Origin of the sequence: Microbacterium sp. KUDC0406 (assembly GCF_021582875.1) — a bacterium.
GTDB lineage: Bacteria > Actinomycetota > Actinomycetes > Actinomycetales > Microbacteriaceae > Microbacterium.
Window position 1 is genome coordinate 1536488 of the sequence record NZ_CP091138.1, and the last position, 228847, is coordinate 1765334.

Annotated in this window: 194 protein-coding genes, 1 tRNA gene, 27 pseudogenes and 1 riboswitch (2 of these 223 cut by a window edge); of the genes and pseudogenes, 81 read left to right on the top strand and 141 right to left on the bottom strand. The window is 69.8% G+C overall.

What is annotated here, in order from left to right; all coding sequences use genetic code 11:
* The 3 genes in view from L2X99_RS07765 to L2X99_RS07775 are tightly spaced (at most 31 nt apart) and all read right to left on the bottom strand, a layout consistent with a single transcriptional unit that may run on beyond the window.
* Positions 1–77 carry the 5' portion of a CPBP family glutamic-type intramembrane protease gene (locus tag L2X99_RS07765; protein ID WP_236124257.1) on the bottom strand. 742 nt of this gene lie to the left of the window's left edge, so only the first 77 of its 819 coding nucleotides appear in the window; its start codon is at positions 75–77; its stop codon lies beyond the left edge, outside the window.
* Positions 74–793: a tRNA (guanosine(46)-N7)-methyltransferase TrmB gene (trmB, locus tag L2X99_RS07770; protein ID WP_236135818.1), complete on the bottom strand. Its 720-nt coding sequence runs from the start codon at positions 791–793 to the stop codon at positions 74–76. Before trmB ends, L2X99_RS07765 begins: the two co-directional genes overlap by 4 nt.
* A gap of 31 nt (positions 794–824) precedes the next feature.
* On the bottom strand, positions 825–1670 hold the full coding sequence (locus L2X99_RS07775) for a DUF3097 domain-containing protein (RefSeq protein ID WP_236135819.1): 846 nt from the start codon (positions 1668–1670) through the stop codon (positions 825–827).
* A 134-nt stretch (positions 1671–1804) separates the two neighbouring features.
* On the opposite strand from L2X99_RS07775, the gene L2X99_RS07780 reads away from it, so the two are divergent.
* From L2X99_RS07780 to L2X99_RS07800, 5 genes and pseudogenes are all read left to right on the top strand, one after another.
* Complete coding sequence (locus L2X99_RS07780) at positions 1805–3523, top strand: TPM domain-containing protein (RefSeq protein WP_236135820.1); 1719 nt, start codon at positions 1805–1807, stop codon at positions 3521–3523.
* A complete protein-coding gene (locus L2X99_RS07785; RefSeq protein ID WP_236135821.1) occupies positions 3513–3767 on the top strand; it encodes a hypothetical protein in 255 nt (84 codons plus the stop codon). Before L2X99_RS07780 ends, L2X99_RS07785 begins: the two co-directional genes overlap by 11 nt.
* A gap of 79 nt (positions 3768–3846) precedes the next feature.
* Positions 3847–4593, top strand: coding sequence for a PspA/IM30 family protein (locus L2X99_RS07790; protein ID WP_236124253.1), 747 nt, complete (start codon positions 3847–3849; stop codon positions 4591–4593).
* A 168-nt stretch (positions 4594–4761) separates the two neighbouring features.
* Positions 4762–5444, top strand: a pseudogene (locus L2X99_RS07795) (arginase family protein).
* Positions 5441–5890 carry a Fe-S oxidoreductase gene (locus L2X99_RS07800; protein WP_236124251.1) on the top strand — a complete coding sequence of 150 codons (450 nt, stop codon included), beginning with the start codon at positions 5441–5443 and terminating at the stop codon, positions 5888–5890. Before L2X99_RS07795 ends, L2X99_RS07800 begins: the two are co-directional and overlap by 4 nt.
* On the opposite strand, the gene L2X99_RS07805 is transcribed toward L2X99_RS07800, so the two are convergent.
* Both L2X99_RS07805 and L2X99_RS07810 read right to left on the bottom strand, forming a co-directional pair.
* Positions 5869–6333: an SIP domain-containing protein gene (locus tag L2X99_RS07805; protein ID WP_236124249.1), complete on the bottom strand. Its 465-nt coding sequence runs from the start codon at positions 6331–6333 to the stop codon at positions 5869–5871. The genes L2X99_RS07800 and L2X99_RS07805 overlap by 22 nt on opposite strands.
* 55 nt (positions 6334–6388) lie before the next feature.
* Positions 6389–7093, bottom strand: a complete 705-nt coding sequence (locus L2X99_RS07810; RefSeq protein ID WP_236135822.1) for a tyrosine-protein phosphatase — start codon at positions 7091–7093, stop codon at positions 6389–6391.
* Positions 7094–7251: 158 nt separating this feature from the next.
* Between L2X99_RS07810 and L2X99_RS07815 the strand changes: the two genes are divergently transcribed.
* Genes L2X99_RS07815 through L2X99_RS07840 form a run of 6 tightly spaced genes read left to right on the top strand, consistent with a single transcriptional unit; the run spans position 7252 to position 13134 of the window.
* Positions 7252–8166 (top strand): alpha/beta fold hydrolase, encoded by a 915-nt coding sequence (locus L2X99_RS07815; RefSeq protein WP_236124248.1) that lies wholly within the window; start codon positions 7252–7254, stop codon positions 8164–8166.
* Positions 8167–8209: 43 nt separating this feature from the next.
* On the top strand, positions 8210–9724 hold the full coding sequence (locus L2X99_RS07820; protein ID WP_236124246.1) for an ABC transporter substrate-binding protein: 1515 nt from the start codon (positions 8210–8212) through the stop codon (positions 9722–9724).
* 8 nt (positions 9725–9732) lie between these two features.
* Positions 9733–10683, top strand: a complete 951-nt coding sequence (locus L2X99_RS07825) for an ABC transporter permease (protein ID WP_236124244.1) — start codon at positions 9733–9735, stop codon at positions 10681–10683.
* Positions 10680–11558 (top strand): ABC transporter permease, encoded by an 879-nt coding sequence (locus L2X99_RS07830; RefSeq protein ID WP_236124242.1) that lies wholly within the window; start codon positions 10680–10682, stop codon positions 11556–11558. Before L2X99_RS07825 ends, L2X99_RS07830 begins: the two co-directional genes overlap by 4 nt.
* Positions 11555–12346, top strand: coding sequence for an ABC transporter ATP-binding protein (locus tag L2X99_RS07835; protein WP_236124240.1), 792 nt, complete (start codon positions 11555–11557; stop codon positions 12344–12346). Before L2X99_RS07830 ends, L2X99_RS07835 begins: the two co-directional genes overlap by 4 nt.
* Positions 12343–13134: an ABC transporter ATP-binding protein gene (locus tag L2X99_RS07840; RefSeq protein ID WP_236124238.1), complete on the top strand. Its 792-nt coding sequence runs from the start codon at positions 12343–12345 to the stop codon at positions 13132–13134. Before L2X99_RS07835 ends, L2X99_RS07840 begins: the two co-directional genes overlap by 4 nt.
* Positions 13135–13218: 84 nt before the next feature.
* On the opposite strand, the gene L2X99_RS07845 is transcribed toward L2X99_RS07840, so the two are convergent.
* The 5 genes from L2X99_RS07845 to L2X99_RS07865 are packed head-to-tail and all read right to left on the bottom strand — an operon-like array spanning position 13219 to position 16549.
* A complete protein-coding gene (locus L2X99_RS07845; protein WP_236124236.1) occupies positions 13219–13713 on the bottom strand; it encodes a GNAT family N-acetyltransferase in 495 nt (164 codons plus the stop codon).
* A gap of 2 nt (positions 13714–13715) precedes the next feature.
* Positions 13716–14414, bottom strand: coding sequence for a uracil-DNA glycosylase (locus tag L2X99_RS07850; protein ID WP_236135823.1), 699 nt, complete (start codon positions 14412–14414; stop codon positions 13716–13718).
* Entirely contained in the window at positions 14414–15127 is a 714-nt protein-coding gene (locus L2X99_RS07855) for a Type 1 glutamine amidotransferase-like domain-containing protein (RefSeq protein ID WP_236135824.1), read from the bottom strand. Before L2X99_RS07855 ends, L2X99_RS07850 begins: the two co-directional genes overlap by 1 nt.
* A gap of 2 nt (positions 15128–15129) precedes the next feature.
* Positions 15130–15909: an SDR family oxidoreductase gene (locus tag L2X99_RS07860; RefSeq protein WP_236124232.1), complete on the bottom strand. Its 780-nt coding sequence runs from the start codon at positions 15907–15909 to the stop codon at positions 15130–15132.
* 55 nt (positions 15910–15964) lie between these two features.
* Positions 15965–16549: a hypothetical protein gene (locus tag L2X99_RS07865; protein WP_236124230.1), complete on the bottom strand. Its 585-nt coding sequence runs from the start codon at positions 16547–16549 to the stop codon at positions 15965–15967.
* 198 nt (positions 16550–16747) lie between these two features.
* On the opposite strand from L2X99_RS07865, the pseudogene L2X99_RS07870 reads away from it, so the two are divergent.
* Together L2X99_RS07870 and metX are read left to right on the top strand one after the other, a co-directional pair.
* Positions 16748–18069, top strand: a pseudogene (locus L2X99_RS07870) (bifunctional o-acetylhomoserine/o-acetylserine sulfhydrylase).
* A gap of 120 nt (positions 18070–18189) precedes the next feature.
* Positions 18190–19394 (top strand): annotated as a pseudogene (metX, locus tag L2X99_RS07875) (homoserine O-acetyltransferase MetX).
* Here metX and L2X99_RS07880 read toward each other — a convergent pair.
* Genes L2X99_RS07880 through L2X99_RS07895 form a run of 4 tightly spaced genes read right to left on the bottom strand, consistent with a single transcriptional unit; the run spans position 19391 to position 22437 of the window.
* Complete coding sequence (locus L2X99_RS07880) at positions 19391–20062, bottom strand: NUDIX domain-containing protein (protein WP_236124226.1); 672 nt, start codon at positions 20060–20062, stop codon at positions 19391–19393. The pseudogene metX and the gene L2X99_RS07880 overlap by 4 nt on opposite strands.
* The gene (locus tag L2X99_RS07885; protein WP_236124224.1) at positions 20046–20378 is read right to left on the bottom strand and encodes a thiamine-binding protein; all 333 of its coding nucleotides are present in this window, start codon (positions 20376–20378) and stop codon (positions 20046–20048) included. The genes L2X99_RS07880 and L2X99_RS07885 overlap by 17 nt, the downstream gene beginning before the upstream one ends.
* Before the next feature lie 26 nt (positions 20379–20404).
* Positions 20405–21637 (bottom strand): hypothetical protein, encoded by a 1233-nt coding sequence (locus tag L2X99_RS07890; RefSeq protein WP_236124223.1) that lies wholly within the window; start codon positions 21635–21637, stop codon positions 20405–20407.
* Positions 21634–22437, bottom strand: a complete 804-nt coding sequence (locus tag L2X99_RS07895; RefSeq protein ID WP_329608148.1) for an ADP-dependent NAD(P)H-hydrate dehydratase — start codon at positions 22435–22437, stop codon at positions 21634–21636. Before L2X99_RS07895 ends, L2X99_RS07890 begins: the two co-directional genes overlap by 4 nt.
* Positions 22438–22606: 169 nt before the next feature.
* Here L2X99_RS07895 and L2X99_RS07900 point away from each other — a divergent pair, with 169 nt between their 5' ends.
* Positions 22607–23674, top strand: a complete 1068-nt coding sequence (locus L2X99_RS07900; RefSeq protein WP_236135825.1) for an NADH:flavin oxidoreductase/NADH oxidase — start codon at positions 22607–22609, stop codon at positions 23672–23674.
* Positions 23675–23716: 42 nt separating this feature from the next.
* Here the strand turns inward: L2X99_RS07900 and L2X99_RS07905 are convergent, their stop codons facing one another.
* From L2X99_RS07905 to L2X99_RS07920, 4 genes are all read right to left on the bottom strand, one after another.
* Positions 23717–24778 carry a hemolysin family protein gene (locus tag L2X99_RS07905; protein ID WP_236124222.1) on the bottom strand — a complete coding sequence of 354 codons (1062 nt, stop codon included), beginning with the start codon at positions 24776–24778 and terminating at the stop codon, positions 23717–23719.
* A complete protein-coding gene (locus L2X99_RS07910; RefSeq protein ID WP_236135826.1) occupies positions 24775–26091 on the bottom strand; it encodes a hemolysin family protein in 1317 nt (438 codons plus the stop codon). Before L2X99_RS07910 ends, L2X99_RS07905 begins: the two co-directional genes overlap by 4 nt.
* Before the next feature lie 282 nt (positions 26092–26373).
* A complete protein-coding gene (locus L2X99_RS07915; RefSeq protein ID WP_236124220.1) occupies positions 26374–27366 on the bottom strand; it encodes a hypothetical protein in 993 nt (330 codons plus the stop codon).
* 324 nt (positions 27367–27690) lie between these two features.
* Positions 27691–29151: a GuaB1 family IMP dehydrogenase-related protein gene (locus L2X99_RS07920; protein ID WP_236124218.1), complete on the bottom strand. Its 1461-nt coding sequence runs from the start codon at positions 29149–29151 to the stop codon at positions 27691–27693.
* Between the two features lie 149 nt (positions 29152–29300).
* Between L2X99_RS07920 and L2X99_RS07925 the strand changes: the two genes are divergently transcribed.
* Positions 29301–32963: a multifunctional oxoglutarate decarboxylase/oxoglutarate dehydrogenase thiamine pyrophosphate-binding subunit/dihydrolipoyllysine-residue succinyltransferase subunit gene (locus tag L2X99_RS07925; RefSeq protein WP_236124216.1), complete on the top strand. Its 3663-nt coding sequence runs from the start codon at positions 29301–29303 to the stop codon at positions 32961–32963.
* 194 nt (positions 32964–33157) lie between these two features.
* Here L2X99_RS07925 and L2X99_RS07930 read toward each other — a convergent pair whose 3' ends face one another.
* The 4 genes from L2X99_RS07930 to L2X99_RS07945 are packed head-to-tail and all read right to left on the bottom strand — an operon-like array spanning position 33158 to position 35407.
* Positions 33158–33760 carry a sterol carrier protein domain-containing protein gene (locus L2X99_RS07930; RefSeq protein ID WP_236124214.1) on the bottom strand — a complete coding sequence of 201 codons (603 nt, stop codon included), beginning with the start codon at positions 33758–33760 and terminating at the stop codon, positions 33158–33160.
* Positions 33697–34455, bottom strand: a complete 759-nt coding sequence (locus L2X99_RS07935) for a GNAT family N-acetyltransferase (protein ID WP_236124212.1) — start codon at positions 34453–34455, stop codon at positions 33697–33699. Before L2X99_RS07935 ends, L2X99_RS07930 begins: the two co-directional genes overlap by 64 nt.
* Before the next feature lie 32 nt (positions 34456–34487).
* Positions 34488–34730 (bottom strand): zf-HC2 domain-containing protein, encoded by a 243-nt coding sequence (locus L2X99_RS07940; RefSeq protein ID WP_236124210.1) that lies wholly within the window; start codon positions 34728–34730, stop codon positions 34488–34490.
* Positions 34727–35407, bottom strand: coding sequence for a sigma-70 family RNA polymerase sigma factor (locus L2X99_RS07945; protein ID WP_329608149.1), 681 nt, complete (start codon positions 35405–35407; stop codon positions 34727–34729). The genes L2X99_RS07940 and L2X99_RS07945 overlap by 4 nt, the downstream gene beginning before the upstream one ends.
* 50 nt (positions 35408–35457) lie before the next feature.
* Between L2X99_RS07945 and aroA the strand changes: the two genes are divergently transcribed.
* The 3 genes and pseudogenes from aroA (at position 35458) to bcp (ending at position 38353) form a co-directional block, all read left to right on the top strand.
* On the top strand, positions 35458–36801 hold the full coding sequence (gene aroA, locus L2X99_RS07950; RefSeq protein ID WP_236124208.1) for a 3-phosphoshikimate 1-carboxyvinyltransferase: 1344 nt from the start codon (positions 35458–35460) through the stop codon (positions 36799–36801).
* A complete protein-coding gene (gene rsgA / locus L2X99_RS07955) occupies positions 36798–37841 on the top strand; it encodes a ribosome small subunit-dependent GTPase A (RefSeq protein WP_236124207.1) in 1044 nt (347 codons plus the stop codon). The genes aroA and rsgA overlap by 4 nt, the downstream gene beginning before the upstream one ends.
* A 36-nt stretch (positions 37842–37877) precedes the next feature.
* Positions 37878–38353 (top strand): annotated as a pseudogene (bcp, locus tag L2X99_RS07960) (thioredoxin-dependent thiol peroxidase).
* A gap of 5 nt (positions 38354–38358) precedes the next feature.
* Here the strand turns inward: bcp and L2X99_RS07965 are convergent.
* A complete protein-coding gene (locus L2X99_RS07965; protein ID WP_236124204.1) occupies positions 38359–38757 on the bottom strand; it encodes a hypothetical protein in 399 nt (132 codons plus the stop codon).
* Between the two features lie 203 nt (positions 38758–38960).
* Here L2X99_RS07965 and L2X99_RS07970 point away from each other — a divergent pair, with 203 nt between their 5' ends.
* Positions 38961–39209, top strand: a complete 249-nt coding sequence (locus tag L2X99_RS07970; RefSeq protein ID WP_116241334.1) for a WhiB family transcriptional regulator — start codon at positions 38961–38963, stop codon at positions 39207–39209.
* A 62-nt stretch (positions 39210–39271) separates the two neighbouring features.
* Here the strand turns inward: L2X99_RS07970 and L2X99_RS07975 are convergent, their stop codons facing one another.
* Positions 39272–40744: a sensor histidine kinase gene (locus tag L2X99_RS07975; RefSeq protein ID WP_236135827.1), complete on the bottom strand. Its 1473-nt coding sequence runs from the start codon at positions 40742–40744 to the stop codon at positions 39272–39274.
* A 31-nt stretch (positions 40745–40775) separates the two neighbouring features.
* Positions 40776–41162 (bottom strand): Rv3235 family protein, encoded by a 387-nt coding sequence (locus tag L2X99_RS07980; RefSeq protein WP_236124200.1) that lies wholly within the window; start codon positions 41160–41162, stop codon positions 40776–40778.
* A 150-nt stretch (positions 41163–41312) separates the two neighbouring features.
* Here L2X99_RS07980 and L2X99_RS07985 point away from each other — a divergent pair, with 150 nt between their 5' ends.
* A complete protein-coding gene (locus L2X99_RS07985) occupies positions 41313–41909 on the top strand; it encodes a hypothetical protein (RefSeq protein ID WP_236124198.1) in 597 nt (198 codons plus the stop codon).
* Positions 41910–41947: 38 nt separating this feature from the next.
* Here L2X99_RS07985 and L2X99_RS07990 read toward each other — a convergent pair whose 3' ends face one another.
* Positions 41948–42226, bottom strand: coding sequence for a helix-turn-helix domain-containing protein (locus L2X99_RS07990; protein WP_236124196.1), 279 nt, complete (start codon positions 42224–42226; stop codon positions 41948–41950).
* 97 nt (positions 42227–42323) lie between these two features.
* Between L2X99_RS07990 and L2X99_RS07995 the strand changes: the two genes are divergently transcribed.
* From L2X99_RS07995 to L2X99_RS08005, 3 genes are read left to right on the top strand one after another with little or no spacing between them, the layout of a single operon-like run.
* A complete protein-coding gene (locus tag L2X99_RS07995) occupies positions 42324–42944 on the top strand; it encodes an SAF domain-containing protein (RefSeq protein WP_236124194.1) in 621 nt (206 codons plus the stop codon).
* On the top strand, positions 42941–43312 hold the full coding sequence (locus L2X99_RS08000) for a hypothetical protein (protein WP_236124193.1): 372 nt from the start codon (positions 42941–42943) through the stop codon (positions 43310–43312). The genes L2X99_RS07995 and L2X99_RS08000 overlap by 4 nt, the downstream gene beginning before the upstream one ends.
* Positions 43249–44172 carry an AAA family ATPase gene (locus tag L2X99_RS08005; RefSeq protein WP_236124191.1) on the top strand — a complete coding sequence of 308 codons (924 nt, stop codon included), beginning with the start codon at positions 43249–43251 and terminating at the stop codon, positions 44170–44172. Before L2X99_RS08000 ends, L2X99_RS08005 begins: the two co-directional genes overlap by 64 nt.
* On the opposite strand, the pseudogene L2X99_RS08010 reads toward L2X99_RS08005, so the two are convergent.
* From L2X99_RS08010 to L2X99_RS08020, 3 genes and pseudogenes are all read right to left on the bottom strand, one after another.
* Positions 44120–45345, bottom strand: a pseudogene (locus L2X99_RS08010) (pyridoxal phosphate-dependent aminotransferase). The gene L2X99_RS08005 and the pseudogene L2X99_RS08010 overlap by 53 nt on opposite strands.
* 9 nt (positions 45346–45354) lie before the next feature.
* Positions 45355–46041, bottom strand: coding sequence for a GntR family transcriptional regulator (locus L2X99_RS08015; RefSeq protein ID WP_236124189.1), 687 nt, complete (start codon positions 46039–46041; stop codon positions 45355–45357).
* A gap of 82 nt (positions 46042–46123) precedes the next feature.
* Complete coding sequence (locus tag L2X99_RS08020) at positions 46124–47077, bottom strand: carbamate kinase (RefSeq protein WP_236124187.1); 954 nt, start codon at positions 47075–47077, stop codon at positions 46124–46126.
* Positions 47078–47452: 375 nt separating this feature from the next.
* On the opposite strand from L2X99_RS08020, the gene L2X99_RS08025 reads away from it, so the two are divergent.
* From L2X99_RS08025 to L2X99_RS08050, 6 genes are read left to right on the top strand one after another with little or no spacing between them, the layout of a single operon-like run.
* On the top strand, positions 47453–48163 hold the full coding sequence (locus L2X99_RS08025) for a DUF2877 domain-containing protein (protein WP_236135920.1): 711 nt from the start codon (positions 47453–47455) through the stop codon (positions 48161–48163).
* Positions 48160–49455, top strand: a complete 1296-nt coding sequence (locus tag L2X99_RS08030; protein ID WP_236124182.1) for a purine-cytosine permease family protein — start codon at positions 48160–48162, stop codon at positions 49453–49455. Before L2X99_RS08025 ends, L2X99_RS08030 begins: the two co-directional genes overlap by 4 nt.
* Positions 49455–50063, top strand: coding sequence for an ankyrin repeat domain-containing protein (locus L2X99_RS08035; RefSeq protein ID WP_236124180.1), 609 nt, complete (start codon positions 49455–49457; stop codon positions 50061–50063). Before L2X99_RS08030 ends, L2X99_RS08035 begins: the two co-directional genes overlap by 1 nt.
* 20 nt (positions 50064–50083) lie before the next feature.
* Positions 50084–51634, top strand: coding sequence for an acyl-CoA synthetase FdrA (fdrA, locus tag L2X99_RS08040; RefSeq protein WP_236124178.1), 1551 nt, complete (start codon positions 50084–50086; stop codon positions 51632–51634).
* Complete coding sequence (locus L2X99_RS08045) at positions 51634–53058, top strand: DUF1116 domain-containing protein (protein ID WP_236124176.1); 1425 nt, start codon at positions 51634–51636, stop codon at positions 53056–53058. Before fdrA ends, L2X99_RS08045 begins: the two co-directional genes overlap by 1 nt.
* Positions 53055–54686, top strand: coding sequence for a hypothetical protein (locus L2X99_RS08050; protein WP_236135828.1), 1632 nt, complete (start codon positions 53055–53057; stop codon positions 54684–54686). The genes L2X99_RS08045 and L2X99_RS08050 overlap by 4 nt, the downstream gene beginning before the upstream one ends.
* A 146-nt stretch (positions 54687–54832) precedes the next feature.
* Here L2X99_RS08050 and secA read toward each other — a convergent pair whose 3' ends face one another.
* Entirely contained in the window at positions 54833–57640 is a 2808-nt protein-coding gene (gene secA, locus L2X99_RS08055; RefSeq protein WP_236124172.1) for a preprotein translocase subunit SecA, read from the bottom strand.
* A 201-nt stretch (positions 57641–57841) separates the two neighbouring features.
* Between secA and L2X99_RS08060 the strand changes: the two genes are divergently transcribed.
* The 4 genes from L2X99_RS08060 (at position 57842) to L2X99_RS08075 (ending at position 63786) form a co-directional block, all read left to right on the top strand.
* Entirely contained in the window at positions 57842–58471 is a 630-nt protein-coding gene (locus L2X99_RS08060; protein ID WP_236124170.1) for a PadR family transcriptional regulator, read from the top strand.
* Positions 58472–58473: 2 nt separating this feature from the next.
* The gene (locus tag L2X99_RS08065; protein ID WP_236124168.1) at positions 58474–59256 is read left to right on the top strand and encodes an ABC transporter ATP-binding protein; all 783 of its coding nucleotides are present in this window, start codon (positions 58474–58476) and stop codon (positions 59254–59256) included.
* Positions 59257–59378: 122 nt separating this feature from the next.
* The gene (locus L2X99_RS08070) at positions 59379–62096 is read left to right on the top strand and encodes an FtsX-like permease family protein (RefSeq protein ID WP_236135829.1); all 2718 of its coding nucleotides are present in this window, start codon (positions 59379–59381) and stop codon (positions 62094–62096) included.
* Positions 62097–62454: 358 nt separating this feature from the next.
* Positions 62455–63786, top strand: a complete 1332-nt coding sequence (locus L2X99_RS08075; RefSeq protein ID WP_236124165.1) for a hypothetical protein — start codon at positions 62455–62457, stop codon at positions 63784–63786.
* Positions 63787–63885: 99 nt separating this feature from the next.
* On the opposite strand, the gene hpf is transcribed toward L2X99_RS08075, so the two are convergent.
* The 6 genes from hpf to mtrA form a co-directional block, all read right to left on the bottom strand.
* Complete coding sequence (gene hpf, locus L2X99_RS08080) at positions 63886–64542, bottom strand: ribosome hibernation-promoting factor, HPF/YfiA family (protein WP_236124164.1); 657 nt, start codon at positions 64540–64542, stop codon at positions 63886–63888.
* An 89-nt stretch (positions 64543–64631) separates the two neighbouring features.
* Complete coding sequence (locus L2X99_RS08085) at positions 64632–65303, bottom strand: ComF family protein (protein WP_236124163.1); 672 nt, start codon at positions 65301–65303, stop codon at positions 64632–64634.
* An 88-nt stretch (positions 65304–65391) separates the two neighbouring features.
* Complete coding sequence (locus tag L2X99_RS08090; RefSeq protein ID WP_236135921.1) at positions 65392–66057, bottom strand: LpqB family beta-propeller domain-containing protein; 666 nt, start codon at positions 66055–66057, stop codon at positions 65392–65394.
* Entirely contained in the window at positions 65940–67097 is a 1158-nt protein-coding gene (locus tag L2X99_RS08095) for a GerMN domain-containing protein (protein ID WP_236135830.1), read from the bottom strand. The genes L2X99_RS08090 and L2X99_RS08095 overlap by 118 nt, the downstream gene beginning before the upstream one ends.
* The gene (gene mtrB / locus L2X99_RS08100; protein WP_236124157.1) at positions 67094–68767 is read right to left on the bottom strand and encodes an MtrAB system histidine kinase MtrB; all 1674 of its coding nucleotides are present in this window, start codon (positions 68765–68767) and stop codon (positions 67094–67096) included. The genes L2X99_RS08095 and mtrB overlap by 4 nt, the downstream gene beginning before the upstream one ends.
* A gap of 10 nt (positions 68768–68777) precedes the next feature.
* Positions 68778–69458: an MtrAB system response regulator MtrA gene (gene mtrA / locus L2X99_RS08105; RefSeq protein ID WP_236124155.1), complete on the bottom strand. Its 681-nt coding sequence runs from the start codon at positions 69456–69458 to the stop codon at positions 68778–68780.
* Positions 69459–69715: 257 nt separating this feature from the next.
* On the opposite strand from mtrA, the gene L2X99_RS08110 reads away from it, so the two are divergent.
* The 5 genes and pseudogenes from L2X99_RS08110 (at position 69716) to L2X99_RS08130 (ending at position 75277) form a co-directional block, all read left to right on the top strand.
* Complete coding sequence (locus L2X99_RS08110) at positions 69716–71095, top strand: hypothetical protein (RefSeq protein WP_236126940.1); 1380 nt, start codon at positions 69716–69718, stop codon at positions 71093–71095.
* Positions 71092–71736, top strand: coding sequence for a DUF4129 domain-containing protein (locus L2X99_RS08115; protein ID WP_236124153.1), 645 nt, complete (start codon positions 71092–71094; stop codon positions 71734–71736). The genes L2X99_RS08110 and L2X99_RS08115 overlap by 4 nt, the downstream gene beginning before the upstream one ends.
* Positions 71733–72989 (top strand): DUF4350 domain-containing protein, encoded by a 1257-nt coding sequence (locus L2X99_RS08120; protein ID WP_236124151.1) that lies wholly within the window; start codon positions 71733–71735, stop codon positions 72987–72989. The genes L2X99_RS08115 and L2X99_RS08120 overlap by 4 nt, the downstream gene beginning before the upstream one ends.
* Before the next feature lie 40 nt (positions 72990–73029).
* Positions 73030–73952 (top strand): annotated as a pseudogene (locus L2X99_RS08125) (AAA family ATPase).
* A 17-nt stretch (positions 73953–73969) separates the two neighbouring features.
* Entirely contained in the window at positions 73970–75277 is a 1308-nt protein-coding gene (locus L2X99_RS08130) for a DUF58 domain-containing protein (protein ID WP_236135831.1), read from the top strand.
* 172 nt (positions 75278–75449) lie between these two features.
* Here L2X99_RS08130 and katG read toward each other — a convergent pair whose 3' ends face one another.
* Both katG and L2X99_RS08140 read right to left on the bottom strand, forming a co-directional pair.
* Entirely contained in the window at positions 75450–77699 is a 2250-nt protein-coding gene (katG, locus tag L2X99_RS08135) for a catalase/peroxidase HPI (protein ID WP_236126877.1), read from the bottom strand.
* Positions 77700–77772: 73 nt separating this feature from the next.
* On the bottom strand, positions 77773–78207 hold the full coding sequence (locus tag L2X99_RS08140; protein WP_236124149.1) for a Fur family transcriptional regulator: 435 nt from the start codon (positions 78205–78207) through the stop codon (positions 77773–77775).
* Positions 78208–78361: 154 nt separating this feature from the next.
* Here L2X99_RS08140 and aqpZ point away from each other — a divergent pair, with 154 nt between their 5' ends.
* On the top strand, positions 78362–79117 hold the full coding sequence (aqpZ, locus tag L2X99_RS08145) for an aquaporin Z (protein WP_236124148.1): 756 nt from the start codon (positions 78362–78364) through the stop codon (positions 79115–79117).
* 58 nt (positions 79118–79175) lie between these two features.
* Here aqpZ and L2X99_RS08150 read toward each other — a convergent pair.
* A pseudogene (locus L2X99_RS08150) lies at positions 79176–80170 on the bottom strand (stage II sporulation protein M).
* Between the two features lie 16 nt (positions 80171–80186).
* On the opposite strand from L2X99_RS08150, the gene L2X99_RS08155 reads away from it, so the two are divergent.
* On the top strand, positions 80187–80996 hold the full coding sequence (locus L2X99_RS08155; protein WP_236124146.1) for an RDD family protein: 810 nt from the start codon (positions 80187–80189) through the stop codon (positions 80994–80996).
* A 9-nt stretch (positions 80997–81005) separates the two neighbouring features.
* Here the strand turns inward: L2X99_RS08155 and L2X99_RS08160 are convergent, their stop codons facing one another.
* Positions 81006–81212, bottom strand: a complete 207-nt coding sequence (locus tag L2X99_RS08160) for a DUF3499 family protein (protein ID WP_236124145.1) — start codon at positions 81210–81212, stop codon at positions 81006–81008.
* Between the two features lie 191 nt (positions 81213–81403).
* Here L2X99_RS08160 and L2X99_RS08165 point away from each other — a divergent pair, with 191 nt between their 5' ends.
* Complete coding sequence (locus tag L2X99_RS08165) at positions 81404–81742, top strand: metallopeptidase family protein (RefSeq protein ID WP_329608175.1); 339 nt, start codon at positions 81404–81406, stop codon at positions 81740–81742.
* A gap of 13 nt (positions 81743–81755) precedes the next feature.
* Here the strand turns inward: L2X99_RS08165 and L2X99_RS08170 are convergent, their stop codons facing one another.
* From L2X99_RS08170 to manA, 6 genes are all read right to left on the bottom strand, one after another.
* A complete protein-coding gene (locus L2X99_RS08170; RefSeq protein WP_236135832.1) occupies positions 81756–83201 on the bottom strand; it encodes a DUF5719 family protein in 1446 nt (481 codons plus the stop codon).
* A complete protein-coding gene (locus L2X99_RS08175; RefSeq protein WP_236135833.1) occupies positions 83198–84031 on the bottom strand; it encodes a hypothetical protein in 834 nt (277 codons plus the stop codon). The genes L2X99_RS08170 and L2X99_RS08175 overlap by 4 nt, the downstream gene beginning before the upstream one ends.
* 13 nt (positions 84032–84044) lie before the next feature.
* Positions 84045–86096, bottom strand: a complete 2052-nt coding sequence (locus L2X99_RS08180) for a glycosyltransferase family 2 protein (protein ID WP_442923522.1) — start codon at positions 86094–86096, stop codon at positions 84045–84047.
* 34 nt (positions 86097–86130) lie between these two features.
* The gene (locus tag L2X99_RS08185) at positions 86131–86313 is read right to left on the bottom strand and encodes a hypothetical protein (RefSeq protein ID WP_236124144.1); all 183 of its coding nucleotides are present in this window, start codon (positions 86311–86313) and stop codon (positions 86131–86133) included.
* Between the two features lie 83 nt (positions 86314–86396).
* Positions 86397–86711, bottom strand: a complete 315-nt coding sequence (locus tag L2X99_RS08190) for a WhiB family transcriptional regulator (protein ID WP_329608150.1) — start codon at positions 86709–86711, stop codon at positions 86397–86399.
* Positions 86712–86879: 168 nt separating this feature from the next.
* Positions 86880–88001, bottom strand: a complete 1122-nt coding sequence (manA, locus tag L2X99_RS08195) for a mannose-6-phosphate isomerase, class I (RefSeq protein WP_236135835.1) — start codon at positions 87999–88001, stop codon at positions 86880–86882.
* Positions 88002–88091: 90 nt separating this feature from the next.
* Between manA and L2X99_RS08200 the strand changes: the two genes are divergently transcribed.
* The 5 genes from L2X99_RS08200 (at position 88092) to L2X99_RS08220 (ending at position 94333) form a co-directional block, all read left to right on the top strand.
* The gene (locus L2X99_RS08200; protein WP_236135836.1) at positions 88092–89510 is read left to right on the top strand and encodes an O-antigen ligase family protein; all 1419 of its coding nucleotides are present in this window, start codon (positions 88092–88094) and stop codon (positions 89508–89510) included.
* Positions 89507–90802: an O-antigen ligase family protein gene (locus L2X99_RS08205; RefSeq protein WP_236124140.1), complete on the top strand. Its 1296-nt coding sequence runs from the start codon at positions 89507–89509 to the stop codon at positions 90800–90802. Before L2X99_RS08200 ends, L2X99_RS08205 begins: the two co-directional genes overlap by 4 nt.
* Positions 90803–90864: 62 nt before the next feature.
* Positions 90865–92775 (top strand): glycosyltransferase, encoded by a 1911-nt coding sequence (locus tag L2X99_RS08210; RefSeq protein WP_236124138.1) that lies wholly within the window; start codon positions 90865–90867, stop codon positions 92773–92775.
* A complete protein-coding gene (locus L2X99_RS08215) occupies positions 92772–93728 on the top strand; it encodes a glycosyltransferase (protein WP_236124136.1) in 957 nt (318 codons plus the stop codon). Before L2X99_RS08210 ends, L2X99_RS08215 begins: the two co-directional genes overlap by 4 nt.
* 269 nt (positions 93729–93997) lie before the next feature.
* Positions 93998–94333, top strand: coding sequence for a hypothetical protein (locus L2X99_RS08220; protein ID WP_236135837.1), 336 nt, complete (start codon positions 93998–94000; stop codon positions 94331–94333).
* 22 nt (positions 94334–94355) lie between these two features.
* On the opposite strand, the gene L2X99_RS08225 is transcribed toward L2X99_RS08220, so the two are convergent.
* The 7 genes and pseudogenes from L2X99_RS08225 to L2X99_RS08255 form a co-directional block, all read right to left on the bottom strand.
* Positions 94356–95093: an ABC transporter ATP-binding protein gene (locus L2X99_RS08225; RefSeq protein WP_236124132.1), complete on the bottom strand. Its 738-nt coding sequence runs from the start codon at positions 95091–95093 to the stop codon at positions 94356–94358.
* Positions 95093–95908 carry an ABC transporter permease gene (locus L2X99_RS08230; RefSeq protein ID WP_236124129.1) on the bottom strand — a complete coding sequence of 272 codons (816 nt, stop codon included), beginning with the start codon at positions 95906–95908 and terminating at the stop codon, positions 95093–95095. The genes L2X99_RS08225 and L2X99_RS08230 overlap by 1 nt, the downstream gene beginning before the upstream one ends.
* Position 95909: 1 nt before the next feature.
* Complete coding sequence (gene glf / locus L2X99_RS08235) at positions 95910–97058, bottom strand: UDP-galactopyranose mutase (RefSeq protein ID WP_236124127.1); 1149 nt, start codon at positions 97056–97058, stop codon at positions 95910–95912.
* Between the two features lie 54 nt (positions 97059–97112).
* Positions 97113–98408 carry a nucleotide sugar dehydrogenase gene (locus L2X99_RS08240; RefSeq protein ID WP_236135838.1) on the bottom strand — a complete coding sequence of 432 codons (1296 nt, stop codon included), beginning with the start codon at positions 98406–98408 and terminating at the stop codon, positions 97113–97115.
* Between the two features lie 10 nt (positions 98409–98418).
* Positions 98419–99498 (bottom strand): non-hydrolyzing UDP-N-acetylglucosamine 2-epimerase, encoded by a 1080-nt coding sequence (gene wecB, locus L2X99_RS08245; RefSeq protein ID WP_236124125.1) that lies wholly within the window; start codon positions 99496–99498, stop codon positions 98419–98421.
* Positions 99499–99691: 193 nt separating this feature from the next.
* Entirely contained in the window at positions 99692–100834 is a 1143-nt protein-coding gene (locus tag L2X99_RS08250) for a hypothetical protein (RefSeq protein ID WP_236135839.1), read from the bottom strand.
* Positions 100831–101667, bottom strand: a pseudogene (locus L2X99_RS08255) (glycosyltransferase); the annotation flags it as partial. The pseudogene L2X99_RS08255 and the gene L2X99_RS08250, both read right to left, overlap by 4 nt.
* Positions 101668–101741: 74 nt before the next feature.
* On the opposite strand from L2X99_RS08255, the gene L2X99_RS08260 reads away from it, so the two are divergent.
* Positions 101742–101915: a hypothetical protein gene (locus tag L2X99_RS08260; RefSeq protein ID WP_236135841.1), complete on the top strand. Its 174-nt coding sequence runs from the start codon at positions 101742–101744 to the stop codon at positions 101913–101915.
* A 79-nt stretch (positions 101916–101994) separates the two neighbouring features.
* Here the strand turns inward: L2X99_RS08260 and L2X99_RS08265 are convergent, their stop codons facing one another.
* The 30 genes and pseudogenes from L2X99_RS08265 to L2X99_RS08405 all read right to left on the bottom strand — a co-directional run bounded on the left by L2X99_RS08265 (position 101995) and on the right by L2X99_RS08405 (position 132938).
* On the bottom strand, positions 101995–103299 hold the full coding sequence (locus L2X99_RS08265; protein WP_236124121.1) for a glycosyltransferase: 1305 nt from the start codon (positions 103297–103299) through the stop codon (positions 101995–101997).
* Positions 103296–103724: a hypothetical protein gene (locus L2X99_RS08270; RefSeq protein ID WP_236124120.1), complete on the bottom strand. Its 429-nt coding sequence runs from the start codon at positions 103722–103724 to the stop codon at positions 103296–103298. Before L2X99_RS08270 ends, L2X99_RS08265 begins: the two co-directional genes overlap by 4 nt.
* The gene (locus L2X99_RS08275; protein ID WP_236124119.1) at positions 103721–105466 is read right to left on the bottom strand and encodes an ABC transporter ATP-binding protein; all 1746 of its coding nucleotides are present in this window, start codon (positions 105464–105466) and stop codon (positions 103721–103723) included. The genes L2X99_RS08270 and L2X99_RS08275 overlap by 4 nt, the downstream gene beginning before the upstream one ends.
* A 42-nt stretch (positions 105467–105508) precedes the next feature.
* Positions 105509–106494 (bottom strand): annotated as a pseudogene (locus tag L2X99_RS08280) (Gfo/Idh/MocA family oxidoreductase).
* Positions 106491–107557, bottom strand: a pseudogene (locus L2X99_RS08285) (DegT/DnrJ/EryC1/StrS family aminotransferase). The pseudogenes L2X99_RS08280 and L2X99_RS08285 overlap by 4 nt, the downstream one beginning before the upstream one ends.
* A 25-nt stretch (positions 107558–107582) precedes the next feature.
* A complete protein-coding gene (locus tag L2X99_RS08290) occupies positions 107583–108194 on the bottom strand; it encodes an acyltransferase (RefSeq protein ID WP_236124117.1) in 612 nt (203 codons plus the stop codon).
* 81 nt (positions 108195–108275) lie between these two features.
* Positions 108276–109442 carry a glycosyltransferase family 4 protein gene (locus L2X99_RS08295; protein WP_236124115.1) on the bottom strand — a complete coding sequence of 389 codons (1167 nt, stop codon included), beginning with the start codon at positions 109440–109442 and terminating at the stop codon, positions 108276–108278.
* Positions 109439–109846 (bottom strand): DUF2304 domain-containing protein, encoded by a 408-nt coding sequence (locus tag L2X99_RS08300; protein WP_236135842.1) that lies wholly within the window; start codon positions 109844–109846, stop codon positions 109439–109441. The genes L2X99_RS08295 and L2X99_RS08300 overlap by 4 nt, the downstream gene beginning before the upstream one ends.
* Entirely contained in the window at positions 109843–110565 is a 723-nt protein-coding gene (locus L2X99_RS08305; protein WP_236124111.1) for a glycosyltransferase family 2 protein, read from the bottom strand. Before L2X99_RS08305 ends, L2X99_RS08300 begins: the two co-directional genes overlap by 4 nt.
* Positions 110566–110597: 32 nt before the next feature.
* Positions 110598–112526 carry a DUF6541 family protein gene (locus L2X99_RS08310; RefSeq protein WP_236135843.1) on the bottom strand — a complete coding sequence of 643 codons (1929 nt, stop codon included), beginning with the start codon at positions 112524–112526 and terminating at the stop codon, positions 110598–110600.
* Positions 112523–113356 carry an ABC transporter ATP-binding protein gene (locus tag L2X99_RS08315; RefSeq protein WP_442923504.1) on the bottom strand — a complete coding sequence of 278 codons (834 nt, stop codon included), beginning with the start codon at positions 113354–113356 and terminating at the stop codon, positions 112523–112525. Before L2X99_RS08315 ends, L2X99_RS08310 begins: the two co-directional genes overlap by 4 nt.
* Entirely contained in the window at positions 113257–114168 is a 912-nt protein-coding gene (locus L2X99_RS08320; protein WP_236135844.1) for an ABC transporter permease, read from the bottom strand. Before L2X99_RS08320 ends, L2X99_RS08315 begins: the two co-directional genes overlap by 100 nt.
* A 46-nt stretch (positions 114169–114214) precedes the next feature.
* Positions 114215–115681 (bottom strand): alpha-2,8-polysialyltransferase family protein, encoded by a 1467-nt coding sequence (locus tag L2X99_RS08325; RefSeq protein ID WP_236135845.1) that lies wholly within the window; start codon positions 115679–115681, stop codon positions 114215–114217.
* Positions 115678–116160: an acylneuraminate cytidylyltransferase family protein gene (locus tag L2X99_RS08330; protein WP_236135846.1), complete on the bottom strand. Its 483-nt coding sequence runs from the start codon at positions 116158–116160 to the stop codon at positions 115678–115680. The genes L2X99_RS08325 and L2X99_RS08330 overlap by 4 nt, the downstream gene beginning before the upstream one ends.
* Positions 116161–116174: 14 nt before the next feature.
* Positions 116175–116375 (bottom strand): annotated as a pseudogene (locus L2X99_RS18530) (cytidylyltransferase domain-containing protein); the annotation flags it as partial.
* Positions 116372–116800 (bottom strand): sugar phosphate nucleotidyltransferase, encoded by a 429-nt coding sequence (locus L2X99_RS17855; protein WP_329608151.1) that lies wholly within the window; start codon positions 116798–116800, stop codon positions 116372–116374. The pseudogene L2X99_RS18530 and the gene L2X99_RS17855, both read right to left, overlap by 4 nt.
* On the bottom strand, positions 116700–117416 hold the full coding sequence (locus tag L2X99_RS08335; protein ID WP_268928566.1) for a sugar phosphate nucleotidyltransferase: 717 nt from the start codon (positions 117414–117416) through the stop codon (positions 116700–116702). Before L2X99_RS08335 ends, L2X99_RS17855 begins: the two co-directional genes overlap by 101 nt.
* Positions 117413–118057: an acetyltransferase gene (locus L2X99_RS08340; protein WP_236124100.1), complete on the bottom strand. Its 645-nt coding sequence runs from the start codon at positions 118055–118057 to the stop codon at positions 117413–117415. Before L2X99_RS08340 ends, L2X99_RS08335 begins: the two co-directional genes overlap by 4 nt.
* Positions 118050–119147, bottom strand: a complete 1098-nt coding sequence (locus tag L2X99_RS08345) for an N-acetylneuraminate synthase family protein (RefSeq protein ID WP_236124098.1) — start codon at positions 119145–119147, stop codon at positions 118050–118052. Before L2X99_RS08345 ends, L2X99_RS08340 begins: the two co-directional genes overlap by 8 nt.
* Positions 119137–120306, bottom strand: coding sequence for a UDP-N-acetylglucosamine 2-epimerase (gene neuC / locus L2X99_RS08350; RefSeq protein WP_236135847.1), 1170 nt, complete (start codon positions 120304–120306; stop codon positions 119137–119139). Before neuC ends, L2X99_RS08345 begins: the two co-directional genes overlap by 11 nt.
* Positions 120303–122453: a LegC family aminotransferase gene (locus L2X99_RS18240; RefSeq protein WP_329608176.1), complete on the bottom strand. Its 2151-nt coding sequence runs from the start codon at positions 122451–122453 to the stop codon at positions 120303–120305. Before L2X99_RS18240 ends, neuC begins: the two co-directional genes overlap by 4 nt.
* 50 nt (positions 122454–122503) lie before the next feature.
* Positions 122504–125515: an LGFP repeat-containing protein gene (locus L2X99_RS08365; RefSeq protein WP_236135849.1), complete on the bottom strand. Its 3012-nt coding sequence runs from the start codon at positions 125513–125515 to the stop codon at positions 122504–122506.
* An 88-nt stretch (positions 125516–125603) separates the two neighbouring features.
* On the bottom strand, positions 125604–126677 hold the full coding sequence (locus tag L2X99_RS08370; RefSeq protein ID WP_236124091.1) for a glycosyltransferase: 1074 nt from the start codon (positions 126675–126677) through the stop codon (positions 125604–125606).
* Positions 126678–126748: 71 nt separating this feature from the next.
* Complete coding sequence (locus tag L2X99_RS08375) at positions 126749–128206, bottom strand: LCP family protein (protein ID WP_236135850.1); 1458 nt, start codon at positions 128204–128206, stop codon at positions 126749–126751.
* Positions 128203–128669, bottom strand: a pseudogene (gene purE / locus L2X99_RS08380) (5-(carboxyamino)imidazole ribonucleotide mutase). Before purE ends, L2X99_RS08375 begins: the two are co-directional and overlap by 4 nt.
* 95 nt (positions 128670–128764) lie before the next feature.
* Positions 128765–129880, bottom strand: a complete 1116-nt coding sequence (locus L2X99_RS08385; RefSeq protein ID WP_236124089.1) for a 5-(carboxyamino)imidazole ribonucleotide synthase — start codon at positions 129878–129880, stop codon at positions 128765–128767.
* 34 nt (positions 129881–129914) lie between these two features.
* Complete coding sequence (locus L2X99_RS08390) at positions 129915–130487, bottom strand: PH domain-containing protein (protein ID WP_236124088.1); 573 nt, start codon at positions 130485–130487, stop codon at positions 129915–129917.
* Positions 130488–130538: 51 nt separating this feature from the next.
* The gene (locus L2X99_RS08395; protein WP_236124086.1) at positions 130539–131288 is read right to left on the bottom strand and encodes a biotin--[acetyl-CoA-carboxylase] ligase; all 750 of its coding nucleotides are present in this window, start codon (positions 131286–131288) and stop codon (positions 130539–130541) included.
* Positions 131289–131391: 103 nt separating this feature from the next.
* On the bottom strand, positions 131392–131655 hold the full coding sequence (locus tag L2X99_RS08400) for a hypothetical protein (RefSeq protein ID WP_236135851.1): 264 nt from the start codon (positions 131653–131655) through the stop codon (positions 131392–131394).
* A complete protein-coding gene (locus L2X99_RS08405) occupies positions 131655–132938 on the bottom strand; it encodes a CDP-glycerol glycerophosphotransferase family protein (protein ID WP_236124082.1) in 1284 nt (427 codons plus the stop codon). The genes L2X99_RS08400 and L2X99_RS08405 overlap by 1 nt, the downstream gene beginning before the upstream one ends.
* A gap of 85 nt (positions 132939–133023) precedes the next feature.
* Here L2X99_RS08405 and L2X99_RS08410 point away from each other — a divergent pair.
* Positions 133024–134045 (top strand): annotated as a pseudogene (locus L2X99_RS08410) (glycosyltransferase family 2 protein).
* A gap of 571 nt (positions 134046–134616) precedes the next feature.
* Here the strand turns inward: L2X99_RS08410 and L2X99_RS08415 are convergent.
* The 7 genes from L2X99_RS08415 to L2X99_RS08435 all read right to left on the bottom strand — a co-directional run bounded on the left by L2X99_RS08415 (position 134617) and on the right by L2X99_RS08435 (position 140440).
* Positions 134617–135537 carry an endonuclease domain-containing protein gene (locus L2X99_RS08415; protein WP_236124079.1) on the bottom strand — a complete coding sequence of 307 codons (921 nt, stop codon included), beginning with the start codon at positions 135535–135537 and terminating at the stop codon, positions 134617–134619.
* A 509-nt stretch (positions 135538–136046) separates the two neighbouring features.
* Positions 136047–137000, bottom strand: coding sequence for a CDP-glycerol glycerophosphotransferase family protein (locus tag L2X99_RS08420; RefSeq protein WP_329608152.1), 954 nt, complete (start codon positions 136998–137000; stop codon positions 136047–136049).
* A complete protein-coding gene (locus L2X99_RS18245; RefSeq protein ID WP_329608153.1) occupies positions 136997–137314 on the bottom strand; it encodes a hypothetical protein in 318 nt (105 codons plus the stop codon). Before L2X99_RS18245 ends, L2X99_RS08420 begins: the two co-directional genes overlap by 4 nt.
* Positions 137248–137478 carry a hypothetical protein gene (locus L2X99_RS18250; RefSeq protein WP_329608154.1) on the bottom strand — a complete coding sequence of 77 codons (231 nt, stop codon included), beginning with the start codon at positions 137476–137478 and terminating at the stop codon, positions 137248–137250. Before L2X99_RS18250 ends, L2X99_RS18245 begins: the two co-directional genes overlap by 67 nt.
* Positions 137475–138635, bottom strand: coding sequence for a CDP-glycerol glycerophosphotransferase family protein (locus tag L2X99_RS08425; RefSeq protein ID WP_236124077.1), 1161 nt, complete (start codon positions 138633–138635; stop codon positions 137475–137477). The genes L2X99_RS18250 and L2X99_RS08425 overlap by 4 nt, the downstream gene beginning before the upstream one ends.
* A gap of 171 nt (positions 138636–138806) precedes the next feature.
* The gene (locus tag L2X99_RS08430; protein ID WP_236135852.1) at positions 138807–139985 is read right to left on the bottom strand and encodes a S1C family serine protease; all 1179 of its coding nucleotides are present in this window, start codon (positions 139983–139985) and stop codon (positions 138807–138809) included.
* Entirely contained in the window at positions 139868–140440 is a 573-nt protein-coding gene (locus tag L2X99_RS08435) for a hypothetical protein (RefSeq protein ID WP_236135853.1), read from the bottom strand. Before L2X99_RS08435 ends, L2X99_RS08430 begins: the two co-directional genes overlap by 118 nt.
* Positions 140441–140536: 96 nt before the next feature.
* Here L2X99_RS08435 and L2X99_RS08440 point away from each other — a divergent pair.
* Positions 140537–141749, top strand: a pseudogene (locus L2X99_RS08440) (aminotransferase class I/II-fold pyridoxal phosphate-dependent enzyme).
* 109 nt (positions 141750–141858) lie between these two features.
* Here L2X99_RS08440 and L2X99_RS08445 read toward each other — a convergent pair.
* The 3 genes from L2X99_RS08445 to L2X99_RS08455 form a co-directional block, all read right to left on the bottom strand.
* A complete protein-coding gene (locus L2X99_RS08445; protein ID WP_236124073.1) occupies positions 141859–142659 on the bottom strand; it encodes a carbon-nitrogen hydrolase family protein in 801 nt (266 codons plus the stop codon).
* 77 nt (positions 142660–142736) lie between these two features.
* A complete protein-coding gene (locus L2X99_RS08450; protein ID WP_236124072.1) occupies positions 142737–143102 on the bottom strand; it encodes a hypothetical protein in 366 nt (121 codons plus the stop codon).
* Positions 143103–143138: 36 nt separating this feature from the next.
* Complete coding sequence (locus L2X99_RS08455) at positions 143139–143312, bottom strand: hypothetical protein (RefSeq protein WP_236124070.1); 174 nt, start codon at positions 143310–143312, stop codon at positions 143139–143141.
* 219 nt (positions 143313–143531) lie between these two features.
* Between L2X99_RS08455 and L2X99_RS08460 the strand changes: the two genes are divergently transcribed.
* Positions 143532–144632: an IS1249 family transposase gene (locus tag L2X99_RS08460; RefSeq protein WP_236135854.1), complete on the top strand. Its 1101-nt coding sequence runs from the start codon at positions 143532–143534 to the stop codon at positions 144630–144632.
* A 113-nt stretch (positions 144633–144745) separates the two neighbouring features.
* Here the strand turns inward: L2X99_RS08460 and L2X99_RS08465 are convergent.
* From L2X99_RS08465 to L2X99_RS08480, 4 genes are all read right to left on the bottom strand, one after another.
* Positions 144746–144819: transfer RNA gene (locus L2X99_RS08465), tRNA-Met, on the bottom strand.
* A gap of 83 nt (positions 144820–144902) precedes the next feature.
* Positions 144903–145088 carry a DUF1918 domain-containing protein gene (locus L2X99_RS08470; protein WP_236124066.1) on the bottom strand — a complete coding sequence of 62 codons (186 nt, stop codon included), beginning with the start codon at positions 145086–145088 and terminating at the stop codon, positions 144903–144905.
* A 137-nt stretch (positions 145089–145225) separates the two neighbouring features.
* Entirely contained in the window at positions 145226–148135 is a 2910-nt protein-coding gene (locus tag L2X99_RS08475; RefSeq protein ID WP_236124064.1) for a UPF0182 family membrane protein, read from the bottom strand.
* A gap of 85 nt (positions 148136–148220) precedes the next feature.
* On the bottom strand, positions 148221–149306 hold the full coding sequence (locus L2X99_RS08480) for a YlbL family protein (protein WP_236135855.1): 1086 nt from the start codon (positions 149304–149306) through the stop codon (positions 148221–148223).
* A gap of 115 nt (positions 149307–149421) precedes the next feature.
* Between L2X99_RS08480 and L2X99_RS08485 the strand changes: the two genes are divergently transcribed.
* The gene (locus L2X99_RS08485; protein ID WP_236124062.1) at positions 149422–150843 is read left to right on the top strand and encodes a zinc-dependent metalloprotease; all 1422 of its coding nucleotides are present in this window, start codon (positions 149422–149424) and stop codon (positions 150841–150843) included.
* A 900-nt stretch (positions 150844–151743) separates the two neighbouring features.
* On the opposite strand, the pseudogene L2X99_RS08490 reads toward L2X99_RS08485, so the two are convergent.
* Together L2X99_RS08490 and nudC are read right to left on the bottom strand one after the other, a co-directional pair.
* Positions 151744–153464 (bottom strand): annotated as a pseudogene (locus L2X99_RS08490) (ATP-dependent helicase).
* The gene (nudC, locus tag L2X99_RS08495; RefSeq protein ID WP_329608155.1) at positions 153461–154558 is read right to left on the bottom strand and encodes an NAD(+) diphosphatase; all 1098 of its coding nucleotides are present in this window, start codon (positions 154556–154558) and stop codon (positions 153461–153463) included. The pseudogene L2X99_RS08490 and the gene nudC overlap by 4 nt, the downstream one beginning before the upstream one ends.
* On the opposite strand from nudC, the gene L2X99_RS08500 reads away from it, so the two are divergent.
* A complete protein-coding gene (locus L2X99_RS08500; RefSeq protein WP_236135856.1) occupies positions 154557–155921 on the top strand; it encodes a phosphotransferase in 1365 nt (454 codons plus the stop codon). The genes nudC and L2X99_RS08500 overlap by 2 nt on opposite strands.
* Here the strand turns inward: L2X99_RS08500 and L2X99_RS08505 are convergent.
* The 4 genes and pseudogenes from L2X99_RS08505 to L2X99_RS18255 form a co-directional block, all read right to left on the bottom strand.
* Positions 155867–159451, bottom strand: coding sequence for an ATP-dependent DNA helicase (locus tag L2X99_RS08505; protein ID WP_236135857.1), 3585 nt, complete (start codon positions 159449–159451; stop codon positions 155867–155869). The genes L2X99_RS08500 and L2X99_RS08505 overlap by 55 nt on opposite strands.
* Positions 159452–159566: 115 nt before the next feature.
* Positions 159567–159956: a PD-(D/E)XK nuclease family protein gene (locus L2X99_RS08510; protein ID WP_236126872.1), complete on the bottom strand. Its 390-nt coding sequence runs from the start codon at positions 159954–159956 to the stop codon at positions 159567–159569.
* Positions 159957–160194: 238 nt separating this feature from the next.
* Positions 160195–161607 (bottom strand): annotated as a pseudogene (locus L2X99_RS08515) (PD-(D/E)XK nuclease family protein); the annotation flags it as partial.
* 19 nt (positions 161608–161626) lie between these two features.
* Positions 161627–162862 carry a UvrD-helicase domain-containing protein gene (locus L2X99_RS18255; protein WP_329608156.1) on the bottom strand — a complete coding sequence of 412 codons (1236 nt, stop codon included), beginning with the start codon at positions 162860–162862 and terminating at the stop codon, positions 161627–161629.
* A gap of 120 nt (positions 162863–162982) precedes the next feature.
* Between L2X99_RS18255 and L2X99_RS08525 the strand changes: the two genes are divergently transcribed.
* Positions 162983–163207: a DUF3107 domain-containing protein gene (locus L2X99_RS08525; RefSeq protein ID WP_116240863.1), complete on the top strand. Its 225-nt coding sequence runs from the start codon at positions 162983–162985 to the stop codon at positions 163205–163207.
* A gap of 1 nt (position 163208) precedes the next feature.
* Positions 163209–163496 (top strand): hypothetical protein, encoded by a 288-nt coding sequence (locus L2X99_RS08530; protein ID WP_236124054.1) that lies wholly within the window; start codon positions 163209–163211, stop codon positions 163494–163496.
* 11 nt (positions 163497–163507) lie between these two features.
* Here the strand turns inward: L2X99_RS08530 and L2X99_RS08535 are convergent, their stop codons facing one another.
* On the bottom strand, positions 163508–164221 hold the full coding sequence (locus L2X99_RS08535; RefSeq protein ID WP_236135858.1) for a ferritin-like fold-containing protein: 714 nt from the start codon (positions 164219–164221) through the stop codon (positions 163508–163510).
* A 196-nt stretch (positions 164222–164417) separates the two neighbouring features.
* Between L2X99_RS08535 and L2X99_RS08540 the strand changes: the two are divergent.
* Positions 164418–165930: pseudogene (locus L2X99_RS08540) on the top strand (DEAD/DEAH box helicase).
* Positions 165931–165946: 16 nt separating this feature from the next.
* Positions 165947–166273, top strand: a complete 327-nt coding sequence (locus L2X99_RS08545; protein WP_236124053.1) for a hypothetical protein — start codon at positions 165947–165949, stop codon at positions 166271–166273.
* Here the strand turns inward: L2X99_RS08545 and L2X99_RS08550 are convergent.
* Together L2X99_RS08550 and L2X99_RS08555 are read right to left on the bottom strand one after the other, a co-directional pair.
* Positions 166270–167118, bottom strand: a complete 849-nt coding sequence (locus L2X99_RS08550) for a DUF817 domain-containing protein (RefSeq protein WP_236135859.1) — start codon at positions 167116–167118, stop codon at positions 166270–166272. The two genes, L2X99_RS08545 and L2X99_RS08550, sit on opposite strands and share 4 nt — an antisense overlap.
* A gap of 142 nt (positions 167119–167260) precedes the next feature.
* Complete coding sequence (locus L2X99_RS08555; protein WP_236135922.1) at positions 167261–168208, bottom strand: PHP domain-containing protein; 948 nt, start codon at positions 168206–168208, stop codon at positions 167261–167263.
* A gap of 84 nt (positions 168209–168292) precedes the next feature.
* Here L2X99_RS08555 and L2X99_RS08560 point away from each other — a divergent pair, with 84 nt between their 5' ends.
* The 7 genes and pseudogenes from L2X99_RS08560 to L2X99_RS08585 all read left to right on the top strand — a co-directional run bounded on the left by L2X99_RS08560 (position 168293) and on the right by L2X99_RS08585 (position 173966).
* Positions 168293–169315: an endonuclease/exonuclease/phosphatase family protein gene (locus L2X99_RS08560; protein ID WP_236124048.1), complete on the top strand. Its 1023-nt coding sequence runs from the start codon at positions 168293–168295 to the stop codon at positions 169313–169315.
* A 104-nt stretch (positions 169316–169419) separates the two neighbouring features.
* Entirely contained in the window at positions 169420–170844 is a 1425-nt protein-coding gene (locus tag L2X99_RS08565; protein WP_236135860.1) for an aminopeptidase P family protein, read from the top strand.
* Positions 170844–171095 carry a hypothetical protein gene (locus L2X99_RS08570; RefSeq protein WP_236135861.1) on the top strand — a complete coding sequence of 84 codons (252 nt, stop codon included), beginning with the start codon at positions 170844–170846 and terminating at the stop codon, positions 171093–171095. The genes L2X99_RS08565 and L2X99_RS08570 overlap by 1 nt, the downstream gene beginning before the upstream one ends.
* A 261-nt stretch (positions 171096–171356) precedes the next feature.
* Positions 171357–171515: pseudogene (locus L2X99_RS18535) on the top strand (phosphotransferase); the annotation flags it as partial.
* 100 nt (positions 171516–171615) lie between these two features.
* A complete protein-coding gene (locus L2X99_RS08575) occupies positions 171616–171990 on the top strand; it encodes a phosphotransferase (protein ID WP_236135862.1) in 375 nt (124 codons plus the stop codon).
* A gap of 142 nt (positions 171991–172132) precedes the next feature.
* Complete coding sequence (locus L2X99_RS08580; protein ID WP_236124042.1) at positions 172133–172873, top strand: phosphotransferase enzyme family protein; 741 nt, start codon at positions 172133–172135, stop codon at positions 172871–172873.
* A 253-nt stretch (positions 172874–173126) separates the two neighbouring features.
* The gene (locus L2X99_RS08585) at positions 173127–173966 is read left to right on the top strand and encodes an alpha/beta fold hydrolase (RefSeq protein WP_236124041.1); all 840 of its coding nucleotides are present in this window, start codon (positions 173127–173129) and stop codon (positions 173964–173966) included.
* Here the strand turns inward: L2X99_RS08585 and L2X99_RS08590 are convergent.
* The 6 genes and pseudogenes from L2X99_RS08590 to L2X99_RS08615 form a co-directional block, all read right to left on the bottom strand.
* A complete protein-coding gene (locus tag L2X99_RS08590; RefSeq protein ID WP_236124040.1) occupies positions 173932–174183 on the bottom strand; it encodes a hypothetical protein in 252 nt (83 codons plus the stop codon). The two genes, L2X99_RS08585 and L2X99_RS08590, sit on opposite strands and share 35 nt — an antisense overlap.
* Before the next feature lie 150 nt (positions 174184–174333).
* The gene (locus L2X99_RS08595) at positions 174334–174921 is read right to left on the bottom strand and encodes an HAD family hydrolase (protein ID WP_236124039.1); all 588 of its coding nucleotides are present in this window, start codon (positions 174919–174921) and stop codon (positions 174334–174336) included.
* Positions 174918–175124, bottom strand: a pseudogene (locus L2X99_RS08600) (hypothetical protein); the annotation flags it as partial. The gene L2X99_RS08595 and the pseudogene L2X99_RS08600, both read right to left, overlap by 4 nt.
* A gap of 23 nt (positions 175125–175147) precedes the next feature.
* The gene (locus L2X99_RS08605) at positions 175148–175882 is read right to left on the bottom strand and encodes a metallophosphoesterase family protein (protein WP_236124038.1); all 735 of its coding nucleotides are present in this window, start codon (positions 175880–175882) and stop codon (positions 175148–175150) included.
* A 12-nt stretch (positions 175883–175894) separates the two neighbouring features.
* Entirely contained in the window at positions 175895–176542 is a 648-nt protein-coding gene (locus tag L2X99_RS08610; RefSeq protein WP_236126868.1) for an alpha/beta hydrolase family protein, read from the bottom strand.
* A 61-nt stretch (positions 176543–176603) separates the two neighbouring features.
* The gene (locus L2X99_RS08615) at positions 176604–177401 is read right to left on the bottom strand and encodes a general stress protein (RefSeq protein WP_236135863.1); all 798 of its coding nucleotides are present in this window, start codon (positions 177399–177401) and stop codon (positions 176604–176606) included.
* Between the two features lie 91 nt (positions 177402–177492).
* Between L2X99_RS08615 and L2X99_RS08620 the strand changes: the two are divergent.
* The 3 genes and pseudogenes from L2X99_RS08620 to L2X99_RS08630 all read left to right on the top strand — a co-directional run bounded on the left by L2X99_RS08620 (position 177493) and on the right by L2X99_RS08630 (position 180374).
* Positions 177493–178756: pseudogene (locus L2X99_RS08620) on the top strand (magnesium transporter MgtE N-terminal domain-containing protein).
* A complete protein-coding gene (locus L2X99_RS08625; protein ID WP_236126867.1) occupies positions 178756–179271 on the top strand; it encodes a DUF1003 domain-containing protein in 516 nt (171 codons plus the stop codon). The pseudogene L2X99_RS08620 and the gene L2X99_RS08625 overlap by 1 nt, the downstream one beginning before the upstream one ends.
* A complete protein-coding gene (locus L2X99_RS08630; protein ID WP_236124034.1) occupies positions 179268–180374 on the top strand; it encodes an Mrp/NBP35 family ATP-binding protein in 1107 nt (368 codons plus the stop codon). The genes L2X99_RS08625 and L2X99_RS08630 overlap by 4 nt, the downstream gene beginning before the upstream one ends.
* Before the next feature lie 58 nt (positions 180375–180432).
* On the opposite strand, the gene L2X99_RS08635 is transcribed toward L2X99_RS08630, so the two are convergent.
* A complete protein-coding gene (locus L2X99_RS08635) occupies positions 180433–180771 on the bottom strand; it encodes a twin-arginine translocase TatA/TatE family subunit (RefSeq protein ID WP_236124032.1) in 339 nt (112 codons plus the stop codon).
* A gap of 86 nt (positions 180772–180857) precedes the next feature.
* Between L2X99_RS08635 and L2X99_RS08640 the strand changes: the two genes are divergently transcribed.
* On the top strand, positions 180858–181490 hold the full coding sequence (locus L2X99_RS08640; protein WP_236124030.1) for an O-methyltransferase: 633 nt from the start codon (positions 180858–180860) through the stop codon (positions 181488–181490).
* Positions 181491–181550: 60 nt separating this feature from the next.
* Here L2X99_RS08640 and L2X99_RS08645 read toward each other — a convergent pair whose 3' ends face one another.
* From L2X99_RS08645 to dapE, 3 genes and pseudogenes are all read right to left on the bottom strand, one after another.
* Positions 181551–181724: a DUF3117 domain-containing protein gene (locus tag L2X99_RS08645; protein WP_236124028.1), complete on the bottom strand. Its 174-nt coding sequence runs from the start codon at positions 181722–181724 to the stop codon at positions 181551–181553.
* A gap of 82 nt (positions 181725–181806) precedes the next feature.
* Complete coding sequence (locus tag L2X99_RS08650) at positions 181807–183027, bottom strand: hypothetical protein (protein WP_236135864.1); 1221 nt, start codon at positions 183025–183027, stop codon at positions 181807–181809.
* A pseudogene (gene dapE / locus L2X99_RS08655) lies at positions 183009–184081 on the bottom strand (succinyl-diaminopimelate desuccinylase). Before dapE ends, L2X99_RS08650 begins: the two are co-directional and overlap by 19 nt.
* 45 nt (positions 184082–184126) lie before the next feature.
* Here dapE and dapD point away from each other — a divergent pair.
* Together dapD and L2X99_RS08665 are read left to right on the top strand one after the other, a co-directional pair.
* On the top strand, positions 184127–185080 hold the full coding sequence (gene dapD / locus L2X99_RS08660; RefSeq protein WP_236135865.1) for a 2,3,4,5-tetrahydropyridine-2,6-dicarboxylate N-succinyltransferase: 954 nt from the start codon (positions 184127–184129) through the stop codon (positions 185078–185080).
* Positions 185081–185364: 284 nt separating this feature from the next.
* A complete protein-coding gene (locus L2X99_RS08665) occupies positions 185365–187056 on the top strand; it encodes a DEAD/DEAH box helicase (protein ID WP_236124024.1) in 1692 nt (563 codons plus the stop codon).
* On the opposite strand, the gene L2X99_RS08670 is transcribed toward L2X99_RS08665, so the two are convergent.
* A complete protein-coding gene (locus tag L2X99_RS08670) occupies positions 187037–187609 on the bottom strand; it encodes a TetR/AcrR family transcriptional regulator (RefSeq protein WP_236124022.1) in 573 nt (190 codons plus the stop codon). The genes L2X99_RS08665 and L2X99_RS08670 overlap by 20 nt on opposite strands.
* Before the next feature lie 142 nt (positions 187610–187751).
* On the opposite strand from L2X99_RS08670, the gene L2X99_RS08675 reads away from it, so the two are divergent.
* Positions 187752–189185: an MFS transporter gene (locus L2X99_RS08675; protein ID WP_236135866.1), complete on the top strand. Its 1434-nt coding sequence runs from the start codon at positions 187752–187754 to the stop codon at positions 189183–189185.
* Between the two features lie 84 nt (positions 189186–189269).
* On the opposite strand, the gene L2X99_RS08680 is transcribed toward L2X99_RS08675, so the two are convergent.
* The 6 genes from L2X99_RS08680 to L2X99_RS08705 all read right to left on the bottom strand — a co-directional run bounded on the left by L2X99_RS08680 (position 189270) and on the right by L2X99_RS08705 (position 193630).
* The gene (locus tag L2X99_RS08680; protein ID WP_236124016.1) at positions 189270–190559 is read right to left on the bottom strand and encodes a citrate synthase; all 1290 of its coding nucleotides are present in this window, start codon (positions 190557–190559) and stop codon (positions 189270–189272) included.
* Between the two features lie 168 nt (positions 190560–190727).
* On the bottom strand, positions 190728–191840 hold the full coding sequence (dapC, locus tag L2X99_RS08685; RefSeq protein WP_236124015.1) for a succinyldiaminopimelate transaminase: 1113 nt from the start codon (positions 191838–191840) through the stop codon (positions 190728–190730).
* Complete coding sequence (fdxA, locus tag L2X99_RS08690) at positions 191840–192160, bottom strand: ferredoxin (RefSeq protein ID WP_236135867.1); 321 nt, start codon at positions 192158–192160, stop codon at positions 191840–191842. Before fdxA ends, dapC begins: the two co-directional genes overlap by 1 nt.
* Positions 192161–192169: 9 nt before the next feature.
* Positions 192170–192568, bottom strand: coding sequence for a histidinol dehydrogenase (locus L2X99_RS08695; RefSeq protein ID WP_236135868.1), 399 nt, complete (start codon positions 192566–192568; stop codon positions 192170–192172).
* A 22-nt stretch (positions 192569–192590) separates the two neighbouring features.
* Positions 192591–192905: an AzlD domain-containing protein gene (locus L2X99_RS08700; RefSeq protein ID WP_236124011.1), complete on the bottom strand. Its 315-nt coding sequence runs from the start codon at positions 192903–192905 to the stop codon at positions 192591–192593.
* On the bottom strand, positions 192902–193630 hold the full coding sequence (locus L2X99_RS08705) for an AzlC family ABC transporter permease (RefSeq protein ID WP_236124010.1): 729 nt from the start codon (positions 193628–193630) through the stop codon (positions 192902–192904). The genes L2X99_RS08700 and L2X99_RS08705 overlap by 4 nt, the downstream gene beginning before the upstream one ends.
* 65 nt (positions 193631–193695) lie before the next feature.
* Between L2X99_RS08705 and L2X99_RS08710 the strand changes: the two genes are divergently transcribed.
* Positions 193696–194244 (top strand): helix-turn-helix domain-containing protein, encoded by a 549-nt coding sequence (locus tag L2X99_RS08710; protein WP_329608157.1) that lies wholly within the window; start codon positions 193696–193698, stop codon positions 194242–194244.
* Between the two features lie 22 nt (positions 194245–194266).
* Here L2X99_RS08710 and L2X99_RS08715 read toward each other — a convergent pair whose 3' ends face one another.
* Positions 194267–195196, bottom strand: coding sequence for a phospholipase (locus L2X99_RS08715; protein WP_236124008.1), 930 nt, complete (start codon positions 195194–195196; stop codon positions 194267–194269).
* Positions 195197–195454: 258 nt separating this feature from the next.
* Positions 195455–197368 carry a translational GTPase TypA gene (gene typA / locus L2X99_RS08720; RefSeq protein ID WP_236124007.1) on the bottom strand — a complete coding sequence of 638 codons (1914 nt, stop codon included), beginning with the start codon at positions 197366–197368 and terminating at the stop codon, positions 195455–195457.
* A 153-nt stretch (positions 197369–197521) separates the two neighbouring features.
* On the opposite strand from typA, the gene L2X99_RS08725 reads away from it, so the two are divergent.
* Together L2X99_RS08725 and L2X99_RS08730 are read left to right on the top strand one after the other, a co-directional pair.
* Positions 197522–198304, top strand: a complete 783-nt coding sequence (locus L2X99_RS08725) for a CPBP family intramembrane glutamic endopeptidase (protein WP_442923523.1) — start codon at positions 197522–197524, stop codon at positions 198302–198304.
* A gap of 276 nt (positions 198305–198580) precedes the next feature.
* The gene (locus L2X99_RS08730; RefSeq protein WP_236135869.1) at positions 198581–199606 is read left to right on the top strand and encodes a hypothetical protein; all 1026 of its coding nucleotides are present in this window, start codon (positions 198581–198583) and stop codon (positions 199604–199606) included.
* On the opposite strand, the gene L2X99_RS08735 is transcribed toward L2X99_RS08730, so the two are convergent.
* The 13 genes and pseudogenes from L2X99_RS08735 to L2X99_RS08800 all read right to left on the bottom strand — a co-directional run bounded on the left by L2X99_RS08735 (position 199501) and on the right by L2X99_RS08800 (position 215721).
* The gene (locus L2X99_RS08735) at positions 199501–200067 is read right to left on the bottom strand and encodes a PH domain-containing protein (RefSeq protein ID WP_236124003.1); all 567 of its coding nucleotides are present in this window, start codon (positions 200065–200067) and stop codon (positions 199501–199503) included. The genes L2X99_RS08730 and L2X99_RS08735 overlap by 106 nt on opposite strands.
* A complete protein-coding gene (locus L2X99_RS08740; RefSeq protein WP_236124001.1) occupies positions 200064–201743 on the bottom strand; it encodes a dipeptide ABC transporter ATP-binding protein in 1680 nt (559 codons plus the stop codon). Before L2X99_RS08740 ends, L2X99_RS08735 begins: the two co-directional genes overlap by 4 nt.
* Complete coding sequence (locus tag L2X99_RS08745; protein ID WP_236123999.1) at positions 201740–202681, bottom strand: ABC transporter permease; 942 nt, start codon at positions 202679–202681, stop codon at positions 201740–201742. Before L2X99_RS08745 ends, L2X99_RS08740 begins: the two co-directional genes overlap by 4 nt.
* Complete coding sequence (locus L2X99_RS08750) at positions 202674–203600, bottom strand: ABC transporter permease (protein WP_236135870.1); 927 nt, start codon at positions 203598–203600, stop codon at positions 202674–202676. Before L2X99_RS08750 ends, L2X99_RS08745 begins: the two co-directional genes overlap by 8 nt.
* 94 nt (positions 203601–203694) lie before the next feature.
* Positions 203695–205353 carry a peptide ABC transporter substrate-binding protein gene (locus L2X99_RS08755; RefSeq protein WP_236135871.1) on the bottom strand — a complete coding sequence of 553 codons (1659 nt, stop codon included), beginning with the start codon at positions 205351–205353 and terminating at the stop codon, positions 203695–203697.
* A 169-nt stretch (positions 205354–205522) separates the two neighbouring features.
* Positions 205523–208410 (bottom strand): annotated as a pseudogene (gene gcvP, locus L2X99_RS08760) (aminomethyl-transferring glycine dehydrogenase).
* A complete protein-coding gene (gcvH, locus tag L2X99_RS08765; protein ID WP_236123996.1) occupies positions 208410–208787 on the bottom strand; it encodes a glycine cleavage system protein GcvH in 378 nt (125 codons plus the stop codon). The pseudogene gcvP and the gene gcvH overlap by 1 nt, the downstream one beginning before the upstream one ends.
* Positions 208784–209890, bottom strand: a complete 1107-nt coding sequence (gene gcvT, locus L2X99_RS08770; protein ID WP_236135872.1) for a glycine cleavage system aminomethyltransferase GcvT — start codon at positions 209888–209890, stop codon at positions 208784–208786. Before gcvT ends, gcvH begins: the two co-directional genes overlap by 4 nt.
* Before the next feature lie 167 nt (positions 209891–210057).
* Positions 210058–210151, bottom strand: a riboswitch (glycine riboswitch).
* 137 nt (positions 210152–210288) lie between these two features.
* A pseudogene (locus L2X99_RS08780) lies at positions 210289–211135 on the bottom strand (ABC transporter ATP-binding protein).
* A pseudogene (locus tag L2X99_RS08785) lies at positions 211132–211996 on the bottom strand (ABC transporter ATP-binding protein). The pseudogenes L2X99_RS08780 and L2X99_RS08785 overlap by 4 nt, the downstream one beginning before the upstream one ends.
* Positions 211993–212985, bottom strand: coding sequence for an ABC transporter permease (locus L2X99_RS08790; protein ID WP_236123992.1), 993 nt, complete (start codon positions 212983–212985; stop codon positions 211993–211995). Before L2X99_RS08790 ends, L2X99_RS08785 begins: the two are co-directional and overlap by 4 nt.
* Positions 212978–213973 carry an ABC transporter permease gene (locus L2X99_RS08795; protein WP_236123990.1) on the bottom strand — a complete coding sequence of 332 codons (996 nt, stop codon included), beginning with the start codon at positions 213971–213973 and terminating at the stop codon, positions 212978–212980. Before L2X99_RS08795 ends, L2X99_RS08790 begins: the two co-directional genes overlap by 8 nt.
* 53 nt (positions 213974–214026) lie before the next feature.
* On the bottom strand, positions 214027–215721 hold the full coding sequence (locus L2X99_RS08800; protein WP_236135873.1) for an ABC transporter substrate-binding protein: 1695 nt from the start codon (positions 215719–215721) through the stop codon (positions 214027–214029).
* Positions 215722–215947: 226 nt separating this feature from the next.
* Here L2X99_RS08800 and L2X99_RS08805 point away from each other — a divergent pair, with 226 nt between their 5' ends.
* The 5 genes and pseudogenes from L2X99_RS08805 (at position 215948) to L2X99_RS08825 (ending at position 221755) form a co-directional block, all read left to right on the top strand.
* Positions 215948–216613, top strand: a complete 666-nt coding sequence (locus L2X99_RS08805) for an NUDIX hydrolase (RefSeq protein ID WP_442923505.1) — start codon at positions 215948–215950, stop codon at positions 216611–216613.
* A gap of 123 nt (positions 216614–216736) precedes the next feature.
* The gene (gene nadA, locus L2X99_RS08810; RefSeq protein ID WP_236123986.1) at positions 216737–218059 is read left to right on the top strand and encodes a quinolinate synthase NadA; all 1323 of its coding nucleotides are present in this window, start codon (positions 216737–216739) and stop codon (positions 218057–218059) included.
* A 49-nt stretch (positions 218060–218108) separates the two neighbouring features.
* Positions 218109–219705, top strand: a pseudogene (locus L2X99_RS08815) (L-aspartate oxidase).
* Positions 219702–220552 (top strand): annotated as a pseudogene (nadC, locus tag L2X99_RS08820) (carboxylating nicotinate-nucleotide diphosphorylase). The pseudogenes L2X99_RS08815 and nadC overlap by 4 nt, the downstream one beginning before the upstream one ends.
* A gap of 2 nt (positions 220553–220554) precedes the next feature.
* Positions 220555–221755, top strand: a pseudogene (locus tag L2X99_RS08825) (cysteine desulfurase family protein).
* A 145-nt stretch (positions 221756–221900) separates the two neighbouring features.
* Here the strand turns inward: L2X99_RS08825 and L2X99_RS08830 are convergent.
* Positions 221901–222926, bottom strand: a complete 1026-nt coding sequence (locus tag L2X99_RS08830) for a squalene cyclase (RefSeq protein WP_236123985.1) — start codon at positions 222924–222926, stop codon at positions 221901–221903.
* Between the two features lie 39 nt (positions 222927–222965).
* Between L2X99_RS08830 and L2X99_RS08835 the strand changes: the two genes are divergently transcribed.
* Both L2X99_RS08835 and L2X99_RS08840 read left to right on the top strand, forming a co-directional pair.
* Positions 222966–223907 carry a glycosyltransferase family 2 protein gene (locus L2X99_RS08835; RefSeq protein WP_236135874.1) on the top strand — a complete coding sequence of 314 codons (942 nt, stop codon included), beginning with the start codon at positions 222966–222968 and terminating at the stop codon, positions 223905–223907.
* 117 nt (positions 223908–224024) lie between these two features.
* A complete protein-coding gene (locus L2X99_RS08840) occupies positions 224025–224798 on the top strand; it encodes an SDR family NAD(P)-dependent oxidoreductase (RefSeq protein ID WP_236135875.1) in 774 nt (257 codons plus the stop codon).
* A 365-nt stretch (positions 224799–225163) separates the two neighbouring features.
* On the opposite strand, the gene L2X99_RS08845 is transcribed toward L2X99_RS08840, so the two are convergent.
* A complete protein-coding gene (locus L2X99_RS08845; RefSeq protein ID WP_442923506.1) occupies positions 225164–227065 on the bottom strand; it encodes an ABC transporter ATP-binding protein in 1902 nt (633 codons plus the stop codon).
* Between the two features lie 159 nt (positions 227066–227224).
* Here L2X99_RS08845 and L2X99_RS08850 point away from each other — a divergent pair, with 159 nt between their 5' ends.
* Positions 227225–228694: an MDR family MFS transporter gene (locus tag L2X99_RS08850; protein ID WP_236135876.1), complete on the top strand. Its 1470-nt coding sequence runs from the start codon at positions 227225–227227 to the stop codon at positions 228692–228694.
* Between the two features lie 16 nt (positions 228695–228710).
* Here the strand turns inward: L2X99_RS08850 and L2X99_RS08855 are convergent, their stop codons facing one another.
* On the bottom strand, positions 228711–228847 hold the 3' portion of the coding sequence (locus L2X99_RS08855) for a hypothetical protein (RefSeq protein ID WP_236123982.1). The gene runs 19 nt beyond the window's last position; the window shows 137 of its 156 coding nt (coding positions 20–156); its start codon lies off the right edge, out of view; the stop codon is at positions 228711–228713.

Genomic DNA, 228847 nt, shown 5'->3' on the forward strand with positions numbered 1-228847 from the left:
CCCAGCACGAAGAACGCCGGGGCGGCCGCACACACCAGCGCGGCCGGTCCGAGGCTCTGCCAGGCGCTGCGCGTCACGACACTCGTCGATAGCTGAGGTCGCGGATGTCGCGCCCCTTGGCGATGCCCTTGCGCTCGAAGGCGGTCATGACGCGTCCCTGGAATCGCTCGGCCCATTCCCCGTCGAACGCCCGCTCGAACTCGGGTGCCTCGTCGAGCACCTCGCGCATCTGCAGCGCGTAGTCCTCCCAGTCGGTCGCCAGGCGCAGCATCCCTCCGCCGGCCAGCGCGCGGGCGGCCGTCTGCGGAAAGCCGGGGCGCACCAGGCGGCGCTTGGCGTGCCGCTTCTTGTGCCAGGGGTCGGGGAAGAAGATCCACACCTCGGATGCTGCACCGGCTGGCAGATACGAGGAGAGCACCTCCGGAGCGTTCGCCTCGACCAGGCGCAGATTACGAGCGCCCGCTCTGTCGGCGTCGAGCATGGTGCGGGCCAGCCCGGCGCGGAACACCTCGACGGCCAGGAAGTCGTCGTCGGGACGGGTGGAGGCGGCGTGCACGATCGCGTGCCCCTGCCCGGATCCGACCTCGACGATCAGGCGGGCCGTGCGGCCGTATTCCGCCGCGGCGTCGAGCCGCGCGTCGGGATGCACCGACGTCCAGGCGACGTCGCGGGGCACGTCGAGCAGGTAGCGCGGGGCGAGCTCTTCGAATGCCCGCTCCTGCGCCTCCGACATCCGGCCGGAGCGGCGGACGAACGAGACGGGCTCGTCGCGGTAGGTGCGGGGTTCTGGCATCCCTCCAGGGTACCGGGACGCTTCGACAGGCTCAGCGACCGGGGTGAGGCGCCGTGACGAAGTCGATGAGCTCCTCGACCCTGCCCAGCAGCGAGGGCTCCAGGTCGCGGTAGGACGACACGCGCGACAGGATGCGCTTCCAGGCATGCGCGATGTCCGCCTGCGACTCGGCGGGCCAGCCGAATGAGCGGCAGACACCGGTCTTCCAGTCCGTCCCCTTCGGGATCACCGGCCAGGCACGGATGCCGAGAGCGGCCGGCGTCACGCACTGCCACACGTCGATGTAGGGATGCCCAACGATCTTCAGATGCGCGCCGTGCGGGCCGCGCAGGATCTTCTCGACCATGCGGGTCTCCTTCGATCCGGGCACGAGGTGGTCGACGAGCACACCGTAGCGCCGCTGCGCGGTGGGCGGCGACTCGGCGAGGAGCTCATCGAGCAGGTCGATGCCCTGCAGGTACTCGACGACGACGCCCTCCGCACGCAGGTCGTCGCCCCACACCCTCTCGACGAGCTCGGCGTCGTGCCGGCCCTCGACGAGGATGCGGCTGGGCAGCGCCGTCCGGGCCCGGCCGTCCGGGGCGGCGAACGATCCCGACGCGGTGCGCCGCGGACCTGACGACTTCGCGGCCGGTGGCACCAGGCGCACCGGCTCGCCGTCGATGAGGAAGCCAGCACCGAGCGGGAACATCCGCCGACGGCCCTTCCAGTCCTCCAGTTCGACCATCCCGGCCTCGATCCGGATGACCGCGCCGCAGTAGCCGTCATCGGCCACCTCGACCACGAGGTCGGCCTCGGCCGCGACTTCTGCGGACTTCTTGAATCCGCGCTCGCGCCAGCCCGACGCGAGCACGTCCGATCCGTACCGGTCATCCATGCCTTCCAGGGTATGCGCCGCGCCGCCGCGCTCCGCGCACGGCGAACGGCGATTGCCCCTGGGCGCTGTGCCAGGTCGGCGCCAGTGCATAGACTCGTGCCGTGGGGCGTGCTCATCGGGGTGGAGGGAGCGGGATGCGGACTCGCTGGACGGTCGTGGTGGGTCTGCTGGCCGCGCTCCTGGGCTCGGGCCTCGCCGCCGGTGCGGCTTCCGCGACCGCTCCGGGGCCGCTCGATCCGGGTGTCTACGTGACCGACACCAGCGACGTGCTCACTCCCGCACAGCAGAAGGCGGCCGAGGCGCGGCTCACCGAACTGGACGAGCAGACCGGCGTCGGACTCTTCTTCGTCTTCGTGCCGGAGTTCACCGACCCGAGCACCGATCGCGAGTGGGTCGACGAGACCGCCGCCGCCAGCGGCCTGAGCGATCGGCAGTACCTGATCGGCATCGCCACCGACACCCGGGTGTTCGCGATGAACGGCCCCGAGTCGGGCGGGGCCGTGTCCGTCTCCGACCGCGCGCGGGTGACCGAGGCCATGCTGCCCTCGCTGCGGCAGAGCGACTGGGCCCGTGCCATCGACGCAGCCGCCGACGAGGTGCAGGACATCGTCGTCGACGGCCCGGCGCGCACCGCACGGGGCTGGACGATCTTCGGCCTGGTGGCGGTGGCCGCCGTCATCATCCTCGTCGTCGTGCTGCAGGTGCGCCGCAGCCGCCGGCGCGCGGCGGAGAAGGCAGCCCGTGAGGCGGAGATCGCCGCGCTGTCGCAGCAGGCGTCGATCGCCCTGGTGCGCACCGACGACGTGGTGAAGTCCAGCGAACAGGAGATGGAGTACGCGCGGGCGCAGTTCGGCGACGAGGCCATCGGCGAGTTCGTCGCCGCGTTGGAGACCGCCCGCACCAACCTCGACCAGGCGTTCTCGCTGCAGCAGAGACTCGACGACGAGATCCCCGACACCGATGAGGAGCGCATCGCCTGGAACCGCCTCATCGTGCAGCTCTGCTCCGATTCCACCCGGTCCCTCGAAGAGCGCAAGGCGGCGTTCGACGAGCTCCGAGAGCTGGAGCAGAACGCGCCGGCGGCGCTGGAGAACGTTCGGCGGCTGCGCGCCGCGGCGGGCGCCGAGATCGACCGCGCCGATCAGATCTTCGCCGCGCTGGCGACGACCTACGCGACGGCGGCGATCGCCACCGTCGCGGACAACACCGCCCAGGCCCGCTCGCGCATGGCGTTCACCGACGAGCAGATCCAGACCGCCGACCAGCAGATCGCCGCCGGGAAGACCGGGGATGCCGCGGTGTCGATCCGTGCCGCCGAGGGCGCGGTGCAGCAGGCGACGCAGTTGGAGGACGCCGTCGAGCAGCTCGCGAACGATCTGAAGGCCGCCGACGAGCGTGGTGTCGCGCTCGTGGCCGAGCTGCAGACCGACATCCTGACCGCGCAGGCCCTGCCCGACGCACAGGGGTTCGTCGCGCAGGCCGTTGCGACCACCGGCCGGCATCTGTCCGACGCGCAACGACTGCTCGGCGGCACCGGACGCAACCCCGTCGACGCTCTGCGCGTGCTGGATGCGGCGAACACCGCCATCGACCAGGTGGTGCAGCAGGTGCGTGACGAGCAGGCCAGGATCGCGCACGCACGCAGCCTGCTCGGCGCTGCACTGGAGCGGGCCGACGTGCAGATCTCCGGCGGCGGAGAGTTTCATCCTGAACCGGCGCGGGGCGATCAGCTCCACCGCTCGCACCCGTCTCGCCGAGGCGCAGTCGACCCGCGATCAGGCGCGTCGTCTCGCCGACGCCGACCCGCAGCAGGCGCTCGCCCTCGCACAGCGGGCCGACCGGATGGCGGGTGAGTCACTGCGTCTCGCCCAGAACGACACCGGCTCGTGGGGCGGCGGAGGCGGCTCCGGCAGCAATGACACCTTCGGCGCCGTGCTCGGCGGCGTGCTGATCGGACAGCTCCTCGGCGGTGGCGGCCGCCGCAGCGGCGGCGGCTGGGGCGGTGGCGGCGGATGGAGCAGCGGCGGCGGTGGCGGCGGATTCTCCGCCGGCGGCTTCGGCGGCGGCCGCTCGAGCTCCAGCGGGGGCCGCTTCTGATCGGGCACCACTGACAGGCATCCGACGACCGACATCGATCTCGATCCACAGACCCTTCCGTATCGAAAGGAAAAACACCATGGCCAAGGAATCCATCTTCGGGCGCATCTCCACGCTCGTCCGCGCCAACATCAACGCGATGCTCGACTCCGCCGAGGATCCGCAGAAGATGCTCGATCAGCTGGTGCGCGACTACACCAACAACATCGCGGACGCGGAGTCCGCGATCGCCGAGACCATCGGCAACCTGCGCCTTCTCGAGCGCGACCACGAGGAGGACGTGCAGGCGGCCAGGGAGTGGGGCAACAAGGCCCTCGCCGCCAGCCGCAAGGCAGATGAGCTCCGCGGCACGGGGAACACCGCCGACGCCGACAAGTTCGACAGCCTCGCCAAGATCGCCCTGCAGCGTCAGATCACCGAGGAGCGCGAGGCCAAGGCCGCCGAGCCCCAGATCGCCGCACAGACCGAGATCGTCGACAAGCTGAAGAGCGGCCTGAACGGCATGAAGGAGAAGCTCGGCGAGCTCAAGAACAAGCGCAGCGAACTGCTCGCGCGCGCCAAGGTCGCCGAGGCGCAGAACAAGGTGCAGGACGCCGTCAAGCAGATCAACGTCCTCGACCCCACCAGCGAGCTGGGCCGGTTCGAGGACAAGATCCGCCGTCAGGAGGCTCTTGCCCAGGGCAAGGCCGAGATCGCGGCGTCGACGCTGGACGCGCAGTTCGAGAGCCTCGAGGATCTCGGTGAGCTCACCGAGGTCGAAGCGCGTCTCGCCGAGCTGAAGGCCGGCGGCACGCCGAAGCCGCAGGCTGCACTCGAATCCGAATGACACCGCCGGCGGGCGCCGCTCGCGGCGCCCGCCGCCCACCCGACCCGTACTGACATGACCGACTTCCTGATCGTCCCGCAGTGGCAGGGCTCACCCTCCGCGCGGGCAATGCTTCTCACCGACGGCGCCGCCGCCATCGCCGGCGATCTCCCCCGCGCCACCACCACCATGCTCGACGTCCCGCTCGAGGCAGGTGAGTCGCTGGCCAGCGGCGTGCACCGTCTGAGCTCTCTGCTGAGGGTCCGCGCAGCCGTGCAGGACGCCTGGACCGACGGCGCCGTCGTCATCGGCGGCGACTGCAGCGTCACCGTCGCGGCTCTCTCCGCCGTGGACACCACCGACGTCGCCGTGCTGTGGTGCGATGCGCATCCCGACCTGCACTCCCCGCCACATCACCGTCGGGCGCGTTCTCCGGCATGGCGCTGCGCGCGGTGCTGGGCGAGGGCGAGGCCCGACTGGCGCTCGCCCCCGGTGTGCCCCGCGACCGCGTCGTGGCCGTCGGCACCCGCATCGTCGACGACGACGAGCAGGCCGAGCTCGACGAGCTCACCCGTCTCGCCCCCGAGGACCTCGCGCGCCCGGATGCTGCACTCGAGGCGATCCGGGCGACGGGGGCGTCCAGGGTCTGGGTGCACATCGACGTCGACGTCATCGATCCCGCCGAGTTCAGCGGAGTCTCCGAGGCCGCTCCGTTCGGCGCGTCGGCATCCGAGCTGGCCTCCGCCATCCGCCGGGTCCGCGACGAGTTCCCGCTCGCCGGCGCCACAGTGGCCGGCTTCGCACCGCGCACTCCCGCCGCCGCGGTCGACGATCTCGGCGCCGTGCTGCGGCTGATCGGCGCACTCGCATGACCGACGACTGGCGCCCCGCAGCCGAGACCGCACTGGCCCGGGGCCGTCGTTTCGACCGCCGCATCCCTTCGTTCCTGCTGAGATCGCCGATCAGTCGCGTCGGCTACTGGTGGGGCACGGCCGTCGGCTGGGTGTGGGGCTCGCTCTGGAGCACCGGTGCGGTCGAGCGCAGGAACGGCCTGTGGGTGTTCCGCGGCATGCCTGCGTGGACATTCGCGCGCGGCGGGGTCTGCGTCGGCGGCTGCTATCTCACGGGCGACCGAGCTCCGGGCGACGCCGTGCTGCGGCACGAGGCCGTGCACAAGGCACAGTGGCTCCGGTACGGCCTCCTGATGCCGGTGCTGTACCTCTTCGCGGGGAGGGACGCGCTGCGCAACCGTTTCGAGATCGAGGCGGGGCTCGAGGACGGCGGGTACGTGCGCCGTCAGCGCGTCAGCAGGCCGTAGCTCTCCGGAACGCTGATCGCCGACTCGTCGATGCCGAGCGAGTCGGTCAGGTGCTCGACGATGTCGGCGGTGCCGAGGAAGCCGCCGAGCAGCGTCACGCGCGTCTCGATCTCGTCGTCGCAGAGCATCTCGTCGGCCCAGGCGCAGGTCGCCGTCGCGAGCGCCTGTCCCGGTGCGCAGAGACGGCCGGTGCCCGCCGCGCCGGTGCGGCTGCCGCGGGCGAGCCAGGTGACCGTCATCCGGCCCGGCGCCTCGATGACCCCGATGTCGGAGGCCTCCGGCACTTCGATGAAGATGCGGCCCGATGCGCACAGCGGCAGGGTCGCGATGAAGAGCTCGAGGTCGGCCAGCGAGTTCTCGTCGGCCGTGACCAGGTGGTGCGAACGACGACGGGCCTCGCGGCGCTGGGAACGCGCCGTGGCGGTGTCGAGTGAGGTGCGCATGATCTGTCCATCGTAGCACCCAGCCAAGGCTTACCTAACCCCGGTGGAAAGGTCGCTATGCGACCAGTGTGCGCCCGAGCGCCTCGAGCTCGGCGTCGGTCAGGCCGCCCGTCCGCAGATATCCGGCGATCGAGCCGTGCTGCCGCTCGATGCCGGAGAGCAGTTCGCGCATGACCGGCGCCGGCGAGCTCGTGGCGAGATCGATCGCGTTCCGAGCATCCGGATGACGCGCCCGCAGGTACTGCACGATCGCGCGCGTGCGCGCCGCGGGCAGCTGCGACGCGGTGAGCGCGTAATCGGCGATCACCTCCTCGCGGTCGGCGCCGACCGCCGAGAGGGCGAGGGCCACGGTGACGCCGGTACGGTCCTTCCCCACCGTGCAGTGCACGAGCGTCGGCTCCCCCGCCGCGATCACCCGGATCGCGTCGATCAGACGGGGTGCCGCGTCATCGACGAGGTGCCGGTACATGCCGGCGAGGCTGACGTCCTCGGTGAAGAAGGAGGCCACGGACCCGATGAACAGCGGCACCCTCGTCGTCGGCACGTCGAGCAGCATCGACGGCTCAGCGAGCACTTCGGCGTCGTCGCGCAGGTCGATGACCCGGCGCACGCGTTCGCGCAGCAGGCCGTCGCCCTCGGGCGTGAGGTGCGCGAGATTGCCCGATCGGAACAGCACGCCGTCCCGCACCCGCGAGGCCCCAGCGGCGATGCCGCCGACGTCGCGGATGTTCGCGACGCCGGGAATCTGGAGCACACTCATGGATTCCATCCTACGAATCCCAGAGCGCTCAGAGATGAAATCATGATGGTGAGTCACAGCGCATAACATTAAGCATTTCGAGAACCAGATGCCGCTCCTGACTTGTCATTCTGCTTTCGCATTTCCTCGGCGAGCGCTCCAGGACGGAGAATACAGCCGTGGAGAATGACACCAGCGAGTTCCGCTATCTTCCCGGCCAGGCCGCGGCGCTCGGCGTCGCCGCGCCGCAGGTCAGGCGTCTCACCCTCGCGCTCCCGGACGGCCGCACCCTCGGTGCACTCCGCTTCGGCGAAGGCGCCCCCGAGGTCACCCTGCTGCACGGTGCCGGCCTGAACGCACACACCTGGGACACCACGGCCCTGCTCCTGCAGCGCCCGGCGCTCGCGATCGATCTCGCCGGGCACGGCGACTCCTCCTGGCGCGAGGACCTCGACTACAGCCCGCAGACGCTCGCGGCCGATGTCGCGCACGCGCTGGATGCCTGGACGGATGCACCGCAGGTGCTGGTCGGCCAGTCTCTCGGAGGCCTCACCGCCGTCTCCGTCGCCGCCACTCACCCCGCATCCGTCCGCGACCTGGTCATCGTCGACATCACCGCAGGCGTGCGCGGCGACGCCGCACCGGCGGTGCTCGCCGAGTTCTACCAGCAGACCGACTTCGCCTCCCTGGACGAGGCCGTGGACCGCGCCATGTCCTTCGGCTTCGGCAGCACGCGGCCAGAGACCGAGCGTGGCGTGTTCCTGAACACGCGGGTGCGCGCAGACGGACGCGTCGAGTGGAAGCATCACTTCGCGCACCTCGCCTCCGCCGCCCTCGCCACGACGACGCCCGACGCGGGAGCGGCGATCCTGGCATCCGACCGCAGCTGGTCCGACCTCGCGGCCGTCACCGCGCCGATCATCCTCGTCCGCGCGACGAAGGGCTTCGTCAGCGACGCCGACGCCGCGGAGTTCGCGACCCGTCGTCCGGATGCGGAGATCCGCATCATCGACGCGACCCACAACATCCAGGAGACGGCTCCGGCGGCCCTCGCCGGCCTCATCGCGGAATCCGCCGACGCCGTCCGGCGTTGACCCTCCCGCACCCGCACAGCACTGCCGTCTGAAAGGACCGCACATGTTCCGACACCCCACCCGCCTCGCGCTGCTCGGCGCCCTGGCCGCCGTCACGCTCGCGCTCAGCGCGTGCACCGGCTCCGCCGAACCGAGGCCGACCTCGGACGGCAAGCCCGACCCCGACGCCAGCCTGTCGGTGGGTCTCGTGCTCGAGCCGACCAATCTCGACATCCGCCACACCAGCGGTGCCGCGCTCGAGCAGATCCTGTTCGACAACATCTACGAGGGTCTGGTCACCCGCACCCAGGACAACAAGATCGAGAAGCGCCTCGCCGCCGACTACCAGGTCTCCGACGACGGCCTCACCTATTCGTTCACCCTGAACGACGGCGTGACCTTCCATGACGGCACGGCACTGACCTCGGCCGACGTGGCCTCGTCGTACGAGGCCGTCCGCACGGACGAGAGCCTGCAGGGTCACGCCGACTTCGCCGGCGTCGCCTCGGTCACTGCGACCGACCCGAAGACCGTGCAGATCGTACTGACCGCGCCGAACCAGAACTTCCTGTTCTCCCTCACCGGGCGTGCCGGCCTCGTGTTCAAGACGGGCGACACCACCGACCTGAAGACCGCCGAGAACGGCACCGGGCCGTTCACCCTCGGCAGCTGGTCGAAGGGCAGCAGCATCACCTTCGAGCGCTCCGACACGTACTGGGGCGACAAGGCGGGCGTGAAGCAGGTCGTCTTCCATTACATCCCCGACTTCACCGCCGGCGTCAACGCCGCACTGGACGGGACGCTCGACGTGCTCACCGCCGTGGACCCCAACCTCGTCGACCAGCTCGATGAGACCGGGGAGTTCACCGTCACCACGGGTCGCACCACCGACAAGGGCACTCTGGCGTTCAACAACGCGAAGGCCCCGCTGAACGACGAGAAGGTCCGCGAGGCGCTGCGCCTGGCGATCGACCACGATGCGCTCGTCGAAGCCGTCGGCGCCGGCCAGACGATGTACGGCCCGATCCCCGAGCTCGATCCCGGCTACCAGGACCTCTCCGAGCTGGTGCCCTACGACCCCGACAAGGCCAAGAAGCTGCTCGCCGAGGCCGGGCAGAAGGATCTCACCCTGACCCTGACGATCCCGACGTTCTACGGCACGACCGTGCCGCAGGTGCTGATCTCGGACTTCGCGAAGGTCGGCGTCACTCTGAAGGTGAACCGGGTCGAGTTCCCGACGTGGCTCGAGGACGTCTACACGAACCACGACTACGAGCTGAGCTTCGTGCTGCACGTCGAGCCCCGCGACTTCGGCAACTGGGCGAACCCGGACTACTACTTCGGCTACGACAACGCCGAGGTGCAGAAGCTGTACGCCGAGGCGATGACCGAGCTCGATCCCGACGAGTCGGCCGACCTGCTGGCGCAGGCGGCGAAGATCGTGTCCGAGGACGCAGCCGCCGACTGGCTGTACAACGGCGCGACGCTCACCGCCCTGCTCCCGGTGGTGAAGGGCTTCCCCGAGGACTCCATCAACTCCCGGATCGACCTGCTCGGCGTCACCCGCGCGGCCGACTGACGGCACCCGTGCTCCGGTACACGCTCACACGAGGGGCCCTGCTGATCGCAGGGCTCCTCGTGTCGAGCGTGCTGATCTTCCTCACCCTGCGGGTGTTCCCCGGGGATGTCGCACAGCTGATCGCCGGCACGCAGGCGAGTCCCGCGCAGGTGGCGGCGATCCGCGAGTCGCTCGGCCTGGACCGGCCGCTGCCCGTGCAGTACGGGGAGTGGATCGGCGGCGTGCTGCGCGGCGACCTCGGCACCTCGCAGCTGAGCGGGGCGTCCGTCGGCGCGGAGCTGGCGCAGAAGGCGCAGGTGACCGTGCCCCTCGGCCTGATGTCGCTGACGGTCGCTCTGCTGATCGCCGTGCCGTTCGGCATCGTCTCCGCCATGCTGCGAGGGAGGGCGGGCGGGACCGCGATGAACTTCACCGCTCAGGCCGTCGCCGCGGTTCCGGTGATCTGGGCGGGGATGCTGCTGGTCCTGGTGTTCGCGCACGGCCTGCACTGGCTGCCGGCGCAGGGCTTCCCGATCGCCGGCTGGTCGAGACCGGACAAGGCGTTCGAGTCGCTCATCCTCCCCGCCCTGACCATCGGCGTCGTCGAAGGGGCGATGCTCATGCGCTTCGTGCGCAGCGCCACGCTGCAGGCCGCCGGGCAGGACTTCGTGCGCACCGCGGCCGCCAAGGGTCTCACCCGGCGCCGGGCGCTGGTGCAGCACGGCATCCCCGCGGTGGGCCTGTCGATCGTGACCGTCCTCGGACTCCAGGTCGCCGGCATCATCGTCGGAGCGGTCGTGATCGAGCAGCTGTTCACCCTGCCCGGCATCGGACGGATGCTGGTGACGGACGTCGGCACGCGCGACCTGGTCAAGGTGCAGAGCGAACTGCTCGTGCTGACCGGTTTCGTGCTCGTGATCGGATTCCTCGTCGACCTCGTGCACCACGTGATCGATCCCCGGCAGCGGGAGGCGGAATGAACTGGTCGCGCAGACTCTGGGCCTCCGGCACCGGGCGGTTCGCCGTCATCGTCGTCGTCCTGGTCGCTCTCACCGCACTGGTCTCGCTGTTCTGGACACCCTTCGATCCGCTGATCGGCGATGTCCGTGGCCGCTGGGCGCCGCCCGGCTGGCCGCACCTTCTCGGCACCGACGGCACGGGCCGCGACATCCTCAGCCTGATCATGACCGGTGCCCGGACGACGGTGTTCGTCAGCGTCGGCGCGGGGATCGTCGCCACGCTCGTCGGCGTCGCACTCGCCGCACTCGGTGCTCTCACCGCCCGCTGGCTGCGCGAGACCGTCGCGGTGGTCGTCGACATCCTGATCGCGTTCCCGGTGCTGCTGATCGCGATGATGATCTCCGCCGTGTGGGGCGGATCGCTGTGGGTCGTGGTGCTCTCGGTGGGGATCGGCTTCGGCGTGAACATCGCCCGTGTGACACGACCCGAGCTGCGTCGCGTGCAGCAGAGCGACTTCGTGCTCGCCGGCCGGGCGAACGGGCTGACGCCCGGCGAGAACCTCGTGCAGCACCTGCTGCCCAACGTCGCCCCCGTGTTCATCGTGCAGCTGTCCTGGTCGATGGCCGTCGCAGTGCTCGCCGAGGCCGGCCTGTCGTACCTGGGGTTCGGCGCGTCCGTCTCACAGCCGTCCTGGGGCCTGCTGCTGGCCGACCTGCAGCGCTACATCGGCGTGCATCCGCTGTCGGTGCTCTGGCCCGGCCTGGCGATCACGCTGACCGTGCTGGCGCTGAACCTGCTCGGCGACGCCCTCCGCGAGGCGACCGACCCCACGCTCTCCGCCCGCGGCTCGAAGCGCCGTGCGGCAGAGGCGCACGTTCCGGGGGTGGTGTCATGAGCCTGATCGTGCAGGATCTCGTCATCGAGATCGACGGACGTCGCGTCGTCGACGGCGTCTCCTTCGAAGTGGAGACCGGTGAGCGGCTCGGCCTGATCGGCGAATCCGGCTCGGGCAAGTCACTGACCGCGCTCGCGGTCATGGGCCTGCTCCCGGAAGGGGCGACCGCGAGCGGCAGCATCCGCTGGGACGGCACCGAACTGATCGGCCTGCCGGACCGCAGGATGGCAGGGCTTCGCGGCGACCAGATCGGGATGGTCTTCCAGGAGCCGCGCACCGCACTGAACCCGATACGCACCGTTGGCCGTCAGATCGCCGAGACCGTGCGCATCCACGAACACCTCTCGCGGTCCGCCGCGCGTGAGCGCGCGATCGCCGCGGCGGTGCAGGTGCGACTCCCCGATCCCGAGACCATGGTCGACAGGTACCCGCACCAGCTCTCCGGCGGGCAGCGGCAGCGCGTGGCGATCGCGATGGCACTGGCCGCGAACCCGCGCCTGCTGATCGCGGACGAGCCGACCACAGCGCTGGACGTCACGATCCAGGCCGAGATCCTGCGCCTGCTGCTGTCGCTCGTCCAAGAGCGCGACATGTCGCTGGTGTTCATCACCCACGACCTCGCCGTGCTCGCACAGGTCGCGACCACGGGAGTCGTGCTCGAGGAGGGTCGTGTGGTCGAGCGGGGCCCGGTCAGCACTCTTCTCAGTGCACCGACGTCCCCGATCACGCAGGGCCTGCTGCGCGATGCCACGGCGACGCTGTGGCGTCCGGAAGGCGGCGCATCATGACCCTCATCGCGGCGGAAGGGCTCAGCCGCGACTTCCGGCTGCCGAAGGGCGCGATGTTCGAGCGCGCCAGGATGAACACCGCCCTGCATCCGACCGATCTGCAGATCGCCGAGGGCGAGTCCCTCGGCATGATCGGTGAATCCGGGTCGGGCAAATCCACCCTGGTGAAGCTGCTGCTCGGGCTGGATCGGCCCACCACCGGCCGCGTCTTTGTCGACGGCAGGGAGGTGGATGCCACGGCCGGCGCCCGGTCGCTGCACTGGCTGCGCAGGCAGACAGGTCTCGTCCTCCAGGACCCGTACGCGTCGCTGGACCCGCGGATGTCGGCCGGAAGGATCGTCTCGGAGCCGCTGCGCGCCCTCGACATCGACGGTGACCACCGCGCCAGAGTGCGAGACGTGCTGGAACAGGTCGGCCTCGAGCCTGAGATGGCGGACCGGCATCCGCACGAGTTCAGCGGCGGTCAGCGGCAGCGCATCGCTCTGGCGCGCGCGATCGCGCACCGACCGCGCATCCTGGTCGGTGACGAACCGCTGTCCGCGCTCGACGTGACCGTGCGCGCGCAGATCCTCGAACTGCTCGAGGAGCTGCGGCGGACCGAGAACCTCACGCTCGTCCTCGTGTCGCACGACATCGGCGTGGTGCAGAACCTCAGCGACACCGTTGCTGTGATGAAGGACGGCCGGATCGTGGAGCACGGGCCCGTGGACGCCGTGCTGCGGCATCCGCAGCAGGACTACACGAAGGCGCTCCTCGCCGCGATCCCCGTCATCCGCCCTGGTCGTTGAGCGAGCGAGCGAGGAGCGAGCGAGGAGCGAGCGAGACGAAACGCGCCACGCTCTCCGACGAGCGTCTCGTCTCGCTTCGCTCGCTCAACGATCGCGGAGCGACAGCTGCAGGAACTGCACACCGAGGTCGCGGCCGAACTTCTCGCCCACGTCGCGCAGCGCACCGGCGTCGCGGAACCCGGCCTTGCGGTGCAGCGCGAGCGAGGCGTCCGCGCCTTCGACGATCACGGCGATGACCTCGCGGAGCCCTGCCGCACGGCACGCGTCCAGGAACTGCGCCATCAGCGCCCAGCCGTAGCCCTGGCCGCCGGTGCCCGGTGCGAGGTAGATCGAGTTCTCGACCGTGTGCCGATACGCCGACTTCGGCGACCACGGCTGCGCGAGCGCATAGCCGATCAGCGTGCCGTCCTCGGACTCGGCGACGAGGAACGGCAGGCCGGCGGCTCGGATCCTGGTCGCCTTCGCCGTCCAGTCGTCGTCCGTCGACTCGATCTCGTCGAAGGTGACGACCGACTCGCGCACGTAGTGGTTGTAGATCGCCCGGATGCCGGGGAGGTCGGCGTCCCCGATCGACCGCACTCTCACGCCTCTCCCCCGACACGCCAGTCCACGGGGGCGACGCCCTGCTGCGCGAGCAGTTCGTTGGCGCGGGAGAACGGACGGGAGCCGAAGAATCCGCGGCTTGCCGAGAGCGGCGACGGATGGGCCGACTCGATGACGGGCGTCTGCCCGAGGAGCGGCTTGAGCCCCCGGGCATCCGCACCCCACAGGATCGCGACGAGCGGCCTGTCCCGCGCGACCAGCGCGCGGATCGCGAGTTCGGTGACCTGCTCCCAGCCCCAGCCCCGGTGGGATGCCGGGGTGCCGGGCCGCACGGTCAGCACCCTGTTCAGCAGCAGCACCCCCTGATCGCTCCACGCCGTGAGGTCGCCGTGCGGGGCGGGCGGGATGCCGAGGTCCTCCTGGCGCTCCTTGTAGATGTTGCCCAGGCTGCGCGGGAGCGGCCGCACATCGCCGTCGACGGCGAAGGACAGGCCGATCGGATGCCCGGGTGTCGGGTACGGATCCTGGCCGGTGATGAGCACCTTGACGTCGTCGAGAGGGCGCTGGAACGCCCGCAGCACGTTCGCACCGGACGGCAGGTACCCGCGGCCGGCCGCCACTTCGCCTCGCAGCCGGCTGCCGAGTTCGGCGATCACCGGCTGCACGGGTGCGAGCGCCTCCGCCCAGCCCGGATCGAGCTGCCCGTCGGCGGCGAGCTCGACGAGCGTCTTCGGCATCAGAGTGCGCCCCGGCCGCTGGAGACGATCACGCCGCCCTCGGCGGGAGAGACGCGCCAGACGCTTCCCTCCCCGGCGATGCGCAGCCCGTCGGCTCCGGCGATCAGTGCGGTGCTCTCGTCGATGCCCACGCCGCCGTCTGTGGCGCCGGCCTCGGTCGCGGCGATCAGCCGGGCCAGCGTGCCCCACTGCGCCACGTGCACATCCACAGACACGTCGACCAGGCCGATGCCCGGCACCACAGTCACCTCCTCGAGGTCCTCGGCGGTGTCCTCCGGCACGACCGGGACCCCGCCGATCCGCCAGCCGCCCAGGATCGCCCGCTCGGCGGCGATCATCGCGCCCGCGGAGAAGCCCAGATACGGCGTGCCGTTCCCGACGGCGGTGCGGATGCGGTCGAAGCTCGGCTCGAGGGCGGAGTGGTACGCCGGGGTCAGACCGCCCCCGATCACGATCGCGTGCACCCCGTCGAACATCGCCGGATCGACGCGGTCGGTCTCGGCGACGGCCACGAGCCGGATGTCGAGCGATGCGGCTCCGTCGGCCGTGACCGCGTCGATGAGATCGCGGGCGTGCCCGGTTCCGCCGTCCTCGCGGACCGTCACGACCACGACGACCGGAGTCGTTCGGTCCGGCGCCGCGGCGAGCGCCTCGGCGGTGAACGGCGCGAAGGCCGCGCGCCCGAAGCCGCCGCCGACGAGATGCACGCCCACGGTCAGCCCTCGATCCGCGGGCGCAGCGGACCCCGCGCCAGCAGGTGCGACGCGGCCTGCGCCACCGGGCGGATCACGATGAGGTCGAGGTTCACGTGCGCGGGCGCGTTCAAGGCGTAGGCGGCGACATCGGCGACGTCCTCCGCGACCAGAGGCGCCTCGACACCGGAGTACACGGCCTCGGCCGCGACCGCATCGCCGCCGAGCCTGCGCAGAGTGAACTCCTCGGTGTGCACCATTCCCGGCGCGATCTCGGTGATGCGGATCGGCTCGCCGTTCAGCTCCAGGCGCAGCACCTGCGGGATCATCGACTCCGCGGCCTTGGCCGCGTTGTACCCGCCGCCGCCGGGATAGGCGCCCCGGGCTGCCACCGAGGTCACGAACAGCAGGTCGGCGTGACCATCCGCCGCCGCGGCACGCAGCTGCGGGAGCAGTGCCGCGGTGAGCTGCTGGGCGGCGATCACGTTCGACTCGTACATCCAGCGCCACTGCTCGGCGGATCCGCTCTCGACGCGGTCCGTGCCCCTCGCGCCGCCGGCGACATGCACGAGCGCGTGCACCGGACCGGTCTCGTCGAGGTGGGCCACCAGGGCCCCGATCTGCTCGGCATCCGTGAGATCGGCGGCGAACGCCGTCGAACCCGTCTCGGCGGCAAGCGCCTCCAGCCGTTCCGCGCGCCGGGCGACGCCGACGACATCCCACCCCGAGGAGCGGAGCGCCCGCACCGTCGCCTCGCCGATACCGGTGCTCGCACCGGTCACCACCGCACGCCTGTTCACCATGCCTCCACCGTACGACGCCCGGTGCGATTCCGTGACGAGACAGCCCGGGCCGCAATCAATAGAGTCTGTAGGTGTCCTCGCTGATCCAGCCGTCCGTCGGACTGCCCGTGGATCGCACTGTCACGTCGATTCCCGAGTGGAGCGGGCTGGGCCCCAAGATGCCGAACGTCACCCTCGACAGTCCCTGTCCCGCGATGCTGCCCGAGAACAGGAGTGTGTACGTGACGGTTCCGTCGCCGTTGTCCACCGCACCGGCGGCCGTCCAGGTCGGATCAGTGGCGGGCAGGCTGGGAACCGACGGACTGCTTCCCCCTGCATTGGCGATCACAGCGGGCTGCACATCGCCGACGTCGACACGAGCGAATGTCACGGTCACGGTGCCGCTGGTGATGTCGGCAACAGGTGTCGACGTCGCGTGAGTGTCGTCGTTGCGCAGCTGGATCGACGCGCCGTAGTACTCAGGATTGACCCACGAGCCACCGGTCGCCGTCTCGAGGACGAGCCTGCCCAGGTCATCCCCGGATGCGGCCCGTGCGGGCGTCGCGATTGCGACAGCGACCACGGGCACCGACCACGCGGCCCCGGCGAGCACCGTCCTCCGACTCGGTCCCGCCCCGGTCGAAGTCGTCTCGGTCGTCATCGTGTCAGCCTCCTGAATCGGCCATGTCGCCGCATCCGGTCATTCCGTACGATATCCAATCGTGTCGCGTGCGATGGGCAAGGGTGGCCTCGGGTGTTACGTCACATTTCCCATCCCCTGTTGACAGGCGTCGTTCTTCCGTAGTGTCGCTGGAAGGCATCCGCCGCACTCACCCGCTTCCATCCCTGGGGGAACCTCATGTCCGCAGCCGAGAACTGGCGCTTCGAGACCAAGCAGATCCACTCGGGCGCCGCGCCCGACCCTGTCACCAAGGCCCGCGCGACGCCGATCTACCAGACCACGTCGTACGTCTTCGACAACGCCGACCACGCCGCGAACCTGTTCGCGCTGGCCGAGTTCGGCAACATCTACACCCGTATCCAGAACCCCACGCAGGACGTGCTCGAGCAGCGCCTCGCCGCGCTCGAGGGCGGCACCGGAGCCCTGGTGCTCTCCAGCGGCCAGGCCGCGTCGACCTTCGCCATCCTGAACATCGCGCAGGCCGGCGACCACTTCGTGGCGTCGAGCTCGATCTACGGCGGCACGTACAACCTGTTCAAGTACACGCTGGCCAAGCTCGGCATCGAGGTCACGTTCGTCGAGAACCAGGACGACCCCGAGGAATGGCGCCGCGCCGTGCGCCCGGAGACGAAGCTGTTCTTCGCCGAGACGATCGGCAACCCCCAGATCAACGTGCTCGACATCCGCACCGTCGCCGACATCGCGCACGAGAGCGGCGTGCCGCTGATCGTCGACAACACGATCGCCACCCCGTACCTGATCCGCCCCTTCGAGCACGGCGCCGACATCATCGTGCACTCGGTGACGAAGTTCCTCGGCGGGCACGGCACCACGATCGGCGGCGTCGTCATCGACGGCGGCAAGTTCGAGTGGTCGAAGAACGTCGACCGCTTCCCCGGACTCACCCTGCCCGACCCGTCCTACCACGGCGCCTCGTACACGACCGCCGTCGGCGACTCGCTCGCGTACATCATCAAGGCCCGCGTGCAGCTGCTCCGCGACCTCGGCTCCGCCATCGCCCCGCAGAGCGCCTGGAACCTCATCCAGGGCGTCGAGACGCTGTCGCTCCGTGTCGAGCGCCACGTTCAGAACGCTCAGGAGATCGCCGAGTGGCTCGATGGTCGCGACGACGTCGCCACCGTCAACTACTCCGGCCTGCCCACGTCACCGTGGTACGCCGCCGCCAACAGGTACGCGCCCAAGGGCGTCGGCGCGGTGCTCTCGTTCGAGCTCAAGGGCGGCGTCGACGCCGGCCGCGAGTTCGTCAACAACCTGTCACTGTTCAGCCACCTGGCCAACATCGGCGACGTGCGTTCGCTGGTCATCCACCCGGCATCGACCACGCACTCCCAGCTCTCCCCGAGCAGCAGCTCTCCGCCGGCGTCACCCCCGGCCTGGTGCGGCTCTCGGTGGGACTCGAGAACATCGACGACCTCAAGGCCGATCTCGACCAGGCGCTCGCCGCCGCCCGCCGCGTGACCGAGGCCGCGCGCGCGTAATCCTCTCCTCCTCGAGACGCGGATGCCCCGGACCGTCAGGTCCGGGGCATCCGCGCGTTTCCCCGCCCCGCGGTGCGTAACGTGCCGCCGTCGGACGGCTTCTCACGGAAGAATGGGTGCATGGACTGGCAGACGACCTCGGCGGACACGGTGCCCTCGCGGCGTGTGACCGAAGCGCAGTCCAGCATGATGCGGGCGCGCCCGCCGGCGACCGGCGCCTGGCGCGACGGAGATCCCGCGGGCGGGCGGAGCTTCACCGACCTCGGCGCCTTCCGCACCGAGAACGGCGCAGAACTGCCCGGCATCCGGCTCGCGTGGGAGTCGTGGGGCGAGCTGAACGCCGCCCGCGACAACGCGATCCTGGTGCTGCACGCCCTCACCGGCGACAGCCACGTGCGCGGAGCCGCGGGTCCGGGGCATCCGACCGGCGGGTGGTGGGACGACATCGTCGACTCCGACGGTCCGATCGACACCGACGAGTGGTTCGTGATCGCGCCGAACATGCTGGGCGGATGCCAGGGATCGACCGGCCCCGCCAGCATCGCGCCGAACGGCCGGGAGTGGGCGTCCCGCTTCCCGTACCTGACGATCCGCGACCAGGTCGCCGCGCAGGTCATGCTCGCCGACGCGCTCGGCATCGATCGCTGGGCCGCCGTGATCGGCGGATCGATGGGCGGCATGCACGCGCTGGAGTGGGCCGTGACGCATCCCTCGCGCGTCGAGCGACTGGCCGTGCTGTCCTCTCCCCGGTCACCACCGCCGATCAGCTCGCGCTGAACTTCGTGCAGCTCGAGACGGTGCGGATGGATCCTCGGTTCGACGGCGGCGAGTACTACGACTCCGCGCTGGGCGAAGGCCCGCATCGCGGTCTCGCGCTCGCCCGCCGCATGGCGCTGCTGAACTACCGCAGCCCGATCGAGCTGAACCAGCGCTTCCAGCGCTCCTGGCAGTCGGATCTGTCGCCGCTGGGACGTGGTGGGCGATTCGCGGTGGAGTCGTACCTCGACTTCCACGGCAACAAGTTCACCCGGCGCTTCGACGCGAACAGCTATCTGACGCTGGTCGAGGCGATGAACTCGCACGACATCGGCCGCGACCGCGGCGGTGTCGAAGAGGCGCTGCACCGGGTCACCGCGAAGACCCTGGTGCTGGGCATCGACACGGACCGGCTGTTCCCTGTCGACGGTCAGCAGCGCATCGCGCGCAGCATTCCGAACACGATCGACGACGGAGCCGTGGTGCTCACCAGCGACTTCGGCCACGACGGCTTCCTCATCGAGACCGACGAGGTGGGCGGCCACCTGCGCCGGCTGCTGGAGGACTAGGAGCGCTCGTACGTCCAGGGCAGGCGCCCTGTCGCGACGCGGTTGCGCGCACCCGGCGCGCCCGGCTGCTCGGAATGATGCTCATCGCCCTCCCAGAGGAAAACCCGCCCATCGGCGGTCTCGAGGATCCTCGTGCGCCGCAGCTCGGGAGCACCCAGCGCGGCTCGCGCATCGGCGGCCGTGCGGTGCAGCAGCAGTCCGTGCAGCGTCACCCAGGTCGGCGGCCAGAGCACCAGCTCGCCCTCGGCCTGCATCCGCAGCGCCGCCTCGGGCGAGACCCAGAGCGCCCGCTCGATCTCACCGGGATTCACCCGCACCTCGTCGCCGTCCTCCGAGGCGAGGAAGAACCAGGTGCGGATGCGTTTCGGAATCTCACGCGGCGGCTCCCAGCAGGACAGGGCGACGAGATCGCGGATGCGGATGCCGGCCTCTTCGGCGGTCTCGCGCACCGCTGCCGATTTCGCCCGCTCGACCTCGTCGTCACCGAGATCGCCGGGCTCCAGCCTGCCGCCCGGGAACACCCACGAGCCGGCGAACGAACCGCGATCCGGGCGCAGCAGCAGCAGCACCTGCATCCCCTCCGGCGCATCCCTCAGGACGACCGCGGTGCCCGCGAGCGGGAGATCGCCCTCGAACTCGGCGCTCGCGTCCTCAGCGCTCCGAGGCATCCTCGATCGCCGCCTCGAGCCGCTCGATCTTGCCGTCGATCTCGCCGCTGTGCCCCGGACGGATGTCGGCCTTGAGCACCAGCGACACCCGAGACCCGAACGGCATGACCGCTTCGGTCGCGCGCTTGACGACGTCCATCACGGTGTCCCAGTCCGGTCCCTCGATCTCGGTGAACATCGAGGTCGTCCGGTGCGCCAGCCCGGAGTCGCGCACGACCTTCACGGCTGCGGCGACGGCGTCGTGCACGGATGCGTCGGGGTTCTCTGCCCCGTCGCGGGGAGCGCCGCTGGGGGCGACGGAGAAGGCGATGAGCATGGGGGTACCTCCGGTTCGGTGTTCGGTCAGCGGGAACGACTCGTGGCGGGCACGCGCAGCAGCGCGGCGGTGCTCACCACGGCCAGCACGACGAGCAGGATGTTGCGGGCGCTGAGCAGCAGCACGGGCAGCGGTTCGGCGCGCAGCAGCGCGTCGTAGGTCAGCGGATAGACGAGGAAGGTGAGGGCGCACAGACCCAGCACCAGCAGCGCAGGGGTCACGGCGCGCGTGCGATCCAGCACCAGCCACAGAATGATCGGCGCGATCAGCCAGGTCTGGAACTGCGGCGAGCCGACCTTGTTGGTGACGATCAGGACGGTCACGAGCGTCAGGGCGAGCGGAGGGAACAGCCGTTGCCAGGTCGCGCCGCGCACGGCCTTCACGCACCCGACCGTCGCGACGGCAGCCGCGACGAGCACCATGAGCGGTGTGAGCACGGCCGAGACGACGGATGCTCCGGGTGCCTCGATCTGAAAGGTCAGGATGTCGTACGAGTACACGATCGAGGCACGGCCGGCGAGCGCCAGCCAGAGGAACGGCGTCGCGGCGACGGCCTCGATCTGGAGTCCACGACCGGTCTGCCGGCCGAGGAAGCCGAACAGCTCGCGGTCCGCGCCGAGCAGCAGCAGCACGACGATCGCCGCCGCCGTCACCGCTGCGGCGGCGAGAAGGATGCGGATGCGCTGCTTCACCGCGATGACCGCGGCCAGCACGAGCGCCGCGGGCCAGATCTTGATCCAGGCGCCGATCGTCAGCAGCGCTGCTCCGACGGCGGGACGCGTGGCGAGCCAGAGGCCGCCGATCACCGCGAGCGGCACGGTGATCGCATCAAGCCGGTACATCGCGATCGGTCCGAGCAGCAGCAGCGCGCCGCACCAGAACCAGCCGGCGCTCCGGCGACGGTGCGTCCTGCCCCGGCCGACCAGCACGGCGAACCCGATCAGGTCGAGCACGGTGACCAGCACGGCCCAGGCGACGAGATAGGCGCTCGTGGCACCCATCGAGCCGACCAGCGGAGTCGCGAGCAGGTGGGCCACGATCATCGGGATGAGGGCGAGCTGCGGATACACCCACGGCTCGGTGATGCCCACGATCGCACCGCCGGTCAGCGCGGAGTGCGACCACGGCTGATAGACGAGCACCACGTCGCCCATCGGCTGGCTGGGCAGCACCCATCCGAACCAGGCGATCACGGCGTGCACGGCCACGAAGGCGGCCCAGAGTGCGATCGTGCCGGGGCGGACTCGCGCCCTTGTCATGCCAGCAGCTCCGCCACCGCGTACGGCAGCGCTTCGGCGACGTCCAGCGCGACGATCGGATGCCCCACCGCGCCGTGCTCGGCACCGGCTGCGATGGTCGCCGCGCGACCGTGCAGCCAGACCGCCGAAGCCGCGACCTCCGCGGGGCTCTTGTCGACGTTCGCGGCGAGCAGGGCACCGATCACCCCGGCCAGCACATCGCCCGCCCCGGCCGTCGCGAGCCAGCCGGGCGCATTCGCGACCACGACGGCGTCTCCGTCCGGTGCGCAGACCAGGGTGCGCGCCCCCTTCAGCAGCACCGTGCAGGACAGGACGGCGGCGACCTCGTTCACCTGTGCGGCGCGACCCGTCTCATCGACGGGGAACCCGGCCGGCAGCCCGAGCCGATCCCGCAGCCGGGCGAACTCCCCCGCGTGCGGCGTGATGACCATCGGCGCAGTGCTGCCGCGCACCAGGTCGAGGGCGCCGGCGTCCACGACGACCGGGTGCTCACCCGCGAGGATGCTGCGCAGTGCGCGCTCCTCGTCGTAGCCGCGTGCCGACATGGCCGAGGGGCCGGCATCCGCTCGCAGCGTGCCCGGCAGCGGCAGGGCCGCAGTGTCGGTCGCCACGCCGCGGCCGGAGCCGCCCACGCGGACGCCACCGTCCGTGCCGGAGCCGATGACCCAGGCGTCCACGTGCGCACCGGCATCCGCACCCAGCACGGTCTCCGGCCGGCGGGCGAGCACCGCTTCCGTCGCAGGTCCCGCGTAGCGCACGAAGCCGCATCCGGCGCGCCAGGCGCCCTCGACGCCGAGCACCGCCGGCCCGGGTACCGGGCCGATCCGGTGCGCAGCGCCACCACGCCGCGCGAGCGCTTGTCGTCGTCGGGGCCGGGGGCGCGCAGGAAGCGCGCCGCATCCGCACCGGTCCACTCACGCATGACTCCACGTTAGCGCCGGCCGTTCGGCGGAGCGGTACGGTCAGGGGGTGAGCCTGCTGTTCTCCCCTCTGACCCTCCGCTCCGTCACTCTGCGCAACCGACTCTGGGTGTCGCCGATGTGCATGTACTCCGCCGTGGAGGGCATGCCCGGCGACTGGCATCACGTGCACCTGCCGCAGTTCGCCGACGGCGGGGCGGGACTCGTCGTGGCCGAGGCCACCGCCGTCGTGCCGGAGGACCGGATCTCGCCGCACGACACCGGGCTCTGGAACGACGCGCAGCGCGACGCCTGGGCGCCGGTCGTGCGCAGCATCCGGGCTCGGGGCGCGCATGCCGGCATCCAGCTCGCGCACGCGGGTCGCAAGGCGTCGACGTGGTGGCCGTGGGCCGAGCAGCAGGGCTCGGTGCCGGCCTCCGAGGGCGGATGGCCGACCGTCGCGCCGTCGGCCATCGCCTTCGAAGGGTTCGCCGCACCGAGCGCACTCGACGAGGCGGGGATCGAGGCGGTCGTCACCGGCTTCGCCGACGCGGCGCGCCGCGCTCTGGATGCCGGGTTCGAGGTGCTCGAGGTGCACGGCGCGCACGGCTATCTGCTGCACCAGTTCCTCTCGCCGCTGTCGAATCAGCGCACGGACGAGTACGGCGGCAGCCTGCAGAACCGGGCCAGGCTGCTGCTGCGCGTCGTGCAGGCGGTCCGTTCGGTCGCGGGCGAGGGCGTCCCGCTGCTGGTGCGCATCTCGGCCACGGACCACGCCGAGGGCGGCTTCGTGCCAGAGGAGGCCGCGATCGTCGGCGGCTGGGCGATCGAGTACGGCGCCGACCTCATCGACGTCTCCAGTGGCGGCCTGGTCCTGCACCAGCAGATCGACCTGCACCCGGGCTATCAGGTGCCACTCGCCGAGATCGTGCGGCAGGACGGACGCGTCGCCACCACCGCGGTCGGGCTCATCACCGTGGCCGATCAGGCCGAGCAGGTCATCGCCACGGGAGCGGCCGACGCCGTGTTCGCCGGACGGGAGTGGCTGCGGGACCCGCACTTCGGTCTGCGGGCCGCCCACGAGCTGGGCGCCGAGATCGCCTGGCCACCGCAGTATCGGCGCGCACGCTGGAGGTGACGGCACGGCCGCCGGCGCTCGGCACCGGCGGCCGCGAGGGTCTCAGCGCCCGTAGCCGCGCCTGGTGGCGTCCTGCACCTCGCCGACGAGCTCCTCGATGATGTCCTCGAGGAACAGCACCGCGGTGGTCTCGCCGCTGCGGTCGCGCACCCGGGCGAGGTGGCGCCCGGCGCGGCGCATCGCGGTCAGCGCGTCCTCGAGATCGGTGTCCTCCTGCACGGGCACCATGTGGTGGATGCGCTTGGACGGCACCGGGACGGTGGCGCGCTCGGCGGCATCCGGGCCCTCGGCGGCGCGCAGGATGTCCTTCAGGTGCACGTAGCCGGCAGGGAGACCCTCGTCGTCGACGATCACGTAGCGGGAGAACCCGTGACGGGCCACCGCGCGCTCGATCTCGTCCGGCGTCGTGGTCTGCGGAAGTGTGACCAGTTCGCTCAGAGGCACTGCCACGTCCCTGGCCTTCTTGTCGGTGAACTCCACGGCGGCGGCGACGGTGCCCGCGGTGTCGGTCAGCACGCCCTCACGGCGCGACTGATCGACGATCGTCGCCACCTCGTCCAGGGTGAACGTCGAGGCCGCCTCGTTCTTGGGCTCCACCCGGAACAGCCGCAGCACGGCGTTCGCCGACGCGTTCAGGAACCAGATCACCGGCATGAACACCTTCGAGATCCACACCAGCGGCGTCGCGAGCAGCAGCACCGCGCGATCCGGCAGCGAGAACGCGAGGTTCTTCGGCACCATCTCGCCGAACACGACGTGCAGGAACGACACCAGCACCAGAGTGATGACGAACGCCGTGACGTCGACGACCGCGACCGCCCAGCCCAGCGCCTCCAGGGGCACCGCCAGCAGGTGGTGGATCGCCGGCTCGGAGACGTTCAGGATCAGCAGCGAGCAGATCGTGATGCCCAGCTGCGAGGTCGCCAGCATGAGCGTGGCGTGCTCCATGGCGAACAGCGCCGTCCTCGCCGAGCGCGACCCCTTCTCGGCGAGGGGCTCGATCTGCGACCGGCGCGCCGAGATCACCGCGAACTCGGCGCCGACGAAGAAGGCGTTGCCCAGCAGCAGCACGACCAGCCAGACCAGTCCCGCCCAGTCGTTCATCGGACGTCCTCCTGCTCGTCGGACGCCGGATCGGGCGTGAAGCGGATGCGATCGATGCGGCGTCCGTCCATGCGCACGACGTGCAGGACGCCCTGTGCGGTGCGCACCTCGTCGCCGATGACGGGAACCCGCTCGAGCAGGCTCATCACGTAGCCGGCGACGGTGTCGTAGACGTCGCCCTCCGGTACGGCGATGCCGGTCTGCGCGAGCAGCTCGTCGGGACGCAGCTCACCGGGGAAGGTCACCGAATCCTCACGGCGCACGATGCCGGCGCGGGTGCGGTCGTGCTCGTCCGAGACCTCGCCGACGATCTCCTCCACGAGATCCTCCAGCGTGACCAGCCCCGCGGTTCCGCCGTACTCGTCGACGACGATCGCCAGCTGGTAGCCCTTGGCGCGCAGCTCGGCGATCAGTGCGTCCAGGTGCACGGTCTCGGGCACGCGGAGCGGCTCGGTGGACAGGGCGCCGACCGGCACATCGGCCCGGCGGTCGCGCGGCACGCCGACGGCGGCCTTGAGATGCACGATGCCGGTGATGTCGTCGAGGTCGTCGCCGTGCACGGGGAAGCGGCTGTGTCCGGTGCGGCGGGCGAGTTGGATCACGTCGTCCGCACTGTCGGATGCGGCGAGCGCATGCATGCTCGGACGCGCAGTCATGATGTCCGCCGCGGTGAGGCGGGCGAACGTCAGGCTGCGGTCCAGCAGGGTCGCCGTGTCCTCCTCGAGGAGGCCGGCGCTGGCGGATCGGCGCACCAGGGAGGACAGCTCCTCGGCGCTGCGCGCACCGGAGAGCTCCTCCTTGGGCTCCACGCCCATCGATCGCAGCACAGCGTTCGCGCTGCCGTTGAGCACCAGGACGGCGGGTTTGAACACCGCGGTGAAGGCCGTCTGGAACGGCAGCACGAGCTTCGCGGTCGCGATCGGCAGTGCCAGAGCGAAGTTCTTGGGCACCAGCTCGCCGAGGATCATCGACAGCAGCGTGGCGACGATCATCGCCACGACGACCGCGATCGGCCGCACTACGCCCTCCGGCACGCCCCAGGAGGTGAGTACGGGCGCGAGCAGATTCGAGATCGCCGGTTCCATCGTGTAACCGGTCAGCAGCGTGGTCAGCGTGATGCCGAGCTGTGCCGACGACAGATGCGTCGAGGTGATCTTCAGCGCCCGGATGGTGAGTCCGAGTCTGGACTCGCCACGGGCCTGACGTGCTTCGAGTTCAGCGCGGTCGAGATTGACCAGCGCGAACTCACTGGCCACGAAGAGGCCGGTGCCGATCGTGAGAAGGAGCCCCACGCCCAACAGGATGAAATCCATCAGCTGATCCCCTCCGAGAGATGGAGGAGCGGGCAGTGGGGCGAGGGACTGCAAGAAGGAGGGTCGTCCATTGTGCGCCCGATTCTACATACCCGCGCTGTGTTCCCGCCCGGCCGGATGCCCGCGGACTTGCCCGCCGTCGCGCTGCAGTTTCGCGTTCGCGCGGCATGTCCCGGCATCCGATCCTGGTCGCGCGGCATTTTCGTGCACGCGTTGCGCGTATATGCGCCGCGCGCGCCGACAAGTGCCGCGCGAGTCCCGCGCGGCGATCCGCGGATGCCGCTATCGGCTGTTCCGCGGTGCCTGCGCCGCTCGCTCCCGCGGGCGCGGAAGCCGTGAGGGCAGTCCGTCGCCGGTCAGGATGTCGTATAGCAGCTGAGGGTTGCGATGGGCATCCGTGCGCCAGCGGGACATGCCCTTCACACGCCGACGCAGCTGGTCGCCGCGGTCCTTCTCGTCCAGCAGCGCCTGCTCCGGCGTCCGCCCTTGGAGGATGTCGGGGTCGAAGTACTTGCCCGTCCCGTCGAACTCGCCGACGTGGTCGAAATCCTCCCAGTAGAAGTCCGACCGCGCGCGCCTGCCCTGGTCCAGGCGGAACTCCTTCTGGAGGACGGGCGAGGGGAAGCCGAGCCGGTCGATCAGCACGCGGGCCTCGGATTCGCGAACGGAGTCGGCGAGAGACGTGCTGAAGTCGAGTGCTGCACGTGCCCGTCCCCGTCCTCGCCGCGTCTGCTGATCGAGGAGCGTCAGGATCTCATCGACGGTCGTGAGCGGTCCGCCCTCGCGACGAGCCCACAGAGCCTGATCCATCGCGACGACGCCGGCCATGAAGCCGGCATCGGCCGCGAGGTCGATCGCCGTCTGCGCGGGCGAGGTCACCAGATGACCGTGCCATTCGACGAGCTCGACCCCGTCGAAACCGAGTGCCCGGCGAATGACGTTTCCCGTCGATCGGCCTCCGGTGGTCCGGGCGACACGGACGGCGACGCCTCTCGGCCAGGCCTCGACTCGATCGATGCCCCACACGGCGGCGGCCGCCGAACCCATGTACACCTGAGGCGAGCGCGCGTGCTCCGCGACCTCGACGACCGTCACGAGATGTCGCTGCAGCGGAGTGAGCTTCTTCCACGCGCCGCCGGGCACGAAGCTGCCGGCGACCACCCTGTGCACGTCACCCCGTCTGACGAGCGTCCGGAGTCTGCGGTCCGACATCCCGACTCCACCACGGTCGCGGCGTCGGCGGATGTCGATCTCGGGACCGGTCTGCTGGGTCATTCCGGAAGGCTGTCATGAGCAGCATCCGCTTCCTCTGCCACATGTCCCTCGCTGCGGAGAACTCGTCGGACATCCGCGCTTGGGGAGGACCGGTCACTCGCAGAGCCGACCCTGCCATCGACGCAGAATCCGTGTTCGTCCGCGCGGCACTCTTCGGCTCGCGCTACGCGGATACGCGGTGCATGAGCACGGAACAGCAGCGGGAACCGATTCGGACGTAAGGATCAGTAGCGCGAACACGGAACAGCAGCGCGATCCCAACCGGACGCAGCGAGCAGCAGCGCGCGCAGACCAGCAGCGCGAACGGGGAACGCGCCCGCCCGCTCACCACGAGACGGGCAGCGCCTTGCCCTCTTCGTAGCCTGCGGCGGACTGCAGCCCCACCAGGGCGCGCTCGTGGAACTCCGGCACGGTGGCCGCCCCCGCGTAGGTGAACGACGAGCGGATGCCCGAGGTGATCATGTCGAGCAGGTCCTCGATGCCGGGACGCAGCGGGTCGAGGTAGATGCGAGACGAGGAGATGCCCTCGGCGAACAGCTCCTTGCGCGCACGCTCATACGAGTCCAGACGGCCGAACCGGGCCTGCACGGCCTTCGTCGAGGCCATCCCCCACGACTCCTTGAACGCGCGCCCCTCGGCGTCGTGCTGCAGCTCGCCCGGCGCCTCGATCGTGCCGGCGAACCACGATCCGACCATGACGGATGCCGCACCGGCGGCGAGCGCCAGTGCCACATCGCGCGGGTAGCGCACTCCCCCGTCCGCCCATACGTGCGCGCCGGCCTGTCGCGCGGCCTCGGCGGTCTCGAGCACGGCGGAGAACTGCGGGCGGCCGACCGCCGTCATCATGCGGGTCGTGCACATCGCGCCGGGACCGACCCCGACCTTCAGGATGTTCGCACCGGCGGACACCAGGTCGCCGACGCCATCGGCTGTCACGATGTTGCCCGCGACGATCGGGATGCCGAGATTCAGGCCCGCGACCAGCGCGAGCGCGCGCAGCATCCCCTCCTGGTGTCCGTGCGCGGTGTCGACCACGAGCACGTCCACCCCGGCCGCGGCGAGCGCCTCGGCCTTCTCGGCGACCTCGCCGTTGATGCCGACCGCCGCCGCGACGGCCAGCCGTCCGGACGCGTCGACGGCGGGCCGGTACAGGTTCGAGCGCAGCGCCGTGCGCCTGCTGAGCGTGCCGACGAGGTGCCCGTGGTCGATCACGAGCGCCATCTCGGCGTCCAGCGCGTCGACGGCGTCGAAGGCCGCGCGGCCCTCGCCCACCGTCTCGGCGTCGATCGCCGGCGCATGGGCGTGCACGAGGTCGCCGAGTGCGGCATCCGGCAGCGCGGTCGCGAGGCGGGTGGCGGGCAGGATGCCGGAGATCTGCTCGATCGGCAGGCGGGCCTCGCCCGACGTCGCGGCCACGACGATGCCGAGCCCTTCGGTCGGCGGCAGCAGTCGCAGAGCGTCGGCGACAGTGGCCGACGGCGGCAGGACGAGCGGGGTGTCCCAGCGCACGGGCTGACGCTTGACCCAGCGGATCGCCGCGTCGAGCTCCTGCAGCGGCAGATCCTGTGGCAGCACTCCGAGACCGCCGCGCCGTGCGAGAGCCGCGGCCAGCCTGGGGCCGGTCACCGAGTTCATGTTCGCGGCGACCAGCGGGATGGTCGCCGGAGTGCCGTCGGCAGGGGCCAGGTCGACCTGCAGACGGCTGGTGATGCCCGAGCGCCGGGGCACCAGGAACACGTCGGAATACGTGAGGTCGACCATGGGCCGTTCGCCTGCAAACTCCATGCCTTCAACGGTACCGGTCCGGGGGCGCGGCGGCGGTCCCGGATCATGCGTTCATGCAGGGAATGGCATTAGGCTTGAACCCCGTAACGTGTGCGGGTCTGCCCTGATCCGCGCATCAGACATTCAGCGATGAAAGAGGGCGATCAAGCGTGGCGAACCAGGTGACCGGCGTCGGCGGCGACGGGGGGTTCGGAGCCAATTCCTGGCTCGTGGACGAGCTCTACGAGCAGTTCAAGAAGGACCGCAACTCCGTCGACAAGGAGTGGTGGCCGATCCTGGAGAACTACCAGCCGGATGCCGCGGCCGCAGCGCCCGTGCCGACCACCACCGCTCCGGTGACCGCGCCCATCCCGGTGATCGGAGCGCAGCCCGTCGCACGCACCACGGCGAAGCCCGCCAGGCAGGCACCGGTGCCCGCACAGGCACCCAAGCCGCAGGCGAAGACCACGGAAGAGCCCCCGGCCGTCGACGAGGACACCGTCACGCCGCTGCGCGGCATGCCGAAGACCCTCGCCGCGAACATGGATCAGTCGCTCACCGTCCCGACGGCGACCAGCGTTCGCACCGTGCCGGCCAAGCTGATGATCGACAACCGCATCGTCGTCAACAACCACATGTCGCGCACCCGCGGCGGCAAGATCAGCTTCACCCACCTGATCGGCTGGGCGCTCATCCAGACGCTCAAGGAGTTCCCCAGCCAGAACGTGTTCTACGCCGAGGTCGACGGCAAGCCGTCGGTCGTGGCGCCCGCACATGTGAACCTCGGCATCGCGATCGACGTCCCCAAGCCGGACGGCACCCGCGCCCTGCTCGTGCCGAGCATCAAGCGCGCCGACACGATGAGCTTCCACGAGTACCTCTCGGCGTACGAGGACCTCATCACCAGGGCGCGCTCCAACAAGCTCACCGCCGCCGACTTCCAGGGCACGACCGTCTCGCTGACCAACCCGGGCGGCATCGGCACCGTGCACTCGGTGCCGCGCCTGATGAAGGGCCAGGGCTGCATCATCGGCGCCGGGGCCCTCGAGTACCCGGCGGAGTTCCAGGGCTCCAGCGAGCGCACGCTCGCCGAACTCGGCATCGGCAAGACGATCACGCTGACCAGCACCTACGACCACCGCGTCATCCAGGGCGCCGGGTCGGGCGAGTTCCTCAAGAAGGTGCATGAGCTGCTCATCGGCCAGCGCGGCTTCTACGACGACATCTTCGCGGCCCTGCGCATCCCGTACGCCCCGATCCGCTGGAACTCCGACATCGCGATCGACCTCGCGGAGCGGGTCGACAAGCAGGCCCGTGTGCAGGAGCTCATCAACTCGTTCCGCGTGCGCGGCCATCTGATGGCCGACATCGACCCGCTGGAGTACGTGCAGCGCACGCACCCCGATCTCGAGATCGAGAACCACGGCCTGACCTTCTGGGATCTCGACCGCGAGTTCGTCACCGGCGGCTTCGGCGGCAAGCGCCAGATGAAGCTGCGCGACATCCTCGGGGTGCTGCGCGACTCGTACTGCCGCACCGTCGGCATCGAGTACATGCACATCCAGGACCCGGAGCAGCGCCGCTGGTTCCAGGAGAAGCTCGAGGTCAAGTACGTCAAGCCCGGCCACGACGAGCAGCTCCGGGTGCTCCGCAAGCTGAACGAGGGCGAGGCGTTCGAGACCTTCCTGCAGACGAAGTTCGTCGGCCAGAAGCGGTTCTCCCTCGAGGGCGCCGAGTCGCTCATCCCGCTGCTGGACGAGATCCTGCAGGGTGCGGCCGCATCCGGCCTCGACGGCGCCGCCATCGCGATGGCGCACCGCGGTCGGCTGAACGTGCTGACCAACATCGCCGGCAAGACCTACGGCCAGGTGTTCCGCGAGTTCGAGGGGTCGCTGACCCCCGGCAACCAGCGCGGCTCCGGTGACGTGAAGTACCACCTCGGCACCGAGGGCACCTTCGTGTCCGAGGACGGCGAGGAGATGCCGGTGTACCTGGCGGCGAACCCCTCGCACCTCGAGACCGTCGACGGCGTGCTCGAGGGCATCGTCCGCGCCAAGCAGGACCGCAAGCCGATCGGCACCTTCGCGTGGCTGCCGATCCTCGTGCACGGCGACGCCGCGTTCGCCGGTCAGGGCGTGGTCGTGGAGACACTGCAGATGTCGCAGCTGCGCGGCTACCGCACCGGCGGCACCGTGCACGTCGTGGTCAACAACCAGGTCGGTTTCACGACGCTGCCGAACGACTCGCGCACCTCGGTCTACGCCACGGATGTCGCCAAGACCATCCAGGCCCCGATCTTCCACGTGAACGGCGACGACCCCGAAGCCGTCATCCATGTCGCACAGCTGGCGTTCGAGTACCGCGAGCGGTTCCACCGCGACGTCGTGGTCGATCTCGTCTGCTACCGCCGTCGCGGCCACAACGAGGGCGACGACCCGTCGATGACGCAGCCGCTGATGACCGACCTCATCCAGGCCAAGCGCTCGGTGCGCAAGCTGTACACCGAGGCACTGGTCGGACGAGGCGACATCACCGAGGAGGAGTACGACGAGGCGAAGGCCGACTTCCAGAACCGTCTGGAGATCGCATTCGCCGAGACGCACGCCGCCGAGACCGGCGCCACGCCGATCGCCCCGGAGCTCAGCCCCGTCGACGACCGGGTCGGCGCGCCGGAGGTCACCGGCGTCTCGGACGAGATCATCCGCCTCATCGGCGACGCGCACGCGAACAAGCCCGAGGGCTTCACCGTGCACCCGAAGCTGCAGCAGGCGCTCGACAAGCGGGTCGAGATGAGCCGCTCCGGGGGCATCGACTGGGGCTTCGGCGAGCTGCTGGCGTTCGGATCGCTGCTGCTGGAGGGCACCCCGGTGCGTCTGGCCGGCCAGGACTCGCGGCGCGGCACCTTCGTGCAGCGCCACGCCGTGCTGCACGATCGCAAGAACGGCCAGGAGTGGCTGCCGCTGACGAACCTGTCCGACAGCCAGGGCCGCTTCTTCGTGTACGACTCGCTGCTCAGCGAGTACGCAGCCCTCGGCTTCGAGTACGGCTACTCCGTCGAGGACACCGAGGCGCTGGTGCTCTGGGAGGCGCAGTTCGGCGACTTCGTCAACGGCGCCCAGTCGGTGATCGACGAGTACATCTCGGCCGCCGAGCAGAAGTGGGGCCAGCAGTCCAGCGTGACCCTGCTGCTGCCGCACGGCTACGAGGGCCAGGGGCCCGACCACTCGTCGGCCCGCATGGAGCGCTTCCTGCAGCTGTGCGCGCAGGAGAACATGATCGTGGCGCGTCCCTCGACGCCGGCGTCGTACTTCCATCTGCTGCGCCGTCAGGCCTACGCCCGCCCACGCAAGCCGCTGATCGTCTTCACCCCGAAGGCCATGCTGCGTCTGCGCGGCGCGACCAGCGCCGTCGAGGACTTCACGCAGGGCCGCTTCGAGCCGGTGATCGACGACGCGCGACAGCTAGACCGCGCCGCGGTCAAGCGCGTGCTGGTGCACTCCGGAAAGGTCCATTGGGACCTGCGCAGCGAGCTCGACAAGAACCCGAACCCCGAGGTCGCGCTGGTACGGCTCGAGCAGCTCTACCCGACCCCGATCGACGGCCTCAAGGCGATCACCGACAGCTACCCGAACGCCGAACTGGTGTGGGTGCAGGAGGAGCCGGAGAACCAGGGCGCCTGGCCGTTCCTGGCGCTCGCGTTCGCCGAGGTCCCCGGTCCGCGTCAGTTCCGTGCGGTGACGCGCCCGGCTTCGGCGTCGCCGGCGACGGGCTCGTCTAAGGTGCACGCGATCGAGCAGGCAGAGCTGCTGAAGGCCGCGCTCACCCTGAGTTGATCCGCAGAGCACGACGACGGATGCCGCTCCTCCTCGAGGGGCGGCATCCGTCGTCTCAGCGGTTCCCGAATGCTCACCGGCTCACGCTGGCGCCGGGGTCGGACGTCGGGTCGCGCGGAAGGGCTCGGTGAGGACGGATTGTCCGGAAAGCTCCGCAGAGCGTCCGGATCGCTCCGGTGCGCCGCCCTTCGCAGTCAGTACCAGATGCCTAGAGTCGGCGCCTCGGCGGTGCGGAACGCGTCGTCGATCGCCGCGATCCCGCCGGGATCGCCGTGGACGCGTCCGGCGGCGGCGAGCTGGGTCGCGCGCACTCCTCCCGCGTAGATCGCGGAGAGCTCCACGACCCCCAGCGTCACGTCGGCCGCCGCATCCGTCGCCTCGACCGTCGCCTCGCCGGACGCGTCGATGAGCAGTCGCCAGGTGCCGTCGGCGAAGCCCAGTGCGTCTTCGATGCGCAGCACGACCTCGAGCGGAGCGCGGTAGGTGCGCGCCGCGAGTGCGGCCGGCACGTCGAGGACGCGCAGCCAGCCGTGGTCGTGCACGGTGAACTGGACGGCGCGCTGGTCGGCCACCAGGTGCAGGATCGGGTCGTCGACGGGACGCAGATCACCCTCGATCGTGGTCACGAGGTCGTGATGGATGGCGAAGCCCCACAGCGCCCGCAGCGCCTCGTCGGTCTCGGCGACGAGGTGGTTGACGGTGAGCGTGAACCGGAAGGTCCCCGATTGCTCCCTCAGCGCGTACGCGAGCACGCCCCTGGTCCCGCCGTCGGCGTCGAGATAGCGCACTCCGCGCACGGCCGCGCCCTTGGCGTCGTCCGCGGTGAGACCCGCTTTGCGCATCCAACGCAGCTTCCAGCCCGGGATCTGCCCGGACCGTCGGGCGCGGGAGCGCTCGAACACGTTCCCCAGCTCTGCGGCGGTGGTCTCGCGGTCGATGTACTCCAGGCGGCCGGCCTCCGCACCCCGATCCATCCCGCGCGACGGGGGTCGATCACGACCCGCGCGACCGGGATCGCCGGCGCGAAGCCGTACCGCGAGTAGATCGTCGCCTCGGAGACGGTGAGTCCCGCGATCGGCACGCCGGCGGATGCCGCGGAGCGCAGCTCCCCCTCCAGCAGGTTGCGGGCGATGCCGCGGCGGCGGTGCGTGGCGGCGACGGTGACCGAGCTGATCGCCCACATCGGGACCTCGCCGCCGGGGACGGTCAGCGGGGCGACCCAGGAGTTCACGGTGGCCACAGGGAAGGCCTCGGGAACCGCTCCGGGTTCGAAGACGCCGATGTTCCGGCGATCCTGCCAGGCCTCCCGCATCCGCGCGATCTGCTCCTCGCCGGGATCGGCGTCGAGGAATCCGCGGGCGTCGGCACGGGCGAACGCGACGCCCGCGGTCGCATCCGCCATGTCGACGACGCGGTACTCGAGACCGGCGTCGGCCAGACGTGCGGTGGACTGCGGGTCGGCGGCTACGGAGCGGGCATCGATGAGAGTCACCCGCCCACCCTATCCAGGGGCGCCGACAGGCGTCAGTGCGCGGCCTGGGCGGCGCGCAGGCGGGCGAGGACCTGGTCGCGCAGCTCTTCGGGCGCGGCCTCCTTGCACGCGCGTGCCACGACCTCTGTCAGGGTCTTGGCGACGAGCGCCTCGTCCCGGCAGGACGGGCAGTTGTCGAGATGCTCCCGGATCTCGCCTTCGGAGGTGTTGCAGACCTCGGAGCGCAGGTACTCCTCCAAGTCGCGACGCGCCTTCTCACAGCCGCAGTCCGTCATTTCGTGCTCCTCGTTCCGGCCGCCGCGATCCCTCGCTCGGCGGCATAGTCAGCCAGCAGCTCCCGAAGCATCCGCCTGCCACGGTGCAGGCGGCTCATCACGGTGCCGATGGGCGTCTTCATGATGTCGGCGATCTCCTGGTAGGAGAACCCCTCGACGTCGGCCAGGTACACCGCGAGGCGGAAGTCCTCGGGAACCTGCTGCAGCGCGTCCTTGACGACGGATGCCGGCATCCGGTCGATCGCCTCGGCCTCCGCCGAGCGGCTCCGGGAGGCCGTGGTGGACTCCGCACCGCCGAGCTGCCAGTCCTCGAGCTCGTCGATGGCGCCCTGGAACGGCTCGCGCTGCTTCTTGCGATAGATGTTGATGTAGGTGTTCGTCAGGATGCGGTAGAGCCAGGCCTTCAGGTTCGTGCCCTGCGAGAACGTCGCCCATGAGCCGTACGCCTTGACGAACGTCTCCTGCACCAGATCGGCGGCGTCGGCGGGATTGCGCGTCATGCGCATGGCGGCGGCGTACAGCTGATCCATGTACGGGATCGCCTGCTCCTCGAAGTCGCGTCGAGGGTCGCGCGCAGCAGCGTCGTCAGAAGAGGTGTCGTCCATCACCGGCCAGTCTAGGCCGGTCGCCCAGGGGTCCACGATGGCGATGTCATCGCGCTCCAGAGTGGCGATCATGCGCCCCTCCTCTCCGATCACGTCGGGGCCGTTCACTAGGGTAGGAACCGATGAGCGCTGCAAGGTATTCCACCTCTCCCGTGACGGGGCGGTATTCCGCGCCCGTCACCGACGGACCGGTCGTCGCGACCCTCACGATCCCCGGCTCGAAGTCGCTGACGAACCGCGAGCTGGTCATCGCCGCGATCGCCGACGGCCCCGGCCGGCTGCTGCGTCCGCTGCACTCCGACGACTCCCGGCGCATGATCGATGCGCTCCGCGCGCTCGGCGTCGGCGTCGAGGAGGTCGAGGGCGATGGCGAGTTCGGCCCGGATCTCGAGGTCATCCCGGCGCCGCTGGCCGGCGGACGCGAGATCGACTGCGGTCAGGCCGGCACCGTGATGCGGTTCATCGCTCCGCTGGCGGGCCTCGCCACGGCCGACGTGCCGCTCACCGCGCACCAGAACGCCCTGCATCGCCCGATGGGCGCCATGATCCACGCGCTGCGCGACCTCGGCGTGGATATCGACGACGAGGGCACCTGGTCGCTGCCGTTCACCGTCCGCGGCCACGGCCACATCCGCGGCGGACGGGTCGAGATCGACGCGTCGGACTCCAGCCAGTTCGTCTCCGGACTGCTGCTGGCCGCACCCCGCTTCGATGTCGGCCTGCACCTCGTGCACACCGGCGAGCACCTTCCCAGCCTGCCGCATATCGACATGACCATCGAGGCGCTGAGCACGCGCGGCATCCGCATCGAGCGTCCCGCCGCCGGCGAGTGGCTGGTCGAGGCGGGCATCCCCCGGGCGAAGCAGATCGCGATCGAGCCCGACCTCTCCAACGCCGCGCCGTTCCTCGCCGCGGCCCTGGTCACCGGCGGCGAGGTGTCGATCACCGGCTGGCCGCTGCACTCCACGCAGCCCGGAGCGCTGCTTCCCGACATCCTGCGGGCGATGGGTGCGCACGTGACGCGGCACTCCGGCGTGCTCAGCGTGCGCGCCGGGGAGGGCATCCGCGGCCTCGAGCTCGATCTGTCGGCGGCGAGCGAGCTGACACCGACGATCGTGGGACTCGCCGCATTCGCCGACGGGCCCACCACGATCCGCGGTGTCGCGCACATCCGCGGTCACGAGACCGACCGCATCGCGGCTCTGGTCGGCAACCTGCGTGCACTGGGCGGAGACATCGAGGAGCTGCCCGACGGCATGCGGATCGTGCCGGCACCGCTGCACGGCGGGGACTGGCCTGCGCACCACGATCACCGCATGGCGACCACCGGCGCCCTGATCGGGCTGCGGGTGCCCGACGTCGTGATCGACGAGATCGGCACCACCGCGAAGACCCTGCCCGAGTTCACTCATCTCTGGGAGCGGATGCGGACGGGTACCGGTGCGAGGGAGGGCGCCGACGCGTGAGCTGGCTGGACGCTGACGACGACGAGGACGAGTTCGACGAGTTCGACGAGTCCGACGTGCGGGTGCGCCCGAACCCCAAGGCGAACCGGCCCCGGACCAAGCGCCGCCCGGCCCACGAGGACGCCTCGGTCGGCCGCGTGCTCGGCGTGGACCGCGGCCGCTACAGCGTACTGGTCGGCGAGGACACCGACGACGAGCACCTGATCACCGCGGCGCGCGCCCGAGAGCTCCGCAAGAAGCCGATCGTCACCGGCGACCGCGCCCGCGTCGTCGGCGACCGCTCCGGCGATGAGGGCACTCTCGGCCGCATCGTCGGCATCGAGCAGCGCACCTCGCTGCTGCGCCGCAGCGCCGACGACACCGATCAGGTGGAGCGGGTGATCGTGGCGAATGCGGACCAGATGCTGGTCGTGGTCGCCGCAGCCGATCCCGAGCCCCGCGAGCGCCTGGTCGATCGCTATCTCGTCGCTGCTCTGGATGCCGGCATCCGCCCCCTCCTGGTCGTGACCAAGACCGATCTCGCCGACCCCGCGCCCTTCCTGGCCCATTTCGACGGCCTGGACGACCTGCGCGTGTTCACCAGCGCGCGTGGGCAGATGCCCGCCGAAGAGATCGGCTCGGCCCTGATCGGGCACTCCACGGTCTTCGTCGGGCACTCCGGCGTCGGCAAGTCGACGCTCGTCAACGCACTGGTCCCCACCGCCGGACGCGCGACGGGGCACGTCAACGAGGTCACCGGCCGCGGCCGGCACACCTCCTCGTCCACGGTGTCGCTGCGCTATCAAGGTCAGGGCGGCCGCGGCTGGGTGATCGACACCCCCGGCGTGCGCTCCTTCGGCCTGGGCCATGTCGATCCGGCGAACATCCTCGCCGCCTTCACCGAGCTCGCCGCGATCGCCGAGGACTGCCCGCGCGGATGCACGCATCTTCCGGATGCCCCGGACTGCGCGCTGAACGAGGCCGCCGCAGCAGGCCGCCTGAGCGAGACCGGACGCGCGCGTCTGGACTCGCTGCAGCGACTGCTGCTCACTTTCGGCTGACCGGCCGGCCGCAGCGGCCGCCGATAGGCTGGGGTCATGACTGCGACGCGCCTCGAGCCGGGCACCCCGGCCCCCGACTTCTCCCTGCTCGACCAGGATGGGAAAGCGGTCACGCTGGCCGACCTGCGCGGGCGGAAGGTCGTGCTGTACTTCTACCCGCGGCGATGACGCCGGGCTGCACCACGCAGGCGTGCGATCTCCGCGACAGCATCTCCTCGCTGCAGGGCGCCGGCTACACGGTCGTCGGTGTCTCGCGTGACGAGCCGGCGAAGCTGAAGAAGTTCCAGGAGCGCGACGGACTCACCTTCGAACTGCTCAGCGACCCGGACCACGCCGTGCACGAGGCCTACGGCACGTGGGGTGAGAAGATGAACTACGGGAAGGTCGTCGAGGGCGTCATCCGCTCGACGTTCGTCCTCGATGAGGACGGCGTCATCACCCTCGCGCAGTACAACGTGAAGGCCACCGGTCACGTGGCGCGACTGCGGAAGACGCTCGGGATCGACGCCTGACCGGTTCAGTCCTCGCGCTGCATCCGACGGTCGCTGCGCCCGTCCGCGGCGGACGCGAGGATCAGCAGGACGAGGCACACCGCACCGGGGATGCCGACCGCGAGGGTGAACGGCCACGGGATCGGCTGCAGCGTGAGCGACGAGATGCCCAGCGCCACCGCGAGCACCTGGAACACGATCGCACCGGACCGCGCCCACGAGACGCGGCGCAGCACCCCGAGCGCGAACAGCACGAGTCCGGCCGCCACCAGCAGCGTCAGCACGATCAGGCCGATCCCGGACGGGCCGGAGGCGACGTTCCCCGTGCCCAGCTGCACGAGTTCGATGATCGAGACGGCGCCGAGGGCGAGGCCCTCCGCCACGAGCAGGATCGCGGCGAGGACGGCGGGACGGGATGCACGCACGAGCACTCCTGAGGAATCGGATGTCAGAAAACCCTTGATTTCAGGGTTTTCATGTAACAGAATAGACAAAGCCATGTGCTCCCACAGCGGCGTGGGGCGAGCAGTCGCTCGCATCTCACCAGGGTAGCGGACCCCCGAATCGCCGCCCGCATCGAGTGTCGCAAACCGCGTGCTCGAACCAGATCCCATACCGAGGAGCCCCCATGGATTGGCGCGACAAAGCCGCCTGCCTGACCGTCGACCCCGAGCTGTTCTTCCCCGTCGGGAACACCGGACCGGCAGTCGACCAGATCGAGAAGGCGAAGGCCGTCTGCGCCACCTGCACCGTCACCGAGATCTGCCTGCAGTACGCCCTGGAGACCGGACAGGACTCGGGCGTCTGGGGAGGCCTGTCCGAGGACGAGCGCCGCGCCCTCAAGCGCCGCGCCGCTCGCGCTCGCCGCGCCGGCTGATCCGCCGGTCGCACCGAATCGCTGACGCCGCACGACCGATCGCGGACGGGCGGCGTTTCGCGTTACGCCTTGATCCAGCGCAGCGGGACGTCGATGGTCACCTCGGTGCCCTCGCCGCCCTCGCCCTTCCACTCGATCGTGCCGCCCAGTTCGCCCTGGATCAGGGTGCGCACGATCTGCGTCCCCAGGCCCTGACCGACGCGGCCCTCGGGCAGCCCGTGACCGGTGTCGCGCACGATCACCCGGAGGTTCTCGGTCGTGCGGTGCGCCTCGATCGTGACGACGCCCTCCTGGCCGGCGAGGCCGTGCTCCACGGCGTTCGTGACGACCTCGGTCAGGGCGAGCGCCAGCGGAGTCGCGTACTCGCTGGGCAGCACGCCGAATCGCCCGGTGTGCTGAGTGCGGGCGCGTGTGTTCGGCGCCGCGGCGACCTCGGCGACGAGCTTGAGCACGCGCGCGAACACCTCGTCGAAGTCCACGGTCTGGGAAAGCCCGCTGGCGAGCGTGTCGTGCACCACCGCGATCGACTCCACCCGGCGCATGGCCTGGGTCAGCGCGTCCCTTGCGTCCTCGGAGTGCGTCCGGCGCGCCTGGATGCGCAGCAGCGAGGCGACCGTCTGCAGGTTGTTCTTCACCCGATGGTGGATCTCACGGATCGTCGCATCCTTGGTGATCAGCTCCTGCTCCTGGTGACGCAGTTCGGTCACGTCGCGGCACAGCACGATCGCTCCGATCCTGGTGCCGTGATCCTTGAGCGGGATCGCCCGCAGCGACACCGTCACGCCGCGGGCCTCGATGTCGGTGCGCCACGGCGCCCGGCCGGTCACCACGACCGGCAGCGACTCGTCGACCTGCCGCGACGGCGGCACCAGACGGGTGGTGACCTCGGCGAGGGACTCCCCCTCGAGCTCGTCGTCGAATCCCATCCGGTTGAACGCGGACAGGGCGTTCGGGCTGGCGAAGGTCGTGATGCCGTCGACGTCGATCCGGATCAGGCCGTCCGAGGCGCGCGGTGCGCCGCGACGCGGCGAGGTCGGCGCCGCGAGATCGGGGAACTCCCCCGTCGCGATCATGCGGAACAGGTCGTTCGCGCACTCGTCGAAGCTGATCTGCTGGCGAGACGGCATCCGCGCCTCGCCGAGGTTCGTGTGCCGGGTGATGACGCCGAGCACGACGCCCTCCTGACCGCGGCGCTCGATCGGGACGGCGCGCACGCGGGTGGGGATCTCCTCGAACCAGTCCGGCGACGAGGAGTCGATGATCTCGCCGGAGTCGAATGCCGACTGCACCTGGGTGCGCCACTGAGGCCGCACCCGCTCGCTCACGATGTCGCGGTAGAACAGCGTCGCCGCACCGCTGGGGCGCGAGTGCGCGATCGCGATGAAGGATCCGTCGGCCGTCTGCACCCAGATGACGATGTCGGCCGAGGAGAGGTCGGCCAGCAGCTGGCCGTCTCCGGCGAGACGGTGCAGCCATTCGACGTCGGCATCGCTGAGGAGCCCCTGGGCGTGGACGAGATCACTGAGCGTGGACACCCTCCCAACAATAGGGTGCCTCACCCGCGATTCAGAGCACGGCGAGCGATGTCGCGCGCCAGCGCCCGTCCATCCCCTCCAGTCGCACCGCGACGGCTCTGGCGCGCCCCGGACCCTCCACGACGAGGGTCGCCTCGAGCACGCAGTCGGCCGGCGAGGAGTGCCGCAGCGAGAGGATGCGGAACACGGGTCGCGTCGCCGGCGTGCCCCGCGCGCTGCGCGCCCGTGCTGCCAGGTTCGAACGGACGGTGAGCTTGCGGAAGGCGTCTTCGCTGAGCCAGCGTGCGAGCTGCTCGACCTCGCGGACGCCGGCGAGGACCTCGAGCACGCCCTGCGCGAGACCGCGGAGCAGGGGAACCGGATCGGGCAGCGCCTCCGCCGGTGTCGGCTGCGGTGCGAAATACTCCTGCGCGGTCATCTATCGTCCTCGATCCATGATGCGTGGTGTCCTCGCCTCCAGCGCGAACCCCCGGAAAGTACAGCACGAATGATGCGAATCGGGAAGTGTCCGGATGCACTTCTGTGGATAACCCGTACCCACCCCCGGGCGCTCCCCTACCCTCGGAGTGTGGAATGGGATCATCTCTTCGACGATCTGGAAGGACAGCTCGCCTCCGAGTGGGAGGCCGAGCGGGCCGCGCTGGACTCCGAGTCCGAACGGCTGCGGATCTCGAAGCTCGAACTGCGCGATCGCCTGCGCGCACTGTGCGCGCAGGCGTCCGTGGTGGTGCTCGACCTCGGCGACCGCCATCGGCTGCGCGCGACGACGCGCACGATGGGTGCGGACTGGATCGCCGTCACCGTCCAGGGTGATGCGCGCCCCGTGCTCGTCCCGGTCTCGGCGATCACCGCGGTCGACACCGACCACGGCAGTCTGCTCGGCAGCCTGGACGAGACCGCGCCGCTCGGCGCGCTGCGCGACAGGATGGATCTGGGCTTCGTGCTGCGCGATCTCGCACGCCGGCGCCTTCCCCTCACACTCTCGCTGCGTGACGGTTCTCTGCAGCACGGAACGATCGACCGGGCCGGAGCGGACCACCTCGACCTCGCGCTGCACGACGCCGGACAGCCGCGGCGGACGTCGACAGTGCAGGGGTTCCGCATGGTTCCGTTCTCAGCCCTGCGCTGGGTGCGCGCGGAGCAGCACGGGGCGCTGCTGCCCTGACCCGCGTGCGGGCGGATGCGCTGCGCGCGGAAGCCGCGTCAGCGCCGGATGCGCGGTGCCGGGCCCCATACCTCGGGAAAGCTGGCATTCTCGGACTGGTGCCAGAGCGCCGTGCGCCGGGCGACCTCGGTCTGGTCCTCGAGGTAGTCGTTCACGCTGGCCTCTTCGACTCTCCAGCGCGGCGGCGATCCGAGCTGTGCGCCGCGCAGTCGTCCCTCGTGGACGAGCGCGACGACCTCGTCGACCGGGACGGCGAGGAGTTCGGCGACCTGACCGGGCGTCAGGTAGCGCGAGGCGGACGGGGAGGATTCGGGCATTGCTCCATTGTGACGCCAACCGTGCGCCGGGGGACAGCCTCAGACGCCCTGTGGATAACTTTCGGAGCCTTCTCCCGGGATCTGTGACTATGTCATCATGACGACGCACACGCGCACCCGTCGACCCTTCTACGGAGATCTGCGGTTCCTCATCGGCATCGCCCTGGTCATCGCGTCCGTCGCCGGTGTCTGGCTGCTCGTCGGCGCCGCCAGGCAGACCACGCCGGTTCTGCAGGCATCGCGCACCATCGTGCCCGGCGAACCCCTCGGCTCCTCGGACTTCCAGGTGGTCGAGGTCGGTCTGGGGCCACTCACCGACGACTACCTCGCCCCGCAGGACCTCGAGCCGGGGATGATCGCAGTACGCACGATCGACGATGGGGAGCTCGTACCGCGCTCCGGCACGGCGGATGCCGACGCCGGACGCACCACGGCCATCGTCATCACGAGCACCGGCGCGATCCCGGCCAGTGTGAAGGCGGGCAGCACGGTCGAGCTCTGGCAGGCGCCGCCCAGCAAGGACGGACGATCCTTCGGCGATCCCCGCATCCTGGTGGCCGACGCCGTCGTCGCGTCGGTGGCCGAGCCCGAAGGAATGCTCTCCGATGCCCGCACCGACGTCGAAGTCGTCGTCGACAGGGCCGACGTCGCCGACGTGCTCTCCGCGATGAACGGCGGGGCCGCCGTCTCCGTGATCCCGGCGGGACCGGGCGAGTGACCGCCGTCGTCGTCGCCCTCGCCGACGAGGAGCGCGGCAGGTCGCTGGCCGCCGAGCTCGCCCTGGAGGACGTCACGATCCTCGAGGTCACCGCTCCCGAGACGATCGATCCGGCGCTGCTGCAGACCGCAGACGCGCTCGTCATCACACCATCGCGTCGCTGGATCACGCGCGATCTCATCGCCCTCTGCGACCGTGCGGCTGTGCGGATCGTCGCCTTCGGCGACGGTGAGGCGCGGCTCCTCGCCCGGCACGGCCTCGCTCCCGCACTCCCCAGAGCACCCCGGGATGGCGCATCGCCGAAGTGCTCGGCGGGGACCTGCCCGGCCCCGGACAGGCGATCACGGAATCGCGCCCGTCCCGGGTGATCGCCGTCTGGGGCCCGCACGGCGCGCCGGGACGGACCACCCTTGCGATCCAGCTCGCCGTCGAGCTCGCCCGCGCCGGACGGCGCACGGCCCTGCTCGACGCCGACACCACGGCCCCGTCGCTCTCCCTGCAGCTCGGGCTGGGCGACGAGGCGCCAGGACTGGCCGCCGCCTGCCGTCGTGCAGAGCTGGGCAGCCTGGACGCGGCCGAGCTGTCACGACTCGCCGTGGCGCTGGAGACCTCTGCCGGCCCGATCGACGTGCTCGGCGGCCTCAACCGTCCGTCACGCTGGCCGGAGCTCAGCGCCGCCCGCCTGCGCGGCGCACTGACGATCTGCCGGGACTGGACAGAGGAGATCGTGGTCGACGTGTCCGCCGCGTTCGAGGAGGAGGACGACGACTACGATCTCGCCGCCCCCTCACGGCACGCCGCCACCGCGACGGTGCTGCGCGAGGCCGACGAGATCATCGCGGTGACGGCCGCCGAACCGGTCGGCGTCAGCCGGTTCGTGCGGGGACATGCCGAGCTGCGACACCTGGTCGGCCCCACGCCGATCGCCGTGGTCGCGAACTCCGTGCGGCCCGGTCCGCTCGGGATCGACGCCCGCGGTCAGGTCCGCAGGACCCTCGAGCGGTTCGCCGGCATCGACGACGTGCAGTTCCTGCCCCACGATCAGCGGGCCGCGGACGCCGCACTGCTGCATGCGCGCCCGATCGCCGACGTCCTGCCGCGCTCGCCGCTCGTCGCCGCCGTCCGGCGACTCGCCTCGGGACTCGACAGGCGGGAGGCCGACCCGCGCGAACCCGCTACTGCCGGTAGCTCGCGAGGAAGTTCCCGAGCCGCTCGACGGCTTCGGTGAGCACCCGAGGCTCGGGCAGCGTGACGAGGCGCAGATGATCGGGTGTGGCCCAGTTGAATCCTGTGCCCTGCACCAGCAGGATGTGCTCGGACACGAGCAGGTCGTAGACCAGACGCGCGTCGTCACGGATCTCGTGCACGTCCGGGTCGAGACGCGGGAACGCGTAGAGCGCACCCTCGGGCTTCACGCAGCTGATGCCGGGGATCGCCTCCAGCCCCTGCCAGGCGATGTCCCGCTGCTCGTGCAGGCGGCCCGTGGGGGCGATGAGCGCGTCGATGGACTGCACACCGGACAGCGCCGCCTGCATGGCGTGCTGCGCAGGGACATTCGGGCACAGCCGGGTGGAGGCGAGCAGGGTGATGCCCTCCAGGAACCCCCGGGCGTGGTCCTTCGGCCCGGTGACGACGAGCCACCCCGAACGGTACCCCGCCACGCGGTAGGTCTTGGACAGCCCGTTGAACGTCAGGCAGAGCAGGTCGGGCGCCAGCGTCGCCGTCGGGATGTGCACCGCGTCGTCGAACAGGATGCGGTCGTAGATCTCGTCCGAGAGCAGCAGCAGCTGGTGCTCCCGCGCGATCTGCACGATCCCGTCGAGCACTTCACGGGAGTACACGGCGCCCGTGGGATTGTTCGGGTTGATGATGACGATCGCCTTGGTGTGCGGGGTGATCCGGGAGCGGATGTCCTCCAGGTCGGGGTTCCACCCGTTCTCCTCATCGCAGAGGTAGTGCACCGGCGTCCCGCCGGCGAGTGAGGTCATCGCGGTCCACAGCGGGTAGTCAGGGGCCGGGATCAGCACCTCGTCGCCCTCGTCGAGCAGCGCCTGCATCACCATCGTGATCAGCTCGGAGACGCCGTTGCCGAGGTACACGTCATCCGGGTCGAACCGCGGAAGCCCGGGATCTGCTCGTAGCGGCTCACCACGGCGCGACGGGCGGAGATGATGCCCTTGCTGTCGCTGTAGCCGTGCGCGGTGGGAACGGCGGCCAGCATGTCGTGCACGATCTGGTGCGGCGCCTCGAAGCCGAAGATCGCCGGGTTGCCGGTGTTCAGCTTCAGGATCTGATGCCCCTCGGCCTCGAGCCGTGCCGCCTCGACCAGTGCCTTGCCGCGGATCTCGTAGAGAACGTTCTTCAGCTTGGAGGACTGGTCGAAATGGCGAGGAGGGGTCATCGCAGAATCCTAGCGCGAGGAACCGGCGGCCTCCGTCGTGATGGAGCCGCTGTGCAGCGCCCGCGCGTGCTCGATGCGCTGGCGGCGGCTGCTCTCGATGTGTGCGGCGGCGAGCACGCTCGCCCGGTCGCCGTCGCGATCCCGGATCGCCTCGTAGAGCGCGACGTGCTCCTCGGCGATGTGCTCGAGGTCGTCGTGCTGCGACAGCGCCCAGCGCAGTCTGCTGCGGATGCTCTGCATCAGATCCGTCAGCAGCATGTTGTCGGCGAGGTCGGTGACGATCTCGTGGAAGTCGGCTGCGGCGCGCCGCGAGACGACGCGGTCCTCGGCCTTCGCGCTCGTCTGCTCGTCTTCGAGCGCACCTCGCAGTCGCTCCAGACCCTCTCTGCGATGCCGCTGCGCGGCCAGCCGGAACGCGAGGGGCTCGAGCACTTCACGGACCTCGTCGAGGTCGGCGAGGTCGTGGTCGGTGAACTCGCGCACCACCGCCCAGGTGCGGGGGCGGAGCTCCACCAGACCCTCTCCCTCGAGCACCTTCAGCGCGTCCCTGATCGGGACCCGGCTGACGCCGAAGTCCGCTGCGAGGTCGCGTTCGATCAGGCGGCTCCCCGGCTCACGGACGCCGTCCAGGATCGCGTCGCGCAACCACGAAGCGACCCTGGTCGACTCCAGGACGCGTTCGTCTGCTCTACTCACAGCTTCATTCTTCCATCGTGACCGGGTATTCCCGCTCATCGTCGACGGAGGGCCGATTCCGAGACCGAGCAGCTCGGCCGGTTCAGGCCTTCCTGGCACCCTTCTTCTCGACCCAGACGATGCCCTCGTCCAGGGCCGGGACGATCTCGGTGCCGATCCGGCGGGCGAGCAGATCGTCCAGGCGGTCCAGCGGACCGATCAGGGTGCGGCCGCCGGCGCGAGCGACCCGGATGGCGGCATCGATCTTGGGCTGCATCGAGCCCTCGGCGAACTTCATCGCCTCGACGGCATCGGCCGACGCGGTGAGGATGTCCCGCTGCTGCGGGGTGCCCCAGTTCTCACTGACGTAGTCGCCGTCAGTGAGCATGATGAGAGTGTCGGCGCCGATGTCCGCGGCGAGCGCAGCACTGGCGAGGTCCTTGTCCACCACTGCCTGCACGCCGATGTGACGTCCCTTCGAGTCCTCACGGACCGGCACGCCGCCACCGCCGACGCACACGGCCAGGCTGCCCGCTTCGAGCAGACGACGGATCAGCGGCGCCTGCACGATCGAGAGCGGGTTCGGCGAGGGGACGACGCGTCGGAACGCGTTGCCGTCCTTCGCGATGGTCCAGCGGTACTCGGCCGCCGCCTCGGCCGCGTCATGGGCCGAGTAGGTCGGGCCGATGAGCTTGGTGGGACGGGCGAAGGCGGGATCGGACTCGTCGACGACGGTGGTCGTGATGATGCCGGCCACCTCGCGCTCGCCGTTCAGAGCGTTGGAGAGCTCCTGCTGCACGACGTAGCCGATCATGCCCTGGGTCTCGGCGCCGAGGATGTCGAGCGGGTAGGCGGCGACATCCTGGTAGGCGAGGTTCTGCAGGGCGAGCAGGCCGACCTGCGGCCCGTTGCCGTGGGTGATGACCATCTCGTTGTCCCGCGCGAGGTCGGCCAGCGCCTGCATCGTGGACTTGACGTTCGCTCGCAGGTACTCCGCGGTCATCGGCTCTCCGCGGCGGGCGAGGGCGTTGCCTCCGAGTGCCACTACGACGCGCATGCTGTTCTCCCTTGTCGAGGTCTTCTGGTATCCCGTGTTCCGAGATGGTATTCCATTTAGCTAAATGGTATACCTGAGGGAACACAACGTACAGATGCCCCGCACCGGACATCCCATGCAAGGGGCATCCCGGAGAGAAGACGATGACCCCGGTCGCAATCCCGGTCGCGATCAGCGCGACCAGCTGGGATGCTGCGCTTGCGGAGACGCTCTCAGGCGCCGCCGAGCGCGCGTTCGCCGATGGCACGCGCGGCACCGTGCATTCGGTGCACCGCCGCGTCGTGAACATCGTCATCGACGGCGCTCTCATCGCGATCGCCGATGACGGGATCGACGACGCACCGGCCACCATCCGTGTTCCGCTGGGTGGCTGGGATGCGCGCGGCGTGCAGCAGGACTCCCCCGTCCGCTTCCTCCCCGACCGGCTCGAGCTGCTCTGCGCGGACGGGCCGCTCATGGTCTCGCTCTCCGCGGCCGCCGCCTGGACCGCTCCGCGTGCCGACCTCACGGCCCTCACCGCCGACGACCTCGCCGAAGCCCTCACCCTGCTCGACGCACATCCCGCGCCCGCCCCCGTCACCTCGTTCGGGCGCGCAGCCGATCAGCTGCTGCGCGCGCGCGTCGCGACGCTGCGTGAGGCCCTGCTCTCCGCGGACGACGGGGCCGTCCGCGCCGTCGGCATCCGGTCTCATCGGCCTCGGCGAAGGCCTCACGCCCTCCGGCGACGACATCCTCACGGGGCTCGCCCTGCTCGCCTCCCAGCACGGGATGCTCCTGAGCCGATCCCTGCCCGCCCTCGCCGCGGCGATCGACGACGGCGCCGAGCGCACAGGGCTGCTCAGCGCGACGACGATGGCCCATGCCGCCGCCGGCCGCGGTCGGCAGACCCTGCATGATCTCGTCGCCGCCCTCCGCGACCGCGACGACGCGGCCCTGGGACGAACCGTCGGCGCCGCCCTCAGGATCGGCCACACCTCAGGGGCCGACCTCCTGACCGGCATCCGCCTCGCCATCGACCTCGAACGCGCGGCGCGCAGCGCCGCAGACACGTCTCCGCACACCACCGAGAAGGAGGATCATCCATGAGCGACACCGCGACCACCGACGCGACCGCCTCAGCCGAGTTCGAACACGAGCCGGTGCCCCTGAGCCATCGCAAGTCGCTCTACACCGTCTCGGCGGTGTGGTTCGGCTTCCCGATGATCCTCACCAACGCCGTCCCCGGCGGTCTGGTCGTGGCGATGCTCGGATTCTGGCAGGGTGTCGGCGCGATCCTGGTCGCCAACGCGATCATGTTCGTGTACGTGAGCCTGCTGAGCTGGCGCGCCGGACGCACCGGCAAGAGCTTCTCGCTGCAGGCCATCGAGACCTTCGGCACCGCCGGGTACGCGATCGCCTCCGGGTTCCTGTCCACCGTGGTTGTCGGCTGGTTCGCCTTCAACACCGGCGCGACCGGAGCGACGCTGAGCGAGGCCTTCGGCTGGAACGAGATGCTCGTCGCCGCGGTCGCCGGGCTCGTCTTCATCGCCGTCACCTACCTCGGCATCCGCGCGCTGTCGGTGCTCGGCAGCATCGCCGCTCCGCTGTTCATCGTCGCGGTGATCATCGCGATGGTCATCGCGGCGCAGACCAACGACTTCTCGGCCGTCTTCGGCTACGCCGGCGAGGACGTGCCCAACCCGATGACGTTCGGCGTCGCGGTCACCGCGATCATGGCGACCTTCGCCGACTCGGGCACGATGACCGCGGACTTCACCCGCTGGGCCAGGAACGGCAAGCAGGCCGTGCTCGCAACCATCACCGCGTTCCCGATCGCGAGCCTGGTCGCCCAGCTCAGTGGTGCCGTCTTCGTCGCGGCCGGCGCGATCGCGCTGCCGGCGGTGAACGGCGGCAACTTCGCCCCCATCCTCACCGGCACCGGCAACCCGTGGCTGAACGTGTTCCTCCTGCTGTTCGTGGTCATCAACCTCGGGTCCGTCTGCACGCACTGCCTCTACAACGGGGCCCTCGGCTGGTCGCACCTGACGCACTCGACCATGCGCCTGCTCACGCTCATCCTCGGAGTCATCGGCGTGATCGTCGCCGTGGCGGGCGCCTGGCAGTACTTCGCCGACTGGCTCGCCCTGCTCGGTGTCCTGGTACCGCCGCTGGGTGCGGTGCTGATCGCCGACCAGATCATCCTGGCAAAGCGGAACACCGGCCGCCCCGAGAAGAAGTTCCGCGGAAACGCGCTGTTGGCCTGGGCCATCGGCGCCGCCGCCGCGCTGAGCTCGCACCTCTTCATCCCGATGCTCTCCGACGCCGTCGTCGGCCTCGTCGTGGGATGCGTCGCCTACCTCGCCCTCGAACAGTTCTCAGCAAAGAAGGAGATCCACTGATGACCAGCACGCAGACCGCCGACGAGCAGTACCTCACGGCAGCCGCAGCGGGCGATCTGGACGGCGTGCGCGCCGCTCTCGCCGACGGTGCCGACAAGAACGCCGTGGACGAGGAGGAGGCGACCGCGATCCTGCACGCCGCGCGCGGCGGGCACCTCGACGTCGTACGCGCACTGATCTCCGAGGGCGTCGACATCGACGCACAGGACCAGACCTGCTCGAACCCGTTCCTGTTCGGCTGCATCAACGACCAGCTCGAGCTCGTCACGATCATGGCCGAGGCGGGCGCCGATCTGAAGCGCCTCACCCGCATGGGCGGCAACGGCCTCACCCCGGCTGCTGAGAAGGGCCACCTCGAGGTCGTGCGGTACCTGCTCGAGAACACCCGGGTCAACGTCAACCTCACCAACAACCTCGGCTGGACGGCGCTGATCGAGACCATCATCCTCGGCGACGGCGGCCCCGTGCGGCAGCAGATCGTCGAGCTGCTGCTCGCGCACGGCGCGAAGCCCGGAATGCCCGACCCGTGGGGCACCTCGCCTGCTGACCTGGCCCGAGAGCGCGGATACGACGAGATCGTCGCCATCCTCGAACGCGCAGCCGCCTAAGACTCCCCGAAAGGACAACGATGACCAGGCACATCGAAATCAGGAAGAACACCTACCTCGACTCGGTCTCGCTCATGTCGATGAGCACCAGGGCGAATGCCGTCGAGGGTGTCACCCAGGCGCTGCTGGGCATGGCGACCCCGATGAACAAGGAGGTGCTCGCGAACGTCGGCGTCCAGGACGCCGCCGTCGACGAGGCCAAGCCCAGCGATCTGATGATCGTGATCGACGCGTCCGAGGACACCATCGGGGCGGCCATCGCGGCTGTCGACGACATCCTCACCCGCAAGGACAAGAAGGCCGGCGAGGCCGACGAGGTGCGCTACCGCACCCTCGACGGCGCCTTCGCAGAGGTCCCGGACGCCAACCTCGTGCTGATCTCCGTCAATGGCGCCTTCGCCGCGCGCGAGGCTCGCAAGGCCCTGAACGCCGGCAAGAGCGTGATGATCTTCTCCGACAACGTGTCGGTCGAGGACGAGCTCTCGCTGAAGAACCTCGCGCACGAGAAGGGCCTCATCGTGATGGGCCCGGACTGCGGCACCGCGATCATAGGCGGCACCGGACTCGCGTTCGCCAACGCCGTGCGCCGCGGCTCGATCGGCGTCGTCGGGGCCTCCGGCACCGGCAGCCAGGAGGTCTCGGTGCGCGTGCACGACTTCGGCGGCGGAATCTCGCAGCTGATCGGCACCGGCGGACGCGACCTGTCGACCGACATCGGCGGCATCTCGATGATCGACGGCATCACGGCTCTCGACGCGGACCCCGAGACCAAGGTCATCGTGCTCATCTCGAAGCCGCCGGCGGAGGAGGTCGCCGAGAAGGTGCTCGCCGTCGCCGGCGCCGCCTCGAAGCCGGTGTTCGTCACCTTCCTCGGCTCCGACCGCACCGAGTCGGGTTACGAGAACGTGACGATGGTGACCGAGGGCACCAAGCCCCTCGCGATCGCCGCCGTCGTGGCATCCGGCATCGACGAGTCGACGCTCGACAAGCACCCGCTGAACATCCCGCTGATCGAGGAGGTGCGCGCCAAGCTCGCCCCGGAGCAGAAGTACGTTCGTGGGCTCTTCTGCGGAGGCACGCTCTGCGACGAGTCGATGTTCGCGGCCCTGGGGAAGTACGACAACGTGTACTCCAACATCCAGAAGGACCCGGCGTACCGGATCGGCGCGACGGATGCCTCGAGGGAGCACACCTTCCTCGACATGGGCGACGACGACTTCACCAACGGCCGCCCGCACCCGATGATCGACCCTTCGCTGCGTCTGCAGCGCATCGTCGCCGAGGCGGACGACCCCGAGGTCGGCGTGATCGCGATGGACTTCGTGCTCGGCTTCGGCTCGCACGAGGACCCCGTCGGCGTGACCATCCCGGCGATCACCGAGGCGAAGGAGAAGGCCGCCGCACGCGGCCAGCACCTCGAGATCCTCGGGTACGTCCTCGGTACCGACCTGGACACCCCGGCGATCGCCGACCAGGTGGCGAAGCTCGAGGCCGCCGGCGTGACCATCGCCTCCTCCTCCACCAACCTCGGCCTGCTGGCCCGTGAATTCGTCGCGAAGGGTGACAACTGATGAGCGTCAACGACCTGTTCTCCACCGCATTGAAGCCGGTCAACCTCGGCCTCGACATGTTCGCCGAAGACCTGAAGGCGCAGGGCGTCGAGCCTGTGCTGATGGACTGGACCCCGCCGGGCGGCGGCGACCCCGAGGTCATCGCCGCGCTGAGCCGGCTCGAGGACCCGGCGGTGGCCGAGAAGATCGACGCCGCCAACCAGGTCGCGCTCGAGCGCATCCTCGGCTCGCAGCCCTTCCTGGAGGGCTTCGGTCAGGCGATCGACACCGTCCCCGGGATGACCAGGAAGACCATTCTGCACGCCGGACCGCCGATCGAGTTCACCCGGATGTCGGGCCCGATGAAGGGCGCCGTCACCGGCGCGCTGGTCTTCGAGGGCCTCGCCGAGGACGTCGACGAGGCGTTCGAGCTCGCAGCCTCCGGCGAGATCACTTTCTCGCCCTGCCACGAGCACCAGTCGGTCGGCTCGATGGCCGGCGCCACCAGCGCCAGCATGTGGGTGCACAGGGTCACCAACCGCACCTACGGCAACACCGCATACACCAACCTGTCCGAGCAGCTGTCGAAGATCCTGCGCTTCGGCGCGAACGACCAGTCGGTCATCGACCGCCTGAACTGGATGCGGGACGTGTTCGGTCCCGTGCTGGCGGGCGCCATGGAGCTCAACACCGACGGCATCGACCTGCGGCTGATGCTCTCGCAGGCTCTGCACATGGGCGACGAGGCGCACAACCGCAACGTCGCCGGAACCACGCTGCTGATCCAGGCGCTCGCGCCCTACATCCTGGAGAGCGACTTCACCACGAAGGAGAAGCGCGAGGTGTTCGACTTCGTCGCCTCCTCCGACTACTTCTCCGGTCCGACCTGGATGGTCGCGGCGAAGGCGTCGATGGATGCTGCGAACGGCATCGAGAACTCGACGGTCGTGACCACCATGGCCCGCAACGGCGTCGACTTCGGCATCCGGGTCTCCGGCACCGGCGGCCAGTGGTTCACCGGCCCCGCGCAGGAGGTCGTCGGCCCGATGTTCGCCGGTTACACCCCGGCCGACTCCGGGCTGGACATGGGCGACTCCGCCATCACCGAGACCTTCGGCATCGGCGGCTTCGCGATGGCCGCGGCTCCCGCGATCGTCGCGCTCGTCGGCGGAACGGTCGACGAGGCAATGGGCTACTCGCGCACGATGAACGCGATCACCACGGGCAACAACCCGAACGTGACGATCCCGGCGCTCGACTTCATGGGCGTGCCCAGCGGCATCGACGTGCGCAAGGTCATGGAGACCGGAATCCTGCCGCTGATCAACACCGCGATCGCGCACAAGGACCCGGGCATCGGCATGATCGGCGCCGGCATCACCCACCCGCCGGTCGAGGCGTTCCAGAAGGCGCTGCGCGCCCTGGCCGACACGGTCAAGCCATGACCGCGATCGCTCCCTCCCCCGGTGCCGTCCACCTCAAATGGTGGAAGAAGGGTGACATCGCGGCGTTCTTCGCCCTGTTCACCAACAACCTGACCAACATCATCACCTTCACGGCCCTGCTCACCATGGCGGGGCTTCCGGTGGGGATGGTGGTGGGACGGATCGCCCCGGCCTTCGGTCTGGCGATCCTGATCACCTCCTCGATGTACGTGTGGTTCGCCCGCCGGCTGGCCAAGAAGGAGGGCCGCGACGACGTGGTGGCCCTCCCCTCCGGTCCGAGCGCTCCGTCGATCTTCACGGTCACCTTCCTGGTGATCCTGCCGGTCTACTCCAGCACGCAGGACGCGGAGCTCGCGGTGGGGATCGGTCTGGTATGGGGCTTCCTGGAGGGCCTCATCCTTTTCGTCGGATCGTTCTTCGGCGACCTGCTCCGCCGTGCGGTGCCCCGCTCGGTGCTGTTGGCCTGCCTCGCCGGCCTCGGCCTGCTGCTGCTCGCGATGAACCCGATGCTGCAGACGTTCGAGTTCCCCGTGGTCGCGTTCATCGTCCTGGTGATCGTGTTCATCAACTGGTTCGGCCGGTCGCCGTTCCTGGGCAAGGTGCCGACCGGTCTGCTGCTGCTGATCGTGGGAACCGCCGCAGCATGGGCGTTCGGGTTGCAGACGCCCGAGGCCGTGCAGGCCGCGCTGGTGCACGCCGGATGGCACCCGCCGCAGGTGTCGGTGGGCAACTTCTTCGAAGGGGTGCAGCACGCCGGTCCGTTCCTGGCGTCGGCGGTGCCTCTGGCGCTGGCGAACTACGTGTTCGACCTGGAGAACATCGAGGCCGCCGAGGCCGCCGGTGACCACTACAGCGCCCGTCCCGTCATGCTGGTCAACGGCGGTGCGACGATGGTCGGCGCCCTGATGGGCAACCCGTACCCGGTGACGGTGTACATCGGTCACACAGCGTACAAGGAGATGGGCGCCGGCGTCGGCTACACGATGCTCAACGGCATCACGATGTTCGCGGTGGGCCTGTTCGGCATGAGCGCCCTGCTCCTGTCGGTGGTCCCGATGGCCGCGATCGCCCCGATCCTGATCTACATCGGCATCGTCACCGCCGCGCAGTCGGTGCGCGAGACGCCGAAGGTGGAACTGCCGGTGATCTTCGTCGCGCTGTTCCCGTGGATCGCGAACTGGGCGAACAGCCTGATCGGCAACACGCTGAAGGCGGCCGGCACGAACGTCGCCGAGGTGGGAGCGGATGCTCTGAACGGCGCCGGCACCTACTTCGCCAGCATCTCGACACTCGGCAACGGCGCGCCGCTGTCGTCGCTGCTCTGGGGGATGATCGCGATCTTCGCGATCCGGAACAAGCCGGGACTCGGAGCGATCGTGGCCGTGCTCGCCGCGATCCTGTCGTTCTTCGGCATCATCCACTCCCCGGTGCCCAGCATGCCGGCCGAGTTCGCGCTGTCAGACACCCATGTGATGTTCCTGGTGGCCTACCTGATGGTCGCGGCGCTGTTCCTGGCCAAGAAGATCCAGGACAGTGTCACGAAGGAGACGGTGACGTTCACCGCGTCGGACGAGCTCACCCTGAGCAATGCCGTCGCGCCGAGCCTGATCCAGTCCACCAAGGTCTGATCCCGAACAGCGGGTCCGGGAGTGCACCGCTCCCGGACCCCCTCAGGACCCGGAATCCGGTGCTGAGGAGAACGGATGGTCCTGTCCGTCCCCGCAAGACGAGAAGGCCGGTTCCCCCGCAGGGAAACCGGCCTTCTCTCTTCCGGCTACTTCTTCTTGGACTGAGCCCGTCGCTGCGCGCGGTTGCCGGCCGGCGCCTCGCCGCCGTCGACAGCCTGACCGAAGGCGCCGCGCTCGGCGGGCTGCTCCGGCTGCTGCGCGGACTCGCGCGCGGCGGCCGCCTGCCGCATCCGGGCGGTCTCGGCCTGCTGCACCTGGCCGCGCTCGTTGCGCACCTCGACCTCGCCCGCGTCGTTCGCCGCCGAGTACTCCAGCCGCTGCTCCGGCAATCCGCCGGTCAGGCCCTTCGCCTCGACCTCCGCGACCTCTGCTGCGCCATCCTCGCCGGCGCGGCGAACCTCGACCTCGAGGTTGTAGAGGTAGCCGACCGACTCCTCCTTGATCTGGCCCATCATCGACTGGAACATCGAGTAGCCCTCACGCTGGTACTCGACCAGCGGATCGCGCTGCGCCATGGCGCGCAGGCCGATGCCGTCCTTGAGGTAGTCCATCTCATAGAGGTGGTCGCGCCAACGGCGGTCGAGCACCTGCAGCACCACACGGCGCTCCAGTTCACGGGTGGCAGGAGCGCCGAGCGCCTCCTCGCGCTTCTCGTAGGCGATCATCGCGTCCGAGAGCAGCTCGCGCTTGAGGCCCTCCGCGCTGATGCCGCCCTTGCGCTCCGCGGCCTCCGCGACGACCTCGTCGATCGTCACGCCCACCGGATACAGGGTCTTCAACTCCGTCCAGAGCGCATCGAAGTCCCAGCTCTCGTTGTGCCCCTCACCGGTGTGGTCATCGACCACGCCGCCGATGGCATCCTCGATGAAGTGCTGCACGCGGTCGGCGATGTCGTCGCCCTGCAGAATGTGCCGGCGGTCGGCGTAGATCGCCTCGCGCTGACGGTTCAGGACGTCGTCGTACTTCAGCACGTTCTTGCGCATCTCGGCGTTGCGTGCCTCGACCTGCGATTGCGCGCTGCGGATCGCGCGCGAGACCATGCCCGATTCGATCGGCACATCGTCGGGGAAGTTCGTGCGGGACAGGATGGCCTCGGCGGCGCCGGACTGGAACAGCCGCATCAGGTCGTCGGTGAGGCTCAGGTAGAAACGGCTCTCACCGGGGTCGCCCTGACGTCCGGACCGACCGCGCAGCTGGTTGTCGATGCGGCGCGACTCGTGCCGCTCCGTGCCCAGAACGTACAGCCCGCCGGCCTCGATGACCTTCACGCCGTCCTCGGCGACCTTGGTCTTCATCGCCTCGTAGGTCTCGTCCCAGGCGGCCTCGTACTCCTCCGGGGTCTCCTCCGGGTCGAGTCCCTTGGCCTTCAGCTCCTGCACGGCGAGGAACTCGGCGTTGCCGCCGAGCATGATGTCGGTGCCTCGTCCGGCCATGTTCGTCGCGACGGTCACCGCGCCGAGACGACCAGCAAGGGCGACGATCTCGGCCTCACGGGCGTGGTTCTTGGCGTTCAGGACCTCGTGCTTGACGCCCTTCTTGGCGAGCAGGCGCGAGAGGTACTCGCTCTTCTCGACGCTGACGGTGCCGACCAGGACCGGCTGACCCGCGGCATGCCGCTCGGCGATGTCCTCGACCACCTGGGTGAACTTCGCCTGCTCGTTCTTGTAGACGAGGTCGGGCTGGTCCTTGCGGATCAGGGGGCGGTTGGTCGGGATCGGCACGACACCGAGCTTGTACGTCGACATGAACTCGGCCGCCTCGGTCTCGGCGGTACCGGTCATGCCGGCGAGCTTGTCGTACATGCGGAAGTAGTTCTGCAGCGTGACGGTGGCGAGGGTCTGGTTCTCGGCCTTGACCGGCACGTTCTCCTTGGCCTCGATGGCCTGGTGGATGCCCTCGTTGTAACGACGTCCGACCAGGATGCGCCCGGTGTGCTCGTCGACGATCATGACCTCGTCGTTCATCACGACGTAGTCCGTGTCGCGCTTGAACAGCGCGATGGCCTTGATCGAGTTGTTCAGGAACGAGATCAGCGGCGTGTTGGCGGACTCGTAGAGGTTGTCGATGCCGAGGTAGTCCTCGACCTTCTCGATGCCGGGTTCGAGCACGCCGACGGTCCGCTTCTTCTCGTCGACCTCGTAGTCGACGCCCACCTCGAGGGTGCGTGCGATCTTCGCGAACTCGGTGAACCAGCGGTTCGCCTCGCCGGACGACGGACCGGAGATGATCAGCGGGGTGCGAGCCTCGTCGATGAGGATGGAGTCCACCTCGTCGACGATCACGAAGAAGTGCTCGCGCTGGACGAGGTCCTCCTTGCGCCACGCCATGTTGTCGCGCAGGTAGTCGAAGCCGAACTCGTTGTTCGTGCCGTAGGTGATGTCGGCGGCGTACTGCTGCCGGCGCACGTCGGGTGTCTGGCCCGCGACGATCACACCTGTCGTCATGCCCAGGGCGCGGTACACGCGGCCCATCAGCTCCGCCTGATAGCTCGCGAGGAAGTCGTTCACGGTGACGAGGTGCGTGCCCTTGCCGGCGATCGCGTTCAGGTACATCGCGAACACGGCGGTGAGCGTCTTGCCCTCACCGGTCTTCATCTCGGCGATGTTGCCCAGGTGCAGGGCCGCGCCGCCCATGAGCTGCACGTCGTAGGCGCGCATGCCGAGGGTGCGGCGCGCGGCCTCGCGCACCGCCGCGAAGGCCTCGGGCATGAGCTGATCGAGGGTCTCGCCCTTGTCGTAGCGCTCGCGCAGCACGGTGGTCTCGTTGCGCAGCTCTTCGTCACTGAGCTTCTCGAAGTCCTCTTCGAGCTCGTTCACGGCCTTGGCGACCTGCTTGAGGCGGCGGAGGATGCGGCCTTCACCGGCGCGGAGCAGCTTCTCCAGAGGATTCGCCACGGATGTCTCCCTCGGGTTCTCGGGTGCCGGCGATGTTCAGCGCCGGGCATACCGTGTCATGTTACCGGCCCGTGACTTGCAGCACCTGTGCGCGCGAACGCTGACGGCGAACGGACACGCCGGATCCCGTCCTTGCGCGTCCCCTGGTTTCCAGGTATGCATATACCCAGAAATGCAATACCGGGAAACGATCGGAGCGCCATGTCCGTCCGCCAGAGCCTTCTCGCCATCCTCGATCAGGGGCCGTGCTACGGCTATCAGCTGCGCGCCGAGTTCGACCGCCGCACCGGCTCGACCTGGCCGCTGAACGTCGGCCAGATCTACAACACTCTGGAGCGCCTGGAGCGGGACGGGCTGGTCGAGCGCGGTGCGGCGGACGAGGCCGGACACGTGTACTGGGAGATCACGGATGCCGGCCACGAAGCCGTCAAGGAGTGGTTGGACTCCCCCGTGCCCAGACAGGCCGGCACCCGGGACGAGCTGCCCATCAAGCTCGCCCTCGCCGCCACCCTCCCCGGAGTGGACGTGGAGGCCATCGTGCAGAGGCAGCGGAGGGCATCCCTGGCCGCACTGCAGGAACTCCGTCGTGTGCAGTACGCGGGCGCCGGGATGTCCACCGGCGATGACGACCTCGGCGGCGAGGAACTCGCCTGGCGCCTGGTCGCCGACGCGCTGATCTTCCAAGCGGAGGCGGAGGTGCGGTGGCTCGACCACGTCGAATCCCGCCTGCGCCGCCACACACCGCACGCGCTGAGCCTGGAGATCAGCGCCGAGAAGCCCCGTCGCGGCCGCCCGCCGCGCGCGGCCGCCGATGCACGGACAGGAGCATGATCATGAAGCGATCCGAGTACCGCCGGCAGCAGCATGAGGCCTCATCTTCGGAACGCACCCGTGATGCGCGCGACCCCGTCGTGCAGCTGGTCGGCGTCACACAGCAGTACGGCCACGGTGCCGGCTCGGTCTCTGCACTCTCCGGCGTGGACCTGACCGTGCACCCCGGCGAGTTGGTCGCGGTGATGGGGCCGTCCGGGTCGGGCAAGTCGACCCTGCTCGCGATCGCGGGCGGGCTCGCGACTCCCACATCCGGCGAGGTGATCGTCGAGGGCACCTACCTCTCGTCCCTGAACCAGAACGGCATCGCTCGGCTGCGCCGCCGCTCATTGGGCTACGTGTTCCAGGACTTCAACCTGATCCCGACCCTGACCGCGATGGAGAACGTGGCCCTTCCGCTCGAGTTGGACGGGATCGGGCGTCGCGCGATCAGCAGGGCTGCACAGGATGCCCTCGCGGCGGTCGACCTCCAGGACCGCCTCGACGTGTATCCCGATGATCTGTCCGGTGGTCAGCAGCAGCGCGTCGCGATCGCCAGGGCGATCGTCGGCGCACGCCGCCTCATCCTCGCCGACGAGCCCACCGGCGCCCTCGACTCCGAGACCGGCGAGATGGTGATGCAGGTCATCCGGCAGCGGGTGGATGCCGGTGCCGCGGGCATCCTCGTCACGCACGAGCCCCGGCACGCATCCTGGGCGGACCGGATCCTGTTCCTGCGCGACGGTCGCGTGGTCGACGAGACCGCCCGAGACGACGCCGCGCAGTTGCTCAGCGGGGCACGCTGATGTTCCGCGATGCGAGTTCCGAGGCGTCCGCGCGGGGATCGGGCTGGGCGCGCTGGCGTGTCGCGGGGCGGCTCGCGCGGCGTCAGGCACGCCGATCGCTCGGCTCCAGCATCCTGATTGTGTTGCTGATCGCGCTGCCGGTCGCGGGACTGGCGACGGCCGCGACGCTGGCGACGAGTCAGATCCCGACGCCGGAACAGTACCTCGACTCCCAGTTGGGAAAGACGCAGACCCGCCTCACCATCGTCTCCGGACCCGATCCGTCGTTGCGGCAGGCGCCGGTCGATCCCTCGTGGTGGAGCGTCGACGTCGACAGCGAGACAGTCGACCCCACGCATGCGGTCGAGGATCCACTCGACGACGTCGTACCGCTGCTGCCTGCCGGAACCCCAACACTGCGCATCGACGCCGCGACCGTGTTCATGAAGACCACGGCAGGCGTCGCATCGGTGTCGGCGCTGGTCGGCCCGGCCGGCGATCCCGCATTCGTGGGCCGCTACGACGTCGTGCAAGGGCACGCGCCGTCGAACGAGCACGAGGTGCTGGTGACCCAATCGGCGCTGGACGACATCGGCGCCGTCATCGGCGGCGACCTGCAGCTTCGTAACCCCGACCGGACGTTCACCATCACCGGTATCGTCGACATCGTCGACCAGCTCGACTCCACCCGCACGGTGGTCCTGCCGGACGCGGAGCCGGGCGAGCTGCTCGGCCAGGCGGCCTGGTATCTGCCCGACGACGCACTCACCTGGGAGCAGATCCAGCAGCTGAACACACAGGGTGTGACTGCCCTGTCGCGTACGGTCGCTCTCAACCCGCCGATCACTGGCACTGAGATGGACGCCGCACAGCTTGTGAACCCGTGGTCGATCCTCAGCGGTGTGCTGATCGGCGGCAGCATCGTCGCGGCGTTCGTCGCGTATCAGATCGCGCTGCTCGCGGGTGCGGCGTTCAGCGTCAGCGCGCGGCGACAACAGCGCGCACTCGCCATGACCGCCAGCGTGGGCGCGACGAAGAAGGACCTGCGCCGAATCATGGTGCTACAGGGGCTCGTGCTGGGCGGACTGGGTGCGGCGCTCGGCATCGTCCTCGGACTCGCCGGCTCCTGGGCCGCCATGCGCCTTCTCGACGACGGCAATCGCACCGTCTACTGGTCCTACGCGCCTCTCCCCTGGCTGCTCGCGGCGATCGCTGCGCTCGCCGTCGTGGTGGGCACCGCATCCGCGCTGCTGCCGGCCCGATCGGCCGCGAAAGTGGATGTGCTCGCCATGCTGCGCGGCGCACGGCGTCCACAACGCGCGAAGCGATCGCGCCCGATCTGGAGCATCGTGCTCATCATCGCAGGCGTCGCCATCACCGCGGTCTCGGTGGCGGGCATCCTATGGGTACGCGCATCCGCCGACGGCGGCGATCCCATCCGCTCCGACGACATCCGCGCCATCTCGCCGCAGATCGGCATCTTCGCCGGGCCCATCCTCGCGCAGATCGGCGTGATCGTCGGCGGCCACTGGCTGCTGACGCAGCTGTCCCGTCCGATCTCGAGGGTCGGGCTCGCACCGCGGCTGGCCGTACGCGACGCGGCCGCGAACGGCACGCGCTCGGCCGCCGCACTCGGGTCGATCGGTGCCGCCGTGATGCTCGGGACGTTCATCGTCGGCGCACTCTCCCTGACCGTTGGCACGCAGGCGCACGGCTACACTCCGCCCGCGCCACTCGGATCCCTGTTCGTCGAGGTGTACGGCACCGGCGAGGAACCGCCGAGCGATGCCCGCGTGCAGCGGGCGGAGGGAATCGTGCAGGCGCAGTCGCCCGCTTCAGTGGCGATATTGCGGTCGCCGGTGAGCGCGTACGAGGTTCCCGAGGGGGATCGTGCCGACGCCGAAGTGGCGCTCGCCGTTCCCGGCAAGCCAGTGCGCTGCACCGGGGACGAGAACGGCTCAATCGACGATGCCTGCGGTCACCTTCTGGACCTCACACAGGGGCTGTATGTCACCACCGCGGACTCGCTGCCCGCCCTGCTCGGACGGAGTCCGTCAGGACAGGAGATCCGGACTTTCCGGGATGGCGGGGCGCTGGTGTTCGACAATGAGCTTCTCAGTCCGGACGGGAAATCGCGGATCGGCTTCTGGAACGCGGAGCAGGCCTTCGAGAACGGCGGCCCCGCCGCATGGAACGAGGGCGACAACGTGCAGATGGGCGAAGGCGCGGTGCTCGAGCTCACGCCGCCGGAGCACATCGAGACCCTCCCTGCAGTGCTCGTGAAGACTCCTGATCAGTATCGCTACACGACGCTGATCTCGGAGGAGACCGCGGCGGATCTCGGTATCGAGACGAGCCAGGTGTCATTCGTCGCCGCCTTCGACGAGCCAGCCGATGAGCAGATGGTGGAGGCGATCAACGGAGCATCCGGGATCGACGCCGGCATCAGCGCGCAGGCAGTCACCGGACCCCCGAGTCCCGTGCTCGGCATCCTGCTGGTGCTCGGTGCCACCGGCATCCTCATGCTGGGCACCAGCGCGATCGTGCTGGGCCTGGCGCGGATCGACGGCGCCGCCGATGACGCGACCCTCGCGGCGGTCGGCGCGACGCCCGGGCTGCGGCGTGGAATCTCGTTCTGGCAGGGGCTGATCATCGCGCTGCTCGGCTCGCTGACCGGTGCCGCCGCCGGCCTGCTGCCGATCTGGGGACTGATCGCGGCCTCGCCCTACATGTACGCGGAGGACATCCCTTGGTGGGCCATCGCCGCGATCGCCGTGGGTCTGCCGCTGCTCGTCGCCGCGGCGAACGCCCTCACTTCCCGTCGACGCCCGGTCGTCACGCGCCGCACCGCCATCGCCTGACCCGCCCATCCCGAGCCTCGATCGCGCTGCCTTTCTCTGCTCCCGCGGCCCTTCCCTGCTCGCGCGGCGCACTTCCGCGCAGCGCGAGCAAGGAGCGACGGCGCGAACGCCGGGGGATGGCGCCTGCTGTGCGCGCGGTCAGGGATGGGTTTCGCGGGCTCCCGCGCGTGCCACCCCGAAAGGCATCCCTGTCCGCGTCGGCAACCCTGCTGCGCGCGGTCAGGGATGGGTTTCGCCGCCTCCGGCGCGCGTGACCGGCGGAACGCATCCCTGAGCGGACGGCGCCGACGACATCCGTTCTCGCACGGCGTAGCGGATCCACAGCCGGGTGAGAGGCGGGAACCCTGAGGATCGAACCATGGCCGGATTCTGGGGCAGACGTAGACGTGAGCAGGAAGAACTGACGGCGCAGGACGCCGATCTCGCCCGGCGTGCCGAGCAGGCGCTGGTCGCGGCCGACGAGCGCATCCGCACCACCGCGGACGAGCTCGTGTTCGCGCAGGCCGAGCTCGGCGAGTCGATGACCGCCGACCTCAAGGCCGCCCTCGCCGCGGTGCGCACGCATCTGCGCGAGGCTTTCCAGCTGCACCAGCTGAACCACGACGAGATCCCGGACACTCCCGAGGAGCTGCGCACCCGCAACGCACGCATCGTGCAGCTCTGCGAGTGGGCGGAGGACCTGCTCGACGAGAAAACCTCCGCCATCGCCGAGCAGGTCGCGCTCGTGCGCCGCTCCCCCGAGATCGTCGCCCAGCTGCGCAAGGACGCCGAGTCCCTCGCCGCCCGCATCCCGCAGGCTCGCGAGACCGTCAACCGTCTGTCGCAGAGGTACTCGGATGCGGCGATGCGCCGGGTCTCGTCCTCGCCCGATGAGGCGGAGCAGCTCGTGACCTTCGCGACGCACGGCGCCGATGTCTCCGAGCGGCGTCGCGCCGCGAAGCAGAACGAAGAGGCGAACCTCGCCCTGGAGACCGCGACGGAGGCCGTGCGCCGGGCCTCTGCCGTGCTCGACGGTGTCGAGGACTTCGAGATCCAGGCGCTGCGCGCCGAGTCGACGCTCGCCGCCGTGGTCGACGACTCGCGAGGCGACCTGATCGCCGCACGCACGGCACCGCAGACGCGGGAGGTGCAGACCGCGGCATCCGCTCTGGAGGCGGCTCTGGCCGCCCTGCCGGCGTCCGGCACCCGGAACGATCCGTTCACCGAGCTCACCGCGCTGCGCGAGGCGAACACCGGCCTGGACCAGGCGATCGCGACGGCGCAGTACCGTGCCGAGCATCCGCTTCCCACGCTCGAGCAGGTGCAGCACGCCCTCGACGATGCGGACCGCCAGCTGGGGATCGCGCGCCCGCTGATCTCCGGTCACCGCGGCTGGATCGGGGCCGACGCCCGCACCCGCTTCGCCGAGGCCGAGCGTCTGCGCATCGACGTGACCGGCATGCTGCCCGCCGAGGCGACCCGTGAGCAGGCGCTCTCCACCGCCCGCCGGGTGGGGCAGCTCGCCGCCGAGGCCCTGCAGCTCGCACAGCGCGACATCGAGTCGGCGCGACCGCAGGACTACGCCGGATGGGGCGGACCGAACCAGGGCGGCGGATGGGGAGGCGGCCGGCGCGGCGGCGGTGGCGACATCGTCAGCGGCGTCCTCGGCGGCCTGGTGATCGGCAGCATCCTGGACGGCATCTTCGACTGACGACACCCACCTAACGGGTTCGGGGCGGATCCTCGCGGCTGGGGCGGCTGCGCACCGCCCCGATCGCGAGAATCCGCCCCGAACGGATCACACGGGGATTCAGGAGGCGAGCTCCTCCTCCGGAGCCGCCTGCGTGGTCAGCGAGATGACACCGTAGTCCCAGCCCTTGCGGCGGTAGACGACGCTCGGGTGATCGGTGCGCACGTCGACGAACAGGAAGAAGTCGTGCCCGACCAGCTCCATGCGGTCGACGGCTTCCTCGACCGTCATCCACTCCGCATCGAAGTTCTTGGTGCGGATGACGACCGGCGAGTAGACCTCGTCCTCCTCGGCCTGGATCGGCACCGTCCCGGTCGCGACGGCCTTGAGCACATCCGCCGACGCCGGCTGCACATCGATGCCGGTGAGCGATCCGCTCCCCTTCTCGAAGTGCGCTCCACGAGGATGCTGCCGTCCGTCGATGCGCTTCTCCTTCGCGCGTCGCAGCTGCTCGGCGAGCTTGTCGACCGCGAGATCGAGGGCGACGAACTTGTCCGCGTCGACGGCCTCTGCGCGGACGACCGGGCCCTTGCCCACCAAGGTGAGCTCCACGGTCTCGTCCGGGACGCGTCCGTTGCGATAGGCGCGGTGGGTGACCTTGACGTCGATGCGCTGGGCCTTGGCTGCGAGCTGTTGCAGGCGTCCGAGCTTCTCCTCGACAACCGTCCGGAACCGATCGGAGATGCTCACTCCGACACCGACGATGCTCGTTTCCATTCCTGCCTCCTTGTCCCGGTCCTCCCGGCCAAGGGCGGACCGTGGTCGCCTTGTGTGCCCTACCGTAGTGCCGAGATCGGCGGATGTCACTACCCGTTCACCCCGTGTTCCGATCTGCGCGGGGTCGCCGCGAGGGCGAGTGCTCCGACGACGCGGTACCCGGCCCGCCGGAGCACCTGCGCGGCCTCATCGATCGTGGCGCCGGTGGTCACCACGTCGTCCACGATCACGACATCGGCGCCCCGAGGCAGTGCGAGGAGCGGATGCCGCACCCGCATGCTGCCGCGCACGTTGCGTGCTCGCGCATCGCGACCGAGGCCGCGCTGGTCCGTGTGCGAGCCCGTGCTCACGAGCATCCGGTGCGGAGTGCGACCTGCCGCGCGCAGCAGCAGCTCGGGAACGCGGTAGCCGCGACGGCGGAACGCGGCTCTGCTCGTCGGGACCGGGACGAGCAGGGCGTCGTCGCACTCCCCCGGGATCGCCGCGCGCAGCGCCGCCCCGAGTGGCCGCACGAGCAGCGTCTGACCGTCCTCCTTCACACGGCGGATGCACCGGGCGACGACCCCGTCGAACTCGTGCGCCGCGCGCACCGGCACGCCTCCGGGTGTGACGCGCCGCACGGGTCGTGCGTGCAGCGCCCGCGCGCAGTCGGGGCACAGCAGCGTACCGGGCAGTCCGCACCCCGGACAGTCCGCCGCGAGCAGGAAGGCGAGTGATTCCGCGCCGATGCGGCGCGCGCCGTCGATCCGGGAGAGGGGCATGAGCCGATCCTGCTGCCCCACAGGCGGGTCGCAGCCCGCGGTCTCCGGCGCTGTGCACGACCCGTCTCCGCCGGCGAGCTGGGGAGGGTCACTGTCCGGAGCGCGTTCCCAGCACCAGGACGCCGCTCAGGGACGCCTGCCACGTCGAGCCGCGCCGGGCGAAGACCACACCGTCGGACGAGAGCACGCGCACTCCCGTGATGGTGCGCGCCCCGGCGACCGACCGGGGGCCGGACGGCGCGGACATCGTCTCGGCCGGACCGCCGATCGGCTGCGTGAGCATGCGCGCGTCGTCGGTCGAGGTCAGGATCGCGACGGTGTCCGGCCCGACCCAGGCCAGGCCCTGCGCGGTGCCGGTGAAACGGCCGATCTCGTGCGTCTCGCCCAGGCCTATCGGCGTGCCGTCGTCGTCCCTGATCACGGCCGCCACGACGGCGTGGCGCTGACCGCCGACCGTCACGAGCGCCGCCGCTCTCGCGCCGTCGGCGGCGACGCGCAGCGCGGTGATCTCGGAGGCCTCCGGCCACGCTCGGGCGACGTCGTTCGGGGCGGCGTCGGGTCCGGTGGCCTTCAGCGCGCGGGGCGAGTCGTGCGGCACGGTCCAGGTGTATCCCCAGGCGTCCAGGCTCGGGGCGATCAGCCCGGGCCTGCCGTCGAGATCCACGACGTTGCTCGGCGTGGCCAGGTACACATGCCCGTCGTCGAGCAGCATCGCCGCCGCCGAGTCGTCCGCGGCGACGTCGATCGCGCGCAGGCGTGCGGCGTTCTTGTCCACCTGCGCCGACAGGTCGCCGACCGGCGCGATCTGGTCGCCCACCGCCGTACCGAAGCCGTCCTTGGTGAGCACCAGCGTGCCGGCGTCCGGGCCGGGCTGATCCACCTGCACCTCGCTGACGTCCAGCGGCTGCTGATCCACGGTGAAGCGCACCTCGACGACGCCGAGGGGGCGAGAGTGGCCTCCAGCTGGGTGCGCATGCGTGCCAGGGTGGTGGCGTCCAGGTTCAGCGCGGACCGGGTGAGGTCGACCTCGGCCACCTGGGACTGGTCGATCACGACGGCCCCTCGCGCCAGTCCGACCTCGTCTGTGAATGCGCTGCGCACGCCGGGCGCGAGCCACGGGGTCGGCTCCCCCGACACCAGCTGCTGCGTGAGAGTGGTCGCGGTCGAGGGCCGGCGCGGATACCAGCGCACATCGGGGACGAGATGAGCCCAGGACGGATCGAAGTACTGCAGCGAGTAGGAACGGTACACCAGCGGGAAGTTGACGGCGTCCAGGACGATGCCGTTCGGCGCCTCGGAGATCCGCCACTCGCCGCCCTTCTTGCGCTCCAGGTGGAACTTCAGCGGCGCGGTGTCGCCGATCCCGGCGGAGTAGGCACCCGCGCCGTCCACACTCGCGACCTGCGCGAGCTGCACCGTCACGTCGGCGCTGGTCGTGTCCTCGTCATCGATGTCGCCCACCGCCGTGATCGACCGGGACGCACTCGAGGTGTCCACGGTGACGCCGCTGGTGGGAGCCCAGCTGTCGCTCATCTCCGGCGTCAGGAACTCCCTGGCGATGCTCCAGTTGTCGATGGGCGTGATCCCCGCATCGAGGAAGCCCTCGACGATCTCCTGAGGGTCCGCGCCCTCCCTCGGGGTCGCGGCGTACTCGGTGAAGCTCGGGCCGTCGCCCTTCTCTCCGACGGCCAGGCCGACCGACACCGGCCCCGTCGTCGGCAGTCCGGTGCAGGAGGCCAGCAGCAGCATGGCGGCGGTGACCGCGCCGGCCGCCAGCGCACGGATGCCCCTCATCGGTCCTCCTCCTCGCCATCCGGCGTCGGGATCGGCTGGGTGAGCGCGCCGATGTCGGTGAGACTCTCCTGGGGTTCGAGCGGCACCGGGCTGGGACCGGACAGCTCACCGGGGTGCCGGGGAATCGTCAGGACGAAGTTGGTCCCGACGCCGAGTTCCGACCACACCTCCAGCGTGCCGCCGTGCAGTCGCGCATCTCCGAGTGCGATCGACAGACCGAGACCCGTGCCTCCGATGGTGCGCTTCCGCGACGGGTCGGCCCGCCAGAAGCGGTCGAACACCCGCTGGGCGTCGTCCGGACGCATGCCGAGACCGAAGTCGCGCACCCCGGCGGCGACGGCGTGCTGGTTGCTGTCCACGGTCACAACGATCGGCCGGCCCTCCCCGTGCTCGATCGCGTTGCCCACCAGGTTGCGCAGCACCCGGCGCACGCGGCGCGGATCCATGTCCACCGGCGAGTATCCGCCCGGCGCCACCAGCCGGAGCTCGATGCCGTGCTGATCGGCGAGCGGGCGCATCTGATCGACGATCTCCTCGGCGACCTGCGCGAGACCGGTCGCCTCCACCTCGAGCTGCACCGATCCGGCATCGTAGCGGCTGATCTCGAGCAGATCGGCGAGCAGCGTGTCGAATCGCTGCACCTGGGTGTGCAGCAGCTCGGCGGTGCGCGCGGTGGTGGGCTCGAACTGGCCCTTCTGGTCATTGATCATGTCGGCGGCCAGGCGGATCGTCGTCAGCGGCGTTCGGAGCTCGTGCGAGACATCCGACACGAACCGCTGCTGCACGAGCGAGAGCTCTCCGAGCTCCTTGATCTGCGACTCTATGCTGTCCGCCATCGCATTGAACGAACGGGCGAGGATGGCCAGCTCGTCCTCTCCGCGCACCGGCAGGCGCACGCCCAGGTCACCGGCGGCGAGGCGCGCGCTGGTCTCGGATGCCTCGACGATCGGCGCGGACACCGCGCGCAGCACCAGCCACGAGATCGCGGCGACGATCGCCACCAGAGCGATGCCCGCCAGCCACAGGGTGCGCTGCACGAACAGCAGCGTCTCGTCGGAGTCGCTGAGGTCGTAAGCGATGTACAGCTCGTAGACGGCTTTGCCGGGTACGAGAAGCTGCTGCCCGACGACGATCCCCGGCGGCGAACCTCCCTCGGTCGCCGGCACCGCGATGGACTGCCAGAACTGCTGCCGGTCGCCCTTCTCCGCCACCCTGGTCCGCAGCGGCTCGCTGATCGCGTCGACCGACAGTCCGCCGGCGCGGAACTCCGGCGGAATGAATCCCCCGCCGCCGAGGGTCTCGATGGGCGATGCCGTGATGAGGTCGGATGCTGCGGCCCTGGCCAGGTCGGTCTGGACGGAGCGCCACAGCGCCTGCAGCGCCGCACGATCGTCGGCGACGTTGCTGTTGTCGAGCGTGGTCTGCGCCTCGGCGACGGCGCGCTGCGACTTCTCGAGTGCGTCGTCCTTACGGGACTCGAACAGGTCGTTCTGGATCACCAGCGCCATCGCGACGCAGGTGATGAAGATCGCGAGAGAGGTGAGCAGCAGGGTGACGGCGATCGTGCGGAAGCGCATCGACCGGTTCCACAGCCGCACCACGGAGCGCGGCCAGCTCCTCCAGTCGCGCCATGACGCGACCGGAGCGGGCGTCACGCTCGTCGCCGTCATCGCAGGATCCTCAGCCGGCGCTCCCGGCTCGGTAGCCCACGCCCCGCACGGTCATCACGATCTTCGGGTTGTCCGGGTCGAGCTCGACCTTGGCGCGCAGCCGCTGCACGTGAACGTTCACGAGACGGGTGTCGGCCTTGTAGTGGTAGCCCCACACCTGCTCGAGCAGCATCTCGCGGGAGAACACCTGCTGCGGCTTCGACGCGAGCGCGACGAGCAGCTGGAACTCGAGCGGCGTGAGCGAGATCGGCGTCGTGCCGCGGCGCACCTCGTGCCCGTCCACGTCGACCACGAGGTCGCCGACGCGCAGCACCTCGGTGGTGGCCTGCGGAGTCGGCCGCAGGCGGGTGCGGATGCGGGCGACGAGCTCCTTCGGGTTGAACGGCTTGACCATGTAGTCATCGGCGCCCACCTCGAGACCTCGCACGACGTCCGCCGTGTCGCTCCTGGCCGTCAGCATGATGATCGGCACTCCGGATTCGGCGCGGATGCGGCTGCAGATCTCGATGCCGTCCATGCCGGGGAGCATCAGGTCGAGCAGCACGAGATCGGGACGCTGACTGCGCCACTGCTCGACCGCCTTTGCCCCATCGGCGCAGAACAGCGGCTCGAAGCCCTCGGTGCGCAGCACGATCCCGATCATCTCGGCGAGCGCCGTGTCATCGTCGACCACGAGGATGCGTGACGTCATATCGGCCCAGCCTCAACAATCTTTGTCCGCTACATGCGGCGCCCGGAGCCCTGACCCCGGCGCGACCGCACCTCCGCACAGCTTACTGAATCATGCTCTGCGCGTCCCGGAAGGGCCGCCCGGCACGTCGCGCACTCCTCGCAGACCCTCCGCGGACGGCCGCACCCGGGCCGTCGTCGACGTGCCCGAGGGGTGTGACACGATGGGAGCGCGCGGTGTGCCGCCTCATCGGGAGGCCGCGTGGGGAGGGAGTGCGCATGAGCAGCCAGGGCTGGACACCGGCGCCGAGGCGCGGAGCGATTCCGCTGCATCCGATGACGTTCGGGATGCTTCTCGGACGCTCCTTCGCGGCCCTGCGCCACAACCCGAAGGTGCTGTTCGGCTTCGCCGTCGTCGTGCAGCTGCTGAGCATGCTGGTCGTCCTGGTCGTACTCGGGGCGATCATCACCGCGAGCTTCCTGCGGCTGCAGACCGTGCAGCCGGGCTCGGACGACTTCGCGACGATCCAGGCCGGCACCACCGGGCTCGCGATCGTGTTCGGCATCGGCGCCGCGCTCCTCTCCGCCGCCGTGGCCGTCGTCCTGCAGGGCATCGTCGCCGCCGACGTCGCTCTCGCGGCGCTGTCGCAGAAGGGCACGCTGCGCGCGCTCTGGGCCCGGATGGCCCGGTCATTCTGGCGCCTGATGCTGTACGCCGTGCTGCAGGCCCTCGTCGTCGGCGGCGCCTTCACGCTCATCGCGATCGCCGTCTTCGCGATCGCCGCCGGCGCCGGCCTCGCGGGAACGGACGCCACGGGTCTGGCGATCACGCTCACGGTGCTGCTCGGCATCGGCAGCATCCCGCTGTTCGTCTGGCTGTACACGAAGCTGCTGCTCGTGCCCAGCGTGCTGGTGCTGGAGCGCGCGCCGCTGCGCACCGCCCTCGTGCGCTCCTGGCGGCTCACCCGCGGCCGGTTCTGGGTCGCGTTCGGGATCATGTTCCTGATCTCGCTGATCATGGGCGTCGCCGCCAACGTCGTCTCGATCCCCGGTGCGCTCATCACGTCGATCGTCATCGGCATCATCGCGCCCACGGGAGATCCCGACGTCGGGCAGATCGTGTCGATGGTGCTCGCATTCCTGCTGCCGCAGCTGCTGGTGTTCGCGGTGCAGGCGATCGGTCAGGTGGTGCAGTGCACCGGCGCCACGCTGGTGTACGTCGATTCCCGGATGCGCTACGAGGGCCTGGATCAGACCCTGATCGCCCATCAGGAGCGCCGTGCGGCGGGCTGGTCCGAGGAGCAGCTCGGCGACCCCTACGCCGTCGACCCCGCTCGCGCGGTGACGAAGGAGAAGCCGCAGGCTCCGGTGGCATCGTATGCATACGCGCAGCAGGCGTACGCGCAGCAGGCCCCTGCTGCGCCCTACGGATACGGGCAGCCGCAGGCGCCCGCACCGACCCCTTACGGATACGGGCAGCCGCAGGCGCCCATGCATCCGCCCTACTATCAGCCGGCACCCCCGGCATCCGCTCCTGCGCCGCCCGCACCCACGGCACCGCCGGCCGGCCCGGAGTCCACGCCGGCACCGCCGGCACCGCCCGCACCCCCGGCCCCGCCGCGCGACAGCAGCTGGACGCCCCCGAGCGGCGGCGCATGATCCGGCTGCTCGCGAACGCGGACGTGTACATCCCCGACGGGGACGAGGCTCGACGCTGGGCGCAGGACGAGCTCGCCAAGCAGATCTACGAGGAGGCGAAGCCGACCTGGTTCGACCGGATGTCGCGCGCGATCCTGGAGTTCCTCGGCGGTCTGTTCAGCAGCGACGGCTCCGGGGCCGTCGCCCCGTTCGCAGCCGTGCTCATCGTGCTGGTGATCGTCGCCGCGCTCGTCGTCGCCCTGGTCGTGTGGGGCCGCCCACGGGCATCACGGGCCATCCGTCGCCGCGCACATCTGCTGGGCGAGGCCGACGACCGCAGTGCCGCGCAGCTGCGCGCCGACGCCGAACGCGCAGCCCGCGAAGGCGAGTGGGATGCCGCCGTGACGCTGCGCTTCCGCGGCCTGGCACGAGGCCTCATCGAGCGCGACCTGATCGACCCCGCGCCCGGCGCCACCGCGCAGGCGATCTCGCGGGACGCCGGTGCCGCACTGCCCGCAGAGCACACCGCCCTGCACGAGGCGGCCTCGATCTTCGATCGGGTGCGATACCTGAGCGTGCCCGCGACCGAGGAGGACTATCGCGTGGTCGCCGGCACCGACGACCGGTCGACCTCGCTGCGGCCCGAGGCGGTGCCGACATGACCCTCGTCGCGGACGCCGCAGCGGCGCCGGGCGCGGACGAAGCCGCATCCACCGCCGCCGCCCGCCCGCGCGGGCGCTGGCGACGTCTGGTCGGATGGCTCGTCGTCGTGCTGATGCTGATCGGCGGCACCGCGATCGCCGCCCGTCTCGTGACGGCTCCTCCTGCCGTGGGCGCCGCGCTCGATCCGGAGGGTCCCGGCGACACCGGTGCACGTGCGCTGGCGGAGATCCTGCGGCAGCAGGGCGCCGAGGTGACCGTTGTGCGCTCGCATGCCGACGTGAGCGCAGAGCTCGACGACGGCACGACGCTCGCGATGGCCGACCCGGTGTACCTCACCGACGAGGCGGTGCAGGAGATGGTCGCGGACGCGCCTCGCACAGTGCTGCTCTCGAGCAGCGCGAGGACGCTGCGGCTGTTCGATCTCGGCGATTCCGCACCCGACCGGCCCGACCGCGCCTCGGCCGACTGCGACGAGCCGGAGTTCGCCAGGGTGGGGACCATCGTGCCCGGTCGCATGTTCGCCCCGGCGGAAGGCGTGGACGGCTGCTTCACCGGCCAGGACGGCAGCGCGGCAGTGCTCGTCGGCGGCTCCGAGTCGCAGCGGATCTCGCTCGCGGACGGGTCCGTGCTGTTCACCAACGGCCACCTCGCCGAGAACGGCAACGCGGCCCTCGGCCTCGCGCTGCTCGGCCAGACCGGCCGCGTGGTCTGGTACGTCCCCTCCTTCGGCGACAGCGACATCAGCGGGGAGGCGCCGGACACCCTCGGTGCCCGCACTCCCGGCTGGGTCACGCCCGCCATCCTCACTCTGCTGCTCGCCGGGCTCGCCGCCGCCCTCTGGCGCGGGCGCCGGTTCGGACCGCTCGTCGCCGAGACACTGCCGGTGACGGTGCGCGCTTCCGAGACGATGCACGGCCGTGCGCGGCTCACGGCGAAGGCGGCCGACGCACCGCACGCAGCCGCGGCGATCCGCGAGGGCACCGTCCGCAGGCTCGCCCAGCGCCTCGCCCTGGGCGACCGCGTCGCCGCGCACGAGGTCGCGGACGCGGCATCCGATCGGCTGCGCATCCCGCGCGGCACTCTGCAGGACCTGCTCGCGGGAGATCCGCCGTCCGACGATCAGCAGCTCGTCGAGATGGCCCGCCGCCTCGCCGAGTTGGAGGACGCCGTGGACGCCGCGCTCCATCCGGATCTCGCACCTCGAACCCCGACGACCGATCTCGATCCGGAAGGACATCCCCGTGACCGATGAGAACACCCCGACGACCGATGACTCGGCCCTGCGCCACGCCATGCACCGCGTACGGCTCGAGGTCGACAAGGCCGTGATCGGCCAGGCCGGGACCGTCACCGGTCTGCTGGTCGCGCTGCTCGCCCGCGGCCATGTGCTGCTGGAGGGCGTGCCCGGCGTCGCGAAGACGCTCGTGGTGCGCTCGTTCGCCCGCGCGCTGGGTCTGGACACCAAGCGAGTGCAGTTCACCCCCGACCTGATGCCGGGCGACGTCACCGGATCGCTCGTCTACGACGCGCGCACCGGTGAGTTCGAGTTCCGGCCGGGTCCGGTGTTCACCAGCATCCTGCTCGCCGACGAGATCAACCGCACTCCTCCCAAGACGCAGGCCGCGCTGCTCGAGGCGATGGAGGAGCGCCAGGTCTCAGCCGACGGCGTCAGCCGGCCGCTGCCGGATCCGTTCCTGGTGGCCGCGACGCAGAATCCGGTCGAGCACGAGGGCACCTACACCCTGCCCGAAGCGCAGCTGGATCGGTTCCTGATGAAGCTGGTCGTCGGGATGCCCGAGCGCGACGCCGAGGTCTCGGTGCTGCGCCTGCACGCCGAGGGGTTCTCCCCCGCCTGCTGAGCGGGGTCGAGGCCGTGATCACGGCCGAGGAGATCCGCGCCGCGCAAGAGGCCGCAGCACGAGTGCAGGTCACGGACGAGGTGCTGGGCTACGTCGTCGATCTGGCCAGGGCGACCAGACAGTCGCCGTCGGTCGAACTCGGCGCCAGCCCGCGCGCCGCGACAGCGCTGCTCGCCGCGGCGAAGGCATGGGCGTGGCTGAACGCCTCCACGGCGGTGACCCCTGACCACGTGCAGACCATGCTCATGCCGGTCTGGCGGCACCGCCTTCAGCTGCGCCCGGACGCGCAGATGGAGGGTGTGACCGCCGACGCCGTACTCGGCTCGGTGGTGCAGCAGACCCGGGTCCCGATCTGATCGCCTGAGGAGAGCTCGTGTTCTTCACCGGACGGTTCGCCCTGCTCGTCGGAGCCGGCGTCTTCCCGATCGCTCTGCTGACCGCGGCGGGCGCCTCGCCGTGGCTGGTGTTCGCGGCCTGGATCGCCCTGTGCGTCGTGCTCGTCGCGGTGGACGTACTGCTGGCGGCGAGCGCCCGGCAGGTGGTGGTCACCCGGCGGGTGCCGGAGCGCGCGCGACTGGGCGAGCCGGTCGCCGCGAGTGTGGCGCTGCAGAACACGGGACGGCGCACTCTGCACGCGCTGGTGCGGGATGCCTGGCAGCCGACCGCGGGTGCACCGATCGAGCGCACCCGTCTGGTGGTCCCGCCGGGAGAGCGCCGTCGGACGCCGGTCCCGCTGCTGCCCCGTCGACGCGGCGAACTCGTCAGCGAGTTCGTGATCCTGCGGTCCCGCGGACCGCTCGGTCTCGGCGGTCGTCAGACCAGGCACGATGTACGCGGCGCCATCCGGGTGCTGCCGGCGTTCGCCTCGCGCAAGCACCTCCCCTCGCGGCTGGCCCGACTGCGCGAGCTGGACGGCAACACGTCCCTCCAGGTGCGCGGTCAGGGCACGGAGTTCGACTCGCTTCGCGAGTACGTGCGCGGCGATGACGTGCGCTCGATCGACTGGCGCGCCACCGCGCGTGCCGGCACCACCATGCTGCGCACCTGGCGCCCCGAGCGCGACCGGCACGTGGTGATCCTCATCGACACCGGTCGCACGGCGGCGGCCCGCGTCGGCGACGGCACCCGCCTCGACGCCTCGCTCGAGGCGGCGCTGCTGCTCGCCGCCCTCGCGAACCGGGCCGGCGACCACGTGCACCTGCTGATGTACGACCGAGTCGCCCGCGCCCGCGTCACCGGAGTGGACGGTGCCCCGCTGCTGCCGGCGCTCAGCGACGCGATGGCGCCCGTGCACGCGCAGCTGATCGACACCGACTGGCCCAGCGCGTTCGCGGCGATCCGCTCGATGACCACGCGTCCGTCCCTGGTCGTGGTGCTCACCGCTCAGGATGCTGCGGAGTCGGCGCGTGGTTTCCTCGGCGCGTTCCCGCAGGCGTCGCGGGCGACGACCGTGCTGGTCGGCTCGACGACCGACGACGGCATCGTCCGGCTCGCACGTCGGCGCGACTCGCGCGCCGACGTGTATCTCGCGGCGGCTGCGGAGCGCACGATGCGCGACGCGGAGAACGTCGCGGACGCGGTCCGTCGCGCCGGAGGTGAGGCGATCGCCGCAGACCCGGAGTCGCTGCCGCCGAGGATCGCGGACCGGTACCTCGAGCTCAAGGCCGCCGGCCGCCTCTGATCGGGCATCGTCGGTCTCTCTCGTCGAGACCCCGCCGCCTCGCCCACGCCCCGCCTGAACAACCGGCAACCAGACGGGGCCCCGGCAACCGGACGGGGCCCCGGCAACCTGGCCGGAGCGACGGAACGGCCCCCGCCCCATGCGGGCGGAGGCCGTTCGACTGAGGGACGACTCAGACCAGGTCGAAGCGGTCCAGCTCCATGACCTTCGTCCATGCGGCCACGAAGTCGGCGACGAACTTGTCAGCAGCCGTGTCGGAGGCGTAGACCTCGGCGACCGCGCGCAACTCGGAGTTCGAGCCGAACACGAGGTCGGCGCGGGTGCCGATCCACTTGAGCTCACCGGTGGCGAGCTCGGTCGCCTGGAAGGCGTGCGAACCCGGGTCCAGCGGCTTCCACTCGTACGCCATGTCGAGCACGTTGACGAAGAAGTCGTTCGTGAGCACGCCCGGGCGGTCGGTGAGCACGCCGTACTTCGAACCGTCCCAGTTGGCATCCAGCGCACGCAGGCCACCGACGAGCACCGTCATCTCGGGTGCGGTCAGGTTCAGCAGACTCGCCTTGTCGACCAGCAGGTACTCCGCCTGCAGCTCGGCGGCGGTCGCCAGCGGACCCTGGTAGTTGCGGAATCCGTCGGCGAGCGGCTCGAGATACTCGAACGACGCGATGTCGGTCTTCTCCTGAGTGGCGTCGGTGCGGCCTGCGTGGAACGGCACGGTCACGTCGGTGCCGGCATCCCGCGCCGCCTTCTCGACGCCGGCATTGCCGGCGAGGACGATCAGGTCGGCCAGCGACACCTTCTTGCCGGATGCCTCGAACTCGGCCTTCACGCCGCGCAGCGCGTCCAGCACCTTGGCGGTGCGGGCCGGGTTGTTGACCTCCCAGCGGTTCTGCGGCTCGAGGGCGATGCGGGCGCCGTTGACGCCGCCGCGCTTGTCGCTGTTGCGGAAGGAGGCCGCGGCGGACCACGCGGTGGAGACGAGCTCCTGCACGCTCAGACCGGTCTCGAGGATCTGCTGCTTCAGCGCGGCCTCGTCGGCCGCATCGATCAGCTCGTGATCGACGGCGGGCACCGGGTCCTGCCAGATGAGCTCCTCGGTGGGCGCGAGCTTGCCGACGTACCGGGTCGACGGGCCCATGTCGCGGTGAGTCAGCTTGAACCAGGCGCGAGCGTACGCGTCCGAGAAGGCCTCGGGGTCGTCGCGGAACTTCGCCGAGATCGGCCCGTAGATCGGGTCGAAGCGCAGCGACAGGTCGCTGGTGAGCATGCGCGGCTCGCGGCGCTTGGTCTCGTCGTGCGCCATCGGAACCATGTCAGCACCGGCGCCGTTCTTCGGACGCCACTGCTTCGCACCGGCGGGGCTGTCCATCAGCTCCCACTCGTAGGCGTACAGAATGTGGAAGAACTCGTTGTCCCAGCGGGTGGGGTGGTACGTCCAGGTGACCTCCAGGCCGCTCGCGGTCTGGTCGTCGCCCTTGCCGGTGCCGAAGGAGTTCTTCCAGCCCAGGCCCATCTGCTCCATCGGGGCGTCCTCGGGCGAAGGGCCGACGAGGTCGGCGCCGCCCGCCCCATGGGTCTTGCCGAAGGTGTGGCCACCGGCGATCAGCGCGACGGTCTCCTCGTCGTTCATCGCCATGCGGGCGAAGGTCTCGCGGATGTCGCTCGCCAGCTCGATCGGGTCGGGGTTGCCGCCGATGCCCTCGGGGTTGACGTAGATGAGACCCATCTGCACCGCCGCGAGCGGGTTCTCCAGGTCACGCTTCTCACCCGGGGTGTAGCGCTTGTCGTCACCGAGCCAGGTGTTCTCCGAGCCCCAGTACACGTCGTCGTCCGGCTCCCAGGCATCCACCCGGCCACCGGCGAAGCCGAAGGTCTTGAAGCCCATCTGCTCCATCGCGACGTTGCCCGCGAAGATCATCAGGTCGGCCCAGGAGACCTTGTCGCCCCACTTCTTCTTGACCGGCCAGAGGATGCGCCGGGGCTTGTCGAGGCCGGCGTTGTCGGGCCAGCTGTTCAACGGCGCGAAGCGCTGCTGCCCGGAGTTGCCACCGCCGCGGCCGTCGGTGACACGGTACGTGCCCGCACTGTGCCAGGCCATGCGCACCATCGCGGGGCCGTAGTTGCCGAAGTCGGCGGGCCAGAAGTCCTGCGGGGTGGTCAGGACGGCCTCGATGTCGGCGCGCAGCTCGTCGAGGTCGACGGTCTTGAACGCCTCGCGGTAGTCGTACTCGGGGCCGTAGGGGTTCGTCGCGGGAGGGTTCTTCGCCAGCACGCGCAGGTTGAGCCGGCTGGGCCACCAGTTGCTCGCGGCCGATCCTGCGGCCCTGTTGGGGCCGCCGTGCACGACGGGGCAGGCGCCGGCGGCGGCTTCAGCCGCGGCTTCCTCCTGCGCGGTGGGGGTGTCGATGACGCCCTCGTTCATGTCGGTCATGATGTCCTCTCTTCGGGATCTTGGAATGAAAAGCAGTGTGCGGATGGGGCGGGCGCGGGCTGTATCAGGCCTCTTCGTCGCCGCAGGCGGAGCACCGGCCCCAGTACGTCACCTCAGCCGAGGAGATCGTGAACCCCCGGTCGTCCGACGGAGTGAGGCACGGCGCCGAGCCGATCGCGCAGTCGACATCCTGAACGGCACCGCAGCCGGTGCAGACCAGATGATGGTGGTTGTCGTCCACGCGCAACTCGAACAGCATGGGGTGCCCGGCCGGTTCGATGCGCCGCACCAGCCCGGCGGCGGCGAAGTCGCCGAGTGCGTTGTAGACGGACTGCATGCTGGTCGAGTCGACGTGCACGCGCACCCTCTCGTGCACCTCGTCCGCGCTGGAATGCGGGTGATCGCGGAGCGCGTCGTACACCGCACGCCGCGAGTCGGTGATCCTCAGACCGGCGCCGCGGATGGCGACCTCTGCAACGGCAGCGAGTGGGGCGGGCATGCACGACAGCCTAGCTGTTTTGATTGATTCAAGAAAGGGTGGGTTCTGCGGGCGTGTCGCGGGGCGGCGTGTCAAGCCTGTGCATCTGCTGGGAGTGCGGAATCATGTGAACGTCCGGCAACCGCCGTGGCTTCCACAAGGTAAGGACAGAGAAATGACTGATTCCCCGTCCCCGGCAGTCCCCGCGCTCGGCGCGAAGCTCGCTGCAGAGGGCTTCGGCACGTTCCTCCTGGTCTTCGGCGGCGTCGGCACCGCGGTGTTCGCGTCGAACCTCTACACCGACCCGTCGCCCAATGCCGGCGTCTATCTCCCGGTCGCGCTGGCGTTCGGCCTCACCGTGCTGGTCGGCGTCTACGCCTTCGGCCCGCTCTCCGGCGGCCACTTCAACCCCGCCGTCACTCTCGGCGTGGCCGCCGCCGGCCGCGTTCCCTGGCGGGATGTCGTGCCGTACATCGTCGCGCAGGTCGTGGGCGGTGCGATCGCTTCGACCCTGCTGGTGCTGATCGGCACGTTCGGCCCTGACGGCTGGCTCACCGGCGCTCAGGATGCCGGCTTCGCCAGCAACGGCTGGGGCGAGCACTCCCCCGGCGGCTTCGGCATGCCGGCCGCGATCATCATCGAGGTGATCCTGACCGGGATCTTCGTGCTGGTGATCCTGGGCGCGACGCACCCCGAGCGCGGCACGAAGTTCGCCGGAATCGCGATCGGCCTGTCGCTGACACTGATCCACCTGATCTCGATCCCGGTCGACAACACGTCGGTGAACCCGGCCCGTTCGATCGCCGCGGCGATCTACGGCGGCGTCGGCCCGCTCTCGCAGCTGTGGGTGTTCCTGGTGTTCCCGATCGTGGGTGCGCTGCTTGCCGGCTTCGCCTACAGGTCGCTGTTCGACAGCACGCAGAAGATCTGATCCGTGCGAAGACGGGAAGGGCCGGTGCGATACGCCGGCCCTTCCCGTCTTCTCGTCGTCAGCCTGCGACCAGTCGCGGGGTGCCCGCCTCGTACTCGAGCAGGTCACCGGTCTCCCCCGGCGGACGGCACGACCGCCCACGACCAGCATGTAGATCAGGAACAGCGCGAGCGCCGCGGCGCCGATGCCGAGCTTGACCGGCCAGGGCAGCCCCCAGCCGGTGACGAACCCCTCGACGAGCCCGGAGAGGAGCAGCGCGAAGATCAGGCCGACAGCCACCGTGGCCAGCGCTCGTCCCTCGGTCGCGAGCGCCTCCGCTCTGGTGCGCCGCCCCGGTGCGATCCAGGCCCAGAAGATGTGCAGGCCGGCCGCGCCGGCGACGAAGATGCAGGTGAGCTCCAGCATCCCGTGCGGAAGGATGTACAGCACCATCACGTCGAGCCGGCCGTGCGCGGCCATGATCGCGACGGCGACGCCGATGCTCACCGCGTTCTGCACCATCATGTACAGCGGCCAGATGCCGGTGATGCCGAACAGCACGCACTGCAGGGCGATCCAGGCGTTGTTCGTCCAGACCATGCCGGCGAACTCAGCAGCCGGGTTCTCGGTGTAGTAGCCGGTGAAGTCCGTCTCGGCGTACTGCTTCAGCAGATCCGGAGGACCCAGCGTCGCCACGCGCGCCGGATCGGATGCCACCCAGGCCGCCACGCCGGCGGCGACGAGGACGAACCCGATCGCGATGACGAGCGTCGTCCATCGCACGCGGTACAGCGCCGCAGGCAGCTGCGAGACGAAGAAGCGGCCGATCTGCGCGAGCACTCCGTCGGATGCACCGGTCAGGCGGAGTCTGGCCGTCCCGAGCACCGTGGAGACGTAGGCGCTCTGCGGCGACTCTCCGACGGAGGTCTTCAGCTCGGCGAGATCGGCCGACGCCGCGCGATACCGCACGATCAGCTCGTCGACCTCGGAACCGTCCAGATGACGGGTCCGGCTCAGCCGATCGAGGGCCTCCCACTCCTGGCGGCGCGCATCGGCGAGGGCATCGGCATCCACCTGATTTACTGTACTCATGTCCCTGCCGATCGACGCCTCCGAGGAGATCCTCTCCGGCGAGGCGGTCGCCATCGACGCCCAGCCGATCGGCTTCCTGCTGCGCGCGGCGGGGGCGATGATCGACATGGTGCTGGGCTTCGTGGTCTATCTCGCCTTCGTGTTCCTCAGCATCTGGCTGCTGGAACTCGGGCTGCTCGACGACGCGACGATGCGCATCTGTCAGGTCGCCGCGATCGTGGTGAGCTTCCTGGTGCTGCCGGTGACCGTCGAGGTGGCGATGCGCGGGCGGAGCCTGGGCAAGCTGACCGTCGGCGGACGCGTCGTGCGGGCCGACGGCGGCGCGATCGGCTTCCGGCACTCGTTCATCCGGGGTCTGCTCGGCGTGCTCGAGGTGTACATGACCCTCGGCAGCGTCGCGATCATCGCCGGCGCTCTCTCGCCGCGATCGCAGCGGCTCGGCGACCTCGTCGCCGGCACGTACAGCCAGCGCGTGCGCGTGCCCGTACTCGCATCCGCTCCCCCGCTGCTGCCTCCCGGGATGTCGGAATGGGCGCGGATCGCGGATGTCGCGCGGCTCCCGGACCGTCTGGCGCGACGCATCTCGCAGTTCCTGTCCAGTGCGGCCGTGCTCAGTCCGGCTGCGCGGATCCGCCTGGCCGACGAACTGGCGGCCGAGGCGGCCCCGTTCGTCTCGCCGATCCCGGCGGTCCCCTCGGAGACTCTGCTCGTCGCGGTCACCGTGCTGAGACGTGCGCGCGAGACACGGGCACTCGTGCTCGCCGATCAGCGCGCGGAGCGCCTCACCGGCCGGCGCGTGGGCGTCTGACCCGACGCGTCAGGCGCGCAGCGCCTCGTGCCGGACGACCAGCCAGCCCGCAGGCACCGAGAGGCGATCCGCATGCTGCGCACACAGGTCATGGGCGTGCGGATGCCCGGCGGGCCCCAGGGGTCCGAGCGCGGCCATCTGATCGCCGTAGTCGTACGTCAGGGTCGCGACCGCTTCGCGCGCGCAGCCCACCTTCGAGCACAGTCGTCCGTCCATCGCCTTCAGGCTACGCGCGCCGGGCGCGTACCCGCGGATGCCGCGCGGAGCGGATCCCTCCCTGTTGCGGGCGACGCTCCGGCACACCCGCGGATAGACTTCGGTACATGCCACGTCGTCGCTCCTCTCGCGCCACTGCCGCGCGTGGCGCCAGGCACGGCAGGCACGGCCGCCTCGGGCGCAGCGAGGTCGTGCGCCCGCCGCTGCCGCCGCTCGACGGTCGCATCGACCGGTTCGACCTGACCGTCGGCACCGCAGTGGAGTTCCTCCGCGGCGCCTGGCCAGAGCTTCGCGACGTGCGGTTCGAGATCGCTGCGATGCCGCTGCACGACCGCCCCGATCGCGTGCCGCGCTGGCGGATCGACCACCAGCAGCACCGGATCTCGCTGTACCGCGTGCCCATCGAGCGTCTGCTGCCGAAGGGGCACGACGACGCCTACCATCGGCGCTACGCGATCGAGAGCGCCGTCTTCCACGCCGCAGCCGAGTACATCGGCCGCGAGCCGTGGGAGCTCGGCCCCGAGGGCTGACCGACCGCAGTCCTCAGGGGTAGACGGTGATCGCCGGCTGCCGCTGGGCATCCGGCCACAGCGGCCAGCCCGCGATGCCGACCGACTCCTCGGCGCTCGGCGGCGTCGCATCCGGCTCGGTCGCATCCGGCTCGGAGGCATCCTCCGGCGCGTCGTCCTGCAGCATCGTGATCGAGGCGTGCACCGTGCCCTCCGGCGACAGCACAGGGGTCGACCCGCCGCGCAGCGGCAGCGACAGGGACTCCCCCGCAGGCACCTCGATCCGCCGCTCGTCACTGCCGTCGCGGAGCACGACATCCACCGGAGCGGCGGCGGGGTTGGCGAGGTGCAGGGTCGGCGACGGTCCCCTGGGCACCGCGAACATCAGGTCGGAGGAGATCTCCGGCGCGGGTGTCATCCAGGCGAAATCCGCGCTTCGGCCGGCCGAGACCGACTGACGCACGGCGGCGACGGTCGGCTGCTCGGCGGTGATCTCGATGTCGTAGGACCCCGCAGGCACGTTGCCGAGCGAGAGCTCCGTCGGCGTCCCCTTCGGCAGGCTCATCCGGGACTCGGTGGACTCCTCGTCGCCCTCCCGCCGGACCCTGATCACCGCGTCGCCGTCGGCTTCGGGTGACAGCATCCGCAGCACCGTGCCCGCATCGCCCTCATCCGGGATCTCCGTCACCTGCACGCCGGTCAGCGTCACCGAGCGCTGCGCACCGGACATGCCGTCCTGCACATCGCTGCCGATCGGCTGCAGGACCTGCGTGAACGAGGACTGCAGACTCGCCCGCACGGGCGCCCCGTCGGCGACGGCGCGGACCACCGGGCTCGCCTCGTCGGGTGCGATGGACGCCAGCGGAACGGCGACCTGCGTCATCGGCGGCACCACCGTCATGCTCGTCCCGCGTGTGGTGCCGAAGACCGTGAGGGTGACGGTGGACGGCACGTCTGAGGCATTCGAGAGCACGATCACGTCGGCGGCGCCGGTGGAGGCATCCCCGCCGACCAGCCAGGACTGCATCTGGGGAGCCCGGCAGGCGGAGGCGGAGAGCCCCACGAGGTCGTCGGTGCGGAGCCTGAGTGATTCGACCCCGGCGATGAGCGGCGCCGTGCGGTCCCTGACCTCGCCGGTCAGGCTGCGCGCACCCGCGCCACCGGCGAGGCCCGGCATCGCCAGGTCCGCGGAGGCCGGATCGCCGTCCGAGCCGTCTGAGACCGTGCGCGGCACGCCGGCGGAGATCATCAGATCGGCCCGGGTGGTGTCGCGTCCCAGCGCGCGGAACGATCCGTTGCACACCAGGACGCTGTTGCCGGGGATCGGCGTGACGCCGACCTTCGCCGGCTCGTGCTCGACCACGGGCCAGGGCGCTGCGACGCCGGCGACGATGCCCACGGCGCATCCCACGGCGACGACGGCCCCGGTGAGGACGCGGGCGCCCGTCGCCGCCACGCGCAGGGCGCGGTTCGCGGTCATGGTCGGTCCTCCTCATGATCGGATGCCGGGGGTGCGGATGCCTCCGGTGTCTCGGTCCGGTCCTGTACGTCGGATGTGCCAGGCCCGTCGGCCTCGTCCGGCGCATCGGCACCCTCCGGCCTGCCCACCGCCTCCGGCGCGTCAGCCTCGTCCGCTTCCGGTGCGTCGGCCACTTCCGCTGCGTCGGCCGCTTCGGACGTCGCAGGCGTCGACTCCACGGCGGAGGCCGGCACCATCGTGCCGGTACCCTCACCGGCGATGCTGGCGAGTTCGCGGGCCTCGGCATCGGCCTGTGCGAGAGCATCACGCCGGCGGGAGACCGCCACGGGCTCCTCAGGTGCGCGGCCGACGATCCGGGACTGCGCGCGAGCGGCGCGACGCGACGCACGGGTCGGGATGGACAGCAGCAGAGCCGCGATCACCGCGATCAGCTGCAGGAGCACCACCAGGCGCGCAGCGGCGTGCTGCGCGTCGGTGAGGGCGGGTCGGGCAGCCACGGGCATGTCGACGCGCCACAGCACGCCGCGAACCGTGTCGCCGGCCTTGACGAAACCGGTGCGCTGCTCGATCGACGTCAGAGCCGCGTTGTGCAGGCCCTCCCCCTTGTCGGAGGCGCCCGGCGCGAGCAGCACGAAGGCGATGCCGCGGTCGGCGAGGGACTTCGCCGCGTCGTAGTCACGAGCCGAGAGCAGATCGACCGCGAGCGTCCCGAGACCGTCGTCACGCGGCTCGGTGGCCGTCGAGAGCAGGGTGGTCTGTGCACCGAGTGTGCGTCCCCGTCCCCAGATCACGTCGGTGGCGAGAGCACCGTCGTCGCGGGGTGTCAGCACGAGGGTCCCGGCGTCAGCGTCGGCCTCTGCCGCGACCAGCGCCGGCAGGGTCTGTGCCGGCGGCGGCGCTCATCACCGCGCGCTCCTGATGCTCCGCCGTCAGCGCGGGCAGCGCGCATACCGCCAGCGCCGTGCCCGCCAGGACCGCCGCGATCGAGCGCAGCCAGGACAGCGTGAGCATGGTGTCGAGGGTGACGAGGGCCGCGCCGACGACGCCGATCCACGCGAGGCTCAGTCCGGCGCCCGGCCAGATCGCGGCGCTGTCTCCGTGGAAGAAGCTCACCACGATGCCGACGGCGAGGAAGGCCGTCGCGATGCCGACGACCGTCACGGCGAGCAGAATGATGCCGGCCCGCCAGCGCGGCGCGACCGCCGCGATCAGCGCCAGCGCGGCGAGCGGAGCGAGCAGCAGCGGCACGAGCGACAGCGGGGCGCCTGAGACCGAGGCCCACCCCGCGAGGTCCATCGAGGGGAATCCCTCGGCCAGGGCTGCTCGGCCTGCGGCATCCGCTGTGGCCTGCGGCCCCGCGGGCCAGATCGCGCCAGGGTCGGCGAGCAGCGCGATCGCGGTGCCGTGCCGCAGCTGTGCCCAGGCCAGCGGCGCGAACAGGGCGACAGCAGGGATCAGGGTCCAGATCAGGCGTGCCGCACCGTGGATGCGCCCGCGGACCAGGAAGAGGATCAGAGCGACCGCCCACAGCACCACGACGGCGGGCGCGATCGACGGCGCACAGGCCAGGGATGCCGCGACCAGCAGCGAAGCGGCACCAGCCGCACCCCAGGAGCGGTGCGCGACGACAGCGGCGTGCACGGCCCATGGCAGCAGCAGGTGCAGGAGGACGGCAGCAGGGCGCCCCTGCACGAGCGCGGTCAGGAAGGTCGGTGCGAGGGCCCACGCGATGCCGCCGAGGATTCGCAGGCCGGAGCGGTCGGTCACCCGCGTCGCCGCGAACCATCCGCCCAGCACTGCCAGCGGAAGGGCCAGCAGCCAGAGCAGCACCATCGCCCGCGACGGCGATCCGGGCCAGAGCGAGCCGAGCACGGCGACCACCCCGGAGAACGGGTCGGCTGCACCGACCGTGTGCAGACCCATGCCGCGCAGACCCCAGGCGGCATCCGCCCACAGGGCCGACACGGTGCGGCGCAGCGGGAGCAGAGCACCGCCGCCCATGCCCGGCCATGCCAGCAGGGTCGTGAAGCTCGCGACGCTCACGGCCAGCGCGGCGAGGACCGCCCAGGCGCCTCCGCCCGAGAAGAAACGCAGCTCGCTGACCGCGCCTCCTTCGCTGCCGTACCCGTCGTCCAGTCTCCTGTGCAGTTCGGCACGGGTGATGCGCAGCGGGGCGATGCTGGACCAGCTCGCGGTCCGGGTGGCGGCGATCGCGGCACGCGAGCGCGCGATGGCGCTGAACCGGAGCATCTCGGTGAATGCGGCACCCCACTCGGGGGCCACGGCCGCCGGATGCTTGCCGATCAGGTGCCCGGCGGATCGCCACAGCGCGAGCGGGAGCAGAGTGAGCCAGTGCAGAGGCATGGCCGCGAACGGCGCGTATGACAGCCTGCGATGCAGCTGCGCCAGGCGCATGGCCCAGGCGCGCTGGGACTCACGCTGAGGGAGCGCGGCCGGACCATCCGGCCGGACCGAGATGCGCGCAGACGGGACGAGCACGACTCTGCCTCCGGCCAGACGGGCTCGGACGCCCACGTCGAGACCCTCGTCGGCTCCGGCCAGAGCGGGGTCGGGACGCAACGAGGGGACCAGTTCGGCCCGGATCAGCATTCCGCGGATGTCCGCGCTCAGGGCATCGTCGACGCCGTCGTGCTGGCCCTGGTCGAGTTCTCCTGCGGCGAGTTCGACGGAACGGCCGAGCGAGGTCATGCTCACGCCGAGAGAGGCGATCTCATCATGCCCCTCGCCGGTGAGCTTGGGCGCGGCGATCGCCGCCGACGGCGATCGCTCCAGCGCTCCAGCGAGAAGCTCGAGCACGTCGGGTTCGGGCACCGTGTCCTGTGCGAGCAGCCAGACCGCGCGGCCCTCCGGGATGCGCGGGTAGGCGACCTGCAGTGCGTCGGCGTAGAGAGTCCCGGCCGGGTCTCGATCACCCCTTCGACGATCGGGGGAAGCCGTCGCCGCGGATGCCGGCGATGCTGCCCGACACGACGATGGTGACGGCCTCGGGAGCGAGGCTCTGGGTGCGCACCGCATCGAGGGTGCGGGTCAGCTGGGCGCGCGCGGACTCACCGGAGCGCGTGACGACAAGGGCGTGGACTCGGGCTGGCATGACGTGGACAGCCTAGGCAGACCGAGGACCCTGCACGGTGAGCGCACCCGGCGCGCCCCGAGAAGCGCAGCCGCGGGGCGGGCTCAGCCGGCCCGGCGCTTGAGCTTGCGCCGCTCGCGCTCGGACAGGCCGCCCCAGATGCCGAAGCGCTCGTCGTTGTTCAGCGCGTACTCCAGGCACTCGCCGCGCACATCGCAGGAGCTGCAGATGCGCTTCGCGTCGCGAGTGGAGCCGCCCTTCTCCGGGAAGAAGGCCTCGGGGTCGACCTGCGCGCAGAGCGCGTCGGCCTGCCATGCGAGTGCGTTGTCATCCTCTTCCGGCTGCCTGACCCCCGGGACGCCCAGATCGACCGGATCGACGTACCAGTTGTCGGGAACGTCCGAACGGTAACCCGTCATCTCGATCTCCCAACCCTTCGCCTGCCCCCCTCGGGCCGTGCACTAGTAATTACACCCGTGTCATTCCCCCGGGTCAAGTCGCGGATCGTAAACCCTCAACCCGCTCTTGAAGGTTCATTGACGTGCGTCCGGCGTGTCGCGCGGGCGTGTCGCGTCCGGCTGCGTGACTCAGTTCGTCGCGCCCGGTTGGGCGATGAACGCCTCGCCGCTGCCCTCGAGCACGAGCCGGCGCTCCTCGGCGGAGACGAACACGGCGGTGCCCACCGGCACCGTGACCGGCTCGCCGTCCGCACCGCGCACGACGATCTCACCCGCGGTGGCCAGCACCATGGCGGGTCCGTCGACCTGCACCGCGAGCCCGGCGCCGTCGACCTGCGCCCGACGCAGCGCGAAGTCCGGTACGGGGACCTCGTACGCGGTGACGGCGCCGGCGCCGGGATGCAGCACCGGAACCTCTCCGGGCGTCGTGTCCAGGATCGCGAGCAGCTCCCTCACATCGATGTGCTTGGGCGTGAGTCCGCCGCGCAGCACGTTGTCGCTCGCCGCCATGATCTCCACACCGAGACCCGACACGTACGCGTGCAGCAGGCCGGCGCGCAGGAACACGCCCTCGCCGCGGGAGAGCACGAGCACGTTCATCAGCAGAGCCACGATCACGCCGGGGTCGCCGGGATAGCGCCCGGCGATCGAGCGCACGACAGCCAGCTCCGTGGCGAACTCGGAGGATTCCGCCGCGGCGAGCGCGGCGATCACGTCATCGACCTCGGGCTGCGCGTCGCCGGAGAGCAGCCATCCGATCGTGTCGCGCAGCACGTCGCCTCCGCCGGTCAGCCGGGAGCGCAGCGCGCACACCCCTGCGCCGTCCCCGAGTGCCTCGAGCAGCCGCAGGGTGCCGTCGACGGGGCGCAGGCCGGCGAGCGCCTCGAACCGCTCGCTCAGCACGACGATCAGCTCGGGCTTGTGGTTGTCGTCCCGGTAGTTGCGATGCGGATCATCGGCGGGCAGCGCCGCTTCCAGGGCGTACCCCGCGCGCGCCTGCTCCCTGGTCGGATGCACCTGGATCGACAGGGGGTCGGCGGCGGCGAGCAGCTTGAGCAGGAACGACAGCGAGCCGCCGGTCACCGCATCAAGAGTGCGGCCGTCGGCGAGGTCGGCGGGGTCGCCGGGGTGGTCGCCGAACCAGACCTCCGCCTCGGGCCCGGCGGCGGGAGCGCGCCCCTCGAGCTCGGCCAGCAGAGAGGTGGATCCCCACGCGTAGTCGCGCGGCGCGTTCGTCAGGCTCATCAGCATGATCACCAGGTTAGGACGAACGGGCCCGGATGCCGCGCCGCACCGTCTGCACAGGGGTTCACCCCGCTCCGCGCGGTAGCCTGAAACGCGATGGCCCAGTACAGCAAGCACCCCGCGGCTCCCGCACCGACGGCCCCCGAGCGGGAGACCACCGGGCACCTGATGCTGCGCGGGTACATCGTGCTCACGCTTTTCGCGACTCTCGCGCACACCGCGGTGTTCAACCTGCTGGGATCCACCGGCGCCATCGTCGCGATGGGACTGCTGACCGCGGGCATCCTGGGGATCTGGATCCCCGCGATCGCACGGCAGCGCCCCACGCGCTTCCCCTGGCGGCGGCTCCCCTGGGTGGCGCTCGGCTACGGCGCCTTCGCCCTGCTCTCGGTGATCTGGTCGGAGTGGCCGAGCGCGACGCTGATCACCTGGGCGCTCTGGCTCGCCGTCACCGTGAACGCCCTGTTCGCCGCGACGATGCTCACCTGGCAGGAACTCGTCCGCGCACTGTCCAGCGCCCTGAAGTGGATCGTCGGCCTCTCGCTCGCGATCGAGCTGTGGGTCGCGCTCGTGCTGCAGCATCCGATCCTGCCCAACTTCGCGGACGTCCCCTCGGGCAAGATCGACCCGCACATCTACTGGGTGCGGGGCAACCTGTTCACCGACGGGCGGATCCAGGGCATCGTGGGCAACGCGCACACGCTGTCGATGATGTGCCTGCTCGCTCTGATGGTCTTCGGCGTGCTGTTCGCGGCCAGGGTTCGCCGACGCGGTGCCCTCGTCGTCTGGGGAGTCATCGCACTCGTCCTGCTGTACAAGGCCGCTTCGGCGACGAGCGTGCTCTGCGGACTCGCGGCGGGCGTCGTGCTGCTGGTCGCCCTGCTGATGCGCCGCGCGCACCGCCCCTCGCAGCGCACCGCGATCTACACCGGCGGTCTGCTCGTGGTCGTCGCCGGCATCGCCACCGGATTCATCCTGCGCGATCAGGTGCTGGCCGCCTTCGGCAAGGATTCCGACATGACCGGCCGGTTCGAGATCTGGGCGAAGGTCTGGGAGCGCGCCATCACGCATCCCATCATCGGGAACGGTTACTCCTCCCCCTGGGTCCCCTGGGACCCGGGCTTCCAGGGCTGGATCGTCGACCATAAGCTCACCGTCTTCCATGCGCACAACATGTGGCTGGACGTGTTCTTCCAGCTCGGCGTCGTGGGCGTCCTGCTCATGGCGACGGCCTGGGCGGCGCTCGCCTGGCGCGCCTGGTTCTTCGCGGTGGACCGTCCGCGCTGGGATCTCGACGCGAAGCGCCCCTATTCGCCGCTGTCGCTGCTGCCCACGATGGTCGTCGCCGCACTGCTGGTCGAGGGACTCGCGGAGTCCGCGCCGATCATGCTCTGGGGGTGGATGCTGCTCGTGATGTTCTCGTTCAAGATCAAGGCGGTCCCGCTCGTGGGCGTGGGCCTCGACGAGCGGTCGTCCGTGCTCGCGCACGGCGAGCAGGCGCGACAGGTGCCATGACCGACCTCCGGCATCCGCTGCGCCTGCTCGCCTCGGCCGAGTTCGCCAGGGCGTACACGATCACGGTGCTCATCGCCGTGTTCGGCTCCTTCGCCATCGAACGCCTGTCCTCACTGCTGACCCTCGCCACGGTCATCGTCGTCCTGGCTCTCGTCGGCATCGCCGTGCTGTTCTCCCGCCGGGAGGAGCTCAGCCTGCTGCGCCTGGCGCCGACGTCGCTGCTGGGGTTCCTCGCGCTGGCCCTGCTCAGCGTGGTGTGGAGCACCGACCGATCGGACACGCTGACGGGGTGGGCATCGCTGCTCGGCTACGCGGTCCTCGCGATCACCGTCGGACACGTGCGCGACACCCTGCAGACCGTGCGCGCCATCGGCGACACCCTTCGCTGGCTGCTGATCGTCTCCCTGGCGCTCGAAGTGCTCTCCGGCATCCTGCTGGACGTTCCCTTCGAGCGTCTGGGCATCGAGGGCTCACTTGCCGCAGGCGGTCCGATCCAGGGCATCTTCGGCACGCGCAACATGCTCGGATTCGTCGCCGTGATCGCCCTGATCACGTTCATCGTCGAGTGGCGCACCAGATCCGTCTCCACACCGGTCGCCGTGGGCTCCGTGGCGCTGGGCGCGTTCCTCGCGCTGCTCTCTGCCTCGCCGACCGTCGTCGTCCTCGCCGCGGGAGTCGGCGTCGCGAGTCTCGCTCTCATGATCGTCCGGCATGCTCCGGCCGAGCGCCGCAACATGGTGCAGTGGGCCCTCGGCGCGGTCGTGGTGATCGGGCTGGCCGCCGCCTTCGGGCTGCGGCACCAGATCATCCGCCTGCTCGACGCCGGATCGGACTTCTCGATGCGCGCCGACCTGTGGAACACGATCCTGGACTTCGTTCCGAACAACGCGATCCTCGGTTCCGGCTGGATCGGCGCCTGGAACGACTCGGCATTCCCGTACATCTACATCAACATCCTGCTCGACCAGCAGCACCAGAGCGCCTTGAACGCCTATTTCGACGTGCTGCTGCAGCTGGGCTGGGCCGGGCTGCTGCTGTTCCTCGTGCTCGGCGGCGTCGCGATCATCCGCTCCTGGCTGGTCGCCAGCGTGCGGCGGTCCGTCGTGTACGCATGGACACCGCTGGTGCTGGTGACCCTCGCGATCGACTCGATGTTCGAGAGCTTCACGCTGGTCGGCGCCGGATGGTTCATGCTCGTGCTGTGCGCGCTGCGCGCCGGACAGTCGAGGTCGTGGCGGGAGAACATCGACGCCGTGCAGACCGGGACGCTGCCGACGCTGCGCCCCCTCTGAACCGGGCGTCGCCCGCCTCGCTTCCCGGTGATCTCAAGGGTTCACCGGTAGGCTTGCACCTCGTGACCCATGTGCTGCAGAACGTCGTGTTCCCGCTCGACCGAGACCCCGACCTCCTGCCGCTCTACGCCGACCCCGAGACCTGGTCCGTGATCGATGAGGAACCCGTCCGCGTCTCGAACCGGGCTCATCTCGGCAACATCCTGAGCCGCACCAGCGCACGCATCGTCTCCGGGCGCCGCGTGTCGCTCGGCACCTACTTCAACGCCTTCCCGGCGTCTTACTGGCAACACTGGACGAGCGTGCGCGAGGTGCGGCTCACCGTGCGGACGACCGGCCCCGCGACCATCCTGGTCTACCGTTCGAACGGGTCCGGCATCCGGCAGCGGGTCGAGGACCGCGAGGTGACGGGCAGCGCCGAGACCTCCTTCGATCTGTCGCTGACGGAGTACTCCGGTGGCGGATGGATCTGGTTCGACGTCGTCGCCGACGAGAAGAGCGCCGTGCTGGAGAGCGCGGTCTGGACGACCGAGCAGGGGCCCGCGCGCGATGGCAAGGCCTCGCTCGGCATCACCACCTACAACAAGCCGGACTACTGCGTCGAGACCCTGCAGGCCCTCGCGGACGCTCCGGAAGCGCTGGAGCTCGTCGACCGGATCTTCCTCGTCGATCAGGGAACGCAGCTGGTCGCGGATCAGGCGGGCTTCGACGAGGCCGCCGTCCGTCTCGGCGAGACGCTGTCCGTGATCCGGCAGCCCAACCTCGGCGGCTCCGGCGGCTTCGCCCGGGCGATGCACGAGACGCTGCAGCGACCAGAGAGCGACTTCGTGCAGCTGCTCGACGACGACGTGCGGCTGGAGCCGGAGTCGCTGCGCCGATCGATCGTGTTCGGACAGTACGCGACGACCCCGATCCTCGTCGGCGGGCACATGTTCGATCTGCTCGACCGCCCCCGGCTGCACGGCTGGGCCGAGGTGGTCGATGAGGATCCCTTCATGTGGCGCAACCTGTACCAGGAGAAGATGCCGCACGACTTCGGCGTCGCGAACCTGCGCCAGAGCCCCCTGCTGCACATGCGCATGGACGCCGACTACAACGGCTGGTGGATGTGCCTCATCCCGGTCGCCGCGATCCGCGAGGTCGGGCTCTCGCTGCCGGCCTTCATCAAGTGGGATGACGCGGAGTTCTGCCTGCGCGCCGGCGAGGCCGGCTTCCCGACGGTCTCGCTGCCCGGCGTGGCGCTCTGGCACGTGGCCTGGGTGAACAAGGACGACACCATCGACTGGCAGGCGTACTTCCACGCCCGCAATCGCATCGTCGCAGGTCTGCTGCACTCGAACGCCCCGCGCGGCGGACGCCTGCTGGTGCACAGCCGCAGGGTCGACCTGAAGCACCTGATGATGATGCAGTACTACCCCACGGCGCTGCGCGCCAGGGCGCTGCGCGACGTGCTGTCCGGCCCGGCGCACATGCGGAAGAACCTCGGCACGGCGATGCCGGATGCGAGGGCTCTCGCCGCGGAGTACCCGGAGACCGTGGTGCATCGCGACCCCTCCGTGGTGCTGCACTCCCGCAAGGGGCGCCGGGTCTACAAGCAGCACAAGCAGCACGAGTACGACAGCCCGACGGGGATGCTGCTGCGGTGGTTCACCGCGAGCACCCTGATCAAACACTGGCTGCACCAGCCCGACCCCGCCAACGTCGCCCAACCCGAGGTCGAGTTCGGCAAGGACGACGCGCACTGGTGGCGCCTGCCCGCCTTCGACAGTGCGCTCGTGAGCTCGGCCGACGGGTCGGGGAAGAACGTGTACACCCGCGACCGCGCGAAGTTCCGCCGGATGCTCCTGGACACGGTGCGCCTGCACCGGCAGCTGCGCCGCCGGTGGCCGCAACTGCAGAAGGAGTACCGCGAGGCACTTCCCGAACTCGTGTCCGAGGCCGCCTGGCAGCACACCTTCGAGGAGCAGTCGTGAACGCCGCCCCGTTCGATCCGGCCTCGGCGGCGATCGTCATCGTCACCTACAATCGCTCGCACCTGCTGCAAGGACTGCTCACCAGCATCCGCGCGATGGACCCGAAGCCCGGCCGCGTGGTGATCGTCGACAACGCCTCGGCCGACGACACCACCGAGGTCGTGGAGTCGTTCCGCGCCGACATCGGCACGGAGATCGTCTACCGGCGCCTGGAGACCAACACAGGTGGCTCCGGCGGATTCAGCGAGGGCATGCGCACCGCATACGAGCTCGGCTCCGAGTGGATCTGGATGATGGACGACGACGTCGAGGTGCTCCCCGAGGGCCTGGCCCGGATGGGCGCGTGGGCGCCTCGCTTCAAGAGCATCCAGGGACGCCGCTACGACTACGACGGCAGCGAGTTCTACTGGCAGTACCGCATCGCCGACCGGATGGGCATCCCGATCCCCTTCGCACCGTCGGGATTCGACGGCGCCGGATACCGCGAGATGAACAGCGGATGCTTCGAAGGCATGTTCATCCACCGCTCGATCGTGAAGAGCATCGGTCTCCCCGACCCGCGGTTCTTCATCTACTGGGACGACCAGGTGTACGGGTGGCTGGCATCGCGGCAGACCACCGCCGTGATCGTGGACGAGTTCGTCCTGCGCCGCACGCGTGAGATCGTGCAGTGGGACCTCGGCATCCGTCACCTGAACGCCTCGAGCAACGCCTACCGGTACTACATCATGCGCAATCGCGCGTTCATCAAGCACTACTACCGCGAGCACGGCGTGTACAGCCCCGTGCTGTTCGGTGCCGGTACCGCACTGACGTTCTTCAAGGAATTGATCCGGCTGGTGTTCGTCGAGCGCACCGTGCGCGGCACGAGCAACCTCTTCCGCGGCCTTCGCGACGGCGGCAAGATCGGCCGCGATCGCAACTGGCGCCCGATGAGACCACTGGAGGCCTGAGATGACTCAGCAGGAACCGGAGTACGTCTGGTCTTTCCCCCGGAGAAGAAGCGGCATCCCGGCCGGGTGTGGCTGATCGTCGGGCTTTCGGTCGCCGCGGTCGCGATCGCCGTCGTCCTGTTCCTGCTGTTCCTGCCGCGGACAGCGCCGGTCGCGGAGCCCACTGACTCCCCCACCCCGACCGTGTCGGCGACGCCCACCCCGGCGACAGCCCCACGACCACTCCGACGCCGACACCCACGCCCACCCCGACGCAGACGGTCCCTCCCGTGACGCCTCCGCCGCCCGCTGATCCCAGCCTGGCCACGTTCCGTGAGAAGGTGCGCCCCGTGCTCACCGACGCGGACACCGGTCTGCGGATGCTCGGTTCCGCGAGCGGCACGGACGCCCAGCAGATCGTCGACCAGCTGCGACAGGACGCCGAGCGGCTCTCCGACAGCGTCGCGCCGTCATCGATCGCGGATGACTGGAGCACCCGCAGCGCTGCATACCTGAACGCGCTGTCCCGCTTGCAGGACGCGTATCAGACGAACTCGGGTGTGCAGGCGGCGCGAGACGCCGCCGCATCCGCCGAGCAGGCGCTCAAGCAGCTCGTCGGACTCTGATCCGCTGCCTCGCGCAGCGAGATCAGCGTGCGGCGCTGTCGGCGTTGTACCGGTCCAGCACTTCGCCGATCGGCCCGTCCAGCACCAGCTCGCCCTTGTTCAGGTAGAGCCCCCGCGTGCAGAACCGGCGCAGATCGCGTTCGCTGTGGCTGACGAAGAACAGTGTCCGGCCGTCGGCGAGAAGTTCATCGATGCGTGCGTAGCACTTGTCGCGGAACGCCTTGTCGCCGACGGCGAGCACCTCGTCGACGAGCATGATGGGCTCTTCGAGCTGCGACACGACCGAGAACGCCAGACGAACCTTCATGCCGTTGGACAGATGCTTGTACGGGGTGTCCTGGAAGTCCTCGAGCTCGGCGAAGGCGATCATGCCGTCGTATCGGCGGGTGATCTCGTCCTTGGCCATTCCGTGCAGCCCGGCGGTGAGACGCACGTTCTCGCGCACGGTCAGGTCGCCGACGAACCCTCCGGTCAGCTCGATCAGGGGCGCGACGCCGCCGTTGACCTTCACTGTGCCCTGGTCGGGCAGGAGCACGCCGGCGACGAGGCGCAGCAGAGTCGACTTGCCCTGGCCGTTCCGGCCGACGACGCCGATCGCCTCTCCCGGGGCGACCGAGAACGACACATCGCGCAGCGCCCAGAACTCACCCGGCCGCGAACGGCGGCTGGCACCGGCGAACAGATCTTTGAGCGTGCGGTTGCCCCGGCGGTTGCGCCGGAACCGGACTCCGAGTCCTCTGACCTCGATCGCAGCAGCCATCACAGCTCCTTCAGAACGGGCCGCTCGAGGGTGCGGAAGGTCCACACGCCCAGGCCCACGATCACGAGGGTGACGATCGCTCCGATGATCATGACCTTGCCATCCCACTGGTCTGAGAAGAACGCCATCCGATACATCGAGACGATGCCGGCCATCGGGTTGAACGCACCGATGGTCTTGAACGCCCCGGGCATGTTGTCGACGCTGTAGATGATCGGCGTCGCGTAGAACAGGGCGCGCAGGATGAGACCCGTCGTGCGCTCGAGGTCTGTGTACAGGGCGCACAGCGGCGCGATCAGCAGGCCGAGCCCGATCAGGAGCACCGTCTGCCAGAGGATCGCCACGGGGAACAGGAGAGCGCCCCAGCCGATGTGCACGACATGGTCGGGGTTCTCTTCGGACAACAGGTTGACGATGACGAAGATCGCGAGCACCGGGAGCGAGAACAGGAACTCGATGCCCTTGCTCAGCACGATGCGATTCACCCAGATCGACCGCGGAATCGCGGTGGAGCGCACCAGTCGGGAGTCCTTCTTGAAGGCACGGGTGAAGTCGCCCACAGAGGTGTTGAACCACACCCACGGCAGCAGCGCGGCGATCAGGAAGACGATGTACGGCTCCTCGCCCACCGTGCGGTGGAAGATCACCGTGAAGACGAACCAGTAGATCGCGCTCATCACCAGCGGGTCGAGCACGGACCACAGGTACCCCAGAGCGCTCGTGGAATAGCGCACCTTCAGGTCGCGTGCGGAGAGCAGCCAGAGTGAGTGGAAATAACGCCGGGGCGTGCCCGGCGCCCCCACTGTCGTCACCATGTCAGACGCTCTCGCCGGCGAGGTCGTTGCGCCACATCGACAGGGCAGAGCCGATGGCCATGTGCATGTCGAGGTACTGGTAGGTGCCGAGCCGTCCGCCGAAGTGCACGTCCTGCTCGCCCTTCGCGAGCTCACGGTACGCGAGCAGGCCGGTGCGGTCGGCCGGCGTGTTCACCGGGTAGTAGGGCTCGTCGTCCCGGTTCGCGAAGCGGGAGAACTCCCGCATGATGACGGTCCTGTCGGACTCGTAGACGTCCTTGCGCTCCGGATGGAAGTGCTTGAACTCGTGGATGCGCGTGTAGGGCACGTCCATGTCGGGGTAGTTCATCACGCTGGTGCCCTGGAAGTCACCGACGTTCAGCACCTCCTGTTCGAAGTCGAGCGTGCGCCACGACAGTGCGCCCTCGGCGTAGTCGAAGTAGCGGTCGACGGGCCCGGTGTACACGACGGGCACCTGTCCGATCACGGAGCGCTTGTTCAGCGGCTGCGACTCGTCGAAGAAGTCGACTCCGAGCTTCACCTCGATGTTCGGGTGATCGGCCATCCGCTCCAGCCACGCCGTGTAGCCGTCGGTGGGCAGCCCTTCCCAGGTGTCGTTGAAGTAGCGGTTGTCGTAGGTGTACCGCACCGGCAGACGGCTGATGATGTCGCCGGACAGCTCATGCGGGTCGGTCTGCCACTGCTTGGCCGTGTAGTCGCGGAAGAAGGCCTCGAACAGCGGCCGCCCGACCAGGGCGATGCCCTTCTCCTCGAAGTTCGCCGCCGTCTTGACGTCGAACTCGCCGGCCTGCTCCCGCACCAGTGCGCGGGCCTGATCGGGCGTGTAGGCCGACTGGAAGAACTGGTTGATCGTGCCCAGGTTCACCGGCATCGGGAAGACCGTGCCCTTGTGCGTCGTGTAGACACGGTGCACGTAGCCGGTGAACGTGGTGAACCTGTTGACGTACTCCCACACTGTCGGGTTCGAGGTGTGGAACAGGTGCGCACCATAGCGGTGCACCTCGATCCCCGTCTCGGACTCCGCCTCGCTGTACGCGTTGCCGCCGATATGCGGGCGGCGGTCTATGACGGTCACCTTGCGCCCTGCATCCGCGGCGCGCTCGGCGATGGTCAGGCCGAAGAAACCCGACCCCACGACAAGAAGATCCATGACATCAATCGTATCGGCGCGGACTGCGCAGGATGAGCGGGGAGTGCGCAGGCGTCAGGCCGCGGCACCGACGACGATGCGCGGGGTTCCGGCCCAGAGCGCGGCATCCGTGGCATTGCGGCCGTCCACGAGCAGCTTGATCCCGGGGATCTGCGCCGGAGACATGGTCTTGTAGTCGGCGTGATCGGTCTGCAGGACCGCGAGCTCGGCGGCATCCCCGATCGCGAACGGCTCGAACCCGAGTCCGCGCAGCTCGTCATCGGTGTACAGCGGGTCGTGTACGAACACCTCGGCACCGCGCTGCTTCAGTGCCGCGACGGTCGGGAAGACCCCGGAGAACGCGGTCTCCTTCACACCCCCACGGTACGCAGCGCCGAGCACGACCGCACGGCGGCCGGTCAGATCGCCCAGCACCCCCGCGGCCTGCGCGACGAGTCGCTCCGGCATCGAGGCGTTGAACTGCCGCGCCACGCGGACGATGTCCGCATCAGGATCGGTCGAGAGGTACAGTCGCGGATACACCGGGATGCAGTGCCCGCCGACGGCGATGCCGGGACGGTGGATGTGGCTGTAGGGCTGCGAGTTGCACGCCTCGATCACCTTGTACACGTCGATCCCGTGGTTCGCAGCGAAGACGCCGAACTGGTTCGCGAGGCCGATGTTCACGTCACGGTAGGTCGTCTCGGCGAGCTTGGCCATCTCGGATGCCTCGGTCGAGCCGAGGTCCCACACGCCGTTCGGCTGGTTGAGGTCGGGACGCTCGTCGAACTGCAGCACCGCCTCGTAGAACTCACGAGCCCGACGCGTACCCTCATCGGAGAGCGCGCCGATGAGCTTGGGGTACTTGCGCAGGTCGGCGAAAACACGACCGGTGAGCACGCGCTCGGGCGAGTACACGACATGGAAGTCGACGCCCTCGGTGAGCCCGGAGCCCTCCTCCAGCATCGGCTTCCAGCGGGTGCGGGTGGTGCCCACAGGCAACGTGGTCTCGTACGAGACCAGCGTTCCCGGGGTCAGGTGCTCGGCGAGCGAACGCGTCGCGGAGTCCATGTACTTGAAGTCCGGCTCCCAGGTCTCGTCGTCCACGAACACGGGGGCGACGAGCACCACGGCATCCGCACCGGGGATGGCCTCGGCGTAGTCGGTGGTGGCGCGCAGGCGTCCGGCAGGGATCAGCTCGGCGAGCTTCTCCTGCAGGTGCGCCTCGCCTGGGAACGGCTCGACGCCGGAGTTGATCGTGTCGACGGCCCTCTGATTGACATCGACGCCGATGACGTCATGACCGGAAGAGGCGAACTGGACGGCGAGAGGAAGCCCGATCTTTCCGAGGGCCACGACGGCGATACGCATGGGCTCCAGTCTACGGGCGCGTTCCGGCGCCCGCGTGCATCAGCACCTCCACGACGCGCTCCGCGGCGTGGCCGTCGCCATATGGGGCAGCTTCCGTGTCGGCCGGGCGCGGGCGGGTCACGCCGGCCGCGATCTCCTCGGCGGTGTTGGCGAGCACATTCCAGCCGAGCTCGACCGTCTCCACCCATTCGGTCTCGGTGCGGACGGTCGTGCACGGCACGCGCAGCAGGAAGGCCTCCTTCTGCAGACCGCCGGAGTCGGTCACCACGCCGGCGCTGGACAGCGCGGCGGCGATCAGGTCGGGGTAGGCCAGCGGCGCATGCGCGATGAGCGTGCCCTGGTTCAGCTCGATGCCGTGGGTGGCAGCCTTGGCGACTACGCGAGGGTGCGCGAGCAGCACCACCGGCCGGTCGAGTCCGCCGAGCGCGGCGGCGATGTCGGCGAGGCGAGCCGGGTCGTCGGTGTTCTCGGCGCGGTGGATCGTGGCCAGATAGTAACCACCGGCGTCGAGGCCGAGTTCCTCGAGAAGCGCGGACGGCGCGGAGCCGACCTGATCGCGCACCTCGTACAGCACATCGGTCATGACGTCGCCGACCAGCACGGTGCGCTCGGCGAGGCCTTCGGTCGAGAGATGGTCGACGGCGACCTGGGTCGGCGCGAGCAGCAGATCGGCAGCGTGATCTGTCATCACCCGGTTGTGCTCCTCGGGCATCCGTCGGTTGAAGCTGCGGAGCCCCGCCTCGAGGTGCGCCACGGGGATGTGCATCTTCACGGCGCTGAGCGCGGCGGCGACGGTCGAGTTGGTGTCGCCGTAGACGAGCACCCAGTCGGGGCGGTGCTCGTCGAACACGCCGTCGAGGGCGGCGAGCATCGCGCCGGTCTGCACGCCGTGCGAACCGCTGCCGACGCCCAGGTGAACGTCGGGTGTACCGATGCCGAGGTCCTCGAAGAAGACGTCCGAGAGCATCGGGTCGTAGTGCTGGCCGGTGTGCACGATCACGTGCTCGACGCCGGCGGCGAGCGCGGCCTTGTGGATGGGAGCGAGCTTGACGAACTGCGGGCGCGCGCCCACGACGCTGACGATCTTCACGCGTTCAATCCTATGGTTCCCTCCTGCGGCTCCTGCCAGTCGGGGCATGCGGCACATCGCGCCGGATTCTCGACACGCATCGTGCGGATGATGTTGCGGAATGCACGTGGGCGCTGAGTCCAGGTTGCTGAGCAAAGCCGGGTATGCGGATCGGATCGCCCAGACGCGAGGCAGATCCCTCAGGACGGGGCGCTCATGCGATCAACCGACGAAGGATGCCCTCCTCCACCGCGATGTCGACATCGGAGGACATCTGCTCGGCGATGCGGTCCGCTGCCTGCTTGTATCCCCAGACCTGCTCCGGCGTCGTTCCCCGCAGCGCATCGACGAGGTCATCAGCGGAGTAGCCGGGGGTGATGACGCCGAGTCCGTGCTCGGTGATCAGTCTGTCCGTCTCGACGGAGGTGCCGTACACCATCCCCAGCCGTGCCTGGACGAAGTCGAAGAATTTGTTCGGCAGCATCAGCCGGTGGTTCGGGGTGTGCGGGGGCAGGAGGAAGATCCCCAGATCGTACGGATTGAGCGCTGCGGGGAGGTCGTCAGGTGCGACGGGCGGGTGGAGGGTGGTGCGCGGGGAGCGCTCGATCTGCTCCACGAGACTCTGCCAGTAGGCGTCGCCCTGCCTCGACGGGATCAGGAAGAGGTCGAGGGAGTAGCCGTCGCCGAGGCGGTCGACGGCGTCGATGATCGCCTCGATGTTCCGTCCGGGCACGGCCCCACCGCTGTGCACCAGCCGGATCAGCCCCTCGGCCACTGGGGTGGGCGCGAGTCCGGGGACGAACGGACGGGCGTTGCGGACAATCTCAGGCAGTAAGCCGAACTGCTCCTCGTACATCTCGGCGATCGACACGTTGATCGTCGTGGCGGCATCCACTCGCGGGAGGTACTGTTGGCACACCCAATGCATGAAAGGTGCCACCAGGAGCCGCCAGGACAGCACGTGCGTGCGCTCGGCAGGCGCCCACTCGTGCAGATCGCACCATATCCTCGGCGAGCCGGCCACCTCGAAGGCCAGCGGCAGTGACCGTGCCTCGTTGGCCACGACGATGTCGAACTCCCGCTCCCCCAGCAGTTCACGTGCCGCCTTCACCGCCGGCGCATCCAGCGCAACCGAAGCGAATCGCCGCAGGGCGAGCTTCGCCACCCCGATCGGAGTCTGCGGCAGCGAAGGCAGGGCGCGGTCGATCTCGAGATGGTCCGTTGCGACCTCCGGCCGATCCCCGTAGCACAGCGTCGTCACGTCACCATGGCGCGCGAGCACCTCTAGCTGCCGGAGCACGCGGGCATCACTGCGGACGTCGGAGAACGAGATGCAGAGAATGCGGGGGCGGCTCATGCGCGTCCTTCGATCAGATCGTGGTAGTGGCCGGCGAGCTCGCGGGCGCTGGCGCGCAGGCTCCGGCTCTCGACCACGAACTCGCGGGCCCTGCCGCTCATCGCCCGCCACTCGGTGTCCGGCAGAGTGAGAACGGACCGGATCGCATCGGCCAGCGCGGGCACGTCCCGCTCCGCGACCACAAGGCCGGTGCTGCCGTCCTGCAGCATCTCCGACGCCCCGCCCGAGTCGTACACGATCGCGGGGACGCCGGACGCCTGCGCCTCCAGTGAGACCAGGCCGGCCGCCTCGCGCCAGCGGCCAGACCGCTGGGTCGGCAGGACGAAGACCGTCGCCCCCGACAGCGCGGCGTGGACGCCTGCGCGATCCTGCGGTCCGCGGACGTCGATGTGCATGTGCTCTCGTGCCGCGGCCTCCGCCTCGCCTCGCAGCGGACCGTCTCCGACGATCACGAGTCCGTGCGGCACAGTGGCCGCCAGAGAAACGGAGGCCTCGAGGAGGTCCCGGATCCCCTTCGCCTGCGACAGTGCGCCGACGAACACCACCCGGGGTGGTGCGTCCCGCATGCCGGCAGTGGCCGGGCTGTAGAGATCCGTGTCTATCCCCTGATAGTGCACGACGACGCGTCCCGGATCCGCCCCGGCTTCGACGGCCTTTCCTGCGAGGTACTCGCTGACCGCGAGGATCCGGGTCGACGCGTCGAACGCGCTGCGCACGGTCCGCTGATGCCAGCGCAGCGTCGGACGTCCGAGGACGTTGCGCTCCGACAGCGGCGTCAACGGCACATACACATCGGCGCCGTGCACGGTGAGCAGCAGAGGAATCCCCGATCTCCGCGCCGCCGCGACCGGCGGGCTGCGACCAGTTCGCGAAGTGCTGGTGCACGACGGCCGGCTCCCATCGCCGGATGTCGCGCCGCATGCGCCCGAACAGCAGCGGCAGCGCTCTCTCGCGCTGGGACCAGGTGCGTCGGCCCTCCGCGAAGGGCGTGCCGGTCGAGGCGTCGTTGATGCGGATGGCTCGTGAGACCTCTGGGTCGGTGATCTGGGTCGCCATCGAGAAGAATGCGAAGTCGAACTGATCCGAGAGCGCCATCGCGTGCTGCACCGCGAAGTAGGTCGGCGGGATCCGCAGTGACCCCTTGGTCAGGGCGATCCGTGTCATGCGGCACCCTCCACCAGTCCGCGCAGCGCGTCGATGCGAGGAACCAGCTGTGCGCGGCGGGCGAACTGCGCGCCCCACTGCTGCGCTGCGGCCCGCTCCTCAGGCGTCTGGCGGGCGGCGATCCCCGCCATGGCGATCAGCGCGTCGGCGATGTCCTCCGGAGCCAGCGACCGGGTGCCGACCCAGCCGGGAGCATCCCGCACGACGTCGGTCGCCGCATTCCCGGGATCGTGCACCGACACGATCGGGATGCCGGTGGCCGCGTACTCGTAGACCTTGCCGCTCGTGACGTACTTTCCGGTGCCCAGCGCGAGGACCAGCGCGTCGAAGCCGGCGTACGTCTCGCCGATGCGGGACTTGCTGACCGGGCCGCGGAAGATCACACCGTCGCCGGCCGCTTCAGCCAGCGCATCCGCCGCCGTCCCTGTGCCGGAGTGCCCCACGTATCCGTGGATCACCAGCCGGTCCGCCGCAGCGATCGTGCCGCGCTCCCTGGCCAGGCGCCACGCCCTCACAAGCGGCTCGACGGGCACCTGGTCCGACATGGTCCCGATGTATCCGAACACCACGCCTTCATCTCGGCCGGGGCGCACCGGAACCGCGAGTGGCACCTCGTACTCGTCGTAGCCGTTCGCGACGACGTGCATCCGCTCCGCGAGACCGAAATTCTGCGCATGCCAGGCGCGGATCGGTTCGTTCACGAACCATATCTCGGCCGCGCCGGCCAGTAGCCGCCGCTCCGTCCTGGCCCGCCCCGGCACCAGGCTGCCGAGTGCCTCGCCGGTGAACACGTCGAGTCCCCAGGCGTCGCGGTAGTCCATCACGTACGGGACGCCGAAGCGACGCGACAGGTGGGCGCCCGCTGTGAAATCGACGTTTGGGTTGGCCGTGCCGATCGCCAGGTCGACGGGCCGCTGAGCGTGCACCGCTGCCGCAGCCCTCTCGAGACGCGGCCGCCACCGGCCGTAGGTCAGCTCGGGGAAACGCAGGAGATCCCGCATCCGTTCGACGCCGCGCCACATCTCGATATTGCGCGCTCGGAAACGACTCCAGCGGTGCAGATCGCTGAGGTGGGCGGTCGAACCGGGGTCGACGCGCAGCACTCGCACACCGGACGCCAGCTGCTCCTCGAGAGACGCGTCCACACCGGTGCTGGACTCGAAGATCTCGCGCGGGACCGTCAGCACGGTCACGTCCCATCCGTCGGCGGCGAAGGCGTTCACCGTCGCGAGCGCGCGGTACACGCCGCCCGCGCGGCTCGGCGGGAAGCTCCACGCGGTGTACAGCAGGTGCGGTCTCATCCGGCGGCCCTCCCCTGCAACTCCTTCGTCGCCGCGGCATAACCGGCGACCGCGGGTACGGTCGCTCGTCGCGCGAGCTGCCAGGTCGCATAATTCGCGTCGCGGTCCCCCGCGACGAGCAGATCCGCGTCGTGGAGGAACGGATCGATTCGCCCGTCCGCTCGCACGGCGCGCCAGAAGCGGGCGCCGCGGTCGAGCGGCGACGCGCGGAGGATCATCCGCTGCGCGGCGCCGCCCTGCAGCAGCGCACTGATGCGATCGCCCAGCCGGCCCCCGACGCCGTGCGGCAGTTCGACGACGACGGCGTCCTGCCTGGCGCGCGCGTCCTCCGCGACTGTCACGAACCGGATCTGCACACCTTCGGGGAGTGCACCGAGCGGCTCCAGAGGGATCGCCCCCGCCGTCGTCACGACAACGACGTTCACGCCAGCCCTGCCAGTCGTGCCTGGGCGGCGAACGCCGGGTTGGATGCCACGACCTCGTCGAACGTCCCCTGCGCACCGATGGTGCCATCCTGCATGAAGACGATCTGATCGTACTCACGGATAGTGCTGAGGCGATGGGCGACAGCGATGACCGTCACGTCGCCGCGGAGTTCTCGGATCGCCTCGGCGACATCCGCCTCCGTCTTCGTGTCGAGGGCACTGGTCGCCTCGTCGAGGACGAGCACCAGCGGATCGTTGTAGAGGGCTCGCGCGATGCCCAGCCGTTGCCGCTGACCGCCCGACAGGCTCAGGCCGCGCTCGCCCACCCGGGTGTCGAGGCCGTCGGCCCGGCTCTCGATGACGCTCCACAGCTGGGCGCGGCGAGCGGCCTCCTCGACGCGGATCCTGTCGTAGTCGTCGCTCCAGGTGAGCGCGATGTTCTGCGCGATCGTGCCGTCGAAGAGGGTCACCTCCTGGGGGACGTAGCCGACATGAGTCCGCCATGCCCTCAGCACGTCGCCCAGGGGCCGGTCGTCGATGCGGATGGTCCCCGCGGTCGGCGTGAGCAGCCCCAGCAGCAGGTCGACGAGCGTCGACTTGCCCGCGCCAGATGCGCCCGCAATGCCGACGGTGCTGCCGAGCGGAATGTCGAGTGAGACGTCGCGCACCGCTGCGACGGCGCTGCCGGGGAAGGCGAAACTGACCTCCTCGAGGCGAAGCGCCTGCGGATCCTGCGGCAGCGGATCGTGCCCGAGCTTCTCGCGATCGGCGTGGTACTTCTTCGACTCCTCGACGTCGGCGATGACGAGTTCGACGTACGGTGCGGCCGTCGTCGTGCGCGTCAGCACCGTCTGGAACCCTGTGAGCGAGGGCACCAGGCGGAATCCGGCGACACCGAACACGGCGACGGCCGAGATCGTCGCGTTCATGTCGCCGCCGTTGGTGAGGTAGGCGCCACCGCCGACGACGATGAACCCGCCGATGATCGCAGCGTCGAAGACGAAGCGAGGGACGGCTGCGAGGAAGCTCGAGTTCGCGCGCGCCTGCGACGTTCGCGAGCGCGTCTCACCCACCACCCTGGTCACCTCATCCGCCTTGTCGCGGAGGGTGATCTCTTTGAGCGAGGCGATCATCCCAGAGATCAGCGCGGCCACGCGCAGTGAGGAGTCACGTGCGACTCTGGCGGCCTGCCGTGTCTTGCCACTCAGCACGAAGTACTGGAGCAGCGCGATGCCGCCGAGGTACACGATTGTGATGAGTGCGGTGATCGGCTGGGCCACGACGATGACGGCGACGACCCCGACCGAGGTGACCAGCAGACCGGGCAAGGTCGTGACGGGCAGCAGGAAGCCGGCCACGACGTTCGCGATCGCGCTGTCGGTCATCGCCACGATCTGCGCGCTGTTGCGGGAGATCCGATCGGTCCAGGACGACCGGATATAGGCGCCGAACAGCTCCTGGCCGACGGCGAGCTCGTAGCTGGCGAAACGCCGCGTGGCTATCCACTGCAGCCAGACGTTCGCCGCGGACTTGGCGATGACCACGGCTGCCAGGATGAGGATCAGCCAGACCAGGCGGTCCTGCGGAATCGTTCCGATCACCGGCAGGGACGCACCCTCGCCGGCCACTGTTCCCGCAAGCGTGAGGGCGAGCAGCATCAGAGCTGTGACATCGATGATCGCGAGCACCGCGGACACGACGCCGAACACGAGCAGGAATCTGCCTGCGGACGCCGGAAGCATCGGTAGCAGCCGTCGAAGAGTGCGAAAGATCTCACGCATGAATCAGAGGCGCACGGAATCGCCGGTGCGGGCGGAGTCGAGGGCGGCCTCGACGACGGCGAGGGTGCGCTGTCCCTGCTCCATCGTGACGACGTCGGTCTTCTGCCCGAGCACGGCGTCGCGGAACGCCTCGTGCTCGACGCGCAGCGGCTCGCGCTTGGCGAATGCGTAGCGGGTGACGTCGCCCTCGGACACGCCGCGGAAGCTGGAGACGGATTCCCACTCCAGCGGGATGGTGCCGTTCGCGTAGAAGGTCAGGTCGCCGGTGGAGGTGTCCGCGACGAATGCGCCCTTCTCCCCGTCACGACCGTGACCCGCTCCTTCATCGGCGAGAGCCAGTTCACGATGTTGTTCACGATCACACCCGACGCGGTGCGGCCGGTGATCGTGATCATGTCCTCGTGCTCGCGGCCGGACTTGAACGCGGTCTGCGCGAACACCCGCTCGTAGTCGGACTGGACCACCCACGCGGTCAGGTCCACGTCGTGCGAGGCGAGGTCCTTGGCCACACCGACGTCGGCGATGCGGGCGGGGAAAGGCCCCTGCCGGCGGGTCGCGACCTGATAGACCGCGCCGAGCTCCCCGGCCTCGATGCGGCGTCGCAGCTCCTGCAGCGCCGGGTTGAACCGCTCGATGTGTCCGACTGCGCCGACCAGACCGGCGTCCGCGAACGCGTCGACCATGCGCTGACCCGCCTCAAGGCTGTGCGCGATCGGCTTCTCGACCAGCGTGTGCACCCCGGCTGCGGCCAGCTTCAGCGCAGCGTCCTCGTGGAACCGGGTCGGCACGGCGACGACCGCGAGGTCGATGCCCTCGCCGATCAGCGCGTCGATGTCGGGCAGGATGCGCAGGTCACCGGCGACGCCGTGCGGGTCGCCGCCCGGATCGGCGATCGCGACCAGCTCCACCCCGTCCACCTCGCGCAGCACCCGCGCATGGTGGCGGCCCATCATCCCGACGCCGAGCAGACCGGCCCGCAGAGCCATCAGGCCCCCGCCCCCGCGACGGCGTTCACCGCAGCGACGATGCGGTCCAGGTCGTCCTGCGACAGCGACGGATGCACCGGCAGCGAGACGACCTCGCGTGCCGCGCGCTCGGTCTCGGGCAGGTCCAGACCCGGTGCGTACGGCGCCAGTGAGGGCAGCCGATGATTCGGGATCGGGTAGTACACCCCGCACCTACATTGTGCTCGGCCTTCAGCGCGGCGACGAATCCATCCCGGTCCTCCGGAACACGGACCGTGTACTGGTGGTACACGTGCACCGCCCCCTCCGCGACCGGCGGCACGACGACTCCCTGCAGGTTGGCGTCGAGGAAGGCGGCGTTCTGCTGGCGCTGCGCGGTCCAGGCATCCACCTTCGTCAGCTGCACCCGCCCGATGGCCGCGTGGATGTCCGTCATGCGAGCGTTGAACCCGACGACCTCGTTCTCGTACTGACGCTCCATGCCCTGGTTGCGCAGCAGCTTCAGCATCCGGGCGATCTCGTCGTCCGCCGCCGACACCATGCCGCCCTCGCCGCTGGTCATGTTCTTCGTCGGATACAGGCTGAACATCGCGAACTGCCCGAACGTGCCCACCGGACGCCCGTCCAGCGACGCGCCATGAGCCTGCGCCGCATCCTCGTACAGCGCCACGTCCCGCTCGGCCGCCACGGCCTCCAGCTCCCGCATCCGGGCCGGGTGCCCGTACAGGTGAACCGGCAGGACGCCCTTCGTCTTCGTCGTGATCGCCGCGGCCACCGCCGCGGGGTCGAGCGAGAACGTCTCCGGCTCGATGTCGACGAACACCGGCGTCGCACCGGTCAGCGCGACCGAGTTACCCGTCGCGGCGAACGTGAACGACGGCACGATGACCTCATCACCCGGGCCGACATCGGCGGCCAGCAGGCCGAGGTGCAGTCCCGCGGTGCCACTGTTCACCGCCACAGCAGGACGACCCTGCACGAAATGTGCAGAGAACTCGCTCTCGAAAGCAGCGACCTCAGGGCCCTGCGCGACCATGCCACTGCGCAGCACCCGATCGACAGCCTCACGCTCCTCATCACCGATGATCGGCTTCGCCGGGGAATGAACTCGCTCATGCGCTCTCCTTCGTCAGGACTCCGTCGTTCTCCGCATAGCGGTCACCGCTCTGCGGGCAGATCCAGCTTCCGGCCCCTTCACCGGCGGTCAGCGGCACGCCGGCCTCGCCGACCCATCCGATGCGCTTCGCCGGGACGCCGGCGACCAGCGCGTGGGCGGGCACGTCCTTGACGACGACCGAGCCGGCGGCGACGGTCGCCCAGGCGCCGATCGTGACCGGGGCCACACAGGTGGCGCGGGCGCCGATCGCTGCACCCTTCTCGATGATCACGCCGACGGGTTCCCAGTCGTGCGCGCTCTTGAGCGTGCCGTCCGGGTTGATGGCCCGCGGGTACGTGTCGTTGGTCAGAACCACAGCCGGGCCGATGAAGACGCCGTCGCCGAGCCGGGCGGGCTCGTACACCAGCGCGTAGTTCTGCACCTTGCAGTTGTCGCCCAGTACGACGCCGGGACCGATGTAGGCGCCGCGTCCGATGATGCAGTTCTCGCCGAGCTGCGCTTGCTCGCGCACCTGCGCGAGGTGCCAGATGGATGAGCCGTCGCCGACGGCGGCGTCTGCGGAGACATCGGCGGACTCGACGATGCGCACGCGGGAAGGGGTGGTCACTGAACGCTCCTCGTGATGGCACCGCCGGATGCGGGACCGAGATCTGGCACTGATTCTATCGTCCGGTGCGTGAGCGACAGCTCAACGACCGTAGGCCGCATCGTGGATCACCGCGGCCACGCGATCCGCGACGGCGTCGAGCGAGACGGACTTCCGCGCCCACTCCGCGCGCTCCATGCGGCGCTGCTCCGACAGCCCCGAAGCGCGCTCACCAAGCAGTTGCCGCATGCCTTCGGCCACCGCCTCCGCACGAAACTCGACCGCGCATCCCAACCCGGCCTGTCGAACCAGGTCTCCGCCGGCGGCGGCCCCGGCGAACAGCACCGGGGTTCCGACGGCGGCGGCCGCATAGGTCTTCGTCGGCTTGGCGAAGTCGTACCCGATGCCCGGGACGATGCTGACCAATGCTCCGGCCGCGCCACGGATCCACCGAGCGGACTCCGCAGGGCTGACCACGCCGCCGAACTCGACACGTCCCGGCACGATCCGCTCCGCCAGCTCCCTCAGCTCGGCCTCGACGCTGCCCTGCCCGAAGAAGCGGATCTTCACGTCCGACTCCTCGGCGATGAGGGCGAGTGCCTCGATGAACACCGACGGGCGCTGCCACTCCGACATCGTTCCTGTGTAGACGAAGTAATCGTCGGCAGCCTCGGGCAGGGGAACCTCCGGAGAGAAGACCGATGTGTCGATGCCGTTGCCCACCGTGGCGATACGTGCAGGATCGGCGCCCAGCGCCTCCAGCCGTTCCGTCACCTCGGACGAGACCGAGATGATCCGGGCGGAGCGGGCGAGCACGAAGCGCTCCATGGCGCGCATCGCCCACACCACGGGAGCCGCCGCTCCCATCGAGATGACGCCGTCCGTCCAGACGTCCGCAGCGTAATACACGACAGGCCGACGCTTCAGGGCCGACATCGCCCAGACCACGAGAGCCGTCGTCGGCGGTGACTCCGCGACGGCGACGTCGTAGCGCCCGCGGATCAGCCGGAACGCCAACGGCACGTCGAAGCTGGCGTACTGCAGGTATCCCCGTACGTTGCCGCCGCTGTCCCGCAGCACCGCTCTGCGGTCCACTCGCACGCCGACGGGATCGGCCAGGCCCGGTGCATGCGCCGGCGGCACCGTTGTGAGCACACGCACCGCGTCTCCGCTGCGCACCAGCGCCCGCGCGAGGGCGCCGAGGCGGAACGCCCCGGCGCTGACCTCCGGCGGGAAGAGCCGGGAAGCGATCAGGACCCGGGAGGTCATCGCCCGCCCTCGGGATCACCGGACGGACCGACGGAGTCGTCCTCGGCGGCACGCTGCTCGAGCACGCGCAGCCGCTCGGCTTGGAAGGCCGACTGCTCGGCGAGCGCCCGGAGCTTCTCCTCGATCCGGGTGAGCTCCGCGCCGTACTGCAGGCTCACGAGGAACAGCAGGCCGATGGCGACGAAGAAGACGAGGTTGACCGGTACGACGATCCCGAGCAGCGAGGCAGCCCAGCCGAGCGTCTGCGGGAACACGGCGATGATCAGCGCGAGGATCCCTCCGACGAACCACCACACGGCATGCCGCTCGCGCAGCGTACCGCGCCGCATGAGCTCGATGATGGCGATCAGCGCGAGCACTGCCGCGACGATGCCGAACGCATAGGTGATCGGGTTGAGCATCATGCCTCCGATCCGGTTCTCGGCCTGATCATGGCCAGCCCGAAGGCGGCGCAGGCGCGGACGAGGTACACGGCCGCCCGGACCGGACGGTGCGACGGCGCGCCGGCCTGGCGTTCCCGCATCACGACGGGCACCTGGCGCACGGTCATGCCGGAGCGCGCGGCGATCACGAGGGCCTCGACGGTGTCGCCGAGATACTCCGCCGGGAAGTTGTCGGCGAACAGCGCCACAGCGCGCGGGCCCGCCGCCTTGAAGCCGCTCGTGACGTCTGTCAGACGCGTCTTCGCGACTCTGCTGAGCACCGTGGCGAGGATACGCATGGCCCAGCGCCGCGGTCCGCGCACTCCGTAGTCGCCGATTCCGGCGAAGCGCGCCCCGATGACGAGGTCGGCGCTGTCCAGCGCACGTATCAGCTCAGGGATCTGCACAGGGTCGTGCTGTCCGTCGGCGTCGACCTGCACCACGACGTCGAAGCCGCGAGTCCTGGCGAAGCGGAATGCCGCCCGCATCGCGCCGCCCACGCCCAGGTTGAACGGCAGGGACAGCACGGTGGCCCCGGCCGCCCTCGCGCGGTCGGCCGTCGCATCGCTGGAGCCGTCGTCGATCACGACACAGCTGCTCCCCGGAAGAGCACGGCGCACCGCGCGGACCACGTCCGCGACGGAATCCTCCTCGTTCAGCGCCGGGATGGCGACGAGAACAGACTGATCAACCGGACGCATCGACTCTGATCCTAGCCATCCGGCCGAAGAGCTCACTGAGCGCACGCCGTGATCCGCCACAGCGACGCGTCCCCCACCCCGGTAACGCGCTCGAAGCCAGGCTGGCCGGCGAAGTCCGTCATGCCGGGCATGATGTATCGCCCCGGCTCGTCCTCCCCTGGGCCGAAGTCGAGCACGTACGCCGGATCACCGTAGGCGCGCAGCGCCTCGCACACAGCAGGATCGGTGGCCCCGTCCCGCAGTCCCTCCGCGAGCACCTGCCAGGGACCGCTCGACGGCGGAGCCCAGGTGCGCGGATACACGTCGACTCCGCTGAAGAAGTACCCGAATCCCATGCCCGTGCTCGGATTGCCGATCACCCTCGCACCGGGCTCGACGTACTCGTCGAGCTTCTCGAGCAGCGCCCGCTCATCGATGCTGAGGTAGCTCTCCGCGGTCACGTCGTACCGGGACTCGTCGTCGAACCCGCCGGTGCGGAAGTTCGGCATCGCCACGGGGCGGAGCAGAACGACGACGAGCATGAACACGGTCGTCGCGACCAACCCGAGGACCGCCCATCGCGCGCCGTCAGCGTCCTTCTTGAGCAGGCGTGCTGCACCGCGGACGATCGCGTCGGCGCCAAGCGCCGCGAGCGGGATGACCACCACGGGGGCCAGCGCGGCTATCCGGTACGGGTCGGCGTACCAGGCGCCGAGGATGTCGATGCGGAAGACGTCCCGACCCGCCGAGGCGACGAGCACGTACAGCGCCGAGACGCCCAGCCAGGAGACGGCGAACCAGCGCAGCGGCGCACGGCGCACGGCGACGATGAGGCCGACGATCATGAGTGTGCTCACGCCGAAGGCGAAGGGGATGCCGACCTGACCGTTGAGCAGCACGTCGACGACGGCGGCGCTCTTCCCGCGGAACGGCGGCCAGTGCGAGCCGCTCGTGCCCTGGGCGAGATACCACCAGACGCCGCCGAAGACGACCCAGATCCCGACCAGCACAGCGATCGCCCATCCTCGGCCGACGGGGGCACCGGCGCGGAGCATACGGAATGTCAGCCACACCAGGCTGATGGCGGCCCAGGGAAGGAACGCCGCAGGCTGGGAGAGCAGCAGAGACCCCGCCGCGACCAGGACGAGCAGCGCGCCCCGCGCGGCATCCCGCCACACCCCTCTGCCCCCGCGCAAGACTGGCAGAGAGGCCACCAGTGCGACACCCGCCGGGATGAGCGCGGTCGACAGGGCGTTCGGGAACAGCACACCCCACTGGAACATCAGCAGCGGGAAGGTCTGCAGCGCCCCTGAGAGCACCGCCGCGTACGCGGTGACGGTCGCAGAGCCTGTGAGGACACGCGCGAGCCAGGCGATCCCGAGCGGCCACATCACGGCGCCGATCACCAGAGTCAGGATGTTCGCGGCCACCGGGATGGTCGTGCCGCTCATCATCACGATCAGTGAGACGACGCCGTGCCAGGCGGCCGGGTAGAAGCTGTGGCCCCCGATCACCGCATTGACGTGCAGTGACGAGGCGTCGGCGGTCTCCAGGATGTACCGCACCGCGTTCAGGTGGAACACGTCGTCGTTGGTCTGCGAGATCCCCGCCGGATCGTGGATGTAGCCGATCAGCCGCCAGGCGGAGAACAGGACACCGGCGGCGAGGGCGACGGGGAGCAGCCATCGATGCGGCTCCCTGGTCCGCGTCGGCATCCGGTTCCCGAGCATCCATCCCAGCGCGGCGGCGAGCAGAATCACCGCGAGGCTGCCGACGCCCCAGCTCAGTGGCGACCATGGCACGCCGATCATGCCGAAGATCAGCGCGAGGACCGCTGTCGAGGCGACGGAGAAGACCGGGGCGAAGGCGAGGAGCGCAAGTCCGCGCAGGCCCGCGGCGAGCATCGCGAGCACGCCGGGTACGAACACGACGAACAGCGCGGTGAGGAGCACCGGGGTCTGCAGCATCCAGGCGCCGATCATGCGTCCACCAGCTCGATCGCCCCCTCGACGCCGCCGTCGTAGACGACCTCGCCCTTCGAGATCACCACGCCGCGGGTGCACAGCTGGCGCACCATCTCCATGTCGTGGCTGACGACCACCAGGGTCTTACCCGCCGCGATGAGCTCCTCGAACTTCAGTCGGCACTTCTCCCGGAAGGGGGCGTCGCCGACCGAGAGGATCTCGTCGACCAGCAGCACGTCGAGCTCGACGTGGATCGCGACCGAGAAGGCGAGGCGCATGAACATGCCCGAGGAATAGTGCTTCACCTCCTGGTCGATGAACTGCTCGATCTCGCTGAACGCGACGATCTCGTCGTACCGCGCTTCGATCTCATGGCGCTTCATGCCGAGGATCGCGGCGTTCAGGAACACGTTCTCGCGGCCGGAGAGTTCGGGGTGGAATCCCGCGCCCACTTCGATCAGCCCGGCGACGCGACCGCGGGTGAGCACCTGCCCGTCGTCCGGTTCCATGACCCCCGAGACCAGCTTGAGGAGAGTGGACTTGCCGGAGCCGTTCATCCCGAGGACGGCGACGGATTCGCCCTCGCCGATCACGAGATCGATGCCCTTGAGCGCCTCGAAGACGCTGGTCGTCTTGCGGCGCCGGATCCACGCCACCACGGTGTCCTTCAGCGAGAACGCGTGATTGAGCAGGAACGTCTTGCGGACGCCGTCGATGATGATGCTGGGCTTCACAGCCGTCTGAGCGCTCATAGATCCTGGGCGAACCTTCCCTCGAGGCGGCGGAAGACGAGCTGCCCGAGCAGCAGGGTGATCACCGCGATCAGGAAGGTCCAGAGAGTGTTCCATGCCAGACCGGGAGGCAACGGGATCATCCCGTCCAGCCCCACGGATGCAGGGCGCCAGAAGGCGTAGTGGAACAGCTCGACCCCCTGGGTGATCGGATTGAGCATGTACAGCTCGACGACCCAGGACGGCCAGTGCAGCTTGTCGACGACGGCGGTCTGCACCATCGTCCAGGAATACAGCACCGGAGACGCCCAGGTCGCGAGCAGCAGCATGAGCTCGACGATGTTCTCGGCGTCGCGGTAGCGCACGTTCAGGGCGCCGAAGAACAGACCGAGTCCGAGCGAGAACAGCATGACGATGATCATCCCGGCGAAGATCGCACCGATCGCGAGCAGTGGCACATGCGTGATCCAGCCCATGAGCAGGCAGACCAGCAGCAGCAGGCCGACCTGGGGCAGAAAGTGCACGAAGGCGACGATGATCGCCGACACCGCGAACAGCTGACGCGGGAGGAACACCTTGCGGACCAACGGAGCATTGCCCACGATCGAGGTCGTCGCGTTCTTGAACCCCTCCGAGAAGAGGTTGATCATGACGATGCCCGAGAACAGGTACACCGCGTAGTTCGGGACCCTGTTCATATTGAGGAACAGTCCGAGCACCACCCAGAACACCAGGAACTGCGCAGCGGGACGCACGTACGACCAGGTCCACCCCAGCACGGAGTTGCGGTACCGGGTGGTCACACCGGTGCGCACCAGGAGGCGCAGCAGATAGCGCCAGCGCACCACATCGATCAGTCCGTGGCTCTGGCCCGGGATGTCGAATTCGGAGCGCGGGACGACGGCGAAAAGTTCTCGGGTGTCGGTCACGGTCCCACTCACTCGGCGGCGACGACCGGTGCCGTCGCGGACGTCATCATCCTATGGCACCGTTCTGAGAGCCCGAGAGACGCGCGTCCAGCCAGGATGCGAACCTCTCGCGCGGGTTCGGAGCCCAGATGTCGGGTTCGGACGAGGCCGTCGAGGTGTTCCGCTCCGGCAGTGTGCGCACGCGCGCAGCCGCCTCCGACGCATCGCCGATCCGTACGCCGAACGCATCGCCGATGACGTTCTCCGCGAAGGCGCTGTCCCGGGCGATGACCTCGCACCCGAACGCGCTTGCCTCAAAGAGGACCGTACTGGCCACACCGATGACGACGGCCGATTGCTTGAGTGACTCGTAGACGTCGGGGGCCTCGTCGATCATCACCCCCGCAGCGGCGGAGATGCGGGGGTATCTGCTGTTCGTCGCGGCTCGCTCACCGGGGTGCGGCCGGAACAAGATCGACCACTCGGCTCCGAGCGCGGCACGGAGCCCGATCACGAACTCGTCGGTCTTCTCCGGTTCAGCACGCGACGAGACGACGAGGATCTGCTGCGGACGCGCACCGGAGGCAGCCGCGATCTGCCTCTCCAGATGCGGCTTGCCGATCGCTGTCACCTGCCCCGGGTGACGGATCGAGTCCGACCAGAACGTTCCGAAGGTCAGCACCTCGTCCGGCAGCGTCCGCCTCAGCTCCGGCGCGTCGAACGCGCGTCCGTAGTTGTATGCGGCGTGCGACGGGCCGATCCACCCGTGCTGCGGCTCGACCACATAGGCCCCGGCGTCCTTGAAGAGCCCTACCGTCTCTCCGTGATAGGTGTAGGAGCCGTTGTCGTAGAACACGATGCGCGGACGCATGCGTTCGAGCATCCGTTCCAGCTCCGCGCGCTGATGTGGGCGCTGCTGCTCTTCTCGGACGACTCCCGCTCCGATCCGGGAGAACGTCTCGGCGGGCACCTCCAGCAGGCGTGCGAACTCGGAGAACAGCCGATCCATCTCGGCGCTGAACCCCGACGGCAGCGAGCTGCCCCTCGCCCGCCACCGGGCCCGCGCGATGGCAGGCTCCATGCTCAGCGTCGGACGGAAGACGGGCCGTCCGAGAGCGGACGGCAGCGGCCTGACCTGGACGACGACCGCATCGGGCGCAGCCGCGGCGAAGTCGTCGACCAGCCAGTTGCGCGCCAGCCCGTCCTCGGCGGCGAGCGTGCCGCCCGCGACGTAGAAGCACACTTCATGGGGTCGTGCCCGGCGGACCGCATCCCATCCACTGGGAAGGAACCCTCTCGCAACGCGCTTGAGCTCCTTCGCACGGGTCCACTCGCTCGCCGAGGACACCTCCACGCTGCCCGTCTGCTGCGCGGACATCGCCCAGAACATCTGCATCCTGGCCCGTGCCCAGAACGGCACCGTCATGCCCGGAAGCACGTCGAGCAGGACGTCGGGAGCTCTGTCCTCGAGATCGAGGAACGTCCGCATCGTCGCCGAGGTCCTGGCGTCGATGTCGCCCGTGCCTGTGCTCACAGATCCTCCCGCTGCCCCATGAGCCACTCGACGATCCGGAAGTCGAACTCGCTGTCCACGTCTATGGACCGCTCGGCCGGCATCTCGTAGAGGATCGTGGAGGGGAAGAAGACCACTTGGTCGTCCAGCAGCGCCCCACGCCGCCAGACGTAGATCGACCCGTTCATGTCGAAGCACCGCGGGGCGTCCTGCCGTCGCAGCACCGCATCGTCGGGCTTCTTGCTGACCGCGACCGTTCCGTCGGGCTGCTCCTCGACGAGATTGAAATACGGGTTCCGACGCGCCTCCGCGCCGGTGATCAACGAGTCCGCGGTTCCGTCCTCGAACATCCGCACCGCCGTGCGGATGTCGTCGAGGGTGCGCAGTGGGCTGGTCGCATCGAGGTCGACGCACACGTCGAACGTGAGTCCGGTGCTCTCCTCGGTCGCGCGGACCGCGTGAGCGATCGCCGGCACCTTGCCTGCGGTGTCCGTGGCCATCTCGGGGGCCGGCTTACCACGCCGGTCGCCCCGAACGTCGGCGCGAGCCGCAGAATCTCCTCGGAATCGCTGGAGACGACGATCTCGTCGAAGAGCCCGGTCGCCGCCGCCTGCGCGACCGAGTGCCCGAACATCGGACGCCCGGCCACGACCCGCAGGTTCTTTCCGGGAACACCCTTGGACCCCGCGCGCACGGTGATCGTGCAGATCCTCATCGGCTTCTCCGTTCCCACGCCAGTCTGGCGCGTTCGAGGTCCTCCGGCCGCCCCACGTCGATCCACTCCTCGCGGATCTCATAGGCGGCAACCGGACGATCGGCATCCATCAGTCGCGACAGCAGCGTCGGCATGTCGCAGTATTCGTCCTGCTCGAGCATCTCGAGCGCGGCGGGATCGAGCACGTAGATCCCCGCGCTGACCAGCTCGCTGTGATACGGCTTCTCGGCGAGGCCGGTGACCCGCTCCCCAGCGCGGCGGATCACTCCATAGGGGATCTCGAAGCCGTACTCGCGAGCGCCGATGGTCGCGTCCGCCCCTGCGTCAAGGTGGAATCCGAGCATGCTGCGCAGGTCTACCTGGGTGAGCAGATCCGAGTTCATCACGACGAACGGTGAGCCGATCTCGCCACGCAGCTGCGCCATCGCCCCCGCCGGTACCGAGCGGCATCGGCTCGTGCAGGTAGCTGATCTCCATGCCGTGCGCGCCGCCGTCGCCCAGATGCTCCTCGATGAGGTGCCCCAGATGGTTGACCGAGACATGCACCCGGCGGAAGCCTTGACCGCGGAGCCGCCCGAGGATGATGTCGATCATCGGAGTGTCCCCGAGCGGGACGAGAGGCTTGGGGATGTCTTTGGTGATCGGATAGAGGCGCTGACCACGACCCCCGGCCATGAGGACGACCGGCGTGGGAAGCGGCGTCGCGATGTGCTCCCCCTCCCCCACGACGTCCACGATGCGCCCGTCGTCGACCACGGCGACGACTCGGATGCCGCGTCGTGCCTTCAGATCCTCTACGGCCTCCTGCGTCGCGGTCGGCGGAACTGTCGCGGGGCGGGTGTTCATCACCCTGTCGACGCGGTCCTCGAGAGAGGCGCCGCCCAGCAGCCCGCGCCGGATGTCGCCGTCACTGACCGCGCCGACGAGACGGCCTTCCGAGTTCTCGACGAAGACGACCTGGCGGCGACTGCGGTCGAGTTGCGCCAGCGCATCACGGATGGAGGTGCCCGGGTTCACGGACAGATCTTCGCTCGAGGTCATGCCCGCCCCTTCTTCCCGGATCCGATCTCTCTTGCCGGCACACCGACGACGACCGCCCCACTGGGCACATCGTCGATCACGACGGCTCCGGCTCCGACGACGCTACCGGACCCCACTGTCACCCCCTGGATGACGCGAGCACCGAGACCCACATGTGCACCCGCTCCGATCCGTGTTCCGCCTGCGATGATGGCTCCCGGCGAGACATGAGAGTGGGCGCCGATCAGGGCGTCATGCTCGACGACAGACCCGGAGTTGATCAGCACGTTCTCCTCGACGACCGCCCCCACGTTCACAATCGCGCCGGCCAGGACCTGGACGCCCTCGGCAAGGCGCGCGCCGGAGTCCACGAAAGCGCGCGGATGGACGACTCGCGCGGCGCGGAAGCCGAGCGCGACAGCGCGCTCGTACAGCACGCGTCTGACTGCGGTGGAGGACGTCGAGCCGAGGGCGTTGACGAACAGCACCTCCTCAGGGTCGAAGGTGCTGAGCACGTCGTCATCGCCGAGATACGGGCAGGCCTCGCCGAGGTCACCCGGCTGCGGAGCGAGATGACCGCGGACCGGACGCCCCTCGGCGCGCAGCGCCGCCAGGATGGAGCGCGCGTGGCCCCCACCACCGAGTAGGACCAACTCAGCCATCGATGAGCTCGCCTCGTCGATAGGAGCGGACAGCCGTGCTGCCGACGACCTCCCAGAAGTCGAAGGATGTGCGCCCGGTCGCGGGCCGGAAGCAGACGATGTCGTCCGCCGTGATCACGCCGTTCTCAGCGATGTCGCGCGCGGCGACCAGACTGCGCCGAACGACCTCGCGATTGCCCTCCTCGACGCTCTGAGCCTTCTTCTCAGACGAACCGAGCATGGTCGGCACCCGGCGGAGATCCGCGACGTAGGAGCGCAGCCCGTCCGGGTCGAGCGAGGCCGCATGGTCGGGGCCGTCCGCCGTGACATCGAAGGTGAAGTGCTTCTCGAGGACGGTCGCGCCGAGCCCGACGGCCAGCACGGATGCCAGCGAACCGAGCGAGTGGTCGGAGTACCCGACCCTGTGGCCGAAGGTGTCGGCGATGGTCTGCATGGCGCGCAGATTCAGATGCTCGTCCGCGGCCGGGTACTCGGTGGTGCAGTGCAGGATCGTCACGTGCTCGGCGAATCGGACGTGCTCCTCCCTGGCGGCCCAAGCTCGCTCGAGCGCCCGCTCGGTGAGGCGCTCGGATCGGTCGAGCACGCCGTTCGCCTGTGCGACGCCCGCCGCCAGGAATCGCAGTGCTCTGGCGATCTCGGGCAGATCCGCCATCCCCGTGGACAGGATCACGGGGAGTCCGCTTCGCCCCGCCTTCACCAGCAGCGGTGCGAACGTGAGGTCACCGGAGGCGATCTTCACCAGAGGGATGCCCAGTTCGTCGATGAGGAAGTCGAGCCCGTCGAGGTCGAAGGCCGTCGAGAGGAACCGGATGCCGCGCCGATCGCAGTGCGCCCGCAGCGCACGGAACTCGTCGCGGGAGAGCTCCAGCCCGCGGAGCAGGTCGTGCTGACTGCGCGCGTCCTCATCGGAGAGACGCTGGTAGTCCGCGAGCTGCGCGGATTCCAGCGCGAGGGAGTCCGCGGAGAACGTCTGGAACTTCACTGCGTCGGCTCCGGCCTCGGCTGCGAGGTCTACCAGGTCCCTGGCGATGCCGATTGAGCCGTTGTGGTTGACACCGGCTTCCGCGATCACAAAGGTTTCAGCGTTCATCGTCGTCTCCCTGTTCGAGATCGTGGAAGGTCTTCTTCGGCGGCCGCGGGATCTCCGCGTTGCGCAGAGTGGCGGCCGTACGCGCGGCAAATCCGGGAGCGCCGAACGGGCTGTCGTGATCGGTCACCGGACCGCCGGCTATCCGTCGTCGGAGGGCGTCGGCGATCGCCTCGGCGCTGGGCTCGGGTACTTCGACGCTCGCGGCGATGGGACGCCCCTTCTGGCGGTCGCCGACCAGCACGGAGGGGACACCGAGCACCGGAGCCTCGAGGACAGTGCTCGACGAGTTCCCCGCCACCACGGATGCTGCGCGCATGGCGCTGAGATACGCCCGCTGCCCGAACGACTCGACATAATCGACGCGGTCGGGGTGCTCGGCCACGAACCGTGCGATCCGTTCCCTCACCGCCTCGGTGCCGATGTCTGAGTTCGAGCCCGTGATTACGATGTGCAGCTCATCGACGGCGAGCAGCCCGCCGAGGAGCTCCCCCACGAGCTCGGACGCGGGAGCGACGTCCATGATCGCGGGGTGGAAGGTCACCAGGGCCGTCGGCTCGGGCAGCCGGATGCCGAACTGCTCCTCGACCTCGCGCGGCGGCATTACGTCGAAGGTGTCCAGGATGTCGACGATGGGCGCGCCGTGGAAGAACACCCGCTCCGGATCCTCGCCCAGCTGGATCACCCGGCGACGGTGGTCCGCGGTCGAGGTGAAGTGCAGGTACGCCATCTTGGTGATCGAGTGCCGGAGCGCGTCATCCATCGCGCCTTCGGTGAGCTCCCCGCCGTGGATGTGCGCGATCGGCACCGACAGGATGGTGGCGGCCGCCGCGACGGCGAAGGCCTCCAGCCTGTCGCCGAGCACGACCACGACATCGGGGTCGATCTCCTTCAGCGCCTCTGCATAGCCGGGGAGGGCACGGCCGACGTCCTCCGCTGCGGCTACTGGTGTGTCCGTGCCGGACCAGATCGGCACGGATGCGGCGATGCGGAACCCGTCGCGCTCGATCTCGGCGACCGTGTGTCCGAAGGCGTCGCTGAGGTGAGTACCTGTGACGATCAGGCGGAGATTCAGCTGCGGATCGTCCTCGATCGCCCTGAGCAGGCCGCGCAGCAGCCCGTAGTCCGCACGGGTGCCGGTGACGACGGCGATCGTCCTCATGCCGCGGCCAATGCAGGAGAGCTGGGGATGCATACGACCGAGGCGTGCAGCGCCTCGGCCACCGGCACGTCGGCGTGGGGCAGATGCCGGTACGGCGTCTGCGCGTGCAGAAGGTTCCAGAACGGACGGCATTGGAGACCGGCATCGTTCGCCGACGCGAGGAGCGCATCGCGGCGCGGCCTCCCGCCGGCCAGACGCACCGCGCAGAGCCAGTAGTTGCTCTCCGTTCCGGACGGCTCCGTCAGGAACTCGACGTCCGGCATGTCCGCGAACGCCTCCTGATAGCGCGCGGCCAGACGTCGCTTCTCCATCAGGAACCTCGGCAGCCGCTCGAGCTGGGCCACGCCGAGCGCCGCGTTGAGATTCGGCATCCGGAAGTTGTACGCCACCTCGTCGTGCTCGAACTCCCAGCGGTGGGGCAGTTTGGCGGTCGTGGTGAGATGGCGCGCGCGACGGGCGAGATCCTCGTCGTCGGTCAGGATCATCCCGCCGCCGCCGGTGGTCAGGATCTTGTTGCCGTTGAAGCTGAGGATGCCCAGGCTGCCGAAGGTGCCGGTGTGCACGCCGCCCACCCGGCTGCCGAGGGATTCGGCGGCATCTTCGACCACGGGCACGCCGTAATCCCCCGCAAGGGCCACCAGATCCCCGATGCGCATCGGGTGCCCGAGCGTGTGCATCGGCACGATCGCGCCGATCCTCCGCCCGGTCGCCGCATTGACCAGCCCCTCAGGCGCGGATCGTGCGGACCTCAGCACGTCGGCCACAGACTCGACCGACAGGCCGAGCGTCGTCTGGTCGCTGTCGACGAAGTACGGCTGGGCGCCGGCATGGGAGACGGCGTTCGCCGTCGCCACGAAGGACAGGGTGGGAACGATCACGTCGTCACCGGCCTCGACGCCGGCGAGTTCGAGCGCCACCTGCAGCGCGGATGTGCCGTTGGACACGGCGATCGCGTGTGCGGCTCCAGTGAAGTCGGCGACGCCCTGCTCGAACTCGGTCACGAAGGCGCCGACGCTCGAGACGAACGTCGAATCCAGGCACTCCTGCACACGCTGCTTCTCGAGATCCGTGATGTCCGGCACGTGCAGTCCGATGAACGGCTCGTCGCCCACGACACCGCGGATGGCGCGGACGAAGTCCTCCGGCGTACTCATACGACGTAGGCGTCGGTGCGGTAGCGCGCCAGGTTGACGGGGTCGGTGAACCACTCCGCCGTCGCACGGAGTCCCTCGCGGAACCCGTCGACGCCGTCGAACTTCAGGCTGCCAGCCGAGGACCTCGCGGGCCTTCGTGTTGTCGGAGAAGAGGCGCTCCACTTCGGAGTTCGCCGGCCGCAGGCGGGCAGGGTCCTCCGTTGCCGTCGCGTCGACGCCCATCACCTCGGCGATGAGATCGAAGGTCTGCCCGATGGACACCTCGAAACCGACACCGAGGTTGATCACCTCGCCGACTCCGGCCGTGCTGGTCAGCGCGGTCGTGAAGCCCGAGACGGTGTCCGGCACGTAAGTGAAGTCACGCGTCGGCGTGAGCGCACCGAGCTGGATCTCCCTCTTACCGGCGGCGAGCTGACTCACGATCGTGGGGATCACCGCGCGTGCCGACTGCCGCGGACCGAAGGTGTTGAACGGACGGATCGTGACCGTCGGGAGCCCGAACGAGGCGTTGTAGGCATTGACCATCTGGTCCGCGGCGATCTTCGACGCCGAGTAGGGCGACTGGCCCTGCAGCGGATGCCCCTCATCCATCGGCACGTACCGTGCGGTCCCGTAGACCTCACTGGTCGAGGTGTGGATGAACCGGCTGACACCGGCCGTCCTGGCGGCGTTGAGCAGGTTGAGCGTGCCCTGGATGTTCGTCTGCACGTACAGATCCGGGGCCGCATAGGAGTAGGGGATGGCGATGAGCGCGGCCAGATGCAGCACTGCTTCGCGGTCGCTCACCGCCGACATCATCAGAGCGGGATCACGCACGTCTCCGGGCAGGAACTCGATCTCGCGCGCGACATCGTCCGAGATGCCGTCGAGCCAGCCGCGCGAGTCGAACGAGTTGTAGAGCACGAGTGCTCGCACGTCGTGTCCGTCCCGAACCAGCTGCTCCGCGAGGTGCGATCCGATGAATCCGTCAGCTCCCGTGAGCAGTACTCTCATGCCTCCGAGTCTATCCGACGCCTTTCCTTCCGCCGCGGCGCGGTGCCGCTTCAGCGGTACGTGACGGTGGCGGGCTTGCCCTTCACGTAACTGATCGTGCCCCCTGTGAACTGCTGCGTGCAGGTGCTCGACGTGCAGGTCTCCGCGCCGGTCGGCCAGCCCAGCTTCCCGCGGAGCCATCCGGCCTTGCTGTACGCGGTCATGATCGTCGTCGAGGACGAGAAGGTGCCCTTCGCCGAGGAATGGATCCAGCCGCCTGCGAACTGGCGCGCCATGCCTCCGCCGCGCGGGTCAGCGACGATCTGAACCGCCTTCGAAGCCTTGCCGAGCGCCCCTCGGTCGCCACCCGCTGCCGTGTGCGCCTTGGCGATCGCCGCAGCGGTGACGCCGGTGGCGGCCTGCGCCGCACTCTTTCCGGAGTACGCGATGATCCCGCCACTGAAGGCCTGGGTGCACGAGGCGCCAGTGCAGATCTCGGCGCTTGTGGGCCACCCCAGCGCCCCGCGCACCCATCCGGAACTGCTGTAGGCGGTCATGATGCGATCGGACGTCGTGAACGTACCCTTGTCGGACGAATGGATCCATCCGTTCTCGAACTGCTGTGCAACACCGTTGCCGTTGCTGTCCTTCACGGACTGCTCCGCGGCGACTGGCCATCCCAGATGCCCCCGCAGCCAGCCGGCGGCGCTGTACTCGGTCATGATCCGCGTTGATGACGTGAACGCTCCCGACTTCGAGGCATGGATCCAGCCTTTGGCGAACTTTCGGGCCAGACCGTTGCCGTGGGGGTCCTTCACCACCTGCACCTGCGCCGCAGCAGCGCCCATCGGTCCAGTGCTGCCGCCGCTCGCCTTGTACGCCGTGTCGATCGCCCCCGGAGCAACCCCGGTCAGCACGACCGCGGCCTTGCCCTTCGTGTAGGCGATGACCCCGCCCTGGAACGACTGCGAGCAGTATGTGCCCGAGCAGCTCTCCTTGCTGGTGGGCCAGCCCAGCGATCCTCGCAGCCACCCGGCAGCGCTGTATGCGGTCATGATGGGGGTCGATGAGGAGAAGGTCCCGGCTGCGGATGAGTGGATCCAGCCGCCGGCGAACTTCCGCGCCAGGCCCCCGCCATGCCCGTCAGCGACGATCTGCACCGCGTTCGCGGCCCTGCCCAGGGCGCCCTTGTCGCCGCCGGCGGCTGTGTGCGCCTTCGCGATGGCTGCGGGCGTGACGCCGACCGCCGTCTTCGCCGCATCCTTGCCGGCGAAGCTGATGATTCCGCCTGAGAACGTCTGAGTGCACGACGCGCCCGTGCAGATCTCGGCGCTCGTCGGCCAGCCGAGAGCTCCGCGCACCCAGCCCGCGGCGCTGAACGCCGCCATGATGCGGGCGGAACTGCTGAAGACGCCCTTCGAGGAGGAGTGGATCCACCCGCCTTCGAATGCCTGTGCGGCGCCGTTTCCGTTCGGATCCGTGACCGTCTGTTCGGCCGCAGTCGGCCAGCCCAGGAATCCTCGCAGCCAGCCCGCGTTGCTGTATCCCGTCATGATGGCGGACGACGACGAGAATGTCCCCCTGTCAGATGCGTGGATCCACCCCTTCTGATACTTCTGCGCGAGACCGTCACCATGAGGGTCGTCGACGAGTTGACGATCCGCCGCGCGGGCGCCGAGCTTCCCTGTCGAGCCGCCCTGCTTCGTGTAGAGCGCATCGATCGACTTCGAGGTCGTCTTCGAGACGGCGAACGCCGGCTTGCCGGTGAACGCGCCGATCAGTCCGCCCGCGAAATCCTGCACGCAGGATGCAGCGGTGCAGACTTCTCTGCTGGTCGGCCATCCGAGGTAGCCACGCAGCCAGCCCGCGGCGCTGTACGCCGTCATCGTCCGTGTCGTCGAGGCGAACGTCCCCGCAGCCGACTGGTGGATCCATCCCCTGTCGAACTGCTGGGCGATGCCGTCTCCGTTCGGATCGGTGACCGCCTTGGGCGTCTCCTTCGGGTACCCGAGGCTGCCGCCCAGGCCCCCCTGTGCCACGTACTGCTTGTACACCGGCCCGTAGACCGTCAGCGCGCCGAGCGCCTTCGTCCAGGTGATGATCCCGTTCGCATACGTCACGGTGCAACGCGCCGTGGACGAGGTGCACGCGGGGCTGTTCGTGGCCTTGCCGAGCACACCCGTGGCATTGCCGAGATGTGCGTACAGATCACCGATGTCGTTGAGCGGATTGAGCACCGACGCCGGCTTCTGCGTCGACCCGAACCAGTCCGTGAAGTAGTTGTAGAAGTTGCGGTTGCCGTACGCCGAGCAGGAGTCGCCCGTGCCGTATCCGGCCTTCAGCGCAGCGGCGTTCGGCTGGTAGGGCGTGTAGTAGTAGAGCGCCGACGTCGCCTTGTTGGCGACGTGGACCGGCGACGTGCCGCAGGCCTTGTTCGGGTTGTAGAGGATGTTCCAGGTCTTCCCCGGCGCGTACCAGGCGAAGTACTTCCCCTCCATGTAGATCTGCATCTGCCGCGCGGCGCCGTAGATCTGGTGGAAGAAGCCGACGAACTTCGGGTCGCAGGGAGCGGTGTCCGGGCATCCCTGCCCGAGGGCGGCGCTGTAGCGCCAGTCGCTGGGCCAGGTGTGCGTGACCAGGCCCTGTTCCTTCTGCAGCATCACGATCAGCACCTGGGGATTGATGTTGCAGGCCTGCGACACGCGGTAGATGATGCGTGCGGCGCTCTCGTTGGCCGCCCCCGTGTACCCCTTGCAGTAGGCGTCGGCCGGCCGGGTGACCGATGTCATCCGGAAGTCCTTCAGGCAGGTGTACCCCTTCTGGCAGGTCTTGACCTTGGAGTTGAAGAAGGCCTGGATCTGCGCCTCGGTCATCGTGTTCTTGCTCGTGAACACGGCGTCGCTGATGATGTTCCCCGCCGAGAAGCCCGCCAGAGACGTCTTCGCGGGCCCGTTCACGGGGGCAGCGGATGCCGCGGTCGCCGGCACCAGCACGCTCAGTGCGAGTGCTGCCGCCGCAAGACCTGCGGTGAGGATTCTGCTGATGCGAGGCGCACTGGTGCCCCGTGAAGTCCGGCCCAACATGTGACCAGTGTGACAGAAGTCACCAGTGTGGCGCGACCGGATCTTGATCCACCCGGCGTAGGATCCCCGATCCCCGCCTACAGTTCGGCTACAGTTCGGCGTGCAGCGCCCACGTCCGCTCGGCCGAACTCGCCCAGGAGAACGCCTTCGCGCGGTCCCGTGCGAGCACTCCCAGACGCTTCCCGTCGTCTCCTGCTGCGGCGACCGCGGCATCGACGAACTCGTCCGGAGCGACGACCAGGCCGCCGTCTGCGATCACATCGCGATGCACGCCGCTGTCGACCGCGACGACGGGCGTGCCGAGCAGCATCGTCTCGACCACACGCCACGGCCAGGCATCCAGCGCACTGGTCGCGAGCACGACCGCCGCACCGCCGAGCACCGTCGCGCGGTCCTGGGCGGCGAGCGCGCCGCGCACGTGCACCCGGCGCTCCGGCAGCCCCGCTGCGGACGCGACCTCCACGACAGCGGGTTCCGACCCCTCCGCCGCATCCAGCACGACGGCGTCGAGGCCGGCCGCGATCGCGGCCGAGAAGCCCATCGCGAGAGTGTCCCGATCTCCGAGGAGCACGGCGTATCGTTCGGGCAGCTGCAGCGCAGCGCGACGCGACGCGGCATCCGCGGGCTCGGCGAATCCCTCCGGCGGCGCGCCCGCGATCACCCGGATCCGGTCGCCGAAGGAGGCGAGTTCCGACAGCCGTCCCGCCAGAGCGTGCGAGGGCACGACCACCGCGTCGGCGTGCTTGACGGCCCTGCGCAGCATGCCGCGCTGCCACGCGACGGCTGCCTTCGAAAGCCGCTCGGGTGCATCCCATGCGGCGAGATCCCACAGCGTGACGACGGTCTGATCACCGTCGTGCACCCGGTCGTGACGGACCAGCGGTGCCATCAGCGTCGGTGCGTGGATCAGCCCGCCCCCGACGGCCGGGGCGAAACCGAGCGGCCAGGACGCCGCCAGCTCGCGCCGCCCCATCGAGAGCGTGCGCACGTCCTCCACGCCGACGACCGGCACCTCGGACCCGGACGGAGCGATCGCCGCGACCGCGCATCCGCGTGGTGCTGTGGACACCAGACCGGCGGTGAGATCGAGCGAGGCGGCCGCCTGATCCGGATCCACGACCGTCACCAGCTGATCCAGGACGACACGCAGCAGCACACTCATGAGGCAAGGCTAATCGCGCATACCTGGGAACTCAGTTGGATCGCGTCCAAGTACTCAGCGCGTCCAAGTACTCAGGGGGTGGGTGTCTTCGTCGGCGGATGCAGCGCCTGCTGCACCATCTCGTGAATCTCTCCGAAGTCCGGATGCCGCTCGCTGACGCCGCCTTCGGGGGTCAGCTCGATCGTTGCCACCTTCTGCTTCTTCGCCTTCATGATCAGGTCGAAGAACTCCGGCAGCTTGTCCTTCGGCAGATCCGTGTCGGCCAGCGCCGCTCCCGCATCCGCCACCGCACTGAACCGGGTGACCACGTTCTGCGGGGTGAACTGCTGCAGGATCGCCTCCTGCAGCTGCCGCTGGCGCTTCATGCGGTCGAAGTCACTGGTGGTGTACCGGGAGCGCGCGTACCACTGCGCGGTATCGCCGTTCATGGTCTGCTCACCCGGGTCGATCCAGCCGGTCGCCCACTCCTCGACGGGTTTATTCGTCTTGCCGGGCCCGCCGCCCTTCGGCAGTCGCTTCTCCACGGTGATGTGCACGCCGCCGAGCGCATCGATGAGGTCGGCGAAGCCGTTCATGTCGACGAAGACGTAGTACGGGATCTTGATCCCCAGCACGCCCTCAGCGGCGTCCTTCGTCGCCTCGATCTCCGGCGTCGACCCGTGGGCGGCCGCATCCGGGTACAGTCCCTTGCCCTTGTCGTCGCGGCACACCTGCACAGCGTTCGTGAGCTGGTTGATGCCGGAGCCCCAACCGCAGTTCCGATCGCTGTGCCCCTCGAAGTAGTTGCGGTAGTCGAACCCGACGAGGTCGGGCTTGCGCATCGGGCTGTCCTTCGCGAACGGGACGTTCGGCATGTCGCGCGGAATTCCGAAGATCGTCGCCGCCCCGGTCTCGGCGTTCACCGAGACGACCGAGATGCTGTCGAAGCGCATCGAGTCCCGCCCGTCACCGCTGTCCGCGCCGAGCAGCAGGATGTTGTAGTACCCGTCACTCGGGGGCAGGCTGGGACCGCTGTTGCCGAAGATCGAGCCGATCGCGCCGCGACTCGACGCCGCGATCGTCGAGCCGTACACCGCTCCCCCGGTCGCCAGCGACAGCACCAGGAGCGCGGCGATCGGAGCGGCGAACCGGGTGATCATCGGGAGCCTGACCACGCGCAGCAGCCGGATGGCGTCGACGGTGAGCACCACCCAGAGCACGGCGTAGCCGAGCAGCAGGATCTGCGCGAGCGTCAGCACGAACCAGTTGGTGAAGAGGGTGATCGCGGCGTCGCGCCAGAACAGCGCCAGCCCGGCAGCCAGCACGATCAGCACCCACCCGGCCAGGGTCGCCCCGAGGCCGAACCGGCCCAGGCGGCGGTTCCCGGCGAGGATCTGGGCGGATCCCGGCACCAGGATGTTCATCGCGACGAGCCACCACGCCCGGCGCCCCATGAACGACGGATCCGCCGCCTCGGGGTTGCGCAGCGGACGGGTCTCGATCAGGGGACGGCCCGGCGCGCTGCGCTCACGAGGCGGCGCCAGCGTCACAGCGAGCCCTTCAGCCGCCGGTTCTTCTCCTCGACCTGCGACTCCAGATCACGGGCGTACTCCTCCACCCGGTCGGCCAGAGCGTCGTCGGAGGTGCCGAGGATGCGCGCGGCGAGCAGGCCCGCGTTCTTCGCCCCGCCGATCGAGACGGTCGCGACGGGGATGCCGGCGGGCATCTGCACGATCGACAGCAGCGAGTCCATGCCGTCGAGGTAGGCGAGCGGCACCGGCACGCCGATCACCGGCACGGCGGTCACCGAGGCGAGCATGCCCGGCAGGTGCGCCGCTCCCCGGCTCCGGCGATGATCACCCGGATGCCGCGGCTGCGGGCGTCCCGCCCGTAGGAGACGAGCTTGTCCGGAGTGCGGTGCGCGGAAACCACCTCGACCTCGTGCGGGATCCCGAAATCGCTGAGCGCCTGGGAGGCGTCGCTCATCACGCGCCAGTCGGAGTCCGATCCCATGACGACGCCGACGATCGGACGGCTCGAGGAGTGCAGTGGCTCAGTCACCATCACAGGCTACGGTTCGCGCCTGTGAGAACCTCGCAACGGCGCGCCTACGCGAAGTACGCCGCCGCCGCGCGGGCTGCGTAGACCACGTCGTCGAGATCGTCACCCGTCACGTTCACGTGGCCCACCTTGCGTCCCGGCCGCGAGGCCTTGCCGTACGTGTGGATCTTCGCGTCGGGGTGGGCGGCCATCGCCGCCGGGAAGCGCTCGTCGATCGCTCCCTCTGTCGGGCCGCCGAGGATGTTGACCATCACCGACCACGGCACGCGAGCAGTCGCAGCGCCCAGCGGCAGATCCGCCACTGCGCGCAGGTGCTGCTCGAACTGCCCCGTCACGGCGCCGTCCTGGCTCCAGTGCCCGCTGTTGTGCGGGCGCATCGCGAGCTCGTTGACGAGGAGACGCTCGTCATCGGTCTGGAACAGCTCGACCGCCAGCATCCCGGTGACTCCAAGACCCTCGGCGATCTGCCGGCCGATGCCCTCGGCGACCTGCACCAGCCTGGCCGACGCGTCGGGAGCCGGGGCGATCACCTCGGCGCACACGCCGTCGCGCTGCACGGTCTCCACCACGGGATAGGCCACGATCTCGCCGCCGGGCCGCCGTGCCACCTGCTGCGCGAGCTCACGCGTGAACGACACGAGCTCCTCGACCAGGAGCGCGTCGAAGTCGCCGAACCAGTCCGCGGCCTCGGCCGCACCCGAGACCACCATCACGCCCTTGCCGTCGTATCCGCCACGCGGCGTCTTGACGACGGCGCGGCCGCCGTGGTCGTCCAGGAACGCCTGCAGCTCCGCCGCGTCATGCACGGCCGCCCAGTCGGGCTGCGGCGCACCGAGCTCGGCGAGCTTCGCACGCATGACGAGCTTGTCCTGCGCGTACTGCAGCGCGTCCGGGCCCGGGTGCACCGGCACACCGTCGGCGACCAGCGCGCGGAGCACCTCCTGCGGCACGTGCTCGTGGTCGAACGTGATGACGTCGACGTCGGCGGCGAACGCGCGCACGGTGTCGAGGTCGCGATAGTCGCCGACGCCGGTGGCCGCCAGCTGGGCCGACATCCCCGCGCCCTCGGCCAGCACCCGCAGGTCGAGTCCGAGTTCGACCGCCGGGGCGATCATCATCCGGGCCAGCTGACCTCCACCGATCACACCAATGCGCACTGCCATCCGCGACTCCTTCCGCCGCGTCCATTCTCCCGTATCAGGGAGCCAGCGGCGGACCAGCGGGCGGAGGCGTCCCGAGACCCGACTGCGCATCGCGGTGCGCGAGGATCTGGCTGACCTCGATCTGGTCGGCGAGCGTCTCGTGCACGAGGTTGACGCTGGGCACGTTGACCAGCCGCAGCGGCGCGTCGATGCCGTTGCTGAGCGTGATCGTCCCCGCGCCCCACATCCGCTGCAGCAGGCCTCGATGCACGCCGATCGTGTACCCGCGCGCGTGCGAGACCTCGCGACGTCGGCGCGATCCGAGCCCCTCGCGAACGATCACGCGCCGGTTGGTGATCGTGTAGCTGCGCGAGCGCCACACCAGATACGGCACGATCACGCCGAGCAGCAGCAGCGCACCCGCAGCGGCCAGCAGCATCCAGTTCTGGAAGGTCGGCGGCAGATTGTCGTAGAGGAAGGCCGTCGCACCGAACACCGCGATCAGCAGCAACGCCGACCAGAACAGCCGACGCGCATGCCCGTGGAACCGCGCGATGAGCAGTTCCTCGACAGGGACACCGGGCGGCGGCATCATCGGCCGGCCGCCGAGCGTGACGGGCTGGGACATGGCTCCATTGTGCCCAGCGAAGGCTGACATCCTCCTGCGCGGCCCGGCGTGTCAGATCGCGCGCACGTGCACCACGTCGCCGGCGGAGATCGGATGCTCCGCCCCGTCGGCGTCGACCACCAGGCGCCCGTCCTCGTCGAGACGCGTCGCCACGCCGCGCAGCTCACCCTCAGCGGGGAGCTCGACGCGCACCCGCCGGCCGATCGTCAGACAGCGGGCGGTCACAGCGGCGTGCACGCGCTCGGCGTCCTTCCCGGTGCCCAGCGTCGCGATCCACCCGTTCAGCGCCGACACGTAGTCGGCGACCAGCCGGTCGGTATCGGCCGTCGCGCCCAGCGCCGCGAACGACGTCGCCGTCTCGACGGGCAGCTGGGCGGCGGTCATCGCGGTGTTCACCCCGGAGCCCACGATCACCGCATCGGCCGTCGCCTCGGCGAGGATGCCGCAGATCTTGCGACCGTCGACGAGCACGTCGTTCGGCCACTTCACCCCCACCTCGCGCCCCGGCAACTGGGCGGCGACGGCATCCGCCATCGCGAGTCCGGCGACCAGCGGGATCCAGCCGCGCGACTCGGGGTCCGCGGGAAGGTCGCGGAGCAGCACCGAGATCGCGAGCGCGGAACCGGGCGGCGTCACCCAGGTGCGGTCCAGGCGTCCGCGTCCGGCGGTCTGGTGATCGGTCAGCAGCACGGTCAGGTGCGGCGCTCCGTCGGCGGATGCCCGCAGCTGCGCGTTCGTGGACGGCGACTGCGCGACGATGTCGAGCCGGGCCGCGACCGCGGCCGCACGGGGAAGGTCCATGCTCACACCGCCCGGATGACCGCGCCGCGCAGCGCGGCGGAGTCGATCACGTGGCCGTCGCCGGTCGGACGGAGCGGCAGGTCGTCGACTCCGATGCCGTCGATCATGAGTCCGGCCTCGTCCCCGCGGTCGTCGATTCGCGGCGGCGTCGGCGCACGTTGATCTCCTTGAGGACTCCGGAGAGCGTCACCGCTTCGCGCTCGAGCACGACGGGACCGCCCTGGACGATCGATCCGGACGTCACCCGTCCGGTGAACACGGGGCCGCGGAAGGTGATCACGAACACGTCGTCGATCTCGAACCGGAACGGACCGGTGGCAGCCGGAGTCGGCTGCCACGCCTTCTCGGCACGGCGGAACAGCCCCATCACTCGTCCTCGTCCTTCGCCTCTTCGTCGTCGTCGTCCTCTTCGGAGTCGAGCGTGCCGATCTCGGCGGCGTGCCAGTCGTCCCACTTCTGCATGAGCTGCTCGATCGCGGCGTGGAACTTCTCGGTGGCGATCCCTTCAGTGGTGTCGCCGAAGTAGTGCTGCACCCACATCCGCAGCTTCTTGATCGCGTCCTCGTCCGCTCGGACGCGCTCGACCTCGGCGACGATGTCTGCTGCGCCGTCGACGGTGAGCCACTCGCAGTCCGAGAGGTAGCCCTTGGTGTCGATCGAGGCGCGGTCGTCGGCGGGCCTGGTGATCAGCAGCGGCTTGCCCGCGGCGAGGCGGTCGTAGACCATCGCCGAGATGTCGACGATCGCGACATCCGCAGCGGCGAGTTGCCAGCCCAGCTCGGGACCGTCGTCGTAGAAGTGCTTCGCTGCGGGGTCGGCACGATTCGCCTCGGCGATCGCGGAGAGGATGCGGCGGTGCGCGGCACCGTACTCGGCGTCGACCACACCGCTGCGCGGATGCGGCCGGTAGACGACCCGGTGCCCGCCCGTGGCCAGCAGTCTCCTGACGAGAGCTTCGCCGTGCGTGGCGATCGAGCCGTAGTGCGCCGACGGGCGATCGCCCTCCCAGGTCGGCGCGTACAGCACGACCGTGCGGTCGTCGGGCGTATAGGGCAGGGACCCGGAGTAGTGGTCGGCCTGCGGACGGCCGATCTCGATCGTGCGACGGTCGATGTCGTAGTCCCACAGCGTCCGGCTGAGACGGTCGCGCGCGGCCTGCCCCGCCACCAGCGCGTAGTCGTACGCCTTGTACTGGTTGGTGGTCATGTACATCTTGTCGGACTCGCCGTGGTTGATGAACACGTGCCAGCGCCGCCCATACCGGAACATCTGGAAGTTGCGGGTGTTCTGGTTCACGTACAGTACGACGCGGATGTCCTGCCCGGCGATGAAGCGCTCCAGGTCGCGCACCTTCGGCACGAAGGCGACGGGCGGAGCATCCTCGGCGAGCAGCCTCTCAGCGCCGGTGGCGGTGCGCGACAGCACGACGACGGGCCAGCGTTCGGCGAGGTCGGCCAGCGGCCGGTACCACTGACGCATCTGGTACATGTTCACGGCGCCGTCGGCGAAGTACACCGCGACGCGGAAGCGCCCCTCGGGAAGCGGCGGCCGCGCGGCGATCGTGCGACGCACCCGCTGCACCGCCGTGCGCGACGCGAGAGCCTTCCGCAGCAGGGAATAGGCCTTCTTCGCATCGGACACCACGCTCACACATCCAGAGTACTCAGGGCATCCGTCATGAAAGGATCGGGATGTGCAGGATGACGCGATCACGACGGCCGGGGTGTCCTTCGTGATGCCGGTGCTCAACGAGCGCGCCTACCTCGAGCATGCGGTCGCCTCCGTGCTGTCGCAGGACGTGGACGGGCCCACCGAGCTCGTGCTCGCCCTCGGTCCGTCCGGCGACGGGACGACCGAGCTCGCACGGCGCCTCGCGGCGTCCGACGACCGCATCCGTGTGGTCGACAACCCCGACGCCGACATCCCGGTCGGGCTCAATCTCGCGATCCGCGCCAGCCGGTACCCCACGGTCATCCGGGTGGATGCGCACTCCGAGCTCTCCCCCGGCTACGCGCATCAGGCGATGCAGACGCTGGAGCGCACGGGAGCGGCCAACGTCGGCGGGATCATGCGTGCCGAGGGCCGCACGCCGTTCCAGAAGGCGGTCGCGCACCTGTACAACTCCCCCGTCGGCCTCGGCGGCGGCGCCTACCACGGCAGCACGCACGAGGGCGAAGCCGAGTCGGCGTACCTCGGCGTCATGCGCCGGTCGGTGCTCGACGAGGTGGGCGGCTTCGACGAGACCATCCGCCGCGGCGAGGACTGGGAGCTCAACCTGCGCATCCGTCAGGCCGGTCATCTGGTCTGGTTCGATCCGCAGCTCGCCGTGACCTACTGGCCGCGTGAGAGCTGGTGGCGCCTGGCCCGCCAGTTCCGCGCCACGGGCGCGTGGCGCGGCGAACTCGTGCGGCGGTACGGGCGCCGCAACGGACTGCGATTCTTCGCGCCGCCGGCGCTGGTCGTCCTGATCGCCGTCGCCGTGGTGATCGGCATCCTGCAGGTGACCGGCGTGCTGGCCGGAGCGTGGTCGCTGATCGCGTCGCTGGTCTACCTGCCTCTGCTCGCCTACGCGCTGCTGGTGCTCGCTGTGGCGTTCTCCCCGGCAGACGCGGTCTGCGCGAGCGGCTCTGGATGCTGGCGGTGCTGCCCACGATGCATCTCTCCTGGGGCATGGGCTTCATCGCCGGGCTGTTCCGCGGAGCGCACGACACCGTCGATGCCTCGCGCCTGGGCGGTCGCAACACCCCGCTCCCCTGAGCACGGCTGATGGCCGGCGGCGCCGGGCAACGGGGGTGAGGTGACCACGCGGTGTGCGTGCGCTCCACCTCCATGCAAGGAGCTTTCTGCACCTCGCCGACCCACGCCGGCGACGTTTCCCTCCTTGCACAGGCACGCCGACGCTCGTGCGCGCTGCCCTCACCCGTGCGAGGAGGAGAATGCCGATGAGTATCCACGAGAACCCGCGGAATTCTCCTTGCACCGCTGCGCGTCACTCGTCCCCTGAGTGGATGCTCGAGATCATTCTCTGAATATGCAAGGAGGGAAACGCCGGTGGCCGCCCCGGCGCACATGCGCGAACCTCCTTGCATGTTGGGGGCCGCGATGTCCGCACGGCGCGGTCCGAAGCATCCGCTCGCCAATGATCAAATGCAAGGAGGGAAACGCCGGTGGCGTGCACAACCCGCCTGCGAAAACCTCCTTGCCTGGTCGGCCATGCGCATGTCCGGCTCCCGGCGGCATTCCCGAGTGAATGGTTGGGCGACGTGGAAACGTCGTGGAGCGGCCGCCCCGCGCAGCGAGACGCCACGCAACGTCGCGAGTGGGTCCGTCAGGCTGCGGTGGCGCGCCGTGCGATCGCGTCACGGATGCGAGCGATCAGCGCCTCGCTGTTGTCTGCCAAGTCGAGTTCGGTGAGCCGTATCACGATCCAGCCCAACTCCTCCAGGCGTCGCTGACGCTGGATGTCGCGGCGCCACTGATCCTTGTCGGTACGGTGGTGGTCACCTTCGTACTCGATGGCGATCTTGAGTTCCGGGTACGCCAGATCGACTCGGCCGATGTGCTCCGCGCCGTCCCAGACCTCGAACTGCACCTGCGGCACGGGCAGGCCTGAATCGATCAGCAGCAACCGGGTCTCGGTCTCCTTCGGAGACTCCACACGCTCACATACCTTCTCGACCGCGCGATGGATGGTCCTGCAACCCGGGAACCGGCCCCATACCAGGAGCTTCTCCTCTATCTCCGAGATCGTCGCCATCGGGCGGGGCCCGACCAGTCCCGGGTAGTTGTCGGCGATCGTCACCACCGCGTCGAGGGCGGCCACCGCCTGATCGACGGTCAGCTCGGATGCCACGCTGAAGCATGCAGCGATCGGGTCGACCACCCGCAGGCCGGTGACGGTCGAGGTCTCAGCCCGCTTGGCCGCCAGCCGCCGGCCTCTCACGCCCGAGGTGCGGGGCGGTGCGGCATCCGGAAGTACCGCGATCTCGAGCTCTTCCTGCTGGATCCACGGCCAAGGCAGCGGCAGCCCCCACACGCGCATCGCCGAGCGCCCGACGAGGCGGTGCGTCGCGCGCATCCGGAGCGCGTAGCATCGCACGACGTCCTCGAACGTGACGGGTTCGTCCTTCGCGCGGATGCCGCGAAACGGGCGATGCAGGTCACGAGCATCCCGACGGCCTCGGCGGATACCGGCCGAGGCCGCATCCCGCACGTGGAATCGCTCCCCGAGCTGGAGGGGAAGCTTCACTCGATGTCGCATGCGTCCAGCGTCTCGCGCCGGTCGAGACGCTCCCCGGCGCGATCAGCGGCATTGTGCGGAACTCATCGAGGTAGGCGGGGTGTGGAGGATGAGTCGCTTCCTCGCAGAAAGGAGGATTCCGGATCACAGACGTACAGTCCACCGGCGTGTCCCTCCCCGCGTCGTGTGCGTATGGGAATCCGCCCCGGCCTGCCCCGGCACGCCGGTGGGGTGCTCTGCGCGCGCGTGTTCCGCCACGGACGGGCGACGGCCGTGCAAGGAGGAAAGGGCGCTCTCCGTCCGCCGTAAGCGACGTTTTCCTCCTCGCATCACGCTGGAGCGGCGTCACGAGTGGGACCAGGTCTCACGAGCGGGACCAGGTCTCACGAGGAGGAAAACGCCGACGGGCGGACCCCACGAGTGACCGTTTCCTCCTTGCATCCGGAGGAGGGCGTAGAGCCCCCATCCGGAGGAGGGCGTAAAGCGCCGCGCGGGACGTACAGGGTCGTGAGCGGCGGCTACGGCGTGAGCCAGCCCTGGTCGAGAATCCGGGAGACCACGCGCTCGGCCGCCCGGCCGTCGTCGCGACGGTTGAACTGTGTGCGCCAGGCGGCGTAGCGCTCGGCGTATTCGGCGGCGGAGTCCGCGGCGAGCGCCGCCACCAGCTCCTCCTGCGAGCGCAGCAGCGGTCCGGGAGCGCGCTCGGCGAGGTCGAAGTAGAAGCCGCGCAGCTCACCGCGGTAGTGCTCGAGGTCGGGCACCAGGAAGTACATCGGCTTGCCCGTGACGCTGAAGTCGAACATCACCGAGGAGTAGTCGGTGATCAGCGCATCCGCGACCAGCAGCAGCCGTGCGGTCTCGGGGTATCCGGTGACGTCGATCACTCGCGCACCGGTGCTGTCCTGGCCGGGCTTCAGCGTGCGGGAGTGCCCGCGCACCAGCACGACGGCATCGGTCTGCCGCGCCAGCAGCTCCGGGTCGACGAAGTCGACCATCTCGGTGCGGTCGTCGCGCCAGGTCGGGGCGTACAGCAGCACGCGCTCGTCGGAGCCGATGCCCAGCGCGGTGCGAACCGCTGCCGCATCGCCGTCGATCAGCACATCGTTGCGGGGATAACCCTCGACCCAGATCGGCTTGCCGAAGAAGGCGTACGCCTTGCGCAGCACGCGTTCGGCGTACAGGTTCTGCGCGAGCAGCACGTCCCAGCGCCGGGACTCCTTGATCACCGCGGCCATGCGCCGCGGGTCGAATCCGGGGCGATGCAGCGCGAGGCGCTTCAGCGGTGTGCCATGCCAGGTCTGCAGCACCCGCTGCCCGGGCTTGCGGGAGAAGCGCCGGCGCAGCCAGTCGTTCACGATCAGCATCCGGGACGCCCCGCGGGCGCGCCACCACTCCGGACTCCCCTCGACGACGGGCACAGCGCCCTGCGGCACCTCGACCGACAGATCGCTGACGGCCCAGTAACGGGTCACCGCGGGGCACGCTTCGCCAGCACACGATCGATCGCCCGCGGATTGCAGCCGGCCACCTGCCCGTAGAAGCTCTCGAAGAACACCGCGTTCTCGGTGCCGCCGCCTTCGGCGGCGTAGCGCTCCTCGAGGGTGGACTGTCCCTCTCCGGTCTCGTAGACCGGATCGATCGGCGGCGCGATCATCACGGCTGAGCCGTTCACCGCGACCCGGAGGATCGGCAGCAGCGCCTCGTCGAGCGCCAGCCCGCTCAGATCGGCACCCTCGACCTCGAGGCGGTACTCCCCGCGGGCAGCGGCAGCTCGGCGGCGCCCCACCGCGAAGTGCGCAGCGGGAAGGTCGCCTTCCAGGTCTTGCCGCCGCCGGTGATCGTCGCGGTCACCCCGGCCCTGGCGCCCGACAGCGTGCCCGCCGAGGGGCGCGGTCCGCTGCCGCCGATCACCAGAGTCTCGCGATCCGCATCGATCCGGGCAGTGGTCATCGTGTTCCCTTCGGTGCGGGGATGCCGCGGGCGCGGATCGCCTGGTAGACCCGGCGCGCGTTGCCGCCATCGCGATACGCGTGCATCTCTGCGCTGAGCGTAGCCGAACGGACCGATCGCCTCCGGTATTCCGCCGGGTCGCCGAGGGTTCGGTCGAGGTCGGCGAGCAGGTCGTCCCATTCCCGCGCGGCGTCCGGGGCGACGTCGTCGTACCTGCCGTAGAACCCGCGGACGCGCGCGTACTCCTCGGCATCGGGGGCGAGGAACAGCACCGGCATCGCGAGCAGCCCGACGTCGTAGGCCAGCGACGAGTAGTCGGTGACGAGCACGTCGACACGCGGCAGCGCGGGCGTCACGTCGGGCAGCAGACCCGATCCCAGCATCCGGACGCGACCGCTGGACCACGGCGGCGCATACGCTCCCTCGCCCAGAGGATGCGAGCGGATGAACAGGATGGCGTCGTGCCTCTCGAGCAGGGCGACGATGCGCACCCACTCCGCGGCATCCGGCACTGCGGGGTCCTCGGCGCCGTCCCGCCAGGTCGGCGCGTAGAGAATCGCGCGCTGCCTGCGCAGCAGCGGCCCGGTGCGGGTGAGCAGCGAGGTCGCCGCGATGCGCCGCTCTCCCTCCTGCCCGGCGGAGAGCACATCCACCCGCGGTTCACCGGTCACCACCACACGGTCGTCGCCGAGGCCGAAAGCCGATTCCAGCCGGCCGCGGGAGCGATGCGACGCGGCCGGCAGCACTCGGATGCGGTGGGCGGCTTCGCGGTACGCCAGGGCGACCAGTCGGCGCAGCACGGACGCTCCGGGCACAGCGGGCACCTGGGTCGTCGCCGGCGAGTCGAGGCCGATGCGTTTGAGCGGGATGCCGTGCCAGAGCTGGACGACGAAGGCGTCCGACGACCCGTACCGGTTCACGTCTCCCAGGCCGTGGGTCACGACGACGACACCGGCCCGCGCCGTCGCCCACCAGCCCCGGATGCTGTCGCGCGGCACCGTCCGGATGCCGAGCTCCGCCGCATCCGCCTGCTCGCCCGCGTCGCGCGTGAGCCACACGGCGCGATACCCCTCGGCCGTGGCGACCCGCCACATCGCGAGCGCGCCGTCGCCGATACCTGCGCCGCACCCGAAGACCCAGGTGCGCCCACGCGGCACGATCAGCGCACCTATGCGCCCGACGGCATACAACGGGAGCCGCAGCAGCTTGGCCGCATTCCCGGAACCGAAGAGAAGGACGCCACCCCGCGAGCCTATCGCGGTGGTGGCGTCCTCTCTGCGGAGCAGAGGCTGAGAGAGCCTGCTCTGCGGAGCAGGCGAAGACGGGAACTACGGCTTGAGCGTTCCCAGCGTCACCTCGGCGTCGTACGACTTGCCGTCGCGGACGTAGCTGAGCTTCGCATCGCTGCCGCCGGCGACGGCGCGGACCTGAGCGGTGAGGTCGGTCGAGTTCGTGATCGGCACGCCGTTGAACTCGGTGACGACGTCGCCCTTCTGCAGGCCGGCCTTCGCCGCAGCACCGTCGGGCGTGGTCTCGACGATGTATGCGCCGGCGACCGTGGAGTCCTGCACGGATGCCGCGTCGCGGACCGAGGCGCCGAGCAGACCATGCGTCGCGGACCCCTCGTCCATGATCTGCTTGGCGACGCGCTGCGCGACGTCGGAGGGGATCGAGAAGCCGAGGCCGATGGAACCCGACTCGCTGCTGCCGGATGACGAGCCGCCGGCCGTCGCGATCGCGACGTTGATGCCGATGAGATCGCCCTTGCTGTCGACCAGCGCGCCACCCGAGTTGCCCGGGTTGATGGCAGCGTCGGTCTGGATGACCGCGATCGAGATCGACTCGGTCGCCTGCTGCTGACCCTGACCGGGGATGTCGAACTGGAACGGGCTGCCGCCCTGACCGTCGCCGTTCTGGTCCTGCTGGCCCTGGTTCTGGTCGTCGGTCTTCGGCGCCGCCGAGGAGGCGATCTGGATGCTGCGGTTCAGTGCGCTCACGATGCCGGTGGTGACCGAGTTCGACAGCCCGAGCGGTGCACCGACCGCCACGGCGGTGTCGCCCACGTTCAGCTTGGACGAGTCGGCGAAGTCGATCGGCTTCAGGTCCTTCGCATCCTTGAGCTTGATCACGGCGAGGTCGTAGATCGGGTCGGTTCCGACGACCGTGGCGGAGTAGATCTTGCCGTCCGACGTGGTGACGCGGATGGTCGGATCTGAGACGGCGCCGCCGAGCGTGACCACGTGGGTGTTGGTCAGCACGTACCCGTCCTTGGTGAGCACCACGCCGGACCCGCTGCCGCCCTCGCTCTGGCCGGACACGTCGATCGTGACGACCGACGGCAGCACCTTGGTGGCGATGGCCGTGGTCTCGTTGACCGAACCGGGGTTGTTCACCGTGACGGTCTGCGGGCCGGACTCGGCGGAGCCCTGGCTCTCGGGGACGGCGGAGTTCCACAGAGCGCCGCCGCCGAAACCGGCGACACCGCCGACGAGCGCTGCCGCGAGCACGAACGCGGCGATCTTCGCCCCGAGCGCTTCGCGGGGGCCGCGGGCTGCGTGCCCTGAAGCGGCTCGATGGGTGCGGTCGCATTCTCGGCCGCCTGCGGCGGCAGTCCGAAGGCCGCGCCGCTCGCGTACGCGGCGCCGGGCTGCTGTGGCGCAGCGCCCGGTGCGGCGAAGCCCTGACCGAGCTGAGGCTGGGTCTGCGGTGCTGCGGTCTGCGCGGCCGGAGTGTGCGGGGCGGGGAAGGTCGGGTTCTGCGCGGCCGGGACCTGCGGAGCCGCCGGGGCCTGCGGGCTCACGGGGGCCTGCGGTGCTGCGGCCCCCGGCGCGGCCGGGGTCTGCGAGTCCGAGGAGAAGTTCGCGGGAAGCTGATGACCGGCGGGCGCACCGGCGGCCGCGGCATCCTGATTCTGCGACGGCTGGGGGGCGATCGGTTCGCCCTGGGTGTTGTTCTCGTTCATGGTCTGCTCCTTACAACGCTCTTACAGCGTGACGGGCGATGCTGTGCGTTTCGTATGGCGACGATGGAATTCCTCTATGGTCTTAGCCTGTTCTGCATGGATGTCATTCCCGGCGCGTGGCGTCGCACGGCAGCAGGTGCCGGCCTGCTCTCCTCCGACGGACACGTCGCACCCACCATCTTCGCGGAGATGTCCGCGGCCGCGGTGCGCACCGGTTCGATCAACCTCGGCCAGGGGTTCCCCGACGAAGACGGCCCAGCCGAGGTGCTCGAAGCCGCTCGCGAGGCGATCGCCGCGGGGATCAACCAGTATCCGCCCGGACGTGGCACGCCCGATCTGCTGGCGGCGATCAGCGAGCACCAGAAGCGCTTCTACGCACTGGACGTCGATCCCGGCACCGAGGTGATCGTCACGGCAGGGGCCACCGAGGCACTGACCGCGACGCTGCTCGCCCTGATCGACTCGCCCGACGACGAGGTCCTCGTCTTCGAGCCCTACTACGACTCGTACGCGGCGGCCGTCGCCCTCGCCGGCGCGCGACTGCGAACCGTGCCGCTGCACCGTCCGGGCTTTCAGCCCGACCTGGGTGAACTCGCCGACGCGGTGAACGACCGCACGCGCATCATCCTCGTGAACGATCCGCACAACCCGACCGGCGCCGTGTTCGGGCCGGAGGTGCTGGCCGAGATCGTCCGCCTCGCGAACCGCCACGACGCGTTCATCGTCACCGACGAGGTGTACGAGCATCTCGCCTTCGACGGACCGCATGTGCCGATCGCGACGCTGCCCGGCGCGGCGGAGCGCACCCTGACGATCTCGTCGGCGGGCAAGACGTTCTCCACCACGGGATGGAAGATCGGCTGGGTGCACGGCCCCGCACCGCTGATCACCGCGGTGCTCACCGTGAAGCAGTACCTCACGTACGTGAACGGAGCGCCGTTCCAGCCGGCGGTGGCGGTCGGGCTGCGTCTGCCGGACTCGTACTTCGCGGATGCCGCGGCCGCGCTGCGCCACAAGCACGAGCTGCTCGGCGGGGCGCTGCGCGCCGCCGGCTTCGAGGTGCACACCCCGCAGGGCGGCTACTTCACCGTCGCGGATGCCACCGCGCTGGGAGGTGCGGATGCCGGCGGCGTTCTGCCGCAGTCTGCCGGAGCGGGCCGGCGTCGTGGCGATCCCGCTCAGCGCGTTCGTCTCGCCCGAACGGCGGTCCGCCTACGCCGGTCTGGTGCGCTTCGCCGCGTGCAAGCGCGTCGAGGTGCTCGAGGAGGCCGCGCGGCGACTCACGGCGCTGGGCCCGTCGGGCCGTTGACGCCCTCCTCGCCGGCTGATCATCCTCATGAACCCGATGCAAGGAGGAAAATGTCGCCCCGGCCGCGAGGAGAGCAGCAGGAACCTCCTTGCACCACGCGGCGTGGCGCTCAGCGCGGGGTGACCGCGTAGCGGCGGAGCCGCAGCACGGGGTTGGTCTCGCGCGTGCGGGCGATCAGCGCCGGATCGACGGCGGCGATCGCGACGCCCTCGGCACTGCCCACTCCGGCGACGACGACGCCCTGCGGATCGACGATCTGGGAGTGCCCGACGCCGATCGGCGCCGGGTGGTCGGCCGAGATCGCGTAGGCGGTGTTCTCGATCGCGCGCGCGGCCAGCAGAGTGGTCCAGTGGTGTTCCTTGAGCGGCCCTCGGACCCATTCCGCGGGGACGACCAGCGCGTCCGCGCCGGCATCCGCCAGTGTGCGCGCGACCTCGGGGAAGCGCAGGTCATAACAGGTCATCAGCCCGAAGCGGATTCCATCGAGATCGAAGACCGCCGGAGCCAGTTCCCCCGGCGCGATCCAGTCCGACTCGGTCTGACCGAACGCGTCGTACAGATGCTGCTTGCGGTAGACCGCTCGCACACCGTCGACCGAGACCGCGACGACGGTGTTGTGCACCCGGCTCTGCGCGGCCGCCTCGACGAGTCCTGCGACGATCACGACGCCGTGATGCGAGGCGACCTCGCGCAGCCTCTGCACGAACGGCCCGTCCAGCCGTTCGGCGTTCTCCGCGAGCGAGACGTCCATCGGGTTCACGAAGTAGCTGGAGTACTCCGGGAAGACGACCAGCCGTGCACCGTGCGCCGCGACCTCGGCCACATGCTCCGCGATGCGGACGAGATTGGCGGCGCGATCGGCCGTCGGCGCGAACTGGCAGACGGCGACGAGTGGCGCGGATCCGGACATGCCCCCATCCTGCCCCAGGAAGAGGTCCAGCGCAGGGACCGTCCTCGCGATCGCCGACGTCACCGGCGGCGCTCGGCTCAGTCGGACTCGTTCTTCCTCTTCTTGTCGATCCCGCGGAGAAGCTCTCGAAGAGCATCCTCGATCGACGCGTGATCGTACTGCCCGGCTCGGCTCTCGCCGGAGATCACGGCGCACCGGTGGAGCCGATGGAAGTCGCCGTAGGGAAAGAGGTACCGTCCCTTCGTGCCTTCTGTGGCATCGCTGTCCTCACCGAGATGCCACTTCGCGAACTCGGCCATCCCGTGTTCGTCGATGAACGCGTTCTCCGCGTCCGTGCTCGGCGCGTGTTCGCTCCAATCGTCCCGCTCGTCGAACGCGACCTCACCGCGCCGGAGCAGACCTCTTGCGTGCGACAGCGCCTCTTCGTTGAGCTTCACGACCATGCGACTCTCCTCTCGTTCGTTCGAGCGACCAGATCCTCAGTCCTCGTCGACCTCGTCACCGCTCTCGCTGGCGATGCGATCGGCGTCTGCGCTGTCAATGAGCTCGTCCGCCGCATCGGGATCGAGCGTGCGCTTTCCGTCTTCCGCCATCGTCGCGTCGCCCTCATCGGGCTCGTCGGGAAGCGGGAGGATGGGCGTCGAATTCGACATGATGTGCTCCTGACTCTGGTCATGCGGGTGTCTCCACCTGGAAGCTAACGGAGCCGACGGTCCATCGTGGGGGCCTTGACCGCGAGAGGTGCACGCGGTAGCGGGTCCACCGAGCGCCGCAGGATGTGGGTTATAGGCAGAAACGTGTGGATGGGTTCATGATCTAGCCGCGTGATTACGGGGTGAATCGGGGGTCGTCATGGTCTGCGAGGCTTGCTCGTGGACCTTCCCCCGAACTCGACGACGTGTCTGGTATGCGGCGATCCGCTGGTGAAGAACGGCAAGACCGCGGCCGGCACCCAGCGGTGGCGATGCCGGTCCTGCGGAGCATCATCCGTAAGGCGCCGAACCGACGTCACCCGCCGGGAGCAGCTGCGCCGCTTCCTCACTTGGCTGACAGGCAAGAACACGCAAGCCGAGATCGACGGGCGCACCGGACGATCGTTCCGTCATGACACGGCCTGGTGCTGGGACCTGCAGCCGCGGATGCCGGTCATCGGCGAGGTCCATGACGCGGTACTCGTCGATGGGATCTGGATCGGCTCCTGGTGCCTGCTGATCGCGCTGAGCAACACCGGACACGTGATCGCCTGGCAATGGTGCGCCGGGGAGACCACCGCCGCCTGGCAAGCCCTGTTCGAGCAGGTCCCCGAGCCTGAGGTCGTCGTCACCGACGGCGGTTCCGGGATCCGATCCGCGCTCGCGAACGCCTGGCCCGAAGCGAGCGTGCAACGCTGCATCTTCCACCTGCAGATGAACGTCACCCGCGAGCTCACCCGCCGCCCGCGCCTGAAGGCCGGTCGCGCTCTGCGCCGCATCGCTCAGGCACTCACCGCCATCCACAGCATCGACGACGCGATCGCCTGGCGGCTCACTCTTGAAGCCTGGTGGCAGCAGTACGGGCACCTCACCCGCGAACGCACAATGTATGACAACGGCCAGTTCGGATACACCCACCTGCGTCTGCGGAAAGCCTGGAGCATCCTGCACCGCGCAGCCGAAGCCGAACACATCTTCACCTACCTGCAGCACGGCAACCCACGCACCACGAGTCCTCTCGAAGGCGGCATCAACGCTCAGATCCGGCACCTGCTGCGCCACCACCGCGGGATGAGCATCGAGCACCGCCGCCGCGCCGTCGAATGGTTCCTCCTCCTGCACGAGATCCCCATCAATCGCGCACACCACCACGCCGACCAACCCATACCCCGGCCCGCAGCACCGGCACCCGAGGAACGCCACGGCCCCGCGCTCTACGACACCGGACTCGACGCCACAGAAGGCCTCTGGACCAGATCAGGATGGGCAGGACGAGGATGACACGCCCGACCCCATCCACACGTTCTTGCCTATAAGCCCCAGGATGTGCGGAGTCGAACTCGATGCGAAAAGACCGAGGGCCCGAGATCGTGATGATCTCGGGCCCTCTCTTGTTGCGGGGACAGGATTTGAACCTGCGACCTCCGGGTTATGAGCCCGGCGAGCTACCGAACTGCTCCACCCCGCGGCACGTAGAACAGCCTAACACGCTTCAGAGAGAGGGCGAATCGGCTCCGGATCCCGGGCGCGTGCGATCACTCCCGGTGCTCGTCACTCCCGGTGCTCGATCTCGCAGTCCGGCCCGGGGAACACGAGCGACTCGTGCCCGTCGTCGAAGCGGATGTAGTACGGCGGTCCGCCGCTGTCGCCGCGCGCCTCGATCACCTCGCCGTGCCGCTCGGTGTCGCCCACCTTCGCTCCGTGGATCACGATCCGCGATCCCGCCACGAACTCCATCCGTGCCACCTCCTCGGCTCCGACCCGATGACCTCATTCTCCGCCCCCGGCGGGCCGTTCGCCAGAGGAGGACGCCCTCCGACGCCGACGCCCCCTCGCGCTGACATCAGCACGAGGGGGCGTCGGCGGTACGAGTGCTACTTCTTCGAGGTGTCCGAGGAAGTGTCCGACAGGTCGAGCAGCTTCTGCACGGCCGCCGTCAGCTTCTTGTCCGCGGCCGCGAACGCCTCCAGGTCGCCGGCCTTCAGGGCGGCGTCCCGGGCGGTCATCGCCTCCGAGGCATCCGCCAGCGCCTGCTTCTCGGCATCGGCGGGCTGGTCGGGCGTCGTCGGCTCGGTCGGGGTCTCGCCCTCATCCGTCGGAGGCACGTCCTCATCGCCGCCGGCGGCGCCGGCGTCGCCGCCGAACAATGCGTCGAGTGCCTCGGTCAGGGTGTCCTCGAAGGCGACCTGATCGCCGAACGCCACCAGGATCTTGCGCAGGTTCGGCAGCTGGGTGCCCTTCGACTGCTGCACGTAGACCGGCTGGACGTAGAGCAGACCGCCGCCGACCGGCAGGGTCAGCAGGTTGCCGTACTTCACCTCGGACTCGCCCTGCTGCATCAGGTTGACCTGCTGCGCCACCGTGGTGTTCGAGTTGAAGGTGTTCTGCACCTGACCGGGGCCGGGGACCGTGGTGTCGGTGTCGACCTCGAGCAGCTGCAGCTTGCCGTACGTGTCGGCCTTCTCGCCCTTCGTCGAGCCGGCATCCGAGTCGACCGACAGGTAGCCCATCAGCACCTCTCGGGTGCTCTGCCCCTGCGAGGCGGGGATGAACGTCGAGTACATCGAGAACCGCGACGTGTCGTCACCCGGCATCCGCATCGACAGGTAGTACGGCGGCTGGGACTGGTTCGACGACTGGGGGTCGTCCGGGGTCTGCCAGCGGTTGTCCTCCTGCGCGAAGGAGTTCGCGTCCTTGATGTGGTAGATGCCGAGCATGTTGCGCTGCACCTTGAACAGGTCGGTCGGGTACCGGACGTGGCTCATCAGATCGCCCGACATCTGGCTGATCGGCTTGACGGTCGACGGGAACACCTTCTGCCAGGTCTGCAGCACCGGGTCCTCGTCGTCCCAGGCGTACAGCGTGACCGATCCGTCGTAGGCGTCGACCGTGGCCTTGACCGAGTTGCGGATGTAGTTGATCTCGTCGAACGACACCGCCGATGCCGGGTTGGTCGAATCGGCGATCGCGTCGCGCAGGCTCACCTTCGACGCGTACGGGTACGTCGCGCTCGTGGTGAAGCCGTCAACGATCCAGACGATCCGGCCGTCGACGACGCTGGGGTACGGGTCGCTGTCGAGGGTCAGGTACGGGGCGACCTTCTGCACGCGGTCACGCGGGTTCCGGTCGTACAGGATCTGCGACTCGGGGTTGACGAGGTCCGAGAACAGGATCTGCTCGGACTGGAACTTCAGCGCGTACAGCAGCTTGGTGAACGTGTTGCCGATGCGCGGGCCGCCGTCGCCCTTGAAGGTCGTCTTGGTGTCGGAACCGCCGTCCTTCCCGCCGCGCGGGTAGTCGATCTCGACCGGTGTGGTGCCCTCGGGGGCGCCGACGATCGAGTAGTCCGGCGAGTGCTCGCCGAAGTACACCCGCGGCTCGTACTTCTCGCTGTCGGTGAGGAAGCCGGATGACGGGATGCCCTGCTCCAGGAACACCGGCTCGCCGTCGGTGGTGCGCTGGTTGCCCGCCATCGCCACGAGGCCGTAGCCGTGCGTGTAGACCGCGGCGCGGTTGTTCCAGCTGTCGCCGCCGCCGAGCTTGGTCATGTCGAGCTCGCGGACCGCGACGACCGTGTCCTGCATCTTGCCGTCGATCTCGTAGCGGTCGACGTCGAGGTCGGTGCCGAACTGGTAGTACGAGCGGTACTGCTGCAGCTGCGCCACGGTGGGGCTGATGATGTTCGGGTCCATGATGCGGACGGATGCCGTGGTCTCGGCGTCTTCGCGCAGCTGGCCCTTCTCGGTGTCGGTCTTGGCCTTGACCGGCGTGACCGTCATGTCGTCGACGCCGTAGGCCGTCTTCGTGCTGTCGATGTTGCGGTCGTAGAACTCCGCCTGCAGCCGGTTCTGGTTCGGCTTCACCTGGAAGGTGGTGACGATCCAGGGGTAGCCGACGCCGACGACGAGGGATGCCACCACGAGCAGCGCGGTCGCCGCGAGCGGGAAGCGCCAGCGGCCGATGATCGCGGTGACGAAGAAGAGGATCGCGACGACGGCCGCGATGATCGACAGGATCGCAAGTCCGGGAATGGTCGCGTTCACGCCGGTGTACGCCGGTCCCGTGATGCGGTCATCCGGCTGGGTCAGGGTCAGGTAGCGGTCCAGCCACAGGCTGACGGCCTGGACGGCCAGGTAGAGGCCGGCGAGGACGGCGAGCTGGATGCGGGCCGGCTTCGAGATGCGCAGCTCACGCTGCCCGATCCGCACCGATCCGTACAGGTACGACACCAGCGCGGTGATCACCAGGCACAGCAGCAGCACGGCCGAGACGAACGCGAGCAGCATGTGGTAGAAGGGCATCGCGAACAGGTAGAACCCGGTGTCGACGCCGAACTCGGGGTCCTTCACGCTCGTGGTGACGCCGTTCGCCCACAGCCACACCACGCGCCAGTTGCCCGCGGAGGCGAACCCCGCGAAGACGCCGAAGAAGATGGGCATGCCCCACATCGCCAGACGGCGCAGCGGCTCGACGACCTCCTGGTAGCGGTCCAGCTGCGAGCTCAGCCGCACATAGACAGGGCGCAGCCGATAGGCGAGCTGGATGCACAGGAACAACGGCACGGCCATGCCGAGGAACCCGACGACGAACATCACCGCCATCGCCACCCACTGGGTCGTCAGCACCGACGCGAATCCGAGCTGGTCGAACCAGAGGAACTCGGTGTAGAGCGAGGCGAACACGAAGAACCCGGCGATCAGCGCCGCGATGACGACGAGCGAGATCGTGAGGATTCTTCGGGAAGTCCGGGGCGTGGCCGCAGTCGGCGCAGGGTTCGAGGTCACCCGTCCATCCTAGGCAGGCCGTCTGTGGACCGGCTTCGTAACGGAATGGTCTCGGACGCTTCGACAGGCTCAGCGGCCGAGCCGGTCAGGGACCCTTGCAGGTGGGCAGCTTCGAGGTGTCGCCGCCCTTCGAGATCACGTCGAGGATGTGCAGCGAGTCCTCGAGCGTCTCGGTGCTGAACACCCGAAGACCGTCCGGCACGTGACCCGCGACCTCGTCGCAGTTGGCCTGCGGCGCCAGGAAGACGGATGCACCGGCATCCCTCGCCCCGTACAGCTTCTGACGGATGCCGCCGATCGGCCCGACAGTGCCGTCGGCCTCGATGGTGCCGGTGCCGGCGACGTTCTTCCCGCCGTTGAGCTCGCCGGGGGTGAGAGTGTCGATGATCCCGAGGGCGAACATCATGCCGGCACTCGGACCGCCGACGTTGTCGAGCTGTATCGTGACGTCGATCGGGAAGTCGTACGTGGTCGTCAGGGAGATCCCGATCAGCCACGTCGTCGTCCCGTTCACCGTCTGCTTCTCCGGCGTCAGCGAGACCTGCTGCTCGGCGCCGTTGCGGTCCACCGTCAGCTCGACGGCCTTCCCGTCGCTCTTCTGCACCTCTTCGCGGAGCACCGTGGCCGAGGAGACCGGCTGCCCGTCGATCGCGACGATGACGTCTCCGGCCTCGAGCACGCCGTCAGCGGGGCTGTCCTTGACGGCCTCGACCACTTCGACCTTCGCGCCGACGTCGTAGCCCAGCTCTCCGAGCGCCGCGGCGGTCGCCTCGTGCTGCGAGTTCACCATCAGCTCGGCGTTCTGCTTGTCGCGCTGCTCGGAGGTGACGCCCTCGGGGAACACCACGTCGATCGGCACGACGGCCCGCGCAGGGTCGACCCACGCGACGGCCAGTTCGGCCCAGCTCGGTGTGCGCTCGCGGTTGCCGACGACCTGGACGGTCGTGAGGTCGAGCGTGCCCCCGGTGGGGAACGTCTCGGCGCCGTCGACCTCGATCAGCGGCACCTGCTCGCCGTCGGCGTCTTTCGCGGTGCCGAGCGTGTCGAACACCGGGCCCGGCCGCTGGATCACGTACGGCGTGGGGATGAAGGTGAGCGCCACGAGCGCGGCCAGCGCGACGACGAGCGCCCAGACGCCTACGCCGAGCCGCCGGGACCGGGGTGTGGACACGGGCGACCTCCGACGTTCGCGAGCGGCGTACAGGGATCCGCGTCCGTCCGGGACCTGCGCAGAAACCTGTGACTAGCGTAGAGGTCACAGGCTTTCCGCGTGCTGAGAGGGCGACATGAGCGACGACCGACCCGACCCGTCCGACTTCGAGGAGTTCCTGCGCCGGATGATGTCCGGCGAGGGCATCGACCCGGATGCGCTGCGCGATGCCATGGGCAGCATGAACGGCTTCGAGGTCGACCCGGCACAGATGCAGGCGTTCTTCGCACAGATGCAGGGTGCCTTCAGCGGCGACCCGTGGGAGAGCACCCAGCGCCAGGCGCTGCACATCGCGAACCAGGACGGGCAGGGCATCACCGACGGATCGCGCAGCTCGCTGGCGGATGCCTTCGGTCTGGCGAATCTGTGGCTGAGCGAGGCCACCACGCTCTCCGAGCTGTCCGCATCGCCGCGCGCGATGACCCGCGGCGAGTGGGTCGAGCAGACGCTTCCGGTGTGGAAGGAGATCGCAGGCCCGGTGTCGACGAGCATCGCCGATGCCCTGACGCAGGCGCTGGGCACCCAGGCTCCGGAGGAGATGCGCGGCATGGTGCAGGGGGCGGGACAGCTGATGCGGGGGCTGGGCGCCTCGGTGTTCGCCGTGCAGTTCGGCCGGGTGCTCGGAGAGCTGTCCCTCGAAGTGGTCTCGGGCGGCGACGTCGGCATCCCGGTGCTGCCCGCGGGGACCGCGGCCGTGATCCCGCAGAACATCGCCGCGTTCGGTGAAGGGCTCGAGATACCCGAGGATCAGATCGCGCTCTATCTCGCCGTGCGCGAGCTCGCCTACGCGCGGCTGTACCGGCACGCGAAGTGGCTGCACCTGCACCTGATGTCGCAGATCACCGAGTTCGCGCGTGGCGTCGAGGTCGATGTGGATGCGCTGCAGGACGTCGCGGAACGTCTCGACCCGTCCGATCCCGAGGAGCTGCGGGCGGCCATCGAGGGCGGCGCGCTTCTGCCGGCGCAGTCGGAGGCGCAGCGCGAGGCTCTCACGCGGCTCGAGAACCTGGTCGCGACGATCGACGGCTGGGTGGATGTCGTGACGACCGAGGCGATCTCGCGGCTGCCCGACGGCGCGCGTCTGGCCGAGGCCGCTCGCCGCCGCCGCGCCGTCGGCGGTCCGGCCGAGGACGCGCTCGGCGCTCTGGTCGGGCTGAAGCTGCGTCCGCGCCGGCTGCGCGAGGCGTCCGCGATGTGGCGCGCCGTGACGGATGCTGTCGGCGTGCGCGCCCGCGATGCGCTGTGGGACTACCCCGACCTCATGCCGCAGGCCTCGGACATCGACGACCCCGCCGCGCTGATCACCAGGCTCCAGGCGGGCGAGCGCGGCGAGGCGCCGGCTGCCGACGAGTTCGACGAGGCGCTGGCGCGGCTGCTCGACGGCGACGACTTCGGCGGTTCCCCCTCCGAGGACGAGTCCCCCGACGAGGACGACGCCCCCGACGAGGGCGAGTCCCCCGACGAGGACGACGCCCCCGACGGCCCCCGCCCGGTGTAGCCCCTCACCTGCGCTGAAGGCGTTTCGTCTCGTCGCTGCGCTCCTCGCTCAACGACCGGGAGGCTGAACGTTCAGCCCGCTGATTCCCGCTCCCCTACCTCCCCCTCCCTCCACAGCGCGGCCGCTCCAAGGAGTTCTCCACAGACCAGCCGAACACCAACAACCGCGTCGGCGACCCACGCCATGATCGACCCATGAGCCCGCTCAGTCCGACGACGATCACACGACTGGATCCTCGATACCCGCTGCTCTGGCGCGATGAGTCCGTCATCCAGTTCGGCATCGAAGCCGTCGTCCATGTCGACGCCACCGCCCCCTGGGTCGAACCCCTGCTCGCGTGCCTCGCCTCCGGCATCCGGCTCTCGACCTTCGACTTCGTCGCGCACCGCGTCGGCGCCCCGCGCCAGCAGGCGCGCGATCTGCTGACGCTGCTCCGCCCGGTGCTGTGCGACGACCCGCCACCGGCGCCGGCGTTCTGGATCGAGGGAGTGAACCTCGCCGACGACCGCGCTCTCCCGCGCATGGCGGGCTGCCTGCTCGAGGAGGGACTGGAGCGCGGCAGCCGTGACGATCCGGCAGATGTCGGGGTGATCGTCGTCGAGGGCGCCGCATCCGCCCTGCAGTTCGCCGGATACCTGCGCGACGACGTGGCGCACCTGCCCGTGGCGTTCGAGGCCGCCGCCATGACGATCGGACCGCTGGTGCGTCCGGGAGAGACGCCGTGTCTGGCCTGCCGCGACGAGCACGAGACCCGACGTGATCCGGTCTGGCCGAGGCTGCACGCTCAGCTGATCGGCCGCCGCACCGGAGCGCTCGCTTCGGCACGCCTCGCTCGAGCTGCCGCGCTGACGGCTCGCATCCTGCGCACGCCGTTGGCGGAGGCGGGAATGGTCGCCCGGGTCAGCCCCGACGGACGGACCGCATGGCACTCGGTGAGATTTCACGGAGGATGCCAGTGCCGCGAGCTGTCGTCCCGATCTCTGCGAGGAAGCGGGACGGAGCCCGCCCCCTCGTCCCGCGCTCCGCGCCCACGACAGCGAGAGCGTACGCGCGGCCCGCGTGAGTCCGACGTACGCGAGCCGCCGCTCCTCGTCGACCTGCTCGAAGGTCGTGGCGTACGAGATGGGCAGCGACCCCTCGTTCCATCCGGCCAAGTGCACGTGCGGCCATTCCAGCCCCTTCGCCGCGTGCAGGGTCGACAGTGTCACTGTGCGCAGCTCCGGCTCGTGCTGGTCCTTCGCCCGCGCGCTCAGCGCCTCGGCGAAACTGCGCAGCGTGGTGTCCGCCGACGCCTCCTCCGCGAGACGCAGGATCGCCCGCCGCGCCTCCCAGGCGTCGCGCTGCGCACCGCCCGCCTGCGGCGGCTCCTCGGACAGGCCGAGGTTGCGCAGCACGTCGCGCACCGTCGGCAGGAAGCCCGCTGCGGTCGGGGCGACCGCTGCGGCGCGCAGCGCCAGCACCGCCTGCCGCACCTCGGGCATGTCGAAGAATCTCGTGCCGCCGAGCACCGTGGTCGGGATGCCCTGCGCGGCGAGCGCCTGCTGCAGTGGAGCGGACTGCGCGTGGGCCCGGTACAGCACGGCGATGTCTGAGGGTGAAGCTCCTGCCTGGATGCGGGCGGCGATGGCCGCCGCCACCCCTTCGGCCTCCTCGGTCTCGGTGTCGAAGGCCGTGACCGTCGGAGCATCCGCGATGAAGGACTCCCGTGCCGGCACGAGCGCCAGTGCGCCGGGCCGTCCGTGCATGAGCGCGTTGGCCACGGCGAGGATCGGCGCCTGGGAGCGGTAGTTGGTCTCCAGCCGCACGACGGTGGCGTCCGGATGGCGGCGTCCGAACTCGAGCAGGTACCGCTGCTGCGCCCCGGCGAAGGAGTAGATCGTCTGGCTCGCGTCGCCGACCACGCAGATGTCGCGCCGCTCCCCCAGCCACAGTTCGAGCAGGCGGTCCTGCAGCGGGGAGACGTCCTGGTACTCGTCGACGGTGAAGTGCCGGTACTGCTCGTGCACGGCTGCGGCGACGCGGGGCTCGGCCTCGAGCATGCCCGCGCACGCCAGCAGCACGTCCTCGAAGTCGAGCTGCCGGCGCTCGTCCTTGATGCGCTCGTAGGCGTGCATCATGGCGGCGAGTCTGTCGGCGTCGACGCCGGCGACCGCGCGACCGAGTTCCGCGTACCGGTCGATCGAGATCATCGACACCTTGCGCCACTCGATCTCGGCGGCGATGTCGCGCAGCGTGGCCGTGCTGGGCCGGATCCGCAGCTCGTCGGCGGCCTGCCCGAGCATCCGCACCTTGTTCTTCACGATCGAGGGTGCCTGATCGCCGGCGAGGGTCGGCCAGAAGAAGTTGAGCTGGGCGAGCGCCGCGGCGTGGAAGGTGCGCGCGGCGACCCCCTCGACACCGAGTGCGCGCAGACGACCGCGCAGTTCGCCGGCGGCCTTCGCGGTGAAGGTGACCGCCATCACCCGCGACGGCGAATACGCCCCGACGTCGACGCCGTGTGCGATGCGGTGCGTGATCACACGGGTCTTGCCGGTGCCGGCTCCCGCGAGCACCGCCACCGGCCCGCGCAGCACGGATGCCGCTTCCCGCTGCCTTTCGTCCAGAGCGTCGAGTGCGCTCACTTCGGCACTTCGTCCCGCTGCGCCCACTCGGCACGGCGCTCGCTTCGCCCGCTCGGCACGGCGTTCGCGCTCTCCTCGTACCAGTCGATGATCAGGGCACGGGCGATGGAGGACGGCCCCGGCAGTCCGACCGGCCCCTCGCCCTTCAGCGCCGCGCCGATCTCGGCACGGGTCAGCCAGCGAACGTCGATGATCTCCTCGCCGTCGGCGACGGCCTGCTCGTCGATGGCGGTGGCGCGGAAGCCGAGCATGAGCGAGCGCGGGTAGGGCCATGGCTGGGAGGACACGTAGCGCACGGACTCCAGCCGCACCCCGGCCTCCTCGAGGATCTCGCGGTGCACGGTGGTCTCGAGCGACTCGCCGGCCTCGAGGAACCCGGCGAAGCAGGAGTGCATGCGTCCCTGCCAGTTCGCGTTCGCGCCGAGCAGCAGTCGCTCGCCGTCCGCGCTCTCGATCGCCACGATCACTGCCGGGTCGGTGCGCGGGAAGTGCTCGCGCCCGCAGGACGGGCAGTGCCGCGACCAGCCGGCCTGGCGCAGCTCGGTCTCGGATCCGCACGCCGGGCAGAACCGGAAGCCGGTCAGCCAGTCGGCCAGGGCGACGGCCTCGATGAGCAGTTCGGCCTCCGCGGCCGGGAGCACTCCGCCGGCGTCGCGCACGGCCGACCACGCCCCCTCGTCGACGGACGCCGAGTCCGCGGGCACGGCGTCGATGGCGACCGTGTCGGCGGGCGCATCCTCGACGACGGCGAGCAGCACGGGCGCTCCGCCCGCATCACGTCCGAGCAGGGCCCACTCCCGCGCCCCGATCACGTCGGCGGGCGCCACTCGCAGCAGCGCACCACCCGACACCCGGGCGCGCCGGTCGTGCACGACGATCACACGTGTCGCCTCGTCGGCCCGCAGGCCGTCGATGATCCCGGGTGCATCGCGCAGGTCGCCTGCGCGGTCGAGAGGGCTCGGCTCGACGATCATGTGCTCCTTCTTCTCCACGGGATCTCCACGGCGGCGGGGCCCCGCCGGCCCGACGGCCTGTGCCGGATCGGGCGTGGCGTGGGCGTCACGCCCGGGATGCCGACCTACCCTGGAGGGCATGGCACGCTCTCCTTTCACTCTAGTGGCGGCGGTGACAGCCGCACTGCCCGGGGCGGAGGTCACCGGCGCCCGCCCTCTCACCGCCGGCGGGGACGGCCGCTTCGACTCGGCCGTGGCCACGCTGGCCGACGGCCGCGAGCTCACGATCCGTGTCGCGGACGACGAGGACGGCGCACGCGAGCTCGCGTCTGAGGCGATCGCGCTGCGCGCTCTGACCGCCGGTGCCCGCGAGATGCTGCCCTTCCTGGCACCCGAGTACATCGGCGAGACGCGCATCGGCGACGGCCGGGCGCTCGTGACCGGACTGCTGCCCGGCTTTCAGATCGAGGCCTCGCAGGTGCCCGCCGGCCGCCGAGCGGCCTGGTCGATCGGCGAGGCGATCGCCGCGACGCACGCTCTGCCGGCCTCCGTCGTGCGCGGCGGCGGCCTGACCGCCCGCGACGCGGCGGAGGTGCGTGAGGAGATCCGCCGCCTGATCGAGCGTGCCACCGCCACGGGACGCGTCCCGGCCAGGCTCAGTTCACGCTGGCGCCAGGCCGTGGACGACGACGATCTGTGGCTCTTCGAGGCAACTGTGACGCTCGGCGGGGTGCAGGCCGACTCGTTCCTGTTCGATGACGACCCCGACCTCGGCCCGAAGGTGGTGGGACTGGTCGGCTGGCACGGCCTCTCGCTCGGCGACCCGGCCGTGGATCTCGCCTGGCTGTCCGGTGCGAAGGAAGCCGCCGAGGACGTGCACGGCGCCTACACCCGCGCTTCGGCCCACGCTGTGGACTCCGCGATGCGCATCCGTGCCCGGCTCCTCGCAGAGCTCGAGTTCGCCCGGTGGCTCGTGCACGGTGAAGCGCTGCGACGCAGCGACATCGTCGACGACGCGGCCGCCCTGCTGGAGTCGCTCGCCGAGGGCGTGCACGACGATCTGCGCGTGTCGGCCGGAGCGACGGACGTGGACTCCGCGCTCGACGCGGCCGGACGACTGCCGCAGGCTCCGCCGCTGGGCGTGGACACCTCGATGCAGACCGACGCGTACCGCCCCGAAGACCTCTGGCAGACCGAGGAGGACGCCGCGGACGCGGCGCAGCCGACGGACCAGGGGCAGGCGCCTGTGCGGGACGAGACCGCATCGGCCGCCGTGGAGAGCACCGAGCAGGAGACCCAGGACCTCGGCGACCTCGAGGAACGCGCGGAGGCCGCCGGGATCACCGGCGTGCGCGGATCCTCCGGCGACCACGGCACGGCTGAGGGCCCGAGCGGCACGGTCCACCCGCTGTCCGCCGACGACGAGGGGCTCGACTCCGCCGAAGAGGCTCAGCGCGCAGCGCGAGCGGCACTCCAGCGCTGGACCAGTTCGAACTCGGAGTAGACCCGGTCTCCGCGGATGACGAGGTCGTCCGCCACGTAGTAGAGCGCGACGTCGATCTCATCCAGGGGCACACCGAACCGACGGTGGTACGCCAGACGGTACAGGGCCAGCTGCAGCATCCGGTCTTCGCGCTCCGCCTCGGTGCGCGGCGCCTTGCCGGTCTTCCAGTCCACGATCTCGACGCGCCCGCCTCGATCCGCGCGCCGGTACACGGCGTCGAGCTTGCAGATCATGATGTGACCGTCCGGCTGGGTCGCTGAGCCCGTCGAAGCGTCGCCCGTCCCTTCGACAGGCTCAGGGCCCGAGGAACCAGGCTCAGGGCCCGAGGAACCAGGCTCAGGGCCCGAGGAACCAGGCTCAGGGCCCCGGGACCCAGGCTGCGGCGGACCGCCGAGCGCGAAGTCGATCTCGATCTCGACGGCGATCGGCTTCAGGGCGCCCCACTCGCTGTGCTCGAAGATCTCCTGCAGGCGACCGAGGTCGGCGGCATCCGCCTCGGAGACGGCCTGCGCATCCGGTGCGTCATCGTCGATCTCCCAGAGCCCGCCGTCGATGCGGGGACCCGCGCCGACGAGCTCGGAACGCCGCTCGACCCAGGCGTGGAACAGGGTGCCGAGCCGGGTCTGCCGGTACGGCCGTTCGGGCATCGGACGGACGATGCCGCCGAGCGTGCTCTGGAAGTCGGTGACGTAGTCCTTGAATCGCGACGCCGGCACACGGGTCGGCACGACGGCGTCGGTGCCGCGCTGTCGCGCCTCGCGCTCGGCCAGCAGCCGCACCAGCTCGGGCGCGGCATCCGGCAGTGGCGTGGATTGCGCGCGACGCACGTCGTCCGCCGCCCGCATGACGCGCTCGCGCCTGGCGCCGAGCGGATCGAGCGGCCAGCTCGCCGTCATGCCGGGTCCGTCGTACGGGTTCTCATCCGGATCGACCGGCTCGATGCCGTCGAGGTTCAGCACGTCGAGGGCCTCGAGCAGGTACGGGCTCGGCTTGCGCGGGCTCTTCTGACCGGCCCAGTGCGCGCCGGACAGCAGCAGGTCGCTGCGGGCGCGGGTCACGGCGACATAGGCGAGGCGGCGCTCCTCCTGCTTCTGATACTCGGAGTACGCCTTCTTGAACCGCGTGAGCGCGCCGCCCTGCGGGTTGGCCTTCGTCACTCCTCCCGAGAGCGAGGCCTGCGCTGCCTTCTGCCGCTTCACGGGGTCATCTCCGGCGGCATCCATCGCCGACTGCGGGTCCCACTCGAATCGGGGCAGCGCAGCGGCGTCACCGCGCAGCGGGAACGGCACCGCGCCGAACCCGAACCATCCCGAGGTGTCGGTCGCGCGAGAGGGCAGCTCCTCCTCGACCAGGCGCACCACAGCGACGGCGTCCCACTCCAGGCCCTTCGAGCCGTGGATCGTGAGCAGCTGCACGACTCCGGGCTCGGGCGGCTCGGGGCGCGGCATCAGCTCGTCGGTGATCTCCGCCTTGTCGAGCCACGCCAGCAGGCTGCCGATGGTGCCGCGCTCGTCGGCGGCGAGGAACGCGCGCACCTCGTCGGCGAACGCGCGCAGCTGGGTGGTCGCGACGCGCGCGGGCCCTCTGGTCTCGTTGACGGCGAGTTCGATGTCGAGGCGCAGCTCGAACTCGATCAGGCGGATCAGCTCGGGCAGCGGCTGCGCGACCGCACGGCGCAGCCTCTCCAGCATCTCTCCCGCGGCGCGGATGCGCGCGCGTCCGTCGGGAGTGATCCCCTCGAGCAGGCGGTAGTCGTCGCGCATGCCGCGCACCACGTCCACCGCGTCGACGATCGAGACGGCCTCGTCCGCACCGTGCGACGAGCGCAGTCGCGCCTTGACCTCGTCGGGCAGCGGCGTCAGCGCGCTGTCGCGCTTCGCGATCTCGGATGCCAGGTCGTAGAGTCCGGCCATGTCGGCGACGCCGACGCCGAACCGTGGTCCGGTCAGCAGGCGGATGAGCGCCGAGCCGGCTGTGGGGTCGTGGATGACTCGCAGGGTGGAGACGACGTCGACCACCTCGGGGGTGGCCAGCAGTCCGCCGAGGCCGAGGATGCGGTGCGGGATGCCGGCCGCGGCGAGTTCACCGGCGAACGTCTGCATGTGCCGTTTGGAGCGGAACAGGATCGCGCCGGTGTGCGGGCTGCTGCCCCGGTGGGCCGCCCGACGCCCGGCGAACCACTCGGCGACCTCGCGGGCCTCATCGTCCACGGTGAAGGGGAAACGGGCCTCGACGGTTCCGGAGCCCGCGCCGGGTCGCGGCTCGAGCGGCGGCACGTCGAGGCCGGGTCGCTGCAGCGGCTCGAGCACCCGGTTCGCGACGTCGAGGATGCCGGCGTCGTTGCGCCAGCTGGTCATCAGGCTGTAGCTCTGCGCGGACTGCTCCGCCGCGAACGAGCCCGCGAAGGCGTAGAGGTTGTCGGCGCTGGCGCCACGCCACCCGTAGATCGACTGGTGCGGATCGCCCACCGCCATCACCGCGGAGTCGCGGAACAGCTCGGCGAGGAACCGGGTCTGGATGACAGAGGTGTCCTGGTACTCATCGAGCAGCACGACACGATGCTGCTCCCGCAGCTCGGTGCGCACCTCGGGGGCGGACTCGACGATGTCGAAGGCACCGGAGACCTGGTCGGCGAAGTCGAGCACCCCCCGACGCTCCTTCTCGGAGATGTAGTCGCGCACCAGTTCGGCGAGCACGGGCAGCGCCTCGAGGTTCTCGGCGGCCTTGTCGACATCCTTGTTGCCGCGGAACGGCGCGAACGCGGCGGCCTGATCGGTCGCGATGCGAACCGCGCGCTCGAGGTCGACCCGATGGTCGAGGGCGTCTCCCGCGAATCGCTGGACGGCGTCCACGACCCCGCTGAGCGACCTGTCGATCAGCTCCAGCCCGGGCAGATCGGAGCGCAGCACGACATCCCGGGCCAGAATCCAGGATGCTGCCTGGCTGAGCATGGCGACATCGGGATCGCGCCCGATGCGGGCGGCGTGCTCGCGGACGATGCCGTCGGCGAAGGCGTTGTAGGTCGAGACCCGGGGACGGATCATCAGGTCCTCGGCGGAGGGCGGAGCCGCGGCATCCGTGCCGTAGGCCTGCGCGAGCTCGTCGAGGACGTGGGAGCGGACGAGATCGCGCTGCCGGCCCGGAGCGGCCTCGTGCACCCGGCGCAGCGCACCGGAGGCGACGATCTCGGGGACGTGCGGCAGCAGCCCGCGGCGGCCGTACTCATCGATCATCGCGAGCCGCGCGGCGATGCGCTCGGAGAGCTCGCCGGCGGCCTTCCGGGTGAAGGTGAGCCCGAGGATCTCGTCGCGGCGGACATGCCCGTTCGCGACCAGCCAGACCACTCGTCCCGACATGGTCTCGGTCTTTCCGCTGCCCGCGCCGGCGACGACGAGCGCCGGCGTCGGTGGCGCCTCGATCACGCGCTGCTGAGCCGGCGTCGGTGACGGCAGGCCCAGGGCGGCGGCGACGTCGAGCGCAGAGATCTGCCACTGGGTCGCTGAGCCCGTCGAAGCGGTCCAGTCGCTCATGCGCTCACGTCTTTCCGGTCGACCTGAGAACGCCTCGTCTCTGCGTTTCGTCTCCGCTCCTGCGTCGCTCCGCTCAACGACCACCTCCGTCGCTCGCTCAACGTCCGGCGGGGCGTCATGCGCTCACCGCCGGGACGGTGTGGATGCGGCAGGGCTGCACGCGCCACTGCGTGTCGGCGCAGTGCGCCTCGACCTGCGCAGTGAAGCTGCTGGCCGACATGCCGCGGGCCGCCTCGGCGACCCGGCGCAGGAACTCGTCGCGCGCCTGGCCGTCGAGGGTGTGCTGGTGCGCCACACGGTAGTCGCTGTTCGACAGCGTCTTCGCGACGAGCACCAGGCGCGCACCCGCGAGGGATCCCGGGTCGGCGCCCTCGATGAGTCCCTGCTGCACCGCGAGCTGATACGCCGAGAGCTGTCCGTGTTCGATGACCTTCTCGTCGCTCTCGGGCTCGTACTTGCCGGTCTTCAGGTCGACCACGACGACGCACTCCTCTTCGGCGGTCATCGTCTGCCACCCTCGTCCGCGCGCAGCCGGGTGCTCCCCGCGCCCACGGGGTACGCCTCGACGCGGTCGATGTATCCGTGGATGATCGCCTGATGCGCGGTGTCGTCGCCGACCGGGTGCACCGACGGTGGAGGCGTCTCGTCTCTGCGTTTCGACTCGCCTGCGGCTCGCTCAACGACCGTCGCTCGCTCGACGACGGGGGCTCCTCGGGCACATCCACCGCGAACCGGAACTCGACCTCACTCGCGAGCACCCGGCCGCCGTCGCGCGCGACCTCGGCGAGGTACGAGTGGACCCGGTCGACGTACAGCTCGGCCCGGCGGCGCTCCTTACGACCGATCCACTCGGTCTCGAAGTCGAGTTCGGGCCAGCGCGCGGCGACGACCTCCCGCATCCGCTCCAGGTCTCCGTCGGGCGATGTCTCCATCGCCGCGTGCACGATCGTGCCGATGCCTGCCGATGGCGGCATCACGGTGTCTCCGCCCAGCGCCGAGACCGCCCAGTTCAGACCGCACTCCTCGAAGGACTCCATCCGCGACGGCGACACGCGCGCGGCCTCGACCGAGAGGTCGTGCAACGGTGCCTCGGTCGACGACGGCGTGACGCCGTACCAGTCCGAGGGCTCGGCCCCGGGCACCCCCTCGCCGGCGAGCACGGCCAGCTGGCCGGCCGCCTCCTGCCGCGCCGCGGGAGCGGTGCTCGTCGTCAGCGTGCGGCGGTGCCGCGCGACGAGGCCGCGCAGGGTGAGCGGATGCTCCGCCGACGGGTGCCGCTCCGGCGGCTCGGGCTGCGGCAGGAAGCCGAAGAACGGGCTGGGCGTCGCGTCGTCGTCGTCGACCGCCGTGATCAGCAGCCTGGTGCGGGCCCGCGAGATCGCGCGCACGAACAGCCGCAGCTCATCGTGCAGCGCGCTGCGGCGACGGTCGAGCACACCGGGGACCACAGCGGGCTCACCCGCGCGAGCGGCGATGATCGCGTCGGCGAGGCGCCAGGTCTGCAGCATCCCGCCGCGCAGGCGTACGTTCGGCCAGACGCCGTCCTGCACGCCGGCGATCACGACGGCGTCGAATTCGGCGCCGAGCGCCGTCGCCGGGGTCAGCAGCGTCACACGACCCGGGCGCTCCGGCGACGACAGCGTGTCCTCGGGCACCTCGCTGCCGAGGATGTCCTCCACGAACTTCGCCGGCTTCTCGTTCGGCGTGCGCTCGACGAACCGCTTCGCCGCATCGAACAGGGCGACGAGCGCGTCCAGGGCGCGGGCGGTCTCGCCGCCGGTGGCCTGCATCGCGTTCTCGCGCCAGGCGTACTGCAGCTTGCGTCCGTCGACGGAGCGGGCTCCGTCCCAGGCGCGCCAGAGCAGGTCGTGTATGGTCTCGCCGGCAGCGGCGGCCGTGGTCATCTCGGCGAGCGTGTCCGCGAACCGCGCTGCGGCCCTGGCCTCGGCAGCATCGATCAGGGTGAGGTGCGCGGGCGTGGTCATCGCCTGTCGCAGGAGCTCGCGCGCGGGGGTGTTGCCGTCCTGCTCCAGTTCGAGGTGCCGCAGCCGGGCACGCAGCCGGCGCAGCCCGATCGCGTCCATCCCTCCGAACGGCGAGCGCAGCGCCTCTTCGAGCTCCTGTGCGGTGCGCTCGTCCACCGGGGTGAGCGCCATCCGCACGATGCCGACGATGTCACGCACGACGGACTCGTCGCCGAGCGGTCGCTGCACACCGGCGGCGCGCGTCGGGATCTCGCGCGCAGCGAGCTCGGTCTCGAGCTGCGCGACCTGCCGGGTGTCGTGCGCGATCACCGCCATCCGGTCCCAGCGGATGCCATCGGACAGGTGCCAATCGCGCATGACGCCGGCGATGCGGTCGACCTCTTCGTACGGCGAGGGGGCGATGAACGTCGTCACTGCGGCATCGTCGTCCGGGGCGGGAACAGGGGCGCGACGGTGATCGACCCGGCCTGCGGCGCCGATCGCCTGCGTCACGACGCGAGTGAGCGCCGTGAGCGACGGTGCCTGGCGGTGCGGGCCGTCGAGCACGCGCACGTCGCCGAGATCGGCGGCGAGCTGGGCGAACAGCTCGGGGCTCGCACCGCGGAAAGCGCCGGAGGAGATGTCGGGGTCGCCGAAGGCCAGCACCGCGATGCCGCGCGCACGCAGTGCGCGCACCATCGCCACGCCGCCGCGGGTGAGCTCCTGTGCGTCGTCGATCAGCACGACGCGCAGCGCGGCGAGCGGACCGAGGGTCGCGGCATCCGGCGGAATGCAGGATGCCGGTGGCCTCGGCGAGCAGGTCTGCGGCGTCGCGGTGAGCCGAGCGCAGCTGCGCCAGCACACGGTGGTAGTCGTCGAGGAACTCGCCCGCCGCCGCCCAGACCTCATCGCCGGCGGCAGGCAGTTCACCGGGCTGCACGCCCAGCTCGGTGCACTCCGCGAGGAACGCCCGCAGCTCGGAGCGGAAGCCCTTCGAGGACCGCACCGACGGCCCGAGCGCATCGGGCCAGGGCACCGTTCCGTCTTCGAGGTCGCCGGCCAGCAGCTCGGCGATGATGCGGTCCTGGTCGGCACCGGTGAGCAGCGCCGGCGGATCGTCCCCGGCACGCACCATCGCGCCGCGCACGAGCTGGAACGCGAAGGAGCCGACCGAGCGCGCCAGCGGACCGGGCGTCGCCTGACCGATGCGCACGCCGATTCGATCGCGCAGGCCTGTCGCGGCCTGCCGGCTGGGGGTGAGTGCGAGCACCTGCTCCGGTGCCAGCCCGCCGTCCAGCAGATGCACGACGCGCTCGATGAGCGCGGTCGTCTTGCCGGTGCCGGGCGCCCCGACGATGACACCGGATGCGTCGGCGTCCGCCGTCACGACGGCACGCTGCGCAGCATCCTCTGTCATGCCTTCGACACTATCTGCGGGCGACGACATCGTCGGGCGACGTCGGATGCCGTGCGTGTGCGCCCTCGGCGAAACCGGGCCGCGCGCCGGGACGTCCGCCGAGCCGTCACGATAGAGTTGCCAGCATCCGAGCAAGTCAGAGGAGCACGCGTGGAAATCCGCATCGGCATCGTCAACACCGGCCGTGAGCTGACCTTCGAGACCAGCACCGCAGCCGACGAGGTGCGCAGCACCATCTCGGCCGCGCTCGAGCAGGGCACGACCCACTTCACTCTCACCGACGTGAAGGGCAACGACTACATCGTGCCGACCGCGAACCTCGCCTACATCGAGCTGGGCACCGAGGAGTCCCGCCGCGTCGGCTTCGTCGCCTGACATGTACATCCTGCTGGCGCTCCTCGCGGCCTGCATCCTGGGCATCGGCCTGCACTACCTGCTGCCGTTCCGCCACCTGCGCGGCGTGGCCGTCACTCCGGCGATCGCCACGGCGGCCTCCGGCGTGATCTACACGGCGATGCAGTGGGCGGGCATCGCCGAGAGCAACGGCTGGCTGTGGCTCGCGAGCATCGGCGGCGGTCTGCTCATCGCCGCGATCGCCACCTGCCTGATCGCCGTCGTGCGGCACGCCGCCGATCAGAGGGCGCAGCAGGCCATCGGAGTCTGACGACCTGCCGGCTAGGAGGCGAGTCCCATCGCGTCCATGCGGCGGGCGTGCGCGCCCATCAGCTCGGTGTAGACCGGCTCGACCCGCTGCTCGTCCAGGGCGAGGCGCTCGGGGCGCAGCGCGCCGCGGCAGACGAGAAGGGTGTCGCCGACCAGGCGGCGCCCCCACATCGACAGCAGGGAGCGCCACTCCTCGTCGCTCTCGATCGTCTCCTGGATGATCGCGACGATCTCGCCTCCCGCGTCGTCCTCGCGGAGGATCTCGGCGACCCGCTCCCCCGTCTCGCCGTAGCTCGACGCGAGAGCGAGATAGAAGTCGTCGAGCATGCCGGCGGTCAGGTAGACCGCGAGCAGCGTCTCCTCCTGACGGGCGCCGATGGTCATGCGGCGGAAGTCGTCGAGGTTCTCGCGGAACGGCAGCATCAGCTCGGTGGGGTCCTCGCCGCGCTCGGTGATCACGCGGACGATGCCGCGATGCTTGTCGAGGGCCGCGCCGGCGGCGCGCGACAGCGCCTCCTTGCGAGCCAGTTCCGGCGTCGCACGGATGCCGCGGGTCAGGGTCTCGAAGTACCCGAGCTGCAGGTACGCGGCCTGGCCGAGGAAGCGGCTCAGCTCGGGTGCGAGCTCGGCGAAGTCGACGCGCGTCGCGTCGCCCAGGTCGCCCCGGCTGCGCACCGCGAGGGTGCGCCGGGGCTGGCTGCGCTTCTTCCAGAACCAGTTGACCACCCGCCCAGATTACCGGGGCGCGGCGCATGTCCGTGCGCGTGACTCGTCGGGTGATGACCCCCTCCGGTAGGCTGGTTCCCGTCCTGCCAGTGGAGCAGGACCCCGCGCCTGAGATCAGAGACGGCGTGGATCCGTTTACGAGGCGACTCCCGGGGTGCGACGACGCACAGCGCGGTCGCCGGACAGGCAACATACTGTGACTTCTTTCGCCGATCTCGGGATCGACCAGGACATCGTCGACGCACTCGCCGCCAAGGGCATCGTCGACGCGTTCCCGATCCAGGAGCAGACCATCCCCCTCGGCCTCCCCGGACAGGACATCATCGGCCAGGCCAAGACCGGCACCGGCAAGACCTTCGGCTTCGGCATCCCCGTGGTGCAGCGCCTGGGTCTGGACCCGGAGCCGGGCGTGAAGGCTCTCATCGTCGTGCCGACCCGCGAGCTGGCCGTGCAGGTCTACGAGGACATCGACCTGCTCACCTCGAATCGCTCCACCAGCGTCGTCGCCATCTACGGCGGCAAGGCCTACGAGGGCCAGATCGAGCAGCTCAAGGCGGGTGCGCAGATCGTGGTCGGCACTCCGGGCCGTCTGATCGATCTCGCCGGCCAGCGTCTGCTCGACCTGTCGAACGCTGCCGAGGTGGTGCTCGACGAGGCCGACAAGATGCTCGACCTCGGTTTCCTCGCCGACATCGAGAAGATCTTCCAGAAGGTCCCCGCCGGTCCGGCACACACAGCTGTTCTCCGCCACGATGCCCGGCCCGATCGTCGCCCTCGCACGCCGGTTCATGACCAACCCGATCCACATCCGTGCGAACGACCCCGACGAGGGGCTCACGCAGGCGAACATCAAGCACCTGGTCTACCGTGCGCACGCCCTGGACAAGGACGAGATCATCGCCCGCATCCTGCAGGCCGAGGGCCGCGGCAAGACCGTGATCTTCACCCGCACGAAGCGCGCCGCGCAGAAGCTGGTCGATGAGCTGAGCGACCGCGGCTTCAACGTCGGCGGCGTGCACGGCGACATGGGACAGGATCAGCGCGAGCGCTCGATGGCCGCGTTCAAGGCGGGCAAGAAGGACGTCATGGTCGCCACCGATGTGGCCGCCCGGGGAATCGACGTGAACGACGTCACGCACGTCATCAACCACACGATTCCCGATGAGGAGAAGACGTACCTGCACCGCGCCGGCCGCACCGGACGCGCCGGCAAGACCGGCATCGCGATCACGTTCGTCGACTGGGAGGACCTGCACAAGTGGGCCCTCATCAACCGGGCTCTCGAGTTCGGTCAGCCTGAGCCCGTCGAGACCTATTCGTCGAGCCCGCACCTCTACGAGGAGCTGAACATCCCCGCCGGCACCAAGGGCCGCCTCGTCACCGCTCCCAAGGCCGAGAAGCCGGCCGGCGAGCGCCGCCAGCGTCAGCCGCAGAAGGCGGCGGATGCTGCCGCGGAGGGCACCAGCGAGGGCACCACGAAGCGTCGCCGCCGTCGTCGCCGGGCCACCGAGCCGGTCGGCTCGACGTTCGCCGAGGGCACGGATGCCGCAGTCGCGGCGCCCACTGAGACCGACGGTGCGGACCGCGACGCGGAGGGCGCCGGCACTCACGACGGCGACACCACGCACGAGCACCACGACGGCAAGCCGGCGCCGCAGCGGCGCCGCCGTCGCCGCCGTTCCGGTGGAGCGGCCCCCAGCGGGGCCTGACCTGCGTCCGGTCTGGATGAAGCTCAATCGTGAGCAGCGGGACTTCCTCGCTTTAGGACTTGGTCAGTGGGGTGGGCCCGCGCGAATCAACGATCTGGTCGCCCGCGTCATCGGTTATGACGACGCGGGCGCGTTCTGCGCCGATCACGACCGCCTGCGCGGCGCCCTGCGCTCGGAGGAGCCGCTCGACGCTCGAGACACGTTGCGTGCGCTGATCGCTGTAGAACTCGTGTTCGTCGACGACCTGTTCGGCGCGGGCGTTGATTGGGAGACCGTTACGGGCCTGTCTGATGCTGAAACAGCCGCGATGCTGCGCGCAATTCAACGCGCGCGTTTGCATTAGCGGGCACCCGCCGGTGGATACACCAGCGTGACCAGCACCACCGAGATGATCATGAGCAGGAACCACGAGGTGAGCTTGCTCGGTGAGACGAGCTCCCAGCCGTCCGCCTGATTCGGATACGACCAGGCGCCCGCCCAGGTGCCGATGTTCTCGGCGGCGTAGATGAACACCGCGACCCCTGCGAACACCGCCAGCAGCGGCAGTCGCAGGGTCACCCGCCACGACCGCGCGTACATCCGGGTCGGGAGCCAGAGCACGACGACCGCGACGATCAGCACCCAGCGCAGGTCGATCCAGAAGTGGTGCGCGAAGAAGTTCGCGTAGATCGCCGCGGCGAGGACGACGGTGAGCCAGCGCCGCGGATAGCGGGTGAAGCCCAGATCGAACAGCCGGTGCACGCGCACCATGTACGACCCGACCGCGCCGTACATGAACCCGCTGAACAGGGGCACCGCGCCGAGATGGAGAAAGCCGCCCGCGGCGTACTGCCACGACCCGACGTCCGTCTTGAACAACTCCATGACGGTGCCGGTGAGGTGGAAGATCACGATCACCCACAGCTCCCGGCCGGTCTCCAGACGGAATGCGATCATCACGACCTGGATCAGCACCGCGGCGATCGTGAGCGCGTCGTTGCGGGCGAGCAGCGCGTCATCCGGATACCAGAGGCGAGCGGCGATGATGAGCACCAGCAGCGACGCCCCGAAGATGCACGCCCACGCCTGCTTGAGCAGGAAGACGGCGAACTCGATCAGCCGGGCGCGGCTGCCGTGATGCGGCGCCCCTTGGAGCACGCGTCTCGCGACGACGTCGATACGGCGTTCGAGAGAGGTGCCCCACTGCATGCGAGGAGGCTACGGGGCGAACCTGCACGGTAGCCCGGGAGGTTCGTCTCGCCGCATTCGACGACCGGGGTGAGGGAGGCCCGCACCGCCGGAACCGCCCGCAGTGATGGTCCCCGCTTCGCGCGGCTGAACGTTGCACGTGCTACGCGGATATGCGCCGCGCGAGCAGAGAACAGTAGCGCGAGCGCGATGGCCCGCAGAGAACAGCCGCGCCCGCGGAGAACAGCAGCGTGATCAGGCCGGGTACCGCCGGCGACGAGCCGGTGCCGCGGGCGACCAGGCGCTCGAGCATGTCCTCGCCGGTGGTGTTCTCGCCCGGCACATTGGGCTTTCCGGCGCCGTGGTAGTCGCTCGAACCGGTGACGATCAGGTCGCGCCTGGCAGCGATCTCGCGCAGCATCCGCTTGCCCTGCTCGGTGTTCTCGCGATGCTCGATCTCGAAGCCGGCGAGCCCGGCGTCGATGAGACGCTCGAGGAACGGCGCGGGCATCATCCGGTCGCGTCCGGCGGTGGCGGGATGGGCGATGATCGCGACTCCCCCGGCATCCGTGATCAGGCGCACCGCGGTGAGCGGGTCGGGCGCGTAGTGCGGCTCGTAGTACCCGGTGCGAGGATGCAGGATTCCGTCGAAGGCCTCCCCGCGGTCGACCACGATGCCCCGCGCGATCAGCGCGTCGGCGATGTGCGGGCGGCCGATCGTGGCATCCGCAGAGGTCTGCCCGAGCACGTCGTCCCAGGTCAGGTCGTAGTCCCTCGAGATGTTCCGCACGATGCGCTCGGCACGACCGATGCGATCGTCGCGGATGCGATTCGTCTCGGCGACCAGTGCGGCGTCCGTCGGATCGAACAGGTAGCCGAGCACGTGCACGCTGCGCCACTCGTGCTTCGCCGACAACTCCATGCCGGGGATGAACGTCATGCCGAGCGCGACGGCCTCGTCGCCGGCCTCGTCCCACCCCGTGGTGCGGTCGTGATCGGTCAGCGCGACGGTGCGCAGACCATGCGCGTGCGCCTGACGGACCACCTCTGCGGGCGTCTCGGTGCCGTCGGAGTGGTTCGAGTGCAGATGGAGGTCGCCGGGACCGGCGATCCGCGGGCGCCCGTGGTCATCCTCCGAGCGTACTCACCCGCCGCGATCAGGGGCGTCACAGCGCGAAGCCGTAGGCTCGAGAGGATGTTCCGACTTCTGGGTCTGCTGCTGACCGTGCTCTACGCGATCGCCGCGGCCGTCGTCGTGTGGCCGCAGTTCTTCCGGCTCGAGCAGACCTTCCCGTTCGCCCAGCTCGTGGCCTCGCGCGGAGCCCTGCTGCTCGCCTTCGCCGTGGTCGGCGCGCTCTCGCTGCTGCTGATGATCGCGCGGCCGCTGCGCGGCTTCGCGGCCTCCCTGCTGGTCGTCTCGATCCTCGCCGGCGGCGCGATCGGCGTGATCGGAGCGGTCCGCGGGCTCTCCGGAGGGTCCCTGCCCGAGAAGACCGAGGGGAGCGTGCGCGTGATGACATGGAACACCCGTGGTGAGGCCGCTTCCGCCGACCGGATCGCGCGCACGGCGCTCGACCAGAAGGCCGACATCGTCACCCTCCCCGAGACCGCGGAGGGCGTCGGAGAGCGGATCGCCGTGCTGATGCGCGAGAGCGGCCGGCCGATGTGGGTGCACAACGTCAACATCCGCCCCGACGTGCAGAACGGTCCGCAGGCATGGCAGACCACGGTGCTGATCTCGCCCGAGCTCGGCGACTACTCGGTGATCAAGTCGTCGACGGACGGCTCGAGCAACACCGGATCGGTGCCGAGCGTGGTCGCGATGCCGGTCGACGGGCAGGGTCCGACCGTGGTCGCCGTGCACGCCGTCGCGCCTCGCCAGGAGGCGATGGACCGGTGGCGCACCGACCTGCGCTGGATCGCGGATCAGTGCCCGAAGGGCGACTTCATCCTCGCCGGTGATTTCAACGCCACGGTCGACCACATGGCGCGTCTCGGCGTCGGCGGGGGCGACATGGGCCACTGCCGCGATGTCGCCACGCGCACCGGGACGGGCATGTGGGGCACCTGGCCGAGCAGCATCCCCGCACTGCTCGCGGCACCCATCGACCACATCATGGCGAGCGCCAACTGGACGCCCACCGGCTCGGTCGTCATCGACGACGCCGCCGGCTCCGACCATCGCGCGCTGGTGGCGCAGCTCGAGCCCGCACGCTGACGCGTTTCGTCTCTGCGTTTCGACTCGCTTTCGGCTCGCTCGACGACCATCGCGCGCTCAGCAACCGGCGACCGGTGACCGGCGACCGGTGAGAGGATGGATGCATGAGTACCCCCGCAGACGGCGACGCGATCGCCGACACCGCCGACGCCGCCGTCGTCGAGGAGAAGACCAACCGGCGTCAGCCGTTCCCCCAGGGCTTCCTGGACACGATCTCGACCGGCTGGGCCGAGCGCACCGAGTCGCTGCCCGCCGCACGTGCGCAGGCGCCCTATGCCTCCGCCCGCCGCGACGCCGTGTCCAAGGCGTTCCCCGGTAAGCGCCTCGTGGTGCCCGCAGGCTCTCTCAAGCAGCGCAGCAACGACACCGACTACCCGTTCCGCGCGCACTCCGCCTTCGCGCACCTCACCGGGTGGGCCACCGACTCCGAGCCCGACTCGATCCTCGTCTTCGAGCCGACCGCCGACGGGCACGACGTCACGCTGTACTTCCGCGAGCGCGCCGACCGCACCACCGCCGAGTTCTACTCGGATGCGACGATCGGCGAGTTCTGGATCGGGCCGCGGCCGTCGCTGGCCGGCGTCGCCGCCGATCTCGGCGTGGCCACCGCGCATCTGGACGGCTTCGCCGCGGGCGACGACGACCTCGTCGTGGACGCCGACGACGACCTGACCCGGCTCGTCTCCGAGCTGCGCCTGGTCAAGGACGAGTACGAGATCGCCGAGATGAAGCACGCGGTCGCCGTCACCGCGGCCGGCTTCGACGACGTGATCCGCGATCTGCCCCGCGCCGTCGAGCACCCCCGCGGCGAGCGCATCGTCGAGGGCATCTTCCACCAGCGCGCCCGCAGCGATGGCAACTGGGAGGGCTACGACACGATCGCGGCATCCGGCCCGCACGCCTGCTACCTGCACTGGACCCGCAACGACGGCGCCGTGATCCCGGGCGACCTGATCCTCATCGATGCCGGTGTCGAGACCGACAGCCTCTACACCGCCGACATCACCCGCACGCTGCCGGTGTCCGGCACGTTCACCGAGGTGCAGCGCCGCGTGTACGAGACCGTGCGGGAGGCGGCGGATGCCGCGTTCGCGGCAGCCCGTCCCGGGGTGAGGTTCCGCACCGTGCACGAGGCCGCGATGAAGGTCATCGCGGAGCGGACGGCCGAGTGGGGCGTGCTGCCGGTGAGCGCCGAGGAAGCGCTCGACGCCGACAAGGGCGGCCAGCAGCGCCGTTACATGGTGCACGGCACGTCGCATCACCTCGGCCTGGATGTGCATGACTGCGCGCAGGCCCGCCGCGAGATGTACTACGACGGCGAGCTGCAGGCCGGCATGGTGTTCACGATCGAGCCCGGTCTGTACTTCCAGATCGACGACGTCACCGTGCCCGAGGAGCTGCGCGGCATCGGCGTGCGCATCGAGGACGACATCCTGATGACCGAGGACGGCCCGGTGAACCTGTCGGCCGGCATCCCGCGCACGGCCGACGAGGTCGAGGCCTGGATCGCCCGGACGCAGGAGGGATGATGGCCGGCCTCACCGGGTGGCACATGCTGTTCATCGTGCCGTTCATCTGGGCGATCGTCGCCGCGATCGTCGGCCTGGTCGTCTACTTCGCCGTGCGCTTCGCGGTACTGCACGCGCTGAAGGCGCACACCCGCTGGGTGGATGCGGGCAAGCCCGCCTCGGGTGCGGCCGCTGCCCCCTATCCGCCGGCCGGCCCGGCGCAGGGCCCGACCGCGCCGCCGCAGGCGCCCGGCGCGCCGCCGCAGGCGTGACCGACGACGCACGGATGCACGACGGCCAGCTGGCTCTGGAGAACCGGCTGGCCGTCGCGTTGATCTCGGCCTCTGTACCAGAGGCGCAGGCGATGCCGGTGCGCAGACTGCCCTCACCGGGCACGGTGAACGCGCTGTTCCGCATCGGTGAGGGGCTGGTCGCGCGCTTCCCCTCGTGTCCACCCCTCTCGCGGAGGTGCGGGCCGAGGCCGAGCGGATGGCCGAGTTCGCCGAGGTCTCCCCGTGCCCGCACCCCGTCCGGTGCGCGTCGCCGACGCGTCGGCGGAGTACCCGTCGGCGTGGATGGTCACGACCTGGGTGGACGGCGAGACTGCGGAGGAACTCTCGGATACCCGGCATCCGCTGCTCGCCGGCGATCTCGCGGGCCTCATCGTCGCGCTGCGGGGCGAGCCGCTGCGCGGCCGGTCCTTCGACGGGAAGGGTCGCGGCGGGGAGCTGACCGATCACGATGAGTGGGTGCAGATGTGCTTCGACCGCAGCGGGCATCTGCTCGACGTCGATGCCGGACGCGCTCTGTGGGCGCGGCATCCCGCATCCGGGAGTCGAGGTGATGTCGCACCGCGACCTGATCCCGCCCAATCTGCTGATCTCACCGGACGGGCGCCTGTCGGGAGTGCTCGACACCGGATCGTTCGGCCCGGTCGACCCGGCGCTGGATCTCGTCGCCGCCTGGCACCGTTTCGAGGCCGATGACCGCGAGGTGCTGCGATCGCGCATCGGCTCGGATGACGCCGAGTGGCGGCGCGGAGCCGCGTGGGCACTGCAGCAGGCGGTGGGCCTCGGCTGGTACTACGAGCGCTCGAACCCGCCGATGGCGCGCCTCGGCCTGCGCACGATGGCGCGACTGCTCGCCGCAGACGATCTCAGCGGCTGACCGGCGGCCGCACGGGTCAGCGAGACACCCGATTCGTCGTGAGCGCGCCCCTCAGCGCGGGTGTCTCAGGCGTGAGCGAGTGGCTCGTGTCCGTGCGGGGCCGCGCCTGACCACGCGGGCGCCCTCCCCTACGCTGTGTTCCGTGGACACCGAGCACCCGCTGACCGGCGGCAACGCGACCGCTTCCGTCGTGCGGATCGGCGCGACGGTGCGGAAGCCGTGGACGGCGAAGACGGCGCTCGTGCAAGATCTCGTCGAGCACGTCCGGGCTCGGGGCGTCGATGCGCCCGCCCCGCTCGGTCGTGACGAGCAGGGGCGGCAGATCCTGGAGTTCGTGCCGGGAGCGGGACCCGAGGTGCTCGACACCGACGACCTGAACCGGATCGGGCGCATGGTTCGCGGCATCCATGACGCGGCGGCCTCGTTCCCATTCCGCACGACGGATGCCTGGGACGTGCTGCTTCCGGCACCGGATCAGCCGGAGCTGATCTGTCACGGAGACGTGGCCCCGTGGAACCTGATCGTCGGCGACCGCTGGGTGTTCATCGACTGGGACGGCGCAGGGCCCAGCACCCGGCTGTGGGACCTGGCGTACTCGGCGTCGGCGTTCACGCTGAACGATCCCGCACAGGACCCGCAGGACGCCGGCGCCCGACTGGCCGCGTTCATCGCCGGTTACGACGCCGACGATGGGATGAGATCGCTTCTCCCTGCTGCGATGGCTCAGCGCACAGCGGCGATGCTCCGGATGCTCGGGCAGGCGCACGACCGCGGCGAGGAGCCGTGGGGGTCGATGTACGTCGAGGGTCACGGTGCCCACTGGCGCGCGGTGACCGAGTACGTGCGCGCGCACGAAGCCGTGTGGCGGGATGCTCTGGGCTGACCGCCGCGAGACGTGGCACGGGCGCGCGGCGGCGCTCGAGCTCGAGCGGAGCGGAGCGATGCTGGGGCGGAGCACCGCGCGAGCGGAGCACCGCGCGGGGGGCGGAGCATCGCGCGAGCGGAGCGCCACGCGGGGGCGGAGCATCGCGCGAGCAAGGCGCTGCGCGAGCGGGGTTTCGCACGCGCCGGACATCGCACAGGCAGGAACTCGCGCGAGGCGGCCCGACGATAGGCTCGGCAGCGTGACGCCCGCCATGACCGATCGACTCGTGGAGACCGCAGACGGCCGCGTGCTGCACACGATGAGCCTCGGTGCGGGCGACGACCTGGTCGTGCTCGAGGCCGGCCTCGGCATCAGCGGGCGGTACTGGGGGCCGGTGCAGCAGCAGGTCGCGCGGTCGGCGCGCGTGGTCGCCTACGAGCGAGCGGGGTACGGCACCAGCACGCCGGGTCCGGCGCGGCACCGCGACCTCGCGGGACTGACGGACGACCTGCAGGCGGCGATCGAGAGTGAGGCGCACCGGCGGCTCGTGCTCGTCGGGCACAGCTGGGGCGGTCCGATCGTGCGGACGCTGGCCGCGCGACTCGCCGTTGCCGGCTCGCCGCCGGCGGGCCTCGTTCTGGTGGATCAGAGCGATGAGCATGCTGCCGACCTCTACGTCTCACCGATGATGCGCTGGTCATCCGCCTCCCAGGCGAAGCTGATGCCGCCGCTCGCGCGGATGCGGCTGCTCGCCCCGCTGATGCGCTCGACGCTCACCGGACTGCCGGAGCCGTGGCGCACCGCCGCTGCAGACGCCTCTGCCACGGTTGCGGCAGCGCGGGCCGCGGCCGCCGAGCTGAGTCACGTCGCGGACGGCGTCCAGCAGCTGATGGAGGCATCGCCGGATCTGAGCGGGGTCCCAGTCACCGTCCTCTCCGGCGCACGCAGCACCTTCGCCGACCGGCGGATGCGCGCGCGGCTGGTCGCGGCGCACCGAGAGACCGCGCGCGCACTCGATGCGAGGTTCGTCGTGGCCGAGCGCTCCGGCCATCTGATCCCGGTCGCCGAACCCGAACTCATCGCGACGGAAGCCGTCGCGCACTTCCGGTGAGAAACGAACACATCTCGAGCAGCGGCAGCTGCTCGACGACATCGTCGAGTCCGTACGTGAGATCGAGACCACCCTGGCCGAGTTGCAGGCGGCCCGCGACGGCCTGCTCGCCCTCGCCACCCAGTTCGTCCTCGCGGCCGCCGAGGCCAGCGACGGCGCTGACAGCGGCGACCTGACCCTGCGGGCCGTGGCCGCCGAGCTCGGCGCGGTGCAGCACGTGTCGACGTCCTCAAACACCACACACCCTGGCACGTCCGCCAACTCGACGCCGGAAAGCTGGAATGGACCAGCCGCACCGGCCTGATCTACATCGACCGGCCACCCCCACAGAACACGGTCACCTTCGCCGAAGAACGGCCGCACCTTTCTAGTCACCGAGGTGTGCGCGCAGCGCGTGGCGCAGATCAACTGCGTCCGTGAACCGATGGGCGTGCAAGCCCGCCGCAACCGCACCGGCGACGTTCGTCGCGGAGTCGTCGATGAAGAAGATCTCGTCGGGCGCGCATCCGAGTGCCTCGATGACGTGCGCGAACACTCGCGCATCAGGCTTCGCATGCCCGATCTCGGCGGAGTTGAAGATCGGGTCGAAGGCGCCTGTGAGTCCGAGTGCCGAGGTCTCTTCGGCGATCGTGTCGGTGCCGTTGGTGAGGATCGCAGTGCGGATGCCGCGATCGCGGATCTCTGCGGCGAGCGCGAGCACGTCCGGATCGACGTGCGCCTGCTGTGCGCCCCACTGCATCGCAGCCTCAGCGCTGCCGATCGCCTCGCCGACGGCGGACACCCAGTCGGCACGGGGCAGCCGGCCTGTGACGAGCATGCCGGCGAGCCGCGGTTCGAAAGCGACTCGAGCGAGCTCCCCCGCAGCGACTCCGTGTCGCCGCTCGATGTCCGCCGTGACCTCGGGATCGAAATGCCGGATCACGCCGTCGAGGTCGAAGAGAACGGTCGTGATCATCCGTCCATCCTGCCCGAGAAGCCCGCGACCACCTCGACCTTGAACCCCGCCGCGTTCTCCAGCCAGCCGGCGTAGTGGTCTGCGCCGCCGGCATGCGGATACCGGTCCGCGTACAGCGGCTGCCAGCCGTGAGCCCCGGCAACCGCCATCAGCGCGTCCACGGCATCCCGCGAGCCTCCGTGGAAGGCCAGATGGTTCATCCCGGCGTGGTGGAACCCGGCCGTGATCACTGCATTCCGCGATACCGCGCCGTGCGCAGCTCGACGGTCCAGACATCGCGCTCCGGCATCCCGAGCCGCTCGGCCACCTCGACCTCGGCCTCGATGTCGTACGGCACGCGCACGAACTGGATGCCGAAGGGCGCGACGTCCTCCACGCCGAGAAGGCCCTCGAGGATGACGTACGACGGCGTCGGCTCGTCCAGTGGATTTCCCACGCTCCCGACGTTGAACAGCGTCCGGCCGCCTTCGGACTCGATGTAGGCGTCGTGGATGTCCGCATAGCCGACCACATCGGGAGCCGGGCCGTCGCCGGTCATCGCCGTGTTCTCGAACATCGCGGCGAACTGCTCCGGCGTGTGGTGGAAGTGCACCCGCTTGTGCGGGCTCTCCGCCGACGCGTGGAACAGCCGGATCCGCCGTCCGCTCATCATCAGGTCGTGGCTGAGCGGCAGATCCTGCAGCCAGGCGCGGCTCGAACCAGACAGCTCATCGCGCCACCAGACCAGCCCTTCCGAGGCGTCGTCGGCGATGCCGGGCAGGAAGTCGTCCCAGTTGCCGCGCACATTCACCGCGCATGCCTCACGGCAGCGCTGCACGGCCGCCTCGCCGCGCGGTCCCTTCCCCGCCGTGTCGCCCAGGTTGACTATCTGCTCGATCCCGCGGTGGTGGATGTCGGCGAGCACCGCGTCGAGCGCCCCGAGATTGCCGTGCACGTCGGAGATGAGGGCGATGCGATCCACCCGTCCATCGTGTCACGCCGCCGACGTCAGGAACTCCGCCACGAGCGGCGCGAGCGCCGCCCCGATCTCGGATGCCGAGCGTTTGCGACCCTTCACCTCGAAGGAATGCCCGCCTCCTTCGACCCATTCGAGCCGGGCGTCCTGGCACGACGCCACCGCCGCTTCGAGCTGCGACGGCGGCTGGATGAACGGGTCGTTCGTGCCGGACAGGAACAGCTGTGGCGGGACGATCGCCGGAAGATGCTCGACGCGCGGCTTGTCGGGCCTCCCGGGCGGGTGCAGGGGATATCCGAGGTACACGAGCCCGTCCACGTCGAGTCCCTCGGCGACCGCCATCGAGGCCATCCGCCCGCCGTACGACCTGCCGGACGCGAACACGCGCGCCTCCGGCACCTGAGCACGCGCCCAGGCGACGACACCGCGCCAGGTCGTGATCGCCTGCGCGGCCGGGCCCGGCATCCGCCTGCCTGCGTCCACGTAGGGGAAGTTGAACCGCAGCGTCGAGAATCCCTCGGCACGGAGCGCCTCGAAGAATCCGAGCAGGAACGGATGATCCATCCCCGTGCCCGCACCGTGTGCGATCGCCACGACGTCGCCGCCGTCCACCGGCTCCCAGGCGGCCGACACCGTCTCCGCAGGCAGATCGACGGGGATCCTCATGTCCGGAGGAACGGGATCGCGAACGGAACCCGCATGACCTTCCCGCTCGCGGCCGGAGACCTCATCGTCCCTCGTCGTGCTTGTCCGCGCCACCGCCGGATTCCTGTTCCGGTGCCGATGCGAAGTCGGCGTCCTGCTCAGGCCCGGCGGGCGGCTCATCCGGAGCATCCTCGGACCCCGGAACCGGCGGCGCGGGCATGGGGGGCAGCGGAGGTGCCGCAGGAGGCTGCGGGGCCGAGGCCGGCTGCGCCGTGGCATCCGCCGGCTGCGACGGACCGGATGCCGGATCCTGTGTGCCCGTCGTCGGCTGAGCGTTCGACCCGTCCGATGCGATCCGCTCGCCGTACCTCGGCGGTTCGTCGAGGTTGACGGCGGGGCGCACCGGCTCGGCTCGCGTCGACGCGCCGACCACCTGACGCGCCTTCGCCAGCGACGCCGACTGCACGCGCACCTCGTAGTGATCCGCGGCGAGCTGCGTGACGCTCGCGAAGTCGCGGCGGCGCCGCACGATCGCGAACGAGATCAGGCTCATGATCATGCCGAGTGCGACGCCGATGAACACGAATCCGAGGAAAAGCGTGATCGGGGCGTTCGGGTTGCCGAACAGCATGATCGCCGAGAGGAAGAGCCCGATGAGGACGCCGTTGATGGCGCCGGATCGCGCGGCCATCGCGTAGCCGAGCCGTCCGGTGACGCGCTCGATGGTGCGCACGCCCATGCCCACGATCGCGATGTCGCGAGCGGGCACCTCACCGGCGATCAGCTTCGAGACCGTCTTCTGAGCGCTCTCGTAGTCACGCACCGAGAAGACGATCTCTCCCACATCGGTGCCGTTCGCCGGTCGGTTCAGCATGCTCATGCGGCCATTGTTCCATGTCGACTTCTGGAGCACCCGGGCACGGCGGATGCTTCCGCTGAGGGCGCAACCGCCCGCGCACTACTCTGGTTCCGTGAGCACACAACGGGTTTTCGTCGCGCGCCTGGCGGGCTGCGCCGTCTTCGACCCCGTGGGCGACCGGCTCGGCAAGGTCCGGGACGTCGTCATCGTGTATCGAAGTTCCGCCGCGCCCCGTGTGATCGGCCTGGTCGTGGAGATCCCCGGTCGCCGTCAGGTGTTCCTGTCGATCGGCAGGGTCACGTCCATCCGCGCGGGTCAGGTCATCTCGACCGGCCTCATCAACGTGCGCCGGTTCCAGCCGCGCCCCGGTGAGGTGCGGGTGCTCGCCGAGTACCTCGGCCGGCAGGTCGCGTTCGCCGACGGCAGCGGCACCGCCGTGGTCGAGGATGTCGCGATCGAGCAGGACCGGCACGGCGAGTGGGCCATCGCCCAGCTGTTCCTGCGCAAGCCGAAGACCAGCGCCTCGCCGTTCGCCAAGGGGCCGACGACCTTCGCGGCATGGAACGAAGTGGCTGAGCAGCGCACTCCCGGCGCGGCGCAGTCCGCCGAGCAGCTGGTCGCCAGCTACTCCGAGCTGCACGCCGCCGACCTGGCGACCACGCTGCTCGATCTTCCCGAGCAGCGCATGATCGAGGTCGCCGAGGAGCTGCCGGACGAGCGTCTCGCCGACGCCCTCGAGGAGATGCCCGAGGACGATCAGATGGGCATCCTCGACCGGCTCGGAGACGAGCGCGCGGCCGACGTGCTCGACGAGATGGAGCCCGACGACGCGGCCGACCTGCTCGCCCAGCTGCCGCCGGAGCGCCTCGAGCAGCTCCTCGCGCTGATGGAGCCGGAGGAGGCCGAGGACGTGCGGATGCTGCTGCGCTACGGCCCCGACACCGCCGGCGGACTCATGACGCCGGAGCCGATCATCCTGTCCGCCGACGCGACCGTCGCGGAGGCACTCGCCCTCATCCGGCGGCACGAGCTGCATCCCGCCCTCGCCGCCGGCGGTGTTCGTCACCCTGCCGCCCTTCGAGACCCCCACCGGACGCCTGCTCGGCCTCGTGCACTTCCAGCGGATGCTGCGCTACCCGCCGCACGAACGACTCGGCGCGATCGTCGACGACAGCCTTGAGCCGGTGCCGGCCACGGCGTCCGCCGCCGAGGTCGCGCGCATGCTCGCCAGCTACGACCTGGTGTCGCTGCCCGTCGTCGACACCGCGCACCGCCTGGTCGGCGCGGTCAGCATCGACGACGTGCTCGACTACCTGCTGCCCGACGACTGGCGCACCCATGACGCGGACGAGACCGCAGCAGGAGGTGCACGATGATGGCCCGCGAGCCCCGCCTCGACAAGCCGCTGGACCGGGGCGTCGCCGCTCGTCCCTCCGCGTCCTCGCGCGACAGGTTCGGACGGTTCACCGAGTGGGTGGCCCGCGCCATGGGCACCCCGACCTTCCTGCTGATCCTGACGCTGTTCTGCGCCGCGTGGATCGCGTGGAACACGATGATGCCCGAGAACCTGCGATTCGACGACGCAGCGCTGGGCTTCACCGCGCTCACCCTCATGCTGTCGCTGCAGGCGTCGTACGCCGCCCCGCTCATCCTGCTCGCGCAGAACCGGCAGGATGACCGCGACCGGGTGCAGATCGAGCAGGATCGGCAGCGCGCCGAGCGCAACATGGCAGACACCGAATACCTGGCCCGCGAGGTCGTGGCGCTGCGCATCGCGCTCGAGGAGCGCAGCGCGCAGACCGTGACCCGCGACGTGCTCCGGCAGGAGCTGAAGGCGCTGCTCGGCGAGCTCGAGGCCTCACGCGACGACGATCAGGAGAACGCGCAGTGACAGCAGCCGACAGTGTCCGGCGGGCGGTCGCCGCCGTCACGGACCCCGAGCTGCGCCGACCGATCGGCGACCTCGACATGGTGCGCGACGTGTCGGTCGACGGCACGACGGCGAAGGTCTCGATCGTGCTCACGATCGTCGGATGCCCCGCCGCGCAGCGCATCGAGCAGGACGTCCGGGACGCCGCAGCATCGGTGCCCGGGATCGACGAGGTGACGGTCGACGTCGGCGTGATGACGCCGGAGGAGCGCCGGGCGCTCACCGAGAAGCTGCGTGACGGCCGCCCGGCCAGGCAGATGCCGTTCGGCCCCGACTCGCTGACCCGCGTGATCCTGGTCTCCAGCGGCAAGGGCGGAGTGGGCAAGTCGACGGTGACCGCCAACCTGGCTGTGGCCCTCGCCGCGCGCGGCCTGCGTGTGGGCCTCATCGACGCCGACGTGCACGGCTTCTCGATCCCGGGACTGCTCGGCATCGAGCCCGGCACCCAGCCGACCCGCATCGACGACCTCATGCTGCCCCCGGTGGCGCACGATGTGAAGACCATCTCGATCGGGATGTTCCTGCGCGAGGGCGAGCAGGTGGTGGCCTGGCGCGGACCGATGCTGCACCGCACCGTGACGCAGTTCCTCACCGACGTGTTCTTCGGAGACCTCGACGTGCTGCTCGTCGACATGCCGCCGGGAACCGGCGACATCGCCATCTCGATCGGTCAGATCCTGCCGCACGCGGAGGTGCTCGTCGTGACGACGCCGCAGCCGGCGGCCGCAGAGGTCGCGATCCGCAGCGGACTGGTGGCCCGGCGCACGGGCCAGCGCGTGATCGGCGTGGTCGAGAACATGGCTGCGCTCGCACTGCCGGACGGCACGGCCCTCGACCTGTTCGGTTCCGGCGGCGGCGCCCAGGTCGCGGAGGCGCTCGAGGTGCCGCTGCTGGCGTCCATCCCGCTCAGCCCCGCGCTGCGCGTGGGAGGGGACGCCGGGATGCCGGTGGTCCTGGGCGAGCCGCAGGACGCCTCTGCTCGGGCGATCAGCGCCCTCGCGGAGACCGTCGCCGGGCAGGGTCGCAGCCTGGCCGGGCGCTCACTGCCGTTCGCGCCGCGCTGATCTCAGGTGGCCTCGTCGTCGAAGGGCGGCGGAGTCGCACGGTCGAAGCGGGGACGCGTCAGGGTTGGCGCGGCCGCGGTCTCGGTGACGGTGGCGGCCGCCGCAGCGCCTGCTGCCGCCGCGGCGGGTGCTGCGGGGTGGGCTCGTCGAGCAGCGCCTCGCGGATGATCCGGCGCGGGTCGTACTGACGCGGGTCGAGCTTGCGCCAGTCGATGTCGTCGATCTCGGGTCCCATCTCCTCCCGCATCCGCCCCTTGGTGTCGCGGATGTACTCGCCGGCCTGTCGCACGAACTTGGCGAACTTCTCAGCGAGCGCGGGAAGGCGCTCCGGACCGACGATCAGCACAGCGACCACGCCGATCAGCAGCAGCTTCTCGAAGGTGAGCCCGAAATCCATCTCCCCAGGCTACCCGCCGCGCCTGACCTTTCGATCCGGAATCGACGCATATTCTTGGGTAATCCCCCGGCCCTCTGGAGACAGTCATGAGCGATCACGATGCGAACGCCCGATTCGTCCGCGAGACCATCGTCGAACCCACCGCCATCGCCCGGGCCCGCGCCCACGCGATCGAGCTCGGGGCCGCGCCTCTGAGTCCGGCGATCGGCGCCCAGTGCGCCGTCCTGGCCGCGTCAGTCGCTGCCAGGTCGATCATCGAGGTGGGCACCGGCGCCGGCGTCTCGGGCCTGTGGCTGCTCCGCGGCGCGCCGCAGGCGGTGCTGACGACCATCGACAACGAGCCCGAGCACCTGGGTGCCGCCAGGCAGTCCTTCGCCGACGCCAAGATCCCCGCGGCCAGGGCGCGCTTCATCACGGGTCGCGCATCGGGTGTCCTGCCGCGCATGAATGAGGGCTCCTACGACATCGTCCTCATCGACGCGGACCCCGAGAACGTCATCGAGTACGTCGAGCACGGGCTGCGGCTGGTGCGCACCGGCGGGCTCGTGCTCGTGCCCCGAGTGCTCGCGGGCGGCAGGGCTGCAGACCCCGTGCAGCGCGATGCCGTGACGACCGCCTACCGCTCGCTGCTCCAGGAGACGCAGGAGTCGGCGGCGGTGCTCGCCGCGATCAACTCCGCCGGCGAGGGCCTGCTGCAGCTCTCGCGAGTGTCGGAGTAGACGACCACGACGCAGAAGAGGAGCGACGGATCATTCCGTCGCTCCTCTTCACGTGACAGGTCAGGCTGCGCTCACGACGGCACCGAGCACGTCGTGGAGCTCCTTCGCTTCAGCGTCGTTGACGGAGACGACCAGGCGTCCGCCGCCCTCGAGCGGAACCCGCACGATGATGAGGCGGCCCTCCTTCACGGCCTCCATCGGCCCGTCGCCTGTCCTCGGCTTCATCGCTGCCATCGTGGCTTCCTTTCCTCGGTGGTATGGGACAAGTCTATCGATCAGTCTCAGGGTGCGACGCGCACCCGCGCACAGTACGTCATCAGGGCACCTGCCAGTAGGTCTGACCGAGGCCGTACATGAAGTGGATCCACAGCCATTGCGCGAGCAGGCACGCCGCCAGCACGGACAGCCGGTACCACCGGGATCGCGGCACGGCGACGGCGCCCCACAGCGGGGCGAGCGGCATCAGCAGGCGGAGGGTGCTGGACTGCGGGAAGAACACCGCCAGCAGGTACAGCAGGTAACTCGCGCTCCACAGCCGCAGGTCGGCGCCCAAGGCGCGCACCGCCCGAGCATGCAGCAGCGCGTATGCGACTCCCACGACCAGCAGCACGAGAGCGACCAGCCCCCACCAGCCCGGCATCCCCCACTGCCCGAACCAGAACTGGGCGCCCTGCACGAATCCGTCGAAGGGCAGGAACCCGGAAGCCCCGCCCGCGATCCAGTTGCGCCGCCAGGCGAGCTCGGTGGCGAGGTACGCGTCGGGTACACCTGTGACGGTCGCCGCCAGCACCTGCCAGGAGAAGCCGACGACCGTCGCCAGGGCTCCGAGCGCCACGAGGTGCACGATCTCGCGGGCGGGCAACGGATCCTGGTCCCGGCGCAACCAGCGCATGACCCCGATCAAGCCGAGATACAGGGCGAACGCGAGAATGCCGGGACGGGTGAACCCCATCACCGGGATGAGCAGGTACAGCCATCCGTACCGCCGGCGGGCGACGAGATCGAGAGACACGAGCAGCAGCAGCACGAACAGCGACTCGGCATAGCCGACCTGGAACAGCGCCGCCAGAGGACCTGCGGAGAAGAACACGACCGACCACATGGCGGCCGACGTCCCGATGCGATCGCGCAGCAGCCGGTGCAGCGCGAGGCAGGCGAGATATCCGGCGACGAGCGAGATCGAGAGCGCTCCCGCACCCCAGGAACCGAGGACGAGCCCGAGCGCCTTCGCCGCATATGCGAACACCGGCATGAACGCCCAGCCGTTCTCCGCGACGTCACCGGACTCGGTGCGGGGAAGCTCGGTCGGATAGCCGTTCTCAGCGACGAACCAGTACCACTGGGCGTCCCAGCCGAGCATAAAGTCGTTCAGTCCAGGGCCGGCTCCGAAGCGGGACAGCGACGTCGACTCGCTCGCGGCCGCCAGCAGGAGCAGCGTCGTGACGACCCGTGCGGCGAGATAGACGACCGCGATGCGCAGCGGGACCGGCAGCCGCGCCCAGCCGCGGATCGCCGGGGTCAGGACGCCGTGAGCCACGCGCGCAGCCCGCGCTCGACGGCCTCGATCTGCGCGACAGGCACCCGCTCCTCGTCGTGATGGGCCAGATGCGGGTCACCAGGGCCGTAGTTCACCGCGGGAACGCCCAGCGCCGAGAACCGGGCGACGTCCGTCCAGCCGTACTTCGGCCGCGCACCGCCGCCCACCGCGGCGAGGAAGTCCTTGGCGACGGGAGCATCGAGTCCGGGGCGGGCGCCGTCCGAGGCATCCGTCACCTCGACCTCGAAGCCGGCGAAGACGCTGCGCACGTGCGCTTCGGCCTCGGCGACGTCCTTGCTGGGGGCGAACCGGTAGTTGACCTCGACCTCGCAGAGATCGGGGATGACGTTGCCCGCGACGCCGCCGCTGATCTTCACGGCGTTCAGGCCCTCGCGGTACACCAGTCCCTCCACAGGAACCTCCCGGGGCGGTACTCGGCGAGCCGGGCGAGGATGGGTGCGGCGCCGTGGATGGCGTTCTCCCCGATCCAGGAACGAGCGCTGTGCGCGCGCACGCCGTGAGTGCGCACGACCACGCGCAGCGTGCCGTTGCATCCACCCTCGACCTCACCGTCAGACGGCTCGCCGAGGATGGCGAAGTCGGCCTGGAAGAGCTCAGGACGCACGGCGGCGAGCAGCCCGAGTCCGTTCTTCGACGCCTCGACCTCTTCGTTGTCGTACCACATCCAGGTGACGTCGACAGCGGGCTCCGCGAGCTCGACCGCGAGCTTCAGCTGCACGGCGAGCCCGGACTTCATGTCGACGGTGCCGCGCCCCCACAGGAACGGCTCGCCGTCGAGGTCGATGAGCCGGGTCGGCAGGTTCGCGTTGATGGGGACCGTGTCGATGTGCCCGGCGATGACGACGCGCTGAGCCCGGCCGAGATCGGTGCGGGCGACGACCGTGTTCCCGTGCCGGATCACCTCGAGGTGCGCGCATCTGCGCACGACCTCCTCGATGGCGTCGGCGAGCGCGGCCTCGTCGCCCGAGACGCTGTGGAAGTCGCAGATCGCGCGAGTGAGTTCAACGGAGGATGCGGACGGATCGAGCGCCATGACTCCCAGCTTAGTTCGCGCGTTCCGATGCTTTACCGTTGAAGGATGAGCACTGAGCGCACTGTCTGGGGCATCGGCCTGTCGACCATCGCCGCGGACGGCACCGTTCTGGACGCCTGGTACCCCGAGCTCGGCTTCGGAGAGCCGGATGCGGCTGACGCGGCCTCGGCGTCCGCGACCTGGGGCGCGCTCGCCGACGTCGACGAGCGCCGCGCCGTGCGCACCGAGCTCGTCCAGCTGTCCCTCGATCTGGACGCCGCCGTCGCCTCGACCGCCGACGCCTACCTGCGTCTGCAGGCGCTGTCGCGCCTGCTGGTGCGCCCGAACGAGCTCAGCCTCGACGGCATCTTCGCTCACCTGCCGAACAACGCCTGGACCACCGCGGGCCCGATGCTCCCGGCGGAGGCCGAGCGCCTGCGCCCGCTGCTGCAGCGCCACGGACTGCAGGTCCAGGGCGTGGACAAGTTCCCGCGCCTCACCGACTACGTGCTGCCCGAGGGCGTGCGCATCGCCGACGCCTCCCGCGTGCGTCTCGGGGCTCATCTCTCGCCCGGCACCACCGTCATGCACGAGGGCTTCGTGAACTTCAACGCCGGCACGCTGGGCGCGTCCATGGTCGAAGGACGCATCTCCCAGGGGGTCGTCATCGGCGACGGCAGCGACATCGGCGGCGGCGCCTCGATCATGGGCACGCTCTCCGGTGGTGGCACGCACCGCGTCTCGGTCGGCTCCCGTTCCCTGCTGGGCGCGAACGCCGGCATCGGCATCTCGCTGGGCGATGACTGCATCGTCGAGGCCGGCCTGTACGTCACCGCAGGCACCAAGGTCGTGCTCGCGGATGCCACGCCGACCGCCGACGGCGGACGACCGACGATCAAGGCCGCCGAGCTGTCCGGCCGCAACGGCATCCTGTTCCGTCGCAACTCGCTCACCGGAGCCGTCGAGGCGACCTCCCGCGAGGGTCACGGCGTCACGCTGAACGCCGTGCTGCACGCCTGAGCCAGCTCTCCTCCTTCCGAGACTGCACGCCCGCGCCGAACACGCGTGGCTGCACCGCCGTCTCGGCGTGGGCTCGCCGTCTCGCGCGCTGCTCCCAGCGCGCGCCGACCGCGATCCTGCTAGAGTCGAGGTGACGCCCCTCGCGATCGAGCGAGTCGTCTGCGTCGTCGACATCCTTCCGCGCCGTTCATCGGCGCCGGCATCTCGAACGGCGAACCGATGCGCGATCCCGCGCCGTCGCCCACCCGCGCAACGAACTGCGCCCCTTCCACGGAGACACCCCTATGCCTTCCTTCCTCGACCTCGGCGTGCCCGCGCCGCTCGCCGCCGTGCTCGAAGCCGACGGCAAGACCGAGGCGTTCGCGATCCAGCGCGACACGCTCCCCGATTCCCTCGCCGGCCGTGACCTGCTCGGCCGCGGCCGCACCGGCAGCGGCAAGACCATCGCGTTCGCACTGCCGCTCGTCGCCCGTCTGACGGATGCTGCGCGGCGCAGCCGCCCCGGCCACCCGCGCGGCCTCGTGCTCGCCCCCACCCGTGAGCTCGCGACCCAGATCGCCGCGACCGTCACCCCGTTGGCCAAGGCGGCCGGTCTGAAGGTCACCACGATCTTCGGCGGCGTCAGCCAGCGCCCGCAGGAGCAGGCTCTGCGCTCGGGCGTCGACATCGTCGTGGCGTGCCCCGGCCGCCTCGAGGACCTCATGAAGCAGGGCGTCGTGAAGCTCGACGCCGTCGAGGTCGCTGTGCTCGACGAGGCCGACCACATGGCGGATCTCGGCTTCCTGCCCGGTGTCACCCGCATCCTCGCGGCCACTCCCGCGGATGGCCAGCGTCTGCTGTTCAGCGCGACCCTCGACCGCGGCATCGATGTGCTCGCCAAGCGCTTCCTGCACGATGCCGTCAGCCACGAGGTCGACGAGGCCAGCGTGCCGGTCGGCGAGATGACCCACCGCGTGCTGCTGTCGTCCGATGCGGACGCGAAGAAGCAGCTCGTGCAGGATCTCGCGTCCGGCACGGGACGTCGCATCCTGTTCACCCGCACCAAGCACCAGGCCAAGAAGCTGGCGAAGGTGCTCACCACCGCGGGCATCCCCTCTGTCGACCTGCACGGCAATCTGGGCCAGAACGCGCGCGAGCGCAACCTGGCCGCCTTCTCCGCCGATCCCGCCGACGGCGGTGTACGCGTGCTCGTCGCGACGGATGTCGCGGCGCGCGGCGTGCACGTCGACGAGGTCGAGCTCGTCGTGCACGTGGACCCGCCGATGGAGCACAAGGCGTACCTGCACCGCTCCGGCCGCACCGCGCGTGCCGGCGCTGCGGGCACCGTCGTCACCGTCGTGCTGCCCGAGCAGCGCCGCGACGTCAAGGACCTGCTGCGCAAGGCGAAGATCACCGCCGACCTCGAGCCGGTCACCGCATCGGTCGTCGACGAGCTGGTCCGGGAGCGTGCCGCGAAGGTCAAGCCGGCGCCCGTCGTGAAGCAGCAGCAGGGCGGCGGACAGAAGAAGGCGAAGCCCGCCGGCCAGGGCGGTCAGCCGCAGGGGAACGGCGGCGGACGTCGTCGTCCCGGCGGTCGCGGATCCGGCGCTGCGCAGGGTGGCGGCGAGCGTCAGCCCCGTGAGAGCGCGCAGCGTCAGAGTGGCCAGCGTCAGGATGCCGCCGGCCGGTCGCACTCACGCGGACAGGGCCAGACCCGCTACACGACGCAGTCGAGCGCTCCGGCATCCGAGGGCGCACGCCGCGCCCCCAGCATCGCCGTGCGCAGCGCGCTTCCGGCGCGCCCCGCACGCACTGACACTCATCGCGACGCCCCCTCGCGCTGCCGACGCCCTCGGGGCGGCGCGCACGCGCGAGGGGGCGTCGTTGCATGCACCCAGGTCGCAGTCGGTCACGCTCTGGTCGCGGACTTCCGGGACCGACGGCGACCTGAACGACAGAGAGCGTCGGTCAGCGACGTCAGCGCCGGATCGCGTTGATCGCCAGGTTGATCACGCGCTCGCGCTGCGCCTCGTCTTCGAAGGAGGCGACGGCGGCGACACCGGAGACCAGCTTCACGACGTCGCTGATCGTCACCCCGGGATCGACCTCACCGGCCTGCTGCGCGCGCGTGAGCAGCGGCTCTCCCGCGGACAGCATGATGTAGCGGCACTGGGTGAGCACCGACGACTCGCGGTTCAGGCCCTCCAGCAGCGCGTGCTTCGTGCCGACGTACGTGATGAAGCGGTCGAGCCAGGCGCGCAGCGCCTGCCACGGCTCGAGCGAGGACACTTCACGAGCGGATGCGGCGAGCGCGTCGATCTCGCTGAGGTACAGCGTCTCGATCAGGTCGTCGCGGGTCGGGAAGTTGCGGTACAGCGTGCCGATTCCCACACCCGCCCGCCGCGCGATGTCCTCGAGTGAGGCATCCGATCCGTCCTCGGCGAAGGCCGCGCGCCCCGCCGCGACCAGGGCGTCGAAGTTGCGCGCCGCGTCGGCGCGCTTCGGCCGGCGCTCATCCAGAAGAACGGATGCCGGTGCCACGGTCGTCACGCTGTCCTCCACGGTGTCGGAGAAGTTCGATGAATCGGTTGCAAAGCGGAGGCCTCCTCCGTTACTGTTCTAAGCGGAGGCTTTCTCCGTTCGGAGCCACTCTCCGATTCTACCTCTCATCTCCGCATGATCGGAAGGACCCATGACCATCCGCTCGACCTCCCGCCGCGCCTATGCGGCCATCGCTGTGAGCGTCGCCTCGATCGCACTTCTGCAGAACCTCGTCATCCCGGTGATCCCGATGATCGAGTCCGACCTGCACGTCGCCTCCGACGCCGCGACGTGGACCATGACGGCCTGGCTCATCGCCGCCGCAGTGGCGACTCCCCTGCTCGGCCGGATCGGCGATCTGCGCGGCCGGCGCACGACGCTCCTCGCCGTGCTCGCCGTCGTGATGCTCGGCAACCTCGTCGCCGCGCTCGCCCCGAACATCGGCGTCCTCATCCTCGGTCGCGTCCTGCAGGGCGCCGGCGGTGCCGTCTTCCCACTCGCCTTCGCCCTGCTGCGCGAGGTCATGCCGCCCCAGCGCCTCACCGGTGCGATCGGCTCCGTCAGCGCCCTCGTCGGCATCGGCGGTGCCGCAGGCAGCGTGCTGGCCGGCCCCCTCTCGGCCGCGATCGGCTGGCGCGGCCTGTTCGAGGTCGCCCTCGTCGCCGGGGCTGTCGGCGCGCTGCTCACCGTCGCCTGGATCCCGCGATCGGGTCTTCGCACGGCCGGGCGCCTGAACTCGCTGTCCGCGGTGCTGTTGTCGGGCTGGCTCGTCGCCCTGCTGCTGCCGCTCGCCTCGGGTGCGCACTGGGGCTGGGCGAGCCCGGTCACGCTCGGCATGTTCGCTCTCGCTGCCGTGCTGCTCGCCGCCTGGGTGATCTCCGAGCTCCGCTCCGCGGTTCCCCTCGTCGACATCAGGATGCTCGCCCACCGCGACATCTGGCCGGTGAACGCGGCCGGCCTGCTCATCGGCGTCGCGGTGTTCGGCTTCTGGGGCTATCTTCCGCTGTTCCTCGAGGTGCCGGCCGACACCGGCTGGGCGCTCGGACTGACCGTGCAGACCGCCGGGCTGGTCCTGGTGCCGCTACTGATCGGCATGTCGGTCGCGGGCTTCGCCACCGGCCCCCTCACCCGCGTGCTGGCACTGCGCAGGCAGCTCGTGCTGGGCGCGCTGCTGATGGGCGCCACCGTGATCGGAGCCGTGCTGTTCCACTCCGCCGTGTGGCAACTCGCTCTCGCCGGAGGCCTGTTCGGCGTCGGCGTGGGCACGGCGTACGCGGCGATGGCCAGCATCATCGTCGAGAGCGTCCCTGCCGGGAGCGTCGGGATCGCGACGGGCGTGAACGCCAACCTCCGCTCGATCGGCTCCGCGATCGGCTCGGCCCTGATGACCGCGATCGTCTTCGGAACGCTCGATCCCGCCGGGCGTCCGCTCGAACGCGGCTACGACGTCGCCTGGGTCACCATCGCCGTGCTCGCCGTCGTCGCCGCCGCCATCGTCGCTATCGTCCCTGCGGCGCGCCGGCGGGACACCGCCCCGGTGCAGCTCCCCACCGGCCCGCAGACGGTCCTCGCCGACGCCGCCTGACCACGCACTCCGACATCCGCCGAGACGCGGAACGGCCCCGGCATCCACGAAGGGATGCCGGGGCCGTTCCTTATGCCTGCCGGCTCAGGCGCCGGGGTACGAGCGCTCCGGAGCGCCGGTGTACAGCTGCTGCGGGCGGCCGATCTTGGTCTGCGGGTCGAGCTGCAGCTCACGCCACTGCGCCAGCCAGCCGGGCAGACGGCCGATCGCGAACAGCACGGTGAACATGCGGGTCGGGAAGCCCATCGCCTTGTAGATGACGCCGGTGTAGAAGTCGACGTTCGGGTACAGGCGGCGCTCCTTGAAGTAGTCGTCCGCGAGCGCGATCTCCTCCAGCTCCTTGGCCAGATCGAGCAGCGGGTCGGTCACGCCGAGCTCGGCGAGCACCTCGTCGGCGGCCTCCTTGACGAGCTTGGCGCGCGGGTCGTAGTTCTTGTAGACCCGGTGCCCGAAGCCCATCAGCTTCACGCCCTGCTCCTTGTTCTTCACACGCTCGACGAACCGCTGGACGCTCTGCCCCGACTCGCGGATCTGGCCGAGCATCGTGAGCACCGCCTCGTTCGCGCCGCCGTGCAGCGGTCCGGACAGCGCCTGGATGCCGGCCGAGACCGACGCGAACTGGTTCGCACCGGTGGAGCCGACCAGGCGCACCGTCGAGGTGGAGGCGTTCTGCTCGTGGTCCTCATGCAGGATCAGCAGCAGCTCGAGGGCCTTCGACATCACCGGGTTCAGCTCGTAGGGCTCGCTCATCACGCCGAAGTTCAGCTTCAGGAAGTTGTCCACGAAGCTCAGCGAGTTGTCGGGATACAGGAAGGCCTGACCGACGCTCTTCTTGTGGGCATAGGCGGCGATGACCGGCAGCTTTGCGAGCATGCGGATCTGGTTCAGCTCCACGTGCTCGGGGTTGGCCGGGTCGGAGTGGTCCTGGTAGTACGTCGACAGGGCCGCCACAGCCGAGGAAAGTACGGCCATCGGATGCGCGTTGTCGGGCAGCGCCTGGAAGAAGTGCTTGAGATCCTCGTGCAGCAGCGTGTGCTTGCGGATCTGCTCGTCGAAGCCGGCCAGCTCGTCCGGGGTCGGAAGCTCGCCGTAGATGAGCAGCCAGGCGACCTCGAGGTAGGTGCAGTTCTTCGCGATCTGCTCGATCGGGTACCCGCGGTAGCGCAGGATGCCCTTGTCGCCGTCGATGTAGGTGATCGCGGACTTCGCCGATGCGGTGTTCACGAAGCCGTAGTCCAGTCCGGTGTAGCCGGTCTGTCGGGTCAGGGTCGAGAAGTCGATGCTCCCCGCGCCCGAAGTGGGCTGGATGACGGGGAACTCGGCGGTGGTGCCGCCGACGGTGAGGGTCGCCTTCTCCGGCAGAGCTGTGCTCACGCCAAACCTCCTGCTGAATCGAAGTCGCGTGCGGACGAAAAGTCTTGATGCGCCGTGTCGGCGCGGTAGCCACGGGCCGGAAGGCGACCGCATGGCTTTTACAGCCTAGTGCGGCGAGGGGCCAACTGTGACATCCGCCAAGGTACGGGCGGATCTGACTGACGGAACCTACAGTTGCGCCGTGCCCAGCCGCGCGGCCGCGGCGTCGATCCGCTCCTGCGGCGCCGTCAACGACAGTCGTACGTGCTCCGCCGAGAATCCGCCGTAGAACGGCCCCGGGCCGGCCAGGATGCCGAGATCGGCCAGACGCCCCATCGACTCCCAGGCATCCCGCCCTTCGGTGGCCCACAGATACAGGCCCGCCTCCGAGCCGTCGACGCGGAAGCCGGCCCGTCGCACGGCGGGGAGCAGGACGTCGCGCCGTGCGCGGTAGAGCCGCTTCTGCGCTGCCACGTGCTCGTCGTCGCCCAGGGCCACCGCCATGGCGTGCTGCACCGGCTGCGGCGGCATGAGCCCCAGGTGCTTGCGGGCGGTGAGCAGGTCGGAGATCACCGTGCGGCATCCGGCGACGAACGCCGCACGGTATCCGGCGAGATTCGACTGCTTGCTCAGCGAGTAGACGCTCAGCAGGCCCGAGCGGCTGCCCCCGGTCACGCGCGGGTCGAGCACCGACGGAATCTGCTCAGTGGCCCAGGGGCCGTCCCAGCCCAGCTCGGCGTAGCATTCGTCGCTCGCCAGGATCGCTCCGAGCTCGCGCGCGCGGGCCACCGCGGCGGCGAGTTCGTCGGTGGTCCAGGTGCGTCCGTCCGGGTTGCCCGGGGTGTTGACCCAGATCAGCCGAGTGCCCTCCGGCCATTCCGCCGGGTCGTCGGACGGCATCGGCGTCGCTCCGGCGACACGGGCACCGACCTCGTAGGTCGGGTAGGCGATGCGCGGATGCACCACGATGTCGCCGGGACCGAGCCCGAGCAGCGTGGGCAGCAGTGCCACGAACTCCTTGGAGCCGATCGTCGGCAGCACATTCGCCGCACTGAGATCCGGGACGCTGCGGCGACGGGCGTACCAGTCCACGATCGCCTCGCGCAGCGCCGGCGTGCCGACCGTCTGCGGATAGGCATGCGCGTCGGTCGCCTCTGCGAGCGCTCGCCGCACCACCTCGGGCGTGGGGTCGACCGGCGAGCCGATCGACAGATCGACGATGCCGTCCGGATGTCGCGCGGCGCGCTCGCGGAACGGGACGACCGCATCCCACGGGTAGTCGGCGAGGTCGCGGACGCTCACTACTCGCCCTGAGGGGGAAGCGCTGCGATGACCGGGTGGTCGTGGTGGATGACGCCGACCTTGGCCGCACCGCCCGGGGAGCCGATCTCGTCGAAGAACTCGACGTTGGCCTTGTAGTAGTCCGCCCACTCCTCGGGCAGGTCGTCCTCGTAGTAGATCGCCTCGACCGGGCACACCGGCTCGCAGGCGCCGCAGTCCACGCACTCGTCGGGATGGATGTACAGCGAGCGCTCGCCCTCGTAGATGCAATCGACAGGGCATTCGTCGACGCAGGCGCGATCCTTCACGTCGACACAGGGCAGGGCGATCACATACGTCACCCGCCCAGTCTACGACCGATCCGGCTCCGTCTCGGGTCGTGCGGACGTCGTGCGGAGCTTCGAGAGATCGGGGAAGGCGACCACCAGCAGCACGATCGCACCGACCAGGAAGGTCCAGATCTGACCGAGCGGGGTGTTCGGCACGATCACCGATCCACCCGGGCCGCGCTGCGAGATGACGAAGATCAGCGCGAGCATGCCGAGCCCGGCGGCGAGCGCCGCCCAGCGGTCGCGCGTGAGAGCGCGCAACGCGATCAGCAGCGCCGCGCAGGCGATCGCGCCGAGGATCATACCGACCGGGACGGGGCCCCAGGTGAAGCTGTGCGCGATGGTCGCGGCGACGCCGTACACCGCGCCGACGACGGCGGCGGCGAGCCAGGACAGGCCGCGGGAGATCCAGTGGGGCACGGGGAAAGCCTAGTTCACGGGGTCAGGCCGCCCAGCCCAGCATCCGCAGCACCGCCGCGACGAGTGCGGCGGCGACGACGACGACGAGGAACGACTGACGCAGCCAGAGCAGCCCGGCGGCCACCAGCACCGCGGGCACCCGGGCATCGACGACGACGGCCTGCCCGGCGCCGAGCGTCTGCACCGCGACCAGGGCGGCCAGCAGCGCGACCGTCAGCAGATCCGAGATGCGCGCCGGGCGGGGCGCGTCCATGACCTTCGCCGGGATCAGGTACCCGAACGCCTTCAGCGCGACGCAGATGCACGCCGCGAGCAGCACGGCGCTCCACACGCTCATGTGACCTCCTCCGCGGCGCGCTTCTCGTCACGGCCCAGCCAGTTGAACCAGCCGACCACGATCGCGACGACCGCTGCGACCAGGACGGGGAGCCCGGGCATCAGCGCGGGCGTGAGCGCCGCCGCGACCACGGCAGCGGCGACGCCGACGACGATCGCCTGCCGCTGCTTGAGCCGGGGCCACAGCAGCGCGAGGAACGCGGCGGCCGCCGCCGCATCCAGGCCCCAGGCGCGCGGATCGCCGAGGACATCGCCCAGCAGCGCGCCCACCAGCGTGGTGGCGTTCCAGCCCAGGTAGATCCCGAGGCCGGTGACCCAGAAGCCGAGCCGCGCCAGACGCGGATCGTCCTGCGAGATCGCGACCGCGGTGGACTCGTCGATGGTGAACTGCGCAGCGGCGGCCCGGCGCCGGAACCCGGAGCCGATGATCGGCGAGATCCTCATCCCGTAGGCCACGTTGCGCACGCCGAGCAGACCCGCGGAGGCGATCGCAGCCGGCAGCGCGGCCACTCCCCCGGAGGCGAACACGCCGATGAACGCGAACTGCGAGCCGCCGGTGAACATCACCAGGCTCAGCACGCACGCCTGCCAGACGTCGAGGCCGGCCGCCACGGCGAGCGCGCCGAAGGAGATGCCGTAGGCACTGGTGGCGATCGCGACGCCCAGGCCCTCCCGCCACACCTCCGCGGATCGCTCGCGCACCGGTGTTCGATCTGTCGAACGCATGGACAACATTCTGAACATTCTCACAGTGATCGTCAAGCCGAACGATCGTTTGCGATACTGAACGCATGGACGATCTGCGCGAACGCATCGCCAGGGCGCTGCGCCGAGAGCGCGAGGCATCCGGCATCTCGGTGTCGGAGCTGGCTCGCCGCGCCGGAATCTCGAAGGCGACCGTGTCACAGCTCGAGAGCGGCGCGGGCAATCCCAGCGTCGAGACGCTGTGGGCGCTCGGCGACGCCCTCGGCATCCCGTTCGCCACGCTCGTCGAGGAGCGCGCCAGCGCGCCGCGGCTCATCCGCGCCGACGAGCACGCCGGCGTCCCGTCCGCCGCCGCCCCCTACGTCGCGACGCTGCTCTCGGCGTGCCCGCCGGGCGCCCGCCGAGACATCTACATCATCCAGGCCGAGCCCGGCGAGCCACGGCGCTCACTCCCCCATCATCAGGGCACGACCGAGCACGTCGTGCTGCTCAGCGGATCGGCCCGCCTCGGACCGTCGGATGCCGACGGAGCTGCTGCATCCGGGCGACTACATCTCCTACCCCGGCGACGCCGCGCACGTGTTCGAGGCTCTCGAACCGGGACCAGCGCCGTCCTGCTCAGCGAGCTGCGCTGAGCAGGACGGCGCAGGACGGTGCTCAGTACCAGTTCACGGCCTGGGAGTGACCCCACGCGCTGCACGGCGTGCCGTACGCGCGCTTGATGTAGTCCAGCCCCCACGAGATCTGCGTGGCCGCGTTGGTGCGCCAGTCGCTGCCGGCCGCCGCCATCTTGCTGCCGGGCAGTGCCTGCGGGATGCCGGTCGCGCCGCCGTTGTTGTTGTACGCCTTGTAGTTCCAGCCGGACTCCTTGGTCCACAGCGAGGAGAGGCAGGAGAACTGGTCGCCGCCCCAACCGTACCGGCTCGACATCATCGCCCTGGCCGTGGCCTTCGCGCCCGCAGGGGTGTTGTTGCGGGCCAGTGCCGCGGCGGCAGCAGCCGCCTTCTTCCTGGCCTCGGCCGCCTTCTTCGCGGCAGCATCCGCCGCGGCCTTCTTCTGCTTGGCGACGTCGAGCGCCTTGCGCAGCTCGGTGGTCTGCGCAACGGTGCTCGCGGTGTCCTCGGCGACGCCCTCCGTGCCGAGCACGATCCGCAGCCCCGCGCTGCCCTCGGTGGTCGCGAGCGAGGTGATCCCCGCGGCGAGCTCACTGGTGTCGACCGCGGTCCTGCCCTTCGGGTCGAGCGGCAGGTTCGCGGTCGCGACCTCGAGGGTCGCGGCCTGGGCGTCCCTCAGCGCATCCTGGGCGTCGCGGAGGGTGCTGACCGCTTCGATCCTGACATCGGCCCCAGAGGTGCCCGCCGAGGCCGTGGCGTCCGGCGCGCCGGCGGCGAACGTCGAGACCGTGACCGGGCGCGCGGCGTCGCCTTCTGCGGCGGCAGCGGCCGAGGCCGTGCCTGCGGTCACGGCGACGGCCAGAACGGCGACGGCGATGCCGAGGGCGATCGGCTGCCGGGTGGTGACGTCGGCGTGCGCGCGCGCCATGGCGGCGGCGCGTCGGGACGCACGGGTGGTAGGGGCATGGAGCATGAGGGGTTTCGACTTTCGGGTCGTCGTCGGCCCGGACCCCGCACAGGGCTGCTCATCGGGAGCGGTTTCCCGGGCACGGGTATCGACTCTGGTATACCGACCTGGACGAAACCGGTCTCCCACCTGGATGTTCCGTGACCGGTTCCGCAGAATGCGGCCGTCATGCTCTCGGGAAAGTATGTTATGGGATCGTGATGTGTCGTACTCCGGACACGACGACGGCCCCGGTCGTGACCGGGGCCGTCGTGGGGAACGGGGTCAGGCGCCTGAGTCCTGGCGCTTCAGGCGGGCCGTCTCGCGGGCGCGGATCGTCTGATCCAGAATCACCTTGCGGATGCGCACCTTCTCGGGCGTCACCTCGACGCATTCGTCGTCGCGGGCGAACTCCAGGCTCTCCTCGAGCGACAGCTGGCGCGGCGGGGTGAGGCGCTCCAGCTCGTCCGCGGTGGAGGAGCGCATGTTCGTGAGCTTCTTCTCCTTGGTGATGTTCACGTCCATATCGTCGGCGCGCGTGTTCTCGCCGACGACCATGCCCTCGTAGACCTCTTCGGTCGGGTTCACGAAGAAGCTCATGCGCTCCTGCAGCGCCATCATCGCGAACGGCGTCACGACGCCGGCACGGTCGGCGACGATCGAACCGGATGCCCGGGCCACGATCTGTCCGGCCCACTCGTCGTAGCCGTGCGAGATCGCGTTGGCGATGCCGGTGCCACGGGTGACGGACATGAACTCGGTGCGGAAGCCGATGAGACCACGGGAGGGGACGACGAACTCCATGCGCACCCAGCCGGTGCCGTGGTTGCTCATGCCCTCCATGCGTCCCTTGCGCGCGGCCAGCAGCTGGGTGATCGCACCGAGATACTCCTCGGGGGCGTCGATCGTGAGGTGCTCGAAGGGCTCGGTGACCTTGCCGTGCTCGTTGCGGCGGGTGACCACCTGCGGCTTGCCCACGGTGAGCTCGAAGCCCTCGCGGCGCATGTTCTCGACCAGGATGGCCAGCGCCAGCTCGCCACGGCCCTGCACCTCCCAGGCATCGGGACGACCCACGTCGACGACCTTGAGCGACACGTTGCCGATCAGCTCGCGGTCGAGGCGGTCCTTCACCATGCGCGCGGTGAGCTTGTGCCCCTTGACCTTGCCGACCAGCGGCGAGGTGTTGGTGCCGATGGTCATCGAGATGGCCGGGTCGTCGACGTGGATCGCGGGCAGCGGACGCACGTCCTCGGGGTCGGCGATGGTCTCGCCGATGGTGATGTCGTCGAATCCGGCGATAGCGACGATGTCACCGGGACCGGCGGACTCGGCCGGGTACCGGTCGAGCGCCTTCGTCATGAGCAGCTCGGTGACGCGGGCGTTCGCGTGCGAGCCGTCGTGACGCACCCAGGCGACCGTCTGCCCCTTCTTCAGCGTGCCGTTGAAGACGCGCAGCAGAGCGAGACGGCCGAGGAACGGGCTGGAGTCGAGGTTGGTGACCCAGGCCTGCAGCGGCGCCTCGTCGTCGTAGGCCGGCGCCGGGACGTGCTTCAGGATCGCCTCGAACAGCGGTTCGAGATCGTCGTTGTCGGGGAGTGCGCCGTTCTCGGGACGGTTCGCGGATGCCGCTCCGGCGCGGCCGGACGCGTACACCACCGGCACGTCGAGAAGCGCGTCCACGTCGAGGTCGGGCACGTCGTCGACGAGGTCGGACGCCAGGCCCAGCAGCAGGTCGTGCGCCTCCTCCTCGACCTCGGCGATGCGGGCGTCGGGACGGTCGGTCTTGTTGACCAGCAGGATGACGGGCAGCTTCGCCTCGAGCGCCTTGCGCAGCACGAAGCGGGTCTGCGGCAGCGGGCCCTCGCTGGCGTCGACCAGCAGCACCACGCCGTCGACCATCGACAGCGCGCGCTCGACCTCGCCGCCGAAGTCTGCGTGGCCGGGGGTGTCGACGACGTTGATCGTGACCGGCGCGTCGGTGTGCGCGCCGTTGTAGGTGATCGCCGTGTTCTTGGCGAGGATCGTGATGCCTTTCTCGCGCTCGAGGTCGTTCGAGTCCATCGCGCGCTCCTCGACGTGCGCGTGCTCGCCGAACGAGCCGGTCTGACGGAGCATCGCGTCGACGAGCGTGGTCTTGCCGTGGTCGACGTGAGCGACGATTGCGACGTTGCGGAGGTCCGGGCGGAGGGCGTGCGCCATGAAGGTGTCCTAAACAGGTGGGAGAAGCGCCGGGAAACCGACGTTACAGAATAGCAAACGCCCCTGAGTGGCTCCCGAAACTGCATGCCCGCGCCGAGACGGGGCGCAGCACCCCGGTCTCGGCGCGGGCATGCAGTCTCGCGAAGTCATACGATCGGTGGCGTGAACCGCGTCGCCTCATCACGGTCCCGCCTGTGGTGGGAGATCGCCATCGTTCTCGCGCTCGGCCTGGGCCAGTCGGCGATCTACGCCATCGTCCAGCTGGTCTACCGGCTCACCGACTCGACCCCGCTGGCCGACCAGACCGCGACGCTGAATCCGTCGCGCAGTGACCGTGAGGTGTTCGACCTCATCTACCAGGTGCTGGGCATCGGCTTCGGCGTCGTGCCGGTGCTCCTCGTGTGCTTCCTGCTCTGGCAGGATCGTCGCCCGCACCTGGGCAGGCTGGGGCTGGACGGCACACGGGTCGGCGGGGACACCGGTCGCGGCATCCTGCTGGTGCTGGTGATCGGCATCCCCGGGATCGGCCTGTACCTCACCGGTCGCGCCCTCGGCTGGTTCGTGGCGGTGGACCCGGGCGGCCTCGCCGCGCACTGGTGGACGGTCCCGGTCCTGCTGCTCTCGGCCGCACGCGCCTCGATCCAGGAGGAGTTCGTGGTGCTCGGCTACCTCTTCGCCCGGCTGCGCCAGCTGGGCTGGGGCACCTGGTCGATCATTCTCTCGACCAGCATCCTGCGCGCCAGCTATCACCTGTACCAGGGCCCCGGCGCGTTCGTCGGGAACCTCGCGATGGGCCTGCTGTTCGGATGGCTGTTCTCGCGCTCGGGGCGACTGCTGCCGTTCCTCGTGGCGCACTTCCTGATCGACGCGACCGCATTCGTCGGGTACCCCTGGGCCGCCGCGACATGGCCCGCTCTGTTCGGCCTACCCGGCTGACCCTTTCCGAGGCTGCACGCCCGCGCCGAGACGTGGGCGTAGCACCGCGGTCTCGGCGCGGGCGTGTAGTCTCACTCGTCCTCCACAGGTGGCGAGTCTCACGATCTCCGAGTAGCGGCTGTGGATACCCCGAGTCAGCGGTTCTCGGCACGGCAGGATGCTCAGATGCTCCTGCCCTGCCCCATCCCACTCATCGTTCCCCGTGACGAGTCCGTCGTCCACCCCGAACGCGCGTGGCATGCGGGGACGCTCAAGAGGCTGTTTCGCGGTGTATACGTGGAGGTCGCAGCCTGGACCGAGCTCCCGCCGTGGGAGAAGTACCTCGTCCAGGTGCACGCTGCGGCGATGGTCAACCCTGATCGCGTCTTCTGCCATGAATCCGCGGCGGCGCTGCTCGGCGTTCTGATCGCCTACCCGACTCGGCCCGTTCACGTGCTCACCGAGTCGAGCTCGTCTCGCCTGTACAAGGGCGTCAGAACGCACACGTCGGTGGACGACCGCGAGGCGATCGTGGAAGACGGGATCGCGCTCACCGCCCCGCTCAGCACTGCAGTCGATCTCGCCCGCAGTACTGCGCCAGCCGAGGGTCTCGCCTACGCGGATGCCCTGATGAGAATCGACACCGCCATCACTCGACCACGACTTCTCGCTCTGAACGAGGACCTGGGTTCCGGGCGTGGCAGGCAGCAGGCGCGCTGGCCGCTGGGCCGGGCATCCGGAATCCCGGAGAGCGTCCTCGAGTCCGCAAGTCTCGCCGTCATCGAATGGCTGGGGTATGAGGTTCCCGTGCTGCAGAAGACGTTCTTCTTCGAAGGGTTCGAGGATCGGACCGACTTCTACTGGGCGAGGGAGGATGCCGCAGGCGAGGCCGATGGGCTCGTGAAGTACACAGGCGAGTTCGGCGATCCCAGCGTCGCGATCATCGGCGAGAAGACCCGTGAGGACCGACTCCGGAGGCACCTCGCCGGATTCGGCCGCTGGGGATGGGATGAGGTGGTGGATTACGACGCTCTGGACGCGACCCTTCGCAGCATGGGCCTGCGCCCGGTACGTCCGCGCGACACGATGAAGCTCTCGACGCTGCGCAGGTTCGGCGCTGAGCCACCTCACGAAACTGCACGCCCCCTCCGAGACGGGGAGGTAGCACCTCGGTCTCGGCGCGGGCGTGCAGTTTCGAGGGGGCTGGAAGCGCCCGGTCAGCGGGTGAGCAAGACGGCGACGACGGCCCAGACCGCGATCACCACGAAGGCGGCGATCGCGATCCAGTCCCAGGAGCGCCGGATCGGGGCATCCGCGGTCTGATCCGCCTGCGCCTGACGGTCCTGGATCTCGGTGAGCGCGCGCACGCCTGCCGGCACCCGCGCGCCCTCGACCTCGCGCTCGCGCTCGGTCTGGCGGCGAGCACGGGCATGGGCGGGACCGCCCATGGCGGTCACCTTCGAGTCGTCGTCGAGGATGAACTCCAGCTGCCAGCGGAAGTCCGCGGCGCGGAGGTGCTTCCATCCGAACGAGGTGCGGCGCAGCATGTTCTGCACGACGACGCCGCGTTCGTCCACACGCACGTACGACGACGCCGACCCCTCGTAGATCACCCACAGCCCGAGCAGCGGCCACGGGGCGATGAGCAGCATCAGCGGCCAGCTGCCGCGGATCACCGCATCGCCGAGCAGGAAGAGCACGAGTGCCGCCGCGACGAAGAACGCGACGACGCCGGTCGGCGTGCGGAACGTCCGCACGCCGACCGGCGAATCGGAATCGGTCACGCCCCGGCACCGCCGAGCGGGATCGACGCCCCGGGAATCGCCTGCAGCAGACGGTCGGTGTACTCCTGCTGGGGGTTCGCGAAGATCTCGTCGACTGTGCCCTGCTCCACCAGCCTGCCCTTCTCCATCACGCACACCAGGTCGCTGGAGACGCGCACCACGGCGAGGTCGTGCGTGATGAACAGGTAGGTCAGTCCGAGCTCGCTCTGCAGCTCGGTGAGCAGGCGCAGGATCTGCGCCTGCACCAGCACGTCGAGCGCGGAGACCGCCTCGTCGAGCACGACGACCTCGGGCTTGAGCGCCAGCGCGCGAGCGATCGCCACACGCTGCCGCTGTCCGCCGGACAGCTCGTTCGGGTACCGCGTCGCCAGCTCGGGCGGCAGCGCCACCTGGTCGAGCAGCTCCAGCACGCGATCGCGGCGCGATGCCTGGTCGCCGACGCTGTGGATGTGCAGCGGCTCGGCGATCGTGTTGCCGATGTTGCGCAGCGGGTCCATGGACCCGTACGGATCCTGGAACACCGGCTGCATGCGCCGCCGCAGCCGGAACGCCTGCGCGCCGGACAGGTGCGAGACGTCCTCGCCGCCGACCTCGATCAGACCCGCTGTGGGAGACTCCAGCTGGAGCACCATCCGTGCCACCGTGGTCTTGCCCGAGCCGGACTCCCCCACCAGCGCCAGCGTCTTTCCGCGCGGGATCTCGAAGCTGACGTCGTCGACCGCGCGGAACAGCTCGCTGCGGAAGTTCCCCTGCCGGATCTTGAAGTCCTTCGTGAGCCCTTCCACCTTGACCATCGTGGTTCCGCTCAGCTCGTCGGCACCGGTCACACCGCGATCCTCGACCTCGGCCTGGATGCGCTGCGATGCCACGCTCGGTGCCGCGGCGACGAGCCGCTTCGTGTACGGATGCCGGGGATCCTCGAGGATCTCGCGGCTGGGTCCCGACTCGACGATCTCGCCCTGGTTCATCACGATGATCTTCGAGGCGCGCTCGGCGGCGAGGCCGAGGTCGTGCGTGATCAGCAGCACCGAGGTGCCGCGGTCGCGCGTCAGCGAGGCCATGTGATCGAGGATCACACGCTGCACCGTCACATCGAGCGCCGAGGTCGGCTCATCCGCGATGAGCAGCTTCGGGTCGGCGGCGAGACCGATGCCGATCAGCGCGCGCTGGCGCATGCCCCCGGAGAACTGGTGCGGGTACTGGTGCAGCCGTCGCTCCGCGTCCGCGAGCCCCGCCTGCTTGAGCACCTCGACCGTGCGCGCCTTGGTGTCGGCCCGGCTGCGGGACAGTCCGTTCGCGCGGATCGCCTCCTTCACCTGGAAGCCGATGCTCCACACCGGGTTGAGATTCGACATCGGGTCCTGCGGTACGAAGCCGATGTCGCGCCCGCGGAGTTCCTCCATGGCGCGGCGACCGAGATTCGTGAGCTCACGGCCGTCCATCGTGATCGACCCGCCGGTCACCTTGCCGGTGCCAGGGAGCAGATCGACGATGGCCGCAGCAGTGGTGGACTTGCCCGAGCCGGACTCCCCCACGATCGCCACGGTCTCGCCCGGGAAGATGTCGAAGCTGACGCCGTGCAGCACCTCGCGCTCGCCGTCCTGCCCGCGGAAGGCGACCTTGAGGTCACGGATGCTGAGCAGCGGAGCGTCGTCCGCGTTCGCTGTGAAGCTCATCGGGTGGCCCTCGCCCTCGGATCCATGGCGTCTCGCACGAGCTCGCCGAGCAGGATGAACGCGAGCACCGTGATGGTGAGCGCGATCGACGGGTAGATCAGCGACTCCGGCGCGATGCGCAGGCTGCGCTGGGCGTTGCTGATGTCGCGACCCCACGACATGACGTCGTCGGGAAGACCGACGCCGAGGAAGGTCAGCGTCGCCTCGGCGACGATGCCTCCCGCCATCGAGAGGGTCGCCAGCACCAGCAGCGGAGCGATCGAGTTCGGCAGGACGTGCGAGAGGAGCGTGGAGAATCGTCCGCGTCCCAGCGCACGCGACGCCGTGATGAACTCGGACTGCCTGATCCTCAGCACCTCGGCGCGCACGACGCGGGCGGTGGCCGCCCAGGCGAACCCGCCGATCGCGAACGAGAGCGTGAAGACGTTGCGGTACTCGGCGAGCACCGTCATGACGACGACGGCGGCGAGGATGTAGGGGATCGAGAAGAAGATGTCGCCGATGCGGGACAGCACCGCATCGAGCCATCCGCCGTAGTAGCCGGCGAACGCCCCCATGATCAGTCCGATGATGGCACCGATCAGCGCCGAGAACAGGCCGACCGCGAGCGAGGTCCGTGCGCCCCAGACGATGCGGGCGTAGATGTCGCATCCCTGGAACGTGAAGCCGAGCGGGTGCCCGGCCTCGGGACCGCCGTTCGAGTTCGCCAGCTGGCAGTTGTCGTTCGGAGGCGTGTGGGTGAAGAGCGTCGGCCAGACCGCCATCAGCAGCACGATCGCGACGATGGCGAGAGAGATCCAGAACATCGGGCGGCGGCGCAGGTCGCGCCAGGCGTCACGCCACAGGTTCGAGGGCTTGCCCTTCACACGGACCGCGTCCGTGGGCGGCTGCGCAGCGGCGGCTTGGGCGACGAAGCGCGTGGGGTGCTGGTCAGACATAGCGGATCCTCGGGTCGAGAAGGCCGTACAACAGGTCCACGACGAGGTTCACGAGCACGTAGATGATGACGAAGATCGTGACGAACGACACGATCGTCGGCCCCTCGTGCTTGAGAGTCGCCTGGAACAGGACGTTGCCGACGCCTGGGATGTTGAAGATGTACTCGGTGACGGTGGCGCCGACGAGCAGCACACCGAAGTTCGTCGCCGAGTTGGTGATCACCGGGATCAGGGAGTTGCGCAGCACGTGCACGGGCAGCACCCGGTACCCGGGCAGCCCCTTGCTGTATGCCGTGCGCACCCAGTCCTGGTTCAGCGTCTCGATGACCGTGCCGCGCATCAGGCGCATGCTGGTCGCATACAGGCTGAGTCCGAGGACGATGGCCGGGAGCCACAGGTCGCCCCAGTCGTTCTGCGCCCCCACGGTCGGCCGGAACCAGCCGAGCTTGATCGCCAGGAAGTACTGGGCCAGGAAGCACATCACGAAGATCGGCATCGCGAGGAAGATCAGCGAGATGACGAGGTTCACGTTGTCGGTGACCTTGCCCTTCCGCAGGGCGGAGATCGTGCCGATGATGATCGAGAGGACGAACTCGATGGCGATCGCCATGATCGCCAGACGTGCGGTCACGGGCAGGGTACGGGCCAGGACCTCATTGACCGACTGCCCGGAGAACGTGGTGCCCATGTCTCCGGTCAGCAGGCCCTTCATGTAGTAGAAGTACTGCACGAAGAACGGCTGGTCCAGGTGGTACTGGGCGCGGATCGCCTCGAGCAGGGCGGGGGCGGGCGGCTTGTCGCCGAAGAGCGCCGCGATCGGGTCTCCCGGCATGGCGAACACCATCGCGTAGATGAGCAGTGTGGATCCGAGGAACACCGGGATCAGCTGCAGGATCCGCCGAAGGATATAGGAAAACATCCACTCTCCTTTCTTGGAGGTGAAGGCACTCGTGGCACGTCATGAGGCGACGACCGTTTCGAGTCGCCGCCTCATGACGTGCCTTACCGAATGCTTACTTCTTCGACTTGGTGATCTCGTAGTAGAGCGGCACCGAGTTCCAGCCGAACTTGACGTTCTGCACGTCCTCGGAGAAGCCGCCGTTCACGTTCTGGTACCAGAGCGGGATGACCGGCAGGTCCTTGAGGATCTGCTCCTGCGCCTTCTTGTAGGCGGCGAGGGCGTCCTTCTCGTCGGTCGCCGCAGCACCGGCCGCGAGATCCTTGTCGACGTCGGCGTTGGAGTAGTCGCCGTCGTTCGACGAGGCGCCGGTCGCGTACAGCGGGAACAGGAAGTTGTACAGCGACGGGTAGTCGGCCTGCCATCCGGAGCGGTTCGCGGTCTGGATGGTGCGCTTGCCGTCAGCGCCCCGGGCGTTGACCGCCGCGCGCAGCGTGGCGAAGTCGACGTACGCCTTGCCGCCGGCGTCGATGCCGAGCGTGTTCTTGATCGAGTTGGTCACCGCGTCGACCCACACCTGGTGGGGGCCGTCGGAGTTGTACGCGATCTCGAACTTGCCCGACCACGGCGAGATCGCGTCGGCCTCGGCCCACAGCTTCTTCGCCTCGTCGGGGTTGTACTTCAGCACGTCGCCGCCGTCGAGCTTCTCGCCGCCGCCGTCGATCACCGGGGAGGTGAAGTCGACAGCCGGGGTGCGGGTGCCGTTGAACACCTTTTCGGTGATCTCGTCGCGGTTGATCGACATCGAGATCGCCTGGCGACGGAGGTTGCCCTCTTCGCCGGAGAAGTGCTTGATCTGCTCGCCGATGGTGAACGACTGGAAGATCGCGGCCGGCTGGTTGACCGCACGGTCGCCGAGCTCGTCCTGGTAGACGGCGAGCGAGGACTCGGGGATCTGGTCGATCACGTCGACGTTGCCGCCCTGCAGGTCGGCGTACGCGGCGTCGAACGAGGCGTAGAACGTGATCGTCAGACCGCCGTTCTCCACCTTGCGGTCGCCCTTGTAGTCGGGGTTCTTGACCAGGTCGATCTGGACGTCGTGCTGCCAGGCGCCTTCCTTGGCCAGCTTGTACGGGCCGTTGCCGATCGGGTTCTCGCCGAAGGCGGCCATGTCGTCGAAGGCGACGTCGGGCAGCGGGTAGAACGCCGAGTAGCCCAGACGGGTGGCGAAGTCGTTCGCGACCGGGGTGGACAGTTCGATCGTGAAGGTCTGATCGTCGACCTTCTTCAGACCGGTCAGCTCGGAGTCCTTCTCGGCGCTGTAGCCGACGATGTCGGCGAACCAGGACTGGTTCAGCTGCTTGTTCGACAGCTGCGCACCCCAGTTCCAGGCCTTGATGAAGTTGTCCGACTTCACGTCGGAGCCGTCGGTGAACTTCTGTCCCTTCTTGAGCGTGACGGTCAGCGTGGTGGGGCCGTCGACCTTGATCTCGTCGGCCATGTCGTTGACCAGCTTGCCGTCACCGTCGTAGAAGGCGAGGCCCGCGAAGATCGCGTCGAGGATCTTGCCGCCGCCGACCTCGTTGGTGTTCGTCGGGATCAGCGGGTTCTCGGGCTCGGAGCCGTTCGTCTTGATGATGGCGTTCGGGTCGACGTTGGCGTCGGAGCCGCCGTCGGTCGGTTCCGGGTTGGAGCCCGAGGTGCATCCGGCGAGTGCGATCACACTCGTCGCCAGCAGTGCCGCACTCGCGAGTGCGATCTTGTTGCGCTTCACTTGTGTCCTCCTATGGACGTAGAGCGTTTCCGTGCTCAGCCTCGAGCACAGCATGGGTCGATTCTACGGTCCTGCGCGCGTGATCGACGACAACTGTTATCCACCCTTAACCGAATTCCGCCCCGTCGCACGAGGCGACGGGGCGGAATTCCGCGGCGGATGCCGGCGATCAGGCGAACGCCTCGATCGGCGGGCACGCGCACACGAGGTTGCGGTCGCCCCAGGCGTTGTCGATGCGGCGCACCGGGGGCCAGTACTTGGTCGAGATCTGCGCGTGCACCGGGTAGGCCGCCTGCTCACGCGTGTAGGCGTGCGTCCAGTCGCCCGCGATCAGCGAGGCCGCGGTGTGCGGCGCGTTCACCAGCGGGTTGTCATCGGCCGGCCAGGTGCCGGCCGCGACAGCGTCCGCCTCGGCCTTGATCATGATCATCGCCTCGATGAACCGCTCGATCTCGCCCAGGTCCTCGGACTCCGTCGGCTCGACCATCAGCGTGCCCGCGACCGGGAACGACATGGTGGGCGCGTGGAAGCCGTAGTCGATGAGACGCTTGGCGACGTCGTCGACGGTGATCCCGGTGGCCTCCTTGAGCGGGCGCAGATCCAGGATGCACTCGTGCGCGACCCGGCCGTTCTCACCGGTGTACAGCACCGGGTAGTGGTCGGCCAGGCGCGCGGCGATGTAGTTGGCGGAGAGCACCGCCACGGCTGTCGCCTCGCGAAGGCCGGCCGCGCCCATCATCCGCACGTACGCCCACGAGATCGGAAGCACGCCGGCGGAGCCGTACGGTGCGCCGGAGACCGGGCCGCCCGCGAAGACGAATCCGCCCGCATGCGCGTCCTTCTGCGCCTGCGGGTGTCCCGGCAGGTGCGGCGCGAGATGCGCCTTGGCCGCCACAGGCCCGATGCCCGGTCCGCCGCCGCCGTGCGGGATCGCGAACGTCTTGTGCAGGTTGAGGTGCGACACGTCGCCGCCCAGGTCGCCGAACCGCGCGTAGCCGAGCAGGGCGTTGAGGTTCGCGCCGTCGACGTACACCTGACCGCCGGCCGCGTGCACGGCCGCCGTGATCTCGGTGACCTGCTCCTCGTACACGCCGTGCGTGGACGGGTAGGTGATCATCAGCGCGGCGAGCTCGGCGGCGTTCGCCTCGATCTTCGCGCGGAGGTCGTCGAGGTCGACGTTGCCGAGCTCGTCGGTCGCCACGACGACGACCTTCATGCCGGCGAGCACGGCGGATGCCGCGTTCGTGCCGTGCGCGGACGACGGGATGAGGCACACCGTGCGGTGCTCCTCGCCGTTCGCAAGGTGGTAGCCGCGGATCGCGAGCAGCCCCGCGAGCTCGCCCTGCGAGCCGGCGTTCGGCTGAAGCGAGACCGCGTCGTACCCGGTCACCTCGGCGAGCCACGTCTCGAGCTGGTCGATCATCTGGAGCGACCCCTCGACGTCCGCGCGCGGGGCGAACGGGTGCAGCTGGGCGAACTCCGGCCAGGTGATGGCCGCCATCTCGGTCGCCGCGTTGAGCTTCATCGTGCAGGACCCCAGCGGGATCATGCCGCGGTCGAGCGCGTAGTCACGGTCGGCGAGCTGCTTCAGGTACCGCATCATGGCGGTCTCCGAACGGTGCGCGTGGAACACCGGATGCGTGAGGTACTCGTCCTCGCGCAGCAGGGCGTCGGGAAGGGCGTGTGCGGGCAGGAATCCGAACGATCGGACACCGCCCTCCTGCGCCCGGCTGAACGCGGCGACGGTGCGGAAGACGTCCTCGAGCGTCGTAGTCTCGTCGACGGAGACGCCGACGGTGTCTTCGTCCACCAGCCGCAGCAGCGTGCCGAACTCATCGTGCGCGCGCTCGACGATCGCCGCCGCCCGTCCGGGGACCCGCACCGAGAGAGTGTCGAAGAACTCGCGGTGCACGAGTTCGGCGCCCTCCTTCTCCAGCTCCGTGCCGAGGAAGCGGGCGGTCGCACCAACGCGGGACGCGATGTGGCGCAGCCCGTCCGGGCCGTGATAGACGGCGTACATCGAGGCGATCACGGCCAGCAGCACCTGCGCGGTGCAGATGTTCGAGGTGGCCTTCTCACGGCGGATGTGCTGCTCGCGGGTCTGCAGCGCCAGCCGGTACGCGGGGTAGCCGGAGGCATCCTGCGAGACGCCGACGAGGCGGCCGGGCAGCTGGCGCTCCAGACCCGTGCGCACCGCCATGTAGCCGGCGTGCGGGCCGCCGAACGCCATCGGCACGCCGAAGCGCTGGGTCGTGCCCACCGCCACATCGGCGCCGAGCGAGCCGGGCGAGCGCAGCAGCGTCAGCGCGAGCAGATCGGCGGCGACCACCGCGAGGCCGCCCGCGATGTGCGCCGCGTCGATCACGGCACTCGGGTCGGCGACCCGGCCCGACGCACCCGGGTACTGGACGAAGACGCCGAACAGCTCGTCGGGCAGCTCTTCGCCGGCGGCGAAGTCCCGCTCCATGAGCTGGATGCCGACCGCCTCGGCGCGGGTGTGCAGCAGCGCCTTGGTCTGCGGCAGCGCATCGGCGTCGACGACGAAGACCGGGACTTCGTCTTCGACGCACGACGCGCGAGCAGCATGCCCTCGGCGACCGCCGTGGACTCGTCGAGCATCGATGCGTTGGCGGTCTGGAGCCCGGTGAGGTCGGACACCATGGTCTGGAAGTTGATCAGCGCCTCCAGGCGACCCTGCGAGATCTCCGGCTGGTACGGCGTGTACGCCGTGTACCAGGACGGGTTCTCCAGCACGTTGCGCTGGATCACGCTGGGAGTGATGGTGCCGTAGTAGCCGAGCCCGATCATGGCCCGGTTCACGGTGTTGCGGCTCGCGAGTGCGCGCAGCTCGACGAGAGCCTCGGCCTCGCTCGCGGCGACGGGGATGACGGTCTCCCCGGGCTGCGTGAAGATCGAGCCCGGCACGGCCTGGCGCATCAGCACATCGATCGGGTCGTCCTGGGTTCCTGAGCCCGTCGAAGGGACGCCGAGGGCATCGAGCATCCGCCCCCGGTCACCGGCGTCCGGCCCGATGTGGCGGTCGGCGAACGAGACCATCAGGCCCCCGTGATGGCGACGTAGCCGTCGCGGTCGAGCAGGCCGTCGAGGGCGCCGTCGGCGACCTCGACCTTGATCAGCCAGGCATCCTCGAACGGCGACGAGTTCAGCAGCGCAGGGTCGTCGACGACGCCGTCGTTGATCTCGGTGACGGTGCCAGAGACGGGAGCGTAGAGCTCGGAGACCGACTTGGTCGACTCGGCCTCGCCGAACACGTCGCCGCGGCTCAGCTCGGTGCCGACGGCCGGCAGCTCCACGAAGACGATGTCGCCGAGCGCGTCAGCGGCGAAGTCGGTGATGCCGACGGTCGCGACGGCGCCCTCGAGGGCGACCCACTCGTGCTCTTCGCTGTACTTGAGGGTGGTCAGATCGGTCATTTCGTCCTCCGGTAGAAAGGCAGTGCGGTCACGGTCGCGGGGATCTTCGTCCCGCGCACATCCAGGAACAGCGGGGTCTCCCCCGACTTGTGAGACGGTGCCACGAAGGCCATGGCGATGGGATGCCCGAGGGTCGGGCTCAGCGCGCCGCTGGTGATCTCGCCCACGGCGGTGCCATCCTCGAGAACGACCGCATAGCCGGCGCGGCCGGCGCGGCGGCCCTCGGCGACGAGGCCGACCAGCACCGGAGCATCCTCGGACGGCGTCACGGCATCCTTGCCGACGAAGCGCTCCTTGTCGGCGACGACCACGCGGCCCAGCCCGGCCTGCGCGGGCCGGGTCTCGCGGTTCAGCTCGTGACCGTACAGCGGCATGCCCGCCTCGAGGCGCAGGGTGTCGCGCGCTGCGAGGCCTGCGGGCACGAGGCCGTGCGGCTCACCCGCGGCGAGAACGGCATCCCACATCGCCTCGGCGTCCGAAGCGGCGACCAGCAGCTCGAAACCGTCCTCACCGGTGTAGCCGGTACGGGCGACGAGCACGGGCCCGCCTGCGAAGGTCGCGCTCGCCCAGGCGTAATACTTCTGCTCTGCCCACGGCACGCTGACCTCATCCAGACCCTCGATCGCCGAGACGATCGTCTCTGCCTTCGGGCCCTGGACGGCGATCAGCGCGTAGTCGTCGGAGACGTCGGCGACGGCGACATCGAACCGCTCCACGCGCGCCGAGAGCGCCTCGCTGACGAACTCCCGGTTTCCCGCGTTCGAGATGATCAGGTACTCGGCGTCCTGCAGCCGGTAGACGATGACGTCGTCGATGATGCCGCCGTCCTCGGCGAGCAGCAGCGAGTACTTGGCCTTGCCGACGGCGAGGGCGGAGAGCCGGCCGGCGAGCGCGTAGTCGAGGTACTCCCCCGCCTGGCCGCCGACGACGGTGAACTCCGCCATGTGCGAGATGTCGAAGACACCGGCGGCCTGGCGCACGGCGTGGTGCTCGGCGAGATCGGACGTGTAGCGCACCGGCATCTGCCAGCCGCCGAAGTCGGTGAAGGACGCTCCGAGCGCCTCGTGGCGCGTGCGGAGCGGGGTGTAGCGGGGTTCTGTCATGAGTTCTCCCGTTGCGGGTGGGGACACGGCGGATCACCGCGTCCTGCGAACTCCCCCTCTGTCATGGGCCTGAGAGCTTCGCCCAGCCGTCCGACAGGCTCAGGGAGCCAGAAGGGTTTCGGGGCTTTCACCGTCGGCGGATGCGTGCGCATCTCTTTCAGAGCGGCCGGACGCGGGCGGTGGGGGTACCTGAGAGATTGGCGGGGAGGCTTGCTCCTTCGGTGCCCGGCTGCCAGCACCGGGCTCTCCCGCACGCGTCGTGCGGCCATGCTTTTCAGTTGTGATGGTGTCGTGGGCACTGCTCCGCCCAGCATACCGGTTCCGGATGCCGGAGAAGAAGAGCCCGCCCGCGCATCAAGGGGCCGTGCGCGGGCGGGGGCTGTGGGGCGGGAGCAGGGTCAGACGCCGCTGAGCTCCCGGCGCACCTCGTCGCGCAGCCTGCCGAGGTTCTCGGGATCCGGTGCGGCGTTCAGCAGGGTCTTGGTGTAGTCGTGCTGCGGGTCGAGGATGACGGTGTCCGCCGGTCCGCGCTCCACGACGTCGCCGCCGGTAGAGCACCATGATCTCGTCGCTGAAGTGCCGCGCGGTGGCCAGGTCGTGCGTGATGTAGAGCACGCCCAGGTCATCCTCGCGCTGCAGGTCGGCGAGCAGGTTCAGCACGCCGAGGCGGATCGAGACGTCGAGCATCGACACCGGCTCATCCGCCACGATGAAGCGAGCGCCGGGCGCGAGCGCGCGTGCGATCGCGACGCGCTGACGCTGCCCGCCGGACAGTTCGTGCGGACGGCGGTCGGCGAAGCTGTCGGCGGGCGACAGGCGCACCCGATCGAGAAGCTCCAGCGCCCTGGCCCTGACCTGCTTCCCGGACAGCTCCGGATGGTGGATGCGCAGCGGCCGCTCCAGGTGATGCGCGATCGAATGGTACGGGTTCAGCGACGCGAACGGGTCCTGGAACACCATCTGCACGTCGGAGCGGTACCTCGCGATCTCCCGCCCGCTCGTGCCGCTGCTGCGTCCGTTCAGCAGGATCTGCCCCGAGGTCGGCGTCTCCAGCTTCATCAGCATCCTGGCGATCGTCGACTTTCCGGAGCCCGACTCGCCCACCAGCGCGATGGTCCGCCCCGCCTCGATCGTGAACGACACGTCCTTCACCGCGTGCAGCTTCGAGGTCTTCAGTCCGGAGCGCAGGGTGAAGTCCTTCACCAGATTCCGGGCCTCGAGCGTGGGCCTCGCCTGATCGTTCATCGGACCTGCTCCTGACTCGGCATTCTGCCGGTGCGCACGAAGTCGCCGCGCTCGCCGCGCAGGCTGGGGAAGCTGGACAGCAGCCGTCGGGTGTACTCGTGCTGCGGTGTGCGGTAGATCTCCTCCGCCGTGCCCTGCTCGACGATCCGGCCCTGCAGCATGACCGCGATGCGGTCGCTGATCTCGATCAGCATCGGCAGGTCGTGGGTGATGAAGATCACGGCGAAGCCGAGCTTCTCGCGCAGCCGCATGATCTCGCGGATGATGCCGCGCTGCACGACGACGTCGAGCGCCGTCGTGGGCTCGTCCATGATCATGACCTGAGGGTCGAGCGCCAGGGCCATCGCGATCATCATGCGCTGGCGCATGCCGCCGGACAGCTCGTGCGGGAAGCTGCTGAGGCGGTTGGGATCGACGCCGACCAGAGTGAGCAGCTCGTCGGCGCGCTCCTTCTTCGCCGCCTTGGACATGCCCGGCCGGTGGGTGTCGAAGATGTCGTAGATCTGCGCCTTCACGCTGATCACCGGGTTGAGCGAGTTCATCGCACCCTGGAAGACCATCGACACCTTGTCCCAGCGGAAGGCGCGGAGGCCGTCGGCGGCCAGCGCCACCACGTCGATGTCGGTGCCGGAGCGATCATGGAAGATGATCTCGCCCTCGGTCATCAGCGCCGGCGGCTTCAGCAGCCGGGTGAGGCCGTAGGCGAGCGTGGTCTTGCCGCAGCCGGATTCTCCGGCCAGGCCGAGGATCTCACCGTCGGTGCAGGGTGAGCGACACGCCGCGAACGGCCTTCACCGGAGGATCGACCTCGTACTCGATGCTGATGTCGCGTGCGGTCAGCACCGCTTCGGGCGCGGTCATGCGGAGGCTCCCTTCGTCTTGGCCGCCTTGCGCACGCTGCGAGCAGCCGCCGGGGCGTTGCGCAGCTTCGGATTGATGACCTCGTCGATCGAGAAGTTGATCAGGGCGAGGCCGCAGCCGAGCATCGCGATCATGATGCCCGGCGGCACGAACCACCACCACGCTCCACGGCCGAGCGCCTGGCCCGACTGCGCGTCGTTGAGGATCGTGCCCCAGGTGATCGACGAGGTCGGACCGAGGCCGAGGTAGGATAGGCCGGCCTCGTTCACGATGGCGAAGATGATCGCGAACAGGAACTGCGCGGTGAGCAGCGGCAGCAGGTTCGGCATGATCTCCACGAGGATGGTGCGCCAGGACCGCTCTCCGGCGACCTTTGCCGCCGAGACGTAGTCCCGGGTGCGCAGCGAGCGCGCCTGCAGCCGCAGAACGTAGGCGGCACCCGCCCACGACGTGACGCCGAGGATCACCGCGACCAGCTGCCAGCTGCGACTCGACACGAACGAGGCGATGACCATGACGAGCGGGAGCCCCGGGATCACGATCATCACGTTGGTGATCAGCGCCAGGACGTCTTCCCGCCATCCGGCGAGGTAGCCGGCCAGCACGCCGAAGAGCAGCGAGAGCAGGATCGCGATCAGTCCGGCCACGAGGCCGACGGCGAGCGAGCCGCGTGCTCCGGTCGCGAGCTGGGCGAACATGTCGTTGCCCAGCTTCGTGGTGCCCAGAAGGTGCTCCCAGGACGGCGGCTGCAGCGAGTCGTTCGCGGTGCTGCGCGGATTCTGCGCGAAGATCGGCGCGATCAGCGCGAAGGCGACCGTGAAGACCACCAGGGTGACGCCCACGATGAACTTCGGGGTGCGAAGGGCCGCCATCCTGCGCCCTCGTCGCTGCTGAGATGTGGCCAGCGCGACGGTGCTCGCCGGCGCCGTGGTCGGTGCGTTGTAGCTGATCTCATCCGCATCGGATGCGGCGGTCTGTGTCTCAGTCATTCTGGCGTGCCCTCGGGTCGACGAACCCGTACACCAGGTCCATGAAGAAGTTGGCGCCGAGCACCGCGATCGTGATGACGAGGAACAGACCCTGCATCAGCGCGTAGTCGTTGTTGGTCACGGCTTGGAACATCAGCTTTCCGATGCCGGGGTAGGTGAACACCTGCTCCATGACGATGGAGCCGGCGACCACGAAGCCGAGCGTGATCGAGAAGCCGGCGATGGACGGGATCGCAGCGTTGCGCGCCGCGTACGTGGTCATGATCCGGCGAGGTCGGAGTCCCTTCGCCTCCGCAGTCACGACGTAGTCCTCGGCGAGCGTGGAGACCATCATGTTGCGCATCCCGAACAGCCACCCGCCGGCTGTGCTGATCACGATGGTGATGGCGGGGAGGATCGCGTGCCGGAAGGCATCCGCGAAGAACGCCCAGGACGCCTCCGGTCCGTCGGGGAACTCGAACACGTCGTACCCGCCGAACATCGGGAACCAGCCGAGCGTCACCGCGAAGATGAACACCAGGATCAGCGCCAGCCAGAAGTACGGGATGGACTGCAGCACGGTCGTCGCCGGGATGAGGTGATCGACCCATGTGCCGCGCTTCCAGCCGGTCCAGGCACCGAGTACCAGACCGAGGACGAAGGAGATGATCGTCGCTGTCCCGACCAGGATCAGCGTCCACGGCAGCGCGTCGGCGATGAGCTCGGAGACCGGGGTGGGGAACTTCGTCACCGAGACCCCGAGGTCGCCCCGGAACATCTGGCCCCAGTACTGGAAGTACTGCTGCCACAGGGGTGCGTCGTCACCGCCGAGGAGCATCTTGATGTTGCGGATGGTCGATTCGGAGACCTCGCCACCCGCGCGCTGCATCTTGGCGATCATGATGTCGGCCGGGTCGCCCGGCATCAGCCGGGGCAGCAGGAAGTTGAGAGAGATCGCGGCCCACAACGTGAACGCGTAGAACCCGATCCTTCGTGCATAGAACTTCATTTCACGACTTCCTTGACTTGACTGCTGCCCCGGCTGACCTCATGGCGTGGAGGTCACTCCACCGGCTTCAGGTGCTGGAGGATGTAACCCGCCGCGACGGCGCCCCAGGACGGCGGGAACGCGTACAGGTCGTCCTCGGTCGGCCAGCCCGTGTACTCCTTCGAGTTGTAGAAGGTCTGGGTCGCGTTGATCACCAACGGGATGTACGGCAGGTCGCGGACGATCTCGGTCTGGATCGTGCCGTACAGCTCCTTCTTCGTGGCCTCGTCGTTGGTGCTGATCGCCTTCTGCACGGCGTCATCGACGACGGGGTTGCTGTAGCGGCTGAAGTTCCAGCGGCCCGCGGGGACCTCTTCACCGACCTTGGCGGTCGAGCCGACGGCGGTGCCACCGAACCAGTCGCGGTAGATCTGGAACGGGTCGGCCACAGACGTGCCGACGACGCCGCCGACGATCAGCTGGAACTCGCCGCCCTGACGGGCGTCGGAGAACTCCTGCCACTGCACGGTGGAGACGTTCAGCTTGATACCGGCATCCGCCGCCTGCTCGCCCATCAGCTTCGCCGCGTCGTTGTAGTCGGTCCAGCCGTCGACCGAGATGAGGTTCATCTCGAGCGTCTTGCCGTCCTTCGCATAGAACCCGTCGGAGCCCTTCGCGTACCCGGCAGCCTCGAGGATCTCGCCGGCCTTCGCCGCGTCGGCCTTCTGCGGACTCAGCTTGTTCGCGTCGTCGGCGACCCACTTCTCGTCACGCGGGATCTGCGCGAAGGTCGGCGAGATCTCACCGGTCATACCGACGAAGGCCTTCTCGTCGATGACACCGCGGTCGACCGCCACGTTCAGCGCCTGGCGCACGGCGACATCGGTCTGCGCGCCGGTGCAGCCCAGGTCGGCGTTCGAGCATGTGTACAGCACCGTCGGGTCCTGCGGCGTGTTGATCCACTCGATCTTGCCGTTCTTGGTGACATCCTCGGGGTTCGGGATGAACATTCCGGTCCAGTCGAGCTTGCCTGCGGCGAGCAGATCCTGCGCGGTCTGGTTGTTGTCGACGGCGATGTACTGAACCTTCTTGATGGCGAGCTTGTCGGCATCGCGGAAGTTCTTGTTGGCCACCAGGCTGTACGACTCGCTCGTGGTCTTGTCCACGACGTACGCACCCGACCCGACCGGCTCCTCGTTCGCGAAGTTCGCGAAGTCGGTGATCGACTCCCAGATGTGCTTCGGCAGGATGTAGGTCGAGCCCATGCGCTGGAACTCGGTGGTGTACTGCGCCGCCTTGTACTTCAGGACGACGGTGGTGTCGTCGCTCGCCTCCGCGGACACCAGGCCGTTACTCTCGGGGTTGTTGCCCGCGTAGCCGAATGTGAACGCCACGTCCTCGGCCGTGAGCGGCTCGCCGTCGGACCACTTGAGCCCGCTCTTGATCTTGACGGTGATCTCGGTGCCGTCCTCGTTGTACTCGAACGAGTCGCCGAGCAGGCCGACGGGAGCGTCGTCCGCCGTCTTGTTGTAGAAGAACAGCGGCTCGTAGACCGGCCCGAGCGCGCCGTGCAGCACGGTCGGGGCGAAGGGGTTGTAGTTCGCCTTGATCGGCGTCTGGCTGCCGGCCCACACACGCAGTGCGCGGTCGCTCGAGCCCTTGCCGTCGGACCCGCTGTCCCCGGTCGAGCAACCGGTGAGTGCGAGCGCGAGGACAGATGCCCCCGCCACGGCGGTCAGCGCGATTCGGCGCGTCCCGGTACGAATCATTTGCCTTACTTCCTCTCGGTGCTGCTTTGCAGGAGCGGTTTCCTCCGTCATGGAGGGCAATCCCGAATGGGTTTGTTAGGACAGTAACCTAACAAACTCCCGCTCGGTGGAGCAAGGAGGGAACGACGGACTTCGATAACGTTTCGGACTCGGCACGAACGCGCGTCGGGGCGCGGCGCCGGCGGATGCCGCCAAGACCTGCGGCCACACCCCATAGGCTCGAGGTGTGACAGCGAGAAGCACCGAGCAGGACGCCATCCGCGTCGCCGTCTCGACCGTGATCTTCTCGCTGCGTTCGGCGGCGGAGGGCGATCGGCTGATGCTGCCGCTCGTGCGCCGCACGCGCGACCCGCACCTCGGCATGTGGGCGCTCCCCGGCGGCTGGCTCGACGCCGACGAGGATCTGGACAGCGCCGCTTCGCGCACCCTCGCCGAGACGACAGCCCTGATGCCGAGTTACCTGGAGCAGCTGTACACGTTCGGCGAGGTGGACCGCTCTCCGACCAGGACCGTCTCGATCGTGTACTGGGCGCTGCTGCGCTCCGACCTCGTCGACACGCAGCGCTCGACGGCGGGCGCCCCTGAGAACGTCGAGTGGTTCGACGTGGACGCCCTCCCCGCTCTCGCATTCGATCACAACCGCATCGCCGAGTACGCCCTGTGGCGTCTGCGCAACAAGGTCGGCTACAGCCGGATCGCGGCGGGCCTGCTGCCCGACGAGTTCACGCTGTCCGAGCTCCGGGAGGTGTATGAGGCCGTGCTCGGCCGACGTCTGGACCCCTCCAACTTCCGTCGCCTGCTGGAGGGCACCGACGAACTGGTCCCGACGGAGTCGTATCGCACCGGCAAGCACCGTCCCGCACGCCTGTACCGCTACAACCGCGAGTCCTGAGGCGAGAGCGCGGCCTCGCCCGGCGTCCCCCGCGTGTCGGCGACCTGGGATTGCACTTCTGGTCAGAACGACATAATCTGTTCCCGCAGTAAGTGTCCAAGTGACCAGAAGGTGGCGAACCCGATGCACACCGCACTCCCCCTCCGACCTGACCTCGATCCCTCCGTCGATCACGCCCTGCAGCTGATCGTCTCCGGTGCGTCGACCGACGAGACCTGCGCGACCGACCTCGCCGCCGGGCCCTGGGACTTCGACACCCGCCCGGGATACGGGCCCGGTTCGTCGATGGGTGATGTCATCCCCACCGGTGCACCGCGCCAGGGCGAGCTTCCGCTGTCGTACCGGGAGGCGAGCGAGGACGAGCTCGAGGCCCGCATCCGCACGGCGAAGCAGACCCTCGGCGATCGCGTCGTCGTGCTGGGCCACTTCTACCAGCGGGAGGAGGTCGTGCGGCATGCCGACTATGTCGGCGACTCGTTCCAGCTCGCCCAGGCCGCCCTGGACCGCCCCGAGGCGGAGGCCATCGTGTTCTGCGGCGTGCACTTCATGGCCGAGACCGCCGACCTGCTCTCCGGCGCCGATCAGGCCGTCATCCTGCCGAACCTCGCCGCCGGCTGCTCGATGGCCGACATGGCCGACATCGACCAGGTCGAGGACTGCTGGGAGCAGCTCGCCGACGTCTACGGTCCGCTCGACGAGCAGGACGCCGAGGGACTCGTTCCCGTCGTGCCGGTGACGTACATGAACTCCTCCGCTGCGATCAAGGGCTTCGTCGGGAGGCACGGCGGCATCGTGTGCACGTCGTCGAACGCCAGGACGGTGCTCGAGTGGGCGTTCGCGCGCGGCCGCCGGGTGCTGTTCTTCCCCGATCAGCACCTGGGCCGCAACACGGCGAAGGCGATGGGGGTGCCGCCAGGCCGGATGCCGCTGTGGAACCCGCGACGGACGCTGGGCGGTCAGACCGCCGATGAGCTGCAGGACGCGCAGGTGCTGCTCTGGCACGGCTTCTGCTCGGTGCACCGCCGGTTCACCGTCGGCCAGATCGAGCAGGCACGCGCCTCGCATCCGGGTGTGCGCGTGATCGTGCACCCGGAGTGCCCGATGGAGGTGGTCGACGCGGCGGACGAGGCCGGTTCGACCGCCTACATCCGCCGCGCGATCGAAGAGGCCGACGAACCCACGACATTCGCGATCGGCACCGAGATCAACCTCGTCCGGCGGCTCGCCGCGCAGCATCCGCAGCATGAGATCTTCTGCCTCGACCCGGTGGTCTGCCCGTGCTCGACGATGTACCGGATCCACCCCGGCTACCTCGCATGGGTGCTGGAGGAGCTCGTCGCCGGACGCATCGTGAACCGCATCTCGGTCGCCGCGGACGTCGCCGACCCGGCACGGGTCGCCCTGGAGCGGATGCTGGCCGCCAAGCCGCAGGCGGCGAGCGCGTGAGCGCTGCCTCGGCCCAGGGCGCCCGGATCGAGACAAGCGGCTCCCCGACATGCGCGTGATCATCGTCGGCGCCGGCATCGCGGGCCTGACCGCGGCGCTGCACGCGCACGAGGCCGGCCATGCCGTGACGCTCGTCGTCAAGGGCGCTCTCGGCGGCGGCAGCACGCCGCTCGCGCAGGGCGGGATCGCCGGGGTGTACGGCCCGGACGACTCCCCCGCGCTGCACGCCGCCGACACGCACACCGCCGGCGCGGGCCTGTCAGATCCGCTCGCCGTCGACGTGCTGGTCGGTGATGCGGCGGACCGCATCGCCGACCTCGCAGCGCGTGGCGTCGACTTCGACCGCGCCCCCGACGGCGCTCTCGCCCGCGGACAGGAGGCTGCACACGCGCATCCGCGCATCGCTCACGCCGGCGGCGACGCCACGGGCGCCGCGATCTCGTCCGCCCTGGTCGCACAGGTCCGGGCGCGCCGCGGCCCGGTACGAATGCGGGGAGAGGAGACGGATGCCGGCGGACACGCCGCGGGTTCCGCCGCCATCCGTGATTCCGGCGCGCATCCGTCACACCCGATCGACGTTCTCGAGCACGCGTTCCTGACGGATCTCGTCGTCGAGGACGGCGGATGCCGCCGGCATCCGGGTGCTGGCCGGCGGACGAGCGCGGACGCTGCCGGCGGATGCCGTGATCCTGGCCACCGGCGGAGCAGGGCAGCTGTATAGTCACACGACCAATCCGGCGGGTGCGACCGGCGACGGCATCGCCGCCGCGATGCGCGCCGGGGCGGCGGTCGCCGATCTCGAGTTCGTGCAGTTCCACCCGACGATGCTCGCTCTGGGGACCCCGTTCCTGATCTCGGAGGCGGTGCGCGGCGAGGGTGCGGTGCTGCGCGATGCCGCGGGACGGCGCTTCACGTTCGACGCGCACCCCGACGGCGAGCTCGCGCCGCGCGACGTCGTCGCGAGGGCCAATGCCCGGCAGCAGGCGGCGGACGGGGCGCCGGTGCGACTGGATGCCACGGCGCTGGGCGGCGACCGTCTCGCCCGGAGGTTCCCGACGATCGACCGGGTCGTCCGCGAGCGCGGACTGGACTGGTCGCGCGAGCCGATCCCCGTGACGCCCGCCGAGCACTACCTGATGGGCGGCATCGCCACCGACACCTGCGGACGCACCTCGATCCCCGGCCTGTACGCGGTAGGAGAGGTCGCCCGCACCGGCGTGCACGGCGCGAACCGCCTGGCATCCAACTCCCTGCTCGAGGGCGCGGTGTTCGCCGCCCGCGCGGTCGACGCGCTGGGGCTACGACGTCTCGTCCCGTCGCTGCGCTCCTCGCTCAACGACCCGGGGGGCGACCTCTCGTTCGTTGAGCGAGCGGAGCGAGACGAAACGTCAGCGCCGTTCACACGCGCCGCGCTGCAGCAGCTGATGTGGGATCACGTGGGTCTGCTGCGCACGACAGAGGGACTCACCGAGGCGCTCGACGCGATCCGCGGCTGGCGGGCGCACCGGCATCCGCCGCTCACCGCCCGCGACCACGAGGACGCGAACCTGCTGCTCGTCGCCGAGGCGACCGCGGCCGCCGCACTCGCGCGCCCCGTCTCGGTCGGCGCGCACTTCCTGCAACCCGCACTGATCGGAGCCCGATGATCGCCCCCGCCACCCTCACACGCGTCGTCTCGGCCGCTCTGGAAGAGGATGCCCCGTGGGGCGACCTCACCAGTGCCGCGCTGATCCCGGAGGACGCCGCAGCGGTGGCCGACCTCGTCGCACGCGAAGCGGGAGTGCTCGCCGGAGGCGGCGTGTTCGCCGCCGCGTTCGCCCTCACCGATCCTTCCATCGCCGTGGACCTGCACGTCGGCGACGGGGATCGGTTCGACGCCGGCGACGTGCTCGCGACGGTCACCGGTCCGGCGCGCGGCATCCTCACCGCCGAGCGGGTGGCGCTGAACTTCACGCAGCGGCTGAGTGGCATCGCCACCCTCACCGCCGCCTACGTCGAGGAGGTCGCCGGCACCGGCGCGCGCATCGCGGACACCCGCAAGACCACCCCGGGACTGCGCGCGCTCGAGCGGCATGCCGTGGTCAGCGGCGGTGGGCACAACCACCGGTACTCGCTCTCGGATGCCGTGATGGCCAAGGACAACCACCTCGCGCTGCTCACCCGCGACGGCAGCGATCTGGCGACCGGGCTTCGCGCCGCGCGCGAGCGGCTCCCTCACACCACCCACGTCGTCGTCGAGGTGGACCGGATCGACCAGATCGAAGCGGTGCTCTCGGGGGCGCCGACACCGTGCTGCTGGACAACTTCACCCCGGCGCAGCTGCGCGAGGCGGTGGAGCTGATCGGCCGGCGCGCCGTGGCCGAGGCATCCGGCGGGGTGAACCTCGACACGGTCCGCGCGATCGCCGAGTCGGGCGTGCAGGTCATCTCGGTCGGCGCTCTCACGCACTCGGCGCGGGCGCTCGACCTGGGTCTGGACATCCGGATCGGGTGACCATGCTCTACGCCGATCACGCCGCGACCTCACCGGTGCGTCCCGAGGTGCTCGAGGCGATGGCGCCGTACCTCGGCGCCGTGTTCGGCAATCCGTCCAGCCACCACACCGTCGGCGAGGCCGCGTCCCGCGCCCTGGAGGACGCCCGGGCTCGAGTGGCCGTCGTGCTCGGGATGCGCACCGGCGACGTCGTGTTCACCTCGGGAGGCACCGAGGCGAACAATCTCGCTGTGAAGGGCATCGTGCTCGCATCCGGGCGGCGGCACATGATCACGACGCCGATCGAGCACGAATCGATCCTCGAGTCCGCGGCATACCTGGAGCGATTCCACGGCGTGGAGGTCACGATGCTGCCCGTCACGGCGACCGGGCGGGTCGAGCCGGATTCGCTGGCGGCCGCACTGCGCCCGGACACCGCGCTGGTGTCGATCGGGCACGCGAACAACGAGATCGGGACGGTTCAGGATGCCGCCGCACTGGCGGCGCCGCTTGCAGGTGGCGGAGCGGATGGCGGATGGCGGGCGCCCGGCGGCGACATCGCCCGCCGAGTGCAGGATCGTCCGCCATCTGAAAGGCGCGTGCCGCTGCACATAGATGCCGTGCAGTCCGCCGGGTTGGCTGCCGCTGGCCGGTCTCGGCGCCGATGCGATCTCGATCGCCGGGCACAAGCTCGGAGCGCCGAAAGGCATCGGGGCGCTCGCCGTGCGCGGGCGGGTGCCGCTGGAACCGCTGCTGCACGGCGGCGGCCAGGAGCGAGGACGGCGCTCCGGCACCGAGAACATCGCCGCGGCGGTCGGACTCGCGACAGCGCTGGAGCTCGCGGAGGCGGAGCGCAGGGACGCCGCCGATGTGGTTCGCGAGCGGACGGCCGGCTTCATCGCCGCCGTGCTGCAGTCCGTGCCGCAGGCCGCACTCACCGGCGATCCGGACCACCGTCTTCCTGCCGTGGCGAGCTTCACGTTCGGCGGCGTCAGCGGCGAATCGGTGCTGCTCGAGCTGGAGCGCCGGGGCGTGGTCTCGTCGAGCGGATCGGCCTGCGCCGCCGGCAGCGACGAGCCCTCGCACGTGCTGCTTGCCTGCGGCATCGACCCTGTCGTCGCTCAGACGTCAGTGCGGTTCACGTTCGGAAGGGTGCCGCTGGAGCAGCCGGACGCACTCGCGGCCCTCGTCGCGGAGTCGGCCGCAGCTGCATCCGGTCGTTGAGCGCCCTTCGTCTCATCGCTGCGCTCCTCGCTCAGGATCCGCGGAGCGAGCGCCGTACTGAGCGAGCGCAGCGAGTCGAAGTGACGAAACGCGGTGACCGTTCCGCGGACCTTGGCGCGTGTCGTCTCGCTCGTTCCTCGCTCGCTCAACGACCGGGGCGGGACTCATCCCACCAGTCGAGCACGCGGGAGCCGATCAGGGTGAGCCATTTCGAGCGCTCGCCCTGTGGAACGTCGATGTCGACCCAGATCGCTCCGCCCGGCACGTCGCCCTGCAGCCAGGTGCCGTCCGGCTGACGCGCCGCGCGTACGACCTCCACCGCGTCGGCGAACCGAGGATCCGGCGCTGTGCCCTCCATCACTGAGGCGGCACGGAAGTGATCCAGCGCAGCGAGGGCGCTGTACTGCCACCTGCTCGGGGCGATGAAGTCCGTCACCCACGGGCCGACCACCTCACCCGTCGTCAGACGTCGCATCAGACCGCGCTCGAGCAGGTACTCCTCCCCGGCATGACGCGTCGCCTGCAGGGAATCGTCGCCCGTGATCCGCTGATGGTTCAGCATCTCGACGAGGGCGTTGAGCGTCGAGTGGAACGAGGAGCGCACCGAGTCGCCCTCCTCGGCCTCGCAGTTCCAGCCGCCGTCCTCGAGGCGGTGCTCCGGGAACCAGGCGACAAGGCGTGAGACGTCGGCCCCGAGCCAGGCGCCCGTGGCGAGCGTGAACCCGTTGATGCACACGTCGACCTCACCGCCCCAGTACGGCAGGTCGTCGTACTCCCAGGTGCTGTTCGCCGCGAGCTTCTCGGCCGTACCCGCGAGCGCACCGGCGTCCAGGCCCAGATCGCGCAGATCCTTGAGCGCCCACGTGGTCGCGATCCACGGCTGCCCTTCGCGATCGCGCTCGATGATGCCATGACCGGTGAAGTCGCGCGAGCGCGACGGGAAGTACGCCCCGCCGGCCCACTGGCCGTCGGGGTCCTGGTGCGAGAGGATCGTCGCGCCGAAGCCCTCGGTCGCGATTCTCGATCTGGTGCGCTGCCAGACCTTCTCGTCGGCATCCAGCAGGTCGCGCTCGACCTGCCATCGCAGCGACGGATCGGAGTCGAGCAGCCAGTCGGTGATTTCCTTCGTCAAAGAGGACACGACCGGCACGCTACGCCGCGACACCGACATCCGGAACCCCGCCGCCGGCCCCGCAGCTAGACTCGGCGAGTGCCCGAAGCGCTCGTGACCCTGATCGTTCCCGGTCGCGACATCGCGGCATACGCGCCCGCGGCGCTCGACTCGCTCCGCGGGCAGACCGAGCAGCGGTGGCGCGCGATCCTCATCGATGACGGATCGGCGGATGCCACGGGCGATGTGTTCGCGGCGGCAGCAGCGGCCGATCCTCGCTTCACGCTCGTGCGTCACGACAGCCCAGGCGGCCTCGGCGCAGCGCGCAACACCGGTCTCGACCTCGTCGACACGCCCTTCCTCGGATTCCTCGACGGCGACGACGAGCTCACCCCGAACGCTCTGGAGCGCATGACCACGACGCTCGCCGAGACCGGCAGTGATTTCGCCGCCGGAGCCTACGTGCGCTCTCGCCTGGTGGACGGCTCCTACCGTCCCGGTCGCGTGCAGCCGTGGACGACGGCGGCCACCGACCCGGAACGCCTGGCGACCACGATCTTCGCCCACCCCGCCGCATCCGCGAACATCGTCGCCTGGTCGAAGGTCAGCCGCACGGAGTTCTGGAACGGCCGCCGCTTCCCGCTCGGCGTCGCGTACGAGGACCAGATCGTGGCCCAGCGCATGCACGTCGAGGCGCGCGCCTTCGATGTCGTCCCCGACGTGCTCGTGCACTGGCGGCTGCGCGCCGACGGCACCTCGATCACGCAGGGCAAGGACCTGCTGCCAGTGCTCCGCGACTATCTCGCCGCCCTCCTCGGCGGCATCCGGGTGCTCCAGGCCGCCGGGGCGTCCGCCGCGGTCGTCGCCCGGCTCGATCTGATCCTGGCGATGGACGTCCCGCCGCTCGAGCACATCGCGTCCACGCATCCCGAGCCCGCCTACCGGGCCGAGCTCGACGCGTTCACCGCGACTCTGCGCACCCTGCCGGAGTTCGCGCTGGCCTCCCCCGACCCCGCCCTGTCCGAGGCGCTGCGCTGGTGACGCGCGTGCTCGGCTGCGGAGGGCACGCCGGATACCCCGGCGGCGGTGACGGATGCCGCGGCACGTCGTCCGCGACATCCGAAGCTGGGCACGGGTGACAGCCGATAGCGTGATCGGGTGAACTCCTACCTGGCCGACCTCTTCTCGCTCGCCGGACGCACGGCGCTCGTCACGGGAGGCTCATCCGGCATCGGCCGCGGCATCGCGACCGCGCTCGCGCGCGCCGGCGCGGCCGTCGTGATCGTGGCGCGCGGCGAGGAGCGGGTGGCCGAGACGGTGCGCGAGCTGACAGAGGCCGGATGCCGTGCCGCAGGCCTTCCCGGCGATCTGAGCACCCGCGAGGGCATCAGCGCCGTCGCCGATGCCGCCCCCGGTCCGTTCGGCGAGCCCGACATCGTCGTGCACTCGGCGGGCATCAACATCCGCCCGCCCTTCACCGAGATCACCCAGGACGACTGGGACGTCACGATGACCGTGAATGCGCTCGCGCCGTTCCTGCTCGGCCAGCGCTTCGCTCCGGGCATGGCGGAGCGCGGCTTCGGCCGCCTGATCCACATCAGCTCGCAGCAGGCGCATCGCGCCTTCGTGCAGAGCGGCGTGTACGGCGTCTCGAAGGGCGCGATCGAGTCGCTGGTGCGCTCCGAGGCCGAGGCGTGGGGCGGCACCGGAGTCACCAGCAACGCGCTTGTGCCCGGCTTCGTGCTCACTCCGCTGAACGCGCGTCTTCAGCAGGATCCGGCGAAGGTCTCCGAACTCGCCGCCCGCACGATTATCGGCCGCAACGGCCTACCGGAGGACTTCGCCGGGGCCGCTGTATTCGTGGCGTCGTCCTCGTCCGGCTACGTCACCGGCCAGCACCTGTTCATCGACGGCGGACTGTCGGTGCACTGACCGGGCATCCCCACGGCTCCGCGCCGCGCCCCCTGCCCGCACCCGCGCGCCGCGTCGCATCCCGCAACACCCGCCTGCGCACCGTGACGCACGCGCACCCGCCTCGCAAGGACGAAAACGCAGCGCGCAGCCCGACCGAACCGGCAGAAACCTCCTTGCACAGGTCCTCGGGCAGCGCCCGCACCCGCGCGCCGCGTCGCATCCCGCAACACCCGCCTGCGCACCGTGACGCACGCGCACCCGCCTCGCAAGGAGGAAAACGCAGCGCGCAGCCCGACCGAACCGGCAGAAACCTCCTTGCACAGGTGCTCAGGCGGCCTCCACACGAAGAGCCGGGGCTCGCCCGCCGCGCGGACGCGGCAGACTCAGGCCTCGTCGAGCCCGCGCGTCGCCGTCGACAGCTGCTCGGCGGCGAGGGTGGCGTACAGCCCGCCCCGGGCGAGCAGCTCCGCGTGCGTGCCGGACTCGACGATCCGCCCCGCCTCGACCACGTGGATCACGTCGGCGCCGACCACGGTCGACAGTCGGTGCGCGATGGTCAGCGTGGTGCGGCCGCGCGCCGCGGCATCCAGCGCCTCCTGCACGACGCGCTCCGACACGGTGTCGAGCGCCGAGGTCGCCTCGTCGAGCAGCAGCACAGGCGGGTCCTTCAGCAGCACGCGCGCGATCGCGATGCGCTGCTTCTCGCCGCCGGAGAGCCGGTAGCCGCGCTCGCCCACGACAGTGTCGTAGCCCAGCTCGAATCCGGCGATGACATGGTGGATGTTCGCGGCGCGGCAGGCCGCCTCGATCTCGGCATCCGTCGCCCCCGGCCTGGCGTAGCTCAGGTTCTCGCGGATCGTCGCATGGAACAGGTACGTCTCCTGCGACACGATGCCGATGTCGTCGATGATCGACTCCTGACGCAGCCTGCGCACGTCCTCTCCGGCGAAGCGCACGGCGCCGCCGGACACCTCGTACAGCCGGGGGGCGAGATAGAGGATGGTCGTCTTGCCGGCGCCGCTCGGCCCGACGAAGGCGACGTGGGTTCCCGGCTCGGCGGTGAAGGACACCCCGTCGAGCGTGGGCCTGGCCTCGGCCGAGGCATCCGGATAGCGGAACACGACGTCGTCGAACACGATCCGCCCGCGCGGGCCCGGGGCATCCGATGCGTCGATCGCGTCCGGCGCATCCTGGATCTGCGGCACCATGTCGAGGTACTCGAAGATGCGCGCGAACAGCGCCTTGGACGTCTGCACGTCCAGCGCGACCCGCATCAGCCCCATCAGCGGCATCAGCAGCCGGGCCTGCACCGTGGTGAAGGCGACGATCGCTCCGGCGGTGATGTCGCCGCTGCCGCCGGCGACGAAGAGGCCCGCGACGAGGTAGATGACCGCCGGGATCGACGACATCAGCACTTGCACGACGGCGAAGAAGCGCTGACCGCTCATGGCCTGTCGCACCTGCAGACGCACCTGATTGCGGTTCTCGTCCTGATAGCGCTCCGATTCGGTGCGCTGCCTGTTGAACGACTTCGAGAGCAGGATGCCGGAGACGCTGAGGGTCTCCTGCGTGATGCTGGTCAGCTCGGAGAGCGACTCCTGCGTCTGCCCGGCGATCCGCGCCCGCACCTGACCGACCCGGCGCTGGATGACCACCAGGATCGGCATCACGATGACCGCGATGATCGTCAGCCGCACATCGATGATCAGCATGGCGACCAGCGAGGCGACCACGGTGACCGTGTTGCCCAGGATGCTGCTGACCGTGTTCGTCAGCACCCCGGCCACGCCGCCGACGTCGTTCTGCAGCCGGGACTGGATGACACCGGTCTTGGTGCGGGTGAAGAAGCCGAGCTCCATCGCCTGCAGATGATCGAAGAGGCGCACCCGCAGGTCGCCGGTCACGGCGTTGCCGACCGTCGAGGTGAGCCAGGTCTGCACCACGCCGATCGCGGCCGAGAGCAGGTACAGACCGATCATCGCGACGACCAGCCAGGTGAGCAGCGGGATCACCGGCCCGCCTCCGGCCTGAGGGAAGAGCGCGTCGTCGAAGATGCGCTGCACGAGCAGAGGCGGGATCACCCCGATCGTGGCGAGCAGCACCACCAGGATGCCGGTGATCAGGATGCGCCAGCGATAGGGGGCGAACAGGGAGACGACTCTTTTGCCGAGTCCGGCGATCCTCGGGGCCTCGGCGTTCAGCCGACGCTGCGCCTCGATGTCCACGCCGCGGAATCCGCCGCCGCGTCCGCCTCCACCGCCGCTTCCACCACCGCGCATGCTCATCGCCTCAGGCTACTGCCGGGCGGCGACGTCGAGCCGGGTCCGGACGGATGTCTGCTGTACGGGAATGGAATGTCCCAGGTATCCGTTACGCTGAACAACTCTCGGGAAGGCGTCGCCCGCCCGCTCTCATCGCGCACCACCACCTCACGGAGGAACCTCATGTCTGCCGTCGACACCGGCTCCGTCCCCACCTCCGCCAATCAGATGATCCCGCGCAAGGACATGGCCGTCATCTGGGTGCTGCTCACCGCCGCCTTCGTCGCGATCCTCAACGAGACGACGATGAACATGGCGATCCCGCACCTCATCACCGATCTCGAGATCTCGCCGCTGGCCGCGCAGTGGGTCACCAGTGCGTTCATGCTCACCATGGCGGTCGTCATCCCGACCACCGGGTTCCTGCTGCGCCGGTTCACGACGCGCCAGATGTTCATCGGCGCGCTCACGCTGTTCTCGGCCGGCACGCTGCTGGCCGCGCTCGCGATCGGATTCCCGATGCTGCTGGGCGCGCGCATCGTGCAGGCGTCCGGCACGGCGATCATGATGCCGCTGCTCATGACCACGCTGATGAACCTCGTCCCCGCCGCCTCCCGCGGCCGGATGATGGGTCGTGTCAGCGTCGTGATGTCACTCGCGCCGGCGATCGGTCCGACACTGTCGGGCTTCCTGCTCGATCACTTCTCCTGGCGGTCGATCTTCGTCGTCGTGCTGCCGATCGCGCTGATCGCGCTGGCCATCGGATGGCGCTGGCTGACGAACGTCGGCGAGACCACGCACGCGCCGATCGACGTGTTCTCGGTCGTGCTCTCCGCCTTCGGCTTCGGCGGCCTCGTCTTCGGCCTCAGCCAGATCGGCGGCCTGGGTTCGGGCGTCAGCTGGGCGCCGATGGCGATCTCGCTCGTGGTCGGCGTCATCGGCCTCGGGCTGTTCCTGCGCCGTCAGATCGTGCTGCAGCGCGAGGACGACGCGCTGCTCGACCTGCGCATCTTCGGCTCCAGGGGCTTCTCCCTGTCGATGGCGCAGATGTTCCTGCTTTCGCTGGCGTTCTTCGGCGCGATCACGGTGATCCCGCTGTTCCTGCAGGACGGGCTCGAGATCGCGCCCACCGATGCCGGTCTGGTCATGCTCCCCGGCGCGCTCTCGATGGGCCTGCTGGGACCGGTGATCGGTCGCATCTACGACGCGCGCGGCACCCGCGTGCTGCTGATCCCCGGTTCGATCCTCGCCGCGGGCATGCTGTGGTTCTACACCACGCTCAGCATCGGCACCTCGGTGTGGGTGGTCGCTGTGGCGCAGACGCTGCTCTCGATCGGCCTGGCGCTGTCGTTCACGCCGCTGTTCACCGCGGCGCTCGCCTCGCTGTCGCCGAAGTTCTACTCCTACGGCAGCGCGGTGATCGGCACGGTGCAGCAGGTGGCCGGCGCGGCGGGCATCGCTGTCATGATGGCGATCTTCACCGCGGTCGCCGGCGCGGCGGGCGGCACCGAGATCCCCGCTGCCGTCGCGGCGGGTTCACGAGTGGCGTTCACGATCGCCGCGGTCATCGCGAGCGTCACGATCGTCGGCGCGTTCCTGATCCGCAAGCCCGAGGACGACGGCGCGGACGCGCCCGCCCACGGCGGGCACTGAGCGGACCGCCGCCGGCTCAGTCCGCGCCCTCCTCGCGCTGCGCGCCGGGGAGGACGCAGACGCCGTCGGCGCACAGGCCCGCAGAGGGATCCGCGTTGCCGACGAGCGTCAGTGGCGCGAACGGCGACTGCTGCTCGTGCGCGGATTCCGTGG

Bases quoted from the DNA above. Each gene is read 5' to 3' on its own strand.
- trmB (WP_236135818.1), bottom strand. From the start codon at position 793: ATGCCAGAACCCCGCACCTACCGCGACGAGCCCGTCTCGTTCGTCCGC.
- L2X99_RS07775 (WP_236135819.1), bottom strand. From the start codon at position 1,670: ATGGATGACCGGTACGGATCGGACGTGCTCGCGTCGGGCTGGCGCGAG.
- L2X99_RS07780 (WP_236135820.1), top strand. From the start codon at position 1,805: ATGCGGACTCGCTGGACGGTCGTGGTGGGTCTGCTGGCCGCGCTCCTG.
- L2X99_RS07785 (WP_236135821.1), top strand. From the start codon at position 3,513: ATGGCGGGTGAGTCACTGCGTCTCGCCCAGAACGACACCGGCTCGTGG.
- L2X99_RS07790 (WP_236124253.1), top strand. From the start codon at position 3,847: ATGGCCAAGGAATCCATCTTCGGGCGCATCTCCACGCTCGTCCGCGCC.
- L2X99_RS07800 (WP_236124251.1), top strand. From the start codon at position 5,441: ATGACCGACGACTGGCGCCCCGCAGCCGAGACCGCACTGGCCCGGGGC.
- L2X99_RS07805 (WP_236124249.1), bottom strand. From the start codon at position 6,333: ATGCGCACCTCACTCGACACCGCCACGGCGCGTTCCCAGCGCCGCGAG.
- L2X99_RS07810 (WP_236135822.1), bottom strand. From the start codon at position 7,093: ATGAGTGTGCTCCAGATTCCCGGCGTCGCGAACATCCGCGACGTCGGC.
- L2X99_RS07820 (WP_236124246.1), top strand. From the start codon at position 8,210: ATGTTCCGACACCCCACCCGCCTCGCGCTGCTCGGCGCCCTGGCCGCC.
- L2X99_RS07830 (WP_236124242.1), top strand. From the start codon at position 10,680: ATGAACTGGTCGCGCAGACTCTGGGCCTCCGGCACCGGGCGGTTCGCC.
- L2X99_RS07835 (WP_236124240.1), top strand. From the start codon at position 11,555: ATGAGCCTGATCGTGCAGGATCTCGTCATCGAGATCGACGGACGTCGC.
- L2X99_RS07840 (WP_236124238.1), top strand. From the start codon at position 12,343: ATGACCCTCATCGCGGCGGAAGGGCTCAGCCGCGACTTCCGGCTGCCG.
- L2X99_RS07850 (WP_236135823.1), bottom strand. From the start codon at position 14,414: ATGCCGAAGACGCTCGTCGAGCTCGCCGCCGACGGGCAGCTCGATCCG.
- L2X99_RS07860 (WP_236124232.1), bottom strand. From the start codon at position 15,909: ATGGTGAACAGGCGTGCGGTGGTGACCGGTGCGAGCACCGGTATCGGC.
- L2X99_RS07865 (WP_236124230.1), bottom strand. From the start codon at position 16,549: ATGACGACCGAGACGACTTCGACCGGGGCGGGACCGAGTCGGAGGACG.
- L2X99_RS07880 (WP_236124226.1), bottom strand. From the start codon at position 20,062: ATGCCTCGGAGCGCTGAGGACGCGAGCGCCGAGTTCGAGGGCGATCTC.
- L2X99_RS07885 (WP_236124224.1), bottom strand. From the start codon at position 20,378: ATGCTCATCGCCTTCTCCGTCGCCCCCAGCGGCGCTCCCCGCGACGGG.
- L2X99_RS07890 (WP_236124223.1), bottom strand. From the start codon at position 21,637: ATGACAAGGGCGCGAGTCCGCCCCGGCACGATCGCACTCTGGGCCGCC.
- L2X99_RS07905 (WP_236124222.1), bottom strand. From the start codon at position 24,778: ATGAACGACTGGGCGGGACTGGTCTGGCTGGTCGTGCTGCTGCTGGGC.
- L2X99_RS07910 (WP_236135826.1), bottom strand. From the start codon at position 26,091: ATGGATTTCATCCTGTTGGGCGTGGGGCTCCTTCTCACGATCGGCACC.
- L2X99_RS07915 (WP_236124220.1), bottom strand. From the start codon at position 27,366: ATGACCCAGCAGACCGGTCCCGAGATCGACATCCGCCGACGCCGCGAC.
- L2X99_RS07920 (WP_236124218.1), bottom strand. From the start codon at position 29,151: ATGGAGTTTGCAGGCGAACGGCCCATGGTCGACCTCACGTATTCCGAC.
- L2X99_RS07940 (WP_236124210.1), bottom strand. From the start codon at position 34,730: ATGACGGACTGCGGCTGTGAGAAGGCGCGTCGCGACTTGGAGGAGTAC.
- L2X99_RS07945 (WP_329608149.1), bottom strand. From the start codon at position 35,407: ATGATCGCCACTCTGGAGCGCGATGACATCGCCATCGTGGACCCCTGG.
- aroA (WP_236124208.1), top strand. From the start codon at position 35,458: ATGAGCGCTGCAAGGTATTCCACCTCTCCCGTGACGGGGCGGTATTCC.
- L2X99_RS07970 (WP_116241334.1), top strand. From the start codon at position 38,961: ATGGATTGGCGCGACAAAGCCGCCTGCCTGACCGTCGACCCCGAGCTG.
- L2X99_RS07980 (WP_236124200.1), bottom strand. From the start codon at position 41,162: ATGACCGCGCAGGAGTATTTCGCACCGCAGCCGACACCGGCGGAGGCG.
- L2X99_RS07990 (WP_236124196.1), bottom strand. From the start codon at position 42,226: ATGCCCGAATCCTCCCCGTCCGCCTCGCGCTACCTGACGCCCGGTCAG.
- L2X99_RS07995 (WP_236124194.1), top strand. From the start codon at position 42,324: ATGACGACGCACACGCGCACCCGTCGACCCTTCTACGGAGATCTGCGG.
- L2X99_RS08020 (WP_236124187.1), bottom strand. From the start codon at position 47,077: ATGCGCGTCGTAGTGGCACTCGGAGGCAACGCCCTCGCCCGCCGCGGA.
- L2X99_RS08025 (WP_236135920.1), top strand. From the start codon at position 47,453: ATGCGCGCGGCGTGCAGCAGGACTCCCCCGTCCGCTTCCTCCCCGACC.
- L2X99_RS08030 (WP_236124182.1), top strand. From the start codon at position 48,160: ATGAGCGACACCGCGACCACCGACGCGACCGCCTCAGCCGAGTTCGAA.
- L2X99_RS08035 (WP_236124180.1), top strand. From the start codon at position 49,455: ATGACCAGCACGCAGACCGCCGACGAGCAGTACCTCACGGCAGCCGCA.
- fdrA (WP_236124178.1), top strand. From the start codon at position 50,084: ATGACCAGGCACATCGAAATCAGGAAGAACACCTACCTCGACTCGGTC.
- L2X99_RS08045 (WP_236124176.1), top strand. From the start codon at position 51,634: ATGAGCGTCAACGACCTGTTCTCCACCGCATTGAAGCCGGTCAACCTC.
- L2X99_RS08050 (WP_236135828.1), top strand. From the start codon at position 53,055: ATGACCGCGATCGCTCCCTCCCCCGGTGCCGTCCACCTCAAATGGTGG.
- L2X99_RS08060 (WP_236124170.1), top strand. From the start codon at position 57,842: ATGTCCGTCCGCCAGAGCCTTCTCGCCATCCTCGATCAGGGGCCGTGC.
- L2X99_RS08065 (WP_236124168.1), top strand. From the start codon at position 58,474: ATGAAGCGATCCGAGTACCGCCGGCAGCAGCATGAGGCCTCATCTTCG.
- L2X99_RS08075 (WP_236124165.1), top strand. From the start codon at position 62,455: ATGGCCGGATTCTGGGGCAGACGTAGACGTGAGCAGGAAGAACTGACG.
- hpf (WP_236124164.1), bottom strand. From the start codon at position 64,542: ATGGAAACGAGCATCGTCGGTGTCGGAGTGAGCATCTCCGATCGGTTC.
- L2X99_RS08085 (WP_236124163.1), bottom strand. From the start codon at position 65,303: ATGCCCCTCTCCCGGATCGACGGCGCGCGCCGCATCGGCGCGGAATCA.
- L2X99_RS08095 (WP_236135830.1), bottom strand. From the start codon at position 67,097: ATGAGGGGCATCCGTGCGCTGGCGGCCGGCGCGGTCACCGCCGCCATG.
- mtrB (WP_236124157.1), bottom strand. From the start codon at position 68,767: ATGACGGCGACGAGCGTGACGCCCGCTCCGGTCGCGTCATGGCGCGAC.
- mtrA (WP_236124155.1), bottom strand. From the start codon at position 69,458: ATGACGTCACGCATCCTCGTGGTCGACGATGACACGGCGCTCGCCGAG.
- L2X99_RS08110 (WP_236126940.1), top strand. From the start codon at position 69,716: ATGAGCAGCCAGGGCTGGACACCGGCGCCGAGGCGCGGAGCGATTCCG.
- L2X99_RS08115 (WP_236124153.1), top strand. From the start codon at position 71,092: ATGATCCGGCTGCTCGCGAACGCGGACGTGTACATCCCCGACGGGGAC.
- L2X99_RS08120 (WP_236124151.1), top strand. From the start codon at position 71,733: ATGACCCTCGTCGCGGACGCCGCAGCGGCGCCGGGCGCGGACGAAGCC.
- katG (WP_236126877.1), bottom strand. From the start codon at position 77,699: ATGAACGAGGGCGTCATCGACACCCCCACCGCGCAGGAGGAAGCCGCG.
- L2X99_RS08140 (WP_236124149.1), bottom strand. From the start codon at position 78,207: ATGCCCGCCCCACTCGCTGCCGTTGCAGAGGTCGCCATCCGCGGCGCC.
- aqpZ (WP_236124148.1), top strand. From the start codon at position 78,362: ATGACTGATTCCCCGTCCCCGGCAGTCCCCGCGCTCGGCGCGAAGCTC.
- L2X99_RS08155 (WP_236124146.1), top strand. From the start codon at position 80,187: ATGTCCCTGCCGATCGACGCCTCCGAGGAGATCCTCTCCGGCGAGGCG.
- L2X99_RS08160 (WP_236124145.1), bottom strand. From the start codon at position 81,212: ATGGACGGACGACTGTGCTCGAAGGTGGGCTGCGCGCGCGAAGCGGTC.
- L2X99_RS08170 (WP_236135832.1), bottom strand. From the start codon at position 83,201: ATGACCGCGAACCGCGCCCTGCGCGTGGCGGCGACGGGCGCCCGCGTC.
- L2X99_RS08185 (WP_236124144.1), bottom strand. From the start codon at position 86,313: ATGCCAGCCCGAGTCCACGCCCTTGTCGTCACGCGCTCCGGTGAGTCC.
- L2X99_RS08190 (WP_329608150.1), bottom strand. From the start codon at position 86,711: ATGACGGGTTACCGTTCGGACGTTCCCGACAACTGGTACGTCGATCCG.
- manA (WP_236135835.1), bottom strand. From the start codon at position 88,001: ATGCTGATGAGCCTGACGAACGCGCCGCGCGACTACGCGTGGGGATCC.
- L2X99_RS08200 (WP_236135836.1), top strand. From the start codon at position 88,092: ATGGCCCAGTACAGCAAGCACCCCGCGGCTCCCGCACCGACGGCCCCC.
- L2X99_RS08205 (WP_236124140.1), top strand. From the start codon at position 89,507: ATGACCGACCTCCGGCATCCGCTGCGCCTGCTCGCCTCGGCCGAGTTC.
- L2X99_RS08225 (WP_236124132.1), bottom strand. From the start codon at position 95,093: ATGGCTGCTGCGATCGAGGTCAGAGGACTCGGAGTCCGGTTCCGGCGC.
- L2X99_RS08230 (WP_236124129.1), bottom strand. From the start codon at position 95,908: ATGGTGACGACAGTGGGGGCGCCGGGCACGCCCCGGCGTTATTTCCAC.
- glf (WP_236124127.1), bottom strand. From the start codon at position 97,058: ATGGATCTTCTTGTCGTGGGGTCGGGTTTCTTCGGCCTGACCATCGCC.
- L2X99_RS08240 (WP_236135838.1), bottom strand. From the start codon at position 98,408: ATGCGTATCGCCGTCGTGGCCCTCGGAAAGATCGGGCTTCCTCTCGCC.
- L2X99_RS08250 (WP_236135839.1), bottom strand. From the start codon at position 100,834: ATGAGCCGCCCCCGCATTCTCTGCATCTCGTTCTCCGACGTCCGCAGT.
- L2X99_RS08260 (WP_236135841.1), top strand. From the start codon at position 101,742: ATGTCGCGCCGCATGCGCCCGAACAGCAGCGGCAGCGCTCTCTCGCGC.
- L2X99_RS08265 (WP_236124121.1), bottom strand. From the start codon at position 103,299: ATGAGACCGCACCTGCTGTACACCGCGTGGAGCTTCCCGCCGAGCCGC.
- L2X99_RS08275 (WP_236124119.1), bottom strand. From the start codon at position 105,466: ATGCTTCCGGCGTCCGCAGGCAGATTCCTGCTCGTGTTCGGCGTCGTG.
- L2X99_RS08295 (WP_236124115.1), bottom strand. From the start codon at position 109,442: ATGACCTCCCGGGTCCTGATCGCTTCCCGGCTCTTCCCGCCGGAGGTC.
- L2X99_RS08300 (WP_236135842.1), bottom strand. From the start codon at position 109,846: ATGATGCTCAACCCGATCACCTATGCGTTCGGCATCGTCGCGGCAGTG.
- L2X99_RS08305 (WP_236124111.1), bottom strand. From the start codon at position 110,565: ATGCGTCCGGTTGATCAGTCTGTTCTCGTCGCCATCCCGGCGCTGAAC.
- L2X99_RS08310 (WP_236135843.1), bottom strand. From the start codon at position 112,526: ATGATCGGCGCCTGGATGCTGCAGACCCCGGTGCTCCTCACCGCGCTG.
- L2X99_RS08315 (WP_442923504.1), bottom strand. From the start codon at position 113,356: ATGGAACACTCTCTGGACCTTCCTGATCGCGGTGATCACCCTGCTGCT.
- L2X99_RS08330 (WP_236135846.1), bottom strand. From the start codon at position 116,160: ATGGCCACGGACACCGCAGGCAAGGTGCCGGCGATCGCTCACGCGGTC.
- L2X99_RS17855 (WP_329608151.1), bottom strand. From the start codon at position 116,800: ATGGCGCAGCTGCGTGGCGAGATCGGCTCACCGTTCGTCGTGATGAAC.
- L2X99_RS08335 (WP_268928566.1), bottom strand. From the start codon at position 117,416: ATGACCTCGAGCGAAGATCTGTCCGTGAACCCGGGCACCTCCATCCGT.
- L2X99_RS08340 (WP_236124100.1), bottom strand. From the start codon at position 118,057: ATGGCTGAGTTGGTCCTACTCGGTGGTGGGGGCCACGCGCGCTCCATC.
- L2X99_RS08345 (WP_236124098.1), bottom strand. From the start codon at position 119,147: ATGAACGCTGAAACCTTTGTGATCGCGGAAGCCGGTGTCAACCACAAC.
- neuC (WP_236135847.1), bottom strand. From the start codon at position 120,306: ATGAGGACGATCGCCGTCGTCACCGGCACCCGTGCGGACTACGGGCTG.
- L2X99_RS18240 (WP_329608176.1), bottom strand. From the start codon at position 122,453: ATGAGAGTACTGCTCACGGGAGCTGACGGATTCATCGGATCGCACCTC.
- L2X99_RS08365 (WP_236135849.1), bottom strand. From the start codon at position 125,515: ATGTTGGGCCGGACTTCACGGGGCACCAGTGCGCCTCGCATCAGCAGA.
- L2X99_RS08370 (WP_236124091.1), bottom strand. From the start codon at position 126,677: ATGAGTGTGCTGCTGCGTGTCGTCCTGGATCAGCTGGTGACGGTCGTG.
- L2X99_RS08385 (WP_236124089.1), bottom strand. From the start codon at position 129,880: ATGGCAGTGCGCATTGGTGTGATCGGTGGAGGTCAGCTGGCCCGGATG.
- L2X99_RS08390 (WP_236124088.1), bottom strand. From the start codon at position 130,487: ATGTCCCAGCCCGTCACGCTCGGCGGCCGGCCGATGATGCCGCCGCCC.
- L2X99_RS08395 (WP_236124086.1), bottom strand. From the start codon at position 131,288: ATGGACCTTCCCCGTGCGGCCGCGGTCGCGGCCCGGCTCGACATCGTC.
- L2X99_RS08400 (WP_236135851.1), bottom strand. From the start codon at position 131,655: ATGGGGCTGTTCCGCCGTGCCGAGAAGGCGTGGCAGCCGACTCCGGCT.
- L2X99_RS18250 (WP_329608154.1), bottom strand. From the start codon at position 137,478: ATGACCACTGCCCGGATCGATGCGGATCGCGAGACTCTGGTGATCGGC.
- L2X99_RS08435 (WP_236135853.1), bottom strand. From the start codon at position 140,440: ATGAACGAGAACAACACCCAGGGCGAACCGATCGCCCCCCAGCCGTCG.
- L2X99_RS08445 (WP_236124073.1), bottom strand. From the start codon at position 142,659: ATGTCCGGATCCGCGCCACTCGTCGCCGTCTGCCAGTTCGCGCCGACG.
- L2X99_RS08450 (WP_236124072.1), bottom strand. From the start codon at position 143,102: ATGGTCGTGAAGCTCAACGAAGAGGCGCTGTCGCACGCAAGAGGTCTG.
- L2X99_RS08455 (WP_236124070.1), bottom strand. From the start codon at position 143,312: ATGTCGAATTCGACGCCCATCCTCCCGCTTCCCGACGAGCCCGATGAG.
- L2X99_RS08470 (WP_236124066.1), bottom strand. From the start codon at position 145,088: ATGGAGTTCGTGGCGGGATCGCGGATCGTGATCCACGGAGCGAAGGTG.
- L2X99_RS08485 (WP_236124062.1), top strand. From the start codon at position 149,422: ATGAGCGACGACCGACCCGACCCGTCCGACTTCGAGGAGTTCCTGCGC.
- L2X99_RS08500 (WP_236135856.1), top strand. From the start codon at position 154,557: ATGGCACGCTCTCCTTTCACTCTAGTGGCGGCGGTGACAGCCGCACTG.
- nudC (WP_329608155.1), bottom strand. From the start codon at position 154,558: ATGCCCTCCAGGGTAGGTCGGCATCCCGGGCGTGACGCCCACGCCACG.
- L2X99_RS08505 (WP_236135857.1), bottom strand. From the start codon at position 159,451: ATGAGCGACTGGACCGCTTCGACGGGCTCAGCGACCCAGTGGCAGATC.
- L2X99_RS08510 (WP_236126872.1), bottom strand. From the start codon at position 159,956: ATGACCGCCGAAGAGGAGTGCGTCGTCGTGGTCGACCTGAAGACCGGC.
- L2X99_RS18255 (WP_329608156.1), bottom strand. From the start codon at position 162,862: ATGTCGTCGCCCGCAGATAGTGTCGAAGGCATGACAGAGGATGCTGCG.
- L2X99_RS08530 (WP_236124054.1), top strand. From the start codon at position 163,209: ATGTACATCCTGCTGGCGCTCCTCGCGGCCTGCATCCTGGGCATCGGC.
- L2X99_RS08545 (WP_236124053.1), top strand. From the start codon at position 165,947: ATGAAGCTCAATCGTGAGCAGCGGGACTTCCTCGCTTTAGGACTTGGT.
- L2X99_RS08550 (WP_236135859.1), bottom strand. From the start codon at position 167,118: ATGCAGTGGGGCACCTCTCTCGAACGCCGTATCGACGTCGTCGCGAGA.
- L2X99_RS08560 (WP_236124048.1), top strand. From the start codon at position 168,293: ATGTTCCGACTTCTGGGTCTGCTGCTGACCGTGCTCTACGCGATCGCC.
- L2X99_RS08565 (WP_236135860.1), top strand. From the start codon at position 169,420: ATGAGTACCCCCGCAGACGGCGACGCGATCGCCGACACCGCCGACGCC.
- L2X99_RS08570 (WP_236135861.1), top strand. From the start codon at position 170,844: ATGGCCGGCCTCACCGGGTGGCACATGCTGTTCATCGTGCCGTTCATC.
- L2X99_RS08575 (WP_236135862.1), top strand. From the start codon at position 171,616: ATGCCGGACGCGCTCTGTGGGCGCGGCATCCCGCATCCGGGAGTCGAG.
- L2X99_RS08585 (WP_236124041.1), top strand. From the start codon at position 173,127: ATGACCGATCGACTCGTGGAGACCGCAGACGGCCGCGTGCTGCACACG.
- L2X99_RS08595 (WP_236124039.1), bottom strand. From the start codon at position 174,921: ATGATCACGACCGTTCTCTTCGACCTCGACGGCGTGATCCGGCATTTC.
- L2X99_RS08610 (WP_236126868.1), bottom strand. From the start codon at position 176,542: ATGAGGATCCCCGTCGATCTGCCTGCGGAGACGGTGTCGGCCGCCTGG.
- L2X99_RS08615 (WP_236135863.1), bottom strand. From the start codon at position 177,401: ATGAGCATGCTGAACCGACCGGCGAACGGCACCGATGTGGGAGAGATC.
- L2X99_RS08625 (WP_236126867.1), top strand. From the start codon at position 178,756: ATGGCCCGCGAGCCCCGCCTCGACAAGCCGCTGGACCGGGGCGTCGCC.
- L2X99_RS08635 (WP_236124032.1), bottom strand. From the start codon at position 180,771: ATGGATTTCGGGCTCACCTTCGAGAAGCTGCTGCTGATCGGCGTGGTC.
- L2X99_RS08640 (WP_236124030.1), top strand. From the start codon at position 180,858: ATGAGCGATCACGATGCGAACGCCCGATTCGTCCGCGAGACCATCGTC.
- L2X99_RS08645 (WP_236124028.1), bottom strand. From the start codon at position 181,724: ATGGCAGCGATGAAGCCGAGGACAGGCGACGGGCCGATGGAGGCCGTG.
- dapD (WP_236135865.1), top strand. From the start codon at position 184,127: ATGAGCACTGAGCGCACTGTCTGGGGCATCGGCCTGTCGACCATCGCC.
- L2X99_RS08665 (WP_236124024.1), top strand. From the start codon at position 185,365: ATGCCTTCCTTCCTCGACCTCGGCGTGCCCGCGCCGCTCGCCGCCGTG.
- L2X99_RS08675 (WP_236135866.1), top strand. From the start codon at position 187,752: ATGACCATCCGCTCGACCTCCCGCCGCGCCTATGCGGCCATCGCTGTG.
- L2X99_RS08700 (WP_236124011.1), bottom strand. From the start codon at position 192,905: ATGAGCGTGTGGAGCGCCGTGCTGCTCGCGGCGTGCATCTGCGTCGCG.
- L2X99_RS08705 (WP_236124010.1), bottom strand. From the start codon at position 193,630: ATGCGTTCGACAGATCGAACACCGGTGCGCGAGCGATCCGCGGAGGTG.
- L2X99_RS08710 (WP_329608157.1), top strand. From the start codon at position 193,696: ATGGACGATCTGCGCGAACGCATCGCCAGGGCGCTGCGCCGAGAGCGC.
- L2X99_RS08715 (WP_236124008.1), bottom strand. From the start codon at position 195,196: ATGCTCCATGCCCCTACCACCCGTGCGTCCCGACGCGCCGCCGCCATG.
- typA (WP_236124007.1), bottom strand. From the start codon at position 197,368: ATGGCGCACGCCCTCCGCCCGGACCTCCGCAACGTCGCAATCGTCGCT.
- L2X99_RS08740 (WP_236124001.1), bottom strand. From the start codon at position 201,743: ATGAGCTTCACAGCGAACGCGGACGACGCTCCGCTGCTCAGCATCCGT.
- L2X99_RS08745 (WP_236123999.1), bottom strand. From the start codon at position 202,681: ATGTCTGACCAGCACCCCACGCGCTTCGTCGCCCAAGCCGCCGCTGCG.
- L2X99_RS08750 (WP_236135870.1), bottom strand. From the start codon at position 203,600: ATGTTTTCCTATATCCTTCGGCGGATCCTGCAGCTGATCCCGGTGTTC.
- gcvH (WP_236123996.1), bottom strand. From the start codon at position 208,787: ATGACCGATCTGACCACCCTCAAGTACAGCGAAGAGCACGAGTGGGTC.
- gcvT (WP_236135872.1), bottom strand. From the start codon at position 209,890: ATGACAGAACCCCGCTACACCCCGCTCCGCACGCGCCACGAGGCGCTC.
- L2X99_RS08790 (WP_236123992.1), bottom strand. From the start codon at position 212,985: ATGACTGAGACACAGACCGCCGCATCCGATGCGGATGAGATCAGCTAC.
- L2X99_RS08795 (WP_236123990.1), bottom strand. From the start codon at position 213,973: ATGAAGTTCTATGCACGAAGGATCGGGTTCTACGCGTTCACGTTGTGG.
- L2X99_RS08800 (WP_236135873.1), bottom strand. From the start codon at position 215,721: ATGATTCGTACCGGGACGCGCCGAATCGCGCTGACCGCCGTGGCGGGG.
- nadA (WP_236123986.1), top strand. From the start codon at position 216,737: ATGCACACCGCACTCCCCCTCCGACCTGACCTCGATCCCTCCGTCGAT.
- L2X99_RS08830 (WP_236123985.1), bottom strand. From the start codon at position 222,926: ATGTCGGTGTCGCGGCGTAGCGTGCCGGTCGTGTCCTCTTTGACGAAG.
- L2X99_RS08845 (WP_442923506.1), bottom strand. From the start codon at position 227,065: ATGAGCATGCGCGGTGGTGGAAGCGGCGGTGGAGGCGGACGCGGCGGC.
- L2X99_RS08850 (WP_236135876.1), top strand. From the start codon at position 227,225: ATGTCTGCCGTCGACACCGGCTCCGTCCCCACCTCCGCCAATCAGATG.